Annotated in this window: 159 protein-coding genes, 1 tRNA gene and 1 pseudogene; 90 read left to right on the top strand and 71 right to left on the bottom strand. The window is 57.7% G+C overall.

Features of this window, described 5'->3' with window-relative positions:
- Positions 1 to 436 precede the first annotated feature (436 nt).
- Positions 437 to 1,060: a sugar transferase gene (locus J7416_RS19275; protein WP_209227050.1), complete on the bottom strand. Its 624-nt coding sequence runs from the start codon at positions 1,058 to 1,060 to the stop codon at positions 437 to 439.
- Between the two features lie 381 nt (positions 1,061 to 1,441).
- On the opposite strand from J7416_RS19275, the gene J7416_RS19280 reads away from it, so the two are divergent.
- The 8 genes from J7416_RS19280 to J7416_RS19315 all read left to right on the top strand — a co-directional run bounded on the left by J7416_RS19280 (position 1,442) and on the right by J7416_RS19315 (position 14,246).
- Positions 1,442 to 2,413, top strand: coding sequence for an alpha/beta hydrolase (locus tag J7416_RS19280; RefSeq protein ID WP_209227051.1), 972 nt, complete (start codon positions 1,442 to 1,444; stop codon positions 2,411 to 2,413).
- 174 nt (positions 2,414 to 2,587) lie between these two features.
- Complete coding sequence (locus J7416_RS19285) at positions 2,588 to 4,168, top strand: ABC transporter substrate-binding protein (RefSeq protein WP_209227052.1); 1,581 nt, start codon at positions 2,588 to 2,590, stop codon at positions 4,166 to 4,168.
- 125 nt (positions 4,169 to 4,293) lie between these two features.
- The gene (locus J7416_RS19290) at positions 4,294 to 5,859 is read left to right on the top strand and encodes an ABC transporter substrate-binding protein (RefSeq protein WP_209227053.1); all 1,566 of its coding nucleotides are present in this window, start codon (positions 4,294 to 4,296) and stop codon (positions 5,857 to 5,859) included.
- A gap of 172 nt (positions 5,860 to 6,031) precedes the next feature.
- Positions 6,032 to 7,009 (top strand): ABC transporter permease, encoded by a 978-nt coding sequence (locus tag J7416_RS19295; RefSeq protein ID WP_209227055.1) that lies wholly within the window; start codon positions 6,032 to 6,034, stop codon positions 7,007 to 7,009.
- Entirely contained in the window at positions 7,006 to 7,956 is a 951-nt protein-coding gene (locus J7416_RS19300) for an ABC transporter permease (RefSeq protein ID WP_209227056.1), read from the top strand. The genes J7416_RS19295 and J7416_RS19300 overlap by 4 nt, the downstream gene beginning before the upstream one ends.
- Positions 7,957 to 7,960: 4 nt before the next feature.
- The gene (locus J7416_RS19305) at positions 7,961 to 9,670 is read left to right on the top strand and encodes an ABC transporter ATP-binding protein (protein ID WP_209227057.1); all 1,710 of its coding nucleotides are present in this window, start codon (positions 7,961 to 7,963) and stop codon (positions 9,668 to 9,670) included.
- A gap of 132 nt (positions 9,671 to 9,802) precedes the next feature.
- On the top strand, positions 9,803 to 13,066 hold the full coding sequence (locus J7416_RS19310) for an adenylate/guanylate cyclase domain-containing protein (protein WP_209227058.1): 3,264 nt from the start codon (positions 9,803 to 9,805) through the stop codon (positions 13,064 to 13,066).
- 16 nt (positions 13,067 to 13,082) lie between these two features.
- Entirely contained in the window at positions 13,083 to 14,246 is a 1,164-nt protein-coding gene (locus J7416_RS19315; RefSeq protein ID WP_209227060.1) for a hypothetical protein, read from the top strand.
- Here J7416_RS19315 and J7416_RS19320 read toward each other — a convergent pair.
- Complete coding sequence (locus J7416_RS19320) at positions 14,236 to 17,874, bottom strand: flavoprotein (RefSeq protein ID WP_209227062.1); 3,639 nt, start codon at positions 17,872 to 17,874, stop codon at positions 14,236 to 14,238. The genes J7416_RS19315 and J7416_RS19320 overlap by 11 nt on opposite strands.
- A gap of 414 nt (positions 17,875 to 18,288) precedes the next feature.
- Between J7416_RS19320 and J7416_RS19325 the strand changes: the two genes are divergently transcribed.
- Positions 18,289 to 19,395 (top strand): saccharopine dehydrogenase NADP-binding domain-containing protein, encoded by a 1,107-nt coding sequence (locus J7416_RS19325; protein WP_209227064.1) that lies wholly within the window; start codon positions 18,289 to 18,291, stop codon positions 19,393 to 19,395.
- Positions 19,396 to 19,398: 3 nt separating this feature from the next.
- A complete protein-coding gene (locus tag J7416_RS19330; RefSeq protein WP_209227065.1) occupies positions 19,399 to 20,910 on the top strand; it encodes an aldehyde dehydrogenase family protein in 1,512 nt (503 codons plus the stop codon).
- 24 nt (positions 20,911 to 20,934) lie between these two features.
- Here the strand turns inward: J7416_RS19330 and J7416_RS19335 are convergent, their stop codons facing one another.
- Positions 20,935 to 22,512, bottom strand: a complete 1,578-nt coding sequence (locus J7416_RS19335; protein WP_209227066.1) for a DUF5928 domain-containing protein — start codon at positions 22,510 to 22,512, stop codon at positions 20,935 to 20,937.
- 144 nt (positions 22,513 to 22,656) lie between these two features.
- Here J7416_RS19335 and J7416_RS19340 point away from each other — a divergent pair, with 144 nt between their 5' ends.
- Positions 22,657 to 23,475, top strand: coding sequence for a sulfotransferase family protein (locus tag J7416_RS19340; RefSeq protein WP_209227068.1), 819 nt, complete (start codon positions 22,657 to 22,659; stop codon positions 23,473 to 23,475).
- A 168-nt stretch (positions 23,476 to 23,643) separates the two neighbouring features.
- On the opposite strand, the gene J7416_RS19345 is transcribed toward J7416_RS19340, so the two are convergent.
- Positions 23,644 to 24,096, bottom strand: a complete 453-nt coding sequence (locus tag J7416_RS19345) for an NUDIX hydrolase (RefSeq protein WP_209227069.1) — start codon at positions 24,094 to 24,096, stop codon at positions 23,644 to 23,646.
- A gap of 103 nt (positions 24,097 to 24,199) precedes the next feature.
- The gene (gene ilvD / locus J7416_RS19350) at positions 24,200 to 26,032 is read right to left on the bottom strand and encodes a dihydroxy-acid dehydratase (RefSeq protein ID WP_209227070.1); all 1,833 of its coding nucleotides are present in this window, start codon (positions 26,030 to 26,032) and stop codon (positions 24,200 to 24,202) included.
- 106 nt (positions 26,033 to 26,138) lie between these two features.
- On the opposite strand from ilvD, the gene J7416_RS19355 reads away from it, so the two are divergent.
- The 3 genes from J7416_RS19355 (at position 26,139) to J7416_RS19365 (ending at position 28,945) form a co-directional block, all read left to right on the top strand.
- The gene (locus J7416_RS19355) at positions 26,139 to 26,702 is read left to right on the top strand and encodes an XRE family transcriptional regulator (RefSeq protein ID WP_209227071.1); all 564 of its coding nucleotides are present in this window, start codon (positions 26,139 to 26,141) and stop codon (positions 26,700 to 26,702) included.
- A 204-nt stretch (positions 26,703 to 26,906) separates the two neighbouring features.
- On the top strand, positions 26,907 to 27,761 hold the full coding sequence (gene sseA, locus J7416_RS19360; RefSeq protein WP_209227073.1) for a 3-mercaptopyruvate sulfurtransferase: 855 nt from the start codon (positions 26,907 to 26,909) through the stop codon (positions 27,759 to 27,761).
- Positions 27,761 to 28,945: an amino acid aminotransferase gene (locus J7416_RS19365; protein WP_209227074.1), complete on the top strand. Its 1,185-nt coding sequence runs from the start codon at positions 27,761 to 27,763 to the stop codon at positions 28,943 to 28,945. The genes sseA and J7416_RS19365 overlap by 1 nt, the downstream gene beginning before the upstream one ends.
- A gap of 79 nt (positions 28,946 to 29,024) precedes the next feature.
- On the opposite strand, the gene J7416_RS19370 is transcribed toward J7416_RS19365, so the two are convergent.
- The 3 genes from J7416_RS19370 to J7416_RS19380 all read right to left on the bottom strand — a co-directional run bounded on the left by J7416_RS19370 (position 29,025) and on the right by J7416_RS19380 (position 31,541).
- Positions 29,025 to 29,714, bottom strand: a complete 690-nt coding sequence (locus J7416_RS19370; RefSeq protein WP_209227075.1) for an aspartate/glutamate racemase family protein — start codon at positions 29,712 to 29,714, stop codon at positions 29,025 to 29,027.
- 144 nt (positions 29,715 to 29,858) lie between these two features.
- Positions 29,859 to 31,169, bottom strand: coding sequence for an ammonium transporter (locus J7416_RS19375; RefSeq protein ID WP_209227076.1), 1,311 nt, complete (start codon positions 31,167 to 31,169; stop codon positions 29,859 to 29,861).
- A 33-nt stretch (positions 31,170 to 31,202) separates the two neighbouring features.
- Positions 31,203 to 31,541 carry a P-II family nitrogen regulator gene (locus tag J7416_RS19380; RefSeq protein WP_058273036.1) on the bottom strand — a complete coding sequence of 113 codons (339 nt, stop codon included), beginning with the start codon at positions 31,539 to 31,541 and terminating at the stop codon, positions 31,203 to 31,205.
- A gap of 258 nt (positions 31,542 to 31,799) precedes the next feature.
- On the opposite strand from J7416_RS19380, the gene J7416_RS19385 reads away from it, so the two are divergent.
- Complete coding sequence (locus J7416_RS19385) at positions 31,800 to 33,986, top strand: PBP1A family penicillin-binding protein (protein ID WP_209227078.1); 2,187 nt, start codon at positions 31,800 to 31,802, stop codon at positions 33,984 to 33,986.
- 59 nt (positions 33,987 to 34,045) lie between these two features.
- On the opposite strand, the gene leuB is transcribed toward J7416_RS19385, so the two are convergent.
- The 7 genes from leuB to J7416_RS19420 form a co-directional block, all read right to left on the bottom strand.
- Complete coding sequence (gene leuB, locus J7416_RS19390) at positions 34,046 to 35,149, bottom strand: 3-isopropylmalate dehydrogenase (protein WP_209227079.1); 1,104 nt, start codon at positions 35,147 to 35,149, stop codon at positions 34,046 to 34,048.
- A 165-nt stretch (positions 35,150 to 35,314) separates the two neighbouring features.
- The gene (locus J7416_RS19395; RefSeq protein WP_209227080.1) at positions 35,315 to 36,346 is read right to left on the bottom strand and encodes an endonuclease/exonuclease/phosphatase family protein; all 1,032 of its coding nucleotides are present in this window, start codon (positions 36,344 to 36,346) and stop codon (positions 35,315 to 35,317) included.
- Positions 36,343 to 37,173 carry a hypothetical protein gene (locus J7416_RS19400; protein WP_209227081.1) on the bottom strand — a complete coding sequence of 277 codons (831 nt, stop codon included), beginning with the start codon at positions 37,171 to 37,173 and terminating at the stop codon, positions 36,343 to 36,345. Before J7416_RS19400 ends, J7416_RS19395 begins: the two co-directional genes overlap by 4 nt.
- Before the next feature lie 332 nt (positions 37,174 to 37,505).
- Positions 37,506 to 38,111 carry a 3-isopropylmalate dehydratase small subunit gene (gene leuD / locus J7416_RS19405; protein ID WP_209227083.1) on the bottom strand — a complete coding sequence of 202 codons (606 nt, stop codon included), beginning with the start codon at positions 38,109 to 38,111 and terminating at the stop codon, positions 37,506 to 37,508.
- Between the two features lie 43 nt (positions 38,112 to 38,154).
- The gene (locus J7416_RS19410) at positions 38,155 to 38,709 is read right to left on the bottom strand and encodes a DUF308 domain-containing protein (RefSeq protein WP_209227084.1); all 555 of its coding nucleotides are present in this window, start codon (positions 38,707 to 38,709) and stop codon (positions 38,155 to 38,157) included.
- Positions 38,710 to 38,746: 37 nt separating this feature from the next.
- Positions 38,747 to 40,150, bottom strand: a complete 1,404-nt coding sequence (leuC, locus tag J7416_RS19415; RefSeq protein ID WP_209227085.1) for a 3-isopropylmalate dehydratase large subunit — start codon at positions 40,148 to 40,150, stop codon at positions 38,747 to 38,749.
- A gap of 43 nt (positions 40,151 to 40,193) precedes the next feature.
- The gene (locus tag J7416_RS19420) at positions 40,194 to 40,301 is read right to left on the bottom strand and encodes an isopropylmalate isomerase (RefSeq protein ID WP_209227086.1); all 108 of its coding nucleotides are present in this window, start codon (positions 40,299 to 40,301) and stop codon (positions 40,194 to 40,196) included.
- 90 nt (positions 40,302 to 40,391) lie between these two features.
- Between J7416_RS19420 and J7416_RS19425 the strand changes: the two genes are divergently transcribed.
- From J7416_RS19425 to J7416_RS19440, 4 genes are all read left to right on the top strand, one after another.
- Positions 40,392 to 41,744, top strand: coding sequence for a mechanosensitive ion channel domain-containing protein (locus tag J7416_RS19425; protein ID WP_209227087.1), 1,353 nt, complete (start codon positions 40,392 to 40,394; stop codon positions 41,742 to 41,744).
- A 164-nt stretch (positions 41,745 to 41,908) separates the two neighbouring features.
- Positions 41,909 to 42,268, top strand: a complete 360-nt coding sequence (gene rsfS / locus J7416_RS19430) for a ribosome silencing factor (protein ID WP_058276550.1) — start codon at positions 41,909 to 41,911, stop codon at positions 42,266 to 42,268.
- 44 nt (positions 42,269 to 42,312) lie between these two features.
- Positions 42,313 to 42,783 (top strand): 23S rRNA (pseudouridine(1915)-N(3))-methyltransferase RlmH, encoded by a 471-nt coding sequence (rlmH, locus tag J7416_RS19435; protein ID WP_209227089.1) that lies wholly within the window; start codon positions 42,313 to 42,315, stop codon positions 42,781 to 42,783.
- Position 42,784: 1 nt separating this feature from the next.
- Positions 42,785 to 43,270: an NAD(P)H-dependent oxidoreductase gene (locus J7416_RS19440; RefSeq protein ID WP_209227090.1), complete on the top strand. Its 486-nt coding sequence runs from the start codon at positions 42,785 to 42,787 to the stop codon at positions 43,268 to 43,270.
- A 3-nt stretch (positions 43,271 to 43,273) separates the two neighbouring features.
- Here J7416_RS19440 and J7416_RS19445 read toward each other — a convergent pair.
- Positions 43,274 to 43,620, bottom strand: a pseudogene (locus tag J7416_RS19445) (hypothetical protein).
- Positions 43,621 to 43,655: 35 nt separating this feature from the next.
- The gene (locus J7416_RS19450) at positions 43,656 to 44,366 is read right to left on the bottom strand and encodes a DUF599 domain-containing protein (protein ID WP_209227092.1); all 711 of its coding nucleotides are present in this window, start codon (positions 44,364 to 44,366) and stop codon (positions 43,656 to 43,658) included.
- An 81-nt stretch (positions 44,367 to 44,447) separates the two neighbouring features.
- Here J7416_RS19450 and J7416_RS19455 point away from each other — a divergent pair, with 81 nt between their 5' ends.
- The 7 genes from J7416_RS19455 to J7416_RS19485 all read left to right on the top strand — a co-directional run bounded on the left by J7416_RS19455 (position 44,448) and on the right by J7416_RS19485 (position 52,135).
- Positions 44,448 to 45,896: an FAD-linked oxidase C-terminal domain-containing protein gene (locus J7416_RS19455; RefSeq protein ID WP_209227093.1), complete on the top strand. Its 1,449-nt coding sequence runs from the start codon at positions 44,448 to 44,450 to the stop codon at positions 45,894 to 45,896.
- A gap of 25 nt (positions 45,897 to 45,921) precedes the next feature.
- Complete coding sequence (locus J7416_RS19460) at positions 45,922 to 47,022, top strand: FAD-binding protein (protein WP_209227094.1); 1,101 nt, start codon at positions 45,922 to 45,924, stop codon at positions 47,020 to 47,022.
- A gap of 4 nt (positions 47,023 to 47,026) precedes the next feature.
- A complete protein-coding gene (glcF, locus tag J7416_RS19465; protein WP_209227096.1) occupies positions 47,027 to 48,346 on the top strand; it encodes a glycolate oxidase subunit GlcF in 1,320 nt (439 codons plus the stop codon).
- Positions 48,347 to 48,459: 113 nt separating this feature from the next.
- Complete coding sequence (locus tag J7416_RS19470; RefSeq protein WP_247744385.1) at positions 48,460 to 49,254, top strand: trypsin-like serine protease; 795 nt, start codon at positions 48,460 to 48,462, stop codon at positions 49,252 to 49,254.
- A complete protein-coding gene (locus tag J7416_RS19475; protein ID WP_209227101.1) occupies positions 49,251 to 50,066 on the top strand; it encodes a trypsin-like serine protease in 816 nt (271 codons plus the stop codon). Before J7416_RS19470 ends, J7416_RS19475 begins: the two co-directional genes overlap by 4 nt.
- A 122-nt stretch (positions 50,067 to 50,188) precedes the next feature.
- On the top strand, positions 50,189 to 50,656 hold the full coding sequence (locus J7416_RS19480) for an Hsp20 family protein (protein WP_170469814.1): 468 nt from the start codon (positions 50,189 to 50,191) through the stop codon (positions 50,654 to 50,656).
- A 276-nt stretch (positions 50,657 to 50,932) separates the two neighbouring features.
- Positions 50,933 to 52,135 (top strand): serine hydrolase, encoded by a 1,203-nt coding sequence (locus J7416_RS19485; protein WP_209227107.1) that lies wholly within the window; start codon positions 50,933 to 50,935, stop codon positions 52,133 to 52,135.
- Positions 52,136 to 52,275: 140 nt separating this feature from the next.
- On the opposite strand, the gene J7416_RS19490 is transcribed toward J7416_RS19485, so the two are convergent.
- Positions 52,276 to 54,459 carry an esterase-like activity of phytase family protein gene (locus tag J7416_RS19490; protein ID WP_209227109.1) on the bottom strand — a complete coding sequence of 728 codons (2,184 nt, stop codon included), beginning with the start codon at positions 54,457 to 54,459 and terminating at the stop codon, positions 52,276 to 52,278.
- Positions 54,460 to 54,599: 140 nt separating this feature from the next.
- Positions 54,600 to 56,075 (bottom strand): NAD-dependent succinate-semialdehyde dehydrogenase, encoded by a 1,476-nt coding sequence (locus J7416_RS19495; protein ID WP_209227111.1) that lies wholly within the window; start codon positions 56,073 to 56,075, stop codon positions 54,600 to 54,602.
- Between the two features lie 284 nt (positions 56,076 to 56,359).
- Between J7416_RS19495 and J7416_RS19500 the strand changes: the two genes are divergently transcribed.
- The 8 genes from J7416_RS19500 to J7416_RS19535 all read left to right on the top strand — a co-directional run bounded on the left by J7416_RS19500 (position 56,360) and on the right by J7416_RS19535 (position 64,262).
- A complete protein-coding gene (locus tag J7416_RS19500) occupies positions 56,360 to 57,439 on the top strand; it encodes a hypothetical protein (protein WP_209227112.1) in 1,080 nt (359 codons plus the stop codon).
- 251 nt (positions 57,440 to 57,690) lie between these two features.
- The gene (locus J7416_RS19505) at positions 57,691 to 58,809 is read left to right on the top strand and encodes a hypothetical protein (protein WP_209227113.1); all 1,119 of its coding nucleotides are present in this window, start codon (positions 57,691 to 57,693) and stop codon (positions 58,807 to 58,809) included.
- A 351-nt stretch (positions 58,810 to 59,160) separates the two neighbouring features.
- Positions 59,161 to 61,092 (top strand): ATP-binding protein, encoded by a 1,932-nt coding sequence (locus J7416_RS19510; RefSeq protein ID WP_209227115.1) that lies wholly within the window; start codon positions 59,161 to 59,163, stop codon positions 61,090 to 61,092.
- The gene (locus tag J7416_RS19515) at positions 61,092 to 61,385 is read left to right on the top strand and encodes a hypothetical protein (RefSeq protein WP_209227116.1); all 294 of its coding nucleotides are present in this window, start codon (positions 61,092 to 61,094) and stop codon (positions 61,383 to 61,385) included. The genes J7416_RS19510 and J7416_RS19515 overlap by 1 nt, the downstream gene beginning before the upstream one ends.
- A 43-nt stretch (positions 61,386 to 61,428) precedes the next feature.
- The gene (locus J7416_RS19520) at positions 61,429 to 61,884 is read left to right on the top strand and encodes a hypothetical protein (RefSeq protein WP_209227117.1); all 456 of its coding nucleotides are present in this window, start codon (positions 61,429 to 61,431) and stop codon (positions 61,882 to 61,884) included.
- A 117-nt stretch (positions 61,885 to 62,001) separates the two neighbouring features.
- Positions 62,002 to 63,339, top strand: coding sequence for a DUF6638 family protein (locus J7416_RS19525; RefSeq protein ID WP_209227118.1), 1,338 nt, complete (start codon positions 62,002 to 62,004; stop codon positions 63,337 to 63,339).
- Positions 63,340 to 63,606, top strand: a complete 267-nt coding sequence (locus J7416_RS19530) for a hypothetical protein (protein WP_209227120.1) — start codon at positions 63,340 to 63,342, stop codon at positions 63,604 to 63,606.
- A gap of 11 nt (positions 63,607 to 63,617) precedes the next feature.
- On the top strand, positions 63,618 to 64,262 hold the full coding sequence (locus tag J7416_RS19535) for a DUF1523 family protein (protein WP_209227122.1): 645 nt from the start codon (positions 63,618 to 63,620) through the stop codon (positions 64,260 to 64,262).
- A gap of 32 nt (positions 64,263 to 64,294) precedes the next feature.
- Here the strand turns inward: J7416_RS19535 and J7416_RS19540 are convergent, their stop codons facing one another.
- The 6 genes from J7416_RS19540 to J7416_RS19565 all read right to left on the bottom strand — a co-directional run bounded on the left by J7416_RS19540 (position 64,295) and on the right by J7416_RS19565 (position 71,514).
- Positions 64,295 to 65,389, bottom strand: coding sequence for a flagellar basal body P-ring protein FlgI (locus J7416_RS19540; RefSeq protein WP_209227123.1), 1,095 nt, complete (start codon positions 65,387 to 65,389; stop codon positions 64,295 to 64,297).
- Entirely contained in the window at positions 65,386 to 66,393 is a 1,008-nt protein-coding gene (locus J7416_RS19545; RefSeq protein ID WP_209227124.1) for a flagellin, read from the bottom strand. The genes J7416_RS19540 and J7416_RS19545 overlap by 4 nt, the downstream gene beginning before the upstream one ends.
- 2 nt (positions 66,394 to 66,395) lie before the next feature.
- The gene (gene flgK / locus J7416_RS19550) at positions 66,396 to 67,847 is read right to left on the bottom strand and encodes a flagellar hook-associated protein FlgK (RefSeq protein ID WP_209227125.1); all 1,452 of its coding nucleotides are present in this window, start codon (positions 67,845 to 67,847) and stop codon (positions 66,396 to 66,398) included.
- A gap of 33 nt (positions 67,848 to 67,880) precedes the next feature.
- Positions 67,881 to 69,176 (bottom strand): flagellar hook-basal body complex protein, encoded by a 1,296-nt coding sequence (locus tag J7416_RS19555; RefSeq protein ID WP_209227127.1) that lies wholly within the window; start codon positions 69,174 to 69,176, stop codon positions 67,881 to 67,883.
- Positions 69,177 to 69,274: 98 nt separating this feature from the next.
- Positions 69,275 to 70,111, bottom strand: coding sequence for a flagellar motor protein MotB (locus tag J7416_RS19560; protein ID WP_209227128.1), 837 nt, complete (start codon positions 70,109 to 70,111; stop codon positions 69,275 to 69,277).
- Between the two features lie 83 nt (positions 70,112 to 70,194).
- Positions 70,195 to 71,514 carry a FliI/YscN family ATPase gene (locus J7416_RS19565; protein ID WP_247744392.1) on the bottom strand — a complete coding sequence of 440 codons (1,320 nt, stop codon included), beginning with the start codon at positions 71,512 to 71,514 and terminating at the stop codon, positions 70,195 to 70,197.
- Between the two features lie 104 nt (positions 71,515 to 71,618).
- Here J7416_RS19565 and J7416_RS19570 point away from each other — a divergent pair, with 104 nt between their 5' ends.
- The 9 genes from J7416_RS19570 to J7416_RS19610 are packed head-to-tail and all read left to right on the top strand — an operon-like array spanning position 71,619 to position 76,176.
- Positions 71,619 to 72,005: a FlgB family protein gene (locus tag J7416_RS19570; RefSeq protein WP_209227130.1), complete on the top strand. Its 387-nt coding sequence runs from the start codon at positions 71,619 to 71,621 to the stop codon at positions 72,003 to 72,005.
- 11 nt (positions 72,006 to 72,016) lie between these two features.
- Positions 72,017 to 72,403 (top strand): flagellar basal body rod protein FlgC, encoded by a 387-nt coding sequence (gene flgC / locus J7416_RS19575; protein ID WP_209227132.1) that lies wholly within the window; start codon positions 72,017 to 72,019, stop codon positions 72,401 to 72,403.
- Between the two features lie 11 nt (positions 72,404 to 72,414).
- Positions 72,415 to 72,705 carry a flagellar hook-basal body complex protein FliE gene (gene fliE, locus J7416_RS19580; protein ID WP_209227133.1) on the top strand — a complete coding sequence of 97 codons (291 nt, stop codon included), beginning with the start codon at positions 72,415 to 72,417 and terminating at the stop codon, positions 72,703 to 72,705.
- Positions 72,706 to 72,708: 3 nt separating this feature from the next.
- The gene (locus J7416_RS19585; RefSeq protein ID WP_170418319.1) at positions 72,709 to 72,981 is read left to right on the top strand and encodes a flagellar biosynthetic protein FliQ; all 273 of its coding nucleotides are present in this window, start codon (positions 72,709 to 72,711) and stop codon (positions 72,979 to 72,981) included.
- Positions 72,981 to 73,691, top strand: a complete 711-nt coding sequence (locus tag J7416_RS19590; RefSeq protein WP_209227134.1) for a flagellar hook-basal body complex protein — start codon at positions 72,981 to 72,983, stop codon at positions 73,689 to 73,691. Before J7416_RS19585 ends, J7416_RS19590 begins: the two co-directional genes overlap by 1 nt.
- A 21-nt stretch (positions 73,692 to 73,712) precedes the next feature.
- Positions 73,713 to 74,498, top strand: a complete 786-nt coding sequence (gene flgG / locus J7416_RS19595; RefSeq protein ID WP_209227136.1) for a flagellar basal-body rod protein FlgG — start codon at positions 73,713 to 73,715, stop codon at positions 74,496 to 74,498.
- Complete coding sequence (gene flgA / locus J7416_RS19600) at positions 74,498 to 74,914, top strand: flagellar basal body P-ring formation chaperone FlgA (protein ID WP_209227137.1); 417 nt, start codon at positions 74,498 to 74,500, stop codon at positions 74,912 to 74,914. Before flgG ends, flgA begins: the two co-directional genes overlap by 1 nt.
- Positions 74,914 to 75,645, top strand: a complete 732-nt coding sequence (flgH, locus tag J7416_RS19605) for a flagellar basal body L-ring protein FlgH (RefSeq protein ID WP_209227138.1) — start codon at positions 74,914 to 74,916, stop codon at positions 75,643 to 75,645. The genes flgA and flgH overlap by 1 nt, the downstream gene beginning before the upstream one ends.
- A 12-nt stretch (positions 75,646 to 75,657) precedes the next feature.
- The gene (locus J7416_RS19610; protein ID WP_209227139.1) at positions 75,658 to 76,176 is read left to right on the top strand and encodes a flagellar basal body-associated FliL family protein; all 519 of its coding nucleotides are present in this window, start codon (positions 75,658 to 75,660) and stop codon (positions 76,174 to 76,176) included.
- A 30-nt stretch (positions 76,177 to 76,206) separates the two neighbouring features.
- Here the strand turns inward: J7416_RS19610 and J7416_RS19615 are convergent, their stop codons facing one another.
- The 7 genes from J7416_RS19615 to J7416_RS19645 all read right to left on the bottom strand — a co-directional run bounded on the left by J7416_RS19615 (position 76,207) and on the right by J7416_RS19645 (position 82,968).
- Entirely contained in the window at positions 76,207 to 76,563 is a 357-nt protein-coding gene (locus tag J7416_RS19615) for a hypothetical protein (RefSeq protein ID WP_209227140.1), read from the bottom strand.
- Entirely contained in the window at positions 76,560 to 77,648 is a 1,089-nt protein-coding gene (locus J7416_RS19620; protein WP_209227142.1) for a flagellar type III secretion system protein FlhB, read from the bottom strand. The genes J7416_RS19615 and J7416_RS19620 overlap by 4 nt, the downstream gene beginning before the upstream one ends.
- Positions 77,645 to 78,418, bottom strand: a complete 774-nt coding sequence (locus J7416_RS19625; protein ID WP_209227143.1) for a flagellar biosynthetic protein FliR — start codon at positions 78,416 to 78,418, stop codon at positions 77,645 to 77,647. Before J7416_RS19625 ends, J7416_RS19620 begins: the two co-directional genes overlap by 4 nt.
- Positions 78,415 to 80,502: a flagellar biosynthesis protein FlhA gene (flhA, locus tag J7416_RS19630; RefSeq protein WP_209227144.1), complete on the bottom strand. Its 2,088-nt coding sequence runs from the start codon at positions 80,500 to 80,502 to the stop codon at positions 78,415 to 78,417. Before flhA ends, J7416_RS19625 begins: the two co-directional genes overlap by 4 nt.
- A 10-nt stretch (positions 80,503 to 80,512) precedes the next feature.
- Positions 80,513 to 81,199, bottom strand: a complete 687-nt coding sequence (locus J7416_RS19635) for a lytic transglycosylase domain-containing protein (protein ID WP_209227145.1) — start codon at positions 81,197 to 81,199, stop codon at positions 80,513 to 80,515.
- A 73-nt stretch (positions 81,200 to 81,272) separates the two neighbouring features.
- Positions 81,273 to 81,701, bottom strand: coding sequence for an Lrp/AsnC family transcriptional regulator (locus tag J7416_RS19640; protein WP_209227148.1), 429 nt, complete (start codon positions 81,699 to 81,701; stop codon positions 81,273 to 81,275).
- 34 nt (positions 81,702 to 81,735) lie between these two features.
- Positions 81,736 to 82,968: an MFS transporter gene (locus tag J7416_RS19645; protein WP_209227149.1), complete on the bottom strand. Its 1,233-nt coding sequence runs from the start codon at positions 82,966 to 82,968 to the stop codon at positions 81,736 to 81,738.
- A 205-nt stretch (positions 82,969 to 83,173) separates the two neighbouring features.
- On the opposite strand from J7416_RS19645, the gene J7416_RS19650 reads away from it, so the two are divergent.
- From J7416_RS19650 to ptsN, 7 genes are all read left to right on the top strand, one after another.
- Positions 83,174 to 83,788 (top strand): ribonuclease D, encoded by a 615-nt coding sequence (locus J7416_RS19650; protein WP_209227153.1) that lies wholly within the window; start codon positions 83,174 to 83,176, stop codon positions 83,786 to 83,788.
- Complete coding sequence (locus tag J7416_RS19655) at positions 83,785 to 84,747, top strand: KpsF/GutQ family sugar-phosphate isomerase (RefSeq protein WP_209227155.1); 963 nt, start codon at positions 83,785 to 83,787, stop codon at positions 84,745 to 84,747. The genes J7416_RS19650 and J7416_RS19655 overlap by 4 nt, the downstream gene beginning before the upstream one ends.
- A gap of 15 nt (positions 84,748 to 84,762) precedes the next feature.
- Positions 84,763 to 85,362 (top strand): hypothetical protein, encoded by a 600-nt coding sequence (locus J7416_RS19660; protein WP_209227156.1) that lies wholly within the window; start codon positions 84,763 to 84,765, stop codon positions 85,360 to 85,362.
- Between the two features lie 81 nt (positions 85,363 to 85,443).
- Positions 85,444 to 85,857: an LptA/OstA family protein gene (locus J7416_RS19665; RefSeq protein ID WP_348540296.1), complete on the top strand. Its 414-nt coding sequence runs from the start codon at positions 85,444 to 85,446 to the stop codon at positions 85,855 to 85,857.
- Positions 85,857 to 86,615: an LPS export ABC transporter ATP-binding protein gene (lptB, locus tag J7416_RS19670; protein ID WP_209227158.1), complete on the top strand. Its 759-nt coding sequence runs from the start codon at positions 85,857 to 85,859 to the stop codon at positions 86,613 to 86,615. Before J7416_RS19665 ends, lptB begins: the two co-directional genes overlap by 1 nt.
- Positions 86,616 to 86,868: 253 nt before the next feature.
- On the top strand, positions 86,869 to 87,432 hold the full coding sequence (raiA, locus tag J7416_RS19675; RefSeq protein ID WP_170428456.1) for a ribosome-associated translation inhibitor RaiA: 564 nt from the start codon (positions 86,869 to 86,871) through the stop codon (positions 87,430 to 87,432).
- A gap of 61 nt (positions 87,433 to 87,493) precedes the next feature.
- Positions 87,494 to 87,958 (top strand): PTS IIA-like nitrogen regulatory protein PtsN, encoded by a 465-nt coding sequence (ptsN, locus tag J7416_RS19680; RefSeq protein WP_209227159.1) that lies wholly within the window; start codon positions 87,494 to 87,496, stop codon positions 87,956 to 87,958.
- Positions 87,959 to 88,029: 71 nt separating this feature from the next.
- On the opposite strand, the gene J7416_RS19685 is transcribed toward ptsN, so the two are convergent.
- Positions 88,030 to 88,545 carry a CAP domain-containing protein gene (locus J7416_RS19685; protein ID WP_170428450.1) on the bottom strand — a complete coding sequence of 172 codons (516 nt, stop codon included), beginning with the start codon at positions 88,543 to 88,545 and terminating at the stop codon, positions 88,030 to 88,032.
- Between the two features lie 169 nt (positions 88,546 to 88,714).
- Between J7416_RS19685 and J7416_RS19690 the strand changes: the two genes are divergently transcribed.
- Both J7416_RS19690 and J7416_RS19695 read left to right on the top strand, forming a co-directional pair.
- Positions 88,715 to 89,314 carry a L,D-transpeptidase gene (locus J7416_RS19690; RefSeq protein WP_170428447.1) on the top strand — a complete coding sequence of 200 codons (600 nt, stop codon included), beginning with the start codon at positions 88,715 to 88,717 and terminating at the stop codon, positions 89,312 to 89,314.
- Positions 89,315 to 89,453: 139 nt separating this feature from the next.
- Positions 89,454 to 89,636: a hypothetical protein gene (locus J7416_RS19695; RefSeq protein ID WP_010442520.1), complete on the top strand. Its 183-nt coding sequence runs from the start codon at positions 89,454 to 89,456 to the stop codon at positions 89,634 to 89,636.
- An 89-nt stretch (positions 89,637 to 89,725) separates the two neighbouring features.
- On the opposite strand, the gene hemH is transcribed toward J7416_RS19695, so the two are convergent.
- Together hemH and J7416_RS19705 are read right to left on the bottom strand one after the other, a co-directional pair.
- Complete coding sequence (hemH, locus tag J7416_RS19700) at positions 89,726 to 90,775, bottom strand: ferrochelatase (protein ID WP_209227160.1); 1,050 nt, start codon at positions 90,773 to 90,775, stop codon at positions 89,726 to 89,728.
- 57 nt (positions 90,776 to 90,832) lie between these two features.
- A complete protein-coding gene (locus tag J7416_RS19705) occupies positions 90,833 to 91,663 on the bottom strand; it encodes a methyltransferase domain-containing protein (protein WP_209227161.1) in 831 nt (276 codons plus the stop codon).
- Positions 91,664 to 91,679: 16 nt separating this feature from the next.
- Between J7416_RS19705 and J7416_RS19710 the strand changes: the two genes are divergently transcribed.
- From J7416_RS19710 to J7416_RS19725, 4 genes are read left to right on the top strand one after another with little or no spacing between them, the layout of a single operon-like run.
- Positions 91,680 to 92,408: a ComF family protein gene (locus tag J7416_RS19710; protein WP_209227165.1), complete on the top strand. Its 729-nt coding sequence runs from the start codon at positions 91,680 to 91,682 to the stop codon at positions 92,406 to 92,408.
- Positions 92,409 to 92,445: 37 nt separating this feature from the next.
- Positions 92,446 to 92,703 carry a glutaredoxin 3 gene (grxC, locus tag J7416_RS19715; RefSeq protein ID WP_209227166.1) on the top strand — a complete coding sequence of 86 codons (258 nt, stop codon included), beginning with the start codon at positions 92,446 to 92,448 and terminating at the stop codon, positions 92,701 to 92,703.
- A complete protein-coding gene (locus tag J7416_RS19720; protein ID WP_209227168.1) occupies positions 92,703 to 93,533 on the top strand; it encodes a carbon-nitrogen hydrolase family protein in 831 nt (276 codons plus the stop codon). The genes grxC and J7416_RS19720 overlap by 1 nt, the downstream gene beginning before the upstream one ends.
- Positions 93,534 to 93,548: 15 nt before the next feature.
- A complete protein-coding gene (locus J7416_RS19725) occupies positions 93,549 to 93,989 on the top strand; it encodes a MarR family transcriptional regulator (RefSeq protein ID WP_170418232.1) in 441 nt (146 codons plus the stop codon).
- 51 nt (positions 93,990 to 94,040) lie between these two features.
- Here J7416_RS19725 and J7416_RS19730 read toward each other — a convergent pair whose 3' ends face one another.
- Complete coding sequence (locus J7416_RS19730) at positions 94,041 to 94,517, bottom strand: hypothetical protein (protein WP_209227171.1); 477 nt, start codon at positions 94,515 to 94,517, stop codon at positions 94,041 to 94,043.
- 155 nt (positions 94,518 to 94,672) lie between these two features.
- A complete protein-coding gene (ubiG, locus tag J7416_RS19735) occupies positions 94,673 to 95,419 on the bottom strand; it encodes a bifunctional 2-polyprenyl-6-hydroxyphenol methylase/3-demethylubiquinol 3-O-methyltransferase UbiG (RefSeq protein ID WP_209227174.1) in 747 nt (248 codons plus the stop codon).
- A gap of 48 nt (positions 95,420 to 95,467) precedes the next feature.
- On the opposite strand from ubiG, the gene pip reads away from it, so the two are divergent.
- From pip to infB, 8 genes are all read left to right on the top strand, one after another.
- On the top strand, positions 95,468 to 96,445 hold the full coding sequence (gene pip, locus J7416_RS19740) for a prolyl aminopeptidase (RefSeq protein ID WP_209227177.1): 978 nt from the start codon (positions 95,468 to 95,470) through the stop codon (positions 96,443 to 96,445).
- Positions 96,442 to 97,263, top strand: coding sequence for an ABC transporter substrate-binding protein (locus tag J7416_RS19745; RefSeq protein WP_209227180.1), 822 nt, complete (start codon positions 96,442 to 96,444; stop codon positions 97,261 to 97,263). The genes pip and J7416_RS19745 overlap by 4 nt, the downstream gene beginning before the upstream one ends.
- A gap of 93 nt (positions 97,264 to 97,356) precedes the next feature.
- Complete coding sequence (locus tag J7416_RS19750) at positions 97,357 to 98,274, top strand: hypothetical protein (RefSeq protein ID WP_209227182.1); 918 nt, start codon at positions 97,357 to 97,359, stop codon at positions 98,272 to 98,274.
- 9 nt (positions 98,275 to 98,283) lie between these two features.
- Positions 98,284 to 98,454: a hypothetical protein gene (locus tag J7416_RS19755; RefSeq protein ID WP_209227184.1), complete on the top strand. Its 171-nt coding sequence runs from the start codon at positions 98,284 to 98,286 to the stop codon at positions 98,452 to 98,454.
- Positions 98,455 to 98,618: 164 nt separating this feature from the next.
- On the top strand, positions 98,619 to 99,209 hold the full coding sequence (rimP, locus tag J7416_RS19760) for a ribosome maturation factor RimP (protein WP_209227187.1): 591 nt from the start codon (positions 98,619 to 98,621) through the stop codon (positions 99,207 to 99,209).
- Positions 99,209 to 100,828: a transcription termination factor NusA gene (gene nusA, locus J7416_RS19765; RefSeq protein ID WP_209227190.1), complete on the top strand. Its 1,620-nt coding sequence runs from the start codon at positions 99,209 to 99,211 to the stop codon at positions 100,826 to 100,828. The genes rimP and nusA overlap by 1 nt, the downstream gene beginning before the upstream one ends.
- A gap of 22 nt (positions 100,829 to 100,850) precedes the next feature.
- Complete coding sequence (locus tag J7416_RS19770; RefSeq protein ID WP_209227193.1) at positions 100,851 to 101,474, top strand: RNA-binding protein; 624 nt, start codon at positions 100,851 to 100,853, stop codon at positions 101,472 to 101,474.
- An 8-nt stretch (positions 101,475 to 101,482) separates the two neighbouring features.
- Positions 101,483 to 103,957, top strand: coding sequence for a translation initiation factor IF-2 (gene infB / locus J7416_RS19775; RefSeq protein ID WP_209227196.1), 2,475 nt, complete (start codon positions 101,483 to 101,485; stop codon positions 103,955 to 103,957).
- Positions 103,958 to 104,290: 333 nt separating this feature from the next.
- Here the strand turns inward: infB and J7416_RS19780 are convergent, their stop codons facing one another.
- The 6 genes from J7416_RS19780 to J7416_RS19805 all read right to left on the bottom strand — a co-directional run bounded on the left by J7416_RS19780 (position 104,291) and on the right by J7416_RS19805 (position 109,701).
- A complete protein-coding gene (locus J7416_RS19780) occupies positions 104,291 to 104,716 on the bottom strand; it encodes a hypothetical protein (RefSeq protein WP_209227199.1) in 426 nt (141 codons plus the stop codon).
- A 309-nt stretch (positions 104,717 to 105,025) separates the two neighbouring features.
- A complete protein-coding gene (locus tag J7416_RS19785) occupies positions 105,026 to 105,853 on the bottom strand; it encodes an alpha/beta hydrolase (protein WP_209227200.1) in 828 nt (275 codons plus the stop codon).
- Positions 105,854 to 105,856: 3 nt separating this feature from the next.
- A complete protein-coding gene (locus tag J7416_RS19790) occupies positions 105,857 to 106,738 on the bottom strand; it encodes a tryptophan 2,3-dioxygenase family protein (RefSeq protein WP_209227202.1) in 882 nt (293 codons plus the stop codon).
- Positions 106,739 to 106,800: 62 nt separating this feature from the next.
- Positions 106,801 to 107,829 carry an L-threonine 3-dehydrogenase gene (gene tdh / locus J7416_RS19795; RefSeq protein ID WP_209227313.1) on the bottom strand — a complete coding sequence of 343 codons (1,029 nt, stop codon included), beginning with the start codon at positions 107,827 to 107,829 and terminating at the stop codon, positions 106,801 to 106,803.
- Positions 107,830 to 107,843: 14 nt separating this feature from the next.
- Complete coding sequence (locus tag J7416_RS19800) at positions 107,844 to 109,028, bottom strand: glycine C-acetyltransferase (RefSeq protein WP_209227204.1); 1,185 nt, start codon at positions 109,026 to 109,028, stop codon at positions 107,844 to 107,846.
- Between the two features lie 109 nt (positions 109,029 to 109,137).
- Complete coding sequence (locus tag J7416_RS19805; RefSeq protein WP_209227206.1) at positions 109,138 to 109,701, bottom strand: XRE family transcriptional regulator; 564 nt, start codon at positions 109,699 to 109,701, stop codon at positions 109,138 to 109,140.
- A gap of 118 nt (positions 109,702 to 109,819) precedes the next feature.
- On the opposite strand from J7416_RS19805, the gene J7416_RS19810 reads away from it, so the two are divergent.
- Positions 109,820 to 110,995 carry an acetyl-CoA C-acyltransferase family protein gene (locus J7416_RS19810; protein ID WP_209227208.1) on the top strand — a complete coding sequence of 392 codons (1,176 nt, stop codon included), beginning with the start codon at positions 109,820 to 109,822 and terminating at the stop codon, positions 110,993 to 110,995.
- A 95-nt stretch (positions 110,996 to 111,090) separates the two neighbouring features.
- Here J7416_RS19810 and ubiB read toward each other — a convergent pair whose 3' ends face one another.
- Both ubiB and ubiE read right to left on the bottom strand, forming a co-directional pair.
- On the bottom strand, positions 111,091 to 112,620 hold the full coding sequence (ubiB, locus tag J7416_RS19815) for a 2-polyprenylphenol 6-hydroxylase (protein ID WP_209227210.1): 1,530 nt from the start codon (positions 112,618 to 112,620) through the stop codon (positions 111,091 to 111,093).
- Positions 112,620 to 113,372 carry a bifunctional demethylmenaquinone methyltransferase/2-methoxy-6-polyprenyl-1,4-benzoquinol methylase UbiE gene (gene ubiE, locus J7416_RS19820; RefSeq protein WP_209227212.1) on the bottom strand — a complete coding sequence of 251 codons (753 nt, stop codon included), beginning with the start codon at positions 113,370 to 113,372 and terminating at the stop codon, positions 112,620 to 112,622. Before ubiE ends, ubiB begins: the two co-directional genes overlap by 1 nt.
- An 86-nt stretch (positions 113,373 to 113,458) precedes the next feature.
- On the opposite strand from ubiE, the gene mutM reads away from it, so the two are divergent.
- From mutM to recF, 6 genes are all read left to right on the top strand, one after another.
- Positions 113,459 to 114,310 (top strand): bifunctional DNA-formamidopyrimidine glycosylase/DNA-(apurinic or apyrimidinic site) lyase, encoded by an 852-nt coding sequence (mutM, locus tag J7416_RS19825; RefSeq protein ID WP_209227214.1) that lies wholly within the window; start codon positions 113,459 to 113,461, stop codon positions 114,308 to 114,310.
- A gap of 66 nt (positions 114,311 to 114,376) precedes the next feature.
- Positions 114,377 to 115,153 (top strand): enoyl-CoA hydratase, encoded by a 777-nt coding sequence (locus J7416_RS19830; RefSeq protein ID WP_209227216.1) that lies wholly within the window; start codon positions 114,377 to 114,379, stop codon positions 115,151 to 115,153.
- A 231-nt stretch (positions 115,154 to 115,384) separates the two neighbouring features.
- Entirely contained in the window at positions 115,385 to 115,648 is a 264-nt protein-coding gene (rpsT, locus tag J7416_RS19835) for a 30S ribosomal protein S20 (RefSeq protein ID WP_170351928.1), read from the top strand.
- A 540-nt stretch (positions 115,649 to 116,188) separates the two neighbouring features.
- The gene (gene dnaA / locus J7416_RS19840; RefSeq protein WP_209227218.1) at positions 116,189 to 117,574 is read left to right on the top strand and encodes a chromosomal replication initiator protein DnaA; all 1,386 of its coding nucleotides are present in this window, start codon (positions 116,189 to 116,191) and stop codon (positions 117,572 to 117,574) included.
- Positions 117,575 to 117,801: 227 nt separating this feature from the next.
- The gene (dnaN, locus tag J7416_RS19845; RefSeq protein WP_209227220.1) at positions 117,802 to 118,923 is read left to right on the top strand and encodes a DNA polymerase III subunit beta; all 1,122 of its coding nucleotides are present in this window, start codon (positions 117,802 to 117,804) and stop codon (positions 118,921 to 118,923) included.
- A gap of 59 nt (positions 118,924 to 118,982) precedes the next feature.
- Positions 118,983 to 120,080 (top strand): DNA replication/repair protein RecF, encoded by a 1,098-nt coding sequence (gene recF / locus J7416_RS19850; RefSeq protein WP_209227221.1) that lies wholly within the window; start codon positions 118,983 to 118,985, stop codon positions 120,078 to 120,080.
- Here the strand turns inward: recF and J7416_RS19855 are convergent.
- Positions 120,077 to 120,643, bottom strand: coding sequence for a carboxymuconolactone decarboxylase family protein (locus J7416_RS19855; RefSeq protein WP_170428366.1), 567 nt, complete (start codon positions 120,641 to 120,643; stop codon positions 120,077 to 120,079). The two genes, recF and J7416_RS19855, sit on opposite strands and share 4 nt — an antisense overlap.
- Before the next feature lie 99 nt (positions 120,644 to 120,742).
- Between J7416_RS19855 and J7416_RS19860 the strand changes: the two genes are divergently transcribed.
- Entirely contained in the window at positions 120,743 to 121,315 is a 573-nt protein-coding gene (locus J7416_RS19860; RefSeq protein WP_209227223.1) for a TetR/AcrR family transcriptional regulator, read from the top strand.
- Between the two features lie 125 nt (positions 121,316 to 121,440).
- Positions 121,441 to 123,858 (top strand): DNA topoisomerase (ATP-hydrolyzing) subunit B, encoded by a 2,418-nt coding sequence (gene gyrB / locus J7416_RS19865; protein WP_209227225.1) that lies wholly within the window; start codon positions 121,441 to 121,443, stop codon positions 123,856 to 123,858.
- A gap of 275 nt (positions 123,859 to 124,133) precedes the next feature.
- Here gyrB and J7416_RS19870 read toward each other — a convergent pair whose 3' ends face one another.
- The 4 genes from J7416_RS19870 to J7416_RS19885 all read right to left on the bottom strand — a co-directional run bounded on the left by J7416_RS19870 (position 124,134) and on the right by J7416_RS19885 (position 128,993).
- A complete protein-coding gene (locus tag J7416_RS19870; protein WP_209227227.1) occupies positions 124,134 to 124,859 on the bottom strand; it encodes a DUF3299 domain-containing protein in 726 nt (241 codons plus the stop codon).
- A 13-nt stretch (positions 124,860 to 124,872) separates the two neighbouring features.
- Positions 124,873 to 126,189 carry an amidohydrolase family protein gene (locus J7416_RS19875; RefSeq protein WP_247744386.1) on the bottom strand — a complete coding sequence of 439 codons (1,317 nt, stop codon included), beginning with the start codon at positions 126,187 to 126,189 and terminating at the stop codon, positions 124,873 to 124,875.
- Positions 126,190 to 126,434: 245 nt separating this feature from the next.
- Positions 126,435 to 127,556, bottom strand: coding sequence for a linear amide C-N hydrolase (locus tag J7416_RS19880; RefSeq protein ID WP_209227231.1), 1,122 nt, complete (start codon positions 127,554 to 127,556; stop codon positions 126,435 to 126,437).
- A gap of 498 nt (positions 127,557 to 128,054) precedes the next feature.
- Positions 128,055 to 128,993, bottom strand: a complete 939-nt coding sequence (locus tag J7416_RS19885) for a hypothetical protein (protein ID WP_209227233.1) — start codon at positions 128,991 to 128,993, stop codon at positions 128,055 to 128,057.
- A 457-nt stretch (positions 128,994 to 129,450) separates the two neighbouring features.
- Between J7416_RS19885 and J7416_RS19890 the strand changes: the two genes are divergently transcribed.
- Complete coding sequence (locus J7416_RS19890) at positions 129,451 to 129,990, top strand: CHAP domain-containing protein (protein ID WP_209227235.1); 540 nt, start codon at positions 129,451 to 129,453, stop codon at positions 129,988 to 129,990.
- Between the two features lie 250 nt (positions 129,991 to 130,240).
- Here J7416_RS19890 and J7416_RS19895 read toward each other — a convergent pair whose 3' ends face one another.
- Entirely contained in the window at positions 130,241 to 130,765 is a 525-nt protein-coding gene (locus J7416_RS19895; RefSeq protein ID WP_247744387.1) for a MarR family winged helix-turn-helix transcriptional regulator, read from the bottom strand.
- Between the two features lie 66 nt (positions 130,766 to 130,831).
- Here J7416_RS19895 and J7416_RS19900 point away from each other — a divergent pair, with 66 nt between their 5' ends.
- Positions 130,832 to 131,200 carry an antibiotic biosynthesis monooxygenase family protein gene (locus J7416_RS19900; RefSeq protein ID WP_209227237.1) on the top strand — a complete coding sequence of 123 codons (369 nt, stop codon included), beginning with the start codon at positions 130,832 to 130,834 and terminating at the stop codon, positions 131,198 to 131,200.
- A 37-nt stretch (positions 131,201 to 131,237) separates the two neighbouring features.
- Entirely contained in the window at positions 131,238 to 131,681 is a 444-nt protein-coding gene (locus J7416_RS19905) for a hypothetical protein (RefSeq protein WP_209227239.1), read from the top strand.
- Positions 131,682 to 131,768: 87 nt separating this feature from the next.
- On the opposite strand, the gene J7416_RS19910 is transcribed toward J7416_RS19905, so the two are convergent.
- Both J7416_RS19910 and J7416_RS19915 read right to left on the bottom strand, forming a co-directional pair.
- Entirely contained in the window at positions 131,769 to 133,001 is a 1,233-nt protein-coding gene (locus J7416_RS19910) for an NADH:flavin oxidoreductase/NADH oxidase family protein (RefSeq protein WP_209227241.1), read from the bottom strand.
- A 153-nt stretch (positions 133,002 to 133,154) separates the two neighbouring features.
- Positions 133,155 to 133,484, bottom strand: a complete 330-nt coding sequence (locus tag J7416_RS19915; protein WP_247744388.1) for a metalloregulator ArsR/SmtB family transcription factor — start codon at positions 133,482 to 133,484, stop codon at positions 133,155 to 133,157.
- A gap of 354 nt (positions 133,485 to 133,838) precedes the next feature.
- Here J7416_RS19915 and J7416_RS19920 point away from each other — a divergent pair, with 354 nt between their 5' ends.
- The 3 genes from J7416_RS19920 to J7416_RS19930 all read left to right on the top strand — a co-directional run bounded on the left by J7416_RS19920 (position 133,839) and on the right by J7416_RS19930 (position 136,200).
- Complete coding sequence (locus tag J7416_RS19920) at positions 133,839 to 134,411, top strand: peroxidase-related enzyme (protein WP_209227243.1); 573 nt, start codon at positions 133,839 to 133,841, stop codon at positions 134,409 to 134,411.
- Positions 134,412 to 134,636: 225 nt separating this feature from the next.
- Positions 134,637 to 135,416: a methyltransferase domain-containing protein gene (locus J7416_RS19925; RefSeq protein ID WP_209227245.1), complete on the top strand. Its 780-nt coding sequence runs from the start codon at positions 134,637 to 134,639 to the stop codon at positions 135,414 to 135,416.
- Positions 135,417 to 135,690: 274 nt separating this feature from the next.
- Positions 135,691 to 136,200: a hypothetical protein gene (locus tag J7416_RS19930; RefSeq protein ID WP_209227247.1), complete on the top strand. Its 510-nt coding sequence runs from the start codon at positions 135,691 to 135,693 to the stop codon at positions 136,198 to 136,200.
- 994 nt (positions 136,201 to 137,194) lie between these two features.
- On the opposite strand, the gene J7416_RS19935 is transcribed toward J7416_RS19930, so the two are convergent.
- Both J7416_RS19935 and J7416_RS19940 read right to left on the bottom strand, forming a co-directional pair.
- Entirely contained in the window at positions 137,195 to 138,736 is a 1,542-nt protein-coding gene (locus J7416_RS19935; RefSeq protein WP_209227249.1) for a phospholipase D family protein, read from the bottom strand.
- 170 nt (positions 138,737 to 138,906) lie between these two features.
- The gene (locus J7416_RS19940; protein WP_209227251.1) at positions 138,907 to 141,036 is read right to left on the bottom strand and encodes an amidohydrolase family protein; all 2,130 of its coding nucleotides are present in this window, start codon (positions 141,034 to 141,036) and stop codon (positions 138,907 to 138,909) included.
- 119 nt (positions 141,037 to 141,155) lie between these two features.
- Here J7416_RS19940 and J7416_RS19945 point away from each other — a divergent pair, with 119 nt between their 5' ends.
- Positions 141,156 to 142,019: a hypothetical protein gene (locus tag J7416_RS19945; RefSeq protein ID WP_247744389.1), complete on the top strand. Its 864-nt coding sequence runs from the start codon at positions 141,156 to 141,158 to the stop codon at positions 142,017 to 142,019.
- On the opposite strand, the gene J7416_RS22860 is transcribed toward J7416_RS19945, so the two are convergent.
- The 6 genes from J7416_RS22860 to J7416_RS19975 all read right to left on the bottom strand — a co-directional run bounded on the left by J7416_RS22860 (position 142,016) and on the right by J7416_RS19975 (position 146,281).
- The gene (locus J7416_RS22860) at positions 142,016 to 143,182 is read right to left on the bottom strand and encodes an adenylate/guanylate cyclase domain-containing protein (RefSeq protein WP_209227253.1); all 1,167 of its coding nucleotides are present in this window, start codon (positions 143,180 to 143,182) and stop codon (positions 142,016 to 142,018) included. The genes J7416_RS19945 and J7416_RS22860 overlap by 4 nt on opposite strands.
- Positions 143,183 to 143,270: 88 nt before the next feature.
- Positions 143,271 to 143,873 (bottom strand): NAD(P)H-dependent oxidoreductase, encoded by a 603-nt coding sequence (locus tag J7416_RS19955; RefSeq protein WP_209227255.1) that lies wholly within the window; start codon positions 143,871 to 143,873, stop codon positions 143,271 to 143,273.
- Positions 143,870 to 144,262, bottom strand: a complete 393-nt coding sequence (locus J7416_RS19960; protein ID WP_209227257.1) for a nuclear transport factor 2 family protein — start codon at positions 144,260 to 144,262, stop codon at positions 143,870 to 143,872. The genes J7416_RS19955 and J7416_RS19960 overlap by 4 nt, the downstream gene beginning before the upstream one ends.
- A gap of 18 nt (positions 144,263 to 144,280) precedes the next feature.
- The gene (locus J7416_RS19965) at positions 144,281 to 144,823 is read right to left on the bottom strand and encodes a nuclear transport factor 2 family protein (RefSeq protein ID WP_209227259.1); all 543 of its coding nucleotides are present in this window, start codon (positions 144,821 to 144,823) and stop codon (positions 144,281 to 144,283) included.
- Between the two features lie 37 nt (positions 144,824 to 144,860).
- Positions 144,861 to 145,355 (bottom strand): nuclear transport factor 2 family protein, encoded by a 495-nt coding sequence (locus J7416_RS19970; RefSeq protein ID WP_209227261.1) that lies wholly within the window; start codon positions 145,353 to 145,355, stop codon positions 144,861 to 144,863.
- A gap of 11 nt (positions 145,356 to 145,366) precedes the next feature.
- Positions 145,367 to 146,281, bottom strand: coding sequence for a CocE/NonD family hydrolase (locus J7416_RS19975; protein WP_209227263.1), 915 nt, complete (start codon positions 146,279 to 146,281; stop codon positions 145,367 to 145,369).
- A 132-nt stretch (positions 146,282 to 146,413) separates the two neighbouring features.
- Between J7416_RS19975 and J7416_RS19980 the strand changes: the two genes are divergently transcribed.
- Positions 146,414 to 147,301, top strand: coding sequence for a LysR family transcriptional regulator (locus J7416_RS19980; protein WP_209227265.1), 888 nt, complete (start codon positions 146,414 to 146,416; stop codon positions 147,299 to 147,301).
- A gap of 11 nt (positions 147,302 to 147,312) precedes the next feature.
- Here the strand turns inward: J7416_RS19980 and J7416_RS19985 are convergent, their stop codons facing one another.
- A complete protein-coding gene (locus tag J7416_RS19985) occupies positions 147,313 to 147,528 on the bottom strand; it encodes a hypothetical protein (protein WP_209227267.1) in 216 nt (71 codons plus the stop codon).
- A 247-nt stretch (positions 147,529 to 147,775) separates the two neighbouring features.
- Between J7416_RS19985 and J7416_RS19990 the strand changes: the two genes are divergently transcribed.
- Entirely contained in the window at positions 147,776 to 148,705 is a 930-nt protein-coding gene (locus J7416_RS19990; protein WP_209227269.1) for a hypothetical protein, read from the top strand.
- A 61-nt stretch (positions 148,706 to 148,766) separates the two neighbouring features.
- Here the strand turns inward: J7416_RS19990 and J7416_RS19995 are convergent, their stop codons facing one another.
- Positions 148,767 to 149,783, bottom strand: a complete 1,017-nt coding sequence (locus J7416_RS19995; protein WP_209227277.1) for a Fe(3+) ABC transporter substrate-binding protein — start codon at positions 149,781 to 149,783, stop codon at positions 148,767 to 148,769.
- Between the two features lie 325 nt (positions 149,784 to 150,108).
- Here J7416_RS19995 and J7416_RS20000 point away from each other — a divergent pair, with 325 nt between their 5' ends.
- The gene (locus J7416_RS20000) at positions 150,109 to 151,320 is read left to right on the top strand and encodes a GTP-binding protein (RefSeq protein ID WP_209227279.1); all 1,212 of its coding nucleotides are present in this window, start codon (positions 150,109 to 150,111) and stop codon (positions 151,318 to 151,320) included.
- Positions 151,317 to 151,970, top strand: coding sequence for a DUF1826 domain-containing protein (locus tag J7416_RS20005; protein WP_209227281.1), 654 nt, complete (start codon positions 151,317 to 151,319; stop codon positions 151,968 to 151,970). The genes J7416_RS20000 and J7416_RS20005 overlap by 4 nt, the downstream gene beginning before the upstream one ends.
- 90 nt (positions 151,971 to 152,060) lie before the next feature.
- Here the strand turns inward: J7416_RS20005 and ykgO are convergent, their stop codons facing one another.
- Positions 152,061 to 152,186 carry a type B 50S ribosomal protein L36 gene (gene ykgO, locus J7416_RS20010; RefSeq protein WP_008755722.1) on the bottom strand — a complete coding sequence of 42 codons (126 nt, stop codon included), beginning with the start codon at positions 152,184 to 152,186 and terminating at the stop codon, positions 152,061 to 152,063.
- 90 nt (positions 152,187 to 152,276) lie between these two features.
- Positions 152,277 to 152,351, bottom strand: a tRNA-Val gene (locus J7416_RS20015).
- A 149-nt stretch (positions 152,352 to 152,500) separates the two neighbouring features.
- Between J7416_RS20015 and J7416_RS20020 the strand changes: the two genes are divergently transcribed.
- A complete protein-coding gene (locus tag J7416_RS20020) occupies positions 152,501 to 153,361 on the top strand; it encodes an N-formylglutamate amidohydrolase (RefSeq protein WP_209227289.1) in 861 nt (286 codons plus the stop codon).
- Between the two features lie 2 nt (positions 153,362 to 153,363).
- Here the strand turns inward: J7416_RS20020 and J7416_RS20025 are convergent, their stop codons facing one another.
- On the bottom strand, positions 153,364 to 154,617 hold the full coding sequence (locus J7416_RS20025) for a DNA polymerase IV (RefSeq protein ID WP_209227291.1): 1,254 nt from the start codon (positions 154,615 to 154,617) through the stop codon (positions 153,364 to 153,366).
- Positions 154,618 to 154,694: 77 nt separating this feature from the next.
- Here J7416_RS20025 and J7416_RS20030 point away from each other — a divergent pair, with 77 nt between their 5' ends.
- A complete protein-coding gene (locus tag J7416_RS20030; RefSeq protein WP_209227293.1) occupies positions 154,695 to 155,102 on the top strand; it encodes an NUDIX hydrolase in 408 nt (135 codons plus the stop codon).
- Between the two features lie 307 nt (positions 155,103 to 155,409).
- Here J7416_RS20030 and pyrF read toward each other — a convergent pair whose 3' ends face one another.
- The gene (gene pyrF, locus J7416_RS20035; protein ID WP_209227295.1) at positions 155,410 to 156,129 is read right to left on the bottom strand and encodes an orotidine-5'-phosphate decarboxylase; all 720 of its coding nucleotides are present in this window, start codon (positions 156,127 to 156,129) and stop codon (positions 155,410 to 155,412) included.
- 154 nt (positions 156,130 to 156,283) lie between these two features.
- On the opposite strand from pyrF, the gene J7416_RS20040 reads away from it, so the two are divergent.
- A complete protein-coding gene (locus J7416_RS20040) occupies positions 156,284 to 156,601 on the top strand; it encodes a hypothetical protein (RefSeq protein WP_209227297.1) in 318 nt (105 codons plus the stop codon).
- 127 nt (positions 156,602 to 156,728) lie between these two features.
- A complete protein-coding gene (gene clpB / locus J7416_RS20045; protein WP_209227299.1) occupies positions 156,729 to 159,347 on the top strand; it encodes an ATP-dependent chaperone ClpB in 2,619 nt (872 codons plus the stop codon).
- A 117-nt stretch (positions 159,348 to 159,464) separates the two neighbouring features.
- Here the strand turns inward: clpB and J7416_RS20050 are convergent, their stop codons facing one another.
- The 3 genes from J7416_RS20050 to J7416_RS20060 form a co-directional block, all read right to left on the bottom strand.
- Positions 159,465 to 160,307 carry a class I SAM-dependent methyltransferase gene (locus tag J7416_RS20050; RefSeq protein WP_209227301.1) on the bottom strand — a complete coding sequence of 281 codons (843 nt, stop codon included), beginning with the start codon at positions 160,305 to 160,307 and terminating at the stop codon, positions 159,465 to 159,467.
- Between the two features lie 36 nt (positions 160,308 to 160,343).
- Complete coding sequence (locus J7416_RS20055) at positions 160,344 to 161,159, bottom strand: cyclase family protein (protein ID WP_209227303.1); 816 nt, start codon at positions 161,157 to 161,159, stop codon at positions 160,344 to 160,346.
- A gap of 246 nt (positions 161,160 to 161,405) precedes the next feature.
- Positions 161,406 to 161,597 carry a hypothetical protein gene (locus J7416_RS20060; RefSeq protein ID WP_209227305.1) on the bottom strand — a complete coding sequence of 64 codons (192 nt, stop codon included), beginning with the start codon at positions 161,595 to 161,597 and terminating at the stop codon, positions 161,406 to 161,408.
- A gap of 349 nt (positions 161,598 to 161,946) precedes the next feature.
- On the opposite strand from J7416_RS20060, the gene msrP reads away from it, so the two are divergent.
- Positions 161,947 to 162,849, top strand: a complete 903-nt coding sequence (gene msrP / locus J7416_RS20065; RefSeq protein ID WP_209227321.1) for a protein-methionine-sulfoxide reductase catalytic subunit MsrP — start codon at positions 161,947 to 161,949, stop codon at positions 162,847 to 162,849.
- Between the two features lie 4 nt (positions 162,850 to 162,853).
- Positions 162,854 to 163,468, top strand: a complete 615-nt coding sequence (gene msrQ / locus J7416_RS20070) for a protein-methionine-sulfoxide reductase heme-binding subunit MsrQ (protein WP_209227307.1) — start codon at positions 162,854 to 162,856, stop codon at positions 163,466 to 163,468.
- 83 nt (positions 163,469 to 163,551) lie between these two features.
- Here msrQ and J7416_RS20075 read toward each other — a convergent pair.
- Positions 163,552 to 163,747: hypothetical protein (locus tag J7416_RS20075; protein ID WP_209227309.1), on the bottom strand; the 196-nt coding region annotated here is incomplete at its 5' end.

Consider the following 163,747-nt stretch of genomic DNA (forward strand, 5'->3'; position numbering starts at 1 on the left):
GGGATCTCAAGCAGACCGGGGGTGCCATAGGTGGACACCGACTGCGCCTGTGCAAGGCCCGTCGCCAAAACGCAAACCAAAGCCAAAAGGCCCGTTCGCAGGTGTGTAACTGCTCGAATCTTCACGTCACTTTCGCCGCATTTTTGCCGCAATCACCTAGACGCTTTAAGCAAGAACGTCTTGCCTCAATTCCACACACAAACGGATTCTTTTTCTTTTGTGCTCAAAATACAATTCACCAAAAAATATACGCCCAAACCAAACATTTAACAAAAACAACGGCTTTGGCACAAAACAACCCAAGGTAGTTCTGAGTAGAAAACATATTCAACAATTTATTTATATTTTGGCTTTTGGTGGAGAGGTGTTTTACATAATACACAAGGATGAGATTCGTTTAGGTTCCGAAAACGAATCCACCCTTAAAAAATCATCGTCACGCACCACCGCGGCGCAACATCACTGAGACAGTGCGCCAGACGATTAGCGCTTCCATCGCAAGACCCGAATTTGCAATGTAGTAAAGGTCCGCCTGTACTTTTCGACGCGTCGCGTCAGTGCCTTCGATGTATCCCAGTTCGACCTGTGCCCATCCGCTGATGCCTGGGCGCACGTTATGCCGTTCCTGGTATCCCGGGACATCGGACAGGTATTGTCGTGCATGTTCAATATAGTCAGGACGAGGTCCGACCAGGCTCATCTCGCCTTTGAAAACATTGATGATTTGAGGCAACTCATCCAGGCGGGTTTTGCGCAGGAAATGGCCAAGAGGAGTGATCCTGTCTTCCTCCAACGGGCAATCGGCACTGCGTTCGATCTTGGGTGCCGGGCGCATCGAACGAAACTTGTAAGCCGTGAACGGCTTGCAATTCCGGCCCATGCGTTCCTGTGCAAAAAACAGGGGTCCCTTGTTCCAAATCGGATTCAGGATCAGCAGGACAACACCACAAAGGACAGCAAGCGGCAGCAAGAAAACTAAGCTGACCACAAGGTCAAATCCGCGTTTTGCGATGCCGAACAAAACGCCATGTGTGCCACCGGAAGACGCTGGGCGGTACATGGCCGACTCCGATGAGTCCGCGTCGGAAATATTGAAATCAAACATAAAGGAAAAGCCCCAGACACCAAACGAACCAAACACGCAAGAATTGCAGAGTTAGCGCGTGAACCGTTTAGTAACTGACGTGAGTTGCAGTCAAGCACTTTGAGTAAAATCAGATTCAAATTCGTTGTTTCGTCATATCTGTGATAAAATTGGGTGCCTAATAAAAAGGCGCAGATCGGATCTTCCTTCGAAAAAGGACAACAGTCGCGATCCAAAAGCCAGATCTGGTCGTTGTCCGGCGCACTCGTGGTGTTCTTTCATGAACGCTTGTGACGTTGATGACAGCCCGAAACAAGCTTGCTAGGATTCTGCCATCCCCAACAGGAGGGCTGTTTCGTGCTTTTTATTACCAACAGATTTCCAACCCAAAGCATCCGTACTCGCAAGGGTCGCCGGTTCACCTTTGACCTGAACAATAATGCACCGTCGAACTCGGTATTTTATTGTGAGAAGGGTGACGATGAACATCACACCGAGATCACCAGCAAAGAGCTGTTGCGACGTGTGCGTGACAGTGATTGCCGTCAGGTCATGCTCTACCTGCACGGGTTTAACAATTTGCCCGAGGATGTGTTTCAAACGACCACAGAATTGCAGCGCCTGTGTGATCAGGCAAATCCCGGCGAAGTTATGGTGCTGCCACTGATCTGGCCCAGTGATGCCAAACAGGGGATTGTGCAAAAATACTGGGACGACCAAAAATCCGCGGATCAAAGCGGGTTTTCCTTTGCCCGTGTGCTGGAACGGTTTCTGGAATGGCGCAATAGCGATGACAACGAGCCCGAAACTGCGCCGTGCCTGAAACGGATCAACCTGCTTGCGCATTCGATGGGCAACCGGGTTCTGCGTCAGACGCTGATAGAATGGGATCGCTACGATTTGGCCTCAGGCGTACCGCTGTTGTTCCGCAATACGTTCATGGTCGCTGCGGATGTCGTCAATGAAAGCGTACACGAACACGAGCCGGGCGTTCTGGTTAGCCACGCCTCGCGTAACGTTGTCGTCTATTTTGCATCGGACGATCTGGCTCTGCGGGCTAGTAAGGCGGCGAACCTTAAGAACAAGGTGGCCTCGCGCCGTTTGGGCCATACGGGCCCCGAGAATATCGACCGGACGCCCCATAATGTTTTCCAGGTGGATTGCGACGACATCAACACCCGTTATGACACCCCGACCGGGCACAAGTACTTTGGCGCTGTTTCGCCCGGTGGAGAGGCGGGGTTGGTGTTCCGGCATATCTTTCAATGTGTTCAGTCCGGTCGGGTTTTCCCGGATGACCCGCATCAACGCTCGGTCATCCTGCGCTAGGGGTGTTTAGTGTCTAATTCGGACTCGCGGCGTATCTCAGCTTGTCGAAATTGCGGATAGTTCACAATCTGGTGTTGCAACTGTCGAAATCATCTGGATGATCAGCAACCACCAAGACCGTCGAAAACGGTCTGCCGTTCCAGAAACGGTATCAACGAAAATGGGGAGACTACAATGATCCTTAAAAACCTGATGATCGCTGCCAGTGCGACTGCACTGATGGCGGGTGCCGCATCGGCCGAAACTCTGCGATGGGCACGTGCTGGTGACGCGCTGACGCTTGACCCGCACTCGCAAAACGAAGGTCCGTCGCACACCATTCGCCACCAGATGTACGAGCCGCTGATCATCCGCGATGTAACTGGCGCGTTTGAACCCGCGCTGGCGACCGAGTGGGGTCCCAAGGCTGATGACCCGAATGTTTGGGTTTTCAAACTGCGCGAGGGTGTGAAGTTCCACGATGGCGCGGATTTCAACGCCGAAGACGTGGTGTTCAGCTTTGAACGGGCCAAACAGCCCAATTCGGACATGAAAGAGCTGATCGGCTCGATCACCGAGGTGCGGGCGGTTGACGACTATACCGTCGAGATCGTCACAGACGGTCCGAACCCGATCCTGCCATCGAACCTGACCAACCTGTTCATTCTGGACAAGGGCTGGGCCGAGGCGAACAACACTGTCAATGTGCAGGATTTCGAGGGCGGCGAGATCACCTATGCCACCACCAACGCCAACGGGACCGGGCCATATGTGCTGCAAAGCCGCGAGCCTGACGTCAAAACCGTAATGGTGCGCAACGACAACTATTGGGGCATCGACCAGTTCCCGATGGAAGTGACCGAGATTGTCTATACCCCCATCCAAAACGCTGCGACCCGCGTTGCCGCGATGCTGTCGGGTGAGGTGAACTTCCTGCAGGACATGCCGGTGCAAGACATTGACCGCGTCAATGGTGCTGATGGCCTGATGGTCAAGCAAGCGCCGCAGAACCGCGTGATCTTCTTTGGTATGAACCAGGGTGCGGATGACATCGAAGCGGACAACGTGGACGGCAAGAACCCTCTGGCCGATGTGCGTGTGCGTCAGGCGATGTCGATGGCGATCAACCGTGATGCGATCCAACAGGTCGTGATGCGCGGCCAGTCGCAGCCCGCAGGTATGATCGCACCGCCCTTCGTGAACGGCTGGACCGAAGCGATGGACGGCGAGTCCGCCACCGATCTGGAAAAAGCCAAGGAACTGATGGCCGAGGCCGGTTATCCCGATGGCTTCTCAATTCGTCTGGACTGCCCCAACGATCGCTACATCAACGACGAAGCGATCTGTCAGGCAGCCGTTGGCATGCTGGGTCAGATTGGCGTGACCGTGAATCTGGACGCCAAGCCCAAGGCACAGCACTTCCCGCTGATCACCGACAGCAAGACCGACTTCTACATGCTGGGTTGGGGTGTTCCGACATATGACTCGGAATACATCTTCAACTTCCTTGTGCACGGTCGCGAAGACGATATCGGTACATGGAACGGCACCGGCTATCAGGACGATGCGCTGGACGCGAAGATCAAGTCGCTGGCCTCGAACACCGACCTGGACGCGCGGAATGCGGACATTGCCGACATCTGGCGTGTGGTGCAGGACGAAGCGCTGTACATCCCCATTCACCACCAGGTTCTGAACTGGGGCATGGCTGACGGTGTGGGCATCGAAGTGGATGCCGAAGACCAGCCGAAGGTCAAATACTTCACCATGCAGTAAGACAAACTTTTGACGATCAGACGGGGCGCGATTTTCGCGCCCTGTTTTTTGTTGCGACCTGAGATTTCCTTGCGCACGGGTCAAAAACCAAGAACACTCGACCCCAGAAACAGGGAGACATAACAATGATCCTCAGGAACAGCGCCATTGGCCTTGCGATGCTGACTGTCACCAGTGTTCAGGCTGCAGATTTCAAATGGGCCTCGACCACCGACCCGCAAACCATGGACCCGCACGCGGTCAACTCGGCTCCGGTTCTGGGGTTCCTCAACAACGTCTACGAAGGTCTTGTCCGGCGCGACAAGGATATGAGCGTTCAGCCCGCTCTGGCGGTCAGCTGGGAGCCGATCGGCGAGGGCGATGGCTGGCGCTTTAACCTGCGCGAAGGGGTGACCTTTCACGACGGCAGCACATTTGACGCGCAGGACGTTCTGTTCAGCTATCAGCGTGCTTCGGGCGAGGCGGCCGATACCCGCAGTTGGTTTGCCCCGGTCAGCGACGTCATCGTGGTCGATGACTACACCGTTGATTTCATGATGACCGCACCAAACCCGCTGTTCCCGTCGTCGATTGCAAACTGGATGATCATGGATCAGGGCTGGACCGAGGCGAACGACGCCGCGGTGCCGGACAAAGAGGCTGGCAACTACGCTACGATCAATGCCAACGGCACCGGCGCTTTCAAGGTCACCGAACGCGAACCGGGCCTGAAAACTGTGTTAGAGCCGTTTGACGGCTGGTGGGGCGAGGTCGAGCACAACATCACCCGTGCCGAATTCAACCCGATCCAGAACCCGGCCACCGCCGTGGCCGCGCTGTTGTCCGGCGATGTGGACATGATCAACCCGGTGCCAATCCAGGACGTCGCGCGTCTGCAAGAGGACGGCGATGTCGAGGTCATTCAGGGTATCGAAGCGCGCGTCATCATGCTGGGCTTTGACCACGAAGCCGAGACGCTGAAATACACTGATGATGCGGGCCAACCGAACCCGTTCCGCGACCCGCGCGTGCGCAAAGCTGTTGCGCAGGCGGTGAATGTAGATGCCATTCTGGCCACGATCATGCGTGGCAACGCCGAAGCGGCATCTCAACTGGTCAGCCCTGCAATGAGCGGATACTCTGAGGCCAATGCCGAACGTCCCGCCTTTGATGTCGAGGGTGCCAAGGCCCTGCTGGCCGAGGCTGGATATGCCGATGGGTTCTCGTTCGGGCTGAAATGCCCCAATGACCGCTACCTGAATGACGAGGCCGTCTGTCAGGCTGTCGTCAGCATGTTGGCCCAGATCGGGATCACGGCTGAACTGGAGGCGATGCCGGTGCGTAACTACTGGCCCGAGTTGCGTGAAGATAACTACGACATGTACCTGCTGGGCTGGAGCCCGGGTACCTTTGACGCCGAACACCCCGTCCGCTTTCTGGTCGCGACGCCAAACGAAGAGAAAAAGCTGGGCAGCTGGAATTTCGGTGGCTTCTCGAACGCACGTGTAGACGAGCTGTTGCCCGCGATTCAATCCGAACTGGATCAAACCAAGCGTCAGGCGATGCTGGACGAGGTTGCGCAGATCATTCAGGACGAACAGGTCTATGTGCCGATGTACGTGCAGCCTCTGGTCTGGGGTACGCGCAGCAATATCGAGCTGACGCAGCGCCCGGACAATTTCTTTCTGTTGCGCTGGGTAACGGTAAACTAGCGCCGCTTGAAACGTGGGTTGGTGCGGACCTGTTCAACAGCGCCAATCCCATCCTGCGCTGGGTGTAACCGATGGCACAGGAAAAAAGGGCCGCTCTGACGTCATCCCGTTAGCGATACCTTGACCATTTGGTCAACCCGTGCGTAGAGAAGCGGATCAATGGGGAAAGTGAATGTTCGCATATATCGTCCGAAGGATGTTCCAATCCGTGATCGTACTGCTGGTCGTGGGTCTGGTCGCATTTTCTATGTTCCGGTTTGTTGGCGATCCGATCGACAACATGCTGGGTCAGGAACGCACGCAAGCCGATATCGACCGGCTGCGCGGTGAGCTGGGGCTGGATCAGCCGATTCCGGTTCAGTACTACAAATTCCTGAGAGAGGCCGTTCAAGGCAATTTTGGCGTGTCGTACCGTCAGGGACGTCCGGTCTCGACCATCATCGCCGAACGCGCGCCAGCCACGTTGGAACTGGCCTTTGTCTCGGGATTTCTGGCCATCACGATGGGTATCGCTTTGGGCGTATTCACGGCCATCCGACGACAAGGGGTCGCTGCGAATATAATCATGACCGTATCGCTGATCGGGGTGTCCCTGCCGACCTTCCTGATCGGGATCTTATTGATCTACATTTTCTCGGTTGAATTGGACCTCCTCCCCAGCTTCGGGAGGGGCGAGACCGTTATGATTGGCAACTGGTCCACCGGTTTCTTGACGACTTCCGGTCTCAAGGCGCTGATCCTGCCTGCGATTACGCTGGGTCTGTATCAGATGACGCTGATCATGCGGCTGGTGCGGTCGGAAATGCTTGAGGTTCTGCGTGCCGATTACGTCCGGTTCGCCCGTGCCCGCGGGTTGTCGGATCGGGTCATCAACTTCCGCCACGCGTTAAAAAACACCATGGTTCCGGTGATCACGATTACGGGTCTGCAGTTGGGCTCGATCATCGCCTTTGCCATCATCACCGAGACGGTGTTCCAGTGGCCGGGCGTCGGTCTGCTGTTCATCAACGCGATCCAATTCGTGGATATCCCCGTCATGGCCGCTTATCTGATGCTGATTTCGGTCATGTTCGTGACGATCAACCTGATCGTCGATCTTCTCTACTATGCAATTGACCCGCGCCTGCGTGTCGACGCGAGGGCCACATGACCGATACCTTCGAAACCCCTTCTGCCCCCACCAAATCGCGTTTCGCCAAGTTTTGGGACAGCGATTTTGCGTGGTCATTCCGGCATTCGCCAGTTGCGATGATCGCGTCTCTGGTGGTGCTGATCCTTGTTCTGTCGGCCGTTTTTGCGCCTCTGATCGCTCCGTATAACCCGTTCGATCCGGCGTCGCTGAACCTGATGAACGGCTTTACACCGCCGGGCACGCCGAATGCCTTTACGCAGGACACGTTCCTGATGGGCACCGACGACCAGGGACGGGACGTTTTCTCGACCATCCTGTACGGCATGCGCATATCGCTGTTCGTCGGTGTGTCGGCGGTGCTGCTGGCGATGATCATCGGTATCGTTCTGGGCCTTATCGCCGCCTATTTCGGGGGCTGGGTCGAAACGCTGATCATGCGGGTTGCGGATGTGCAGCTGACCTTCCCTGCGATTCTGGTGGCGATGCTGATCTTTGGCATCGCCAAGGGCGTGACACCCCCGGAATACCGCAACGAGATGGCGATCTATGTTCTGATCATCGCGATCGCGCTGTCCGACTGGGTGCAGTTCGCCCGTGTGGTGCGCGGTGCCGCGCTGGTGGAAAAGAACAAGGAATACGTTCAGGCCGCGCGCCTGATCGGACGCGGGTCGTTCCCGATCATGTTCCGCCATATCCTGCCCAACGTGCTTAGCCCGGTTCTGGTGATCGCCACGATCTCGCTGGCGCTGGCGATTATCGCCGAGGCGACGCTCAGCTTCCTGGGTGTGGGTGCGCCTCCGACGCAACCGTCACTGGGGACACTGATCCGCATTGGGCAGGGCTTCCTGTTCTCGGGTGAGTGGTGGATCCTGTTCTTCCCGGCCTGCACCCTTCTGGCGCTGGCCCTGTCGGTCAACCTGCTGGGCGACTGGCTGCGCGACGCGCTGAACCCAAAGCTGCGGTGATTTCATGAGCCTTCTTACGATCAATGACCTCACGGTCGAATTCCCGACGCGCCGCAAATTGTTTACCGCCGTGGACCATGTGGACCTGTCCGTTGAACCGGGCGAAATCCACGGTCTGGTGGGTGAATCCGGGGCGGGCAAATCCACCATTGGTGCCGCTATCATGGGCCTTTTGGATCGGCCCGGCCGAATTGCCAGCGGTACGATCAAATTGCGCGGCGACCAGATCAGTGGACTGGATGTCGACGCGATGCGCGGTCTGCGCGGCAAGAAGATCTCGATGATCTTCCAGGACCCGCTGACCTCGCTGAACCCTCTGTTCACCGTGCGTGAACAACTGGTTGAAACGATCCAGGCCCATCTGGGCGGCTCCGACGCCGAAGCGAACAAGCGCGCCCGGGATCTGATCGACCGGGTTGGTATTCCTGACCCGGACACGCGGTTGGATCAGTATCCGCACCAATTCTCGGGCGGGATGCGGCAGCGCGTGGTGATCGCGCTGGCGCTGTGTACCGAGCCGGATGTGATCATTGCGGACGAACCGACCACGGCGCTGGACGTGTCGGTTCAGGCGCAGATTCTGGACCTGATCAAGGAACTGGCGCAGGAGCGTCAGGTGGGCGTCATCCTGATCACCCATGACATGGGTGTGATCGCGGATACGACCGACAAGGTGACGGTGATGTATGCGGGCAAGGTGGTCGAAACCGGCGCGACCTCGCAAGTGATGGGGCAGCCCAGCCACGAATACACCAAGTCTTTGATCGCCGCCGTGCCGCGCCCGACGCTGAAACTGCACCGCTTTCCGCAGATCAGCTATGGCGGGCGTGAGACCAGGTTTGCCATCGAAGACATGGCGCGCCACTGGCCCAAGGTGGACAATGACACCAGCAAACCGGTGTTCGAGATTCGCAACCTGACCAAGAAGTTCCTGCAGCGCAAAGGCTTGCTGCCGTGGGATCGCACCTATTTCACCGCCGTTGATGACGTCAGCTTTGACATTCGCGCGGGCGAAGTGTTTGGCGTTGTGGGCGAGTCCGGTTCGGGCAAGTCGACGATCGCGCGGATGATTGCGGGGCTGTACCCGGTGGATGGTGGCACGATCACCTTTGAGGGCCAGACCGTCAGCGACCTGACCAACAAGGCTGCTCTGGATGCCTATCGCAAGAGCATCCAGATGATCTTCCAGGATCCCTATTCCTCGCTGAACCCGCGCATGCGGGTGGATGACATCGTGGCTGAACCGATCCGCCATCACAAACTGATGGACGGGTCCGATATCAAGCGCCGCGTGGATGAGCTGTTGGATCAGGTGGGACTGGGGCATGAAGCGGGCCTGAAATTCCCGCACGAGTTTTCGGGCGGTCAGCGCCAGCGGATTTCGATCGCGCGCGCACTGGCGACGCAGCCGCGCTTCCTGATCTGTGACGAACCGACCAGCGCACTGGACGTGTCGATCCAGGCGCAGATTCTGAACATCCTGAAGGATTTGCAGGAACATCTGGGCCTGACCCTGCTGTTCATCAGCCACGACCTGCCGGTGGTACGCCAGATGTGCGACCGAGTGGCCGTAATGAAGCAGGGCAAAGTGGTCGAGCTGCAGGAAACCAACGCTTTGTTTGCCAATCCGCAGACTGAATACACGGCCGAATTGCTGCGCCTGATGCCTAAACTGGACGATCTGTCGACCGACGGATTGGAAGCCGAGGCCTGATTGAAAAAGCCCAATTGCCCTCCGCTCGGGCAATTGGGTGTGCATAAACATTAAAATATTCAAACTTTGCAGACTCATGCGGGTCTGTTGTGTTACGTCTGTGTCTGGAGTTGGGGGCTTCAGAGGGGCGACATGTCTCAGGACCTTAGGGACTGGCTAAGCGCACTTGGACTATCTGACTACGCGCAAGCCTTTTTGGATAATAAAATTGATTTCGCAATTTTGCCCGATCTGACGGGCGAAGATCTGATCGAAATCGGTGTGACTGCTGTCGGAGACCGCCGCAGATTGCTGCGCGCGATTTCTGAACTTGAGACTTTTGAAACTGTACAACCCTATGAACGCGAAACCCCGCTTGAACCCGCCAAGCGGCAGGTCACGGTCATGTTCGCCGACCTGACCGGCTTCACCCGCCTGACCAGCGAGCTGGATGCCGAAGACATGCACGCGCTGCTCAACGGCTTTTTCGCCAAGGTCGATCACGTGGTCGAGAAATACGGCGGGCGGATCGACAAACATATCGGTGATGCGGTGATGGCCGTTTTTGGCGCGCCTATTTCACACACAAACGATACCGAACGCGCAGCGCGCGCGGCGTTGGAAATCCATGCGGTGCTGCCCAGCCTGAACCCGCCGCTCTCCTGTCATATCGGGCTTGCCTCGGGGCAGGTGATTGCCAGTACGACGGGCAGCGAGGCGCACACGGAATACACGGTTACGGGCGACGGCGTGAACCTGGCCTCGCGCATAACCGACATGGCCGCGCCGGGTGAGGTTTTGGTCTCACACGACATTCAGCGAGCGTTAGGGCCGCTTTTTGTCGGTGAGTCGATGGGCGAAAAGACGATCAAAGGGTTAAGTGCCCCGGTTGAGCTGTGGCGCTTGGACCGCATGGCGCGCAACATCCGGTCGCGCCGGCATCGTTTTGTGGGTCGCGAGCGAGAGCTGTCCTTGTTCTCGGCCACCTTCGACCGCTGTCAGCGGCACGGCAAGGGCGAGGTCCATATCGTTCTGGGTGAGCCGGGCATAGGTAAGACCCATCTGTCCGAACAGGTGGCCGAACTGGCAGACAGCCTGTCCTATTCCATCCACAACGGCGTAGTCATGGATTTCGGCACGCGCGAGGGGCATTCGGCCATTCAATCCGTGGCGCGCAGCATTCTGGGGCTAGAGCCTACGGACAATGCCGCCACTTGCGCCTCGGTCGCAGCGGACGCCATCACCAAGGGCTGGGTCTCGGCGGCCAACGCGGGTCACCTGAACGCCCTGCTGGAGTTGGAGCAGGACCCAGGTCTGGCCGAGGTTTATGCGGTGATGGACAATGCCACCCGTCTGCGCGGGCGACGACAGGTCATTGATGAGCTCATCACAGCCCGCAGCGCAGAGGCCCCGCTGCTGATCCAGATCGAAGACATCCACTGGGCTTCGCCGGAAATCCTAACCGCCTGTGCCCATATCGCGGCGATGACGCGCGATCTGCCGTGCGTTTTGTTGATGACCAGCCGGGTCGAGGGTGATCCGATCAACCGTGAATGGCAGATGGCCACAGACGGCGCGCTGATTTCCAAGTTGGAACTGGCGCCCATGGGGGATGAACAGGCCCGAAAACTGGTTGAAGAGTTCACGGGCATCGATCCCGAATTGTTGGACACTTGCGTGAAACGCGCCGGGGGCAATCCGTTGTTTCTTGAACAATTGCTGCGCAACATCGACGTGCTGAAACAGGAATCTGTTCCGGGCAGCATTCAGGGCATTGTGCAGTCTCGACTGGATTCTCTGGATCGCGCCAGCCGAGCAGCGATTCAGGCGGCTTCGGTCCTTGGTCAACGGTTTTCACCCGAAGTGCTGAATTTCCTTTTGGGCGAAGGGCATCTGGACACTTCGACCCTGATCCGTTCGGCCCTAATCCGCGAGGCGGGGGCCGATCTTATGTTTGCCCACGCGCTGATCCGGGATGGGTCATACGCGACACTGGTGAAATCCGAACGCGCCCGGCTGCATCGTCAGGCAGCCAAATGGTTCGAAGATCGCGACGCGACGCTGCGGGCACAACATCTGGACCGTGCGGGCGCGAACAATGCGGCGCAGGCTTATCTGGAGGCCGCCGACAAGCTGATCCTTGCATTCCAGTTCGACGACGCCAGCCCGCTGATCGAGCGGGCGCTGGAACTACCTTCGCCAGCCGGAGTGCGGTTTGACCTGCTGTGTGCCCGGGGTGAGACGCACCGGTTGCAGGGCCTATCCGATGATGCGCTGCGCGAGTTCAAGGAAGCCGCCGAACTGGCGGATACGGATGAACAGGTCTGCCGGGCGCATATCGGGCTGGCGCAGGCCGCGCGTCAGGCCAGCCTATACAAAGAAGCACTTGAAAGCCTCGATATTGCTGAGGCCGCCGCCGAACGCTGCGGGTCTGATCGTGACATTGCCCAGATCAACTATGTCCGCGGCAATGTTTATTTCCCGCTAGGACAGGTGAAAAAGGCGCTTGAGAGCAACGAAAAGGCTCTAACACTGGCCAGAAAGCTGGAATCCGCGCGTCTGGAGGTGGGTGCGCTCAGCGGGTTTGGCGATGCCAATTTCATGAATGCCACGATGCAGACGGCCACAGGGTTTTATACGCAGGCCGTTGAGCGGGCGCGGGAAAAGGGTTTGGTTCGCGACTTGGCGGCGAACCTGCACAACCTCAGCGTCGCCCGCAGCTATACGGGCGATGTGGCGCAGGGCAAAAAGGACGCACAGGAGGCTATTGAGGTCTCGCAAAAGTACTTCGCCTTTGTGCCGGAATGCGTGGCACAGACCTGCCTGGGGGTGGCGCATACGTTCCTGGGCGAGTTGGATCAGGCTTTGGACACCTTCTCGGTTTCAGCAGAGATCGCCCACCGTGTCGGGGCCAAGCGCCTGGAGGCCCAGGCGTTAGAGCATCTGGCGCGAACGCAAGTCTATGCCGGTCAGATCGAAGCAGCCCGCGAAACCGGCCGCCGCGCCGTGGACATCGCCCTGGAACATGGACGGAATTTCGTGGGACCAAAGGCGCTTTCGGCGTTGGCCATGGCTGAAACCGACCCAGAGGCGCAGGATCACCACCTCAAACTGGGTGAGGAAATCATCGCCGAGGGCTGCGTTGGGCATAGTCACCTGCACTTCTACACAGATGCCAGCGCCGTCATGCTGGCGCGGCAGGACTGGGATGAGGCGACGCGGTACGCGGATGCCCTGGCCAAGTTCACTTCGGATGAACCCCTTCCAATGGTGGATCTTTCAATCCAACAGGCTCGAACATTGGCAGAATGCGGGGGCTGGGGCATTCCACTGGCGTCCCATGAAGGATTCGATGCATTGAAGGCCGGTTTTCAGGACCTCGGTATCACGCAGTCGCTGGTCGGGCGGCTGGATTAGACGGGCGAGGGGCTGAATGACCATCGAAAAGAAAGTCTGGTTGATCTCGGGCGCCATCACGCTGGGTCTGGCGCTTCTGCTCATCAAACTCTGGATCGACCTGAACCATTTCGAAGAGGATCCCACGCAGTTGCCGGATCAGGCGTCGGTCGACACATACCTGAATGACCTCCCCAGTCTACCTGAGCATCAGGTGCGAACGGGCATCTTTATCAAGTCCTTCAGTTTTACCGGGGCCAGCGACGTTCATGTCAGCGGCTATATCTGGCAGCATTACGAGGACGGGGTGCACGACGCCATCAAACCGGCCAAAGGCGAAGTCGGGTTCATCCTGCCCGAAGCCTCCGACGCGGCGAACGGAATAGTCGAAGAGGCATATCGCATCGATCAGGACGGTTCCGAGCTGATCGGCTGGTACTTTGAACAAACCCTGCGACAGAGTTTTGACTACACCAGCTACCCCTTTGACCACAAAACTGTCTGGGTTCGCTTTTGGCCGAACAGATTCGACACTAATGTGGCTCTTATCCCCGACTTCTCGGCATATCCGGCCACCGGACCAGATGATATCTTTGGTATCGACAATCGCATCGTGATGGGCACGTGGGAGCGTGAGAATACCTATTTCGACTATCGACTATCCGATCTGGATACGACGCTTGGCATCGGTCAGATCGAGTATCAGACCAACCTGCCCGAGCTGCACTATAACTTCGTCATCAAACGTAACTTTGCGAACGCGTTCATCGTCCACATGATCCCGCTGATCGTCGTGACGATGTTATTGTTCGGGGCCGTCATGATCGTCACCCGCCGCCCCGAACTGGTCGAGCGGCACGATTTCAGCACCTCCAGCGTTATCGGCACATGTTCGGTCCTGTTTTTCGTGATCTTGCTTGCGCATGTGCAGTTGCGCGAAGGGTTCGCCGGATCACCGGTGATCTATATGGAGTCGTTCTTTTTCCTGATGTACTTCCTGCTGTTGGCGGTGTCGGTGAACACCTATCTGTTCGCCTCCGAGGCAGTGCCGTCTCTGCGGATCATCCACTATAAGGACAACCTGATCCCCAAGGCCTCGTTCTGGCCCTTTGTCCTTTTATGCATGGTGGTCATCACGGCCTACAACCTCAGCCTCAAGGACGACCCTGAGGATGAGGTTGTCGTGCAGGTCAGGCACTAGGTGGTTGAAACCCCGGTTTCGGTGTTCCTGTGGCCATGTCCAGCGTGTATTCCGCGACAATTCCGGACGTGCCGGCCTCCCACTGATCCAGATACTTGGTGGGATGGGCAATCACATAGGCATAGGCGGGCTTTTTCACCCCGTCGATCAGAACGTTGATCCGCTTGCGGACATAGACATTCTCTGGCGATCCCGGCCCGTGGTAGCCTTCGAGCCTATCCAGTTCTTTCAGCCCAGAGGATGTCACCCGGTACACTTCGCCTCGGATCGGCTTACCGCGTCCTTTCTGGTCGACCAGCGTGGCCATCCGGTGCAGGAAACCGCAGTTTGGATTGTCACAATGCGGCTCGTGCGGGACGATCAGGGGCATGCGTTGCCGGGTCACGGCCTCGCCCACGAAGTCGTCCAGCACTTCGGCATGGGCTTCGTGGTTTGGAAAGCCTTTCTTCAACGACCCGTAAGTGAAGTAGAGGTAGGTGCGTTCCCGATCATCGACCAGTTCGTCTTCGTCCTCTTCTTCGATCTCGGTCAGTGTGTGGGTATTGGCCCAATCGCTCAGCATTTTCAGCACTTCGTCCGAGATTTTGGCGTCCCGAACATCCATTGCGTTCTTGGGGCTCTGCAAAAAGTGAATGCAGGCGCTGGCGTCGATCCCATCTGCGCCCAGCAGGGTTTTCACCATGTCGACCGAGTTATTCATCACCGCCACATGCAGGCTGGTGAATCCATGGTCGTTGGTCGCATTGACGTTGATGCCGCGATTTATCAGTTCCTGTGCGGCCTTGAGGTCTGGTTTGCCGAGACCTTTCCCGTTCTCGTGCAACTCACCTTCACCACCCGCCGCATAGTGCAGCAGCGTGTCGCCACTGGAATCATCCACAATGTCGATCCCGGCCATGCCTTTGTCGACGGCGTCGAACACCCGGCGCCACTGCGCAAAGTCGTCAGATGCGGCGGCCTCCTGCGCCCATTTGCAGATGTTGTGTTCCTGATCGGCCAGTTCTTCAAAGGCTTCGTCAAGCACCTCCATGATCTGGTCCGGGGTGGCCATCATGCCGATCCCCATCATGCCGTTTGACAAACGCCCTTTGCGGGGGCCGACCAGATCAACGCCCAGATCGCGCAGTTTTTCGACGTTCCGCTGGGTCGTGACGTTGTTCCACATATTGGTGTTGCACGCTGGGCAAAGGATCGCGGGCTTGTTCCGGTACTGCCACGCGACAAAGACCGAGGTCAGCAGGTTATCAGCAATTCCGTTGGCGATCTTGCCCATCGTGTTGCACGTCACAGGGGCCACGATCACGCAATCGGCCCAGTCACACAGCGCAAGATGCGAGGCGCGCAGAGGCATTCCGAACTTGGTGTAACGGAAGTTCCACTCGTCGTCATCGCGGTAATAGTCGTTGTGCGAGATGTAGTCCTCGACCTTTTCGGGCTCATACCCCCTTTCAATCTCGACACCCTTTTCGATCTCGATATCGCGAAAGAACTTCTCGGCTGAAACCGACGGGATGAGCTTTACGTTGTGACCCGCTGCGGTGATCTTTTTGACCAGTTGCGGCACCTTGTCGGCTGCGGAAGATCCACAGGCACACAGCAGCACATTACGCTTTTCGCTGGGCGGTTCGGTCAGGCCGCCCTTGGGATAGCCAAAGATATTGTTGTCCAGACTGGGGGACTGATGGCGCAGCAGGACCGGCAGCCCGGCTTCGAATACCTTTTTCTGAAAATGGCCTTTGAGTATGCTGTCCACGATGTCGTTTCGACGACCCAGACACTCACCCTGGAAAAACAGATACGGGACGGTTTCCTTGCCCGTCATCGCGGTGAGTTGACGCCGCATCTTCATGACATTGGCACCATGCCCTTCGACATCGATCAGCTTGATCGTCGTGATACCGATATTGGCAAGGATACTGCGCAGCATATAAGACCACGGATCTTCATCGGCATAGAACAATACAATCGCGTTGTTCTTGACGATGGCGGCCACGTCGCTGGGGTCTTCGGGTGGTTCGCGTTCCTCGATGACCAAAAGCGCCGGGTCCTTCAGGTCGCGCAAGCCACGAAAGATGTTTTCGCGCGGGGCCTGCCAGACCTGCGAGGTTGCCGGGCTCATGTCCACGACGGTCACAAGATCGGTCTCTTCGTCATAGGCGATACACAAGCACCAGAATTCCTCCAGCAAAGCAGTTTCGCGGTACACATTTGCCGGTGGACGGATGACTTCGAACCCAAGCACGCGGTTGAAATCGATGTTGATCATCAGGTGCCGGTCGTGTGCCTTGTTCAGCCCGCGCAACCGGTCGCAGAACCATTCCTCTGGGGTGGTATGATCCTCTACGGGGCGTTGGGCGTAGCTGCGGAAGGCGCTGCCCAAATGCCCGATTTGTGACTGGGTAAGATAGCGCTGCGCCAAATCGTGCATTTCCATGGCGGTCGATACCCGGCTGAGCTTATCGCTCAGATCGGTTTCGGTGGCGAATAACAGCTTGTCTTCATCGACCGCCTCATCGCCCAGAATGGCCAGACTTTCGGCCAAAACGCCCAGCGAGTTCATGTTTGGGCTGGCGCGCCGGAACAGGTTGCGCCGTTTCTTTGGGTCTTTGGCTAAATAGCGGGTGCTGTCGACGTAGTTGCAGTCTTGTTTAAGAGTCTGCAGATGCGTTTTCACAGCCTCGCGGGCCGAAAACCGCAACATTCCTCGCGATCGCATCGAGGTTCCGTCGCGGTCTGACATCCCGGCCCATAACCGGTCGACAGTTGTGACCCATAGCTTACCGTATTTTTCGGGGTGAACATCCATCATATGCACCAGTCCGGTGCTGGGGTTGCATTTGGCGATGATCGCAAAATGACCGCCGGGCATGTTGTCCTTGCCGTGGGCGACGCCGACCTGAAAGTTCGCAACCAGAATGTCGTTATCCCCGCCCAACCGGTTGGATTCGTCGATCGCCTCGGACAGCAAATCGGCCGAGGTTGTGGCCTCATCCATGAAGTAGGCCTGAACCTGGATCACGTCCCGCAGGCCCTGACTGTGGATAAAGGTGCAGGCGACGTCGTACAGCTCGCCCAGGGAAATTCCGTCATTCACGACAAACGATGTCGGCAGCCCGCATTCGCGAAAGATGTCGTTGACTTCGTAGCTAAAACCAAGCGCTGACATGCTAAGCGCGGCGGCCGTCACGCTGCAGCAATTGATGGGTTGCTGGTAGTTTTGCAGATGTACGCTGACCAGATCGCCAAAAAGCGTGTCATAGCAGGCATCTCGGATAGGCTTCGGGATCTCGGACCACTGATGCCTGGACAGATAGGCCAACCTTGCCCCGGGCATGGCGTGCGCCTCGAGGCTGACGGGGATGTCGTAAATCTCCAGATGCTCTTCGTAGAAATAGTCTCCGGTGTCTGCGGTCGCCAGAACGTTATCACCCTGCCGCAACTGAACTTCGCCGCCGAGCACAACGAACATGCCGAGCGAGGGCAATGTCGTGTCTTCGGACACTTCAAAATATTCGAATTTCGAATGGATGACCGAAGGATCCTGCGCAGGTAGAACCTCGTCTATTAATTTCAGGTCATCTTGAGTTGGTTCGAATGATGTTGAGCTTTCAATTGGATCTTTTGGCACGCCTTGTCCCCCCTGAACTTCGTCGTGAATAAATTCTAAAACCCCAACGCTGGACCCTGTTTTTTTGAGTCAGACCCCCATAAGTCAGTCGAAAAAGCGACCGGCCATGCGGTGTTTCACGCGCTGGGCGGGCCGACCGAACAGTTTGATATGTGCGAACAATACGGCCCAATTGAGTGCACCGTATAATATTTGAATATAAAAATCACTGGGCTTGTTGATTTGTCAGGCCACGGTGCAACCGCGAGTTGGAAACGGCATCGCCCACAGACCAAGCGCATCGATTCCCCAACCTGACAAAGTGTCAGAAACGCCATCATAATGACGGCAAAACTTGCCGTTTCGTCAAGATTGCCCCTGCGTTTCGAACAGGTGGCGCCTCATACTTTTTGTAAACGATAGAGGAGGCGCGTTTTGAGCTGGAACATATGTGTCATCGGAGCAGGAAAGATCGGTCAGATGATCGCAACCCTGCTGAAGTCATCGCCCAATTATTCGGTCACGGTCGCCGATCGGGATCTGGTCGCGTTGTCGGCGCTGAACAAGCAGGGAGTTTCGACCCGTCAGATTGATGTGGATGACGATACACAGCTGACCCGGGGAATGACGGGATTTGATGCCGTGATCTCGGCGGCTCCGTTTTTTCTGACGCCCAAGATCGCGAAGGCGGCGAAAGCGGCTGGCGCTCATTACTTTGACCTGACCGAGGATGTGGCGGCCACCAACGCGGTGCGCGAACTGGCGAAAGACAGCGAAACCGCCTTTATGCCGCAATGTGGTCTGGCGCCCGGCTTTGTCGGGATCGCCGGAGCGTCCTTGGCCGCGGAATTCGACGAGTTGGACAGCCTGCATATGCGCGTGGGGGCGCTGCCGCTCTATCCGACCAATGCGCTGAAATACAATCTGACCTGGTCCACCGATGGCCTGATCAACGAATACTGCAACCCCTGCGATGCCATCGTGAATGGTGAGCGCGTCAAGACCGCCCCGTTGGAAGATTACGAGCTGCTGGGTCACGACGGGGTAGAATACGAGTGCTTCAATACGTCCGGCGGCTTGGGCACCTTGCCCGAAACCTTGGATGGCAAGGCAAGGGCGGTGTCGTATCGCTCGATCCGCTACCCCGGCCACTGCGAAATACTGAAGCTGTTGCTGCATGATCTGGGGTTGGACCGTCGCCGCGATCTGTTGAAAGACATCTTTGAAACCGCGTTGCCGCGCACCGATCAGGATGTGGTGCTGGTCTATTGCACCGCAAAAGGCATGATCGATGGCACGCTGCGCGAGAAATCCCTGATCAACAAGAGCTTTGCCCGCACCCTCAACGGACAGGTCTGGAGCGCCATTCAGGTGACCACCGCTGCAGGCGTTCTGGGCGTCGTCGATCTGATGCGAACGGGGGCGCTGCCCTCAAAAGGCTTTGTCCGGCAAGAGCAGGTGAAGCTTGCCGATTTCCTCAACACCGAATTTGGCCGGCTCTATCGGGCTGGCGACGTAACCGAACAGAACAAGGCGGCCTGAGATATGAAAGACATCGTGATGACAGCCCAAACCACATTGGCAAATCTGGACCTGACCGAGGCCGACCTGACTGGCGGCACGCTCAAGGTCACATCGCCCATCGACGGAAGCGTTCTGGCCGAAGTGCACGAGACACCTGCCTCCGAGATGGACGCGGTGTTCGCCCGCGCGAAAGCGGCGTTCAAGGCATGGCGCGTGGTGCCTGCCCCGCATCGCGGCGAGCTGATCCGCCTGTTGGGCGAAGAACTCCGCGCCGCAAAAGACGATCTGGGGGCTCTGGTCAGTTGGGAGGCTGGCAAGATCACGTCCGAAGGTCTGGGCGAAGTGCAAGAGATGATCGACATCTGCGACTTTGCCGTCGGCCTGTCGCGGCAGCTTTACGGTCTGACCATCGCATCCGAACGCCCCGGTCACCGGATGATGGAGACATGGCATCCTGCCGGTCCCGTCGGCGTGATTTCGGCCTTCAACTTCCCGGTGGCAGTCTGGTCATGGAATGCGGCTTTGGCGCTGGTCTGCGGTGATCCGGTGATCTGGAAACCATCCGAGAAAACCCCGCTGACAGCGATGGCCTGCCAAAAGATCTTTGAACGCGCTCTGGCCCGGTTCGGTGATGCGCCTGACGGGCTGCTGCAAACGCTGATCGGTGGTGCCGCGCTGGGCGAAGCACTGGTCGCCAGCGAAGAGGTTCCCGTGATCTCGGCCACCGGCTCGACCCGCATGGGTCGCGCGGTTGCGCCGGTGGTGGCGCAGCGCTTTGGCAAGTGCATTCTCGAGCTGGGCGGGAACAACGCGATGATAGTTGGCCCTTCGGCGGATCTGGAAATGGCCGTCCGAGCGATTGTGTTCTCGGCCGTCGGTACGGCTGGCCAGCGCTGCACTACGTTGCGCCGTCTGATCGTGCACAATTCGATCCGCGAGGAACTGGTTGGCCGCCTGAAAAAGGCCTATGCAGGTCTGCCCATCGGCAACCCGCTGGCCGAAGGCACGCTGGTTGGCCCGCTGGTGGATGAGGCCTCGGGCGCGGCCATGACCGCAGCTTTGGAGGCCGCCAAGGCCGAGGGCGGCACCGTGTTTGGCGGCCAGCGCGTGACAGACGGCGTTCCGGCTGGTGTCTACATGGAACCCGCGATCGTCGAGATGCCGGGCCAGACAGCGGTTGTGAAAACCGAAACCTTCGCGCCGATCCTCTATGTCATGGGCTATGACGATTTTGACGACGCGATCGATCTGCAGAATGACGTGCCGCAAGGCCTGTCGTCGTGCGTGTTCACTCTGAACATGCGCGAGGCGGAACAATTCCTGACGGCAGCTGGTTCGGATTGCGGGATCGCCAACGTCAATATCGGTCCCTCGGGTGCTGAAATCGGCGGTGCGTTTGGCGGCGAGAAAGAAACAGGCGGCGGGCGCGAAAGCGGCTCGGACGCATGGAAAGCCTATATGCGGCGACAGACCAACACGGTGAACTACTCAGCCGAGTTGCCTTTGGCCCAAGGTGTGAAGTTCGACATCTGATCTGGTCCCGCCGCATCGGCGGGATCAATCCGCAAACAGGTAATCAAGGCGCATGATGGCATGCGCCTTGTCCTGTGAGACCCCCAGAAACTCGGCAATAGCCGCTTCGTTTTCGGTGCGAGAGTTGCTTTCTTTCAGGCGGACATAGCCGTCGAACTCTGCCTCTCGGATCAGCTCGGATTCGTGCACCAACGAGTTTCGCAGCGCCGGGACAAGCCGCGCTACGGTTTCCCGCGGGCTGCTGTCTCCGGCCAGTCCCACGCGGCGGGCGTGGCCGATCAGATAGTCGTCGGAGTACAGGCACTCGATATCCAGCACGTGGCTGCGCGCTTGCACCGCGCAGAAATCCTGAATGATGTCGAGGTCTGCGGGGTCCACGCAAAAGACCAGCTTGTTCGAGTCGAAGCTTTCGAACAGCATCCGAACCACTGCGCGCCTGTGGCGTGTCCGCTTGGCCAGCGTTGATTCAATACCACCCAGATCGGGCAGGACGGTGTCTTCCTCGTTGAACAGATATTCAACGCAGGGGATGTTCGTTTCCGAGACAATCTGATCCACCAGCCGCTTGGCTACGTGCCATTTCTTGCACACGACCAGAAACACTTCGCGCTCGGGCCCCAGTGTATTGCCGGCCTCCCAAAACCGCTGGGCGTATCGCCGTCCGACACGGCCGCGGCCGGTCAAAAAGCCATATAGATTGCGCCCCTCGTTCGAGATGTGAAAGGTCTCGCCTTCGGCGGCGTACAGATCGCCCAGCCTGTCCTTCAGCTCATGGGCTTCGGGGCTGATCTTGCGGGCAAACAGGTAATCCTGCCCCAGCAAAAGATCATAGTGATCGTTGTAGAACGTCACCGGCATCCCATAGTCCGAGAACATCAGGAAAGTCGGGGTGCGGTTTTCGATCTCGGTCTTGGGGATCAGGTGGCGCACCAGCGTCTGAAAAAAGGTCTCGTCCGGTATCCAGGTGGTTGAGAAGAACCGTTTCACATCCGGGCGCTTTTTCAGAAAATCCAGGATCATTTCAATCGTCCGGCGGCGCAGGCACCACCATTGGCTGCCGATCATGACCTGAATGTCCGAGGGAATCTCGCGCGTCATGCCGAACCGTTTTTGCAGGTTGTAAGAGCCATAAAACAGCTTGGCCTGCGTGCGTTCATTGAAATAGTGCCGATAGATCAGCCGATCTTCGACCATGCCGGTCTTGATCCAGTTGCTTTCCAGGAAGTCGTGGCTTTCGATGAAATCGTGGTCGCGATGATCCAGAAACTCATGGATGTACTCTGCCGATTTGATCGGCATGCAATCCCCTGACACCATGTAGAAATGGGTGGCGCGGGGAAAGGCATCAACGGCGGCTTGCACGGCGTTCAGTGTGGCTTGGACCAGCGACCATTCTCCCCAGCCGCATTTGATACGTTTGGCGGCAAAGGTGACATTTGGATTGCTTTTCAAAGCCTCACGAATGCGCGCATAAGCTGCCGAGCTTGCCCGCGCATCGAAATGGATGGCCATGCAATCCCCAGCTGCCGTCAACTGATTGGCCTGCGCAATGATTGCGTCAGGGTCTTTGTGGCACAGCAATATATACGCAATCCTTGCCATTTTGGCCTATTGTTTTCCGTTTCTGCCCGTTTCCAACCGTGATACTGAGGATGAGCGATTGAATAAACAGAATATTTTTGGTTTTTTGGTGTCAAATGCTGGCGTGTCGATTATGTGACCAGACCAGCAAAGGAGGCGCAGCAGATGGGGTTTCCCGGTACATGGATGACCGAGAGCGAAAGCATGGTTTACCGTGTGGTGCCTAAATGCGCGTGCTCGACCATTGGTCAGATCATGTACTACTCGGATCATGGGCGGTTCTTTGATGGCGACATTCACGACGCCAAGGACGGGATGCACAAATGGGCGTTCGGTCCCAGTCAGGCGCAGATTTCGGGCAATGTGCGGGATCACAAGTCGCTGGCCTTTACCTGCGTACGCAATCCCTACACCCGGATCCTGAGTTCTTTCTTCGACAAGATCTGTGGTATTCAGCGCAACGGCAGACGGTACCGCGGCAATCTGGTCCCCACTTTGATCTACAACTACGGGATCGAGGTCGGAGGGGATGACGGCAAGGGCGAATTCGACCAGATCGCCAGCTTTCGTCGTTTCCTGCTTTTTGCGCGCGATACGATCCGTTGGCGGCGACCGATGGATCCTGACATTCACTGGTCAGCCATGTCCGGCCACGTGTCGACCTTCATCGTGAATGGCGGGCGTTACGATCAGATTTTCTGGACCGAGAAATTCAACGACGGCATGCAAAATGTTCTGGATGACTTGCAGACGCCCCACGCTGTGAACCTTGCCGAGATCCCGCGATTCAATGAGTCCGAAGGCCACGGACCCAAACGGGCGCATCCCGTTGAAGACTACTTTGACGACCTCTCGATGCATCTAGTTTACGAAATCTACAAACAGGATTTCGAACTGTTCAAATACGATTTCGAGAACCCGGCAAACAAAATGCCGATTGGTGAGATTGATCTGGACGAAGTGCACGCCAAGCTTGGCGATTGAACCACCGATCAGCAGTCAGTGGCTCCCGCCCATCGTCAATGTCTCTGACGAGACATCTCCTTTGGTTGGGCCCGGCGCCGCGCAACGCGCGGCGCCGGGCCCAAGACCGACCGTGGTAGCGGCGCAGCCGATGGCGCGGTTCGGGCGCGGGAGAGATCCTTCTGAGGTTTAGCGCGAAATCAGGTGCGACTTGAGGCCGGTTGGGTAGAGTGGCGGCTCATCTTTTGTATCCAGCGCGTGGACGTCGCGCCAATGGGCCGTGCAGACCATTCCATTGTCTTCGCGGAAGGTGATGGGCGCATCGGGCAGTTCCGCCGAAGGCGCAAGGGTTACGTCTGCTGCGAAAATGATCTCATGGCCCGGCGATCCTTCGTGGGCGTAGATGTTTTCGAGAACAAACGGTGCGCCTGAGATATTGATATCAACGCCAAGCTCTTCGCGAAATTCGCGTTTCAGTGCGTCTTGCCAAGTCTCGCCAAACTCGACGCTTCCGCCGAGCGGGCGAACACCCTTCAACGCACCGCTATCGTCGTGGACATCTGCCACAAGCAGTCGACGCCCTCGCCAGAGTAAGCCGATGGCTTTAACTCGGATACCGTCATGTGGTCGCCAGATTGTCATGTTTTACCGCCATAACAGCCGCTTATACGAAATAAGGCCCCACTATTGCACATAGCGAGGCCTTTGAACCTATGACAGGTTTAGCAGCTTGAAAACCGACGTATCAGAGCTGGCGCACAGCCCCTTTTGCCGCACTGGTTGTCAGCTTGGCATAGGCTTTGAGCGCCGTAGATACCTTGCGTTTGCGCGGTGCCGCGGGCACCCAGCCCTTTTCGTCCTGTTCCTCCCGGCGCGCGGCCAGTTCTTCGTCTGACACGGCCAGATGAATGGTCCGGTTTGGGATATCGATCTCGATCTTGTCGCCATTCTTGACCAGCCCGATTTCGCCGCCCTCGGCGGCCTCTGGGGAGACGTGGCCAATCGACAGGCCCGAGGTGCCGCCCGAGAATCGGCCGTCGGTCAGCAGGGCGCAGGCTTTGCCCAGTCCTTTGGATTTCAGATACGAGGTCGGGTACAGCATTTCCTGCATCCCCGGGCCGCCGCGCGGACCTTCGTAACGGATGACCACAACATCGCCTTCCTTGACCTTGCCGGTCAGGATGTCGTTGACCGCCTGATCCTGGCTTTCGCACACATAGGCCGAGCCGGTGAACTTCAGGATATTCTCATCCACACCGGCCGTTTTGACGATGCAGCCGTCGCGGGCGATATTGCCGAACAGAACCGCCAGACCGCCGTCCTGGCTAAAGGCGTGTTCCTTGGACCGGATCACGCCGCCTTCGCGATCGGTGTCCAGATCCTTGTAACGGTTCGACTGACTGAACGCCTGCGTCGTGCGCACGCCGCCCGGGGCTGCCTTGAACAACTCTTGCGCGGCGGGGTTGTTGGCGACTTTGATGTCCCAGTTCGCAATAGCCTCGCCCATCGTGGCCGAGTGAACGGTGTTGCAATGTTCGTGCAGCAATCCGGCGCGGCTAAGCTCACCGAGGATCGAGAAGATGCCGCCGGCGCGGTGGACATCCTCCATATGCACATTCTCGGTGTTGGGTGCGACCTTGCACAGACAGGGAACCTTGCGGCTGAGGTGATCCATGTCGGACATGGTGAAATGCACTTCGCCCTCGTGCGCGATGGCCAGCAGGTGCAAAACAGTGTTGGTCGAGCCGCCCATGGCGATATCCAGGCTCATCGCGTTCTCAAACGCATCGAACGTCGCGATTTCACGTGGTAAGAAGCCTTTTTCGTCCAGATCGTAGTGACGTTTGGTGATCTCAACGATCCGGCGACCGGCCTCAAGGAACAGGTTCTTGCGGTCGGCATGCGTGGCCAGGGTCGAACCATTACCCGGCAGCGCCAGGCCCAGAGCTTCGGCCAGACAGTTCATCGAGTTCGCAGTGAACATGCCCGAGCAAGAGCCGCATGTCGGACAGGCGTTTTCCTCGATGTGCTTTACCTCTTCATCGGTGAACTTGTCATCCGCGGCAGCGACCATCGCGTCCACGAGGTCGATTTTTTTCACATCCAGATCGGCGATATCGATCTTACCGGCTTCCATCGGGCCGCCTGACACGAAGATGGCCGGGATGTTCAGGCGCATCGCAGCCATCAGCATACCGGGTGTGATCTTGTCGCAATTCGAAATACAGACCATCGCGTCGGCGCAATGGGCGTTGACCATGTACTCGACTGAATCTGCAATGACCTCGCGCGAGGGCAGCGAATACAGCATGCCGTCATGACCCATGGCGATACCGTCATCCACCGCGATGGTGTTGAATTCTTTTGCGACACCACCTGCGGCCTCGACCTCGCGCGCAACCATCTGGCCCAGATCCTTCAGGTGGACGTGACCGGGCACGAATTGGGTGAACGAGTTGACGATGGCGATGATCGGTTTGCCGAAATCGTCATCCTGCATACCTGTGGCACGCCACAGGCCACGGGCACCGGCCATGTTGCGGCCATGGGTGGAGGTTCTGGATCGGTACATTGGCATGATGCTGTTTCCCTTTTTCCCCGGTTGCGATATTCGGGATGTGTACGTTATAGCGCACGTACCACATGTGCGCTATAACGCACAAGACGATTCGAGAGATTACAAGATGGCACCGGACGAAATTACGCTGAAACTACGCGATGTGCGCGCGGCTGCAGGGCTGAGCCTGTCCAAAGTGGCCGAGATGACCGGTGTCAGCAAAGCGATGCTGGGTCAGATCGAGCGGGGCGAATCGAGCCCGACCATTGCGACGCTGTGGAAGATTGCCAAAGGGTTTCAGTTGCCGCTCAGCGCCCTGATCGGGTCCGAGACCCTGCGCGATACCGCCGCCCCCGACGTATTCCGCACCGTGACCTTTCCCGGCAGCATTGAGGTCAAGATCGTGTTTCCCTTCGATCCTGCCCTGCGCGCCGAGACGTTTCACGTGGACCTCGCCCCGAACCAAAGCCATGAGTCGCCTCCGCACGCGACGGGCGTGACCGAAGAGGTGTTTGTTCTGCAAGGCTCGCTTGAAATACTGCGCGACGGTGAATGGGTGCCGCTGAAGGCCGGGCAGGGCCTGCGATTTGCCGCGGACCTGACGCATGGTTACCGGGCAGGCACAGAGGGGGCTGCATTTTTGAACATGCATCACTATGCACCGTCCACAGACGCATCCCAGCCGGGTTGAAAAAAGCTCAGGGTGGCTTGGGCCAATCCGCTGAACAAAGGCGGCGCTAAGGGGGTGGCGGGCTGAATGCGACGCTGCATACGGTCAGGCGCGGGCCTTTTCCCGGACCGCGTGCGTATCTACCTTTGTCAATGCCCCATCCAGCCTTGAACCCGCATGCGCGCGCGTATAGGGACAAACCAAGCGCGATTAGGGGAGGCATTGATGCAGGACGATCCGAAAACCCTCGTTTCTACCGAATGGCTTGCTGCCCATCTCAAGGATCCGGATTTGCGGGTACTGGACGGATCCTGGTATCTGCCGCAGCAGGGGCGCGACGCCAAAGCCGAATATGAGACCGCTCATATCCCCGGTGCGCGGTTTTTTGACATCGACGAGATTTCCGATCACCGTTCGGACCTGCCGCATATGGCGCCGCCGGTCGAAAAGTTCATGTCGCGCCTGCGGGCGATGGGTGTGGGCGATGGCCATCAGGTCATCGTCTATGACGGGGCCGGTCTGATGTCGGCGGCGCGCGTTTGGTGGCTGTTCCGCCTGATGGGTCAGGAAAACATCGCCGTGCTGGATGGCGGCTTTCCCAAATGGCAGGCCGAAGGACGCGAAATCGAAGATCTGCCGCCGGTGATCCGTGACCGTCACATGACAGTCCGGGTTCAGAACCACCTGGTTCGCGATGTCACACAGGTCTCTGCCGCCGCCAAGCTGGCAGATCACGAAATCATTGACGCCCGCTCGGCCGACCGCTTTGCCGGAACCGGAACCGAGCCGCGCGAAGGCCTGCGTTCGGGTCACATTCCGGGATCGCGCAACGTGCCTTTCGGCAACCTTTTGAACGCAAACGGGACGATGAAATCGCCCGAAGACTGCCGCGCTATCTTCGAGGCGGCAGGTGTGGACCTGTCCAAACCGGCGATCACGTCCTGCGGGTCGGGTGTCACCGCCGCGATCCTTAGCCTTGCGCTTGAGCGCTTGGGCAAAAAAGACCACTCGCTTTATGACGGCTCCTGGGCTGAATGGGGTGCTTTCCCGACCCTGCCCGTCGCAACCGGAGAGAACTGATGTTCGAGAACCTCAAACCGCAGCCTGCCGACAAGATTCTGGCGTTGATGCAGATGTACCGCGAAGACCCGCGCGATCAGAAGATCGACCTAGGCGTGGGCGTCTACAAGAATGCCGAAGGCGTGACCCCTGTTATGCGTGCCGTGAAAGCGGCGGAAAAGCGTATTCTGGAAGAACAGGAATCCAAGGCTTACACGGGGCTGGCTGGCGATCCGGCCTATGCCGATGCCATGATCGGCCTGATCCTTGGGACCTCTGTTCCCCGCGCCAACATCGCTGCTGTGGCGACACCGGGCGGCACCGGGGCGTGCCGGCAAGCGTTCGAGATGATCCGCATGGCCAACCCTGCGGCCCGCGTGTTTGTGTCAAACCCGACCTGGCCGAACCACCTGTCGATTCTGAACTATCTTGGAATGGAGATGGTTCCGTATCGTTATTTCGATGGGGAAACCCGGGGCGTCGATTTCGATGGAATGATCCAAGACCTCAAGACCGCCAAGGCGGGCGACGTGGTTTTGCTGCATGGTTGCTGTCACAACCCGACCGGCGCCAACCTCAACATGGTGCAGTGGCAAGAGGTCGTGAACCTGATCAACGCCCAAGGCCTGGTCGCGATGATCGACATTGCCTATCAGGGCTTTGGCGACGGTCTTGAGGAAGACGCGCAGGCAACCCGTCTGGTGGCCTCGTCCGTCAAGCGCTGCCTGATCGCGGCGTCCTGTTCCAAGAACTTCGGTGTCTATCGCGAGCGCACCGGTTTGCTGATGGCAATCAGCGATGATCCGGCGCAGACGGCTCTGAATCAGGCGACTTTGGCGTTTCTGAATCGCCAGAACTACTCGTTCCCGCCCGATCATGGTGCCCGCGTGGTGACCACGATCCTGAACGACGACGCCCTGCGCGCCGATTGGAAAGCTGAACTGGAAGAGATCCGCCTGTCCATGCTGGGCCTGCGCCAACAACTGGCCGACGAACTTCAGCGCCTGAGTGGCTCTGATCGCTTTGGCTTTGTTGCCCAGCACCGCGGCATGTTCTCGCGCCTGGGGGCGGCCCCGGAACTGGTCGAAAAGCTGCGTGCAGACCACGGCATCTACATGGTCGGCGACAGCCGCCTGAACATCGCCGGTCTGAATGCCAACACAGTGCCGATTCTCGCCAAGGCGATTATCGACGTCGGCGTCTGACGCGCTTTGAAAGTCTAGTGAGAAAGGCCGCAGTTTACTTGCGGCCTTTTCTTTTTCGGCTCCTTGGCACTGACGACAGCTAAGACAAAGCCATTTCCAAGGCCGTTCTGCAGTGGATCTGGGTCGTGTCAAACACCGGACAAGGTACATTGTCTGCGTTCAACAGCATTCCGACTTCGGTGCAGCCAAGGATCAGGCAATCCGCGCCCGCATCGACCAAGCGCTGGGCGATCCCGATATATGCCTCTTGGCTTTTGGGTGTCACGACATCCTTGCACAGCTCATCATAGATGATCCGGTGGGTTGCGTCCTGATCCGCCTCTGATGGCAGGATCGGCGTTAAACCCGCAGCGCGCAGGCGATCGGTGTAAAAGCTTTGCTGCATTGTAAATGCGGTTGCCATCAAGCCCGGCGACTTTAAGCCAGCTGCGCGGATCCCCTCTGCTGTGGCGTCTGCGATGTGCAGCAGCGGGATGGATACTCCGTCCATCATCTGTGCGGCCAGTTTGTGCATTGTGTTGGTCGCGAGAACGAGGATATCTGCACCACCGCTCTCAAGCGCTTTGGCTTCTCGGTTCAGAATCGCACCGGCCGCCGACCATTCGCCATTGACTTGCAGCGCTTCGATCTCGGCAAAATCCAGCGAGCGGATCAGGAGTTCGGGTGAGTGAAGCCCACCAAGACGCTGCCGGGTTAGGTCACAAAGTTCGCGATAATAGATCTGTGTCGATGCGGCTGACATCCCGCCGAGAATACCGATGGTTTTCATGGGGCTCTCCGAAACTGTGCGGTTCCCAATATGGGATGGCTTGCGGCGACAGCCGGGTCAAGAATTGCGATTGTATGGGGAACAATCGGGCAAACAAAAAAGCCGGGCGCGAACGCCCGGCCTTTCGAGTGGTTAACTCAAGTTTTAGCCCTTCGAGAACTCAGGGTAGGCTTCCATACCCAGCTCCGCCATATCCAGGCCGTTGATCTCGTCTTCTTCGCTGACACGGATGCCCAAAACCATCTTCAGGATGGTCCACAGGATCAGTGCGCCGACGAAGGTGAACACACCGTAAGCAACGATACCGGTCAGCTGGGTGATCAGGTTCGCTTCACCGTAGAAGATCACGGCGATGGTGCCCCAGATGCCTGCGAACAGGTGAACCGGAATGGCACCGACCACGTCGTCCAGCTTGAATTTGTCCAGCATCGGCACTGCGAAGACCACGATGACACCACCCACTGCACCGATCCAAAGCGCACCGAACAGGGTCGGGGCCAGAGGTTCAGCCGTGATCGACACCAGACCAGCCAGCGCGCCGTTCAGCACCATGGTCAGGTCAGGCTTTTTGTACAGAACCTGGGTCAGGATCAGGGCTGTGACAGCGCCCGAAGCGGCCGCCATGTTGGTGTTGGCAAAGATGCGTGAAACATCGGTTACGTCACCCACAGTGCCCATTGCCAGTTGCGAGCCGCCGTTGAAGCCGAACCAACCCAGCCACAGAATGAAGGTACCCAGGGTCGCCAGTGCCAGGTTCGAACCGGGCATCGGGTGAACTTTGCCGTCTTTGTACTTGCCGATACGCGGGCCCAGTACGATCACACCTGCCAGGGCTGCCCAGCCGCCGACCGAGTGTACAACGGTGGAACCAGCGAAGTCCGAGAAACCGGCTTCGGACAACCAGCCGCCACCCCACTGCCAGGACCCCGAGATCGGATACATGATACCGGTCAGCACCACCACGAAGATCAGGAAGGGCCACAGCTTGATGCGCTCGGCCACAGCACCGGAAACGATCGACGCCGTTGCAGCCACAAAGACCAGCTGGAAGAAGAAGTCCGAACCGATCGAGGCGTAATCCAGAGCAGCCTCGGCGGGGTCAACACCAACCGGATCAAGTACGGTTGGACCGCCAATGGCAAAGAAACCATTGAAGTCGCCCGGATACATCGTGTTGAAGCCGACCAGCCAGTACATGATCGCCGCAATGGAAAACAGCGCGATGTTCTTGGTCATTTGCATGGCCACGTTCTTGGAACGCACCAGACCGCCTTCGAGCATGGCAAAGCCTGCCGCCATGAAGAAGACCAGGAAGCCTGCCATCAGGAACAGCAGGGTGGTAAAGATATACTTGGTGTGCAGCGCGGCCTCGCCAGCGGCGGCCTCTTGCGCCAGACCCATCTGCGGCAGCGCGACAAGCGCGGCGGCGGGGATGAGAGATTTCATCAGGTTCATGTGACTTCCTCGAATATGTGTGAGTGGCGGCGCTTACAGCGCCTCTTCGTTCGTTTCCCCGGTCCGCACGCGCAGGGCCTGCTCGACATCGAGGACGAAAATCTTGCCGTCACCGATCTTGCCGGTTTTGGCGGTTTTGGTGATCGTTTCAACGATCTGGTCGGCCATCGTGGCGGGCACCACGATTTCCAGTTTGATCTTGGGCACGAAGTTCACCGCATATTCGGCCCCACGATAGATTTCGGTGTGACCCGATTGCGAGCCGAAGCCCTTGATCTCGGTCACCATCATGCCGCGCACGCCGGCCTCGGTCAGTGCCTCGCGCACCTCCTCCAGCTTGAACGGCTTGATTGTCGCAATGATCAGTTTCACGTCTTTCCCCTCTTCCTGTCCGGCGGGACCGGTTGTTTGCACCTGCAGAAAAAGAGCGCGACTGACCGCAGTAAGAAACGGTCAAGGCATCAGAACGCAGGGGAAAATTGAGGCTAGGTGCACAATTTTTGCACAAAAAAACGCTTTTGCCTAAAAAGAGGGCATACTATGGAGGGTGCATAGAGGAAATTCACACCTCTACTTCGGGCCAATGGCAGGGTATGGTGCCTCAAAATGATAACCGGGCAGAGTTTGAGCATGACTGAGTCCAGGCGCCGCAAAACACCGCTTGTTGCGGACAAAAGATACCCTTCCAAGGGGCGCAAACCCGCGACGACAAAGCGCGCGGCCAAGCCCGCAGGCAAGAAGGCGACGGCGCGAAAAACGTCGACGCGCAAGACCGCCAGGAAGAAGACGCGCAAGACATCCGGCGGCGGTGGCGGCGGGATCTTTCGCCGTATGTTCCGTTGGATATGGCGGGTGATCTGGGGCGTTACCTGGCGCATGGGTGCTGTGGCCGCCATGCTGTTGGCCTTGGCGGTTGGCGTAGTTTATTCCTCTCTGCCCGATGTGGACGCCTTGTTGGACGGCCGCGCGCGCGGGTCGGTGACCCTGCTGGATCGCGACGGCAAGGTCTTTGCCTGGCGTGGCGATCAGTTCGGCGGCGTGATCACGGCCGATACCGTCTCACCCCATCTCAAGAACGCCGTCGTTGCGACCGAGGACAAGCGATTCTACCGGCATTTCGGCGTCAGCCCGCGCGGCGTCGCCAGTGCCGTACGTATCAACCTGAGCGAAGGGCGCGGGCCGTTGTCGGGGCATGGTGGATCGACCATCACGCAGCAGACGGCCAAGCTGTTGTGCCTGGGCGTGCCTTACGAGCCCAGCGAGTGGGAATCCGAGGCCGCTTATGAATCCGATTGCCGTCAGGGCTCGCTGTGGCGCAAGGCCAAAGAGGCGGTCTATGCGATCGCGATGGAAGTTAAGTACTCTAAAGATGAAATCCTGACCATCTATCTGAACCGGGCCTTTCTGGGCGCGGGCGCACGCGGGTTCGAGGCAGCAAGCCAGCGCTATTTCGGGATATCTGCAGCCGAGGTGAACCCGGCACAGGCGGCGATGCTGGCCGGTCTGCTGGTCGCGCCGACGCGCTACGCGCCGACGAACAACCTCAAACGCTCGCAAGACCGGGCGCAGCTGGTGGTCGGACTGATGGAGGCGCAGGGCTATCTGACCTCGGCACAAGCCAGCAGTGCCCGCAGCAACCCCGCCCAACTGTCCGAGGCCGCGGCGGCACGGGCTGGCGGCTATTTTGCCGATTGGGTCATGGCCAGCGGTCCCGAGTTCTTTACCCGCAACACGACCGAGGACGTGGTGATCCGCACCACGCTGGATCAGCGCATTCAAAAGTCGGCCGAAGAGGCGTTGAAGTTCATCTTTCAGGAAAAGGTCCGCGAGGGTTCAAAGGCCCAGGCTGCTATCGTCGTGATGTCGGCCGACGGCGCCGTGCGCGGCATGGTGGGCGGACGCAAGACGCGCGTTTCCGGCGCGTTCAACCGCGCCACACAGGCCCTGCGGCAGACAGGCTCGTCTTTCAAGCCCTTCGTCTATGCCACAGCATTGGAGCTTGGGTATTCGCCGTTGGATACGGTGGTAGATGAACCCTATTGCGTGAACATCCCGGGCTCGGGCCAGTGGTGCCCCAAGAACTACACCAACAAGTTCTATGGGCGGGTCACGCTGGCGGATGCGCTGAAGAACTCGCTGAACATACCGGCTGTGAAAGTGGCCGAAGTTGCAGGGCTGGACAATGTGCGCACCGTGGCCAGTGAGTTTGGCATCGACAGCGATCTGGCACAGGGACCGGCCCTGGCGCTGGGCGCGTCGGAAAGCACGCTGATCGAGATGACGGGTGCCTATGCGGGCATTCTGAACGGCGGCTCGGCCGTGGAACCCTATGGGCTGACTGAATTGAAATTGCTGGGTGATGATACACCGGTCATGGTAACGACAACGGGTATCGGCGAGCGGGTCATCAATGACAAGGCGGCCAAGCAGCTGACCTGGATGATGGAGCGTGTGGTCTCTGAAGGAACCGGCGCGCGTGCGCAGCTGCCCGGATGGCAGGTGGCCGGCAAAACAGGAACGACTCAGGCTGCCCGCGATGCCTGGTTCATCGGGTTCACGGCTGACTACGTGACGGGTATCTGGATGGGCTACGACGACAACACGCCCTTGTCGGGGGTCACGGGTGGTGGACTGCCCGCCGAGATCTGGAAAGAGACCATGCTGCGGGTGACCGAAGGCATGACGCCGACACCGCTGCCGATGGTGGCCCCGGACCCACCGGTCAAAACTGCTCAGCCGCAGCAGCAACGGCGCAAGAAAGAAACCGGCTTGGACCGGGCCATCAATAACCTGCTGAACAACATCTTCGGGAATTGATTGGGTAAAGAAAAAGGCGGTGCGCCGGGCACCGCCTTTTCATTTGAATGAGGGCCTAATCAGAGGCTGTCGTCGAGAGCCGCCAGGATCGCATCGCCCATTTCCGTGGTCGAAACCGGTGTGACGCCTTCATCGGCCAGCAGATCGCCAGTGCGAACACCGTCGGCCAGCACCTTCTCGATCGCGGCTTCCAGACGATCCGCTTCTTCGCCCTGATCGAAGCTATAGCGCAGCGCCATGGCAAAGCTGAGGATACAGGCGATCGGGTTGGCCTTGCCCTGCCCGGTAATGTCCGGGGCCGAGCCGTGCACGGGCTCGTACATCGCCTTGGGGCGGCCATTGGCCATCGGGGCACCTAGAGAGGCCGAGGGCAGCATACCCAGCGAGCCGGTCAGCATCGCGGCACAGTCCGACAGGATGTCACCGAACAGGTTGTCGGTCAGGATCACGTCAAACTGTTTAGGCGCGCGCACCAACTGCATCGCGCCGTTGTCGGCATACATGTGCGACAGCTCGACCTCGGGGTAGTCCTTGGACACGCGATCCACGACCTCGCGCCACAGGATACCCGATTCCATCACATTGGCCTTCTCCATCGAGCAGACCTTTTTGTTCCGGCGCATCGCCAGTTCAAAGGCGGAACGCGCGGCGCGTTCGATCTCGGACTCGGTGTAACGCTGGGTGTTGATACCGACGCGTTCGTTGCCTTCTTCGAAGATACCGCGTGGCTCACCAAAATAGACGCCCGAGGTCAGCTCGCGCACGATCATGATGTCGAGTCCAGCGACGATGTCTTTCTTAAGCGAAGAGAAATCGGCCAGCGCGTCAAAGCACTGTGCAGGGCGCAGGTTCGAATACAGGTCCATTTCCTTGCGCAGACGCAGCAGGCCACGCTCGGGCTTCAGCGAAAAATCCAGATCGTCGTATTTCGGGCCGCCAACAGCACCCAGAAGAACCGCGTCAACCTCTTGCGCCTTTGCCATGGTTTCGTCCGACAACGGCTTGCCGTGGGCGTCATAGGCGGCACCACCGACCAGATCCTCGCTCACGTCGAATTCCAGGCCACGTTTTGCACCGAACCAGTCGATGACTCTGCGCACTTCGGCCATGACTTCGGGGCCAATTCCGTCTCCGGGCAGGATGAGGAGCGAGGGGTTGGACATGAAGGATCTCCTTGCGATTTTCAGCACAGGCCCTAGCGCCTGTATCGCACCGGGTCAATGAGACGATCCTGCCTGACAGCAAGGAAAACACAGGTTTGTTTCCCGTGCGCGCCTTTGCGCGTCTGAAAATTGCGCCAGACCCGTTTGACAGGCCAGATTTTGCTGTCAGCGCGGCAGGGTCAAATCGACCCAAACCAGCCGGTGGCGGCTGGCGTTTTCGGCGGTATCGCGTGCCTCGGTGCCGGCGGCTGGCCAATGAACGCCCGCATCCGTCACGGTCCAATGTGAGGATGGCAGCACATAGTCTACCCGCATCGGGCCAACTGCTTTCCAGACAACAGTGGTTTGATCCCCGTTGGGGTCACCGGGCTGCGGGTCGTTTAGCCGAGGATCGTTCAACAGGCCCCGGATCGCTTCTTTGCGCCCGTCCCCACGCGCTGGATCCAGATTGGCATCTCCGGCGATCACAAAAGGACCGGCAGGTTCACGCCCTACTGTGCCGTCCAGCACGGCTGACCACAGCCGAATTTCGTCCCGGTTGCGCAGGCCATTGCGATCCTCGGGGCCGTCGAACACAGGTGGCGCAGCATGGAAGGTCATAAGGTCCAACGGCCCGATCGGTGTTTCGATGGGGACCACCCAATGTGCGACGGAAGACAGCCGCTGAATGCTCTGTGCTTGTTCAGACGGATAGGGGGCGTTCCCCAAGCTGGGCAATTCAGCGCCCGGAAGATCTCGCCACAGCAGGGCCGAGAAATCCTGCACCTGATCCGTAACGATAGGATATCGCGATAGAACAGCCAGACCGCTTTGGCCGGTGAAACGCCCCCAGCCTTGCGCATCACCGGGGCCGCTGGTGCGCCCGTCTCCGTCCAGGTCCAGATCGGTTGCAATACCGGAATTTGGCCGGGCGGCGAAGACAAAGGGATAGTTCAATCCGGCGTCGCTCAGTTGCGCGGCCAGTGCCGAAACGGCCAGTCCTTCGAAATCCCAGTCGATGCCCTGCAAGGCAACGATATCCGGCTCGGTCTCGGTTAGGACGCTGACAACCGCGCTGACTTGTGCATCCCCGCGGCGAATGTCGCGCAGCAGTAGACCCGGCCCATCGCGGCTCAGTTCCGTGTTGTAGGTTGCGATGCGAACCGTCTCTGCCTGTGCCATAACAGGCAACAGTAGCAGGAACAGGATGCGGATCATGCGGTCTGTGTGGACTCGGCTGTGGAGTAGGCGCGTCGTTTTTCGACGATCAGACTGGCGATGCGCAACGTCGCCATCCCGCGCATGATCATGCTGGACGGTAGAAAGGCCCAAGCGCAAAGCGTCCAGATCAAGGTCTGAGGATTGCTGAGCGAGATTGGATCGGCATAGTCTGTCAGCAGTTTGATCAGGGCGGGGATCAGGAACGGCAGTAGAATGCCGATGCAAATGTTCAGACGCCCGTCGCGCTGCAGCCGCGTCACGACGTCACCACCCTTGGTCGGGTCAAACAGCGGAAGGTTGGTCCAGACGTTGAACGCCCCGTTTCCGGTGGGCCAGCCGCGCACCCGGACCGCATACGCAAAGCTGCCGATGGTCACGAGAGCTGCAACATTGGCAACGCTGGCACAGATGCGAACCAGTTCCGTCAGCGGCGCGCTTGTGTCAGCTGGTAGCATCAGGATGATCAGACGAACCGGCGAATAGGGGAAGTCAACCACGTTCGCCACACCCAGACCGACCGAATACATCAGTGTCGTCAGACCCGTGGGCGCATAGACGTTTTTGCAGATCAGTGTCATGAACGTGATCATGGTCATCAGACCGACAAAGCGCAGCCGGTTGACCGGAGGGGCATCGCGGAATTCGATAAAGCTGGGGAAGGCCGAGTTGTATTCTGCGAACGTCAGGAAGAACGCCAGAATGGCGAGAAAGACAACAATCTCGGTCCCATTTGTAGACGTTACAGGCAGGTACAACGCGGGTGTCAGCACCATGAGTGCAACAAGCAATCCCCGTATCGCCGCCCCTGTTGTGCGCGCAATCACTATCCAAACCCTTTCAAACCGGATTGGCCGCTTCTGTGACGGCTTCGTCCAAACTTGTGCCCGACAATATTCTTTTTTCGACGGGTGCCTCAGGTATCGCCAACACTGACGATAAGCGGCAATCCGCTCAAGTCAGCCTGCAGAAAACACGTGATTTCGGGCAAAATGATGGCGAAACTGGTGCGCCTTTGCATCATTCGTGTCGCAAATTCGACGTGTAAATGCGACCGCACACTACATATTGTGGTTGATTTGTTTAGGACCCCAAGAATGCGAACGGGGCCGCCGAAGCGACCCCGATAGGTTGAGTATCCACAGAATCGCCCCCAGGGTTACACCCAGGGACGGGCCTGATTGGCGTGATCTTCGAATTTGTCGATGTGATGGTCTTTCTCCATGGTCAGACCGATATCGTCCAAACCGTTCAGCAGGCAGTGCTTGCGGTGCGGATCGATTTCAAACTCGATCTCGACGCCGTCCGACGTGGTGATCTTCTGATCTTCCAGATGCACCGTCATGCGGGCATTCTCACCTTTGTGCGCATCTTCCATCAGGACGGCGTGATGTTCCTCTTCTACCACGATGGGCAGGATGCCGTTCTTGAAGCAGTTGTTGAAGAAGATGTCGGCAAAGCTGGTCGAGATCACGACCTTGATGCCGAAATCCTTGATCGCCCAGGGCGCGTGTTCGCGCGACGAGCCGCAGCCGAAATTGTCGCCTGCGACCAGAATTTCGGTCTGACGATAGGCGGGTTTGTTCAGAACGAATTCTTCGTTTTCCTGCCCGTCATCGTGATAGCGCATCTCGTCAAACAGAACGACGCCAAGGCCCGACCGTTTGATGGTTTTCAGATGCACTTTCGGGATGATCATATCGGTGTCGATATTGATCAGCGGCATTGGGGCGGCCACCCCGTGGACTTTTTCAAACTTTTCCATGTTCACACTCCGTGCGGGAGAGGGCCGCGCCCGTGCCCCGCGTTTAAGCTTCTTTCGCTTCTGTTGTTTCGTCGTTGGGTGCGTTCTTGAGGAAGAACGCCATGAAAACCAGACCGAACCCGTTGAACAGCATCTCGATGCCCAGGAAGATCCCAAGAATGCTCAGCAGCACCTGAGGTTCGCTTCCTACATAAGTCCAGATGATACCGGCGAGGATGATCGACAAGATGCCCGAGATCATCGTGGGCCAGAAAAACTGCGTTCCTTTCATCTGGAACGACAGAATGACCCGAGCGATGCCGCCTGCCATGAACAGGATCAGCATCACCGTCGCCAGGGTCAGGGTTCCTTGCAGCGGGTGATCCAGAAAGGACCATCCCAGAAACAGCATGACCGCACCCATGATGAGTGACAGGATTTTGTTGCCGGTGCCTTCAACCGTGAAGCCGCCGACGACCTGCAGCACGCCCGAGATTAGCAGTAACACGCCAGTCACGACGGTTACGGCGACAGACGCCACTACTGGCGCGCCCAGCACAAAGATACCGAACGCGATGGACAGAAGCCCCAGCAGGAGCCATTTGACCCAGTCACTCATGTTTTTTATCCCTCAAATATCTAGATATGAGGGGAGCTTACATCAATTCACGGACGTCTGTCAGCCGTCCTGTGATTGCCGCTGCGGCAGCCATTGCCGGGCTCAGCAGGTGAGTGCGTCCACCCCGACCCTGACGGCCCTCAAAGTTGCGGTTCGAGGTTGCGGCACAGCGCTCGCCCGGTTGCAACTGGTCGGGATTCATCGCCAGGCACATGGAACATCCCGCCAGGCGCCATTCAAAACCGGCGTCCTTGAAAATCTCGGCCAGGCCTTCTTCTTCGGCCTGCGCACGGACCAGACCGGAACCGGGCACGACCATCGCGCGCATCCCGTCCTTGATCTTTTTGCCCTTCAGGATTTCGGCGGCGGCGCGTAGGTCTTCGATACGACCATTGGTGCAGGATCCGATAAAGACGGTGTCGATTTCCACATCGCTCAGCTTTTGACCGGCTTCCAGACCCATGTATTCGATGGACCGGCGGGCCGCGTCGACCTTACCGCCTTCGAAATCTTCGGGGTGTGGAACGCTTGCGGTGATCGGCAGAACGTCCTCGGGGCTGGTGCCCCAGGTGACGACCGGCGCGATGTCTTCGCCGCGCAGGGTGATGACCTTGTCGAAATGCGCACCCTCGTCGGTGAAGAGCGTTTTCCACCAGTCCATCGCCGCTTCCCACTGGGCACCCTTCGGCGCATGCGGGCGGCCTTTGACGTATTCAAAGGTGGTCTCGTCCGGCGCGATCAGACCTGCGCGGGCACCGCCTTCGATGGCCATGTTGCAGACGGTCATCCGGCCTTCCATCGACAAATCACGGATCGCTTCGCCGCAATATTCGATGACATATCCGGTGCCGCCAGCAGTTCCGGTCTCACCGATCACAGCCAGAGTGATGTCCTTGGCGGTCACGCCCGGCTGCAGTTTGCCGGTGATTTCCACCTTCATGTTCTTGGATTTCTTCTGGATCAGGGTCTGGGTGGCCAGAACATGCTCAACCTCGGACGTGCCAATGCCATGGGCCAGTGCGCCAAAAGCGCCGTGGGTTGCTGTGTGGCTGTCGCCGCAAACCACGGTCATGCCGGGCAGGGTCCAGCCCTGTTCCGGGCCAACGATGTGGACGATGCCCTGACGAACATCATTCACCGGGTAGTAGTGAATACCGAAATCCTTGGCGTTCTTGTCCAGTGCCTCGACCTGAATGCGCGATTCGGGGTTTTCGATCCCGTTCACACGGTCCGCAGTGGTCGGAACGTTGTGATCCGGCACGGCGATGGTTTTTTCCGGCGCGCGCACCTTGCGGCCCGCCATACGCAGGCCTTCGAACGCCTGCGGGCTGGTCACCTCGTGAACGAGGTGGCGATCGATATACAGCAGGCAGGTCCCATCATCGGCTTCGTGCGCGACATGGGCATCCCAGATCTTGTCATAGAGTGTTTTGGGGGACATCGGTCCTCTCCCGTATGTAATGAGAAATAGCTGGCGAGGTGGCTTAGGCCGCGCGTAGGCGCGCCAGAACCGTGCGGGCAGCCCCATAGAACCGTTCGCGCAGGCGCGCGCGATCTTCCAGATTCTGAACTTGGGCTACAGTGAGTCTCATGCCGACCAGATATATCGGGGTTTGCCGTCAATCAAGGTTCAAAACCGCGTCAGGCTTGCATCATCGGGCAACGCTGTTCAATCTGGGGTCATGAACCAAGACCTGATCCCCGGTTCGCTGTCGGACCTGTACGACAACATGGTCGCGGGCTTTTCCGTGCAATTCGAAAACCTTGTTGAACTGGTTGTAACACCGGGCTGGCGCCAGCATCAGCTTGTCATGATCCTGGTTCTGTGGGCACTGGCATTCGGCCTGAAGCTGGTCACACAAAGCCGGTGGGAGGCATGGGCCCGCGCGCGCACGGGTTGGCCCAAATGGCGGCTGCGGATTCTGGTTCAGTTGATGCAGCGCCTGACCCTGGTCTATTTCGTGCTGATGTCCTGGGCGCTGTATCTGCTGATGCAGCAGATCACCTGGCCGTCACGCAGCTACATCATCGGAGTTGTCGCCACATTGGCGCTGGCGTGGCTGGCGATTGCCCTGGTCGCCCGGTTGGTGCGCAACCGCACGTTAAGGCGGATCTTCAAATGGGCAATGTGGGTCTATGCAACGCTTGTTGCGCTGAATTTGACCGATGACGTGGCCGAGTTTCTGGACGGTGTGGCCATTTCTATCGGCGACTTGCACATCTCGGCGCTGGGCATACTCAAGGCCATTCTGCTGATCGGAATCCTTCTGACGTTGGCCCGCCTGGGCACCCGCGCAGCCGAGCGCGGCTTGATGAACAATGACGACATCACTCCGTCAATGCAGGTGCTGCTGGCCAAGGGTATTCAGGTTCTGCTGTACGGCGCAGTTTTTCTGGTCGGAATCCGCACGCTTGGGTTTGACCTGACCGGTATCGCATTGCTGTCCGGGGCGATTGGTGTTGGCATCGGTTTTGGTCTGCAAAAGGTGGTGTCGAATCTGATCTCGGGGATCATCATCCTGATGGATCGCTCGATCAAACCGGGCGATGTGATCTCACTCGGAGATACGTTTGGTTGGATCAATGCGCTGGGCGCGCGTTATGTCTCGGTCGTGACGCGGGACGGGCGGGAATACCTGATCCCGAACGAAGACCTTATCACCAACCAGGTGGTAAACTGGTCGCATTCGGACAAGTTCGTGCGTCTGGATCTGGATTTCGGCACCAGTTACGACGACGACCCCCATCTGGTGCGTGCAACAGCCATTCGGGCTGTAAAGGCGGTCAAACGCGTCCTCAGTGGAGGGTCACACGAGCCGGTCTGCCATATTACCGGCTTCGGCGACAGCAGCGTCGACTATGTGCTGCGCTTCTGGATCAGCGATCCGACCAAGGGGCTGACCAATATTCGCGGGAATGTCTATCTGGCGCTTTGGGATGCATTTAAGGACGAAGGCATCTCGATCCCCTTCCCGCAGCGCGAGGTTCGGCTGCTTCCGGACAGCGCAGAGCAGCAACAGATCGCCAAAGAGTGAGCGCTTGTGCGGGCGCTTTCGTGGCGTTTCATTGAAATGTTGCAATCTGCTTGTTACCTTATTAGTACCCCGGCGCCGGGGTTTCACGGCGCGCAGCAAAGGAGGACTATGTCCTGTCTCTACATACCCAGGCGGGTTTGCCCGCCGATGACGGGGCCGGTGTAATGGCCCACTCTCAGTCAATCAGCGACAAGCTGCTTGAACGTATCCTTTCCTCACTTTCCGATGACAAGGCCGAAGACGTCGTGCAGATCAACCTGCAAGGCAAATCCTCGGTTGCGGATCACATGGTGATTGCCTCGGGTCGTTCGACTCGTCAGGTCTCGGCCATGGCGGAAAAGCTGACGGATCGCATCAAGCAGGAATTCGGTTTCACCTCGAAGGTCGAAGGCAAAGACGCCGGCGACTGGGTGTTGATCGATACGGGCGACGTGATCGTCCATATCTTCCGCCCCGAAGTGCGTGAATTCTATCAGCTGGAAAAGATGTGGCTGCCTCAGGGCGGCAGCGCCTCGGCGAACTGAGGCGCCATCCCGGCCTGCATTAACAGGTCGGCGGCGAGAGAAATATGCGTATAAGCATTTGTGCGGTCGGGCGATTGCGTGCCGGACCGGAGAAGTCCCTGCTTGACGACTATCTGACGCGATTTGACCGGACCGGCCGAAGCCTGGGCCTTGGTCCTGCACGTGTGATCGAGGTCGAAGACAAGAAAAACGCTGGCATGGGGGCCGAGGCCGCGCTGTTGCGCAAGGCGCTGCCCAAGGGCGCAGTGATTTGCACATTGGACGAACGCGGCCGGGTGATGTCATCGCCGGATTTTGCCAAGAAACTGGGCGGCTGGCGCGATGCCGGGCGACAGGATCTGGCGCTGGTCATTGGCGGGGCGGACGGAATAGACCCTAATTTGAGGGCTGACGCCGATTTTTCCATTTCATTCGGGTCGATGGTCTGGCCCCATATGCTGGTCCGTGTGATGCTGGCCGAGCAACTGTACCGGGCCGCAACCATCCTGTCGGGCGGCCCCTATCACAGGGTCTGACATGGCGCAGCTTTTGATCGTTTATCACTCTCGCACGGGTGGAGCCCGCCAGATGGCCGAAGCGGCAGCTGATGCGGGGCGAGAAGAGGCAGATATTGTTCTGAAATTCGCCGATCAGGCCGGTCCCGATGATCTGCTGGCCGCTGATGGTTACATCTTTTGCGCGCCCGAGAATCTGGCTGCACTCTCGGGTTTGATGAAAGAGTTTTTCGATCGCTGCTATTACCCGGTGTTGGGCAAGATCGAAGGGCGGCCTTACGCGCAGATGGTTTGTGCCGGGTCGGATGGAGAAAACGCCGCCCGCCAAACCGCGCGGATTGCCACCGGCTGGCGCTTGAAAGAGGTTCAGCCACCTTTGATTATCTGCACCCACGCGCAGACGACCGAGGCGATTTTGGCTGAAAAGACCATCCCCGCAGAACAGCTTGATCAGTGCCGAGAGATTGGCGCAGCAATGGCTGCGGGTTTAAGCCTCGGGGTGTTCTGAGCCTCAGTTCAGGTCAACCACAGTGGTGCCTTCGCTCCAGCCGCCGACGTTGTCACGCGCCTGAATCTGCACCTGCGTGATGCCCTTAGGAATGGCCACACCGCTGAGTGAACGGGTAAACGGCTGTTCCTCTACATGCGGGTGATCAGGACCCGCAATCCCAGCTCATTTCCGTCCATATCCAGCACACGCCAGCCATCGGCATAATCATCCCAGCCGGTGTCGGGATGCCGGATCGTCACGTCGAAGCGCCAAGTATCGCCGCTTTGACTGGCAACTACTTTTTCAATCGTGGGAGGGTCGGCAAGGGCCGGACCGGCAAGCAAAAGGCTGAGAATCAAATATCGCATGTGCCCAGATTAGGCTCTGATTTCAGGTAAAGCGATCACGAATCCGTGTCGTTTGGCTGGGACAGCAGCACCAATCGGGAATGCGATGCAAACTCGCGCCGGTATAGGACGCCAAATGTGATCGCTGTGCCCAGTATCAGGGCCACGGGGCCCAGAATCCAGGCGACAGATGCCAGTGCAAAATAGGTTGCGCGCAGCCCGCGGTTGAAGCTGCGGGCCGCGGTAACGCAGATCTCGGCCGCTTGAGCTGCCCGAGGATAGGCCTGCGCATCCGATGGATCATTGGGCACCGCCGCCATCAGGACTGCGCAGTAGCCAAACAAGCGATGTGCCCAGACATATTTCAGGAAGGCATTGGCCAGCAGCAGAATGATGATCAGGATTTTGATCTCCCACACCATCGCCGGAGCGCTGCCGATGGCCAGATCATTGGCAACGCCGGCCAGACGCTCGGTATTGCCCAGCAGGGCCAGCCCGCCCCCGATGGCGATCATCGTGGTCGAGGCGAAGAACGTGCTGCCCTGCCGCATCGCCGCCACGACCTGCGCGTCAAACATCCGGGGCTGTCGTGTCACCATCTCGCGCATCCAGTCGCGGCGATAGTCATCCATCATCATTGTGACCGTGGGTTTCTTGGGCGAGGGGTTCTCGATCCTCCAGCCAATCCACAGCCAGGCCACCAGCAACACTGCGATAGCAGCGTAGTCCAGAGGTGAAAACAATTGTGTCCGCTCAAGCCAGGTCATGCCTGCGACCTTAGGGGCAGAGATGGGAACTTGCCAGATGAGGAAATTGGTAATATTATTTTACCAAACGGAGGATCAGCTATGGAAATGCCGACGCCAAATCCCGATGTCCTGCGCCGAAAGGCCGTTGTTTTGCAGCGGTTGCTGCAGGTTTTGCCCGAGGATGCGGTGATTCACGACCCGTCCGAGACGCGCGTTTACGAATGCGATGCGCTGACGGCCTATAAATGCCCGCCGATGCTGGCGGTGCTGCCATCCACGACCCAAGAGGTCTCGGACGTGCTGCGTATCTGCAATGAAGAAGGCGTGCCAGTTGTGCCGCGCGGCTCGGGCACCTCGCTGGCGGGTGGGGCATTGCCAACTGCAGATTGCGTTATTCTTGGTGTTGCCCGAATGAATGACGTGCTCGAGACCGATTATGACAATCGGTACATTCGCGTTCAGACCGGCCGCACCAACCTGAGTGTCACCGGAGCGGTCGAAGAGGATGACTTCTTCTACGCTCCTGACCCTTCATCGCAACTGGCCTGTGCCATCGCAGGAAACATCGCGATGAACTCCGGCGGCGCGCATTGCCTCAAATACGGTGTGACCACCAACAATTTGCTGGGCGTCAAGATGGTCCTGATGGATGGCAGCGTGGTCGAAATCGGCGGTGCCCATCTGGATTCAAGTGGCCTGGACCTGCTGGGCGTCATTTGCGGTTCCGAAGGACAGTTGGGCGTCGTGACCGAAGCCACCCTGCGCATTCTTCGCAAGCCCGAAGGCGCGCGGCCTGTTTTGATGGGGTTTGATGACAACGAGGTTGCCGGGCAATGCGTCTCGGACATCATCAAGTCCGGTATTCTGCCGGTCGCGATCGAATTCATGGACACATTGTGCATCAAAGCCTGCGAGAATTTTGCTCATGCAGGCTACCCCGACTGCACCGCCCTTTTGATTGTCGAGGTTGAAGGGTCCGAGGCCGAGATTGACTATCAACTGAGCAAGATCATCGAGATCGCGAAACGCCACAACCCTGTTGAGCTGCGCGAAAGCCAGTCGGCCGAGGAAAGCGCGAAAATCTGGCTTGGGCGGAAATCGGCCTTTGGGGCAATGGGTCAGTTGAACGATTACATGTGTCTGGATGGAACGATCCCGGTATCGTCTCTGCCCGAAGTTCTGCGCCGGATCGGTGAGCTGAGCCAAGACTACGGCCTGCCAGTGGGCAACGTATTCCACGCAGGCGATGGCAACATGCATCCCTTGATTCTTTTTGATGCCAACAAACCCGGCGATCTTGAGAAATGCGAGGCGTTTGGAGCCGATATCCTGAAGCTTTGCGTAGATGTGGGCGGCTGTTTGACAGGCGAACACGGTGTGGGCATCGAAAAACGCGATCTGATGTCCCACCAATACAAGCCCGCTGACCTTGAGGCACAGATGGCGATCAAGGACGTGTTCGACCCGAACTGGCTGCTGAACCCCGCCAAGGTTTTCCCGCTGGACGCCTCTGCAGCGCGTCGCGATGCACAGATCGCGGCTGAATGATCGGCTCTAACAAAGAAAAAATGTCATGAAACCACAGACCGAAGCCGAACTGGCCCAGATGGTGGCCGGGCTGAATGAACCGGTGCATATCCAGGGCGGCGGCACGCGGGGCGTTGCCGGTCCGGAAATTACAATTGAAACAAGCGGGCTCAGCGGGATCACGCTGTACGAACCCGGCGCGCTGACACTTGTCGCGCAAGCCGGAACGCCGGTCGCTGAAATTGAGGCCGCTCTGGATGCCGAGGGCCAGCAACTGGCCTTTGAGCCCATCGATCATCGTGGCCTGCTTGGAAAAAGCGGAACGCCCACCATCGGGGGCGTCGTTGCAGCCAACATCTCGGGGCCGCGACGGATACAGGCCGGGGCGTGCCGTGATTTCCTGCTTGGCGTACGTTATGTCGACGGCATGGGGCAGATCGTCAAGAATGGTGGCCGTGTCATGAAAAACGTGACCGGCTATGATCTGGTCAAGCTGATGGCAGGATCCTGGGGGACATTGGGCGTTTTGACAGAAGTGTCCTTGAAAGTGCTTCCTAAACCCGAGGCATCGGCGACTCTGTCCGTTCAGGCCCCAGACGCGGCGGCTGGAGTCCAGGCGCTGTCGGCGGCGCTGAAATCCCCGTACGAAGTCAGCGGAGCGGCCTATGATCCAGACGCGGGGCAGGCCTTGCTGCGTCTTGAGGGGTTTGAGGCCTCGGTCACTTACAGGTCCGATCAACTGAAATCGGCGTTGTCGGATTACGGAGATGTCGCTGAGATCACGGGTTCGGCCGACATTTGGACCGGACTGCGTGATGTGTCTGCCTTTCACAACCAGAACGGCGACGTGTGGCGGATTTCGGTCAAACCCACTGATGGGCCTGACATAGCCGCACGCGTTAATGCGGACAGGTTGCTGTTTGACTGGGGCGGTGGGTTGATTTGGGCCTTGGTGCCCGAAGGGACCGATCTGCGCGCCCGTTTAGGGGTATTTGAAGGCCATGCATCGATTGTGCGTGCGCAGGCTGACACAGTGGAAAGATTGGGGCGGTTCCATCCCGAAGATACTGGCATTGCGGCTCTAACAAACGGGATTAGACAAAGATTCGATCCCCGTGGCGTCTTTAGTCCGGGGCTTATGGGGTAGGGCAATGCAGACGACATTCACCGAAAAACAACTGCAAGATCCGGCGATCCAGCGTTCGAATGAGATCCTGCGCAACTGTGTCCATTGCGGGTTTTGCACGGCCACCTGCCCCACCTATCAGGTGCTGGGCGACGAATTGGACAGCCCGCGCGGCCGCATCTACCTAATCAAGGACATGCTGGAAAATGAGCGTGTGCCCGATGAGAAAACGGTCAAACACATCGACCGGTGCCTGTCTTGTCTGGCCTGCATGTCTACCTGCCCGTCGGGTGTGCATTATATGCATCTGGTCGATCACGCGCGGGAATACATTGAAGAGAATTACAAACGCCCCTTCTCGGACCGCGCTTTGCGCTGGGTGCTGGCGCGGATTCTGCCCTATCCCATGCGGTTCCGCTGGGCGTTGATCGGGGCGAAACTGGGGCGTCCGTTTCGCTTTTTGATGCCGGATGCCCGGTTGCGCGCGATGCTGGACATGGCGCCGAAACATATCCCGCCGGTCAGCCGAAATGACGATCCGCAGAGTTTCCCTGCCAAAGACACACGGCGCAAGCGCGTTGCTCTGATGACAGGCTGTGCGCAGAAAGCTTTGAATACAGACATCAATGACGCAACAATTCGCCTGTTGACCCGGCTAGGGTGCGAGGTCGTTGTGGCCGAAGGGGCGGGGTGTTGCGGGGCCTTGACCCATCACATGGGCAAAACCAATGAAAGCCATAAGGCCGCAGAAGCCAATATTAGAGCCTGGATCGGTGAAATGGCCGGGGATGGGCTGGATGCGATCGTCATAAATACCTCGGGTTGCGGCACGACGGTCAAGGATTACGGCCATATGTTCCGCAATGCCCCGTTAGCAGACGACGCCGCGAAGGTTTCTGCAATCGCCATGGACATCAGTGAACTGCTGATGCAACTCGATCTGCCGGAAGGCGAGAGTCAGGAGATGATCGTCGCCTATCACGCAGCCTGTTCTCTGCAACACGGGCAACAGATCAAGACTCACCCCAAAACACTATTAAAAACGGCCGGTTTCACCGTGTTAGAGCCTGCTGACAGCCATTTGTGCTGCGGCAGCGCAGGGACATACAACCTGATGCAGCCCGAGATTTCCGGGAAGCTGAAACAGCGCAAGGTCAAAACGCTTGAGGCGAAAAATCCCAATGTGATCGCCGCGGGCAACATCGGCTGCATGATGCAGATTGGGTCGGGCACCCAGGTTCCGGTCGTGCATACCGTTGAGTTGCTGGATTGGGCAACGGGTGGACCGAAGCCCAGAGCCCTTGATGCGCAGCCGCAAACGCCAGATGTTCCGATCCTGAAATAGGCTGATGCACACGCGCATCACTTTCCCTGCGAATGCGAATGGGGCGTCATCGCCCTATTTTTGCCCCACCGGCGGCGTAGCAAGATATGCCAACAGCAAAGCCGGAGAGCCGTTTGCGAAATTGGATCATAGCATTGGCGATGGCTTTGGTGCCGATGAGCGCCGCAGCACAGGACACCGGGCTGAAAAGTCTGGATACCACAGATGCTGGCCGTGCGTGGATGGCCGTAGGTCGCCTGGATATCAAAAACGGTGCCGGGTTTTGTACCGGTACATTGATCGCTCCGACGCTGGTCCTGACGGCCGCGCATTGCCTGTTTGACAAGGTGACCGGCCAGCGGATCGACCTGGCTGACGTTGAGTTTCTGGCGGCTTGGCGACTTGGGCGTGCCTCGGCTTACCGGGCGGCGCGGCGGGCCGTGATCCACCCGGAATACGAATACAGCGTCGAAGGAAGCGCTGCGCGTATCTACAACGACATCGCGCTGATCGAACTGTGGCAACCGATCCGAAACACAACCGTTATCCCGTTTGAGACAGGAAAACGCCCCTCACGCGGGGCCGAGGTTGGGGTCGTGTCCTATGCGCAAGATCGGTCCGAGGCTCCTTCGCTGCAAGAGGTATGCTCAGTCATGACCCGTCGTTCCAACGTTCTGATCATGTCCTGCGACGTGGAGTTTGGATCGTCCGGTGCCCCAGTGTTTTCATTCGAAGGGGACCAGCCTCGCATCGTGTCCGTGGTTGCGGCCAAGGCCGAGTTCAACGGTCAGCGCGTGTCCGTCGGCACCGCGGTCGAAGACTCGCTTGAGCTATTGCAGGCCGAGCTGTCGGCGGGACGCGGTTTCAGGGCTTCGTCACCGCAAGCGGGGGCCAACCGCAATATTGGTGCAAGGTTCATCAAACCATGATTCAACGGGTTCTGACTATTCTTCTGCTTCTGTCCATTTCATCCACCGCATCTTACGCCCAAGCCGCCAAACGTAAACTGACCGACCGTGAAGATTTGTACGGCTGGGAGGCGGTCGGTCGTCTGGACATCGGAACTCAGGGGTTTTGCACCGGTACACTGATTGCACAGGATCTGGTTTTGACCGCTGCGCATTGCGCGCTGGACAAGGCCACCGGCAAGCCATACCCGCCGGGCAAGGTCACCTTCCGCGCCGGGCTGAGTGGCGATAACGCCCTTGCTGATCGCAAAGTGGTTCAAATCGCGGCGCATCCAGATTTCAAAGCCAATGGGGCGGTGTCTGCTCCGCGCGTGCGCTTGGATGTGGCTCTGATGCGGTTGGAATCGCCGATTCCTTATTCCATCGCAGACCCCTTTGCCCTGCATCAGGGGAACGTCGCCGGAAATGAGGTTAGCCTTGCGTCCTACGGGCGCGGGCGGGCCGAGGCAATTACTCGCGAAAGATCCTGCCGCATTTTGAACCGGAGTGACGGTTTGATCACCTTCAACTGCGACATCACTTTTGGCTCGTCTGGCTCGGCACTGCTGGCCCGAAACGGATCGCGCTGGCAGATTCTTTCGGTCGTGTCCGCGGTCGGGACGAACGGGCGTCAAAAGGTGGGGTTCGGCATGGAACTGTCGGGAATCGTGGCGGATCTCAAGGCCGATCTGCGGCGCGATGCCCCGCGCCCAAAGGCAAATATCCGCCGGTTGCAGGTCGGTTCCGGCAAGTCCAGTTCGGGCGCAAAATTCATCAGCTCCGGCGGGGGTTGAACTCAATCAAATCGCTACCCATGTGAACTGTACCGGGTCGCCAAAGACGGGGCCCGGATCAACCCGATGCCCGTCCAAATGGAGGGCAGAATACAGATCGCTCTGATATGAGGATATGACACATGCGTAGTTTTGATTTTGCACCCCTGCACCGTGCCACCGTTGGTTTCGACCAGATTGCCGACATGATGGATCGCGTGCTGACCAATGACGTGGCTCAGCCGAGCTACCCGCCCTATAACATCGAAAAAACCGATGCCGATACCTATCGCATTTCGGTTGCCGTCGCCGGTTTTTCGGAAAATGACCTGTCGGTCGAAGTGAAGGAAAACGCTCTGATCGTGGCCGGCAAGAAAGCCGCCGAAGACAAAGAGCGCAGCTATCTGCACCGTGGCATCGCCACCCGCGCGTTCGAACGCCGCTTTGCGCTGGCCGATCACGTGCGTGTCACCGGCGCCAGCCATGAGGACGGCATGCTGAACATCGACCTTAAGCGCGAGGTGCCCGAAGCCCTGAAACCGCGCCGGATCGAGATCACATCGGCTAAGGCCATCGAAAAGGATGTGGTCGACGCCAAAGCCGTGAACTAAGGCGACCTGATACGCCGCGATAATCGTTCCTCTCTGGATTATCGCACCATACGCCCCGCGTTCCTCCAGACGCGGGGCGTTGTTTTTTGTTGAATTGGGATGTCCGCTTTGCGGACAAAGCAGGCCGTCACATCCGCACAATTTGGTGGTTTTGGGCTCTCAGTATAAATTCGAAGAAAATGGGGGGAGGGAACGATGAAAACACTATGCTATTTCTGCGCCTTAGCATTTGCGGGTGCGGCTTTTGCGCAGGACAACACAGTCGAAGGACGGCCGATGACCGCAGCCGAGATGGGGATCATGCAAGGGACACCTCCTACTCGAACCATCGATATTTCTGCTTGGGACAAAGGCCCGGACAATCGTTGGGCGTTTCAACATATCAGCGAGTTCCTGCACGTCGCAAATATCAGCCGTGGTTCAGGACCGGCCGCGCCTCTCAATCTCGCGCCTCAAGACCTCTCAGGGCTTCAGTTTGACGGCTTAGACGGTCAACCGATGACAGTCGCGGAAATGCTCGTCCGGACGTATACCGATGGTTTCATCGTTCTGCACAATGGCGATATCGTCTTTGAAAAGTACTTCAATGGAATGACACCGGACACGAGGCACCTTCTGATGTCCGTGTCGAAATCCGTTACAGGAACTCTGGCTGGGGTACTCGTGAATGACGGACGACTGAACCCGACGGCGATGGTCACGGACTACATCCCGGAGATGGAGGGCGCTCCGGGTTTTGGCGATGCGACGGTTCGGCAAGTTCTTGATATGACAACCTCTATCGTCTTCAGCGAGGACTACGCCGACCCTGAAGCAGAGGTTGTCGCACACGAGGCCTCAACAGCTTGGCGCGGTGAAAATGCACCCATGGCCGAGGAAGGGGTCTATGCCTTTGCCACTACCATTGAAAAAGACACGTCGCGACCACACGGTCAGCAGTTCCAATATGCATCGATCAACACCGACGTTCTTGGCTGGTTAATCGAAAGAGCTTCGGGACAGCGGTTTGCGGACTACATGAGCACCGCGATCTGGTCGCAGCTTGGAGTCGACCACGATGGCCAAATCACAGTCGACTACAAGGGCGCCGCAGCCGCGAACGGCGGATTCGTTCTGACTCTGCGCGACCTTGCTAGGTTCTCACAAATGGTTCTGGACGACGGATTCTACAATGGCCGCCAGATTGTGCCGTCAGGGTGGATCGACGATATCCGTTTTAATGGGGACAACTCGGCTTGGCAGCCAACAAGCTATTCTAAGACTTGGCCCGACGGTTTCTATCGAAATCAGTGGTATGTGACCAAGGACGACCACGGTTCGTTCTTCGCCGTCGGAGTCAATGGTCAGCACATCTGGATTAATCCCACTACGCGAACAGCAATTGTTAAGTTCTCATCGCTTCCAGTAAGTGCAGACAAGGAGAATATCGCGTTGGGTTGGGCTGCAATGGATGCGATCTCACGCTCATTTCAGGAGTAGTCGGGAAACCCGGCATTTTCCCTTTTGAAGCCACAGACAATACGGCACTTCGAGCGTCTGCTTCGTGCTCAAATCTGACCTCTGAAGTCAATTGACCCCGCACAATTTCGTGCGGGGTCATTAAGGGTTTTGTCAGTGAATTAATTCCCAGCCGAAACCGATCCAATCGACCAGAACATCGTCTCGCCCGAGGCATCGTCGACGCCGTCATTGTCGGTCATCACGAACGCTTCACCAGAGGGCAGGATGGCCAGACCTTCGATTTTGTCCAGAACGTAACCGCCGGTCGAGGTCAGGTCGGGCAGCAAGTCACGGACCTCTTCCTTGCTGACGACAGGCAGGTCTCCACCCAGCGGGGCGGGGGTCATCTCGGAAAGCGGAATGCGGTAGATCTTTTTGGTTACCGCGCGGTGGTCGTGCTGATTGTCGCGCTCGATGACATAGACATGGTCGCCGAAGGCCACGATTTCCGACAGCCCAACCCAGCCTGTTTCCGGGTCGGCTTTGGGATAGTGCACGGCCCCCCATTCCTTGGTGTCCAGATTGTAGGCAACCAGCTTAACGTGGTTTTCCGGATCATCCTTCCACTCGCGCTGAACGGCCATCCACAGGGTGTCGCCGACCTTGGTGATGCCTTCGAAACCAAAGCGTTTCTCAACGGCCATAAGCTCCGGCGGCAGGCCGATCTCGCCCTTGCGATCCTTGATCTTTCCCTCGGCAGAGACATGGTAGATCGCGTGCGGGATGACACGGTCGGTGCGCCCTTCGGAGGCGACGTAGAAGCCACCCTTGCCGTCCAGCGTGATGCCCTCAAGGTCCAGCTTCTGGGCCGGGTTGCCGTCCTGACGGTGGATGCGGATCACGTCGACGATGCGGGCCGGTTGCTGGCTGGGGTCGATCTTGAAGATCGAGGGCTGGAAGCCGTAGAAGCTGTCATTGACCGCATAGATCATGCCATCTTCGTCCGCGACCAGACCGGACAGCGCACCCCAACCGATCAGCTCATCCGCGCCTGCAGAGGTCAGATGCGGATAGTTGGCGGGGGCGTCCTGGTACTCAAAGATCGACACATGCGCGCGCGGGCCGCCATCCTCGATCAGGTCTTTTTCATTGGCCGAGATCAGCAGGTTGCGATCCGGGATCGCTACATAACCTTCCGGTCCAACGCCCGAGGGCAGCAGCTGTTTCAGAACCGGGTTCGCCGGATCGGTGGCGTCATACACGCCCACGACCGAGGCGCGCTCGGCCCCCACAAAGATCATCGGCGTATCGCCAAAGGTGGCTGCGGTCACGCTTTCCGGTTCAACCCCTTTGCTGTCCGAGCGTTTGTCGGGGTAGTGGCCGATCTGGATGATGGCTTTCTCGAAATCGGTGCCGTTCTCGTAAACAACGGTTCCGTCCTTGTGGAAGATCGTCCAGCCACGAGAACCGCCTTCATAATCGCCTTCATTGGCGGTGGCGAAGTGATTGTCATCGATCCACTTCACCGCATCCGGCTCACGCAGGCGGCCCGGCTGATTTTCGGTGAAGATCAGCGCGCCGCGTTCGTCGGTGGCGTCGATGCCTTCCAGATCCACGCTGCCAGCCGAGAAATGGCTGATCACGTTGCCGTCTTTGTCCACGACCGCGACGTGGTTGTTTTCCTGCAGTGTGATGACGGTTTCGCCCAGACCGTTGATGTCCACGAACTCCGGTTCTGGATCAGTTGGGGCGACGTCGGCCAGACCGGTCAGCACGGCCATCTTCATACCTGCGCAATCCAGTGCGCCGTCTTTCAACGGAACCATAGCCAGCGACCCGGCAGGCAGTTGCGGGATGACGCCGTCGTTTAGGTCTTCGTCACGCTCGTTTTCGATCGCCACGGCGACAAAGCTGCCATCGGGGGCGATGGCGACGCTGTCAGGCTGACCGCCCAGATCACAGGCGCCGGTTTCGGCCTTGCCCGCGATGTCGACGGAAATCAGTTTGCCCGACGGGGCGGTGTAACTTTCCGATGTGTTCACACCGACAAAAGCAGTCGCGCCAACGATCCCAACCGAGGTCGGCTCACCGCCCACCTCCATCGCGCCCAGCGGGGCCGGGTTCGCAGGGTCCGTGATGTCGACCATGCCGATGACACCCAACGGGCTGTCGGTATAGACCAGAGTCATCCCGTCAGCGGTCGCTGCGATAATCTCGGGTGACGTTTCACGGGTGGTATCGGCCCCTTCGGCCATATTCTTGACGACGGGGAAAGATGCAATTCGGTTGAAGTTCATCTCTGCCGCAGCCTGACCGGCAGTCAGGGCAAGGGCAGATGTCAGGCAGACAAAGCGCAACGACATCGGTTGGTATCCTCTCTTGCTTGGATGCAAGGGGGATGACCGCCGGTCATTGCAGGGATGTGACGTTTTGTTTGCAGTTTTGTGACAAACGAAAAGCCCCAGCGCTGTGCACCGGGGCTTTTTTGTAAAGTCGTCTCAGATCAGACCGACATGCAGATGTATTTCATCTCAAGATAGTCTTCCATGCCGTGATGGCTGCCTTCGCGGCCCAGGCCGGACTGTTTGACGCCGCCGAACGGCCCAACCTCGGTCGAGATGATGCCGGTGTTCACGCCGACGATGCCGTATTCCAGCGCCTCGGCCACTTTGTAGACGCGGCTCAGGTCCTTGGCATAGAAATACGAGGCCAGACCAAAGATGGTGTCATTGGCCATCGCGATTACGTCGTCTTCGTCCTCAAACTTGAACAGCGGGGCCAGCGGGCCAAAGGTCTCGTCCTGCGCGACCATCATGTCCTGGGTCACACCGGTGACAATGGTCGGCTGGAAGAACGTGCCGCCCAGATCGTGGGGCAGACCGCCGGTCAGAACCGCGCCGCCCTTGTCGGTCACGTCCTTGATGTGCTCTTCGACCTTGGCGACCGCTTCGGCGTTGATCAGCGGACCTGTTGTGGTGCCCTCGGCCAGACCGTCACCGATTTTCAGCGCCTCAACAGCAGCTTTCAGCTTGGCCGCGAACTCGTCATAAACGCCTGCCTGCACGTAGATGCGGTTGGCGCAAACGCAGGTCTGGCCGTTGTTGCGGAACTTGCACAGCATCGCGCCCTCGACGGCCGCATCCAGATCGGCATCGTCAAACACGATGAACGGCGCATTGCCGCCCAGCTCCATCGAGCACTTCATCACCTGATCGGCGGCCTGTTTCAGCAGGATGCGGCCCACTTCGGTCGAGCCGGTGAAGGTCAGCTTGCGGACACCGGGGTTTTCGCAGAATTCCTTGCCGATCTCGCTGGAGCTGGAGGACGGCAGCACGTTGAACACGCCCGCGGGGATACCGGCCTGCTCGGCCAGAACACCCATGACCAGTGCCGACAGCGGGGTTTCCTTGGCAGGGCGCGCGACAAAGGCGCAGCCCGCCGCCAGCGCAGGAGCCGCCTTGCGGGTGATCATCGCATTCGGGAAGTTCCAGGGCGTGATCGAGGCCGCCACGCCGATCGGCTGCTTCAACACTGTGATCCGCTTGTCACGCTGATGACCCGGGATTGTCTCACCGTAAACGCGCTTGGCCTCTTCGCCGAAGAATTCGATGAACGACGCGCCATAGCCGATCTCGCCAATGGCTTCGGCCAACGGCTTGCCTTGCTCGGCGGTCAGGATTTTGCCCAGATCCTCGGCGTTTTCCATCATCAGGTCGTACCAGCGGCGCAGAATCACGGCGCGTTCCTTGCCAGTCAGCTTGGCCCATTCCTTTTGCGCCGCTTCGGCTTGCGCGATTGCGCCGGCAACCTGAGCGCGGCTCAGGTCTGCAACTTCGGCCACCACATCGCCGCGCGCGGGGTTGGTCACGGCAAAGGTGCCATTGTCCCCATCAACCCACTGACCGCCGATATAGGCTTTGGTTACAAGCAGATCAGGGTTTTTCAGGATTGATTTCAGGTCGGTTGTCGCGTCCAGCATGGGTCAGCCTCCGGCAGTAAAAATTTGTTAGCACTCAAACAGGTGCTCTCTGGATTGTCTATGTCCACCCGTACGGTCAGATCAATCCAGTTTTCGTATGGTAAACGTGACGTCTTTTTGCCTACCGCGCGCATTCATGCGATCTGCGGTGTCAGTGTCAAGCCGCCTATCTTTTTTCGCCGGAGTTTGCCAAAGTCCTGCTGGTATTTGATGCCCAAGGGGATGTAAATCATCGTAACATTCCCTACCTTATTGGGTGCATAAGTAAAAAAGGGATAGGACAGATGTCGAACCAGCAGTTTGACGCGTTGATTCAGGAAACGCAGCAAAAAGTGCGCGAAAGTCAGTCACAGATCGAAGGGCTGACATCCCGGATTGAGGCCGCACGCGCCAAGATTGGAACCGCCGAGGCGGATATCGACATCGAAAACGCCACGCTCGAGGATGTGCACGCCCATACCGAGGTGATGAACGCCAACATTGCCGAGTTGATCATGGGTCTGGACGATGTCACCAACGCGTTTTCCAAGGATTTTGACGAAATGCGGTCGAAAACCGGGTGGGAGTCCTTTGTCGGCATCTTCTCGAAGGGCAAATCCGAGTCGATGCGGCAGGAACGGATGCGCACCGCCAATATTGATGACAAGCTGCAGGATCTGATCGCCAAGTCCGACGTGATCGTGCAATTGCTGCAAGGGCAACTGTCCGTACTGGAAGAACAGCGCGTCAAGGTCGAAGACAACCTGACCGGCACGCTGGACGACCGCGAGGCGACTGTGGCTGAGCTGGAGTCGCTGCGCGCCGAGATTCAGGGCATGGATCCGACAATCATCACGCTGGAAAACAAGATCAGCGTCGAACAGGACGCCGCCGCGCGCACGCAGCTGGAAACCGAACTGGCCGAGTTGAACAAGCAGTACAACGCCAAGGTTCAGGAAGAGCAGGTCAAGCTGGCCAAGAGCCAGACGCTGGAGCGCTATATCGAAAAGGGCAAGACCTGGGTCGACTCGCTACAGAACCAGGCGGCGACGCAGATGGTGCTGATCAACAAGCTGCAGACAGACACGCAACAGCGCGTGGTGCTGTATGACGCCCTGACCAAATCGCTGAAAACCGCGCAGCAGCAGGACGTGGCCCACCGCATCAACGAAATCGGCGTGCAGACAGATCAAGAGGCGCAGACGGCAATGGCCGCCATCGGCACCGCGACCAACCAGAAAATGGCCGACATGCTTGAGGCGCACGAGGATCACATGGTCTTTGCCCGCGACGTGCTGGAGAAAAAGGCCAAGGCGGACGAACGCTTTGCCCGCCGTTTTGCCTCGATTGTCGAGAAGCATGATAAGAATTTGTATGGGGGGTGAAACCTTAATCCGAGCGCCACTAAAGATGCTTATTGCGGCACTATACGTCGCGCTCTTCGGAGCGTTTCTCATCCTACTCGGGTATCTGCTTCAATTGGTTCCCGTGTATCTCGGCCCCGATTTGAGAATGACGTTGTTTATGGTCCCATTGATTTTCGCGCTCGGTTCTTTTGGAGTTTCAGCCGTATTCGCAATCTGGGGTGTGGTTTGGATGGCATTCGAGGTATTCCTTCTATTGGGCGATAAGCAAAATGAATAACCCAACCCAGGACCATGTCGGCCTGACCGATACCTTCGCCTCGCGCCGCTATTTCCGCAAATTTGAGGTGATCACCGTCCACCTTCTGCGCGTGGCTGCGACGATGGAGGCCGAGGGCGCGATCAGCAAACAAGAGGTGCGGATCGTGTCGCGTTACCTCTCGGGGCTGCTCTACACTTTTCGCGCGCTGAGTATGAAATACCTGCTGGTCGGGCGGGATACGGGGCGGTTCTTCGGTAGCCTCGCCATGGACAAGCGTGACAGCGGGTTTCCGGTGGCGGCCGAGTTGCTGACCATGGCCAATGACGCGCAGCAGGCGCAGGTGCATCTAGCGAATATGCCCTCGGAAGACGATCTGAAAACCGACATGGTGCGGACGATCATTGGTGATCAGGAAATACCGACCAAGCTGCAATTCGCGCTGTCCCAACGGCTCTATTACGAGGAATTGCTGAAAGGTCAGCTGTTCTGGGCCCGCAACGATCCCGAACGCCACTGGATCGGGAATGAGGGTGAACGGCGCAAGTTCATGATCCACTGGGCGGTCTATGACAGCCAGATCAATCTGCCGGTCATCTACCTTATGCAGTTGGAGGATAGCGGCAAGACAGCTCTGCCCAAGGACCAACGTCGCTGGCCCGAAGTACAGGCGCATCTGATGGCGCAGTCCTTGGGTGGGTTGAAGCTGGTGACGATTGCCAAGGGCTTTGATCAGGATTTCGACGACCTGCACCCCAAGCACCTGCGCCGTATCCATGTGGGTCCGATGTATTCCTCGGCCTTTACCGAGCAGTCCGGCCCTTTGCGGCAGGTGCTGGAGGACGCACAGGCGCCCGAGGGGCAGGACTGGGCGCTGGCATGGACCACTGAAGAACTGGAAAGCGAAGAGGTGATCGAGGAACGCGCCGGGTGGTTCTCGACCGTCGAGCGTGAGGTTTTTGCGTTGGACCCGTTCGGCGGGCAAGGGGCCGAGACTGGGGCGACGCGCACCCAACGGTCGATCATCCTGCCGCAGCGCCCGTTCCAGGTGCTGGCCGAACGCAACCCGCCGGGATTCGCCGACGTACGCAAGTTCGTCGTCAGCAAGACCGGGCAGGTGTTGAGGTACTAAATGATCAGGTGCAGCCTTGTACTATTGATTTCCGTGTTGGCCGGGTGCAGCGGCTATCTCTCGGAAGATTACGAGGACTTCAAACTGCGCGTAGCGCAGGAGCATCCTGTTGGTAGCTCCCTTGGCAGTCTGGAAAAACATTTCCGTGCAAGAGGTTACAAGAAAACAGGTGCGTTTTGGATTCCAACACCTGATCGGCCCAATCCCCTACCGACGTGCTACCAAAGGAATTTGACCTATGGATTTTGGGCCGGAGGAAGGCGCGCTGTGTGTGTAAGGGCGGGTAAAGACCAAACTATTGCCGAGATTGAAACCTATCAATTGGTTGCTGGATTGTGAGGATGTGTTGAAATGAGTTTGACGTCAGATCAGATGGAATTGCGCGAAGACGACATTCGTAAGCACTATCCGGCGGCGACCGCTTTGCTGAACGGGTTCGAGCATGCGCCGCGAATTGCGAAACCGGTTGATACTGCTGTTGAGCGGTCTCCGGGTGTCTCTACAGGGCGTCGGTTTCGGTCGACCACGCCGGGGCTGGTGACGCGCCGAACCGCGCGTGCAGATGGGGTGCATCTGGTTGAGCGGATTGAGGCGTCGGATGATGGCGATACGCTGGTTTCTCCGCCGCAGGCAACTGCGCAACAAGCCATCCGGCGCGCCATCGCAATCGCTCTGGCGGTGGGGGAGGCCTATGCAGAACAGACGCCGTTGGCTGACCTGAAACGGGCGAATTTGGCCGGCGACTTGCCGTCTGCTCGTAAGACAGAGTTCTCAGAGCTGCTGACCGCTGAGGCACTGGTCACGCTGCACACGTTTGGTAACGCGTTGGCTTATCTGATGTCTTCGCACCTAGGCGAAACGACGGTTGATCTGGGTGAAATCGAGGAGGTTCTGACTGACAATGGCCAACTCGCCCTGCATGGCGCTTTGTGGGAGCTGGATCAGACGCTGGCCAAACACGCGCCCGATGATGCGCATCTGATTGCCGCCGCCAGCGCCTATGCTGAGCAGTTGATGGAAAAGGCCGCATTGCGCGCCCAATCCGCAGGTCATCTGGGGCCATTCCAGAACGCCGCCTGGCATATTGAAGCCGATGATCTGACGATCCGGGGTTTTGAGCCTGCATCGAAGGCGAAATCCACCACCCTGACCATGACGTTCAAGAAACCGAACGAGGTCGTCGGCAACCATATCGCCAAGTATCAGGCGATGAAGCTGGCCAAGATGCTGATGGCCTATGACTTCGACCGCCGCCTGAACCCGTTTGCGGAACTTGGCGGGTTCATCTTTACCTTTATGGGTGATGGTAAACCGGGCACCGGCAAGACGACCCTCATCCAGATGATGGCCGGGCTGATAAACGATTACTGCCAGAACGCAGGCTACCCGTTCCGCTATCAGAACCTGAGCACTGACAATATCGACAGCTATCAGGGCAAATCCGGTCAGAACGCCAAGGCGTTTATCAACACGATCATCGACCCCTCGGTCATCGGCTTCGGCACCATCGACGACATCGACCAGCTGGCGGGTAAACGCGGCGATCGGCAGTCCTCGGCCGGGCAACTGGAAATCACCGCCGTGCTGATGGAGAGCTTTGCGGGTGCCAACACAGTCGTGCGCGGCAACTGCACCTTTGGAATGTTCTCGAACTACCCCGAGAATGTGGACGACGCCCTGCGCCAGCGGGCGGGGGCGCGGTTCCTAGTGGACGGGCCGCAAACGCGCGAGGATTACATCGACATCCTGCACCTGCTGATGGGCCGCAACCACGACATCCCGCTAGGTGAGCACGAAGCCTATGCCGCGCAGGAGATCAAGAAGGCCGTCGCCGCCAGTTTCGAAAGCCACGCCCGCCCGCATGAGGACGCCTTGCTGCAGGTCTATGACCGGGTCTCGGGCGAGATAGGCCAGATGGACACGATCGCCAAGTTGGGCACCTATCTCAAGGCGATCCAACAGGCCGATGAGCGGTTCACCGGTCGTGCGATCAAGAACATCACCGATGCGGTCAAGGTCCGCGCGATGGATTTCGAATTGCCTGACGAATGGATGGAAAACCCCGACCTGTTCCTGTTCCGCGACTACGACACCAAGAAGGCGATGATCGAGGACCTGCGTCAGCCGATCACGGTGGAAATGGTGATCCAGGAAATCAACCGCTATGCCGACAGCGAGTTCCGCTATGCCGACAAAAGCGACGAGGTCGCCATCGAAAACGCGGTACGTGAGATGGGCCGGATGGAAGAGGCCAAACGGCGGTATCTGGAGGGGAAAGGGTAATGCTTGTTTACGCGATTTCCGGTTTGGCGCTTGTTCTGGGCCTTATCCTGCCTCTGCGCTGGGGTGTGATCGGATTTCTGGGTGCTGTGGCCGTTCTGTTCCTGACCCAGTTCGGAGTGAACGCGAGCAGCGGATTTGAGGGCACCTCATGGGAAGAGTCCCTGATCCTGTTTGAGGGCAGCGTGGTGTCTTACATCGGGTTTAACTTACAGATCACGGCGCGGGCGTTTTCACTGCCGTTGTTGGTGTTGGCGGTTGTGGTCGTTGGGCGGTTCAAGAGGGTGATGATTTGACCACCACCGAACAATTCAATTGTCTGTGTTTGGGGCGCCTTGTATGACTTCGTACTCAAAGGCAGTTCCCATTCTGTTTGGATGCTTAGCTGCGACGCAGGCTACAGCTGAGGTCTACTACAATGAGATTGGCAAGAAAGCCTATGCTCAATGGGATTGCGCTGCATTCGCTGCACTAACTGATGAGCATCAACAAGAAGGGCTGAAACTCTTCAACTCAGGATATGAGAAGCTAGTGCTGTTTGTAGAAGCTGGACGTGCTAGTAAACTGAATTCAGACAACACAAATGAGGTGCCGGTGGGAATCCTCTGGAATCTCACTAGCGGCCCGTCTGCAGACTTTTCGATCGGGTACATGTGGTATCAGTTTTTGGATAATGCTGAGGAGGAGACCGCAGATGCAGATTCTGATCTTAGCTACGACCTGATGATGAGTCTCAAAGCGGAAAAAGCGAGCCAAATCTATCGGAAAAAGAACTGTGAACTTCTTCTTGACTAGAAGCGATGTTTTCGCGGCGCAGCCGCGACGCGCCCGACCCGCCCCCCAGGGCGGGCGCGTTCCGCACCCACCCTCGGGCCGGGCGCATCGCTACCGTTGTGCGGGAAGGCAAATGTCATGATCCGCCTCATAGAAAAAGGCCTGATGTTCGGCAACCTCGTCCACATCTCCAGCCCGGCTCTGGTCGAGCGGTACAACCGCGCGCTGCAGCATCTGGCGGGCAAGTCCACGACGCTGACGGATTTCCACGTCGATATCTCGGGCTATTCGCCAGAGGTGGGGATTGAGCTGGAGGATGAGCTCTACCTTAACCCCAACGGGGTCAATCGGCAGTTCATCTTGTTGACGACCGAGCAGAAGCGTGCCCCTCTGCTGAACGTCAAATTCTCGACCTCGCGCGATATTTTGCGGGAATTCATTGAGATGAACGAGGCGCAACTGTTCGCGTTGACCGCCACCGATGCGGTGGCCGGAGAGCTGGTGAACTCGGTCTTCAAACTCACCACACCCGGCGACTTGCTGAACTTGCGCAAGATTGAGATCGAGGCTGACACCGCTGGCGGTACCCTGCGCAAGGCCGAGCAGCTTGCGCGCATGGTCGAACAGTTCAAGACTGAAGAAGACGCTTGGTTCGATGACGTGCTGATCGCCAAGATGATCGAAACCGCCAAAGAAACCGGCGATGTCACCCGCAACCCAGTCCGCCTGCGTCACACCGCGTTTGAACAGCGGAACTTCTGGACGGCGCATTTTGGCGGGCTGTACCTGTTCCCCGATCTGGATCATCCGGCCGCCATTTGCATGGGAGACGCGCCAGAGGATCTTCCGCTGAAACACATCTTTGAAAAGGCGCAGCCCAATCAGATCGCCAAGTTCCTGCGGTTAAACAACCTTGTCGAGACGATCATCGAAGCCCGGGGCGTGGACTCGAGCGCGATCCTGCAACAGAAGATGGATTTTCTGACCGTTTCTGCTGCTGCGGACGGGGGCGTGGATCTGACAGGGTTGGATCGCAGCGATATGCGCCGGTTGGCGCGCAACCATGCCGATCGTCTGCCCGAGGCCTATCACGGCCTGGCACAATTGCTGCGCTGGGCGAAGGATGGTGGTCCTTGGCCGCGCATCACTTCGGACCATCCGGCGTATTTCTATACCTTGCGTGCAACGGACACGCCGAACCGCGATCTGGTGAACATGCTACTGGCCGAACTGGCCCCACTGGACCCGCGCCATATGTTCATTTGCCACAAGGAACTGTTCTACCGGACCTACGCAACCTGGCCGGAAGCCAAAAAAGCTTATGTTGCCGACTTTCTTGCGCGCGAGTATCAGGTGGACAAAGCGGGTGCTCGGGCCGCGCTGTTCGGCCATGAACCGGACATGAGCGGCAGTGACCGGGTCAGCGATGAGGTCATCGCAAGGGTCGGTCCTTGGGGCGCTGTTGGGAGAAGTTGAATGTTTGTCGCGCTGCGATTTTTGATCCCTTTGCTGATTTTCCTTACGATCCTTTATGTGGGCGTGTCGATTTATTCTCGCTGGGTTAGGCGGGGTAAGTTGATCGCGCATTGGGAGAAGAAGGGCCTGACCGGTGATCGGGATGCGTTTGTCCAGCGCGGTCTGCAAAAATATGATGGATCGTTTCGCCGAAAACTGATCCTTGGGATCTACATCGTGCCGTTGGGGTTGATCGCGATCCTGATTTACGTTTCGAATTTCATGTGAGGGTTTCGCAGATGCGTTACATCAAGTGGGGCTTTATTATCCTGTTCTGGGGCACGATTGCAGCGGTGTTAAACTACACCTTACCGCAGCATGATGTGGTGCGGATCTCGGACACCTATGAAAAGCGGATCGACCCTGGTGAAAACAGTATCTTCTGGTCGGTTCACGATGTCGGCAGTGATGCGACGACGCCAAACCGCGATGTGTTCTTCATCCAAACGCGCAAGACCAATGGCAAAGTCATGGTCTATCGCAACGAAGACACAGGCTGGGGCTGGCCACCCTATTTCAAGCTGAACTCCTCGAACCTGCAGGCCGAAGCAGCGGATTTGAAATCAACGACCGAAGCGCCTCGTTGGGTGGTTGTGCGCCACTATGGCTGGCGCAGCGAGTTCCTGTCGATTTTCCCAAATGCGGTGAAAATCTGGGCGGTCAAAAACCCTGATGTGCGGATCATCCCGTGGTTCAACATTATCTTCCTGACCGTGTTCTTCGCGATCGTTTGGGCCTTATGGGTCCGCTGGCGTCGGTTTCGCGAAGCGCGGGTCGACCCAGTGATCGAGAATATGGAAGATGGTCTGTACGCTGCCGGGGATGCCATTGAAGAACAGGGCAGCAAATTCAGAAGATGGCTGAACAGCTGGAAGTCAAAGTGATCAAATCCGGGGCCGCTTGGCCCCAGATTTTCTTAGCGGACGACAAATTCGGCGTGTAATGCACCCGCCGCTTTGATCGTTTTGAGAATATCGATCATATCGCGCGGCGACACCCCCAACGCGTTCAGGCCAGCGACGACTTCGGACAGGGTTGTGGCTTCGGGGATTTCGGCCAGCCCTGTCCCTTCCTCTTCTTCTATGCCTGCGATGGTTCTTGGCACGACAACGGTCTCGCCACGCGCAAACGGATTCGGCTGCACTGCAATCGGAGCTTCTTCGACCGTTAGCGTCAGGTTGCCCTGCGACACCGCCACGCGAGAAATCCGTACCTCTTGCCCCATGACAATCGTGCCCGAACGCTGATCGACCACAACACGGGCTTTGGTTTCGGGTTCGACCAGAATGTTTTCGATCCGACTCAACGCGTGAGCGGTCGAAATGGCCTGCGTCGCTGCAATATTCAGTTCGACCGTGCCGGAGTCGCGCATGATCGCCACGCCGCGATTGAATTCGGCGTTGATCGCGGCCTCAATCCGACCGGCCGTAGTGAAATCCGGTTCGCGCAGGGCCAATCGCATTTGCGTCAGCGACGACAGTTCGAAATCAATCTCGCGCTCGACGCGTGCGCCCGACGGGATCACACCCGACGTCGGAACACCCTGAACGACCGAGGCGGCATCGCCTTCGGCCACGGCGCCACCGGCGAGAACAGTACCTTGAGCAACCGCATAGATTTGCCCGTCTGCGGCATTGAGCGGGGTCATGATCAGCGTACCCCCAAGCAGGCTTTTCGAATCCCCGATGGCCGAGACCGTGACGTCGATCTGCCCGCCCACTCGGGAAAACGGAGGCAGACTTGCGGTCACCAGAACGGCGGCCACATTTTTGGGGCGAAAGTCTTCGCCATTCACGTTGACGCCCAACCGTTCAAGGATGTTGGACATGATCTCTTCGGTGAACGGAGAGTTCCTGAGCCCGTCGCCAGTGCCGTTCAGGCCCACAACCAATCCGTAACCAACCAGATCGTTGCCACGCACCCCGTCGAAATCCACCAGATCCTTTAACCGGATCGCCCCGGCCGAGGCCAAGCCAGGCAGCAGCATCAGAAGAAAGACAAAAACTCTCATCTCAGGAAGTTCACCAGCGATAGGTTCGCGTTGCGAACGGTGACGGAATACAAACTCTCCAGCTGGAACTGGACGGTCTTTAACTGCGTGGCCGTTTCGTACGGATCTGCCGCGATCAAAGTGTTCCGACTGCTTTGCAAACTTGTGCGCGCCGCGGTGTTGCGCGTCTGAGCCTGCTCGATCCGGGCTTCGGTTGCGCCGACATCCGCGCGCAGCCGCACCAACTGATCCTTTGCATTGACCAGATCAACGCCCAATTGCTTGAACAAGGCTGTGCGCTGCTCGGTTGGGACGTTCAGGCCGCTGTCCGAAACCACCGCGGCGACCGCGATATCGCGCAGCGCGGCTTTGATGGCGGGGTCTGTTGCCGTGATCGGAATCGAGACGCTTTCATTCTCGGAAATCTGCATCGGCGCCAGTTTGGTATCAGAGCCACGGTACATCACGGCGTCAAATCCTGCAGGGTCGTTGAACCAATCCTCGGCCCGCTGCCGGATATCCGCAACGGTTGCCGCGCCGGTCAGCTCTGTTTGAAGCGCGGCAATCAGCGCGTCCGCTGACGGCAACGGTGAGACATCCGTCGCGGTGCCGGAATACAAACTGCGTCCGCCTGCCCGTGCGTTCAGTGCGGACATTATCACATTCAACTCATTCTTGGCCTGAGTGGATGCGTTTTCATGCGTGACCGCTTGGTTTGAAGTGCCAAACGACAAAAGGGATGAGGTGATACCGTCAACGGCCCCGGCAACAGTATTCAGACTCAGCTGCATTGCGTCGGTGAACAGGCTTGCTTCGGCGGTCGAAACCTTGAAAGCGTCCAAGCGGGACAGGCTGCGATCCAGATCCAGAAGGTGCGAGTAATCCCCGTCCAGTTGGCCGGAAATGTCCTGAACCCGGCCAGACGACAGCTCATACGAGAGGGTTTCGATCTGGGTTTTGATCTCGGTCGATCGGGTTCTGAGTGTCAGCCCGCGCGCCAGATCACCTATGGATGTCAGATTCATCGTCACAACCTCAGCAGAGTGTCCATCATCTCATCCACGGTTGAGATGAGCCGTGCATTTGCGGCATATGTCTTTTCGATCTGCATCAGGTTTTGCAGTTCGGTATCGGTATCGACGCCGTGTTCAGCCTCGATCTTGGCCATTTCCAGCTGCGCGTTCCTGGCGAAGGTCATGCGCTCTTCGGCGGCATGGGCGTCCGCACCGACTTTGGACAACAACGCCTCGGCCAACTCGGGCGCGCGCATATTGCCAGTTCCGTAGAGCCCCCCTGAAACGGGCCGGGCATCATTAAGAACCGCTCCAAAGGCTCTCAGTTGAGTTGCGTTGCCCGGATCACCGGGAGTGGCGGCGCCAAGACCGGTCCTCAGTTTCCAGCTGTCGCCGCCATCATCTGGGTCCACGACCGCATTCAGGCTGATGCGCGCGGCCAGCCCGGTCACCGCAGCCGGGTTCAAACGGTTGCCATCATCCGTGAACAGGCCCGGATCGGTCGCCGCAACGGTCGTATCAAGACCAGCGGTTTCAAACCGCTCGATAAGATCTCGCGCGGCTGTGTCCAGATGCACCTGCGCATCGACGGCCAGCTCATCGCGAATCCTGAACTGGGCCGCCAGTGATCCTCCCCGCAGTTGCGCATTGTCGCCGCTGGTTCGAACGGCTTGGCCGTTCATCTCAAGACCTGACAGTAGGTTGTTGCCGAGTGTCATATGCGGCTTTGTTTCGCCGGTTGTCGTGAATTCGAACCTTGCCGCCTGACCTTCCAACAGGATCAGGCCGCCATCAGAGTACAAAGACACCCGGTCGTTTTCGCGCGCGACAACGTTGACCGGGATTATTTCGTTCACCTGATCGACCAGCACCTGTCGCTGATCCAGCAAGGCATTGATGTCACCGCCTGAGTTTCTGATGCTGGGGATCTTATTGTTCAGCTCTTCGATGTCCTGCAAAGTCTGGTTCAGTTCGTCGACTTGCCTGCCGATGGTTCTGTCTGCATCCGATCGCGCCTGTCGCAGCCCTTCGGACGCCGCGTTCAGGCTATCGGCCAGGTCTCGCGCCGCGCGTGCGGCCTGGTCCAGCCGAACTTTTGAATCCGGCAAGCTGGCGGCCGTGGTCAGGCTATTCTCGAAAGTGGTCAACCGCGAGGCGAAGGATTTGGGGTCATCGACCGAACCCACTGCTTTTTCTAACCGCGTGTGGAAATCCAAGAGCGCACGTGCGCCAGCCAGATTGGCATCCGAGTCGCGCCGGTTGGCAGTCAGGACCGGGTCCTGATGCCGCGTTACCCCAACTGTTCGCACCCCATTGCCCGAGATCGGACTGGTGGCCAGTTCAAGCGATCGGCGCGCATATCCCGGTGTCAGGGCGTTTGCGATGTTGCCCGAAACAACCGCGGCCCCGCGGCTTGCAGCGGTCAGGCCACCCAACGCATTGTTCAATGCTGTCGTCATGTTCATCGGACAGGTCCTTTCACTAGCTCAAAGCCCGGATCAGCGTTTTATGTTTGTTGTTTCCTGCAACATTTCATCGACCGTCTGGATCACCTTTGCGCTGGAGGAAAACGCGCGCTGCGTTTGGATCATCGAGGTCAGCTCGGTGGCCACATCGGTCGTGGATTCCTCGCGCGCGAAGGCCACCAGATCACCAGTCGGTCCCTCGCCAGCGTTCCAAAGGAAGAACGTGCCGCTATCGCGTGAAGGCGCGTAGGTCTGGTTGTCCAGTGCTTTCAACCCGTTCGGGTTGGGCACGTCCACAAGGGGGATCTGGTACACGCGGCGACTGACGCCGCTGTCGTACTGGGCAAAGACATAGCCCTTTTCATCCACTTTGACGCCAGTCATCGTGGCCACCGGAGCACCGTCCCGCGTGATTGAGACCGGCGCGAACGTATCCGACAGTTGGGTAATCCCGTTCTTGTCGCCGATCTGGCCGATATTGATCTCCATCGGTCCGCCATCCACGTTCACCACAAAGCTGCCATTTGCCGGATCGTAGGCCCCGCCGGAAACGGCCGTGACGCTGGCAAGGGTGCCGCCTGCGGTCCGGCTGTCGGTGAACGTCAGACGGTATTCGCCAATCACGGCACCGCCCGATGCAGAATCCCGCAGCGTCATGGTCCATTCGTTGCTGGACCCGGTGGCCGGAACGTTTGGCACAAGTTCGATATTGACGGTCTCAGATTTGCCGAGATTGTCGAAATACTCGACCGACAGGGGCTGCGCGTCTCCCGGTGCGCCTGCATCCGTCGCGGTCGCTGGCAGGTTCATGCGCAGGTTCATACTGGTGGTCGGCGCCCCGCTCAGTTGGTTGACGCTGAGCTTGACCGGTTCAAGTGCGGCGGGCGTATCGCGGGGTACGCTGGGGATCGACCCGTCCGGATTCGCGGGCCAGCCCAGCAGGACCAGACCGGATTGTGTAACCAGATGCCCCTGCGCATTGGTGCGGAACGATCCGGTTGTGGTCAGCAGCATCTCATTCGAGTTGGCACCAACCTGAGAGCTGGGCCGAACCGGCAGCAAACCGCGCCCGCGAACGGCCAGATCAGTGGAGTTGTTCGTGGTGACCAGCGATCCGCGTTGGTCGATCATGCGCTGGCTTGTGGTTCTGACGCCCCCCGCCGAATAGCTGCCCCCCTGACCGGACGTGACCATCGAGTGAAAATCCGTCTCGACCCGCTTGTAGCCAAAGGTCGACGAATTGGCGATGTTGTCGGAAATGGTTGCCAGCCGGTTGGCGTTGGCCTTCAAAGCGGCCACACCGGCATTCAGCGAAGAGGAAATTGTCATTGGCACGCCCTTCTGTTGCGTCAAAACGTGATGCAACAGCTAACGTGCTGGCCCTTAACAGCACGCTAACAGGTAAAATGCGCTCTATCCTTTTCTCCTCAGGGCGTTCGCAGAAAGATGACCTCGATCCGGTTGTTGCGCACAGCCATGGGGTTTTTCGCCATCAACTCACGGTCCGCGTGACCCGTCACCCGATCCACCCTTTTGGCTGCTAAACCTACGTCCTGCAGCATCTGACGCACTTTCTGTGCCCGAGTTGTCGACAGATCCCAAGCCGGGTCGTGTACAAGAACAACCGGGGATGCGCGTACGTGACCTTCGATTGCGATGACGTTCTGCACCAGGTCCGATGACCGTGCCACCAGAACCGCAAGCGCGCGCATCATGGCGGTTGGTGCGTCGGTACCCGATTCGAACAGCGGCTGATCCTCGGTATCAAACAGTTCGACAACCAGGCCTTCGTCGGTGACCCGCGTGACGATATGTTTCAGAACCTTGTCCGAGACCATGCTTTCGCCCGTGCGCCCCAAAAGCTGGGACTCGAGCGTCGAAAAATCCTCGGCGCTTTTCTTACCACCGTCTGCGGCCACACCGACCGACCCGCGCGCCTGCCGCGCAACCGTCGGGCTTTTCTGACTGGCACCCGAGCCGTCCATCACCATGGTCTTTTCCGAGAACATGTTGTTGCCGCCAAAGGCTCCGTCACCACCGCCTGACACCGGGTTCACGGGAATTGTTGGCGAAAAGTAATCCGCCAGCCCTTTGCGTTGTTTTTCCGTCGTTGCATTCAACAGCCACATCAACATGAAGAACGCCATCATGGCCGTGACAAAGTCGGCATATGCGACCTTCCACGCGCCACCGTGGTGACCATCGCCACCTGACACACGTTTCTTCTTGATGATGATTGGCGCCGCATTGGATTGCGCACCCATCTCCACCACCTTTTTATCACCCGCTACCGGGGTAGCAGCGCAGGTCTTAAGGTGGCCTTAACACTTAAAACTGTTCGAATTTCCTACTGTTGCGGTGCAGCCCCCGCCCGCCGCAGGATCAATTGCAGATGGTCAAAACTGTTCTTGATCCCATCCGTTTCTGTCTTGGCAAAAAAGGTGTCCAGCTCACCGTGGACCCGCACGGCTTGGTCCAAAAGCGGATCGGTGCCCTCGGAATAAAGACCGGCTTTGATCATCACTTCAGATTGCTCATAGCTGCCGACCAAACGGCGGGTTTGGGCGATCAGCTGGTTTTCCTCGGGCGAGGCCGCGCCGGGCAAGCTGCGTGAGACTGATCGGCTGAGATCGATGGCGGGAAACCGCCCGCGCTCGGCAATTTCACGGTTCAGCACGATGTGGCCGTCCAGAACGCCGCGCAGGATGTCCGCTATGGGTTCATCCATATCCGACCCCGCGACCAAAACGCTGAATACGGCGGTAATGTCGCCTTGTTCTGCCGTGCCTGGCCCGGCGCGCTCGCACAGACCTGCAATCAAGGGCGTGACCGAAGGTGGGAAACCGCGCAGCGAAGGTTGTTCGCCCATGGCGACGGCAATCTCACGATGCGCTTCGGCGAAACGGGTGACAGAATCGGCCAGAAACAGGACGTTCATGCCCTGATCGCGCAGGTATTCCGCCACCGACATGGCCGACCATGCACATCGACGCCGCGCCAGCGCCGACTGATCCGAGGTCGCGGCCACAACGACCGAACGCTTCATCCCTTCTGCCCCCAAAGCGTGTTCGACAAACTCGTTCACCTCACGCCCGCGTTCACCAACCAAGGCGACAACTACGGCGTCCGCTTGCATTGACTTGGCCAGCTTGGCCAGCAGGGTGGATTTGCCCACGCCCGAGCCAGCAAACAATCCGACACGCTGGCCCTGAACGACAGGCAGCATCGTGTTGAGCATCGCCAACCCGCTTTCCATCCGAGCGCCCAGCGGTTTGCGTTCGACCGCAGCGGGTGGGGATTGCATGATGTCGCGTGTTTGAATGCCGGACAGCAGCGGTTTGCCGTCCAGCGGCCGGCCGAAGGGGTCGACCACCCGGCCTAACCAGTGCATGCCCGGCGCAAAAACGGGTGTTTGGTTCAGAATCACCTGATCACCCAGGCAAACACCATCTGGGGCCGCGGCGGGTATCATGTGGATCAGATCTGATTCGACATGCAGAACCTCACCTTCAAGATCCGGCCCATTGCGCCGCCGCAAGGTCAGGTGATCGCCGATCCGGGCCTGTGTCTCAAGGCCTTCAATCTCGACCACACCGCGCGCAACTCCACAGACACGCCCCGTATGGCGCGTCGCGGTCAACCGGTCGAATTCACATTTCAAAAGCATCGGGTCGAGATCGGACATCGTGGGTTCTCCAACGGTTTCTGAAAACGGTTTCTAAAGGAATCGGGGTTAAGCCTTGATTGAAATTGATCGAGGGAGAAGCCCCGATGTTCTATGACCTGAACGTCTTTAAGACCGCGTACGCAATGGCAACCCATGCCGGGCAACGGCAGGCTGTCGTCGCGCGCAATATGGCCAACGCGGATACGCCGGGCTATCAGCCTCGCGATATCGAGGCCTTTCAGAAAGCATTCGAAAACACAGGCCAGCAAGCCGCGATGTCCGCCACGCGCGATGGGCATTTGAACGGTGCCACTGGCCCGCAGCCTTGGGCCGAGTTCGAGGTTACGCCCTCGGGCGATCCCAATGGCAACGGTGTATCCATCGAAGAAGAGATGTTCAAAGCGATCGAGGTCAAGCGTCAGCATGACCGCGCGCTGGCGATCTACAAATCCTCGATGAACATCCTGCGCAGCAGTCTGGGCCGGGCGTAAGGGGCAGTCAGATGAGTAATTTTTCCCATTCCCTTGCCGCGTCGACCAGTGCCCTGCGTGCGCAATCTGCACGTCTGAGGCATGTGTCCGAGAATATCTCGAACGCCGATACGCCCGGGTACCGTCGCAAGACGGTACCGTTCGAAACCGTGCAGAAAGACGGGCGTGACATGGTTCAGGCCGGCCGCGTCAAGCTGGACCGCCGCGACGGGTCCCGCATCTATGACCCAAGTCATCCGATGGCTGATGACACCGGCCATTACCGCGGGTCGAACGTGGATCTTATGATCGAGATTGCCGACGCCCGTGAAGCGCAACGCAGTTACGAAGCCAACCTCAAGATGTTCGACCAGACACGCCAGATGTCGTCGAGCCTGATGGACCTCCTCAGAAAATAAAGGACACCAGAATGGATATCCGAGCTCTCAACGCCGCCCAGAGCTATGCAGGCGCGCGCCCCGCAACCCAGGCTGACCCCGATCACGCCGGAATGGTGCAGGGTCTGCGCGCTGGGTTTCAGGACTTTGCCGCGACGCTGAAACACTCCGAACAGGTCTCGCAGGCCGCAATGACCGGCCAGGCAGATCCGCATGCCCTGGTGCAAGCGCTGGCTCAGACCGAGCTGGCCGTGGAAACGGCGGTGATCGTGCGCAACAAGGTGGTCGAGGCCTATCAGGAAATCCTGCGGATGCCGGTCTGACCCATGCTGAGCGAAGGTCTCTTCTATGACATCGTGCGTCAGGCGCTGTGGGTCGCGGTCATCACTTCGGTCCCGATCCTCGCTGTGGCGCTGGTGTCGGGTCTGATCGTTGGCCTGTTTCAGGCGCTGACCTCTGTGCAAGAGATGACGCTGACCTTCGTGCCGAAACTGATCGCCATCGTCATCGTGTTCTGGATCTCGATGGGATTCATGACCCAGACGCTGGTCACCTTCTTCACCGGAACACTCATCCCTTTGATCGCAGGAGGTCGCTGATGGATACCGCCTATGTCACCCTGTCCCGGCAATCGGGTCTGATGAACGAAATGCGGCTGGTGGCGAATAATATCGCCAACGCCAATACAACGGGTTACCGGGCGCAAGGCCTGGTGTTCTCGGAATTCGTTCGCGACATGCCGGGCAACCCGTCCCTGTCCATGAGCCGCGCCGAGGTGCGAAACACCTCTTTGCAGCAGGGCGTCCTGACAGAAACGGGTGGACAGTTCGACTTTGCAATCGAAGGCGACGGGTTTTTCATGGTCGAAACGCCTGCGGGAAACAGGCTGACACGGGCCGGTGCGTTCTCGCCCAGCGCAGATGGGGATCTGGTGACAATGGATGGGCACCGCGTGCTGGACAGCAATGGTGCACCCGTTTTCATTCCCCCGGATGCCGCCTTGATTGATGTCGGCAATGACGGAACCATGAGCATCGATGGCCAATTGCTGGGTCAGATCGGAGTCTATCGCGTCGCTGATCCCAAAACGCTGGTACGCGAAGGCAGTACGCAGTTTCGGGCGGAAGGCGAGATTGAGCCGGTCGAGGATCCCGTGGTCGTACACCGATTTCTTGAAGGGTCGAATGTGAATGCCATCGTGCAGGTCTCGCGCCTGGTGGAAATCCAGCGCGCCTATGAGCTGGGGCAGAGCTTTCTGGATACCGAGGATGACCGGCTGCGTGGCGCGCTCAAGGCGCTCATGCGTTGATGTGAACAAGGAGAGTTTGAAATGCGGGCATTGAAAATCGCGGCGACCGGCATGACGGCGCAACAGATGCGGGTCGAGACGATCTCGAACAACCTCGCGAACATGAACACCACGGGCTACAACGCGCGCCGGGCCGAGTTCGCGGATCTGCACTATCAGCAAGTGGCGCGCGCAGGTGCGGTCAACGCCAATGACGGTACGGTTCTGCCGACCGGCATTCAGCTGGGTCTTGGCGTGCGCCCGTCCGCGGTGACGGTGCAGCTGTCTCAGGGTGCCTTGTCAGCTACCGGCAGCGATCTGGATGTCGCGATCGAAGGGCGCGGCTATCTGGAGGTGACGTTGCCCAATGGCCAACCAGGCTATACGCGGGACGGCAGTCTGAAACGATCGGCCGAGGGTCTGATTGTAACCTCAGACGGCTTTGCCGTCGCACCCGAGATCACCATCCCCGACGATGCGCGGTCGATCTCGATCAATGCCGCGGGCGAGGTCTATGCCTATTTCGACGACGCCCCCGAGGGGCAGTTGCTGGGTGAGTTCACGCTGGCCAGTTTTTCCAATGCCAAGGGGCTCGAGGCGATTGGCGGAAATGTGTTCAAAGAGACCGAAGCATCGGGCGCACCCGTGGTTGGAGCACCGGGTGAGGACGGGCTGGGCACGTTGCGGCAGGGTTATCTGGAAGACAGCTCGGTCGACGCTGTGCGCGAGGTTACTGAACTGATTGAGGCCCAACGCGGGTATGAAATGAACGCCAAGGTCATCTCTGCTGTTGATCAGATGATGGGCGCAACAACGCAGGTGCGGTGATGCGGGTTCTGAGCATTTTTCTGACCGTGATGACCGCGCTGCCAGCGATGGCGGACATTGTTGTGTCGAAACGCACCATCCGCGCCAAAGAGGTCGTTTCGGCCGCCGATCTTGAGATCAAGGACCAAGTGGTGCCCAACGCCGTAACATCCCCTGAGGCATTGATCGGGCAAGAGGCACGCGTCGCGCTTTATCCCGGGCGCCCAATTCGCGAAGGCGATGTTGGTCCTCCGGCGATCGTGGATCGCAACGATCTGGTCGTTCTGGTGTTTGATCGCCGTCCCCTGTCCATCACCGCCGAAGGGCGTGCCTTGGGCCGCGGTGCAGCCGGGGATCGTATCCGGGTCATGAACCTGTCGTCACGCACAACCATCACCGGGTTCATCCGGCCCGATGGCCAGATCGAGGTAAAATGATGTCAGCACTTTCCAAAACTCTGTTGATTGCAATTCTGGCCGTGTCGGCCTGTGGCCGGGTGGACCACCTTGGCAAACCGCCAAGCTTTACTCCCAATGATGAATCTCCGGAACATGTGGCGATGCTTTGGCCGGGGCTACCGCTGCACACGCAGCCACAGCGCAGTGTGGACAAGGCATCTCTTTGGAGCGGAGGTCAGCAGTCTTTGCTGGGTGATCAGCGCGCGATCAAGAAAGGGGATATCCTGACCGTCGTGATCGAGCTGGACGAAAAGGCCGAAATATCAAACGACACGAACCGGTCGCGCAGCGGTTCGGAAAGCCTAGAGGTTCCGGGTCTGTTTGGTCTGCCGCAACGCGCAGCGGAACAATTGCCTGATGGGGCGTCGCTGGATGAGGCCGTGTCGATTGATTCAGCGTCCTCCAGCAAGGGTAAGGGATCAGTGAAACGCAAGGAAAAGCTGACCCTGCGTGTTGCCGCAACGGTGATTGATGTTCTGCCGAACGGGGTTCTGTCGATCTCGGGTTCGCAGGAGTTGCGCGTCAATTTTGAGCTGCGCGAGCTTTTGGTTGCGGGCTATGTCCGCCCGCAGGATATTTCGCGCCAGAATGAGATCACGTATGACAAGATCGCATCGGCCCGCGTGTCCTACGGCGGTCGCGGTCAGATCACCGACGTTCAGCAGCCCCGCTATGGGCAACAAATCCTAGATTCTGTCCTGCCATTCTAAGGGGAAACTGTGATGAAGAAACTGATCCCGGTTCTCCTGTTGCTGTTCGGCATGGGCGGTGGCATTGCGGCGGGTCTTTTCCTGGCGCCTTCCGGCAAAGGGACCAAGAGTGCCGACAAAGAAACGGTCGCGACCAAAGACGAAAAGCCTGAGGCAATGGACAATAAAGCCAAGGCAAAAGAACCGGACAAAAAAGAGGACGCTGGTTCCCATGAATACCTTAAGCTGACCAAGCAATTCGTGGTTCCAATCGTCGAGGCAGACCGCATTGCGGCTCTTGTCACCATGTCGCTAAGCCTTGAGGTCACTCCGGGCATGACCGAGACGGTCTATGCTGTTGAACCCAAGCTGCGCGATCGGTTTCTACAGGTTCTGTTCGACCATGCGAATACGGGTGGATTCAACGGCAACTTCACCCAATCCGACAACCTTTCGGTTTTGCGCAAAGCGCTGTTGAATGAGGCGCGCAAGGATCTGGGTGAGGATGTCTCGCAGATCCTTATCATGAGCGTTAACCGCCAGGACACCTGACAGGTCAGCGTTGCAAGGCTGGGCGCGCGGTTACCTGCGCGTCAGTTTGGATGTTTCGGACAGTTTGGCGACCGCCTGTTTGCGTCCGAACGCAACGCGCAGCTCGGAAAGTGCTGCAAGCTTCTGCGCCCTGAGACCGGCGAGCTGCATATTCAATTGTCTGCGGGTCGCAGATTCCCAACCATTCCACAGAACATCCGTGCCGGTCACGCGATAGCCTTCGGTCGATGCGGCCTCTTGCCGGGTTCGCGCTAGTTGAGCATCCAGGCGGGCGAGTTGGTTTTGAAGCTGCGCTTCGGCCTCAAGAACAGGGCGCAGGGATTGATATTCGCGCTGAAACGCGGCCTCGGTTACCTTTTGCAAATCCTGCAACTGTTTACGCTTCAAAACGCTTGCTCCTTAGCCCGTTTGCGCATGGCCTCGGCAAACCGGATCGCTGCGGCCACGGGGCGGTAGTGTTCTTCGGAAATCTCCTGGCCGATCTCGATTGTCGCGTGCAGGGCCCGGGCCGTTGGCGGGTCGGAGTGAATTGGGACACCGGCCTGGCCGGCGGCCTCGCGAATGGCGGCGGCTACGGTGTCCACGCCTTTGGCGATACACACCGGGGCCGACCCGGCAGTGCGTGACCACTTTAGCGCGACGGCGAAATGGGTTGGGTTCACGATGACCACATCAGCCTTTGGGACATCGGCCATCAACTGATTGGTTGCGATGTCCTGGGCACGCTGGCGGCGCTGCTGTTTCACGTGCGGATCGCCTTCGGCGTCCTTGGTCTCATCCTGGATTTCCTTGCGTGACATGCGATTTTTGCGCATGTGCTCGGCATATTGCCAGGCATAGTCGATCGCACCGATCGCCAGCGCCACTGCGATCGCGATGAACATGAACCGAAACAGCAGGTTCATCATCAACATGACGGACGAGCGTGCCTCGGCCGCGCTTGCGGACAAGATATCGCTAAGATTGGCGCGCAGAAACAGCGCCAGGCAGGTGCCGTAGATCACCAGCTTCGCAAAGCTCTTGGCAAATTCGAAAAGGCCGCTGCGCCCGAACTTGTTCTTGGCGTTCGAAGGGAGCGAAATGCGCGACAATTTGGGTTTCAGTTTGCTGGGTGCAAAAACCAGCGCGCGTTGGGCAATCAGGCTCAGCAGAACAGCCGCCGCAGGTAGGCCAAAAAGAATTGAAACGGACACAGCTACGGTTCCAAGTATTCCCCCTACGGGGCTGGCTGCAGGTCCTGACGTCAGCAACTGGCCGAAATCATCGGCCTGGTCGATCAGAACGACAAGCAGAGTGCCCATATTCTGAACCGCGAATTGCCCCGCGGCGAGCATGGCCACCAGCAGACCGATATAGGCCGCGACAACCGACAGGTCGTTGGATTTGGCGACCTCACCCTTTTCGCGCGCCTTCTGCAGTTTTTGCGAGGTCGCCTCAAAAGACTTGTCACTGTCGTCGTCCTGACCGCTCATCGCGTCACCTCAAGCGGGTTCATCATGAAGGCGAATAGGGCGTCGGACCACACAGACAGGATCAAAGGTGCGCCGGCAAAAAGCAGGAACAATCCGGCAAAAGTGATTGCCGGGGCCCCCACAAAAGCCACCATCAGCTGTGGCATTGCGCGGTTGATGACCCCAAGGGCCAGATTATAGATCAGCGAGGCAATGACGAAGGGCATGGCCAGCCCGAAGGCCAGAGCGTAGCTGCGTGCAATGTGCTGTACACCCCACTGAGACAAATCCGATGCCAGCGGCGTCACACCCATGGGAAACAACGTGTAGCTGTGGATCAGAAACTGCGCCACGCGGATATGCAGGCCCAACAGAACGGCCAACGTCAGCCCGGCCAGAGTCAGAAAGTACCCCATAGCGGGGACAGGGTCGACGGCCGCGCCGCCCAGGATTTGCGACAGGGATGTTGATTGCGCGGCGATGGACCCTGCGGTTTGCAGGGCCAACACAAACAAGCGCAATCCGATGCCCAGTATCAGGCCAACCAGTGTCTCGGTGCCGATCATTTGCACCAAAGGTAAAAACTCGGGGTCTGGGCCAGGCGCTGACACGGCCGGTGATACGATCAAGGTGAAGGCCGCTGAAATCCCAAGCTTGACGCGGGTGGGGATGCTGCGTTCGCCAAAGGCGGGCAGCAGCGACACCATGGCTGAGACGCGCAGAAACACGGCAAAGAGATGCCACAGGCCCCCGGCCAGTTCTGGCAACAGTGCGGGGGGCAGGGCGATCACGCGGGCACCGTCCCGACCAGTGCGGGTCGCGCGTCGAGCCCGATTTCCTCAAACGTTAGAACCGGGTTCGCAATGCCCCGCGCCTGCAGGATCGTACGCAGCAGGCGCCTGCGACGTGTCGATGTCACAACCGCGGGGAACAATCCGTTATCGGCAGATTGAGACACGGTTTTCACAACCCCATCTGCCAGTTTGTTGAACAGATTTGGCGGCAACGCGACATCCAGTCCGGCATTGGGAGCGTCGATTTGGTATGAGGCAAAAGTGTCCTCCCACTCTGGCGCAAGCTGAATCAGCGGAATGGACCCATCCCCCCGTTTCATGTCGGCGACCAGTTGAAATCCCAGTTTTTGACGAACCAGTTCACAGATCCCCTCGGGTTGGGTGGTGGTCAGACGCGCCTCGGCCACGCTTTCGAGGATCAGGGCCATGTTACGGATCGAGACCTTTTCTTCGAGCAACAGGCGCAACACCGCATGCAGGGTGTCGATCGGAACCTTGTCGGGGATCAATTCGTCCAACAGCTTGCGATTGGCTTCCGCCCGCACCGGATCGCTCAGCCGTGTCATCTCGGACAGCAGGCGGCGCAGGGATTTCAGTGTCAGCAGGCGCGCGAAGTTTTGTTTGATGATCTCCAACAGGTGGGTCGCCAGAATCTCGGGTGGTGAGACGATGGTTGCGCCACTCAGCGCTGCGGCCTCTTGATCCTTGGGCAGGATCCAGCGGGCGGGCGCGCCGTAGACGGGCTCGGTTACGTCATTGCCTTCGGGCAGCATGTCATGGCCGTCCTGCACCAGCGCCAGCACCAGATCGGGGTTGAGCACTCCGCGCGCTTGTTCGACCCCCTGCACCTTGATCACATAGGTTCCCAGCGGGAGTTCGGCCTGATCTGTCAGGCGGATATCGGGCAGGATCAGACCAAAGCTCGAGGCCACATAGGTGCGCATATTGGCGATGCGTGCGTCCAACCCGGTACCGGAGTTCAGCACCATGCTGACAAGATCAGGCGCGAATTCCAGATGCACGTCGTCGAGATCCAGAATGTCACCGATGGCCTGAGAAACTGGCGTCTCATCCTGCGGCGCAGGCTTCAACGCGGCCTCGGCTTCGACCTTTTGGTTGCGGTGCACCGAATAGGCGGCATAGCCAAGAACCCCTGCGCCAAGGATAAACGGGAGAAACGGCAGACCTGGCACCAGCGCAAAAAGCACCATCAGAACGGCAACCGTGCCCAACGCCGCTGGATGCCGACCCAGCTGTGAGAAAATTGCGTTGTCCGTCGCGCCTTGCGTGCCGCCCCGGGCCAGCAAAAGCGCAGAGGCGATTGAGATGATAACGGCGGGAATCTGCGATACCAGCCCGTCGCCGACGGTCAGAATGGCGTAGGTCTCAAATGCGGAAGAGACCGGCATCCCGTGGACGATCACGCCCATGATCAGACCCATTACAAGGTTCAGCAGAGTGATCAGCAACCCGGCAACCGCGTCGCCTTTGACGAATTTCGACGCCCCATCGAGCGAGCCGAAAAACGTGGTCTCTTGCTGTTCGCGTTCGCGGCGTTCCTTGGCTTGCTGGTGGTCGATGGCCCCGGCGGACATATCGCTGTCGATGGCCAACTGCTTGCCAGGCATTCCGTCCAGTGCGAACCGCGCACCGACCTCAGCCATGCGCGCGGCACCTTTGGTGATGACCATGAAGTTCACGATCAGCAAAACACCAAAGACCACGAGCCCCAAAAAGATACTGCCGCCCATAACGAAATTCGCAAAGCCTTCGATTACGTCCCCGGCGGCATTGGGGCCTGTATGTCCCTGACCGATAATCAGCTTGGTCGAGGACACATTCAGCGACAGCCGCAGCATCAGCGAGGCCAGCAGGATCGTTGGGAACGACGAAAAATCCAGCGGTCGTTCGATGAACAGCGTCAGGGTGAAAATCAGGATCGCCAGCGCGAATGAGGCGGACAAACCCACATCCAGTACCCAGGCGGGCATGGGCAGGATCATCATCACGATGACCGTCATAAGCGCCAACGCCAGCAGCACGGTGGGCGAGAACAGGGAACGGGCGTCGATCTTGGGCACGCGGGGGCTCCTAGTTGAACTGGATGAAAGCAGTGGCGGCACCGGTCACCGGCACCAATGAGCCCATCACGCCATGATCGGCCGGTGTCTGCAGCGGGATCAGCGGGTTGGCGACCGCGGTGAAGGGATCGCGCGCGGCAAATTCGGTCGGGGTCTGCGTGTCCAGCCGTGCTAGTATGGTCTGAAATCGTCCGATATAGGCGTTTGCCAATTCAGGTGTGCGCGAATGATAGGCCCCTGCAGCTGCGGACCACGACCCCAACTCGGCATGAAGCTCTTTCAGAAAACGCGCGGCATAGGTGGCATTTTCATCGGGGTCGAACATGGCGTCGATCGACCGGAACGCTTTGCCATGCCAGCGGTAATTTATCTGGAAACACCCGACATCAAAGCTGCGTTTGCCTGCTTTGAAGATGTTGAACAGATAAGACTTCGCCTCTGACTCGGACGGGAACCAAAAGCCTTTTCCTTCGACATTGATTGTCCAGGGCCACGGGTACAGCGTGCCATCCAGCGCGTGGCCGGTTTCCACGCGGGTTATGGCGCGCATGATATCAAGCGGTACGCCTTCGGATTGGGCTGCGCGCTGGGCGGCGGCGTCGCAGATTTGGGCGACGCGGGTGTCGGACATGGCAAAACCCTGCGGCGCATCAAACAGCGCCACCAGGGCCAGTCCTAAGATCATTCGATTGGGCATTCTGCCGGTCCGGGATTCTGATCAGTCCGGGCCAAGCTAGCCGCGCCAAGGTTTACAGAGGGTTATTGGAGGTTCAGTTTCGGTCAATCCGCCGACCGAAGACGACGCTGGTATTGGTGCGCAAAACGCCGGGTACCTTGGCCAATTCGTCGACCAGAATATCCAGATCCTCGATCCGGGGGGCTTCGGCGGACAGCAACAGGTCGAACTCTCCGTTGATCGACAGACAGAGTTTAACTTCGGGGTAAGCCTCAAGCCGCTTGATGATCCGCGTGGTCTCTTTTTGCTGAACTTCCAGCAAAACAACGACCTGAACGCGCGGGGCATCTTCGGGGGCGTTCAGCACCACCGAGTATCCTGCGATCACGCCACGCTCTTCCATCCGCTGAATACGCTCGTGCACTGTGGTCCGGGCCACGCCCAGTTTCGCCGCGATCTTGGTCGTGGAGTCGCGTGCATTGTGCTGAAGGGCCGAGATTATGCGGCGGTCAAGTTGATCCATAGAGCAAAGGTGTAGTTCAAAGCCGTTGGGATACTCAAGCTTTGTCAGTATGTTCGCCCGGTACGCTTTCGTCCTTGGAGCGCGGCCAGATCAAGGGCGCGGCGCACAGCCCCAAAAGGGCCGCGATCGACATCCAAAATAAGGCCTGTTCGGTACCCTTGGTGGTCATGAGCCATCCCGCCAGCGGGTAGAGCACCAGCCAGCAGGCATGGGATAGCGTGAATTGCGCCGCAAAAACGGCTGGCCTGTTCTCTGGTTCGGCGGTGCGTGTCAGCAACCGGCCCGATGGGGTCAGGGTGGACGAATAACCAAAGCCGACACCCGCCCAAAGCGCGGCCAGCCCCCATAACGGCATCGAAAGCGTCGCGAACAGGCCCGAAGCAACAGCCATTGTACCTGTTCCAAAAGCCGCCCCGAACAGCATAACGCTGCGGTCCCCAAACTTGTCCAGAAGCGAGGGCAAAGCAAACGCTGCCAGCATCGATCCACCGCCGAATCCTGCCAGCGCGATGGCCACGGCACTGTCAGACAGGCCAAGGTCGGCGCGCACGATGACGACGGTGTTGACAAAGACCATCGCACTGAGCGCCGCGGCGCTCCAGGTCAGGGCCAACAGTCCCCGCAGGCGCGTTGTGCCCAGATAGATCCGAATGCCGCGTGTTGTGCGGTCATAGATACCCCGGCGTTTCGTTGGTTTGGGGGACGGCAGGGCGACTGACACCACCAAAAGCGCCGAGGCCAAGAACCCAAGGCTTGTACCCCAAAACAGGCTGTCAAAGCTCATGACCAGCAAGAGCGCCGCCGCCAAAGCAGGGCTGAGCAGGCTTTCCAGATCATAGGCCAGCCGGGACAGGGACAGGGCCTTGGTATAGTCCTGCTCATCGGTCAGAACGTCCGGGATGGTGGCCTGAAATGCTGGTGTGAAACCGGCCGACGCCGATTGCAGCACGAAAATCAGAACGTAGATCTGCCAAATCTCGGTCACGAATGGCAGACAAACGGCGACGGCCGCGCGCACGACGTCCAGCGCCACCAGCATTTTGCGCCGGTCCAACCGCTCGGCAAAGGCTGCGGCCAGTGGTGCGATGGTCACGTAGGCTGCCATTTTGATGGTCAGGGCGGTTCCCAAAACCATGCCCGCCGCCTCTCCGGCGAGATCGAAAGCAAGAAGACCCAACGCAACCGTCGCCAGGCCGGTGCCGGCAAGGGCAACAACTTGTGCGGCCAGCAAATGGCGATAGACGCGGTTTCTCAGAACGCTCAGCATTGGTCTCGGATGGGTTGTTTTGGTCTTGGCAATCGCCTTGTTCAGCGCAACAAGCTGCAGTGCTGTGCCATACTGCTACCCTGCTGGTTCATTGTCGATAGGGTCAGCGCGGCCTGCGGGTCACTGCCGCACAGATATGGATGGCGTTGAGTTTAGGGCCCAAACCTCCTATCTCGGGGACGATACCGGACAAAGGACAAGCCTCGTGGCAAACCATCTCTACAAAAACGACCTGCCGGACGGGTTGGATCTGGGCCCTATTGTGGCCATCGATTGTGAAACCATGGGTTTGAACCCGCACCGGGATCGGCTGTGCGTGATTCAGATGTCGGGCGGCGACGGCAACAGCCATATCGTGCAGGTCGAAAAAGGCCAGACCGAGGCCCCGAACCTGTGTTCGATGCTGGAAAACCCCGACGTGCTCAAGCTGTTCCACTTTGGTCGTTTCGACGTTGCCGCGATGTACCACACGTTTGGTGCACTGGCGGCACCGGTCTATTGCACCAAGATCGCCAGCCGTCTGGTGCGCACCTACACCGACCGGCATGGGCTGAAAAACCTGTGTCAGGAGCTTATCGGTGTCGATATCTCAAAACAGCAGCAGATGAGCGACTGGGGGGCTGAGACCCTGACAGACGCTCAACTGGAATATGCGGCCTCGGACGTTCTGTACCTGCATCAATTGCGCGAAGCTCTGGACGGTCGTCTGGCCCGCGAAGGCCGCACCGAGATGGCGCAGGCGTGTTTTGACTTCCTGCCGATGCGTGCGAAACTTGATCTCGCAGGTTGGCCCGAAACGGATATCTTTGCGCACTCATGACCGATACCGAAGCATTCCTGAGAACCGCCCGTCAGGTGGTCACCGACGAGGCCCGTGCGTTGGACGTGCTGGCCGAGAGCCTGGATGAGCATTTCGCCGAAGCCGTGCAGCTGATCCTGCAGGCCCCGGGCCGCATCATTGTCAGCGGTATCGGCAAGTCGGGCCATATTGGCCACAAGATTGCGGCCACGCTGGCCAGCACCGGAACGCCCGCCTATTTCGTGCATCCGGCCGAGGCCAGCCATGGCGATCTGGGCATGGTGTCGAAAGGCGACGTGGTTCTGGCCATCTCAAACTCGGGCGAAGCGCCGGAACTGGTGAACCTGTTGGCCTTTACGCGCCGGTTCGGCATCCCACTGATTGGCCTGTCCAGCAAACCGGAAAGCACGTTGATGAAGCAGGCGGATGTGCATCTGCTGATTCCTGCAATGGGTGAGGCCTGCGGCTTTGGCATGGTCCCATCGATTTCGACCACGCTGACCCTGGCGATGGGTGACGCATTGGCGATTTCACTGATGAAGTACCGCGACTTCAAACCCGAGGATTTCCGTGCCTTCCACCCCGGCGGAAAACTGGGTGCGCAGCTGTCTACGGTGCGCGATCTGATGCACTCGGACCTGCCGCTGGTGCCAGCAGGAACCACGATGGGCGAGGCGCTGCTGGTCATGAGCCAGAAAAGTTTTGGTGTTGTCGGCGTCACCGACGCAGAGGGCCGCTTGGTCGGAATCGTGACCGATGGCGACTTGCGCCGCAACATGGACGGGCTGCTGGACAAGACCACCGAAGAAGTGATGACCACCAACCCGCTGACCATTGCGCCGAACGCGATGGCGGAAGAGGCCGTGGCGATCATGAATGATCGCAAAATCACTTCGCTGTTTGTTGTCGACCCGGACACGCAAGGGCCCGCCGAGGGGCTGTTGCACATCCACGACTGCCTGCGCGTCGGACTGGGCTAGGCGGAGGGTCGCGCAGTGGACAGACACTCACGCAGGGTACAATTCCTCAAGGTAGTGTTGCCATTGGTCGCCATCGGAATGCTGTCGACTGTCTTCCTGCTGTCGCGCAGTATTGAGACCAATGTAAGCGTGCCATTCTCGCAACAGGATATCGATGAACGCTTGGCTGATCAGGTCGTGACCCAGCCGGATTATCGCGGCACCACTCGTAAGGGCGAAGACGTGCAGATCGAGGCCATCCGGGCCACTCAGGGGGCCGAGGGTGATGCCCCCACCGCTGCCGAATTCCGCGGTCGTTTGGGATTGTTGAGTGGCGGTGTGATCACGCTGGATTCTAACTCGGGCATGATCCGCCCGGATAAGAACGCTGCGACTTTTGTCGGCGATGTCGTGATCACAACAACGGACGGAATCGTTGTTACGACCGATTTGCTGAACACTGCTCTGGACGAGATCCGTGGCGACACGCCTGGTCAGGTCAATGGAACCGGAATCATTGGCGATTTCACCGCTGGCCGAATGACATTTGGAACGGAAAAAAAAGACGGACCGGTCCATATTATTTTTACAGACGGCGTGAAGTTGGTGTATGAGCCTCAAAAAGCAGAAAGATAACCTGTGTTCTATTTTCGATTAGCCCTTGTAAGCTGTGCTCTGGTAACCGGTGCGATCTCTGCGTCAGCGCAGGAAACACAGGTGGCGTTTGGTTCGCCACAGGCCGACCCCAGCCTGCCGGTCGAGGTGACGTCGGAAAGGTTGAACGTAAATCAGGAAGACGGCTCGGCCGAGTTTCTTGGCAACGTGATCGTCATTCAGGGCGAAATGCGCCTGACGGCTGAGCGTGTACTTGTGATCTACAACGAAGAGCGGTCGGGCATCGAACGGATGGAAGCGACCGAAGACGTTGTTTTGGTCAGCCCGCCGGATGCGGCCGAAGGCGATTGGGCGGAATACACGATCGATTCCGGCCAGATTGTGATGAAGGGCAATGTCCTGTTGTTGCAGGGTCCCAGCACAATCAGCGGTGATCAGATGAACGCGAACCTGAACACTGGTTTGGCGACCATGACCGGTAACGTAAAGACCATTCTGCAGCAGGGGGCCAACTGATGGCCCAGCCGGAACTGACGGTGGCTGAAGGTGCCTCCGGTCTGAAAATCGAGAAACTCCGCAAATCATACCGCAAAAAGACGGTGATCCGTGACGTGTCGATGACGCTGGACCGATCCGAGGTGGTGGCGTTGCTGGGTCCGAACGGTTCGGGCAAGACCACGACCTTCTATTCGGTCGCAGGTTTGGTATTCCCCGAGGCCGGCACGGTCACAATTGACGGGCAGAACGTAACGACGTTGCCGATGTATCGACGCGCACGTTTGGGGATTGGCTATCTGCCGCAGGAGATGTCAATTTTTCGGGGCATGAGCGTCGAGGACAACATCGCAGCCGTTCTGGACATAACCGTGAAACACGCCCATCGCCGCAAAGAGCGATTGGAGGAGCTGTTGTCGGACTTCTCGATCGAGCATTTGCGCCGTGCACCTGCCTTGGCCCTCTCGGGCGGAGAGCGTCGTCGGGTCGAGATTGCGCGCTGTCTGGCGGCGGACCCGAAATATCTGCTTTTGGACGAACCCTTTGCGGGCGTTGACCCGATCAGCGTCGGCGATATCCGCCATTTGGTCGCGGACCTCAAGAAGCGTGGCATCGGCGTGCTGATCACCGACCACAACGTGCGCGAAACGCTGGAAATTGTCGACCGCGCCTACATTTTGCATGACGGGCAGGTTCTGATGTCCGGCACGCCTGACGAAGTTGTCGAAAACGAAAACGTGCGTCGGGTTTATCTGGGCGAAAACTTCCGTATTTCATAAGCTTGCGCAGATTTGCGCCGAGTACATGGCGGAAATCACGTATATACACACCTGTTTTGATTGACTCTTCCGCCGTCTCTTGCCTCAATTGGGACATGGCAGTTCTTCGGTTTCCGTCTGGATCACGACGCCCCTTCCTGGAAGGGGAACCGGTGCGATTACCGCGGGAATTGTCGATGTCCCCCACCCGATAAAAACAAGTGCGTCGCGTTACGTGACGTCAGAAATGGGTGTGAATTGTGAAGGAGATCACATGCGTTACCAAATCAGCGGAAAACAGATCGACATCGGTGCGGCCCTGCAGACACACGTGCAGACCGAACTGGGCGAGGTCGTGGGCAAATATGCCCAGCGCCCAACGGATGCCAACGTCGTCTTTTCCCGTTCAGCGCATGAATATGTATGCGAAACCACAGTGCATTTATCCACGGGCCTGACTGCTCAGGCCAAGGCACACGCGACCGAAATTTACGCGGCGTTCGAGGGATGCTGCGACAAGATGGAAACACAACTGCGCCGCTACAAGCGTCGCCTGAAGGACCACCACAAGGATCGGTCCGAGCCTGTTGAACTCTTCGGGGCGTCGTCATATATCCTCGCCTCTGACGAATCGGAGACGGCTGACGAACCCGAATCTCTGCAGCCCATGATCGTGGCTGAGATGGAAACCAAGATCCCATCGCTGAGTGTAGGTGAAGCCGTCATGCAGATGGAACTTGCTGGTGCCCCGGTGCTGGTGTTCCGAAATGAGAACAAGGACGGATTGAATGTCGTGTACCGTCGGGATGACGGAAACATCGGCTGGATCGATCCGTAACAGGCAAGATTAGCAAGGCGGGCCCCTGCGGTAAGCAGGGGTTTGGCCGTGGAGCATGATCATGGAGCTTTCGAGCATTTTAAAGCCCGAAGCAGTACGTGTATTGTCAGCCGCTTCCAGCAAGAAGCGGCTGTTTCAGGAAATTGGCGATGTCGCTGCCGGGACCTTGGGTCTGGACGCGCAGACAATCGTCGATTGCCTGTTGGAGCGTGAAAGCCTGGGTCCAACAGGCGTCGGGCATGGTGTTGCTTTGCCGCACGCCCGGCTTGAGGACCTGGAAGCCGTCGCGGGCGTCTTTGTAATGCTTGAGAAGCCAATTGATTTTGGCTCGGTGGACCGGCAGCCGGTCGATATTGCCTTTGCGCTGTTTGCGCCGGAAGAGGCCGGTGTCGATCACCTCAAGGCGCTGGCGTTGGTATCCCGGACGTTGCGCGATACGGCCGTATGCAACAAGCTGCGGGCCAATCCCGACCCGGTCAAGCTGTACGCAATTCTGACCGAAGCTCAGTCTATGCAGGCTGCTTAACGCACAGAAAATCCAGAGATCTACAAAAAAGCCCCCGAAACTCGAGGGCTTTTTTCGTCTTGGACAGCGGGTTAACCGCCGGACCCCATCTCAAGGGTCCACCAGATTTTGCCGCCGTTTTCCTGATGCCAGGCAAAGCCCATTTGGGTGGCCTTGGGGTCCATGATCACGGCACGGGGGCCGGGCTCTTGCATCCACGCGGCCAGTGTTTCGGTTTCTGTTTCGTAGGTTTCCGAAATCGCTTCGCCCAGGAAGGTTCCATAGTATCCCACGCGGCGTGCGCGATCGATTGGAGACGACCCGTCCGAGCCAAAGTGCCAGGGCCGGTTTTGCCGTGCCATATCCTTGGAGTGCGTGGCAGCCGCGGCATTCAGTTGAGAGTTCAGTTGAACCGATTGAAGCCCCTGCGCCTGGCGCAGCGCGTTCACCGAATCCAACATACGGAATTGCAGCTTCTCAGGGTTGCCGCGGATTTTGTAGACGGTCGGCAGCGGACGGCCATCCGACCCGTATGTCGGGGTGCTGCTTGGTGTACATGCAGCCAGCGCAACAAAGCAAAGGAACAGTAGAGTAAGAATACGCGTCATGATCGACCTGATTATTGTGTCGACATACGGCATAGCGCGCCATGCGGCCTTGGGCAAACCTGCAATGGCCGATTCTCGCATGATTCTGCCGGTTTGATTTGCGATTGACGCATTCTGGCAATAAAATACGTGAAATTTTCAGGACAGCTTTAGCAAAGGACCGTTTGCAATGGTCAAAAAACCCGTTCTTTCTTCCAGTCGTCGCGGATTTCTGGCCGGTGCCTCTGCGCTGTTGGCATCGCCGGCGATCGCGCAGTACATCCCCGGAGACCCGTTGCGCCCCGCGCCCGAGCCAGAACCTGAGGTGCGTCGTAACATCTCGGGCTTCCGTGCCCTGGATTGGCAGCCCTATTTCTCAAACACGAGAAACGGGGCCATTCTGGTCGATACAGTCTCGCGGGCGCTGCATTATTGGTCAGATGATCAATCTGTGTACAAATTGTACCCCTCCTCGGTGCCTTTGACCGAGGAATTGACGCGGCGCGGCCGAACCAGCGTTATCCGCAAAGTCGAAGGCCCAAGCTGGTCGCCGACGCCTTCGATGAAGAAGCGGAATCCGGAATGGCCGGACTATATCCCACCGGGACCAGATAACCCATTGGGAACGCACGCATTATATCTAAGCTGGAAGTACTATCGCATCCACGGCACCCATGATACGCGCAAAATCGGGCGCCGGTCGTCGAACGGATGCATTGGCCTGTTCAACGAGGATATCGCCGAACTGTTCTCAATGGCGAAGGTCGGCACGCAAGTGTTGCTTATTTGACGACATTTTCGCGCGCGAACCCGCTTGCGGCGCAAGTTCCAATTGCATTCCAGCCGGATAGCTGATTAGAAAAAAACACGAGGTAAGTCTTGAGTGTGCGGTTTCGCTATATGGAACCGTGCAAATTCTGGAGGTTAATATGAAGAAACTCGTTCTCGCCGCTGCACTGACTGCTGCTGCTTCGACCGCCTATGCTGGCAACCTGGAAGAGCCGGTTGTTGAAGCACCGGTTGTTGTTGAGGAAACTCAAGGTTCGTCGCAGGGCATCATCCTGCCGCTGATCCTGCTGGTCGTTGTTGCCGCAGCTGTAGCAGCAAGCTAATTAGACGAGCATTATCTAGAGAAAAGGCGGTGGAGCAATCCACCGCCTTTTTTCACGTCTTCTGTATCAGGTCCGACTGACAGGACCGGTCAGTCCAGCCAGCCTTTCAGGTTGTCTTCGATCACCTTGCCCAAAGCCGCGATATGCGAATCATCATCGTTAAGGCAGGGGATATAGGTAAAACTCTCGCCACCGGCCTCTTCGAAGCTTTCCTTGATCTCTTCGTTGATCTCTTCCAGTGTCTCGATGCAGTCGGCGGAAAAAGCCGGAGCAATCACGGCGATGTTCTTCTTACCCTGCCGCGCCAGTTCCGCCACGTGGTCGACCGTGTAGGGTTTCAGCCACTCCTCTGGCCCGAAACGCGACTGGAAGGTTGAAACAAGCTGGTCGTCCGACCAGCCCAGCCGCTCTTTCAACAGGCGCGTCGTCTTTGCGCATTGGCAATGGTACGGGTCGCCCTGCTGCAAATAGCGGTCCGGCATGCCGTGATAGGAGCAGACCAGAATATCTGGTTTGGTTTCCATCGCCGCATAGGCCTGTTCTACCGACCCGGCCAGCGCGTCGATATAGGCGGGTTCATCGAAATAGGCCGGAACGGTGCGCGCGGCGGGCTGCCACGCCTCGTCCATCAGCGCCCGGAAGAACTGATCGTTTGCGGTGGCGGTCGTCGCGCCTGCGTATTGCGGGTAAAGCGGGAAGAACAGGATACGATTGCACCCTGCGGCCACCATCTCGTGCACTTTGGACTTGGTCGACGGGTTGCCGTAGCGCATGCAGAAATCGACCATCACCTTGTCACCATAGCGCGTTTGCATCGCGTCGCGCATCTTGGCGGTTTGGTCCTTGGTGATCGTCATCAGCGGGCTTTCGCCTTTGTCGTGGTTCCAGATCGACTTGTAAGCTTCGCCCGAACTGAACGGACGCTTTGTCAGGATGATCCCTTGCAGGATCGGCTGCCATTTCCACTTGGGATAGTCGATGACGCGCTGGTCCGACAGAAACTCGTTCAGATAGCGCCGCATTGGCCAGTACGAATAGTCATCCGGTGTTCCCAGATTGGCCAACAGGATGCCGACGCGGCCCATTTTGACCTTGGGGTGGTCGGCGGGTGCGTGCGATGGGCGGGTGGCGTCAAGCATTTCGAACTTCCTGCGGTTATTCTGTACCGGCCTGAGATAACCGGATTTGTTCAGTCGTCAATCGGGCAGTTTGCCTTCTTTCGTCCCCAGCGCGTCGGCAAGACGCGCCTGGGCCGAGCCAGGGCGCAGCGGTTTTTGTTGGCTTTCGTCCGGCGACCAGCCGGTCAGGCAAATCAGTTCGAATGTCGCGGCGAGGCGATCGCTATCTGATAAGAAGCTCTCGGCATAAATCTGCTGTGCGCGGTTAAAGATCTGACGTCGTGTCATATGCGTCACGCGACCGGTCAGGCAGTTGGATTCACCCATTGCGCGCAGATCATGCATAAGATGGGGCAGGTCGCGGTATTCGGCCGTCAGACGCGCCGAGTCTGCCACGGGCAGCGCCAGCCCCGCGCGTTGAAGCAGACCGCCCAGATCGCGCAGTTCCGCCATCGGAGCAACGCGCGGGCTTAACCCTCCGGTCACCTCGATCTCGGCCTGTCCCAATGCGGCGCGCAGTTCGTGCAGCGTTTCGCCGCCCAGGCACACAACCAGCAGTAACCCGTCGGCCCGCAAGGCGCGATGGCATTGGATCAGCTGCCCGACCGGATCATTGGCCCAATGCAGGGCCATGGCGTGGATCACCAGATCCTGCGAGCCGGGCGTCAGGTCCAGCACGTCCTCATCCGCGAGCAGCCGTGCGCCGGGCAGCACATCCTGCCAAATATGCTTAAAGGGCGTGACGATCGCCGGGGCCGTAAAGCTTTTGTTAACCATAGAGAGCCGATCCTGCACTTCGTCCACGGCGGCACGGTGCAAAAACAGCGCCTCGTCCCGCGCGCGGGCACGATGCAGGGCCAAAACGCGGCGATCAAACAAAGAGGGAGCGGTGGAGTCAGGCAACTTCATAGGGCGCAATTATCGCATGTGGCAGCGAATTCAAACCGCTGTCGCGCTGATCTATCCCCCCCGGTGCATGGGATGCGGTGAGCTGACCGAGACGGATTTCGGTCTGTGCGGCACCTGTTGGCGCGAAACGCCGTTCATCGGCGGGACTGTATGCGAAAGCTGCGGTGTGCCTTTGCCGGGCACGGCAGACGGGCACCGGATTGAGTGTGATGACTGTATGAAGACCACCCGCCCCTGGCAGGATGGACGTGCGGCGCTGATGTACCAGGGCAAGGCACGTGCCCTTGTACTGGCGTTGAAGCACGGGGATCGTCCCGAACTGGCGCGCCCCGCCGCGCGGTGGATGGCGCAGGCCGGGCGAGAGTTGTTTCGCCCAGACATGCTGATTGCACCCGTGCCGCTGCATTGGACCCGGCTGTTGAAGCGCCGATATAATCAATCCGCTTTGTTGGCGCAGCACCTCGGCAAAGAAGCGGGGTTGGAAGTGTGCCCGGACCTGCTGTTGCGGCGGGTCCGAACCCCGGCCTTGGATGGCAAAACCGCGGCTCAGCGGGCCGAAACGCTTGAAAACGCGATCTCCACCCATCCAAAGCGGGTGAACCGTATGCAGGGGCGCGATGTCTTGCTGGTGGATGACGTTATGACCTCGGGCGCGACGTTGGCGGCCTGTGCGCGTGTCTGCCTTGCATCCGGGGCAAATCATATTTTCGTGTTGACCCTAGCGCGCGTTGCCAAGGATGCCTAATTCGCCCAAGATTATACGAAATGCGAAGGTACGGAACATGAAACCGGTAGAAATCTACACCTCGCCGCTCTGCGGCTTTTGTCACGCGGCCAAACGCCTGCTCAAGCAGAAAGGCGTCGAGTTCAAGGAAGTCGACGTGCTGATGCATCCCAAGCGCAAGCCCGAGATGATCAAGCGCGCGGGCGGCAAGCGGACCGTTCCCCAGATATTTGTCGGCACCACCCATGTTGGCGGCTGTGATGACCTTTATGAGCTGGAGCGTCAGGGCAAGCTGGACGGTCTGCTGGCGGCCTGATGAAAACCGCTCTGCTGCAGATCACATCCTCGGATGATCCGGCTGAAAACCTGATCATGGTAAAGAGGATGATGGCCGAGGCCGCCTCGGAGGGTGCGCAGTTCATTCTGACGCCCGAGGTCACGAATTGCGTGTCCAACAGCACAACGCGGCAACGCGAGGTTCTGCAACACGAAGAAGACGACCAAACGCTGGCGGGCCTGCAGGATCAGGCCGCCGCGCTGGGCGTCTGGCTGCTGATCGGGTCTTTGGCAATCAAAACGCATGATGCGGATGGGCGTTTTGCCAACCGGTCTTACATGATCGACCCGCAAGGACAGATCGTGGCGCGGTACGACAAAATTCATATGTTCGACGTGCAGGTTACTGAGACCGAGACCTTCCGCGAATCGAAAAACTACCGCCCCGGCGAAAAGGCCGTTGTTGCAGACACCGATTTCGGCAAGGTCGGTATGACCGTCTGCTATGACATCCGCTTCCCGTATCTTCATACAGCTCTGGCAAAGGCCGGAGCCCGTGTTCTGACCGTTCCGGCTGCGTTTTCACCAGTGACGGGGGCCGCCCACTGGGAATCGCTGCTGCGCGCCCGCGCGATTGAGACCGGCTGCTGGGTCATCGCCCCTGCCCAAACCGGAGAGCACCCCAAAACCCGCGGCAAGACGCGCTATACTTACGGCCACAGCATGGTTGTCGCCCCGTGGGGAGAGGTCGTCATCGACGCAGGGACCGATCCGGGCATTCACTTTTTCGATTTGGATGATAGTTCTGTGACAGAGGCGCGCCGCCGCGTGCCGTCCCTGACTCACGTGAGGTCCTTCCAGGGGCCCTGACCCAGAACCGGATACATGACGGACGAACACAATGCCCTTGCGGTCACGCTATTCAGCGAGATCCTGACCGCCGATCAGCTATTGCGCAACCGGCTCAGCCGGGTGCTGCCCAAGGGCATGGAAATCTCGCATTTCTCGGTTCTGAATCATCTGGTCTTTGTCGGGGGTGAACGCTCTCCGGCGCAACTGGCCAGCACCTTCCACGTGACCCGAGGGGCGATGACCAACACCTTGGCCAAGCTGGAATGGGCCGGATACATCCACATCCGCCCCGACTGGGACGACGCCCGCCGCAAGATGGTCGCCATCAGCCCTGCGGGTCGTAGGGCACGCGATCAGGCGATTTCCTCGATTGCCCCGCTGATCAACCGCGTGGTCGGAGAGCTGGGTCTGGAACGCGTCCGCAGCACGCTACCCGTGTTGCGGGATTTGCGGTTGCAGTTAGAGGGGGAGTAGGGACGGCTCTTTTGGGCGGTTGTTGCAATCCAATCCAACAATGGCCGTTCGTCAGTTTAGACAAGTTCTTAGTGTGCCCTTGGCTACAATTTCATCCCAATTGGCGCCTAAGGTCGTTTTTGCATCAATTGCGTTGGCAGCTTCTGGATCCCTTTGCTCAAACATAACAGCGACTATTGCCGCATCTGGCGTACCGCTTACGATTGGTGTTGCGGTAGTGTTTCCAGAGAAGGTGCTGGTGTTTCCAAAAGTGTTTAATGTTCCAGTTGTGTTGTAGTTGGCTCCGACAACACGAACATTATTTTCAGCACCCATTTCCGCAATAAGATACTTGTCGTAGCCCAAGCGAATGGTTTCGACCGCAGCCAACTTAGAGACCAGATTTCTTGCGCCAGCCGCGCCGCAAGCTGGAGCGGCGCTGACATCAATTCGTACGATGTTTCGCGCGAGTTGAGTTGTCGTTGACGAAGCACATGCTCCGACAAAAGCCGCCACTGACACCGTGACGACTAGTTTGAAATATTTCATTGGTTGCCCTGTTGAGAATCAGCATCAATATCAATGTGATGCTAGAGCTGAAAATCTCATAGCTGTCAATTATGGCAGCATACTGGGCTGCGAATTCGCTCCCATAATTCTTTGGTGAGGGTGGGAAGATCCCACCCTAAGAGCGGATAAAGTGCTCACCCCGGCTTCACACTCGCCGTCACATAATTCACGCTCAGATCCCGGTCCGAGATCGACCAGCTCCACAGGATCGGGTTGAACACAAATCCCTTGCGGTCCACCGGCTCCAGCCCCGCCTGACGCAGCAGGCCGAACAGCTCATCGGGAGTGATGAACTTGTTCCATTCGTGGGTGCCGCGCGGCAGCCAGCGCATGACGACCTCGGCCCCGAAAATGGCCATCGCATAGGATTTCGGGTTGCGGTTGATGGTCGAGCATATCTCCAGCCCGCCGGGTTTCAGCAGTTGCTGCGTCGCGGTCAGGTAGGAAAGCGGATCGGCCACGTGTTCGACCACTTCCATGTTCAGCACCACGTCGAATTGTTCACCTGCGGCGGCCATGTCCTCGGCGGTGGTGTGGCGGTAGTCGATCTCCAGCCCCGATTGTTCCGCGTGAATTCGGGCGACGGGCAGATTGCCCTCGGCGGCGTCGGCGCCAACGACGTCGGCCCCCAAACGCGCCATCGGTTCGCTCAGCAACCCGCCGCCGCAGCCGATATCCAGCAGGCGCAAGCCCTCGAACGGTTTCCCTAACGTCAGGTCCCGGTCAAATTCACCCGCGATCTGCTGTGTGATATAGTCCAGCCGACAGGGGTTGAGCATGTGCAGCGGTTTGAATTTTCCATGCGGGTCCCACCATTCGGCGGCCATCGCTTCGAATTTTGCGATCTCGGAAGGGTCAACCGTGTTCGGATGCGCTTGCATTCCTGTCTCCGTATGCTCTTTTACGCTTAAGGACTATATAGGGCCATAATGGACAAGTACCCGGACCAAAAGCGCGCAGTTCAATATCTGTACCCGCCGATCGACCCGTTCGATCAGCGCATGGTGGATGTGGGCGAAGGCCATCGCATCTATATGGAGCAATGCGGCAATCCCAACGGTGTGCCCGTAGTGGTCCTGCATGGCGGCCCGGGTGGCGGCTGCAGCCCTGCGATGCGGCGCTATTTCGACCCGAACGTCTATCGGGTGATTCTGTTTGATCAGCGCGGGTGTGGGCGGTCGCGGCCGCATGCGTCTGTCACGGATAACACCACATGGCATCTGGTGGCCGATATCGAACGGCTGCGGACCTTGCTGGATATCGACGACTGGATCGTCTTTGGCGGCAGCTGGGGCGCGACGCTCGCGCTGGTCTATGCGCAGTCCCATCCTGACCGGGTGAACCGGTTGGTGCTACGTGGCGTGTTTCTTGCCACGCAGTCCGAGCTTGATTGGTTCTATGGTGGCGGTGCCGGCAAGTTCTGGCCCGAACAATGGTCGAAATTCACTGCACTTCTGTCCGAGGCCGAGCTGTCTGATACCATCAGCGCCTACAACAAGCGTTTGTTCTCGGGTGATCGTGCGACAGAAATCCTGTACGCCCGCGCCTGGTCCAGCTGGGAAAATGCGTTGGCCTCGATCCATTCGCAGGGAACCACGGGGGAAAGCCCCGGAGAGTATGCGCGCGCATTTGCACGGCTAGAGAATCACTATTTCATCAACAACGCGTTTCTTGAGCGGGATGGGCAGATTCTGGACCAGATGGATAGGATTGCGCATATCCCCGGCCATATCGTTCAGGGGCGGTATGACATGATTTGCCCGCCTCAGGCCGCTTGGAACCTTGCGCAGCTTTGGCCCAATGTTGAGCTAAAGATGGTACGGCAAGCCGGGCACGCCTTGTCAGAGCCCGGTATCAGCGCCGAGCTTGTACGCATTATGGACCGCGTGGCCGAGGGGGTATCATGACCCGGATTGACCGCCGCGCCCTGTTCGCCTCTGGTGCCGCTGCTGCATTGCTTGCAGCGACGGGTGCGTCACTGGCGGATTCGCCAAAGGTCGGTGGAACGCTGCGTCTGGCGGTGCCCCGTGATGAGAGCCTTGAACAAGTCGCCCGCGGTGCCGTGTTTGACACGCTGACCGAGATTGCGCCCGACGGTACCCTGCGCGGAGAACTGGCGACCGCCTGGCAGACAGATGCGCAAGCCAAGATCTGGAGCTTTGATCTGCGTGAGTCAGTTCAGTTTCACGATGGGTCCGCACTGGATGTACAAGATGTGCTGGCCGTTTTGAAAGAGGTCGGGCAGGTCGAAGCCCTGTCTGATACGCGGGTTCGTCTTGAACTGGCCGCGGCCAACCCCGGTCTTCCGTTTTTGCTGGCCGACAGCCGGTTTGTGATCACGCGCGACGGACAAGGCGTAACGCCTTTGCACGCCGCGAATGGAACCGGATGCTATCGTGTTGAACGGGCAGAAGATGATCGGCATTTTCTGGGGCGCCGTGTTGCGGGGCACTACAAGGACGGATCGGCGGGATGGGCTGAAACGCTTGAGATCATCGTGATTCCTGACGCGCATGTCCGGGCCGAGGCATTGCGCGATGGCTATGTGGATATAGCGGCCCTGCCGCAGTCCGAGGGGCTGAACGGTCAACGCGGACTGCGCTTTTTCCCAAGCGAAGACGATATGGCACTGGCCGTCGCCGGCCATGTCGGAATGCCGCGCCAGGTCGGAACTGGTCGTCCCTTGGATGACGGCAGACTCGCCGAGCGTTGGTGGTTGATTTAACCAGCTCAGACTCGCCTGACTTCTACTTTGTGCAAAATTTTGCTATTGTATGCGCTGCATTAGCTTAATTGTTTCGCAAATGGGAGAAGTCCCATGAAGGTCGAAGGTCTAAAGAGTATAACGATAATCGTTTTGTCCGCCGTTTTGGGTTATGTCGCTGTGTCTGCCCTGAAAACAGGGAAGGATGTGACGGTAAAAGTCAGCAAAAACGGGACCATAGAGTTGGAGGCCCGAGAAGGGCAGTCGCTGACTCAGTTACTGGACAACGGGTTTGAGGCGGTGAAGCCCTCTGACGGCGACAGTCCCGAAACCCAAGCGCGAAAAATCTCGGATATGCGGGCTTTGACGCGGACCCTGCAGTCTCATGGGTACTATGCGCTGAACGATTCGGCGCTGGCGGACAAGATTCGTGGGCTGGAAAAGGACCACAACTTGTCGGTCCAGTTGCGCGATGTGCTTTATGATCTGGAAGGCCCGTTTTCGTTGCCGGGAACGCTGCGCGGCGCAGATTCGCGAATGTGGCAGGCCATTGCGGACCTTTATGAGGGGATAAAGTCCGAACCGCGGGGCGACAGTCAGCTATTTGCGACGCTTTATACAAATTTCATTGATCAGGAGACCGTGTTCAGCCCGTTCAAGCATCAGGTGACCGCAGAAGGTGTGTTGCTGCATGACACCAATGGCACCGATACACCCATGGTGTTCACCTGCCCGGACAGTTTTCTGAAGCAGGGGATTACCGTTCTGGTCAAGCCAGTTGGCGGCTCGTCCAACATCATGCGCCAGTTCAAGGTACAGCAAAACGCGGTGTTCCATTCCTGCGCCGCGCGCACGCCGTTTGAAACACTGTCCGGCTCGGAAATGAAGCTGGGGCTGAACCGTGCAGCTTTTGATCAGCTTTTCCCACCGCGACTGGCTGATGCCGAACAATTTCAGGGCCGCGGCACTTTGTCGGTGATCATTTATCCGCGCAACACGCAGCCTGCGCTGTTTGCATCATCGGCGGATTAGGAGATTTGAATGAAGATGTTTTTAATATTGATTGCAGTTTTTTCATTGGTGAGCCTGTCTCTGTTCAGCGCGGCCATGGCCCAAGGCAGGCAATGCCTGTTTGATGGTCAGGTCTACGAAGACGGGGATCGCGTTGGCCCCTATGTCTGTGTTGATGGCGAGTGGGTTCTTTCGGATTGAAACTCAGATCGGCTGATCGGGCGCTGTGGGCTTGCATTCTTGTATGTGCACGGCTATATCGCCCCTAACAGCGGCGTGTCGGGCTTCGGTCCGGGGCACCACCGGAAAAGATCGACGGGCCGCGCGCCCGTTTTTTTGTGCCCGATCGAAGGGTAGAGTACCAGATGACAAACGACCTGATAGCCAAAGCTGCCATCGACCGGCGACTGGCCGAGATCATCACCCCCGTGATCGAAGATCTGGGGTATGAGCTTGTGCGTATCCGCTTGATGAGTGGCAAGCAGACCACGCTGCAAATCATGGCTGACAAGCCTGACGGCGGCATCGAAGTGGACGATTGCGCCGAGATTTCAAATGCGGTCAGCGCCACGCTGGACGTCGAGGACCCAATCCTTGACGCCTATACGCTGGAAGTGTCCAGCCCGGGCATCGACCGCCCTCTGACCCGTCTCAAAGACTTTGAGACTTTCGAAGGGTATGAGGCCAAGATTGAAACCGCCGAACTGATCGACGGCCGCCGCCGGTTCAAGGGCGAGTTGGCCGGGGTCGAAGGGGATGAGGTTCTGATCAATATCCCCGAAGGGGGCGAGACAATCACCATCGGTCTGCAATTCGACTGGCTTAGCGATGCCAAGCTGGTTCTGACCGATGACCTGATCAAGGAAATGCTGCGCCAGCGCAAAGACGCCGGTGCCCTGAACGAAAACGCTTTCGACGAGATTGAGACCGAAGGGTCCGAAGAGGAGACGAACTGATGGCAATCACCTCAGCCAACCAGCTGGAGCTGCTGCAGACCGCCGAGGCCGTGGCCCGCGAAAAGATGATCGACCCCGGTCTGGTTGTCGAAGCGATGGAGGAATCGCTCGCCCGTGCCGCCAAGAGCCGCTACGGCGCCGAGATGGACATCCGCGTCTCCATCGACCGCAAGACCGGCAAGGCGACCTTCACCCGCGTCCGCACCGTGGTCGAGGATGAAGAGCTTGAGAACTATCAGGCCGAGATGACCGTCGAACAGGCCAAGCAGTACATGGAAAACCCCGAGGTGGGTGACGTCTTTGTCGAAGAGGTTCCGCCGGTTGAGATGGGCCGTATCGCGGCCCAGTCCGCCAAGCAGGTGATCCTGCAGAAGGTGCGCGAAGCCGAGCGTGACCGTCAGTACGAAGAATTCAAGGATCGCGCAGGCACCATCATCAACGGTGCCGTCAAACGCGAGGAATTCGGCAATGTCATCGTCGATCTGGGCGGTGCCGAGGCTGTTCTGCGCCGCAATGATAAGATCGGTCGCGAAAGCTATCGCCCGAATGACCGCGTACGCGCCTATATTAAGGAAGTCCGCCGCGAGGTCCGTGGCCACCAGATCTTCCTGTCGCGCACCGCGCCGGAATTCATGGCCGAGTTGTTCAAGATGGAAGTACCGGAAATCTATGACGGTATCATCGAGGTCAAGGCTGTTGCCCGCGATCCCGGATCGCGCGCCAAGATTGCTGTGATCTCGTATGACGGCTCGATCGACCCCGTGGGTGCGTGCGTTGGTATGCGCGGCAGCCGTGTACAGGCCGTTGTGAACGAGCTGCAGGGCGAGAAAATCGACATTATCCCGTGGAACGAAGATCAGCCGACCTTCCTGGTGAACGCGCTGCAACCCGCCGAGGTCTCCAAGGTGGTTCTGGACGAAGAAGCCGGCAAGATCGAAGTTGTGGTTCCCGAGGAACAGCTGAGCCTGGCCATCGGTCGTCGCGGCCAGAACGTGCGTCTGGCCAGCCAGCTGACCGGTCTGGACATCGACATCATGACCGAAGCCGAAGAATCGGCGCGTCGTCAGAAAGAATTCGAAGCCCGCACCCAGCTGTTCATGGACAGTCTGGATCTGGACGAGTTCTTCGCGCAGTTGCTGGTTTCCGAAGGCTTCACCAACCTCGAAGAGGTTGCGTATGTCGAGATCGAAGAACTGCTGGTCATTGACGGGGTCGACGAAGGCACCGCGCAAGAGCTGCAGACCCGCGCCCGCGAATTCCTGGAAGCTCAGGCTAAAGCGGCGCTGGACAGCGCCCGTGCACTGGGCGTCGAAGACAGCCTTATTGAATTTGAAGGCCTGACACCCCAAATGGTTGAGGCATTGGCCAAGGATGACGTGAAAACGTTGGAAGACTTCGCCACTTGCGCAGACTGGGAACTGGCCGGTGGCTGGACAACGGTCGACGGTCAGCGAATCAAGGATGACGGTGTTCTGGAGCCCTTTGGTGTCTCGTTGGAAGAGGCGCAGGATCTGGTCATGACGGCCCGCATCATGCTGGGTTGGGTTGATCCGGCCGAGCTGGAGCAGGCCGAAGAAGATGTAGACGGTGAAACTGTCGACGAGGAGGCCGAGGCCTGATTTCAGGCCTCGGGGTACGCGCATGGGTCGCGGTGGCGTCCATAAAGATCGGTCCGAAGGACCTGAGCGTAAGTGCATCGCCACGGGCGAGGTACAGCCAAAGTATGGGCTGATCCGCTTTGTGACGGGGCCGGACGGTCAGGTTTATCCGGACGTCGCGGCAAAACTGCCGGGGCGGGGCGTCTATGTGGCGGCGGATCGCGCTGCTTTGGACAAGGCTGTGGGCAAAAAGCTGTTTGCACGCGGTTTCAAGGCGCAGGTGAATGTGCCCAAGGACCTGACGGACGAAGTCGAACGTCAGGTCACGCGCCGTGTGATCGAGTTGCTGAGCCTTGCGCGCAAGTCCGGTGACGCGGTTGCCGGATACGAAAAGGTCAAGACGTGGCTGGACCGGGAAGAGGCCCAGGTGCTGATTCAGGCCATCGATGGATCGGGGCGCGGCAAGTCGAAACTGAGCACGCCGCACTTCGGAAAATACATCGGTTGGCTCACTGCGGACGAGTTAGGGCAGGCATTTGGGCGCCAAACGGTGATTCATGCGGCGCTCGCCTCTGGCGGACTCGCCAAACGTGTTGTAGAGGAAGCGCAGCGCCTGCGTGGCTTGCGCGAAAAGGATGACGGCGGCAGGGGCCGCTCGGAAGGGTAAGAAGCTTTATGAGCGATAATGACGGCAAAAAGACATTGGGTCTTCGTGGCGGGGCACGCCCCGGAAATGTGAAACAGAGTTTCAGCCACGGACGCACCAAGAATGTCGTGGTGGAAACCAAACGCAAACGCGTGGTGGTCCCCAAGCCGGGTGCCGGTAAACCGGGTGGCGGAGCAACGCCGTCGGGTGATCCGTCGCGTCGTCCTGCGGGTATCTCTGACGCGGAAATGGCACGCCGGATGAAGGCACTGCAGGCCGCCAAGGCCCGCGAGGCCGAAGAGGCCGCCGCCCGCGAAGCCGCTGAAAAGGCGCGCGAAGAAGAACGCGCGCGCCGCCGTGCCGAACAGGAAGCCAAGGAACGCGAACAGCGCGAAGCTGAAGAGCGGGCAAAGGCCAAGGCCGAAGAGGAAGAGCGCAAGCGCAAAGAGGCGGAAGAAGCTGCCAAACGCGCTGCTGCCGCCCCTGCGCCCGAAGAACCCAAGGCTGCCCGCAGCCCGGCCAGCAAGCCTGCGCCAGCAGCGACCCCGCGCAAGCAGGATCGCGAACGCGAACAGCGTGGCCGTGGCAAGGGACGCGACGACAACCGCCGCTCGGGCAAGCTGACTCTGGGTCAGGCAACCGGTGGCGAAGGCAACCGCCAACGCTCGATGGCGTCGATGAAGCGCAAGCAGGAGCGTGCGCGTCAGAAAGCTATGGGCGGCCCGGTCGAGCGGGAAAAGGTGATCCGCGACGTGCAGCTGCCCGAGGCGATCATGGTCTCAGAATTGGCCAACCGTATGGCCGAACGTGTGGCTGACGTTGTCAAATCGCTGATGCAGATGGGCATGATGGTGACGCAGAACCAGACCATCGACGCAGACACCGCCGAACTGATCATCGAAGAATTTGGCCACAAGGTCACCCGCGTCTCTGATTCGGATGTGGAAGACGTCATCAAAGAGGTCGAGGACAAGGACGAAGATCTGCAGCCGCGTCCGCCGGTCATCACCATCATGGGTCACGTTGACCACGGCAAAACCTCGTTGCTGGATGCGATCCGCGATGCGCGCGTTGTGGCCGGTGAAGCCGGTGGCATCACCCAGCATATCGGCGCTTATCAGGTCAAAACCGACGGCGGCACGACGCTGACCTTCTTGGATACTCCGGGTCACGCGGCCTTTACCTCAATGCGCTCACGCGGGGCTCAGGTCACGGATATCGTGGTTCTTGTTGTCGCGGCTGACGACGCGGTGATGCCGCAGACGATCGAGGCGATCAACCACGCCAAAGCGGCCGGAGTGCCGATGATCGTGGCGATCAACAAGGTCGACAAGCCGGATGCAAACCCGGACAAGGTGCGCACCGATCTGCTGCAGCACGAAGTGATCGTTGAGAAAATGTCGGGTGAGGTTCAGGACGTCGAAGTGTCCGCCATCACCGGTCAGGGTCTGGACGAACTGCTGGAAGCCATCGCGCTGCAATCCGAGATACTGGAACTAAAGGCCAACCCGAATCGCGCCGCTCAAGGTGCCGTGATCGAGGCGCAGCTGGATGTGGGCCGCGGTCCTGTGGCCACCGTTCTGGTTCAGAACGGTACGCTGCATCAGGGCGATATCTTCGTTGTGGGTGAGCAGTACGGTAAGGTCCGTGCGTTGATCAACGACAAGGGCGAACGTGTTAAAGAAGCTGGCCCCTCGGTTCCTGTCGAGGTTCTGGGTCTGAATGGTACGCCCGAAGCGGGCGACGTTCTGAACGTGACCGAGACCGAAGCGCAGGCCCGCGAGATCGCTGAATACCGCGAGCAAGCCGCCAAGGACAAACGCGCCGCCGCTGGCGCCGCGACTACCCTTGAGCAGCTGATGCAGAAGGCCAAAGAAGACGAAAACGTCACCGAACTGCCAATTCTGATGAAAGCGGACGTGCAGGGTTCGGCCGAAGCCATCGTTCAGGCGATGGAAAAGATCGGCAACGACGAGGTGCGCGTGCGCGTGCTGCACTCGGGCGTGGGTGCGATCACCGAAACGGATGTCGGTCTGGCCGAAGCCTCTGGCGCTCCGATCTTCGGGTTCAACGTCCGTGCCAACGCATCTGCGCGGAACACCGCAAACCAAAAGGGCGTCGAGATCCGCTACTACTCGGTGATCTATGATCTCGTGGACGACGTGAAAGCGGCTGCATCCGGCCTGCTGAGCGCCGAGATCCGCGAAAAGTTCATCGGTTACGCCGAGATCCGCGAAGTCTTCAAGGTCACCGGTGTTGGCAAGGTTGCCGGCTGTCTGGTCACCGAAGGCGTTGCCCGCCGTTCCGCAGGCGTCCGCCTGCTGCGCGACAACGTGGTGATCCACGAAGGCACGCTGAAGACGCTGAAACGCTTCAAGGACGAAGTGGCCGAGGTTCAGTCGGGTCAGGAATGCGGTATGGCGTTCGAGAACTACGATGATATCCGCGCCGGCGACGTGATCGAAATCTTCGAGCGCGAAGAGGTCACCCGGACGCTGGATTGATCAAGTTCAGAACGAAATTGGAAAAGCGGCCCCAGCTGGGCCGCTTTTTTCTTTTCCGGTTTCCAGTGTTCTGTTCAGGTCGTTCGAAAGGTCAAACTACTCCTCGGCATACCTAAGGTATTGGAGAGTAGGAGCGTTACGTCAGAAAATGAATCCAATGGCACCGGGCCGGACCAAGTCAAATGACAGACTTCCAGGCGCCAAGTACTGACTGACACGTCCACCGCTTTCGGTCTGGACCGGGCGCAACGACGCGGTACTGCTCAAAACGTGCCTGATCCAGATACGCCTACTGAACGTTCTTCTGCGAATTTGTACTGGCTCAAATGCGCCTTAGAAATGCCAATCCTCCAAGGATCGGTCTGTGTTGAACGTCCAGAACTCGGCTTCAGGTGCATCTGTGGTTTGTAGTGATAGAGATGAGGCTTTTTGTTCCGTCAAATTCGATAGGCCGCGTCCCACCCAACTGGCCATTGCGCCATTTCCCGTGTCCGGAACCGGTACGTCAAAAACAAAGGCATCATCGCTGCCCCAAGCATTGGCAGCGGGCGCTTGTTCAGCGGGCTGGAAGGAAATTTCGTCAACCTGAAATTGCAGTTCTCCACTAGCGACAGCCGCATCCGAGTTTATCAAAGCCGCGAGTCCGGGCGCGTTTGTGTCGCCGCTGGTAGGCACAGTGTTAGGAAGCTCGTTTCTCAATTTTTCGATGAGCCCAGGATTCAATTCCCGTGCACAATAACCACACATGGCGTTCTCCAAGTTTGTAATCTGACGGGCTTATGATCCCATCGAGCTGAAAATAGCATGGCTGAGAACATATCTATGAAATACGGCAGCTTTTTGGCTGTTAACGCACGTACTGCTAAATCGTCGCGCCCAGACTGTGTCACTGAAAGACCGGGTTTGGGGGATACAAATCAGCTAAAGAAATGTGCCGTTAGAATTTTCGCGTGTGTTCTTTGCGAGTTCGAGCGGGAGGCCCCTAACTCCGCTGAAAAAAGGCAATTCGCAAAGGTCGCACCTAACTTAGAGCGCGGAGTAAGCTTATCTGGCCTTCCACACTCCATACTACCTATAGGTGAGCAAGAATACGCGTGGGTGCATGATGACATCGAAATGCTGCATCCCCTTCTGCAGTTCGAAACTGACTGCATGTCCGCCTTTGCGCAAAGCCTCGGCGTAGTCCCGGCTTTGGCGAATGAACTCTGGCGTGTCCCGTTCCGCTACGGTCACGTGATAGCGGGGGCCGGGCGCGGGCAGGTGTAGGATCGGGGACAGGTCGTGCACCTCGACCGGGGTCAGTTGCAGCGGGTCGTTGACCGAAGTCTGGCTGATCGGCTCCAGATCATAGATTCCGCTGATCAGGATCACATCGCGGACGCGCAAACCGGAACGGGCCAGCGCGTCGGCCGAGCTCGCCATGACCATCGCGGCCAGATGCGCCCCGGCACTGTGCCCTGACAGGGTGACGCGCGAGGGATCGAAGCCCAGATCGGGCGCGTTTGCAGCCAGCCACAGCAAGGCGTCGCGGCATTCGGCGATCATGTCGCCGATCCGCGCATGCGGGGCCAGCGTGTAGTTGAGGGTCACAAACGACTGTTCAGCCTGAATCAGCGCCGGGGCCATCATCGCCGATTCACGCTGACTCAGAGCCTGCCAATAGCCGCCATGGATAAAGATGTGCAGCGGGGCGCCTGTACCCTTTGCAGGAAAGAAATCCAGAACCTGAGCCGTGCCATCACCGTACGAGATGTTCCCGATCACTTCCATCTGCGATCGATGCTGCGCACTGAGCGCGGCGTAACTGTCCAGATAGGGCGTCAAGTCGCCGCCGATCATCGAACTGGGAGAATACTCCCGCTCCAACTCGTCCTGAGAGAAACCCCGGTACAGCATCGCCTACTCCTGCTCGGTGTACATCAACTCGGTGCGTACATCGTAAAGATCATGGAAGAACTTCAAATCCAAGGCCTTGCGCAAGAAGGACACACCACTGGATCCTCCAGTGCCGGGTTGGTTTCCAATCACCCGTTCCACGGCTGTGACGTGATCGAACCGCCAGCGCTGGAACAGGGACTCTACATCCATCAGCTTTTCCGCCAGCGCGTAGAGGTCCCAGTATCGCTCGGTATCGCGGAAGACCTGCACCCAGATTTTGACAATGCGCGGGTCTCCGGAATAGGGCTGCGCGTAGTCTCGATTGAGCAGATCCTCCGGCACATCGAACCCCTGGCGGGCCAGCATATGCAGCACCTCGTCATAGAGCGACGGTTTGGTCAGTGCAGCGTTCAGCTGCGCCATGACCTCTTCGTCATGTTCGTGCACTTTCAGGGTCGAGGCATCCTTGTTGCCCAAAATGAATTCAATCTGACGATAGCCGTAGCTTTGGAAACCGGACGAACTGCCCAGCGCCTGCCGGAAGGTCATGTAGTCGGCCGGTGTCATGGTCAGCAAGGTTTCCCACGCGGTGATCAACTGCCGCTGGATCGCTTTGACCCGGTCGAGGTTCTTCATCGCCGGGCCAAAATCATCCTGCTGCAGATAGCGCCGTACCTCGACCAGCTGGTGGTGCATCAGTTTCAGCCACAGCTCGCTGACCTGATGGATGATGATGAACAGCATCTCATCCGGTTGCGCGGGGTCCTGGAAGGTCTTTTGCAGGTTCAACAGAGTCTTGAGCTGCAGAAAGTCGCCATAGCTTTTGCGGTGGTTCTGCGCGAAATCGGTGACCAGAGTGTCCTCGATTCCACGCTCAAGATAGCGGTGATCCTTGTCGCCCATTTGCTCCTCCAAACGCCTGAGTCACCCTTGTTTAGGGTCTAATCCAGCGCAACTCCAGAGCGTTAGGTCCAGTCGAGGACCACCTTTCCCGATTGGCCGGATTTCATGGCTTCAAAGCCCTGGGTAAAATCGTCGACCTTGAACCGATGTGTAATCACCCGGCTGACATCCAGACCGTTCTGCAGCATGGCGATCATCTTGTACCAGGTCTCAAACATCTCGCGGCCATAGACGCCTTTGATGGTGATGGCTTTGAAGACAATGCGGGACCAGTCGACCGGAGATTTTCCGGGCGGAATACCCAACAAGGCGATCTTGCCGCCCATCACAAGCGCCTCGACCATCTGATCCAGCGCGGCTTGGGAACCTGACATTTCAAGTCCTACGTCAAAGCCCTGCTGCATGCCAAGTTCGGTGATGACGTCCTGCAAGTCTTCCTTGCTGACATCCACAGCGCGCACAGTTGGCACGACGTGCTCGGCCAGCGTCAGACGATCGGGATTGATGTCGGTGATCACCACATGCCGCGCTCCTGCGTGGCGCGCGACGGCGGCGGCCATGATGCCGATGGGACCGGCGCCCGTGATCAGCACGTCTTCGCCCAACAGATCAAAGCTGAGCGCGGTGTGAACAGCGTTTCCCAGCGGATCGAGAATGGCCCCGATCTCGTCGGGTACATCGTCGGGCAGGGGGACCACGTTAAACGCAGGCAGCTTCAGGTATTGGGCGAAAGCCCCCTGTTCGTTTACCCCGATCCCCCGTGTGCCGGGGTCCAGGTGGAACTTGCCGGCGCGGCTCTGGCGGCTGTCGGTGGTGATCAGATGCCCTTCGCCCGAACAGCGCTGACCGATCTCAAGCCCGGATACATTGCGCCCCATTTCGACGATCTCACCGGCAAATTCATGGCCTGTGATCATCGGGATTGGCACTGTCGCAGCGGCCCAATCATCCCAGTGCCAGATATGGATATCTGTCCCGCAGATGCCGGTCTTGTTGACGCGGATCAGAACCTCTTCGGGACCGATCTCGGGGACAGGGGCTTGGACCATCCACAAACCTTCTTCGGGCTTGGACTTTTCCAAGGCTTTCATCGTGTTTGGTCGCATCAGATCACCCCCAAATCCTTGCCGACCTTGCCAAAGGCGGCCAGCGCGCGGTCAAGTTCGTCTTTTGTCAGAGCCGCATTCATCTGTGTTCTGATCCGTGCCTGACCACGTGGGACAACCGGAAAGAAGAACCCCGAGACATAAACGCCCTCGTCAAACAGGCGCGCGGCCATGTCCTGCGCCAGTTGCGCCTCACCCAGCATCACGGGGATGATCGGGTGTTCACCAGGCAGCAGATCAAAGCCCAGCTTTTCAAGCCCCGCGCGCCAGTACTTTGCGTTGCCAAACAGTTGCGCACGCAACATATCGCCTTCTTCGACAAGACGGATTGCCTCCAGCCCGGCAGCAACGATTGAGGGCGGCAGCGAATTAGAGAACAGATAGGGCCGCGCCCGCTGCCGCAGCAGGTCGATCACTGGCTGCGGCCCGGCGATATAACCGCCGATTGCCCCCCCAAGTGCCTTGCCCAAGGTTCCCGTCAGAATGTCCACATCGACGCCGAAATGATCCGGCGTCCCAGCACCATTCGGACCCATAAAGCCGGTGGCGTGGCAGTCATCGACCATGACGATGGCGTCGTATTTGTCGGCCAGCTCTCGGATTTTCGGCAGGTTGGCCAGGTACCCATCCATCGAGAACACACCATCGGTGGCGATCATGATATGTCGCGCCCCGTCCTCGCGCGCCTGCTTCAGCCAGGCCTCAAGATCGTTCATATCGTTGTTCAGATAGCGATAGCGTTTCGCCTTGCACAGGCGCACCCCGTCGATGATCGAGGCGTGGTTCAGACTGTCCGAGATGATGGCGTCTTCAGGCCCTAACAAAGGCTCAAACAGCCCACCATTGGCATCAAAACAGGCGGCGAACAGGATCGCGTCGTCCTTGTTCAGGAACTTGGCCAGACGTTGTTCAAGCTCACAGTGAATGTCTTGCGTGCCGCAGATGAACCGGACCGAGGCCATGCCGAATCCCTTGGGCTCCATTACGCCCTTGGCGGCGTCGATCAGCGCCGGGTGGTCGGCCAGACCCAGATAGTTGTTGGCGCACAGGTTGATCACCTTTTTGTCGCCCACCGTAATCTCACCGCCCTGAGGCGAGGTGATCATTCGTTCGCGTTTATAAAGCCCTTCAGCTTCGATCTGCGCGAGGGTGTCCGAAATGTGGGACAGGAATGCATCTGCCATGGCGATCTCCTTCATCTGAGTCGCGTGTCTAACATAACGGAAGCGTTTCCCAAATAGGGGAATGACGAAATTACGGAAAAATTTCCGTGAAGGCGGAAATCTGCCGGACTCAAGCGTTCTTTACGATAAGAAAAACCCGCGCAGGGCCATCTGCGGCAATCGAATGAGCAATATCTGCCGCATAGCGCGCGGTATCACCTTGTTTCAGATTGCTGACAGCCGTGCCCGACGTGACACGCACCGCGCCCTCAAGGATGGTCAGTTGTTCGCGCGCGCCGCGTGCATGAGGTTGGCTGTTCAGGGCGCCACCTTCGTCGAACTGGATGTCATAGACCTCATGCCCGCCGGCCTCTTCGGGCGGAGACAGAATGCGTATCCGGCAGTTTTGGCCCATGTTGTCGATACTGGGCACTTCGGAGTTCCTGAGGACCTCGATCTGATCTGCGCTGTTTGCTTCCTCCAGCAGACCAGCAAAATCCACCTGCAGCGCGCGGGTCAGGTTCCAAAGGGTCGAGATTGTCGGGCTGCTTTCGCCGCGTTCGATCTGGCTGACCATGGATCTGGATACACCGCTTAGGTTTGCCACGGCTTCTAGCGACAGGCCTTTGGCCCTGCGCGCCTCTTTCAGGCGGGCGGGCAGGCGTGTCAGGATATCGTCTGTGTTTTCCGTCATGACGGAATTTCATGCGCGTTTGGGCTTGGGATGTCAATTCCGCTTGTGACGGTACGTTCCATGGGACAGCCTGATGCCACAGGGGCATAGTTCCGCCAAATTCCAGAGGAGAAGAGACATGAAAGACATCGTGATTCTTGATGGTGCCCGCACCGCGATCGGCACATTTGGCGGGGCACTTGCGTCCACCGCACCAATCGACCTTGCGACTGTGGTGACCGAAGCGGCGATGGAGAAGTCCGGTGTTGAGCCCGCCCAGATCGGCAATGTGGTTTTCGGTCATGTCATCAACACCGAACCGCGCGACATGTACTTGTCGCGTGCCGCGGCGAAACAAGCGGGCATTCCGAATGAAACACCTGCGATGAACGTGAACCGTTTGTGCGGATCGGGGGCGCAGGCGATTGTGTCGGCGGTGCAGTCGTTGATGTTGGGTGATGCCGAGTTCGCCCTGGCCGGTGGGGCCGAGAGCATGTCGCGCAGCCCATACATTGTTCCGCAGGCGCGCTGGGGTGCCAAAATGGGCGATGTCAAATCTCTGGATATGATGCTGGGCGCGCTGAACTGCCCGTTTGGTACGGGTCATATGGGTGTGACGGCTGAAAACGTAGCGGATGAGCACCAGATCACGCGCGAGCAAATGGATTCCTTTGCGCTGACCAGCCAGACCCGCGCGGCGGAGGCGATTGGAGCGGGCTATTTCGAAAGCCAGATTGCTCCGGTTCAGATCAGGGTCAAACGTGACATGGTTGACTTTATGGTCGATGAACACCCCAAGCAGACCTCGGCCGAGGCTTTGGCGGGTTTGCGGCCTGCGTTCCAGAAAGACGGTCGTGTGACCGCGGGCAATGCGTCGGGGATCAATGATGGCGCTGCCGCGATGGTACTGGCCACGGCGGACGCTGCTGAAAAAGCGGGTCTGAAACCGAAGGCGCGTATTCTGGGGTATGGTCACGCTGGCGTGCGCCCCGAGGTCATGGGGATTGGGCCGGTTCCGGCCGTTCAGAACCTTCTGGCGCGCACGGGTTTGTCGGTCGAAGAATTTGACGTGATCGAAAGCAACGAGGCGTTTGCGTCTCAGGCATTGGCAGTGAACAAGGAATTGGGTCTGGATGCGGCAAAAGTGAACCCGAATGGGGGTGCGATCGCGTTGGGGCATCCAGTGGGCGCAACGGGCGCAATTATTACCTTGAAAGCACTCTATGAGTTGGAGCGCCTCGGCGGTTCCAAAGCTCTGGTGACCATGTGTATTGGTGGCGGGCAGGGTATCGCAATTGCCTTTGAGCGGCTTTGATCTGATAGGTCGCAGGGGGGCTGTCTGCCCCCCATTGCGCAAGGCGCAATTCCCCCCGAGGATATTTTTGGCCAGATGAAGCTGGCGGGTTGATCCTAGCCGAGCGATGTCAGGATCAGGACGAGCGCGGCACCGGCGGCGGCTCCGATCGTTGCGGGCAGGATGGCTGACGAAAGGCCTTTGTTTTGCGAGACGTCTTTTTGCGTCTGAGCGATCAGAGCGTTTTCGACCAGGGCGGGGAGGCGCGGACCAAAGCGTGCCAGCACCATTGCCGTCTTGCCAAAATCGCGTAGGGCGGCGCGGGGGCCGATGGATTGTTTGATATAGTCCTCGACAACCGGGCGGGCGACCTCCCAGATGTTCATATGCGGGTCGAGTGAACGCGCCACGCCTTCAACAACCACCATTGTGCGTTGCAGCAAGATCAGTTCTGTGCGGGTTTCCATGCCAAAGCGTTCGGTCACTTCGAACAGGTAATTCAGCAGGCGACCCATCGAGATGTGGGTGGCGTCCATGCCGAAGATCGGCTCACCCACGGCGCGCAGGGCGCGGGCGAATTCGTCGACGTCCCTGTCTGCTGGCACGTATCCGGCCTCGAAATGCACCTCGGCCACGCGTTTGTAATCGCGGCGGATAAAGCCGAAGAGAATCTCGGCATAGACCCGGCGGGTGTATTCATCGATATGACCCATGATGCCGTAGTCATAGGCGATGATGTCCCCGTTGGCGGCGACCTTGAGGTTGCCCTGGTGCATGTCCGCGTGGAAATAGCCGTCGCGCAGGGCGTGCAGAAGGAATAGGCGCAGGACCCGTTCGGCTAGGTCTCGGCGGTTATGGCCTGCGGCGTCCAGCGCGTCGTTGTCGCCCAGCGGGATACCATCGGCCCAGCTGAGGGTCATCACCCGGCGGGCAGACAGGGACCAGACCACCGGGGGCAGCCAAAAGCCTGAATCATCCTTGGTGTTGGCGGCGTATTCCGAAGCTGCAGCGCTTTCCAGACGCAGATCCAGCTCGCCGCGGACGACGCCATCGAAATGCTCGATCACTTCCATCGGGCGCAGGCGGCGCGCACCGGGGGCGCAGAGCTGCACGATGCGTGCGGCGAAATAGAAGGCGTCGACATCTTTGCGGAAAGCGCGTTCGATGCCGGGGCGCAGGACTTTGACGGCGACGTCCTCGCCGGTGCTTGTCAGCTTGGCCTTGTGCACCTGCGCAATCGACGCCGCAGCGATGGGTTCACTGAATTCGCTGAAAATCTCGGAAACCGGCTGACCCAGTTCTTTTTCCACCTCGGCCATAGCTTCGGCCTTGGGGAAAGGGGGCAGCTTGTCCTGCAGCACGCGCAATTGCGCGGCCAGTTCGTCGCCGACCACATCCGGGCGGGTCGAGAGAACCTGACCAAACTTGATGTAGGCAGGTCCCAGTGCCGTAAGAGCCCGCGTTGCCGGTGGCATGTTCGGGTCGCCCTTGTATCCCAGCCACTGGAACGGTTTGCCCAAAGCGTGCGCCACAATACGCAGGGCGCGCGGTGCCTCAAAAGCGTCCAGCACCACGTTCATGGCGCCTGTGCGCTCGAGCGTGGCGCCTGTGCGTATCAGGCGAATGATGTTGTGAGGGCCGCGCATCAGATCTTCCAGCCGGAATGCAGCGCGGCGATGCCCATGCTCAGGTTGCGATACTTGGCGTTTTCAAAGCCGGCCGCGCGGACCATATCCAGAAACGTTTCCTGATCGGGGAACTTGCGGATGGATTCCACAAGGTACTGATAGCTGTCGTAGTCATTAGCGATCAGTTTGCCCATGCGCGGGATGACGTTGAAACTGTACAGGTCATAGAGCTTCTGCAACCCGTCATTCGGCAACTGGCTGAACTCTAGTACCATCAGGCGGCCGCCGGGTTTGAGGACACGAAACGCCTCGTTCAAAGCCTCTTGCGGGCGAGTCACGTTCCGGATGCCGAACGAGATCGTGTAGACGTCAAAGGTGTTGTCATCAAAGGGCAGGGACATTGCGTCACCCACGACCCAGTTCAAACTGTCAGACATCTGGTCCGCCTCGGCGCGTTGGCGGCCTTCGACCAGCATCGGCTCGGTCAGGTCCAAAACAGTGGCGTGGCCATGGCCTGCGCGTTTCAGGAAGCGAAACGAAATGTCTCCGGTGCCGCCTGCGACGTCCAAAAGGCGCTGACCGGGGCGCGGGGCCAGCCAGTCCATCATCGCGTCTTTCCAGACCCTGTGAATGCCCATCGACATGACATCGTTCATCACGTCATACTTTGAGGCGACCGAGTTGAACACGCCCTGCACGCGCCCGGCTTTTTCAGCCTCGGGGACGGTTTCAAACCCGAAATGAGTGGTCTTGTCGCTGTTGTCGGACATTTGCCTTGCCGTTTGTCGAATTTCGCCTCTGTTATAGGGCTCTGGAACCGGGGCACAATGCGGCCCTTTGAATTAGGAGCCCTGTAATGCCCGAATTGCCCGAGGTCGAGACAGTAAGACGCGGCTTGTCCCCGGCGATGGAAAGCGTTGTGATCGAGCGCGCCGATGTAAACCGCCCCGATCTGCGCTGGCCTTTTCCCGAACGGATGGCCGAACGGCTGACCGGGCAGCGCGTTGATCGGTTGCGGCGGCGGTCGAAATACATTCTGGCTGACCTGAGCAGTGGTGAGACTCTATTGATTCATCTCGGTATGTCCGGGCGCATGACCGTATCCGGTGACCCGTTGGGGCAATTCGTGCATGACCATCCCATGCCCGAAAAACATGATCATGTCGTCTTTCACATGGCCAATGGCGCGCGGGTGACCTTCAATGATCCGCGACGGTTCGGGGCGATGGACCTGCTGCCGACCGTAACGGCCGAGGACCATAAGCTGTTGTCAGTTCTGGGACCCGAGCCGTTGGGGAACGATTTTCACGAACAGTACCTGATCAATGCGTTCAAAGGTAAGAACACGCCGGTCAAATCCGCGCTGCTGGATCAGGGAATCGTTGCCGGATTGGGCAATATCTATGTCTGCGAGGCGCTTTATCGCGCGGGCGTGTCGCCACGTCGTAAAGCAGGGCAAATTTCTGCGTCGCGGGTTGCGGCATTGGTTCCGATCATCCGTCAGGTGCTGCAAGATGCCATCGAAGCTGGCGGTTCGTCGTTGCGCGATTTCCGCCAAGCTGATGGAGAACTTGGATATTTTCAGCACAGTTTCGATGTTTACGGCCGCGAAGGCGAACCATGCCGAACGGAAGGATGCGGCGCGCTGATCAAAAGAATCACTCAGTCCGGTCGCTCATCCTTCTATTGCGCGCAATGCCAAAGATAACTTGATCCAGCGAATGCGCGTGATAAGGAATCGTACCTGAACGGAACAACCGGAAGCTTACACCTCATGGCTTTTGAGACGATCATCGTCGAAATCGAAGACCACGTCGCACTTATCAAGCTCGACAGACCCGATGCGCTGAATGCGCTGAATTCGCAGCTGGCCCAGGAATTGTGCACCGCGTTGGAAGACGCGGACACGAATGACAAGGTGCGCTGCATCGTCATTACAGGATCGGAAAAGGCCTTTGCGGCTGGCGCGGACATCAAAGAGATGTCCGAGATGAGCTTTGTCGATGTTTACAGCTCGAACCTGTTTGGTGCTTTGAACGACCGCGTCTGCGCGATCCGCAAACCGATCATCGCGGCTGTTGCAGGCTATGCGTTGGGCGGCGGATGCGAATTGGCGATGCTGTGCGATTTCATCATCGCTGCCGATACCGCCAAGTTCGGCCAGCCCGAGATTAACCTTGGCGTCATTGCAGGACTGGGCGGCAGTCAGCGTCTGACGCGTTTTGTGGGTAAGTCCAAATCAATGGACATGAACCTGACGGGTCGTTTCATGGATGCCGAAGAGGCCGAACGCGCCGGGCTTGTCAGCCGTGTGGTTCCCGCCAAAAAGCTGATGGAAGAGGCGATGGGCGCGGCCCAGAAGATTGCTGAAAAGTCTCAGCTGACCGCAATGGCCGCCAAAGAGGCCGTGAACCGCAGCTATGAATTGCCGCTCAGTGAGGGGATGCTGTTCGAACGCCGCGTTTTCCATTCGATGTTCGCGACCGAGGATCAGAAAGAAGGCATGGCTGCGTTCCTGGAAAAGCGCGCTGCGCAATTCCGCGACAAGTAAGCGGTGCCCTATACGGATTAAACAGGCGGGTCTTGGCCCGCCTTTTTCATACCTGCCATGCGCCTTGAAAGAATCGGCTTGGCAAACCCCGCCAACTTGGATAGTAAGCGCCGCTATACATGCGCGTGCGGCCCGCTTGGCCCGACTCACACTCGTGATTTCTGATCCGGTGCGGATATTCCGTGGCGCGCAACCCTTGATAACGTACCGAACCAAAGGTCAGAGACACAGATGGCAAATTCGCCCCAAGCAAAAAAACGCGCTCGTCAGAACGAGAAGCGTTTCGCAATCAACAAAGCACGCCGTTCGCGCATTCGCACCTACCTGCGTAAAGTAGAAGAAGCGATCGCATCCGGTGACAAAGACGCTGCAACCGCAGCTCTGCGCGCCGCTCAGCCCGAACTGATGCGCGGCGTCACCAAAGGCGTGTTCCACAAGAACACCGCATCGCGTAAAATGTCGCGTCTGTCGGCACGCGTCAAAGCGCTGGGCTAAGCCCTGGGGTTGACCTCGGGTCAACCGTTGCGCTTCTGATTGTTCAAAAAGCGTCACAAATAGTGGCGCTTTTTTTGTGCTGTTGCCGGAATGCCGCGCCTTCACAAATCTGAGAGATTCTTTCGGCCAAAGAGCCGAGTCAACATCAGAGTTTCGTTGCCGGACGCCTTGGCCTCTTGTTACCACTAATTCAGCGATTCACTCGCTTGGGGGGACAGGCTGTTCCAGCGACCGAACTGACGGGCATCAGGATGGTCCGGAACGAATGTTGGCAACCAGTTTGCTGATCTGCTGTGGGCCTTGGGGGACCAAGGAACAAAGCCCTGTCGAAAATGAGATTGCGATGCGCAACCCTGTTTCAGGGCGTTTCTGTCATGAGGCGCTGGCTAATTGGGTAGTGCGGACTTTCTGAAATACACCCGCCAAACTTCTGCGGTTTGGCGATTGGTATCCCTTTGCGTGCGATTGCTTAAACCGGGCGACCGGAGCTTAGTAATAAGGCCGACAGGCCAATAAAGAATGGGATGCGTGAGGCGCTTAATGACACAAGAGAAATGGGGACTACTACGTAACAAGTTGCTCAAGGCGATCGGAAAGAACAACTACACTACCTGGATTGAGCCTCTTGAATTCCAAGAGCTGCAGGACGGCGTTGCGGTGTTCTCCGTTCCCACCAATTTCATGGGCAACTATGTCAGTCAGAACTTTGCGGACCTCATCTTGTATGAGATGAACACCGCCGGGGAATCCGTACAACGGCTGGCTTTCCGTGTGGCTGCAAATTCACCGGCCCGCCCGACAGTCGAGGCCCAGGCCGAACCTGCCGGTGTGGCCGAAGCACCTGCTGCGCCGCAGCTCGAGGGTGGGAATGATGCTTTGGAATCGCTGCAGGCCGCGCCGTTGGATTCCCGTTTCACGTTTGACAGCTTTGTTGTCGGCAAGCCGAATGAGCTGGCACATGCTGCCGCGCGCCGCGTATCCGAAGGCGGTCCCGTGACGTTCAACCCGCTGGTCCTGTATGGTGGTGTGGGCCTTGGTAAGACGCACCTGATGCACGCGATCGCCTGGGAGCTGAAAACCAAGCACCCTGATCTAAACGTCCTGTACCTGTCGGCAGAACAGTTCATGTACCGTTTTGTGCAGGCCCTGCGCGAGCGTCGGATGATGGACTTCAAACATCTGTTCCGCTCGGTCGATGTTCTGATGGTGGATGACGTGCAGTTCATCGCCGGTAAGGACTCGACTCAGGAAGAGTTCTTTCACACGTTCAACGCTCTGGTGGACCAAAACAAACAGATCATCATTTCCGCCGACCGTGCGCCGGGCGAGATCAAAGATCTGGAAGATCGCGTGAAATCGCGCCTGCAATGCGGTCTGGTTGTTGACCTGCACCCGACCGACTATGAACTGCGTCTGGGAATCCTGCAGAACAAGGTTCAGCAGTACAGCTCGACCTATCCTGACCTGACCATCGCCGATGGCGTTCTGGAATTCCTTGCCCATCGCATCTCGACCAACGTCCGCGTACTGGAAGGTGCCCTGACCCGTCTGTTCGCGTTTGCATCTCTGGTTGGTCGCGAGATCGACATGGAGCTGACGCAGGATTGCCTGGCCGATGTTCTGCGCGCCTCCGAGCGCAAGATCACGGTCGAAGAAATTCAGCGCAAGGTCTCGGACTATTACAACATCCGCCTCAGCGACATCATCGGCCCCAAACGCCTGCGGTCCTATGCCCGCCCGCGTCAGGTCGCGATGTATCTGTGCAAGCAACTGACCAGCCGGTCCTTGCCCGAGATTGGCCGCCGGTTCGGCGGGCGTGACCACACTACGGTCATGCACGGCGTTAAGCGGATCGAAGAGCTGAAAACGACCGACGGCCAGATCGCCGAAGATGTGGAAATGCTGCGTCGCGCCCTGGAAGCCTGACGTCTGTCGCAATAACTCAGGAAACGCCCCGGACCCTCACGCCCGGGGCGTTTTCTTGTGCGCAATAATCCACGGTTGAACAGGAACTGTGCCCGCCGGGCCACGCGGCCCTTGACGCATTGGGTAATCCAACCGAGAAATCCGTAAAAAATCCTTGTGCCTCAGGGCGGAACCGCTAACGTGCCAGTCCCGCCCATTTCGGCACGCAAGTCAGAGGAATTGAGGGTATGAAGATCAGCATCGAACGCGGCACCCTTCTCAAGGCCGTTTCCCAGGCCCAATCTGTTGTCGAACGTCGCAACACCATTCCCATACTTGCCAATGTCTTGATCGAGGCCGAAGGCGATCAGGCCATGTTCCGGGCAACCGATCTGGACATCGAGGTTGTCGACAAAGCGCCCGCGCAGGTTGAAAAGGCCGGAGCCACGACGGTTGCGGCGACGACCCTGCATGAGATTGTGCGCAAACTGCCCGATGGTGCGCTGGTCACCCTGATCGCCGACAGCGCCGCAGGTCGTCTGACGGTAGAGGCGGGTCGGTCGAATTTTTCGCTGGCGACGCTGCCGAAAGAGGATTTCCCGGTGATGGCGTCCTCGGAATACCAATCGAACTTTACGGCGTCTGCTGCTTTGCTGCGGCGTTTGTTCGACAAGTCGAAATTCGCGATTTCGACGGAAGAGACGCGGTACTACCTGAACGGCGTCTATATGCATGTGGCCGACGGATCCGACAGTGGCAAGGTGCTGCGTTGTGTTGCAACCGATGGTCACCGACTGGCGCGGATCGATGCGGACCTGCCAGATGGGGCCGCCGATATGCCCGGCGTCATCGTGCCGCGTAAAACAGTGGGTGAGCTGCGCAAGCTGCTGGATGATGACGAAATGGATATTGCCGTTTCTGTCAGCGAAACGAAGGTGCGCTTTGCGACGCCCGACATCACTCTGACGTCGAAAGTGATCGACGGAACCTTCCCGGACTACACCCGTGTGATTCCGCAGGGCAACACACGCCAGCTGGAAGTGGATGCTGCCGAGTTTGCGCAGGCTGTCGACCGCGTGGCGACCGTGTCTTCAGAGCGTTCGCGTGCGGTAAAACTTCAACTGGATGCGGACAAGCTGGTTCTTTCGGTGAACGCGCCTGACAGTGGTGCCGCCGAAGAAGAGCTGGCCGTGGCCTATGGGGATGAGCGGCTTGAGATCGGGTTCAACGCAAAATACCTGCTTGAGATCGCAAGCCAGGTAGATCGCGAGAACGCTGTGTTCTTGTTCAACTCGGCAGGTGATCCGACCCTGATGCGCGAAGGCAACGACCAAAGCGCGGTCTATGTTGTCATGCCGATGCGCGTCTGATCGCACTGACGTGCGATGCCTCCGGCGGGAGTATTTTTGAAAAGATGAAGGGAGGGGTCATGGGTTTGGCCCTGACCGAGATTATCGTTTCGCATTTTCGGTCGCACAAGCTGGCGCGATTGGCTTTGGATGGTCGGCCTGTTGCGATTCACGGGCCAAATGGCGCTGGCAAGACCAATATTCTGGAGGCAGTGTCTCTGTTTTCGCCCGGTCGCGGAATGCGGCGGGCCAGCGCAGCTGAAATGACCCGACGCCCTGAAGCGCTGGGTTGGAAACTGTCCGGGTTGCTGTACGCACAAGGGAAGCAATATGAGATCGAGACCTGGTCTGAGGCGGGTGCTGCGCGGCAGGTTCGGATTGATGGCAAGGCCTCCAGCCAGATTGAACTGGGCAAACTCGCGCGGGTCGTGTGGCTGATCCCGTCGATGGATCGTCTTTGGATCGAAGGGGCCGAAGGGCGACGGCGGTTTCTGGACCGGATCGCATTGAGCTTTGATCCGTCTCACGCAGAGGCGTCCCTGACGTATGAAAAATCCATGCGCGAGCGGAATCGTCTGTTGAAGGAACAGGTGCGCGATGCCCATTGGTATGCCGCGCTTGAGGGGCAGATGGCTGAGACCGGACATCGTATCCATGCGGCGCGGCTTGCCGCACTAGACCATCTCCGCACAGCGCAAGATCAGGCGGAAACCGCGTTCCCATCCGCTGAGTTAGAGCTGATTCAAACCGAAGGCGCGATGCCGGCATCCGCGGAGGATTTGCGCGAGGCTTTGAATGAAAGCCGCTTCCGCGATCTGGCGGCCGGACGCACATTGGTGGGGCCGCACCGGTCGGACCTGTACGGTGTTTTTGCGGCCAAAGGCGTTCCGGCCAAGGACTGTTCGACCGGTGAGCAGAAAGCCTTGTTGGTGTCGTTGATCCTGTCGAATGCACGGGCGCTGGCAGGGATGGTAGGTGCGCCGCCGATCGTTCTGTTGGATGAAGTGGCCGCGCATCTTGATGCGGGGCGGCGCGCAGCACTCTATGACGAAATTTGCGCGTTGGGGGCTCAGGCCTGGATGACGGGTACCGGGCCTGAGCTGTTTGCGGAACTGGGTGACCGAGCCCAAACGCTGATCGTGACTGAAGGCGATGAGGGCTCGGTCGTCAGTACTTAGGCGGGTTCGCTGACCTTACGTTCCCACAGGAAGCCGCGCATGACTTCGTCGACCGGCGTTTTGGCCATGTGGTTGACGTAGTTCGACATGGTTTTCTGAGCCAGACCCAGCACCACATCCAGAACCGCACGGTGCGAATAGCCTGCGTCAAAGAACGCTTGCAACTGTTCCTCGGTCGGGTTGCCGCGGGTTTCCATCACTTGCAGTGTAAAGGTGCGCAGGGCCTCAAGCTTGGCCGATGGCAGCGGGGTTTCGTTGCGCAGCGCCTCGGTAATCTCATCCGAGACCTTCATCATCTTGGCGATGCCTGTATGCGCGGGAACGCAGTAATGGCATTCGTTTTCGACGTTGATGGTCTGCCAGACAACGGTTTTCTCGTCATTGTCGAAATCGGTCTGCATGAACAGGCCGTGCAACACCTGATAGCCTTCCAGATGCTGGGGGCTTTCGGCCATTACCTTGTGCAGTCCGGGCAGGCGGCCAAAGGCGGCTTGCGACTTTTCCAGCAGCGGTTTGGACCCTTCGGGCGCGGAATCGAGGTCGTGGGATGGGAAGTTGGCCATGTGAAAACTCCTTTTCTGGCGCGATAGGGCAGAAATAGTCTTTCTTGAGCGATCGCTCAAGTATATATTTGAGCAACCGTTCAAGAATTGGTGAAGATGATGCCACGCAAACCCGAATATGACCGTGATGCCCTGATCGCCCGGGCCAGGGATATCTTCTGGCGTCAAGGCTGGGCGGGGACGTCGCTGAAAGATCTGGAACGCGAGTTGAAGCTGAAGCCCGGCAGTTTCTACGCGGCGTTTGGGTCCAAGGACGCGCTGTATGGCTTGGCGTTAGAGCGCTACGCGCAAGAAGGCGTTGCGCGGTTGCGGGCCTTGGCAGAACGGCTGGGTCCTCTGGACGCCTTGAAGACACAACCGCGATTGGTGATTGAGGCCAATGGCGCGCCGGCCAAATCCTGCATGCTGGCCAAAACCTATGCCGAATTGCAGGCCAAGGACCACGCCCTGGCTGAACAGGCAGGTTGGCATATGGCCGAGATGAAGGCGTGTTTTGCAGATCTGTTCCGCCAGGCCCAGGAAGACGGGGATATCGGTCCGGACCACGATCCGAACCGGCTTGCGACACGGTATCAATCCGACCTTTTGGGGCTGCGTTTGTCGGCAGAACGCAGCGATGTCGACGCCCATGAGATTGCCGCAGATATCGCGTCAGATATTGAACGTTTGTAGGGTTTAGGCAGTCCACTGCCGAAAGCACCAGAATCATGCATCTCTGACACAAAATGTTGGGGCAGCGCGTGACATTCCCCCCCAGAAAACGTATAAGTTACCAAAATAATATAGGTACTGACGGCATGTCCGAAGACGCACAGGCACCCCAGGAATATGGTGCAGATTCCATCAAGGTTCTCAAAGGGTTAGAAGCAGTTCGCAAGCGCCCCGGTATGTATATCGGGGATACGGACGATGGCTCGGGTCTGCACCACATGGTGTACGAGGTCGTGGACAACGGAATTGACGAGGCTCTGGCCGGTCATGCTGACCATGTAACCGTCAAAATTCACGCCGACTCCAGTGTCTCGGTGAGTGACAATGGGCGCGGAATTCCGGTGGATATTCACCCCGAAGAAGGCGTTTCTGCGGCTGAGGTTATTATGACCCAGCTGCACGCGGGCGGTAAGTTCGACAGCAACTCCTACAAGGTGTCCGGCGGTCTGCACGGCGTGGGTGTGTCGGTCGTGAATGCGTTGTCCGACTGGCTGGAGCTGCGCATTTGGCGAAACGGCAAGGAACACGTCGCGCGCTTTGAGGGTGGTGAGACGGCGGAACACCTGAAAGTGGTCAGCGATTGCGGAGACCGTACCGGGACCGAGGTGCGGTTTTTGGCTTCGACCGACACGTTTTCGAACCTCGAATACTCGTTCGAGACGCTGGAAAAGCGTCTGCGCGAGCTGGCCTTCCTGAATTCCGGCGTGCGCATCATCCTGATCGACGAACGGCCCGCGGAACGGCTTGAGACCGAGCTGTTCTACGAAGGCGGCGTCAAGGAGTTCGTGAAATACCTCGACCGGTCCAAGTCTCCGGCGATGCCCGAACCGATCTATATCAAGGGTGAGCGGGACGACATCGGCGTCGAAATCGCGATGTGGTGGAATGACAGCTACCATGAGACGGTGCTGCCCTTCACCAACAACATTCCGCAGCGGGATGGCGGTACACACGTTGCCGGTTTCCGCGGTGCGCTGACCCGGACGATCAACAACTATGCGCAATCCAGCGGGATCGCGAAGAAGGAAAAAGTCAGCTTTACCGGCGATGACGCGCGCGAAGGCCTGACCTGTGTGTTATCGGTCAAAGTGCCGGACCCGAAATTCTCGTCCCAGACCAAAGACAAGCTGGTCTCGTCCGAAGTCCGCCCTGCAGTCGAAGGTCTGATGAACGAAAAACTGGCCGAGTGGTTCGAGGAAAACCCGAATGAGGCCAAAGGGATCGTCGGAAAAATCATCGAAGCCGCCCTGGCCCGTGAGGCCGCCCGCAAGGCGCGTGAACTGACCCGCCGCAAGACGGCGATGGATGTGAACTATCTGGCCGGTAAGCTGAAAGACTGTTCCGAGAAAGACCCGTCCAAGACCGAAGTGTTCCTGGTCGAGGGGGACTCGGCTGGCGGATCGGCGCAGACCGGTCGGGACCGGCTGACGCAAGCGGTTCTTCCCCTGCGCGGTAAAATCCTGAACGTCGAACGAGCGCGGTTTGACCGGATGTTGTCGTCTCAGGAAATCGGTAACCTCGTGATGGCGCTGGGCACTGGCATTGGCCGCGATGAGTTCAACATCGAAAAGCTGCGCTACCACAAGATCGTTATCATGACCGATGCGGACGTGGACGGCGCGCATATCCGGACGCTGCTGCTGACCTTCTTCTACCGGCAGATGCCGGAGCTGATCGAAGGCGGGTATCTCTATATTGCACAACCGCCGCTGTACAAAGTTTCACGCGGTAAATCAGAGGTTTACCTGAAAGATCAGGCGGCGTTGGACGACTACCTGATCAATCAGGGCGTCGAAGGGGCTGTGCTGAAACTGGGTTCGGGCGAGGAAATCATCGGGCAGGATCTGACCCGCGTCGTCGACGAAGCACGCCAACTGAAACGCGTTCTGGACGCCTTCCCGACTCACTATCCACGTCACATTCTGGAACAAGCGGCAGTCGCCGGCGCGTTCGTACCTGGCGCCGTAGATGCTGACCTGCAAGGCGTCGCCGACAAGGTTGCCGCCCGTCTCGACCTGATCGCGCTTGAATACGAGCGTGGTTGGCAGGGGCGTATCACGCAGGATCACGGCATCCGACTGGCCCGCATTCTACGCGGCGTCGAAGAGGTGCGCACGCTGGATGGCCCGATGCTGCGCTCGGGCGAGGCGCGCAAGACCGGCAGCTTCACGCAAAGCCTGCAAGAAGTCTATAACACACCCGCAACCTTGATCCGGCGCGACCGGTCGCAGGTCATCCACGGCCCGCTGGACCTGTTGCGTGCTATTCTGGAAGAAGGGGAAAAGGGTCTGTCGCTGCAGCGCTATAAAGGTCTGGGCGAAATGAACCCCGACCAGCTGTGGGAAACCACGCTGGACCCTGACGCGCGGACCCTGCTGCAGGTACGTGTGGACGATATGGTCGAAGCGGATGACCTGTTCACCAAACTGATGGGAGACGTGGTTGAACCGCGCCGAGAGTTCATCCAGCAAAATGCGTTGAGTGTGGAAAACCTGGATTTCTAGACCGTGTAGGTTTGCGCATAACACTTCGCGCACCCCAAAAGTTTGCGTGGTTTGCCCATAGTTTTGCGCTGCGCGATTGTCTGCCTTAGCGATGAATTCAATCAGTTTTTGGCGTAGTTGTTACGGTTTTGGTCCTTTGCGGTGCCCAACCCAGCACGGGGCCTCCCAAGGCCCCTTGGGTTCCAAGCGGCCTTTTTTTCTTGGATTCTCGCGAAAGTCTGTGATGCGCAGAAAGCGGACTTTGCAAAGTCTTGGGTGCAGGTTGCAACAGAAGTCTATTTTCTCAGTATTCCGGGCCTAAGCATCGCTGGTTTGGAAGTAGGAGCGCGAACGACGGATTCGACTTCAAGCAACCAAGAGCTGTTCATCTCCAGTAGGCCGTCTACTACGTTGACCAATTCAGTAGATCTATTCTCGATCAGCGTTCCGGTGATCTCGACAGGTTCCATCCGACCAAACCCCATGTCCTCCGTCTTCGCATGCCCGATTCTGATAAGTTGGTTGGGAGGTGGAGGTGGAAGATGGCTGCACATACCAGCTTGCGGAACAAAAAATGCCACCAATTCTCCTGTCGAAACCTGCATCGTTGGTACGACGTAACCCACAAGGCTGACACGTTTGTTTTGCAATTCGGCATTACCGCGCCAATAGGCATTGTGCCGCCGTTCCGCGACGATCCAACGTTGTGAAATAAGCCAGTCGACATCCACACCTTGAGCCCGCAACTTGCCTTCAAGCTCTTCAAGCCGGATCTCGCCCCTTTTTTTCAGCTTTGCGTCAATAGATCCTTGCGTAGCCTGTTGTTTGATACGCGCAATCTCCGAGAGCTGAGACAGCTGCGTTGCGTCCAGATCAGTAAACGGATCTTCAAAGTCTTGAGCTTCGACATCGACCAGTTCGGCCCATTCGATTTGGTCGTGCGGTTCCAACGCATGCGCAGGGATCGGCAAACACAAAAGCGCTAACGCAATCGCAGCCCACGTTGAGAGTCCAATCGACAAAAACTGCAACATCCTACTCCAAAGTGTCTTTGAAAACCTCACCATTTTTCATTATCAACTTGATGTTGTCTGCATTTGTAACAGCAGCCAAATCTTCGAGTGGGTTTCCTTCAACGATCAGTAGATCAGCGTATCCGCCCTCCACGACTCGCCCGATTGGTCCGTCTGGGTAAGGGTTCTTATCTCCGCTCATCGCAAGAAGGGCTGTCGCGTTACCAGTCGCCTGTTTTAAGATATCAACCGGTTCAAACCATTGTAGTAGTCGCTCCAACTGCTGAACCTGATCCGAGGCATCGGGCACATTAAACAGGTCGGTTCCCCAAGTAACGTTCAGCTCAGGTAGCTCACTCACGATTTGGTACATGTTTGCCGTTCCTTGGCAGACCGTATTCAGTTTAGAGTTGGAAAAAGCATCAAGCTGCGGTTCGTTGCAGACCGTGAATGGTTGAGTGCTTAGAAAGACACCTTCTTCGGCCATGCGTTCCAGAGTTGGCCGATCAAGCAGCTGCCCATGTCCGACGTCTTTTATTCCGGCATCGATGGCTCGATTGACGGCATCCGGGGTATAGGCGTGCATGGTTACGTAAGTTCCGAAGTCCGTTGCGGCATCCGCTGCCGCCTTCATCTCTTCAAATGTAAACTGCGTCGACATAAGCGGATCAGTCGGTGATGAATAGCCTCCACCCGCAGCGATCTTGATCTGCGAAGCACCGAGCCTAAGGTTCTCTCGCGCGGCGGCCAAGACTTGAGGGACACCATCCACGGTAAACACCCAGCCAAGCCTGTCCCCGGTTGGTTCAATTCCGCTGAATGCCCGGTGCGTTTCGGTTTTTGTCCGAAAGTCGAAGTGTCCAGATGTCTGCGATAAAAAGCGCCCGGACGGATAGATGCGAGGACCAGGGACGACGCCCTCGTCAATTGCCCGCTTCAGACCAAAAATGTTGCCTCCCATATCACGACCTGTTGTGACTCCACGCATCAACATCTCTTCTGCGTCTCGCACGGCACGGACAAGCGGATAGGTTGGTTCACCGAACAAAAGATCCGGAATTGTCACGGTCACCATTGAAAGATGCACGTGGTTGTCGACCAATCCAGGCATTAGCGTCCCGCCGTTGCCATCGATTACAATAGCACCTTCGGCAGAAATTGGGTCTGTTGAGATCGTGGATATCAGATGACCCTCGATCAGAATACTGATGTCTTCAAGCCTTTCGTCGCTCACACCGTCGAAGAGGTGAACGTTGGTTACGACGGTGCGTTCGACGTCGTTTTGTCCCAATGCCGTAGTACCGATGAAACACAACGCGAGCGGAAATGCTAACTTCATCATAACTCTCCTCGTGGAATGGCGTGCATGCAAGGCAGCTTACAATTGCATCTGTTTTTGGCAAAGTTGTTCGTTCGTAGCAGAAAAACCAAAAATCTTAGCGGAACGCGCACTGCTTTTTCGTCATTCATCCTTTGCGACGCGCGTGGTGGCTATCGGTCTCTCAACCTACTATTTAACTCAAAATCCGCCGCACCGCGTCGGCTGTAATGTTGAGTTTAGTGACATGGTCCAGAAAACCAGTTTCAGTTGTCAAAAACCACTTCCTCGACCTGTGGTGGACCACCGCGACGGAGAGGTTTCGTCATAGGTTCTGAAAGGGTGTCCCAATCAATCTTTTTGAGATCAAACTTGCGAACTCGTGCCTCGTCATCCGTGAAGTAGTAAACCTGCATATTCGATGTATCGAATGACACGGTGTATTGCGTACTGCCGTAACTGATCGGATCCAAGCCATCCGGTAAATCGGAGAAATCGGTCTCCAAAGGTAATTGGAAGTGCCCCAAGATTCGGAAGTGCTCAAGCGTCGTGTCGTAAGCACCTTGTGTCTCGCGGGCCGTTTCCTTGTATGCCGTTGCGCGAATAAAGCGGGACGGTGGGGTGTAGTCGCCGGGAAGTCCGAGTAACCCAGTTCCGTAGCCAATACCGCCCACAGTCAGTCCTTCCACTTCTATATCAGGCCAATTCACTGGGCGCAGATTGAGATAGTTTCTCAGGTTGGTGAGATGCCAGTCGTAGGGAGGTGAATTTGTCATTACCCCAATTGTCTCTTCGAAAATATGAAGCTCACCATTGATGTACTCAACCACGATCTCATCGCCTGACGGGTCAGAGACCACGACGTGGACTGGCGCAGCGAAACCAAGCGACGGTTCGACTACCGGAACGACGCGGACATCTCTTGTCGCTTCAATCACTTCCTGCACTGTCGCGAACTGGCTGGCCATATAGGTCATATAGTCAGTCGCACTGATTGAGTTTTCAGCCTGCGCTGGATCGTACGGCTGGTATTCTGCGAAGCCGGGAAAGTAGAGAAGATTCATAACCAGGCCCGCTTCGTTGATCACATCGCCAAAGAGACCTTCACGCTCCAGCAGACTAACACCTGCATAGCCGTATTTGCCGCTCCATTCTGCACCATCAGCTCCATCCGGCATCGTCATCGCACTATGCTCGTGTCCACGTGGGATAACAGAAAATCCTGGCTTAATGTCGAATGTACCCCACTCCATGGAGCGGCCAGGATGTTGCGAACCGTCTGCCCCAGTGAGCCGTACATATGTACAAGCTTCAGCTGCCAACGCCACGGAAAGCGAAGTCAGAGCTGCAATTGCGAATACAAGTTTGTTTGCAGGAAAGTAGGTCATCGAAATCCTCCTGGACGCATAAATGGCGGCGTAGGCACCAAAAACGTAGAAAAATTACTTAGATTGCCCGCCATGGCTTTTGTATCAGGTCTTTGAATTGCTTTCTGATTGACCACTTCCTTGTGCAAAAAGTCAAACGGGTCAATCAATGCCAAAGCACCAAACTCAGCCGAACAGCAGGTCATGTAAAAATGAATGAGGCATTGACCGTCGGTCAATGTGACAGAAGAAAACAAACAACACAGACATATTTGAGACGTCGCTCAGCTAAGGGCGCAAATCAAAAAAATTGCTTTGAGTGTGGATCGCTGGTGAGCCCCGAAAAGCTTCAAGTTCTATTGGTCATTCGGCAGCATCTGCCGAGAGGTCATCCATCGAAAGAGCCGTTGCGGGTATCAAATAGGGGAGGACTTGCAGTTTCAGAGGCCCGACACTTTTGCCGCCGAGCACGGACTACAGGAAGATTCAGGGCTAAGGTTTATTCTCCGATGCCTTTAATCACTGGTTTTCGGAGCGGCTTTCTATCTGTTCCCAACACCAACTGATCAGGAAAGATAGCCCTCCGACCAAGAAGACTATCATCGCCGCCGCTTCTATTCGGAAGACCGCAAATTCAAGTGTTGGGGCCGTCACCAACAGAGTGGCAATCGTAAAGAACATCGCGGTCCATAGCGTGTTACCACCTATCCTATGCACGCCTATGACGGCGCAAGCAAACCCAAGGATCAATAAGACTTGATGAGACAATCCGCTGAACTCGAAACATAAGGCTGCCAAGGAGCCAAGCGCCACGCCAACACCAAACCGCAATGCAGCATCAGGCACTTTTTGAATTGGAGCCAAGACGCGGAATACGAACAACAACGAAAGCCAATAGGATTTTTGGTTTCCGATCACATGAGCGAGAAACGTTGTCAAACTCATGCCTACAATTAGGAATAGCCAGACAGAAAATGCTTCTTTGAAAGACAAGGCAGGCCGTATTGCAGATCCGGCTAAGTTAAGCCAAACGCTGAGCAAACCACCGACTGTCGCCGCGGCGAGGAACACCAGAACAAGAACGGTAACACGCTCATCAGGTGGGATCAGCAGGTACAAGAGCAAGCCGTTCAGCGCAGGTACTGTCGCAAATCCACCGTTCTTGTATCCCTCAAAAGCGCCCCAGCTGATCAAGACAAAACCACACAGCAAGGCGATCCATTTAACCGGGAAGAGTGTGCATGCCAGTATGCACACAAGCACCATCGCAAACGTTCTGACGTTAGATACAAGGCTTGAAAAAACAGACCCGAGAAAACCAGCTGAAAAACCCGCAACTGCGGCGATACCACCAAACGCAACAAACTGATCTCCAAGCAGTACGACAAATGCGGCCGTTGCACATATTGCCAACGCCGTACTCCAAGGGAGCAATCCACCATCGAACTTAGTTGGCACCCTTGTTCCTCCACCTAGCGGCGTTACCTCGTGAGTTCATTGTAGCTTGTACGAAGCGGACTCTTTCGAATTTTTTGCGGCTCTTCACCTGCCAAGATTTAAAACAGGTCAATGCAAGGCATAGCCGCTTGCATTACAGCTTGCCTGAATTCTGTCCGGTACAATCCTGAGGGACAGCACGTACGGAAACAAACAACCCAACTCCTCGGTCAAGCACATGACGGATTCCTGTTGATTTCGAACGCCTACAGTCAAAAAGGTCGTTCTACTTGTACTAACAATCGGCTGCAAAACTGCGTGCATGGGATTGCTAAGTCTCGTTGCCAATGCCTGGTTTGGGGTGGCAATTTCCTGCCGAGGATTTGGCTGGTATCTTTTCACAGCCCGTTGCATTGCCCTAAAATTCTGCGACCACTCAAACTGGCAATGAAGTTTCTTGCAAAACGGCAATAGGGAAATGGATACGAATAGGTCGCGCCTGACCGGCACCACCCGTGCTTTGATTGCGATGGGTTTTATTTCTCTTGTCTCTGCCTGCGCACAGAGCGCGAATGACACAGACCTCGATCCGGAACGTCAATTGCTGGCGCTGCAAGAGGTATCGCAGAAGCAGGCTCGGGGGCAAAGAGTGTGGTGCGTGCCCTATGCACGTGACCTTAGCGGCATCGAAATTCGAGGTAATGCCAAGGATTGGTGGGGCAAGGCGCACAATATCTTTCAGCGGGGAAATGAACCAGTTGTCGGAGCGGTCATGTCGTTTCGGGCAACCCGCGGAATGCCCCTTGGCCATGTGGCTGTCGTATCCGGTGTTTTAACCGAGCGGGAAGTCGTCGTGAACCACGCTAACTGGCACCGCAACAAGGTATCATTGAAAATGGGCGTCAAGGATGTATCCCAAAACAATGATTGGACGCTGGTTCGGGTCGAAAGCCATCCGGGCCGGTATGGTAGTTTCTACCCAGTAAATGGGTTTATTTATCCGAAAGATGATGGGTAACCCAAGCGAATTTCTCTTCGCATCCGCCGCGAACCCATGGAATGCTCCATCGGCAACCTTCACCTTGGACGTTAAGCGTATCCACAAGCCGCCTGCGTTGGGATGACGAACTGTTGCGTTATCCCATATCTCGGAAAGTTCAGAATCTGATATTGGATGTCCGCTTTGGGCTGCCTCCAGCCAATTATGCGGGAGGTAGCGAAGGTCGACTACGAGCCCAGAAAAACCGATGCTAAACTCGGTTTTAGTGTCAAATTTGGGTCGGTCTCTGATCTGGTCGCGTTGCGGCTTCTTCAAGGCGTGTTTTGAGGCGGTCAACAACGTTTTGCGCTGTTGCAATATCATCTGGCGACAGGCCTTCCGAGAGTTCATTCACCCATGGGATTTGCTTGGCAATCGCGGCTTCGTACAACTCCTGCCCCTTTCGAGTCATGACAACCAAGTGCGCCCGCTTGTGGTGTGGGTTGGGCTGAAACTCCACTATGCCTTCTTTGCTCAACTCGTTGACAATCCGTTGAACGCCCTGCCGATGAACACCCATCGTTCGAGCATGCCAGGCAACGGACTCCGGCCGATCAGAATAAGCGATGGCGCCAAGGATCTGCCATCGGGCACTTGTCAGACCGAGTTCTGATACGAGGTGATCACCGGCAAGCTGCAACCGACCGTTCAGCCGAAACACATCCAGTATCAGAGCTGTCACGGCTTCTCCTTGTTCCGTCCTTCGCGCACCCGTCATATCGGCTCCCCATTTTAATTGACAACGTGTTGTCATTGCGCTTGATGCTTTCTAAATATGACAACATGACACCAAACTGAAGTTGCTTGCAAGGAGTACCAAATGGTCAGTTTCAAACCCCTCGACCCCGAGTTTCCCATTGAACGGCAATTGGGCATCGACGCTGGACCCATCGTTCTCGTCAATCTCTTCACAGTCGACCCCGTTGACCAAGTTGCCTTGGTTGAAGCCTGGAAGAGCGATGCCCAATGGATGAAGAAGCAACCGGGTTACATCAGCACTCAACTGCACAAAGCCGTTGGCGACGGAAGCATGTATATGAACTACGCGGTCTGGGATTCTGTTGCGGGTTTTCGCGCTGCGTTTTCAAACCCCGAGTTCCAGCAGCAACTCAGCCACTATCCCTCAAGCGCTGTGACAGCACCCCACCTGTTCGAGAAGGTTGCGGTGCCGAATTGCTGCACGGCCTGACGAAATCCTTTCCAAAAGCCAATTTGAGTGAACCGCTATGAAAACAAAGATTCACGCCATCGCGGGCGGCATCGGCTTTGTGCTGATTCTCCTCTTCTGGACATCAACGGTCACCAGCGAACTCTTTGCGAGCCATGAAGCAGTCGCAACCATCAAGGCATTGATCGTAAAAGGCATGTTCATCCTCATCCCGGCAATGGCCATCGCTGGCGGATCGGGCATGGCAATGGGCCGGAAACGCAAAAATGCGCTTACGAAAGCCAAGAAGACCCGAATGCCTATCATTGCGCTAAACGGCTTGCTGATCCTCGTACCAGCCGCTTGGTTTCTGGCTGGCAAGGCCGCCGCTGGCGAATTCGACAGCACCTTTTACACAGTTCAGGTGATTGAGTTGATCGCTGGTGCAGCCAACCTCACGATGATGGGATTGAACATGCGTGATGGTTTACGAATGACCGGTAAAATTCGGAGGCCGCGCTGAAGATGTGGTTCCAATCCAAGTAGGGGTCAAATTGCCGACATTCGAGCGAACGCAGCGAATTGGTGCTTTGTCCCGCAGAATCTGCACTCAATCTCTCTGGTCATTCGCAGCGGACCAACGTTGAGTGATGATTTCGATCTCGATGAGATATTGCTCATGCCCCTCTATGACTGATTGCTCCAGATCAGCTTGGCCTTCCTTGCCGACGCGCGCGATCTGCGTGCAGAACCAACCGAGCACCGCACCACGTGGAAGGTCTTCGGCGGGTGGAAAACTCTCTTCGATAGCAGGTGCGCGTTCGATTTCTCCAAACAGTAATCTAGCGGCAAACCCCGGCTCTGTGATGAAGGGCCGCCCGATGCCAATGAGGTCGGTCTTGCCGGTCTCTATCGCATCATTCATGACACTCGCCGATCTGAATCCGCCAGTAACCATAAGGGGGATGTTCAGCGCATCCTTAATCGCCGCAGCATATTCCAAGAAATAGGCTTCACGAATTTCAGTAGAGCCGCTCTTTTTCGCATGTGTGTACGCTTTGGGCGCTTCGAAGTTGCCGCCAGAGATTTCGATGAAGTCAACGCCTTCGTTCTCCAACATGACCGCAACCTGAACGGAGTCCTCGTGGTCGAAACCACCTTTCTGAAAGTCGGATGTGTTCAGCTTGACCGCAACGATGAAGTCCGGATTCACCGCCGTACGAACGGCCCGCACGACTTCCAACACCAGCCGCGCACGGTTTTCGAGTGGTTTCCCGCCCCAACGGTCGGTGCGTGTATTTATCCGGGGCGACAACGAAGAGCTGCGCAAATAGCCATGCGCAGAGTGAATTTCGACCCCATCAAACCCGGCGTCCTGAGCAACTTTTGCTGAATTGATGTATTTTTGAATTAAACCGGGAATTTGCTCTTCTGTCAGCGGGTCTGGCTTACCATAGCCAGGCAGATCAAGCCTTACGTCCGATATTGAAGTCGGGCTAGGGTTTACGCGTTCTGGTGTTTGCCGCCCTGCGTGTGAAAGTTGGGCCAGCATCTTTGCGCCGCCAGCCTTTCCGGCCTCAACGAGAGCCGAAACCTTCGTCAGGTCCGAATCCGGATCAAGAACAAAGTTACCGGCATGTTCAAGATGCAACCGATCAACAGGGGTATTACCCGTGATCAGTATGCCTGCGCCGCCTTCACCCCATTGTGCAAACAGATCAATTTGCGCCTGAGACGGGTTGTTTCTCTCGTCTCCGAGAGCCTCTGACATGGCAGACTTCACGATCCTGTTTCTGATCGTTGTACCATTCGGCAATGTGAGTTTTTTGTTGATGCTACTCATGGCAACTTTCCTTGTGTTGCAATCATTGAAATTTGATGGGTCACTTTCTCAGCGCAGTATTTTAGATATCTCGATATCTCGATATCTCGATATCTCGATATATTAAGGACCACTTTCGACATCTATGAAGGATGGCCTAGGCAATCGTCGTGACTAGATTTCCTTTCCGAACTTAGTCAGGAATTTTTGGATGGCTGCCTCGTTGCGGCGATAGAATGTCCACTGCCCATGCCTTTCCGACACGACGAACTCTGCATCCTTCAGGTGGTTCATGTATGTGGAAATTGTGGATTGTGAGAGACCCGACTTCTCTTGGATATATCCCACACACACGCCTTCCAGGTCCGCATGTTCAGGCAACGGTGGCGGAAAATTTGCGCGATCCTTGAGCCAAGCCAAAATTTTACGGCGAACCGGGTTGCTGAGTGCAGATATGGCTTTATCGATGTCCATATATCGAGATATCCCGATATTCAGTTTCATGTCAAGTCCGCTCTATGCGCTGCTAAACCCTTGGACCAGCCGCTCGCTCAAGGTGCAGCATCTGTCGAAATGGGTTCGCATCGGAACTGCGGCAGCGCGGCATGCCTTTCGCAAGGCTTGGCGGCGATGCGACGTCGCCAATGGCCATGAAATTGAGGGCCGCCACGTAGCGGTGGTCTCTACAAGGAGAGCTCTGGCATCCCAAAATGCACCAACATCGAGTGGAAACCTGCCGTTCGTAGTGTTCCAACGGAAATTCTGTGCGGAACCCGGAATTGCGTTAAGGTTGCTTAAACAACGTTGGTTCCTCATTTTGAGACGAAGTGATCAAAAGCAAGATTGAAAGAGAATTGAATGAAACGCCTGTTTCCATCTCTGCCCGAGAACGCGACACTCGGAAGTGTCTATCAAGCCTTTCCAGACAAGCTTTCTCCGCTTTGTGCGTATGAAAGCCTTGTGATGAGGGGCGAGAGCGACCTTTCGGTTGCTGAACGTGAATTGATTGCAGCCTATGTCTCTGGCTTGAATGCTTGTGCGTATTGCCATGGGGCGCACATCGTTTTCGCCAAAGCCTACGGCATTGAGGTCGAGACAATCGAAGCACTGATGGAAGACCGCGATACGGCACCGGTCAAGGATCATCTCAAACCGTTACTGGCTTACATTGAAAAGCTCACCGTCTCGCCATCACGAATGACAGAAGCCGACGCTAATGCGGTCTACGCGGCAGGCTGGTCAGAGAGCGCGCTGTTCGATGCTATCCAGGTCTGTGGTGTCTTCAATCTCGTGAACCGCTTCATAGAAGGAACAGGTGTTCAAAGCTCTGGCACCGACCTAGGAGAAGCGGACGAAGCCACTTTAAACCGATGCCGCAGTGACAGCTTCTATACCGATTTCGGACGAGAGAACGGCCTCGACATCCCTTGAATTTGATGTTGTTCAAACTTTCGAACGACGACAAAAAACCTGGTCTGACAAAACGGCAGATGCGTCCTTCGCTCTCAGGGTTAAATCACTCGTCGGATCAAATCGGCGCGTTCATTTGTTGTTGGTGGATCCATGTTCAAGCCTCAACGATCCGTCCTGCTTTTCGTTGATAGCCCATTTTCTGATAAAGTTTTGGGGACTTGTGGGCTTTGCAAGGGGGGAGAGGTGCTTAAGTTTGACGCGGAGACAACGAGATTACTTGAAATTGCCTATCAAGGAGCCGAATTGACGCGGCGTAGACAGGCTTCGTTTGATGCGCTGTGCCCGGCTCCCGGTGAAACTATTTTGGACATCGGTTGTGGCAACGGGATGTTAACAGCGGAGTTGGCCCGCGCAGTTGGCTCGGATGGCTATGTCATCGGGATTGACCCAAGCGGGGACATGACAGCAGCTGCAAGAGAACGATGCAGCGACTACGCAAACGTGGAGTTTCGTGCTGGTGCCGCAAATGGCTTGCCCATTGAAGAAGAGAGTGCTGACAAGGCCGTCTCGGTACAGGTCTTTGAGTACATCGAAGACGTAGACGGTGCACTGGCGGACACGCTGCGGTGCGTCAAACCCGGCGGGCGCCTCGTCATCAGCGATCTACACTTTGGTAGCTTGATTTGGTTCAGCGGCGAGCCCGACAGAATGCAAAAGATGCTTACATCCTGGAACCAGCACTTTGTGAGTGGTTCCGTCCCGGAAAGACTGCCCGGACTGATAAAGGCTCGCGGCGACCATGTGGAAGATGTTTTGTCGTTCACAATTACGGATCACCAGTTGAAGCCTGATGGTCTCGCAATCATGATGATGCACCTTATCAAGCAATACGCTGTCGCAAATGACCATGTTGATCCCACTGTTGCGCAATCGTGGTTCGACGAGCAGCACAGCCTTGCAAAAGTTGGACGCTTCTTTTTTTCGATGGCCCAATTTATCGTAGTGATGCGCAAAAAGGGTTGATCGTTCTACGATGCGCCACTTGACCTCGGCCGTGCTCGCTAACGTTTGAAAAACGACTAAAGAAATTCAGTAATGGCATATCTGCCTCCCGATGCCAATCGATTAGGCTGCGCCTTGCATCTCATCGACAGCGCGGAGAAAGGTGGGAGCGAGCCCTTGCTTCCCAGATGCTGCATAATTTGCTATCGGTCGCTTCCACTTTGTCCTGCTGAAGGCGGAGTGTTAGCAAGCTGCGCTGAAGGCAACAGCATCGTTTCATACAATGGATTCAGGTATGAGTCTGGTGTCCCTTACTAATGATGAAGAATCCGTTGAAGGCCACGTAGATATTGGTTCGCTTTCGATTTTTGGCGGTGTTTCCGAGGGGCGCATCCGAAACATACTGTCGAGCGGCGAAAGCTGTCTTGTAAAGGCTGAGCAGGGTGTAACAGCATCGAGTGCTGCTCAATGGCTCAAATGTCGGAAGGAATATTACCCTTCAATTTGGGAAAAGTCGGATGACGTTACACCAATCTTGCTCAGCATAGATTTCGAAGATGAAGTGGTTTTCGTTCCGGTGGCTACGGATAACACTTATTTGCATCCTCGTCTGGCTCGAGGCGGTAAATTCGCAATTGGAGCCAAGGGGGAGGAGGTTCAGTATGACACCCATGACGAAGCGCTTTCCGAACTTCAGAAGATGGCCACTCCGCGTTGGCGTCGCCCTAACGGAGCGGGAAACTGGGGCATCGTTTCCGGACGGGATTGGAAGAGAGTCGAGCGTCGCAAACTGCCCGTAACGTAGTTTGGCGGATTGGACACTTCGCACTCGGCGCTCCGCCACTTCCTTGTTGTTTCATAGCGGCAAGAAGTCAGAATCCACCACAATTGAACGGTAATGAAATCGCCGACCCGATCAAGCGGTTTCATCAAAACCAAACCTAGAGGGTAAGCATGGCAAACCAACAGTGTTCCGACTGTCTTCGGACAGTCTATATGGATGATGATAGAGAAACAGACTACCCAGGTGCTACTGGACTTTGCTGCTCTTGCGCGGAAGAACGGCGGCGGCAGGAAGAGGATTATTGGGACGACTAGAACCTGACATCACAGGTTGAAGCTATGTGTGTGGAGTTTCATCAAAACTATACCGCCTATTTAGTCCCCTTGTGTCTTTAGACGGACGTCGGTTCAGGTTCATTACCAATAACCTGTGGCAAACTTTCCGCAACCAAGTATTGAAGCTTGCTAGCTTAGATATACTTATAGCTGTTAGGCGTTGGCTATGGGTCAGTTTTGCGAGCACCTGACGACAGAAGTCAGAGTGCTTTCGACTCGGAGTGCAGGCTTTTGGGCAAATCGTGCAAAATTATGCGCAAACGTCGCGCAAAGTTATGGGCGAGTACACTTGAATTTCATGAATAAAACCAGTGACTGGAACGCAGCGTTATGCGCGTCCCTACAACCGCTGTAGGTGCGCCCAGAGCCTTGCAACTTAGGCTCCAAAGCTTGGGCGCAATAGCCTAGTTGTATTGGAGCTCAACGACAATTTCGTACGGTGTAAGACTTGGGTGAACGCCGAAATCGTCGCGTCGTTTTCAGGCAAACACGGGTTAATTTGGCGCAACAGCGATGATAGGGCGATCAACGTCAAACGCAGCCTGAATGGCGTTTTCGCAGGAATTTTGTGCAACGCGTAAGCATCCCAGTCACGCACCCAATACTTGGGTGCGCGGCCTCAAATCGAAGGCTTGGATCATTGCATTCAGCACTTACGCTGTTGGCTAGCTTTAGACTTTTTAAAGCATCCATTCGACCGGCAGCCACCTGACAACCGCCGTGAGGGCGCGCAGAAAACCGCTGGTTTCGGGGTCTGCAAAATGCACCGTGACGCTTCCGTCTTTGTCTTCCTGCAGCCAGAGCATCTGACCTTCGTCGTCGAGTTCCACGCGATAGGAAAACTCTGGCTTACTCAGTTGAGAGGCAAGGGATGCCGCAATCGCAGGGCTTTCGATCAAAAGGCCCATCTCGGTATTGAGCCGCGCGGATCGTGGGTCGAGGTTATACGACCCTATGAATATCCGCTCACCATCGGAGCCAAAGACCTTTGCGTGAAGACCCGACGCCGAACCGGCCAGCATCTCGGGCAGGCTTCGTTCGCTGTGTTCCTGTCGCAATGCGCGAAGCTCTAACAGCTCGACACCGCTGTTCAACAAGCCATCGCGATACCGCATATACGCTGCGTGTACCGGCATAACGTCCGTGGCATCCAACGAGTTGGTCAGGACACGAACCTTCACACCGGACTTGGCCAGCCCTTCAAGAACTTCTGCGCCACGCGCACCGGGAATAAAATAAGCTGAGACCAGATCCAGTGAGCTTTTGGAATCTTCGGCGAAAGCAATCAGTTGTTCGACGATCAGGTCCTCGCGTTGAACTTGACCCAAACCCTTTGCCGGGTCGTCGACAAAAAGGGTGACGTCACTCCAGTCGAATTTCAGATCGCGCGCTGCAATTCGGTCGGTCAGTTCATTGTCGCGGATCGCTTTCTGATAGCCTGCGCCAACGGCAGACTGGCGCGCGGCCTCGGCCCTGGCTTTCAGGCTTTGTTCGATTGGCGGAGCCAGGAAGAGATCAGCGTCATAGGATGACGCGCTGTTCCAATAGGCGTCGAAGGATTGCGAAACCTCATCCACAATCGGACCAATGGCGATGGCGTCCACATCGAGGTAGTGCGTTCCGGCCCCGTAATCGAAGTAGATATCACCGATATTGCGACCACCGACAATTGTCGCCACACCGTCAACCGTCATCGACTTGTTATGCATACGTCTGTTCAGGCGGCCAAAGTCGAAAGCATAGGACAAGAGTTTGGGGTTCCTCAGCGTGAACGGGTTGAAGATGCGTACCTGGGCGTACGGCAGGGCATTGAGCTCGGCAAGCAGTTCATCCAATCCAGAGATGCCGTTGTCGTCGACCAGCAGCCTGACCCGCACGCCGCGTTCTGCTGCGGCCCTCAACTCATCCAGAAGCATCAGCCCGGTCACGTCGTCCTGCCAGATATAGTACTGAGCATCGATAGAGGTTGTCGCTTCCTTTGCGAGGATGGCACGCGCCGCAAAAGCTGCGCGTCCATTGCCCAATGGTCGCACGCCGTCCAATCCCGGGTTCCGGTCGAGCGCATTTTTGATTGTCGCGCCCAAAGGCCCCGACCAATCAGCCGCCTGCTTTGTTACCACTTCAGAAATGTTTTTCTGGGGTAGTGGGAACGCCCACCTCAAACCAATCACGGCAAGTGCGATAACCGCCGCCACGATAAGACAATTCCGGATCAGCCGCATTCAGGGTCCTGTGTTCAGTGCATCAAACTGGCATTTGCACTTAGCTTGACCCAACGCCACGCAGGTTTTCAAGAGTCCAGGTCATTGCAGACAAACGGGCGCAGTATGCCATCGCCCTATTGAATGCCCCGGTGCGCCAACCGAACTTGCGATACTGCACCTAAGCTAAGTTAGCCAAGGGCATTCGACACCGCTTGGCAAAGCTTGTCCCGCATCGCAACGTCCGTGGTGCACAGTCCCAGGTCGGAATACGCGCGAGACATCATGAGGCGCATCCGGGCGCGCTGGTCCAAACCCTTTTGTAAGGACTGTGGGATACGGCCCGGAGCAGAGGTTGGCGACAGATCTGCACGCTCTCGGCGCAGATACTCCCAAGCGTCAATTTCACTGCCGTCATCAAGGACGCAAATGCCCTGAGTTGCCCCGCTTGCATCCTTGCGAATTTCGTAGCGCCCGCCTTGGTCGATGCAGAACTCAGCGGCCGGGTTTGCAATTGTTGTGCCTTCGGCCGTTTCGACGGGTTGTAGCCTGCCTTCAAGGACCGTTCCCCAGATTGGAATCTTGTCGAACTGGTCGACGGCTACGTTATATGGGTCCTCTTCCAGGATCGTGAAATTGGCCAGTTTGCCCGGTGTGATTGATCCGATCTCATCCTCCAGCTGGATTGTATAGGCCGAGTCGATGGTGATCGCCCTGAGCGCAGTATCGACGCTCACCCGTTGATCTGGCCCGACAACGTCACCCTCCAGTGTTCTTCTGTTCAGCGCCGAGGATGCAAGTTGCAGGGGTTTCGCAGGGGCCATCGGCATATCGGAATGGAAGGACATGGGAACGCCAAGAGCTTCGACTTCGCCAAGCGGCACCATCCGGGCGTTGCGCTCGGGTCCGATACCGATGTCCCCGTAGCGCCCCGCAAGTGCAGTTACATAATATGGGTTGGCGCTGACCATTGCACCCAACCGCGCCGCGCGCTCTATCTGATCCGGGGCCGCGAAGCCAAAGTGAACAAGAACCGTGCGATGGTCATAACGCGGGTTCCGACGCAAAGCTGTCTCAAGGTTGTCGAGCAGCACGTCCATACCGGCGTCACCATTGTTGTGAATGTGAATTTGCCATCCCGCATCCCAGAAGGTCTGAAACGCATAGGTGAATACATCCGGGTCAATGATCCACGCGCCTTCGTGCCCGTCTGTATATCCATCGCGCATCTGCATAAGCTGGCTATAGATGGCACCATCAGTGAACAGTTTGATCTGTTTCTGCAGGTACCGGGTGCGACCCGTGCCCCAATCATAGACCGACTCGGCCATTTCAATCGCAGCTTCGGGATCGTCCAGATTAGGCAAAACAAAGGATTTTCCATCGCCAATAAAGTAGTGATTGAACGGCGTTGCGTCCGATGAATAGACCGCATTGACCGCATCTTGCAGAGCCTTTGAAAAGAACCCGCCCGGTTCGCAGGCCGTCGTCACTCCGCCTCTGTGGTAGTAGTCGATCGAGTATTCCAGCCCGGCTTTCATCCGCTCGGGCGTTGCGATTGCCGGCGCGATCAGGTCCAGCAGCGCCATGCCTCCCTGTTCATAGAAATGCCCGTTCTCCAGACTGCCTTGCGCCGCAGCACTTGGTGAGAGTGTGGCAAACCATTCCTCATCAACACCGAATAACTCCATGACCCTGGAGTTCAAAAAGAATTCGTGACACGAACGATGCCAGACTATTGCCGGAAAGTCGGGTGCAAGTTCGTCCAGGATCGCGCGGCTCATGTCGCCATGCATGTAATGGTGATAGCCCCAGGTCACGAACGTCTCGTTGGCATCGTCGTGTGCTGCAAGGGCCGCCAGCAGACGTTCGCGATACCCGTCGGGGTCCCGGACTTGTGCAGAGAATCCTTCTTCGGCGTCCCAGGGTTCGATGGAAATGACATGGGTTGTCATGGTCAGTGCCGCCAGAACGGGATGAACGTGTTGTTCGACAAACCCCGGCAGGATCACCTTGTCGGCAAAGGTTTCATCCACGCGAAATGGCTGATCGCCGACAAGCGCATCAATTTCGGCCCGGCTGCCGACTGCTGCAATCCGGTCCCCGACGACCGCGACAGCCTCGGCGCGTGGGGCATCAGTATCCATCGTAACGATCGAGCGTGCGGGAAAAACGGTGACTTCCGGCAGCGCAAAGGTTCCTCCGGCAATGTCTTGCAGATTGGTCGTGCTTGCCCAGACAGGTTTGGACGGAACAAACAGCGCTGCTGATGAGGCGCCGGAAAAAAGGCGAAGCAAGGTGCGGCGAGTTACGTTTGGCATGACAAGTCCTCCAAATCGGCGAGCAATCAATTGCAAGTAGATGAATGAAATTATGCATACGCTAACATCGGTTCCCCGTTATCGCGAATAAAATCCACGAAGGTTCTTTTGGGTTTTCGATGAAATTGCCTGCATCATGGGTCAGCTATCGTTCAGGCTTTGAGTTGACCGAAAGTGAACATGGCCCATTTACTGTGACCATGGGGGTATCGGAAATGTTTGCAAAAGCCAGCCTGGCCGCGATTTGTGCGCTATGCAGCCCGGCCGCCGCCCTGGAGCTGCGCGAAACTGGTCGTTATGAGTTAAACCGGCCAGCTAGCCTGGACTACGATCCAACGTTCTGCGGACTGTGGATCGCGAATGAAGGGCCAGAGGCCGTGCTTGTCACGTTGCAGGGGGACGAGCTGCGCCGGATCTCCAGCGACCTGTACCGGATCAAGGCGATCGCCATCGAAGGGGATCACCTGTTGGTGGGTGACGGGTTGGGCAGCCTGCAGCGGGTCTCAAAGGATGGTACTCCGTTGGGTGTCCCGTTCACGCTGGAAGGCGGGTTCGCGGATACAGAAGGCATCGCCATCAATTCCACGGGGCAGATCGTTACCGTCGAGGATGACCCCGAACGGCTGTCCTGGTTCGATGCCGAGGGCAACCTGACGACTCGTCTGGATACGATGCAGCTGTCGCCACCCCTGAGCGAAGCGCAGGGTATCGCGATTGATCCGCGCACAGGTCACATGCTGATCGTCGATGATTGGGAAGGGACCAACAGCTTGTATGAGTTTACAGCGGATGGCCAGTTGCTTGCCCAGCAAAGCCTGCTCGAGTTCGGCACAGACCCTGAAGGAATTGCCATTCGGCCCGGATCAAACCAGCTCTTCGTGGCCTTCGACGGGGGCGCAAAGATCGTGACCTTTGACTACACGCCAACTTTGCCGGAAGGGGCACCTCCGCTGCCACCGGGTGCAGACTGCATGATGTTTTAGGCGGGTGCCCCGGTCGGTCTGAACACCTCGATCCCCTGTGGCAGACCGCGTACGGAATGATGGCCAAGGGACTGGACCGCCGCGTCCAAATGACTGGCAACATTCGCGGTGATCAGCGTGGTCTCACCCAGATCTTTACACAGGCCTTGCACGCGGCTTGCGACATTCACGGCCTGGCCGACCACCGTAAAATCCAACCGGTCGGGACTGCCGATATTGCCAAAAGTGACCTGACCAAAATCTATGCCAATCACAAATTCAATCGGTTCACGCCCGGTTTTGGCGCTCGCCTGATTGTAGTCTTCAAGGTTGGCGAGGGATTGCTGGGCAGCGGCTACAGCGGCCCGACAGCTCGTTTTAGCACTGCCTTCGTTTTCGAAAATTGCCAGAATTCCATCGCCCATGAATTTCAGGACGTCGCCGCCGGCCTGTTGAATGGGGGTCACGACCATTTCGAAATAGTCGCCCATCATGTCCAGCAACTGAGTCTCGGGCCAAGCCTCGGATTTGGCAGTAAAGCCACGAAGATCGGCAAACAGGATGGCGGCGGATACGGATTTATGTTCGCCGCGTTTGATATGGCCCTGGCCGATTTCTTCTGCGGGACCATGACCCAAATAGGTTTGCAACAGGCTTTTCTGCGAATGACGCATCGCGATGGGTTCCAGCGCCGCCGCCAGTGCAAAGCGTGAGTCTTCCAGATAGCCGATGTCCCTATCCGAAAACCCCGCTTCGGCGTTGGACGTATAGCTGGTGCCCTGAACCGAGCCGTTGCCGTGCTCTAGCGGGATCGCCAGAAAATCAGTTGCTCCGGCCTCGGCCAGTTCGGCGTAAACCGAATGCTCTACCGCAAAGTCCAACCCCAACAATCGTTTGCGCAGTGGGCGGCGATTGGTGACGATGTATTCAAACGGGCTGCCATGCCAGGCGCTTGTCGACAGGACCGTCGTCGCCACGGTGTAGCGGCGTGTTTCGTCCGGGGTCCAGATGATCCCCCAGGCGCTGAGCAGCGGGTTCGAGTAGTTCTGCGCAATCCGCGCCCGTGCCAGCGGAACGCCCAGCTGCACCAGACCCTCGCAATATCCTTTGACGATCGCGATTTCGTCGCCCAGCAAACGCCCTTCGGAAATCAGCCATCGGTTCAGGTCATCAATCTCGGACACGGGGCGTTCTCGCATTTGGTGGACGGAGCTTCATTCTACATATCATTCGCTCCGAAAGAACCCGCGCTGAACGCGGGTACGCCTGGTGTCAGCTGACGGCCGCTGCCTTGGTCGGGTCTTCCTCAAGCTGTTTCAGCAGCCGCGCTTGCTTGACCTTGGGGTCCAGGTCGGGGTCCGTTAGATGGGCCAGCATGTCTGGTACCGAGGCTTCGATCTGGTCCTCAGTGGCCAGCGCCATTCCGTGGGACACGAAAGGGCGCAGATAGGTCATGCCCGCCAGATTGGCGGTTTGCTGGAATGGCTTCAGAAACTCGGCCATCGAGTAGTTGTTGTAGCCACCTGCGTGATAGCTGTGTTCCGGGCCACCGGTCGACACGAGGATCAGGAACTCACGCCCTTTCAGTCGGTCTCCGCCGGGGCCATAAGCAAAGCCATAGTTCAGCACTTGATCCATCCAGGCTTTCATCACCGGCGGGGCAGAGTACCAATAGAACGGGAACTGGAACACGATGCGGTCATGGGCCAGCAACAGCGCTTGTTCGGCCTCGACATCAAAGCGCAACTCGGGGCCGCCGATTGCGGTCAGGTCGCGGGTGGTGACATCCGTTGCGTCAGAGAGCGCGTCGAACCACGCCTTATTGATGCGCGACGCGTTCAGGTTGGGGTGCGCTGTAAGAACAAGGGTTTTCATGAATCTGTCTCTTGCAGGAGTTTCGCGGAGTATGAGGTGATCAGCGGGCGACCATCAGGCCGAGTGTCAAACCGCCAGTTTTCCCGCACATGGGCTTCGATGGTTTCGCCAGTGGTCATTCTGGCGCGGAATAGAACTTCGAACTGTGCCGTGTCGGGTGTGACCTGAATGTTGCTGACGTGATGCTCGGTCGGGCGCTGAAGGGTGTCCAACACACCAGCGTACCATGCGCGCACCCGGTTATGCCCGGACAGAGCAGGGTCAGTATCGGGCATGTCCCAGTCCACATCCGGGTGGAGGTCTGGCAGGAACGCCTCGATCGGATCCAGGCGGTCGAACCGGGCAAACCAGTCCGCGATAAAGGCGCGGATTTGGGTTTCGTTGCTCATAGGGATTGAACCTCCGGCTTACTGGCTGGCGGCCTTCACGCGCTCGGCTGCAAGCGCGGGCAGGTTTTCGTTGCCCAACTGCGCCCGCAGATTTGCGCGCATAAAGGTGATCTTCCAGCCATCATCGGTTTTGGCCAGCTCATGCCGGTAGTCGCCGATAAAGACCCAGGTATTCTCGCCTTCATTCTCCAAGATATGCGTGGCGTAGATGTTCGCGGTCGTGGTCGCAGTGTCACCAGTGATGCTGACGCTCTCCGTTCCCATCAGGTGATGAGTGCGGTCATACCCGGGTAGAACAGTCTGCCAGGCCGCGACGATTTCGGCGGGCAGTAGGGTTGGAAGGTCGGCTGATGTGCCAGCCGAGGCATTGGCGTAGGAGGTGTAGTCCAGCACCGCACCGTCGGGGTGGAACTGCGCGGCCACCATGTCCCAATCGCCTTGATCCGCATAGTACCCAACATTGTTGATCGCGTTCAGAACCCGTTGTTCGTCAGAGATTTCAGCCAGTGCAGCGGTGGAAGTGCCCGCAAGCGCAAGTACAGCAGTCAGAAGGGATTTCATCGGTCAGTCTCCGTCAGGTCAGGGTGAATTGGGTGGGTTACTTGGCCAGACGCTCGGGCACCGGGGCCAGATCGTATTGCGACCAAAAGAACGTGTTGGCCGCGTCCTGATCGGCGGAAAGGTTCGTGGCCTCGACGATCTTGCCGTCCTCGATCCGGTAGACCAGCGCCCAGGTTGTATCGACGTTCGGCTTGCCTTCGGCGTTGGACCAGCCGCGGTGGATATCGACCACATGCGTCTCATCCGCGCCGAAATAGATAGGATCAGCCTTGAAATTGGCGGCCCCCAGCTGAGCGAAGAATGCGAGCACTTCGTCAAGGCCATTCTTTGTGCCGGACAGGGGATGACGGCCTGGAATGTGCCATTTGACGTTTTCGTCCATCACGGCGGCGATGCCGTCCAGATCGTTTGCGCCATAAGCAGCAAAGAAATCCTGTACGACTTTGATGTTGTCTTCGGGGGATGCGGCCATCGCGATATCTCCGGTAACGAGTGCGGCGGTAAGGGCCGCGGCTTTGGTCAGAGTGTTCATCTTGTGTCCTTTCAGGCGTTCAGGAAGTCGGCCACAGCGTCCGAGGCTGTGGTCACGGCGTCCTTGCGGTCGTAGAAATCGAACTGGGTGACGTCATCGCCCAACCAAAGTTTTTCCAAAGGCGCTTTGGTGCGGGCCTCATATGCGGCGGCACCTGCGGGCAGGGCGATTGAGGGTGATCCAACCATCAGCATCGGCTTGGTCAACCGATCTGCGCTGGTTTGTGCATCATAGGTCAGCCAGGGTTTCCATGACGCGACCGAGAACTTGTTGTCATAGGCCGGGATCAGACCACGATCTTCCTCGGTGTAGTAAGGGGCTTGGTACATGACCGCGTTTTCGTCCGTGGTGCTGGCCCCCAGCAGAACGGTGTCCGCAGCATCGCCAGCCTCGGAGGCGGCGATCAGGCTGGCGGCCATCTCGGGCCCGCCATAGATGCCTTCGGCCATCGCGGCATCATGCAGCCATGGGGCCACCAGCGCGACTTTTTGCAAGTTCGCGTCATCTGCCACAGCACCGGCCATGTAACCGGACGAGGCGCACACGCCCAAACCCGAGACACGATTGCTGTCGACCTCGTCCAGCGAGGTCAGAAATGCGGCGGCTGCGTGAATGTCGGCGGTCTTGACGGTCGGATCTTCGACATAGCGGGGGGTTCCTTCGCTTTCGCCCCAGCCGGTGAAATCAAAAGCCAGCGCTGCAAAGCCGCGGGCTGCCAGTTCACGGGCATAGGTGCCGGGCATCTGTTCTTTCACCGTGGTCCAGGCTCCGGTCACGATAACTGCAGGAAGCGCGCCAGATGCGCCCTCGGGTGTGTACAATGTGCCCTTCAGTGCATTGCCGTTACTGTCGAACGTGACTTCCCGTTCGACAACGCCGTTGAGTGCGGGCGTGTTTTGCAGAGTGATACGGGTCGGTTGGGTCATGGCGCGTTCATCCTCTTGATCAGTCTGAGCTGTGATGAGGGCAATTTAAGCGCTGTACAGATTCAAGATAATCTCCCTGTTTTGCACTTCTTTCATGTATAGTATCGATCAATCGTTTCAGCCGGAGTTGCCATGCGCCTGCCCCTCGCCACGCTTGAGATCTTTACCGCGATTGCGCGACACGGCTCGCTGCGCGCCGCCGCTGATGCGCTGGACATCAAGCCGTCGACGGTCAGCCATCAGCTTAAAGCGTTGGAAGATCAACTGGGCACAGCTCTGTTCATCCGCACCACCCGATCAATCAGCCTGACCGAGGCCGGGCGCGCGCTGATCCGGGGTGCTGGTCCTGCCTTTGAGCAACTGTCCGAGGCAGTCGAAAGTGCACGCAGCACCGGGCACGCCGCACGCGGGACATTGAAACTGGCGATGCCCGAATTCGCCTATCACCTGTTCGTAGCCCCAAGGTTGGAGAGCTTTTGTGCCGCCTATCCCGAGATCGAGCTGGAGCTGTCGTTGACGGATGCGCTGTCCGATATTTTGGGCGAGGAATTGCATGCCGGCTTCCGGCTGGGGGGCCGCATCGCGCAGGATATGGTCGCGGTGCGGGTCACGCCGCCGTTGAAACTTGCTGTGGTCGCCAGCCCGGGCTATCTGGAGATCCATGGATCACCAAGCCAGCCGCGCGATCTGCTGGATCACAATTGCATTCGCTACAGATTTCAGTCTGCAGGCCGCATCGCGCCGTGGGAGTTTCAAGGCAAAGACGGTGCTTATTCCGTCGATGTGCAAGGCAATCTGATCACCAATACCCTACCGTCTTCAGTCGATCTGGCCAAAAAGGGCTTGGGGTTGGCGTATACCTTCCGGGACTATCTGACAGATGAGATCGCCGCAGGCACATTGACCCCGCTATTGGAAAAGCATCTGGGTACGACGTCTGGAATCTTTTTGTACTTCCCGCGTGAGTACAGAACAATGATGCCTCTGAAACTGTTCCGAGAGCACCTGACGGGGACTTAACGACCTTTGCTTCAGGGCCGCATTTTGCGGCTGAGCAAACCGTATTTCATGGCCCACGACCGAAACGACCGCCGCCTTGGCTTTTGCGCCTTTACAGCGTGCTTCTCAGGCACGCCGCCTTTCCGGTTGAACTCGAACACGTCAATGACCCGCTCGGCGCAGCCGCAGGCTTCGCCCATGCCGACCTTGGCAAAATAGAACTTCTCGAACCGTTCCTGAGATTTCATGGCGGACCTCCTGCTTCGATTGAACCGTCTTTGGCGGCGCATGCCAAATCACATTCCGGTATAATTGCAGAAAATCCGCAGCGAACAGAGTGTTCCAAAAATACCCCGCTTTGGGATTCGTGGCCCCAGCGCTGTGGTTTTAGTTTTTTGGAAACCAAGACTAAGCTAGCATTTTTTTAAAAAGCGAATGCGTGCATTAAAACTGTACGCGTTGAGGCCGGGCATCTTCGACAGGCGAATTGACGAAGTGAAAAGACTTGTTGCGTACACATCGATGTTGGTTTGCGGCTTCGCTTCGCTTTCCGAAGCACAGGACCTTGATCCCGACGCGTCAGAAGCCGCCGCCCGCGCGGCCTTGGCCGTCCTTAGCGTTGCGGCCACACCAAACGAAACCTTGTCGTCGCTGTCCTTTCTCAGCGCGTCGGGTAACGCATCAAACCTGCGTTATACTCAGCTGCGCGGCGGGTTCAAACCACTGGACAATGGTCTCTACCTGGAAGGCCTGATTGCGTATCAGAACTATAACCCGGTTTTGATTTTCCCCGAGATTGCGTCGGACTCAGAAGTGGATGTGACCTGGTCCAGCCTTGCGGCCACCGTTGGTGTCGGGTGGGAGCAACTGATCGGCAATGACTGGTACATCCGCCCGGCGGTCCATTTGTCGCTTGGGCATGTCACCACCGATGCGGTGTTTTCCAACTTTCCGCTGTTTCCCGGTCGCGCGGGGGACTCCAGCGTTGTTGATGGGAACCTCTATGCCTTTGGCGCTGGCGGATCCCTCAGCATTTTTCGCGAGGCGCAGTTTGGCCGTTGGGAAGCCGAGTTTCGGTTGCGTCAGTCGTTTCTGGAATTCTACCCGATCAACGAACCGCAGGCGGATGACGCGCGGGCCAATTCCAACCAAACCACGCTGTTTTCGCGCTATCGCTATCCGCTTGATAACGTGAAGCTGCTGGGGCGTCCGTCCAAGCTGGTTCTGGATGGTGGGGTCGTGCTTTACCACGGTGACAGCGCGATGGTTCTTGATACGGATTGGCTGGCCACAGCCGGCATCGGGATCGAGGTTGATACGACAAGGATTGGGATTCCTGCGGTTCAGGCGGGGCGTATCATGCTGAACGGTATCGTGGCGGATTCGTTTTCAGGCTTTTCCGTCGGGTTCGGTATCCGGTTCTAGGCCGGACAAGAAAAGGGCGCAGTAACGCTGCGCCCTTAATACTGCTCTGGGTTTTCGGGAATTACTTCCAGCCGACTTCGTTAAAGATCTTTTGGGCCTCGGGCAGGTTCTTGGCGACATCGGACAGGCTGATTTCATCTGCCTTGAACTCGCCCAAAGTTTTGACCGACTCGGCCAGTTCCACACCTGCAACGGCTGGGAATTCGTCGTTACCGGCCGAAAAATACTGTTGTGCGCTGTCGCTTGCCAGATACTCTAGGAACAGTACGGCGTTTTCCTTATTCGGAGCGTTGGCCGCGACACCTGCGCCTGACAGGTTCATGTGCGCACCATAGCTGTCCTGGTTCGGGAAGACCCATCCGATCGACTCGATATCAGCCGAAACGCCTTTGACGTCTTTGCGGATCGCGCGGGCAAAGTAGTAGGTGTTCGACACGGCAATGTCGCACTCCCCCGAGACGACGCCACGCAGCTGGTCGGTGTCACCGCCTTGCGGTTCGCGGGCCATGTTGTCCACGATGCCCTGTGCCCAAGCCTTTGCGGCCTCGGGACCTTCATGGGTGATGATCGATGCCAACAGGGTCTGGTTATAGGTGTTGCTGGACGAGCGGATGCAGATCTGACCCTTGTATTCCGGCTTGGCCAGATCGGCGTAAGTGGCGGGCGGGTTGGCGACGTTTTCCTTGTCGAAGAAGATGATGCGGCCGCGCTGCGAGAAGCCGAACCACTGATCGTCGCTGTCTTGCAGGTTGGCAGGGATACGCTCTTCCAGAACGGCGCTGTCAACGGATTGCAGGATGCCTGCATCCTTGGCGCGTTCCAGGCGCGAGGTGTCGACGGTCAGCAGAATGTCGGCGGGCGAGTTCGCGCCCTCGGCTTCCATCCGCGCGATCAGTTCGTCGGCTTTGCCTTCGATGCGGTTGATGGTGATGCCGGTGGCCTTTTCGAAATCGGTATAGAGGTTTTCGTCGGTGTCGTAGTGGCGCGAGGAATAGAGGTTCAATTCCCCCTCGGCGGCGGCAGAAGTGGCGATCAGAGCTGTCAGAGCAGCGGCAACGCAGGTCGAGGATTTCAGCATCGTGGTTCCCAGTAATGAAAGATGTGGCGGTTCATAATCCGACTGAAATTGTCAATTAAACGATTCTCAGGGAGAAGCAAGAAATTCCGACAAAATTAGTTGGTCAAAACGTCGCTGTCGTTTTGGGCAACATGAAAGGCTGAAAACGCTGGGGATTTTGACCGACCCACGCAAGTTGGCAGACCCATGCGGGACCTCGATCCAAAATTCGGACCACTTGCAAAGTCATAGTCGGGCGCTGGGCACGGGATTAGCGGCTTGACGCCATGTAATAACATAACGATAACTGAGACCCAGCGTCCCAACATCACATAGGTAATGCTCAATGACTGATACCCGCCTTCCTGTCACTGTCCTGTCCGGTTTCCTTGGGGCGGGCAAGACCACCCTGCTGAATCGTGTGCTCAATAATCGTGACGGACGCCGGGTTGCCGTGATCGTCAATGATATGTCCGAGGTCAACATCGACGCCGATTTGGTGCGCGCCGATACAGAACTCTCGCGGACCGACGAAACCCTGGTCGAGATGTCCAACGGTTGCATTTGCTGCACGTTGCGCGATGACTTGTTGGACGAAGTTCGGCGACTGGCTGGCGAGGGGCGGTTCGACTACTTGTTGATTGAATCGACCGGAATCTCGGAGCCGCTGCCCGTTGCCGCCACCTTTGATTTCCGCGACGAACTGGGCGAAAGCCTCGCGGATGTCTCGCGCCTGGACACGATGGTGACCGTGGTCGATGCGGTGAACCTGTTGGAGGATTTCTCAAGCCACGACTTTCTGGCAGACCGTGGGGAGACACTTGGCGAAGAGGATGAGCGTACGCTGGTGCATCTGCTGACCGATCAGATCGAGTTCGCCGATGTAGTGATCCTAAACAAAGTCGCGGACGCCGGGCCTGAACGTGTGGACGCCGCGCGGAAAATCATTCGCAGCCTGAACGCCGATGCGCGGATTATCGAAACGAACCATTCGGACGTTGCGGCTGAAGAAATCCTTGATACCGGCCTCTTCGACTTTGAGAAGGCGCATGAACATCCGATGTGGGCCAAAGAGCTTTACGGGTTTGCCGATCACGTCCCGGAAACCGAAGAATACGGCGTCACCAGCTATGTCTATCGGGCGCGGCAACCATTTGTGCCCGAAAAAATCCTGACGATTCTGAACGGTGACCTGCCTGGCGTCATTCGCGCAAAAGGGCATTTCTGGATCGCAACCCGCCCTGATTGGGTGGCCGAGTTCTCGCTTGCCGGGGCGCTGTCCTCGGTCAAACCATTGGGCACATGGTGGGCGACAGTGCCGGAAGAGCGTCGGCCGGACCACGAAAGCGCAAAGGCCTATATTCAAGCCCATTGGCAAGAGCCCTGGGGCGACCGGCGGCAAGAGATTGTGTTTATCGGCAGCGGCATTGATTGGCCGACACTCAAAGCCCGGCTTGATGCGGCGCTATTGCCCGCCGTTGTCGCAAGCCGCCCTGATGATCTGCCCGATTTGCCTGATCCCTTCCCGGTCTGGCGTCGGACGGAGGCCGCAGCATGACCCTGGTCCGTGAGATCGTCAAAGACGCGGCCATTGGCGTCGGCGTCGCGGAAACTCCCGAAGGGTTGTCGTCGATCCACAACCCCGGTTGCGCCGCTGCAATCTGGCGCCGCGACCCCTTGCCCAGTTTTCAGTCCTGGATAGACAGCTTGGATCCCCAACAGTTGCCCAAGGCGCGCGTGATCCTGCGGCCAGAGGCGGTGCGCAACGCAGTTGTTGAGCTGTGCGAGGCTTCCGGTACTCCATCCGGGCCGGAGCGTGATCGGTTGGTGGATGACGTGGCGGCGCTGGCCACGGTGTTCGCAGATTTGATGCAGTCGAAATGGTTGCGGCTGCGATTGGACGTTGTGGTAACAAATGCCTGCCGCAGGTTCCACATCGATGCGGTAACGTCGCGCCTTGTGTGCACATACCGCGGGACAGGGACTCAGTACGGCATCTCGACCGATGGTTCCGATCCTAACCGTGTGTTCACCGTGCCCACTGGGTCCCCTGTCGTGTTGCGGGGTACGCTATGGCCGGAAAATCCGAAATCGGGGCTTTTGCACCGTTCTCCACCGATCGAAGGCACGGGTGAAACCCGCCTTCTGCTTGTCCTTGATCCCGTGGCGGACCCGGAAAATGAGCCAGATCATATGTTCGCACACTAGATACTTCAGGGCCTTGGTCGAGGGTCACCTTCGGCCAACAAAAAAACCGCGCTGAAAAGCGCGGTTTTTTCTATTCGGTTTGTGCAGTTCTTAGCCCTGGCGAGCTTTGAACTTGCGCTGCGTCTTGTTGATCACGTAGACGCGGCCTTTGCGACGCACAATCCGGCAGTCGCGGTGCCGGTTTTTGAGCGAGCGGAGCGAGTTCTTGACCTTCATGGGTCTGTCTCCAATCTGCGGCGCCTTCATCAAAGACGTGGCCAGCGCCTGGGTTAGCGGGTGCCCCGGAATTCCGGAACAGTGAAACGATGGTGGGCGGTACAAGGATCGAACTTGTGACCCCTTCGATGTCAACGAAGTGCTCTACCGCTGAGCTAACCGCCCACGTAACCTTTGCGTTGTCCTGCCCCATAACGAAATGGGGCGCGGAACCCCGCGCCGGTAGCGGGGTCTATAAAAGGAGTCGCAGAGGGGTTCAAGGGGTTTGGTAGAACTATTTTCCGGTCTATGTTCAATGCGAACAAGGAGTCGCCATGAAGAACGCTGCTTACGTATTGGATATGCCCGCCAAGCGCACGTCTTGCGTGGTGTTTTCCTCTCCGCATAGTGGCCGGAACTACCCCGAGGCGATGCTGAACCGCACGGTTTTGAACCAAAAGGTGATTCGTTCATCAGAAGACGCTTTTGTTGATCAGTTGTTTGGATCGGCAGTTGATTTCGGCGCACCACTGATCGCCGCGACCAAGCCACGGGCTTATCTGGACCTGAACCGCAGCGCCGAAGAACTGGACCCCGCGTTGATTCAGGGTGCACGCCGTCATGGACATAACCCGCGTGTAGCGTCCGGGCTGGGGGTGATCCCCAGGGTCGTTGCCAATGGGCGAGCGATCTATCGCGGGAAACTCACCATGGATGAAGCCCGCCTGCGTATTGATACCTGCTGGCGGCCATATCATGCGCGGTTGAAATCCCTGCTGTCCGAATCCCACGACACCTTTGGTCAGGCGATTCTGATTGATTGCCACTCGATGCCGCACGAGGCGGTTTCCATGGTCAGCACGGCCAAGTCGCAGCGACCACAGATTGTTTTGGGCGACAGATTCGGGGCATCCGCTTCGGCTGTGATCGTGGATCGGATTGAGGATGCCTTTGCCTCGGCGGGCCTGGTGGTCGCGCGCAACACGCCATTTGCAGGCGCTTACGTAACGCAGACCTATGGACGGCCCGGTCGAAACCAGCACGCCATCCAGATTGAGATCGACCGCTCGCTCTATATGGATGAGGTCAGAATCTCACCGAACGACAACTTTGCGGCGTTTCAGGACGTATTGCGGACAGTCATCCGGGACATCTCGCGCATTGGCAGTGACCCCTTGCGTCTGGCGGCCGAGTAGGATCAGCGCAGCGCGCGCCCTTTTACAATGGCATCCGTTCCAAACCGGCGTCTGATTTCGTCTGTGGCGCGCTCGGCCTGTGACCGTCGGGCCGCGCCGGGGTCCAGCAGGTCGCCCGAGATGTCCGCCTGATCCTCGGGGCACAGGTCGGAAATTCCGCAACCCAACAACCGATAGGGCCCCTTGTCGCCGACCTGATCAAACAGCCCGCGCGCGGTGCGATAGATGCGATCTGCGATCTGTGTGGCATCCCGCAGCGAAACGCGTCTCGTGATGATCTTGTGATTAGCCTGCTTCAGTTTCAGCGTCACAACCCGACCTGCCAGCCCTTTGGCCTTGGCGCGATCCGCGACCTTTTCGGACATGCGCCACAGGTGGCCGTCCAAAATATCCAGACTGGCCGTGTCTTCGAAAAACGTGGTTTCGTTGCTGATTGATTTCATCGGCTCGTGCGATGAAACACGCCGCTTGTCCTGTCCCCGCGCCAGGTGCCACAGCCGATATCCCATCGAGCCAAAACGTGCGGTCAGTGCCTCCTGATCCCAGCGCAGCAGATCCGAAAAGGTACGAATGCCCGCGCGATCCAACGACTCCTGCGCGGCAGGTCCGATCCCCCAGATCAGGCGCACCGGCTTGTCATTCAGAAACGCTGCCGTTTCCGCCTTTCCGATCACCGAAAACCCGCGTGGCTTGTCCAGGTCCGACGCGACCTTGGCCAGAAACTTGTTGTGCGACAGGCCGATGGAACCGGTCACGCCCAGCTCGTCCTTCATCCGTTTCACCAGCCGTGCCAACATGACCGCAGGCGCTGCGCCGTGTAGGCGTTGGGTGCCGGACAAGTCCATAAAGGCTTCGTCCAGTGACAGCGGTTCGATCACCGGTGTCAATTCGTCCATCATCTTGCGGATCTCGCGTGAGACTTCGGCATAGACCGACATGCGCGGTTTGATGACAACGGCGTCCGGACACAGTTGCAGCGCCTTGAACATTGGCATGGCCGAGCGCACCCCGCGAATGCGCGCCACGTAGCACGCAGTCGAGACCACGCCTCTTTTCCCGCCCCCGATGATCACCGGTTTGTCTGCCAATTCGGGATTGTCCCGCTTTTCGACCGAGGCGTAAAACGCGTCGCAATCCATGTGGGCGATGGACAGGTCGAACAGTTCATCATGCGTCTTGATCCGCGGGCTGCCACAAGAGGGGCATCGCGCCTCATGTTCAAATGTAGAATAGCAGTCGCGGCATAAAGCGGGCATCAGACGTTTTTCTCAGTTTATGCGCTTTGAGGTGTTGGCTAAAACTATCTTGTCGAGACACAAAGAGAAAGCGGTTCATGCAGTTCACGGGGGCAAAGGTCGCGCTGTTTCTTGGGGCGGATTTGCTGGTAATCCAAAGGGACGACAAGAAGGATATTCCGTTTCCGAACCATTTCGATTTTCCCGGCGGTGGCCGCGAAGGGGCCGAGACGCCTTTGCAATGTGTCACCCGGGAAACCTTTGAAGAGGTCGGATTACGTCTGGGCGAAGCTGATTTCGTTTGGTCGCGTCAATATGAGCAAAACTGGTTTTTCGTGGCCCACAGACCGCCCAGCGATACCCGCCTGATACGTTTTGGCGACGAGGGGCAGGGCTGGCGTTTGATGTCCCCCGATACGTGTCTGAACAACCCTCTGGCTGTGCCCAACTTTGCGATCCGCCTTCGTCAATACCTGACCGAGGCCAGACCAGCTTTTGACGTTTAGCTCTTTCTGAAGAAGACCCCCCGCGATTGGCGGGGGGAGGTGACGGACCTCAGGAAGAGATGGTCCGCGGGGAGTATCACATCCCCAGATTCGCCTAAAATCCTTGAATTAGATAGGATCGAGGTCACACAACGGAAACTCGCATGTTTCATGTGTGTTTTCGGGCACAGGGGCGATTTGGCGCGGATTTGACAAAAAGTGACGTAAGGTCAACTGCTTGGGTCACATACAACCCCAAATTCTACCCGCGCCGGCACGCCCTCCCGATTTCAAGTCCTATAAATCCACGCAGCTGGCAGCCGGGTATTTAACCCCTGTTCGGCGTTTTTGCCTGGGGTGACGCCAGCTCGGACAGGATCGCTTCGGCAGCGATCTTCGGGTCTTCGGCCTGATAGATTGGTCGGCCCACAACGATATGGTCCACGCCATCAGCAACCGCATTGGCAGGGGTAGCGACCCGTTTCTGATCGCCCAATTCTGCCCCTGCCGGGCGGACGCCGGGGGTAACGATCAGGCGGCCCTCGGCCTGGTGCAGGGCGCGGATCAGGGCGGCTTCTTGTGGGCTTGCGATCACACCATCTGCGCCGGCCTCAAGCGCGCGGGCCGCACGTTCGACCACCAGATCCTGCACATCACCTTCTTTCAACAGGCTCGCATCCAGATCGTCGCGGTTCAGCGAGGTCAGGATGGTTACCGCCAAAATCTTGAGGTCTTTGCCCGAGGAACCCTCTTTTGCAGCGCGCACCACATGTGGGTCACCATGCACGGTCAGGAAATCCAGATCAAACTGGGCCAGACCGCGCACCGCGTTTTCGACCGTGTTGCCAATGTCGAACAGCTTCATGTCCAGAAAGATGCGCTTGCCGTGATCCTGCTTTAGCTCATTGGCCAGCGCCAGACCGCCCCCTGTCAGCATGCCCAACCCGATCTTGTAAAAGGAAACGCTGTCGCCCAACCGCTCGGCCATGGCCAGCCCCTGCAGGGCGTTGGGGACATCGAGGGCTACGATCAGGCGATCATCGGACATGGTGCGCGCTCCGCTTTTTGGCAAACGTCCGCGTCCTAGCGGGTTAAGGGCCACATGTCCATGCGGGACGGGCGGGTGATCAAGATCAAACATCCGGGGACAGGCTGTGATATGCTGCCTAACATTCATCAAAGCATTTGCGAAAGGCAGGACAATGAAACACTGGGTCGGTTTGGGCATTCTGATTCTGGCCGCATGTCAGGATATGCCGCTTGAAAGTGAGGCCGCAGATGTGACGGTGGCTTCGCCGACGAATGATGACCTTCGGCTTGTTCGCGGATATCGGTCCACTGACGACGACTGTCAGCTGACAGGAGAAACCGCGTTTACGGTCAATTTTCTGGATGATGCGGCGGACCTCGTCTCCTGTCCGACCGGCAGTGACGCGGCACAATCCTTGGTGGCGATGTATGCCGCGCGCGAGGTCGCCCAGACGGGTGGATACACTGTCTTTACAGTGCCTCGACGATAGGCCGAAAACAAAGGGCCAGCCCCTTGAACGGGCGAAGTTATTTCCCAAATTGAATGTGAGGCCCAGACCGGAGCGTGCCGCCAAGCGGGCGCATCACATTCAGGGCGCTTAAGAAAAGGAGAATAACATGGACTTAAACAAGTTCACCGAGCGGGCACGGGGATTCGTGCAGGCGGCGCAGACGATTGCGCTGCGCGAAGGGCACCAGCGACTGTTGCCCGAACATATTCTAAAAGCATTGATGGATGACGATCAGGGGCTGGCCAGCAACCTGATCACACGCGCGGGCGGCGCGCCGAACCGGGTGGTTGAGGCGCTGGACGCCGCATTGGGCAAAATCCCGAAAGTCAGTGGTGACGCGAGCCAGATCTATATGGACGGTCAGACCGCCAAGGTTCTGGACGAAGCCGCCAAGATTGCCACAAAGGCAGGCGACAGCTTTGTACCGGTTGAACGCGTGCTGATGGCGCTGTGCATGGTGAAATCCAAAGCCAAGGACGCTTTGGAGGCTGGAGCTGTATCTGCTCAGAAACTGAACGAAGCGATCAACGACATTCGTAAAGGCCGCACAGCTGACAGTGCGTCGGCGGAAGAGGGGTATGACGCGCTCAAGAAGTATGCGCGCGACCTGACCGAGGCCGCGGCCGAGGGCAAGATCGACCCGATCATCGGACGGGACGAGGAAATCCGCCGCTCGATGCAGGTTCTGTCGCGCCGCACCAAGAACAACCCGGTTCTGATCGGTGAACCCGGCGTCGGTAAAACCGCGATTGCCGAGGGCATGGCCCTGCGCATTGTGAACGGCGACGTGCCGGAATCGCTGAAGGACAAGAAGCTGCTGGCGCTCGACATGGGCGCGCTGATTGCCGGTGCGAAATACCGCGGTGAATTCGAAGAACGCCTCAAGGCCGTTCTGACCGAGGTCACCGAGGCCGCTGGTGAAATCATCCTGTTCATCGACGAGATGCACACGCTGGTCGGCGCGGGTAAATCCGACGGCGCGATGGATGCCGCCAACCTGATCAAGCCTGCGCTTGCACGGGGTGAGCTGCATTGTATCGGCGCGACCACTTTGGATGAGTATCGCAAATACGTCGAAAAAGACGCAGCCCTTGCCCGCCGGTTCCAGCCTGTTGTTGTGGCTGAACCGACCGTCGAGGATACGATCAGCATCCTGCGCGGCATCAAGGAAAAGTACGAGCTGCACCACGGCGTGCGCATCTCGGACTCGGCGCTGGTGTCGGCGGCGACGCTGTCGCATCGCTATATAACCGACCGCTTCCTGCCCGACAAAGCCATCGACCTGGTCGATGAGGCGGCATCGCGCTTGCGGATGGAGGTGGACTCCAAGCCTGAGGAACTCGACCAACTGGATCGCCAGATTCTGCAGATGCAGATCGAGGAAGAGGCGTTGAAGCTTGAGGACGACGCGGCGTCTAAGGATCGTCTGGAAACCTTGCAAAAGGATCTGGCCGACCTGCAGGAGAAATCCGCTCAGATGACCGCCCAATGGCAGGCCGAACGCGACAAGCTGGCAGGAGCACGCGATCTGAAAGAACAGCTCGACAAAGCGCGGGCCGATCTGGAGATCGCCAAGCGTGAAGGCAACCTCGCCAAGGCGGGTGAGTTGTCTTACGGCGTCATCCCCGAGCTTGAGAAAAAACTGACCGAGGCTGAAAACGCCGAAAGCAACGCCATGATGGCCGAGGAAACGGTGCGTCCGGAACAGATCGCATCCGTGGTCGAACGCTGGACCGGTATCCCGACCTCTAAAATGCTGGAAGGTGAGCGCGAGAAGCTGCTGCGGATGGAAGACGATCTGCATTCCCGCGTGATCGGTCAGGATGCGGCAGTGACAGCCGTGGCCAATGCCGTACGCCGTGCTCGGGCGGGCTTGAACGATGAGAACCGCCCGCTGGGCTCGTTCCTGTTCCTTGGGCCGACCGGCGTGGGTAAGACCGAACTGACCAAGGCCGTGGCGAACTTCCTGTTCGACGACGACAACGCGATGGTGCGCATCGACATGTCCGAGTTCATGGAGAAACACGCGGTCGCCCGTCTGATCGGTGCCCCTCCTGGCTATGTCGGCTATGACGAAGGCGGTGTACTGACTGAAGCCGTGCGGCGCCGACCCTATCAGGTCGTGCTGTTCGATGAGGTCGAAAAGGCACACCCGGATGTGTTCAACGTCCTGTTGCAGGTTCTGGATGACGGCGTGCTGACCGACGGTCAGGGCCGCACTGTGGACTTCAAGCAGACGCTGATCATCTTGACGTCGAACCTTGGGTCTCAGGCACTCAGCCAACTGCCCGAAGGTGCGGACAGCGCACAGGCGCGGCGGGATGTGATGGATGCGGTCCGGGCGCATTTCCGGCCCGAGTTCTTGAACCGTCTGGACGAGACCATCATCTTTGACCGGCTCAAGCGGGCCGATATGGATGGCATCGTCGATATCCAGATGGCGCGTCTGCAAAAACGTCTGGCCGCCCGCAAGATCGAGCTGGCTTTGGATGATGGGGCCAAGGAATGGCTGGCCAACGAAGGCTATGACCCGGTCTTTGGCGCGCGTCCGCTCAAGCGCGTGATCCAGCGTGCCTTGCAGAACCCGCTGGCCGAGGCGCTGCTTGCCGGTGAGATCAAGGACGGTGAGACCGTCCCTGTGACCGCTGGCTCAGATGGTCTGATTATCGGCGACCGGCTGGGGACGTCAGAACGGCCTCGCCCGGATGATGCCGTCGTGCACTAAACCAGAGCCGTGCCCAAAAAGGCCCACCAGTGCGGTGGGTCTTTTTCTGACTGTATAAAACAGCTGAACGAGTCCTGACGCCTTGCGCCAATTGATCGGACAGTTGCAAGCAACAGATCAGGGTTTCGGCATTTGGCGGTCTTTCCTGACCAAAACACGCTTTGCACCGCCTCTTGCAGCATCGACCAACGTGGAAACCTGTCCAATAGTTCCCAAGAATTTCGTTCCCTCCTGCGCTCTCCGAGTCCTCAGATCGAGTATGATCGTCCCATTTTCGGAGACCGAATTCCGAAAAAAATCTTCGTAGGTCTGCGCAGGGTAATGGAATCCGCAAGAAATAAAGCTCATTGCCAAGTCAATGGACCCAACCGCAGACAGATCGTCCGTTCCTGGGTTGAGGCACGTGATATCGTCATTGTCGACACCGTTCTGTGTCAGAAAAGAGCGTGCGACCGACAAACTGGAATAGGCCGCGCCGGTTTCACCATACCCGAAATGGCGTTCCTCAGTTTCTTCCAGATCAATGAGCGTCAAATGGCAATTGTGGTCTCTCCACAAAAAAAGATCGAATATTGCGTACCCGCACCCGATGTCGGCGACGGATTTTGGTTGTGCATGTTCTATGGCGCCTTGGATTTCCTGATATTCCAGAAAAATGATTGCAGCAGCACGTTTTGCCAGTTGATCGCCGTGCTCACGTACCAGTGACATTGCTGGCTCGGGATCACCCGCAGCCCATGCTCGAACGACTCTGCCAGATCGCGGCTGATCAAAAATGATCTCGGATCTTTGCATGATCAGATTTACAAGGTCTTCTTTTGAAAACGCATCAAACGAAAGCTCTGCCACAGAGGGCAGAGCCGTAGCTTCCATCATTTGTTCAGTTGAAATCATAAAGAGTTGCCAATCCAGACCCGGAACAGAGTTTCGGTCGGAAGATGAGTCAAATCCGTTCCGCATGCAACCGTCGCACCCGGTAACCTGGATTGGTCGTTCCTATACCATAGCAAATATACGCGCCGGGCCGCCTGTGCCACCTTTGTGCTTGGGTGCCCCAACGACCAGAGTTGCGCCTGCAGCAGGTACGCTGTCCAACCCCGCGATGTTTTCGATCCCGAACCGGCCGGTTGGCAGCCATGCATAATGCGTCGCGAAGTCGGTTGAGATGCCATGGTCGAGTGACAGCGTATCCGACGCAATCGAGCGTGCGCCTGTCTCTTCGATCAACATCATTGCGGCCTCAGGGTGGAAACCGGGATAATGCTGGGCCTGACCATCAAAGCCGCGATATTCCTCGCCGTCGGCTTTGGCGGCCCAGCCGGAATACAAAGCAACGCAGGCACCGTCCGGGATGTCGCCATGTGTGGACATCCATGCCCTGAGGTCATCCGGTGTCAGCAATGTATCGGCGTCTTCGGCGGCGCGGGCGGCAATGTCGACCACGCAGAGCGGAGCAACCAGATCCGAAACCGGGATTTCATCAACCGATGCGCCATCTGCAGAAAAGTGCAAAGGCGCGTCGATATGGGTTCCCGTGTGTTCGTTCACGGTCAAGCGCTGCAGGTTGAAACCGTGTTCGCCGAAATTGAACACCTCCTCCGAGGCGTAACCGGGTTCGCCGAGATAGGTTGGGAAATCGGGGCTGATCGTGTGGGTCATATCCTCGACCTTGCTGTGCCCGGCGGCCAGAGCGACCGGCGCGCTGGCCCCGGTTGCAGCAACCGCAACGCCCGAGGCGGCAGCAGCTTTGAAGAACCCTCTTCTCGACAGCATCCGGTCTTTGACCGCGTTCATCACACAGATGTCACACATTCGTCTTCTCCCTTCAGTCTGGCCCGGCAATCGGGTGAGCGATGGACCCAAGGGCCAGCCGTCGGGTCCTGTGAAACAGACTGCATGCGGGGGTAAGCGCTTGTAAAGGCTGGTGGACTGGATGAGCGACCTTGACCGGGTCATAGCCCATCAACAAGGCGTGATCATCTGCACCGCGGTTCGGGTGCCCAAAATAGCAAAGAGCCCACCGAAGGGCGGGCTCTGCAAGGATATGGTTCAGCCGGTTTACGCGCCGCTTGGCAGGGCATTCAAATCCTGCGCGGTGGACTTTGTCAGCTGGTTTTCCTCGCCAAGCTCTTTGCAGGTGACGGGGTAAGTCGCGTTCGCGTCGCAACCCGAAATCGGGTAGGTCTGTTTTTGACCACATGCTGCAACAATGAGGATCAGAGAGATCCCGGCGACAAGTTTCAGTTTCATGTGATGTCCTTTCTGATCCAAATTTCCGAGATCCGGGGCGCGACCCGCATGGCCAAGTTTCTTTGGCCCAACAGCCCGCCCTTTCTCGCGAAGAATGCCTTGCAGGGGTTGCGGTTTCTTTGATCAAAATCAATAATTTAAGTGACGTTGGGTCAGGCGTTCGCACCGGCGTCTCAGGTTTGTGGCTTCCCGCACGTCCGCGCCTGTATGTCTGCACAAAGACGGACTTACGGCCGCAGGGGTTGGGAATCGTTACAGTCTCTTCTCCCAAACGTGACGCATGTTGCCTTGGCGCTGTGCTATCAGCGGGCTAACTGAAACCTAAGTGAATCTTACCAAGGAGACATTCATGGCGCATCGCTGGACCAATACACTGACACATGCCGATGTCACGCCGCGGGCGGCGTTTCTGAACCGGCGGCAGGTGATGGCTGGCCTGGCAGGTGTCGGATTGGCGGGACTGGCCAGACCGGCGGCGGCGCAAGAAGCTCTTGAGCCTAACACCTGGGAAGAGATCACCTCGTACAACAATTTCTACGAATTCGGCACGCGCAAAGATGATCCCGCGAAATACGCGCATACACTGGTTACAGAACCTTGGAGTGTGACCATCGACGGCATGGTCGATAAGCCAGGCGAGTATGACTTCAAGGACATCATGTCCGAGATGACGGTAGAAGAACGCATCTACCGCTTTCGCTGCGTCGAAGCCTGGTCGATGGTTATTCCGTGGAACGGGTTCGAATTGGCCGACTTGTTGAACATGGCCGGGGTACAAGAGGGCGCGAAGTACGTGGCCTTCCAAACCGCCTACCGTCCCGATGAGATGCCGGGCGTTCAGTTCCCGATTCTGGAGTGGCCCTACCGCGAGGGTCTGCGTCTGGATGAGGCGATGCACCCGCTGACGATTATGGCGACCGGTATCTACGGCAAACCGATCCCGAACCAGAATGGAGCACCGCTGCGTCTGGTGGTGCCATGGAAGTACGGCTTCAAATCGATCAAGTCGATTGTCCGTATCACACTGACGGATGTCGAGCCGCCGACCAGCTGGAATATGTCAGCCCCGCGTGAATACGGCTTCTATAGTAATGTGAACCCGAACGTGGATCACCCGCGTTGGTCTCAGGCCTCGGAACGGCAGGTCGGTGGCGGCTTGTTCGCCAAACGCATCCCGACGCTGATGTTCAATGGCTACGAAGAAGAGGTCGCCGGGCTTTACGAAGGTATGGACCTGACGAAGTTCTACTGACGCCATGCAAAAGCTGAACCAGATCATCCGCCGCATTCCTGTCTGGTTGGTTTACCTGCTGGGGGCGCTTCCGGCCCCCTGGCTGTTCTACCAGGGTTTGACTGGTGGTCTGGGCGTTGACCCGATCGAGGCGCTAGAGCATCGGTATGGCGAGCTGGCACTGCAGCTATTGATTGTCGTGCTGGCGATTTCACCATTGCGGAATTTTATTGGGTTGAACCTGATCAAGTTCCGCCGTGCGCTGGGCGTGCTGACCTTCACCTATGTTGCACTGCATCTTCTGGTGTGGCTGGTTCTGGATGTGCAGATACCCAGCCAGATCTGGGCGGATATCGTCAAGCGACCGTATGTTACAGTCGGGATGGCAGCATTTCTCCTGATGATCCCATTGGCGATCACATCAAACAATCTGTCCGTACGCAAATTGGGTCCACGCTGGCGCAGTTTGCAGCGACTGGTCTTTCCTGCCGCCATTCTGGGAGGGCTACACTATGTCATGCTCGCCAAAGGGTTTCAGATTGAACCGCTCGTCTATCTGTCACTGATCATTGGCCTGCTGTTACTGCGGGTTCCGGTTTCCGGCCTGCTGACTCGGTTCCGCTCCGCCGATTCCGCCTGACTCGGAGCCGAGTCTGTGGGTAAGCATGTGCAAAACGCCGGATTCGGTGCCAAGGACTTGGGGTCTGCGTGCTTCGGCGAAGTTTAGTGTTCGCTAATATATTGTTTTAATGAAGAAAAACATGTTTGTTCTGTTTTTTTCAAGTTTAGCGAATTTTTCGGTTGCGGAGGATGTTTGTTATACTTAGAACCCCCTTCACCGGCGCTGCTGAGGCGGTGCTGACGGGTCGGAGAGACGGCCTGACGGACTGGAAAGACGGTTGAGACGCTCGGGAGAGAC

Source organism: Ruegeria sp. R14_0, assembly GCF_017743975.1.
Taxonomy (GTDB): domain Bacteria; phylum Pseudomonadota; class Alphaproteobacteria; order Rhodobacterales; family Rhodobacteraceae; genus Ruegeria.

Bases quoted from the DNA above. Each gene is read 5' to 3' on its own strand.
- J7416_RS19450 (WP_209227092.1), bottom strand. From the start codon at position 44,366: ATGACCTGGCTTGAGCGGACACAATTGTTTTCACCTCTGGACTACGCT.
- glcF (WP_209227096.1), top strand. From the start codon at position 47,027: ATGCAGACGACATTCACCGAAAAACAACTGCAAGATCCGGCGATCCAG.
- J7416_RS19785 (WP_209227200.1), bottom strand. From the start codon at position 105,853: ATGCTGTACCGGGGTTTCTCTCAGGACGAGTTGGAGCGGGAGTATTCT.
- J7416_RS19945 (WP_247744389.1), top strand. From the start codon at position 141,156: ATGAAATTGCCTGCATCATGGGTCAGCTATCGTTCAGGCTTTGAGTTG.
- J7416_RS19900 (WP_209227237.1), top strand. From the start codon at position 130,832: ATGGTCAGTTTCAAACCCCTCGACCCCGAGTTTCCCATTGAACGGCAA.
- J7416_RS19940 (WP_209227251.1), bottom strand. From the start codon at position 141,036: ATGCCAAACGTAACTCGCCGCACCTTGCTTCGCCTTTTTTCCGGCGCC.
- J7416_RS19855 (WP_170428366.1), bottom strand. From the start codon at position 120,643: ATGGCCAACTTCCCATCCCACGACCTCGATTCCGCGCCCGAAGGGTCC.
- J7416_RS19420 (WP_209227086.1), bottom strand. From the start codon at position 40,301: ATGAGACTCACTGTAGCCCAAGTTCAGAATCTGGAAGATCGCGCGCGC.
- J7416_RS19410 (WP_209227084.1), bottom strand. From the start codon at position 38,709: ATGAGTGACTGGGTCAAATGGCTCCTGCTGGGGCTTCTGTCCATCGCG.
- J7416_RS19330 (WP_209227065.1), top strand. From the start codon at position 19,399: ATGAAAGACATCGTGATGACAGCCCAAACCACATTGGCAAATCTGGAC.
- J7416_RS20020 (WP_209227289.1), top strand. From the start codon at position 152,501: ATGAAGAACGCTGCTTACGTATTGGATATGCCCGCCAAGCGCACGTCT.
- J7416_RS20000 (WP_209227279.1), top strand. From the start codon at position 150,109: ATGACTGATACCCGCCTTCCTGTCACTGTCCTGTCCGGTTTCCTTGGG.
- J7416_RS19295 (WP_209227055.1), top strand. From the start codon at position 6,032: ATGTTCGCATATATCGTCCGAAGGATGTTCCAATCCGTGATCGTACTG.
- J7416_RS19590 (WP_209227134.1), top strand. From the start codon at position 72,981: ATGGATACCGCCTATGTCACCCTGTCCCGGCAATCGGGTCTGATGAAC.
- J7416_RS20025 (WP_209227291.1), bottom strand. From the start codon at position 154,617: ATGCCCGCTTTATGCCGCGACTGCTATTCTACATTTGAACATGAGGCG.
- J7416_RS20055 (WP_209227303.1), bottom strand. From the start codon at position 161,159: ATGTGTGACATCTGTGTGATGAACGCGGTCAAAGACCGGATGCTGTCG.
- flgA (WP_209227137.1), top strand. From the start codon at position 74,498: ATGCGGGTTCTGAGCATTTTTCTGACCGTGATGACCGCGCTGCCAGCG.
- J7416_RS19355 (WP_209227071.1), top strand. From the start codon at position 26,139: ATGGCACCGGACGAAATTACGCTGAAACTACGCGATGTGCGCGCGGCT.
- J7416_RS19750 (WP_209227182.1), top strand. From the start codon at position 97,357: ATGAAGGTCGAAGGTCTAAAGAGTATAACGATAATCGTTTTGTCCGCC.
- ilvD (WP_209227070.1), bottom strand. From the start codon at position 26,032: ATGCCAATGTACCGATCCAGAACCTCCACCCATGGCCGCAACATGGCC.
- J7416_RS19275 (WP_209227050.1), bottom strand. From the start codon at position 1,060: ATGTACCGCCCAGCGTCTTCCGGTGGCACACATGGCGTTTTGTTCGGC.
- ubiG (WP_209227174.1), bottom strand. From the start codon at position 95,419: ATGCAAGCGCATCCGAACACGGTTGACCCTTCCGAGATCGCAAAATTC.
- ubiE (WP_209227212.1), bottom strand. From the start codon at position 113,372: ATGTCCGACAACAGCGACAAGACCACTCATTTCGGGTTTGAAACCGTC.
- J7416_RS20030 (WP_209227293.1), top strand. From the start codon at position 154,695: ATGCAGTTCACGGGGGCAAAGGTCGCGCTGTTTCTTGGGGCGGATTTG.
- pip (WP_209227177.1), top strand. From the start codon at position 95,468: ATGGACAAGTACCCGGACCAAAAGCGCGCAGTTCAATATCTGTACCCG.
- J7416_RS19585 (WP_170418319.1), top strand. From the start codon at position 72,709: ATGCTGAGCGAAGGTCTCTTCTATGACATCGTGCGTCAGGCGCTGTGG.
- sseA (WP_209227073.1), top strand. From the start codon at position 26,907: ATGCAGGACGATCCGAAAACCCTCGTTTCTACCGAATGGCTTGCTGCC.
- flgK (WP_209227125.1), bottom strand. From the start codon at position 67,847: ATGAACATGACGACAGCATTGAACAATGCGTTGGGTGGCCTGACCGCT.
- J7416_RS19440 (WP_209227090.1), top strand. From the start codon at position 42,785: ATGGCGCAGCTTTTGATCGTTTATCACTCTCGCACGGGTGGAGCCCGC.
- J7416_RS19725 (WP_170418232.1), top strand. From the start codon at position 93,549: ATGACGGACGAACACAATGCCCTTGCGGTCACGCTATTCAGCGAGATC.
- J7416_RS19655 (WP_209227155.1), top strand. From the start codon at position 83,785: ATGACCGATACCGAAGCATTCCTGAGAACCGCCCGTCAGGTGGTCACC.
- rimP (WP_209227187.1), top strand. From the start codon at position 98,619: ATGACAAACGACCTGATAGCCAAAGCTGCCATCGACCGGCGACTGGCC.
- grxC (WP_209227166.1), top strand. From the start codon at position 92,446: ATGAAACCGGTAGAAATCTACACCTCGCCGCTCTGCGGCTTTTGTCAC.
- J7416_RS19985 (WP_209227267.1), bottom strand. From the start codon at position 147,528: ATGAAATCTCAGGAACGGTTCGAGAAGTTCTATTTTGCCAAGGTCGGC.
- J7416_RS19495 (WP_209227111.1), bottom strand. From the start codon at position 56,075: ATGCTGGACGCGACAACCGACCTGAAATCAATCCTGAAAAACCCTGAT.
- J7416_RS19530 (WP_209227120.1), top strand. From the start codon at position 63,340: ATGTTTGTCGCGCTGCGATTTTTGATCCCTTTGCTGATTTTCCTTACG.
- J7416_RS19515 (WP_209227116.1), top strand. From the start codon at position 61,092: ATGCTTGTTTACGCGATTTCCGGTTTGGCGCTTGTTCTGGGCCTTATC.
- J7416_RS20060 (WP_209227305.1), bottom strand. From the start codon at position 161,597: ATGAAACTGAAACTTGTCGCCGGGATCTCTCTGATCCTCATTGTTGCA.
- J7416_RS19340 (WP_209227068.1), top strand. From the start codon at position 22,657: ATGGGGTTTCCCGGTACATGGATGACCGAGAGCGAAAGCATGGTTTAC.
- raiA (WP_170428456.1), top strand. From the start codon at position 86,869: ATGCGTTACCAAATCAGCGGAAAACAGATCGACATCGGTGCGGCCCTG.
- recF (WP_209227221.1), top strand. From the start codon at position 118,983: ATGGGTTTGGCCCTGACCGAGATTATCGTTTCGCATTTTCGGTCGCAC.
- J7416_RS19995 (WP_209227277.1), bottom strand. From the start codon at position 149,783: ATGCTGAAATCCTCGACCTGCGTTGCCGCTGCTCTGACAGCTCTGATC.
- J7416_RS19425 (WP_209227087.1), top strand. From the start codon at position 40,392: ATGAACCAAGACCTGATCCCCGGTTCGCTGTCGGACCTGTACGACAAC.
- flgG (WP_209227136.1), top strand. From the start codon at position 73,713: ATGCGGGCATTGAAAATCGCGGCGACCGGCATGACGGCGCAACAGATG.
- J7416_RS19545 (WP_209227124.1), bottom strand. From the start codon at position 66,393: ATGAATCTGACATCCATAGGTGATCTGGCGCGCGGGCTGACACTCAGA.
- J7416_RS19500 (WP_209227112.1), top strand. From the start codon at position 56,360: ATGTCGAACCAGCAGTTTGACGCGTTGATTCAGGAAACGCAGCAAAAA.
- J7416_RS19800 (WP_209227204.1), bottom strand. From the start codon at position 109,028: ATGGCAGATGCATTCCTGTCCCACATTTCGGACACCCTCGCGCAGATC.
- leuB (WP_209227079.1), bottom strand. From the start codon at position 35,149: ATGTCCAACCCCTCGCTCCTCATCCTGCCCGGAGACGGAATTGGCCCC.
- J7416_RS20040 (WP_209227297.1), top strand. From the start codon at position 156,284: ATGAAACACTGGGTCGGTTTGGGCATTCTGATTCTGGCCGCATGTCAG.
- J7416_RS19640 (WP_209227148.1), bottom strand. From the start codon at position 81,701: ATGGATCAACTTGACCGCCGCATAATCTCGGCCCTTCAGCACAATGCA.
- J7416_RS19455 (WP_209227093.1), top strand. From the start codon at position 44,448: ATGGAAATGCCGACGCCAAATCCCGATGTCCTGCGCCGAAAGGCCGTT.
- J7416_RS19290 (WP_209227053.1), top strand. From the start codon at position 4,294: ATGATCCTCAGGAACAGCGCCATTGGCCTTGCGATGCTGACTGTCACC.
- J7416_RS19980 (WP_209227265.1), top strand. From the start codon at position 146,414: ATGCGCCTGCCCCTCGCCACGCTTGAGATCTTTACCGCGATTGCGCGA.
- J7416_RS19315 (WP_209227060.1), top strand. From the start codon at position 13,083: ATGACCATCGAAAAGAAAGTCTGGTTGATCTCGGGCGCCATCACGCTG.
- J7416_RS19960 (WP_209227257.1), bottom strand. From the start codon at position 144,262: ATGAGCAACGAAACCCAAATCCGCGCCTTTATCGCGGACTGGTTTGCC.
- J7416_RS19935 (WP_209227249.1), bottom strand. From the start codon at position 138,736: ATGCGGCTGATCCGGAATTGTCTTATCGTGGCGGCGGTTATCGCACTT.
- infB (WP_209227196.1), top strand. From the start codon at position 101,483: ATGAGCGATAATGACGGCAAAAAGACATTGGGTCTTCGTGGCGGGGCA.
- leuD (WP_209227083.1), bottom strand. From the start codon at position 38,111: ATGGAAAAGTTTGAAAAAGTCCACGGGGTGGCCGCCCCAATGCCGCTG.
- J7416_RS19875 (WP_247744386.1), bottom strand. From the start codon at position 126,189: ATGAAGTTAGCATTTCCGCTCGCGTTGTGTTTCATCGGTACTACGGCA.
- J7416_RS19475 (WP_209227101.1), top strand. From the start codon at position 49,251: ATGATTCAACGGGTTCTGACTATTCTTCTGCTTCTGTCCATTTCATCC.
- J7416_RS19805 (WP_209227206.1), bottom strand. From the start codon at position 109,701: ATGACGGAAAACACAGACGATATCCTGACACGCCTGCCCGCCCGCCTG.
- J7416_RS19520 (WP_209227117.1), top strand. From the start codon at position 61,429: ATGACTTCGTACTCAAAGGCAGTTCCCATTCTGTTTGGATGCTTAGCT.
- J7416_RS19975 (WP_209227263.1), bottom strand. From the start codon at position 146,281: ATGACCCAACCGACCCGTATCACTCTGCAAAACACGCCCGCACTCAAC.
- J7416_RS19310 (WP_209227058.1), top strand. From the start codon at position 9,803: ATGTCTCAGGACCTTAGGGACTGGCTAAGCGCACTTGGACTATCTGAC.
- J7416_RS19570 (WP_209227130.1), top strand. From the start codon at position 71,619: ATGTTCTATGACCTGAACGTCTTTAAGACCGCGTACGCAATGGCAACC.
- J7416_RS19635 (WP_209227145.1), bottom strand. From the start codon at position 81,199: ATGCCCAATCGAATGATCTTAGGACTGGCCCTGGTGGCGCTGTTTGAT.
- msrP (WP_209227321.1), top strand. From the start codon at position 161,947: ATGGCGCATCGCTGGACCAATACACTGACACATGCCGATGTCACGCCG.
- pyrF (WP_209227295.1), bottom strand. From the start codon at position 156,129: ATGTCCGATGATCGCCTGATCGTAGCCCTCGATGTCCCCAACGCCCTG.
- dnaA (WP_209227218.1), top strand. From the start codon at position 116,189: ATGACACAAGAGAAATGGGGACTACTACGTAACAAGTTGCTCAAGGCG.
- J7416_RS19890 (WP_209227235.1), top strand. From the start codon at position 129,451: ATGGATACGAATAGGTCGCGCCTGACCGGCACCACCCGTGCTTTGATT.
- J7416_RS19705 (WP_209227161.1), bottom strand. From the start codon at position 91,663: ATGAAGTTGCCTGACTCCACCGCTCCCTCTTTGTTTGATCGCCGCGTT.
- J7416_RS19965 (WP_209227259.1), bottom strand. From the start codon at position 144,823: ATGAAATCCCTTCTGACTGCTGTACTTGCGCTTGCGGGCACTTCCACC.
- J7416_RS19955 (WP_209227255.1), bottom strand. From the start codon at position 143,873: ATGAAAACCCTTGTTCTTACAGCGCACCCCAACCTGAACGCGTCGCGC.
- J7416_RS19535 (WP_209227122.1), top strand. From the start codon at position 63,618: ATGCGTTACATCAAGTGGGGCTTTATTATCCTGTTCTGGGGCACGATT.
- lptB (WP_209227158.1), top strand. From the start codon at position 85,857: ATGGCCCAGCCGGAACTGACGGTGGCTGAAGGTGCCTCCGGTCTGAAA.
- J7416_RS19480 (WP_170469814.1), top strand. From the start codon at position 50,189: ATGCGTAGTTTTGATTTTGCACCCCTGCACCGTGCCACCGTTGGTTTC.
- J7416_RS19300 (WP_209227056.1), top strand. From the start codon at position 7,006: ATGACCGATACCTTCGAAACCCCTTCTGCCCCCACCAAATCGCGTTTC.
- flgC (WP_209227132.1), top strand. From the start codon at position 72,017: ATGAGTAATTTTTCCCATTCCCTTGCCGCGTCGACCAGTGCCCTGCGT.
- J7416_RS19905 (WP_209227239.1), top strand. From the start codon at position 131,238: ATGAAAACAAAGATTCACGCCATCGCGGGCGGCATCGGCTTTGTGCTG.
- J7416_RS19830 (WP_209227216.1), top strand. From the start codon at position 114,377: ATGGCTTTTGAGACGATCATCGTCGAAATCGAAGACCACGTCGCACTT.
- gyrB (WP_209227225.1), top strand. From the start codon at position 121,441: ATGTCCGAAGACGCACAGGCACCCCAGGAATATGGTGCAGATTCCATC.
- J7416_RS19510 (WP_209227115.1), top strand. From the start codon at position 59,161: ATGAGTTTGACGTCAGATCAGATGGAATTGCGCGAAGACGACATTCGT.
- J7416_RS19970 (WP_209227261.1), bottom strand. From the start codon at position 145,355: ATGAACACTCTGACCAAAGCCGCGGCCCTTACCGCCGCACTCGTTACC.
- clpB (WP_209227299.1), top strand. From the start codon at position 156,729: ATGGACTTAAACAAGTTCACCGAGCGGGCACGGGGATTCGTGCAGGCG.
- J7416_RS20050 (WP_209227301.1), bottom strand. From the start codon at position 160,307: ATGCGGAACGGATTTGACTCATCTTCCGACCGAAACTCTGTTCCGGGT.
- J7416_RS19770 (WP_209227193.1), top strand. From the start codon at position 100,851: ATGGGTCGCGGTGGCGTCCATAAAGATCGGTCCGAAGGACCTGAGCGT.
- J7416_RS19695 (WP_010442520.1), top strand. From the start codon at position 89,454: ATGAAGAAACTCGTTCTCGCCGCTGCACTGACTGCTGCTGCTTCGACC.
- leuC (WP_209227085.1), bottom strand. From the start codon at position 40,150: ATGTCCCCCAAAACACTCTATGACAAGATCTGGGATGCCCATGTCGCG.
- J7416_RS19620 (WP_209227142.1), bottom strand. From the start codon at position 77,648: ATGAGCGGTCAGGACGACGACAGTGACAAGTCTTTTGAGGCGACCTCG.
- J7416_RS19880 (WP_209227231.1), bottom strand. From the start codon at position 127,556: ATGACCTACTTTCCTGCAAACAAACTTGTATTCGCAATTGCAGCTCTG.
- J7416_RS19930 (WP_209227247.1), top strand. From the start codon at position 135,691: ATGAGTCTGGTGTCCCTTACTAATGATGAAGAATCCGTTGAAGGCCAC.
- hemH (WP_209227160.1), bottom strand. From the start codon at position 90,775: ATGCTTGACGCCACCCGCCCATCGCACGCACCCGCCGACCACCCCAAG.
- ubiB (WP_209227210.1), bottom strand. From the start codon at position 112,620: ATGCGCGGCCCTCACAACATCATTCGCCTGATACGCACAGGCGCCACG.
- J7416_RS19335 (WP_209227066.1), bottom strand. From the start codon at position 22,512: ATGGCAAGGATTGCGTATATATTGCTGTGCCACAAAGACCCTGACGCA.
- J7416_RS19730 (WP_209227171.1), bottom strand. From the start codon at position 94,517: ATGAAATATTTCAAACTAGTCGTCACGGTGTCAGTGGCGGCTTTTGTC.
- J7416_RS19375 (WP_209227076.1), bottom strand. From the start codon at position 31,169: ATGAACCTGATGAAATCTCTCATCCCCGCCGCCGCGCTTGTCGCGCTG.
- J7416_RS19505 (WP_209227113.1), top strand. From the start codon at position 57,691: ATGAATAACCCAACCCAGGACCATGTCGGCCTGACCGATACCTTCGCC.
- J7416_RS19685 (WP_170428450.1), bottom strand. From the start codon at position 88,545: ATGACGCGTATTCTTACTCTACTGTTCCTTTGCTTTGTTGCGCTGGCT.
- J7416_RS19920 (WP_209227243.1), top strand. From the start codon at position 133,839: ATGAAACGCCTGTTTCCATCTCTGCCCGAGAACGCGACACTCGGAAGT.
- rsfS (WP_058276550.1), top strand. From the start codon at position 41,909: ATGGCCCACTCTCAGTCAATCAGCGACAAGCTGCTTGAACGTATCCTT.
- ptsN (WP_209227159.1), top strand. From the start codon at position 87,494: ATGGAGCTTTCGAGCATTTTAAAGCCCGAAGCAGTACGTGTATTGTCA.
- dnaN (WP_209227220.1), top strand. From the start codon at position 117,802: ATGAAGATCAGCATCGAACGCGGCACCCTTCTCAAGGCCGTTTCCCAG.
- nusA (WP_209227190.1), top strand. From the start codon at position 99,209: ATGGCAATCACCTCAGCCAACCAGCTGGAGCTGCTGCAGACCGCCGAG.
- mutM (WP_209227214.1), top strand. From the start codon at position 113,459: ATGCCCGAATTGCCCGAGGTCGAGACAGTAAGACGCGGCTTGTCCCCG.
- J7416_RS19365 (WP_209227074.1), top strand. From the start codon at position 27,761: ATGTTCGAGAACCTCAAACCGCAGCCTGCCGACAAGATTCTGGCGTTG.
- J7416_RS19610 (WP_209227139.1), top strand. From the start codon at position 75,658: ATGAAGAAACTGATCCCGGTTCTCCTGTTGCTGTTCGGCATGGGCGGT.
- J7416_RS19745 (WP_209227180.1), top strand. From the start codon at position 96,442: ATGACCCGGATTGACCGCCGCGCCCTGTTCGCCTCTGGTGCCGCTGCT.
- J7416_RS19895 (WP_247744387.1), bottom strand. From the start codon at position 130,765: ATGACAACACGTTGTCAATTAAAATGGGGAGCCGATATGACGGGTGCG.
- flgH (WP_209227138.1), top strand. From the start codon at position 74,914: ATGTCAGCACTTTCCAAAACTCTGTTGATTGCAATTCTGGCCGTGTCG.
- J7416_RS19645 (WP_209227149.1), bottom strand. From the start codon at position 82,968: ATGCTGAGCGTTCTGAGAAACCGCGTCTATCGCCATTTGCTGGCCGCA.
- J7416_RS19720 (WP_209227168.1), top strand. From the start codon at position 92,703: ATGAAAACCGCTCTGCTGCAGATCACATCCTCGGATGATCCGGCTGAA.
- J7416_RS19915 (WP_247744388.1), bottom strand. From the start codon at position 133,484: ATGAAACTGAATATCGGGATATCTCGATATATGGACATCGATAAAGCC.
- J7416_RS19910 (WP_209227241.1), bottom strand. From the start codon at position 133,001: ATGAGTAGCATCAACAAAAAACTCACATTGCCGAATGGTACAACGATC.
- J7416_RS19810 (WP_209227208.1), top strand. From the start codon at position 109,820: ATGAAAGACATCGTGATTCTTGATGGTGCCCGCACCGCGATCGGCACA.
- fliE (WP_209227133.1), top strand. From the start codon at position 72,415: ATGGATATCCGAGCTCTCAACGCCGCCCAGAGCTATGCAGGCGCGCGC.
- J7416_RS19860 (WP_209227223.1), top strand. From the start codon at position 120,743: ATGCCACGCAAACCCGAATATGACCGTGATGCCCTGATCGCCCGGGCC.
- J7416_RS19560 (WP_209227128.1), bottom strand. From the start codon at position 70,111: ATGGGTGCGCAATCCAATGCGGCGCCAATCATCATCAAGAAGAAACGT.
- tdh (WP_209227313.1), bottom strand. From the start codon at position 107,829: ATGAAAGCCTTGGAAAAGTCCAAGCCCGAAGAAGGTTTGTGGATGGTC.
- J7416_RS19305 (WP_209227057.1), top strand. From the start codon at position 7,961: ATGAGCCTTCTTACGATCAATGACCTCACGGTCGAATTCCCGACGCGC.
- J7416_RS19385 (WP_209227078.1), top strand. From the start codon at position 31,800: ATGACTGAGTCCAGGCGCCGCAAAACACCGCTTGTTGCGGACAAAAGA.
- J7416_RS19395 (WP_209227080.1), bottom strand. From the start codon at position 36,346: ATGATCCGCATCCTGTTCCTGCTACTGTTGCCTGTTATGGCACAGGCA.
- J7416_RS19540 (WP_209227123.1), bottom strand. From the start codon at position 65,389: ATGAGAGTTTTTGTCTTTCTTCTGATGCTGCTGCCTGGCTTGGCCTCG.
- J7416_RS19790 (WP_209227202.1), bottom strand. From the start codon at position 106,738: ATGGGCGACAAGGATCACCGCTATCTTGAGCGTGGAATCGAGGACACT.
- J7416_RS19690 (WP_170428447.1), top strand. From the start codon at position 88,715: ATGGTCAAAAAACCCGTTCTTTCTTCCAGTCGTCGCGGATTTCTGGCC.
- J7416_RS19285 (WP_209227052.1), top strand. From the start codon at position 2,588: ATGATCCTTAAAAACCTGATGATCGCTGCCAGTGCGACTGCACTGATG.
- J7416_RS19460 (WP_209227094.1), top strand. From the start codon at position 45,922: ATGAAACCACAGACCGAAGCCGAACTGGCCCAGATGGTGGCCGGGCTG.
- rpsT (WP_170351928.1), top strand. From the start codon at position 115,385: ATGGCAAATTCGCCCCAAGCAAAAAAACGCGCTCGTCAGAACGAGAAG.
- J7416_RS19555 (WP_209227127.1), bottom strand. From the start codon at position 69,176: ATGACAATTTCCTCTTCGCTGAATGCCGGTGTGGCCGCTTTGAAGGCC.
- J7416_RS19370 (WP_209227075.1), bottom strand. From the start codon at position 29,714: ATGAAAACCATCGGTATTCTCGGCGGGATGTCAGCCGCATCGACACAG.
- msrQ (WP_209227307.1), top strand. From the start codon at position 162,854: ATGCAAAAGCTGAACCAGATCATCCGCCGCATTCCTGTCTGGTTGGTT.
- J7416_RS19710 (WP_209227165.1), top strand. From the start codon at position 91,680: ATGTGGCAGCGAATTCAAACCGCTGTCGCGCTGATCTATCCCCCCCGG.
- rlmH (WP_209227089.1), top strand. From the start codon at position 42,313: ATGCGTATAAGCATTTGTGCGGTCGGGCGATTGCGTGCCGGACCGGAG.
- J7416_RS19485 (WP_209227107.1), top strand. From the start codon at position 50,933: ATGACCGCAGCCGAGATGGGGATCATGCAAGGGACACCTCCTACTCGA.
- J7416_RS19345 (WP_209227069.1), bottom strand. From the start codon at position 24,096: ATGACAATCTGGCGACCACATGACGGTATCCGAGTTAAAGCCATCGGC.
- J7416_RS20005 (WP_209227281.1), top strand. From the start codon at position 151,317: ATGACCCTGGTCCGTGAGATCGTCAAAGACGCGGCCATTGGCGTCGGC.
- J7416_RS19525 (WP_209227118.1), top strand. From the start codon at position 62,002: ATGATCCGCCTCATAGAAAAAGGCCTGATGTTCGGCAACCTCGTCCAC.
- J7416_RS19755 (WP_209227184.1), top strand. From the start codon at position 98,284: ATGAAGATGTTTTTAATATTGATTGCAGTTTTTTCATTGGTGAGCCTG.
- ykgO (WP_008755722.1), bottom strand. From the start codon at position 152,186: ATGAAGGTCAAGAACTCGCTCCGCTCGCTCAAAAACCGGCACCGCGAC.
- J7416_RS19565 (WP_247744392.1), bottom strand. From the start codon at position 71,514: ATGCTTTTGAAATGTGAATTCGACCGGTTGACCGCGACGCGCCATACG.
- J7416_RS19490 (WP_209227109.1), bottom strand. From the start codon at position 54,459: ATGTCGTTGCGCTTTGTCTGCCTGACATCTGCCCTTGCCCTGACTGCC.